This window comes from Phytomonospora sp. NPDC050363, assembly GCF_040655735.1.
Taxonomy (GTDB): Bacteria; Actinomycetota; Actinomycetes; order Mycobacteriales; family Micromonosporaceae; genus Phytomonospora.
In genome coordinates this window covers 248,946-419,583 of sequence record NZ_JBFAKK010000007.1, presented here as the reverse complement: position 1 = coordinate 419,583, position 170,638 = coordinate 248,946, and the positions used below count along the sequence as shown (strand labels likewise).

The 170,638-nt window shown below is 70.9% G+C and carries 174 protein-coding genes, 1 tRNA gene, 3 pseudogenes and 1 riboswitch (1 of these 179 running past the window's edge); of the genes and pseudogenes, 83 read left to right on the top strand and 95 right to left on the bottom strand.

Annotated features, from left to right (window positions below):
• Positions 1-290: hypothetical protein (locus AB0I28_RS21790; protein WP_357495940.1), on the bottom strand; the 290-nt coding region annotated here is incomplete at its 3' end.
• 172 nt (positions 291-462) lie between these two features.
• Here AB0I28_RS21790 and AB0I28_RS21785 point away from each other — a divergent pair.
• Entirely contained in the window at positions 463-810 is a 348-nt protein-coding gene (locus AB0I28_RS21785) for an MmcQ/YjbR family DNA-binding protein (RefSeq protein WP_357495938.1), read from the top strand.
• Here AB0I28_RS21785 and folE read toward each other — a convergent pair.
• Entirely contained in the window at positions 794-1,432 is a 639-nt protein-coding gene (gene folE, locus AB0I28_RS21780; RefSeq protein WP_357495936.1) for a GTP cyclohydrolase I FolE, read from the bottom strand. The two genes, AB0I28_RS21785 and folE, sit on opposite strands and share 17 nt — an antisense overlap.
• 153 nt (positions 1,433-1,585) lie before the next feature.
• On the opposite strand from folE, the gene AB0I28_RS21775 reads away from it, so the two are divergent.
• The 4 genes from AB0I28_RS21775 (at position 1,586) to AB0I28_RS21760 (ending at position 4,279) form a co-directional block, all read left to right on the top strand.
• Positions 1,586-2,104: a hypothetical protein gene (locus tag AB0I28_RS21775; protein ID WP_357495934.1), complete on the top strand. Its 519-nt coding sequence runs from the start codon at positions 1,586-1,588 to the stop codon at positions 2,102-2,104.
• A gap of 115 nt (positions 2,105-2,219) precedes the next feature.
• Entirely contained in the window at positions 2,220-2,624 is a 405-nt protein-coding gene (locus tag AB0I28_RS21770) for a hypothetical protein (protein ID WP_357495932.1), read from the top strand.
• Positions 2,624-3,658, top strand: coding sequence for a hypothetical protein (locus AB0I28_RS21765; RefSeq protein ID WP_357495930.1), 1,035 nt, complete (start codon positions 2,624-2,626; stop codon positions 3,656-3,658). Before AB0I28_RS21770 ends, AB0I28_RS21765 begins: the two co-directional genes overlap by 1 nt.
• 9 nt (positions 3,659-3,667) lie before the next feature.
• On the top strand, positions 3,668-4,279 hold the full coding sequence (locus AB0I28_RS21760; protein WP_357495928.1) for a hypothetical protein: 612 nt from the start codon (positions 3,668-3,670) through the stop codon (positions 4,277-4,279).
• A gap of 56 nt (positions 4,280-4,335) precedes the next feature.
• Here AB0I28_RS21760 and ftsH read toward each other — a convergent pair whose 3' ends face one another.
• Positions 4,336-6,324, bottom strand: coding sequence for an ATP-dependent zinc metalloprotease FtsH (gene ftsH / locus AB0I28_RS21755; protein ID WP_357495926.1), 1,989 nt, complete (start codon positions 6,322-6,324; stop codon positions 4,336-4,338).
• 235 nt (positions 6,325-6,559) lie between these two features.
• On the opposite strand from ftsH, the gene hpt reads away from it, so the two are divergent.
• A complete protein-coding gene (gene hpt, locus AB0I28_RS21750; RefSeq protein ID WP_357495924.1) occupies positions 6,560-7,120 on the top strand; it encodes a hypoxanthine phosphoribosyltransferase in 561 nt (186 codons plus the stop codon).
• Positions 7,121-7,181: 61 nt separating this feature from the next.
• On the opposite strand, the gene tilS is transcribed toward hpt, so the two are convergent.
• From tilS to dacB, 4 genes are read right to left on the bottom strand one after another with little or no spacing between them, the layout of a single operon-like run.
• Positions 7,182-8,168: a tRNA lysidine(34) synthetase TilS gene (tilS, locus tag AB0I28_RS21745; RefSeq protein ID WP_357495922.1), complete on the bottom strand. Its 987-nt coding sequence runs from the start codon at positions 8,166-8,168 to the stop codon at positions 7,182-7,184.
• On the bottom strand, positions 8,168-9,208 hold the full coding sequence (locus AB0I28_RS21740) for a zinc-dependent metalloprotease (RefSeq protein WP_357495920.1): 1,041 nt from the start codon (positions 9,206-9,208) through the stop codon (positions 8,168-8,170). Before AB0I28_RS21740 ends, tilS begins: the two co-directional genes overlap by 1 nt.
• Before the next feature lie 38 nt (positions 9,209-9,246).
• The gene (locus AB0I28_RS21735; RefSeq protein WP_357495919.1) at positions 9,247-9,714 is read right to left on the bottom strand and encodes a phosphoribosyltransferase family protein; all 468 of its coding nucleotides are present in this window, start codon (positions 9,712-9,714) and stop codon (positions 9,247-9,249) included.
• Entirely contained in the window at positions 9,711-11,030 is a 1,320-nt protein-coding gene (gene dacB, locus AB0I28_RS21730; RefSeq protein ID WP_357495917.1) for a D-alanyl-D-alanine carboxypeptidase/D-alanyl-D-alanine-endopeptidase, read from the bottom strand. Before dacB ends, AB0I28_RS21735 begins: the two co-directional genes overlap by 4 nt.
• Positions 11,031-11,180: 150 nt before the next feature.
• Here dacB and AB0I28_RS21725 point away from each other — a divergent pair, with 150 nt between their 5' ends.
• The 6 genes from AB0I28_RS21725 to mycP all read left to right on the top strand — a co-directional run bounded on the left by AB0I28_RS21725 (position 11,181) and on the right by mycP (position 17,944).
• On the top strand, positions 11,181-11,687 hold the full coding sequence (locus AB0I28_RS21725; protein ID WP_357495916.1) for an inorganic diphosphatase: 507 nt from the start codon (positions 11,181-11,183) through the stop codon (positions 11,685-11,687).
• Positions 11,688-11,722: 35 nt separating this feature from the next.
• Complete coding sequence (locus AB0I28_RS21720; protein ID WP_357495914.1) at positions 11,723-12,553, top strand: phospholipid scramblase-related protein; 831 nt, start codon at positions 11,723-11,725, stop codon at positions 12,551-12,553.
• Between the two features lie 120 nt (positions 12,554-12,673).
• Positions 12,674-13,954 carry an MFS transporter gene (locus AB0I28_RS21715; RefSeq protein WP_357495912.1) on the top strand — a complete coding sequence of 427 codons (1,281 nt, stop codon included), beginning with the start codon at positions 12,674-12,676 and terminating at the stop codon, positions 13,952-13,954.
• An 81-nt stretch (positions 13,955-14,035) separates the two neighbouring features.
• Positions 14,036-14,353, top strand: a complete 318-nt coding sequence (locus AB0I28_RS21710; protein ID WP_357495910.1) for a hypothetical protein — start codon at positions 14,036-14,038, stop codon at positions 14,351-14,353.
• Positions 14,354-14,355: 2 nt separating this feature from the next.
• A complete protein-coding gene (locus AB0I28_RS21705; protein WP_357495909.1) occupies positions 14,356-15,969 on the top strand; it encodes an alpha/beta hydrolase in 1,614 nt (537 codons plus the stop codon).
• An 811-nt stretch (positions 15,970-16,780) separates the two neighbouring features.
• Positions 16,781-17,944 (top strand): type VII secretion-associated serine protease mycosin, encoded by a 1,164-nt coding sequence (gene mycP, locus AB0I28_RS21700; protein WP_357495907.1) that lies wholly within the window; start codon positions 16,781-16,783, stop codon positions 17,942-17,944.
• A gap of 155 nt (positions 17,945-18,099) precedes the next feature.
• Here mycP and AB0I28_RS21695 read toward each other — a convergent pair whose 3' ends face one another.
• From AB0I28_RS21695 to eccCa, 3 genes are all read right to left on the bottom strand, one after another.
• Positions 18,100-18,381 (bottom strand): WXG100 family type VII secretion target, encoded by a 282-nt coding sequence (locus AB0I28_RS21695; RefSeq protein WP_357495905.1) that lies wholly within the window; start codon positions 18,379-18,381, stop codon positions 18,100-18,102.
• A 60-nt stretch (positions 18,382-18,441) separates the two neighbouring features.
• Complete coding sequence (locus AB0I28_RS21690) at positions 18,442-18,762, bottom strand: WXG100 family type VII secretion target (protein ID WP_357495903.1); 321 nt, start codon at positions 18,760-18,762, stop codon at positions 18,442-18,444.
• Positions 18,763-18,891: 129 nt separating this feature from the next.
• The gene (gene eccCa, locus AB0I28_RS21685; RefSeq protein WP_357495901.1) at positions 18,892-22,872 is read right to left on the bottom strand and encodes a type VII secretion protein EccCa; all 3,981 of its coding nucleotides are present in this window, start codon (positions 22,870-22,872) and stop codon (positions 18,892-18,894) included.
• 367 nt (positions 22,873-23,239) lie between these two features.
• Here eccCa and eccD point away from each other — a divergent pair, with 367 nt between their 5' ends.
• Complete coding sequence (eccD, locus tag AB0I28_RS21680; protein ID WP_357495899.1) at positions 23,240-24,640, top strand: type VII secretion integral membrane protein EccD; 1,401 nt, start codon at positions 23,240-23,242, stop codon at positions 24,638-24,640.
• On the opposite strand, the gene AB0I28_RS21675 is transcribed toward eccD, so the two are convergent.
• Together AB0I28_RS21675 and AB0I28_RS21670 are read right to left on the bottom strand one after the other, a co-directional pair.
• The gene (locus AB0I28_RS21675; RefSeq protein ID WP_357495897.1) at positions 24,637-24,906 is read right to left on the bottom strand and encodes a hypothetical protein; all 270 of its coding nucleotides are present in this window, start codon (positions 24,904-24,906) and stop codon (positions 24,637-24,639) included. The two genes, eccD and AB0I28_RS21675, sit on opposite strands and share 4 nt — an antisense overlap.
• Positions 24,907-24,909: 3 nt before the next feature.
• Positions 24,910-26,106 carry a type VII secretion protein EccE gene (locus AB0I28_RS21670; RefSeq protein WP_357495895.1) on the bottom strand — a complete coding sequence of 399 codons (1,197 nt, stop codon included), beginning with the start codon at positions 26,104-26,106 and terminating at the stop codon, positions 24,910-24,912.
• Positions 26,107-26,259: 153 nt separating this feature from the next.
• On the opposite strand from AB0I28_RS21670, the gene eccB reads away from it, so the two are divergent.
• The 3 genes from eccB (at position 26,260) to AB0I28_RS21655 (ending at position 29,160) form a co-directional block, all read left to right on the top strand.
• Positions 26,260-27,618, top strand: a complete 1,359-nt coding sequence (eccB, locus tag AB0I28_RS21665; protein ID WP_357495893.1) for a type VII secretion protein EccB — start codon at positions 26,260-26,262, stop codon at positions 27,616-27,618.
• Positions 27,619-27,687: 69 nt separating this feature from the next.
• Entirely contained in the window at positions 27,688-28,053 is a 366-nt protein-coding gene (locus AB0I28_RS21660) for a hypothetical protein (RefSeq protein ID WP_357495891.1), read from the top strand.
• A gap of 3 nt (positions 28,054-28,056) precedes the next feature.
• Complete coding sequence (locus AB0I28_RS21655; protein ID WP_357495889.1) at positions 28,057-29,160, top strand: hypothetical protein; 1,104 nt, start codon at positions 28,057-28,059, stop codon at positions 29,158-29,160.
• Between the two features lie 280 nt (positions 29,161-29,440).
• On the opposite strand, the gene AB0I28_RS21650 is transcribed toward AB0I28_RS21655, so the two are convergent.
• Positions 29,441-32,590, bottom strand: coding sequence for a GH92 family glycosyl hydrolase (locus AB0I28_RS21650; protein WP_357495887.1), 3,150 nt, complete (start codon positions 32,588-32,590; stop codon positions 29,441-29,443).
• Between the two features lie 132 nt (positions 32,591-32,722).
• On the opposite strand from AB0I28_RS21650, the gene AB0I28_RS21645 reads away from it, so the two are divergent.
• The gene (locus AB0I28_RS21645; protein ID WP_357495885.1) at positions 32,723-33,364 is read left to right on the top strand and encodes a GNAT family N-acetyltransferase; all 642 of its coding nucleotides are present in this window, start codon (positions 32,723-32,725) and stop codon (positions 33,362-33,364) included.
• A gap of 1 nt (position 33,365) precedes the next feature.
• On the opposite strand, the gene AB0I28_RS21640 is transcribed toward AB0I28_RS21645, so the two are convergent.
• The 12 genes from AB0I28_RS21640 to AB0I28_RS21585 form a co-directional block, all read right to left on the bottom strand.
• Complete coding sequence (locus AB0I28_RS21640; RefSeq protein WP_357495883.1) at positions 33,366-35,480, bottom strand: hypothetical protein; 2,115 nt, start codon at positions 35,478-35,480, stop codon at positions 33,366-33,368.
• A gap of 96 nt (positions 35,481-35,576) precedes the next feature.
• Positions 35,577-36,146, bottom strand: coding sequence for a CGNR zinc finger domain-containing protein (locus AB0I28_RS21635; RefSeq protein ID WP_357495881.1), 570 nt, complete (start codon positions 36,144-36,146; stop codon positions 35,577-35,579).
• Positions 36,147-36,890: an arginase family protein gene (locus AB0I28_RS21630; RefSeq protein WP_357495879.1), complete on the bottom strand. Its 744-nt coding sequence runs from the start codon at positions 36,888-36,890 to the stop codon at positions 36,147-36,149.
• A gap of 62 nt (positions 36,891-36,952) precedes the next feature.
• Positions 36,953-38,482 carry a CotH kinase family protein gene (locus AB0I28_RS21625; protein WP_357495877.1) on the bottom strand — a complete coding sequence of 510 codons (1,530 nt, stop codon included), beginning with the start codon at positions 38,480-38,482 and terminating at the stop codon, positions 36,953-36,955.
• Entirely contained in the window at positions 38,482-39,162 is a 681-nt protein-coding gene (locus tag AB0I28_RS21620) for a DUF4956 domain-containing protein (protein ID WP_357495875.1), read from the bottom strand. The genes AB0I28_RS21625 and AB0I28_RS21620 overlap by 1 nt, the downstream gene beginning before the upstream one ends.
• 3 nt (positions 39,163-39,165) lie before the next feature.
• Positions 39,166-39,960: a polyphosphate polymerase domain-containing protein gene (locus AB0I28_RS21615; RefSeq protein WP_357495873.1), complete on the bottom strand. Its 795-nt coding sequence runs from the start codon at positions 39,958-39,960 to the stop codon at positions 39,166-39,168.
• A 127-nt stretch (positions 39,961-40,087) separates the two neighbouring features.
• Positions 40,088-42,943, bottom strand: coding sequence for a BTAD domain-containing putative transcriptional regulator (locus tag AB0I28_RS21610; protein ID WP_357495871.1), 2,856 nt, complete (start codon positions 42,941-42,943; stop codon positions 40,088-40,090).
• A 56-nt stretch (positions 42,944-42,999) separates the two neighbouring features.
• Positions 43,000-43,875 carry a hypothetical protein gene (locus AB0I28_RS21605; protein WP_357495869.1) on the bottom strand — a complete coding sequence of 292 codons (876 nt, stop codon included), beginning with the start codon at positions 43,873-43,875 and terminating at the stop codon, positions 43,000-43,002.
• A 9-nt stretch (positions 43,876-43,884) separates the two neighbouring features.
• Positions 43,885-44,223, bottom strand: a complete 339-nt coding sequence (locus AB0I28_RS21600) for a hypothetical protein (protein ID WP_357495867.1) — start codon at positions 44,221-44,223, stop codon at positions 43,885-43,887.
• Complete coding sequence (locus tag AB0I28_RS21595) at positions 44,223-44,798, bottom strand: hypothetical protein (protein WP_357495865.1); 576 nt, start codon at positions 44,796-44,798, stop codon at positions 44,223-44,225. Before AB0I28_RS21595 ends, AB0I28_RS21600 begins: the two co-directional genes overlap by 1 nt.
• Before the next feature lie 107 nt (positions 44,799-44,905).
• Positions 44,906-46,093, bottom strand: coding sequence for a DUF6596 domain-containing protein (locus AB0I28_RS21590; protein ID WP_357495963.1), 1,188 nt, complete (start codon positions 46,091-46,093; stop codon positions 44,906-44,908).
• A gap of 13 nt (positions 46,094-46,106) precedes the next feature.
• Positions 46,107-46,517 (bottom strand): YciI family protein, encoded by a 411-nt coding sequence (locus tag AB0I28_RS21585; protein ID WP_357495863.1) that lies wholly within the window; start codon positions 46,515-46,517, stop codon positions 46,107-46,109.
• Between the two features lie 190 nt (positions 46,518-46,707).
• On the opposite strand from AB0I28_RS21585, the gene AB0I28_RS21580 reads away from it, so the two are divergent.
• The 3 genes from AB0I28_RS21580 (at position 46,708) to AB0I28_RS21570 (ending at position 48,410) form a co-directional block, all read left to right on the top strand.
• Positions 46,708-47,685 (top strand): sigma-70 family RNA polymerase sigma factor, encoded by a 978-nt coding sequence (locus AB0I28_RS21580; RefSeq protein ID WP_357495861.1) that lies wholly within the window; start codon positions 46,708-46,710, stop codon positions 47,683-47,685.
• A gap of 78 nt (positions 47,686-47,763) precedes the next feature.
• Positions 47,764-48,171, top strand: coding sequence for an SgcJ/EcaC family oxidoreductase (locus AB0I28_RS21575; RefSeq protein ID WP_357495859.1), 408 nt, complete (start codon positions 47,764-47,766; stop codon positions 48,169-48,171).
• 65 nt (positions 48,172-48,236) lie between these two features.
• Complete coding sequence (locus AB0I28_RS21570; RefSeq protein ID WP_357495857.1) at positions 48,237-48,410, top strand: hypothetical protein; 174 nt, start codon at positions 48,237-48,239, stop codon at positions 48,408-48,410.
• Between the two features lie 169 nt (positions 48,411-48,579).
• On the opposite strand, the gene AB0I28_RS21565 is transcribed toward AB0I28_RS21570, so the two are convergent.
• A complete protein-coding gene (locus tag AB0I28_RS21565) occupies positions 48,580-48,996 on the bottom strand; it encodes a hypothetical protein (protein WP_357495856.1) in 417 nt (138 codons plus the stop codon).
• 34 nt (positions 48,997-49,030) lie between these two features.
• Between AB0I28_RS21565 and AB0I28_RS21560 the strand changes: the two genes are divergently transcribed.
• Entirely contained in the window at positions 49,031-49,393 is a 363-nt protein-coding gene (locus AB0I28_RS21560) for a hypothetical protein (RefSeq protein WP_357495854.1), read from the top strand.
• Positions 49,394-49,414: 21 nt separating this feature from the next.
• Here the strand turns inward: AB0I28_RS21560 and AB0I28_RS21555 are convergent, their stop codons facing one another.
• The 3 genes from AB0I28_RS21555 to AB0I28_RS21545 all read right to left on the bottom strand — a co-directional run bounded on the left by AB0I28_RS21555 (position 49,415) and on the right by AB0I28_RS21545 (position 52,878).
• Positions 49,415-50,596 carry a serine hydrolase domain-containing protein gene (locus tag AB0I28_RS21555; protein WP_357495852.1) on the bottom strand — a complete coding sequence of 394 codons (1,182 nt, stop codon included), beginning with the start codon at positions 50,594-50,596 and terminating at the stop codon, positions 49,415-49,417.
• Positions 50,597-50,750: 154 nt separating this feature from the next.
• Entirely contained in the window at positions 50,751-51,311 is a 561-nt protein-coding gene (locus AB0I28_RS21550; protein ID WP_357495850.1) for a TetR family transcriptional regulator, read from the bottom strand.
• A 10-nt stretch (positions 51,312-51,321) separates the two neighbouring features.
• Entirely contained in the window at positions 51,322-52,878 is a 1,557-nt protein-coding gene (locus tag AB0I28_RS21545) for an MFS transporter (protein WP_357495848.1), read from the bottom strand.
• Between the two features lie 183 nt (positions 52,879-53,061).
• Here AB0I28_RS21545 and AB0I28_RS21540 point away from each other — a divergent pair, with 183 nt between their 5' ends.
• Positions 53,062-56,238, top strand: coding sequence for a BTAD domain-containing putative transcriptional regulator (locus tag AB0I28_RS21540; protein WP_357495846.1), 3,177 nt, complete (start codon positions 53,062-53,064; stop codon positions 56,236-56,238).
• A 78-nt stretch (positions 56,239-56,316) separates the two neighbouring features.
• Complete coding sequence (locus AB0I28_RS21535) at positions 56,317-57,471, top strand: hypothetical protein (protein WP_357495844.1); 1,155 nt, start codon at positions 56,317-56,319, stop codon at positions 57,469-57,471.
• A 10-nt stretch (positions 57,472-57,481) separates the two neighbouring features.
• On the opposite strand, the gene AB0I28_RS21530 is transcribed toward AB0I28_RS21535, so the two are convergent.
• Complete coding sequence (locus AB0I28_RS21530; RefSeq protein ID WP_357495842.1) at positions 57,482-58,306, bottom strand: NAD(P)H-binding protein; 825 nt, start codon at positions 58,304-58,306, stop codon at positions 57,482-57,484.
• 124 nt (positions 58,307-58,430) lie between these two features.
• On the opposite strand from AB0I28_RS21530, the gene AB0I28_RS21525 reads away from it, so the two are divergent.
• The 3 genes from AB0I28_RS21525 (at position 58,431) to AB0I28_RS21515 (ending at position 61,387) form a co-directional block, all read left to right on the top strand.
• Positions 58,431-59,009 (top strand): TetR/AcrR family transcriptional regulator, encoded by a 579-nt coding sequence (locus AB0I28_RS21525; protein WP_357495840.1) that lies wholly within the window; start codon positions 58,431-58,433, stop codon positions 59,007-59,009.
• Positions 59,010-59,098: 89 nt separating this feature from the next.
• Complete coding sequence (locus AB0I28_RS21520) at positions 59,099-60,649, top strand: serine/threonine-protein kinase (protein ID WP_357495838.1); 1,551 nt, start codon at positions 59,099-59,101, stop codon at positions 60,647-60,649.
• Between the two features lie 273 nt (positions 60,650-60,922).
• The gene (locus AB0I28_RS21515) at positions 60,923-61,387 is read left to right on the top strand and encodes an SUKH-3 domain-containing protein (RefSeq protein ID WP_357495837.1); all 465 of its coding nucleotides are present in this window, start codon (positions 60,923-60,925) and stop codon (positions 61,385-61,387) included.
• Positions 61,388-61,634: 247 nt separating this feature from the next.
• On the opposite strand, the gene AB0I28_RS21510 is transcribed toward AB0I28_RS21515, so the two are convergent.
• Positions 61,635-61,707 (bottom strand) — tRNA-Thr (locus tag AB0I28_RS21510).
• Positions 61,708-61,881: 174 nt separating this feature from the next.
• Between AB0I28_RS21510 and AB0I28_RS21505 the strand changes: the two genes are divergently transcribed.
• From AB0I28_RS21505 to AB0I28_RS21495, 3 genes are all read left to right on the top strand, one after another.
• Positions 61,882-62,127, top strand: coding sequence for a DUF1737 domain-containing protein (locus AB0I28_RS21505; protein ID WP_357495835.1), 246 nt, complete (start codon positions 61,882-61,884; stop codon positions 62,125-62,127).
• 152 nt (positions 62,128-62,279) lie between these two features.
• Complete coding sequence (locus tag AB0I28_RS21500) at positions 62,280-63,887, top strand: metallophosphoesterase (protein WP_357495834.1); 1,608 nt, start codon at positions 62,280-62,282, stop codon at positions 63,885-63,887.
• Positions 63,888-64,016: 129 nt separating this feature from the next.
• Complete coding sequence (locus tag AB0I28_RS21495) at positions 64,017-65,612, top strand: hypothetical protein (RefSeq protein WP_357495832.1); 1,596 nt, start codon at positions 64,017-64,019, stop codon at positions 65,610-65,612.
• Here AB0I28_RS21495 and AB0I28_RS21490 read toward each other — a convergent pair.
• A complete protein-coding gene (locus tag AB0I28_RS21490) occupies positions 65,609-66,235 on the bottom strand; it encodes a GNAT family protein (RefSeq protein WP_357495830.1) in 627 nt (208 codons plus the stop codon). The two genes, AB0I28_RS21495 and AB0I28_RS21490, sit on opposite strands and share 4 nt — an antisense overlap.
• A gap of 134 nt (positions 66,236-66,369) precedes the next feature.
• Between AB0I28_RS21490 and AB0I28_RS21485 the strand changes: the two genes are divergently transcribed.
• Together AB0I28_RS21485 and AB0I28_RS21480 are read left to right on the top strand one after the other, a co-directional pair.
• A complete protein-coding gene (locus AB0I28_RS21485; RefSeq protein ID WP_357495829.1) occupies positions 66,370-67,476 on the top strand; it encodes an alpha/beta hydrolase in 1,107 nt (368 codons plus the stop codon).
• Between the two features lie 31 nt (positions 67,477-67,507).
• A complete protein-coding gene (locus AB0I28_RS21480; protein WP_357495827.1) occupies positions 67,508-67,813 on the top strand; it encodes a hypothetical protein in 306 nt (101 codons plus the stop codon).
• Positions 67,814-68,105: 292 nt separating this feature from the next.
• Here AB0I28_RS21480 and hemB read toward each other — a convergent pair whose 3' ends face one another.
• The 6 genes and pseudogenes from hemB to AB0I28_RS21450 form a co-directional block, all read right to left on the bottom strand.
• A complete protein-coding gene (hemB, locus tag AB0I28_RS21475; RefSeq protein ID WP_357495825.1) occupies positions 68,106-69,089 on the bottom strand; it encodes a porphobilinogen synthase in 984 nt (327 codons plus the stop codon).
• A gap of 52 nt (positions 69,090-69,141) precedes the next feature.
• Positions 69,142-70,722 (bottom strand): uroporphyrinogen-III synthase, encoded by a 1,581-nt coding sequence (locus tag AB0I28_RS21470; RefSeq protein WP_357495823.1) that lies wholly within the window; start codon positions 70,720-70,722, stop codon positions 69,142-69,144.
• Positions 70,719-71,669, bottom strand: coding sequence for a hydroxymethylbilane synthase (hemC, locus tag AB0I28_RS21465; protein WP_357495821.1), 951 nt, complete (start codon positions 71,667-71,669; stop codon positions 70,719-70,721). Before hemC ends, AB0I28_RS21470 begins: the two co-directional genes overlap by 4 nt.
• Positions 71,670-71,757: 88 nt before the next feature.
• Complete coding sequence (locus tag AB0I28_RS21460) at positions 71,758-73,143, bottom strand: glutamyl-tRNA reductase (protein WP_357495820.1); 1,386 nt, start codon at positions 73,141-73,143, stop codon at positions 71,758-71,760.
• Between the two features lie 146 nt (positions 73,144-73,289).
• Positions 73,290-74,018, bottom strand: a pseudogene (locus tag AB0I28_RS21455) (redox-sensing transcriptional repressor Rex); the annotation flags it as partial.
• 378 nt (positions 74,019-74,396) lie between these two features.
• Entirely contained in the window at positions 74,397-74,738 is a 342-nt protein-coding gene (locus tag AB0I28_RS21450; protein WP_357495818.1) for a co-chaperone GroES, read from the bottom strand.
• A gap of 113 nt (positions 74,739-74,851) precedes the next feature.
• Between AB0I28_RS21450 and AB0I28_RS21445 the strand changes: the two genes are divergently transcribed.
• Entirely contained in the window at positions 74,852-76,189 is a 1,338-nt protein-coding gene (locus AB0I28_RS21445) for an AI-2E family transporter (protein WP_357495816.1), read from the top strand.
• 25 nt (positions 76,190-76,214) lie between these two features.
• Here AB0I28_RS21445 and AB0I28_RS21440 read toward each other — a convergent pair whose 3' ends face one another.
• From AB0I28_RS21440 to AB0I28_RS21425, 4 genes are all read right to left on the bottom strand, one after another.
• A complete protein-coding gene (locus AB0I28_RS21440) occupies positions 76,215-76,601 on the bottom strand; it encodes a DUF1707 domain-containing protein (RefSeq protein WP_357495814.1) in 387 nt (128 codons plus the stop codon).
• A gap of 120 nt (positions 76,602-76,721) precedes the next feature.
• Complete coding sequence (locus AB0I28_RS21435) at positions 76,722-77,588, bottom strand: phosphotransferase (protein ID WP_357495812.1); 867 nt, start codon at positions 77,586-77,588, stop codon at positions 76,722-76,724.
• A gap of 61 nt (positions 77,589-77,649) precedes the next feature.
• Complete coding sequence (locus tag AB0I28_RS21430; RefSeq protein WP_357495961.1) at positions 77,650-77,835, bottom strand: DUF397 domain-containing protein; 186 nt, start codon at positions 77,833-77,835, stop codon at positions 77,650-77,652.
• Between the two features lie 39 nt (positions 77,836-77,874).
• The gene (locus AB0I28_RS21425; RefSeq protein ID WP_357495810.1) at positions 77,875-78,696 is read right to left on the bottom strand and encodes a helix-turn-helix transcriptional regulator; all 822 of its coding nucleotides are present in this window, start codon (positions 78,694-78,696) and stop codon (positions 77,875-77,877) included.
• Between the two features lie 195 nt (positions 78,697-78,891).
• On the opposite strand from AB0I28_RS21425, the gene AB0I28_RS21420 reads away from it, so the two are divergent.
• The 4 genes from AB0I28_RS21420 to AB0I28_RS21405 all read left to right on the top strand — a co-directional run bounded on the left by AB0I28_RS21420 (position 78,892) and on the right by AB0I28_RS21405 (position 80,426).
• The gene (locus tag AB0I28_RS21420) at positions 78,892-79,164 is read left to right on the top strand and encodes a hypothetical protein (RefSeq protein WP_357495809.1); all 273 of its coding nucleotides are present in this window, start codon (positions 78,892-78,894) and stop codon (positions 79,162-79,164) included.
• Complete coding sequence (locus tag AB0I28_RS21415) at positions 79,154-79,375, top strand: hypothetical protein (protein ID WP_357495807.1); 222 nt, start codon at positions 79,154-79,156, stop codon at positions 79,373-79,375. Before AB0I28_RS21420 ends, AB0I28_RS21415 begins: the two co-directional genes overlap by 11 nt.
• A 96-nt stretch (positions 79,376-79,471) precedes the next feature.
• Positions 79,472-79,723: a hypothetical protein gene (locus AB0I28_RS21410; RefSeq protein WP_357495805.1), complete on the top strand. Its 252-nt coding sequence runs from the start codon at positions 79,472-79,474 to the stop codon at positions 79,721-79,723.
• A 112-nt stretch (positions 79,724-79,835) separates the two neighbouring features.
• Positions 79,836-80,426, top strand: coding sequence for a hypothetical protein (locus AB0I28_RS21405; protein WP_357495803.1), 591 nt, complete (start codon positions 79,836-79,838; stop codon positions 80,424-80,426).
• A 105-nt stretch (positions 80,427-80,531) separates the two neighbouring features.
• Here the strand turns inward: AB0I28_RS21405 and AB0I28_RS21400 are convergent.
• Positions 80,532-80,966, bottom strand: a pseudogene (locus AB0I28_RS21400) (phage portal protein); the annotation flags it as partial.
• Between the two features lie 175 nt (positions 80,967-81,141).
• Between AB0I28_RS21400 and AB0I28_RS21395 the strand changes: the two are divergent.
• Both AB0I28_RS21395 and AB0I28_RS21390 read left to right on the top strand, forming a co-directional pair.
• Complete coding sequence (locus AB0I28_RS21395; RefSeq protein ID WP_357495801.1) at positions 81,142-81,861, top strand: DddA-like double-stranded DNA deaminase toxin; 720 nt, start codon at positions 81,142-81,144, stop codon at positions 81,859-81,861.
• Entirely contained in the window at positions 81,858-82,283 is a 426-nt protein-coding gene (locus AB0I28_RS21390; RefSeq protein ID WP_357495799.1) for an Imm1 family immunity protein, read from the top strand. Before AB0I28_RS21395 ends, AB0I28_RS21390 begins: the two co-directional genes overlap by 4 nt.
• A 635-nt stretch (positions 82,284-82,918) precedes the next feature.
• On the opposite strand, the gene AB0I28_RS21385 is transcribed toward AB0I28_RS21390, so the two are convergent.
• Together AB0I28_RS21385 and AB0I28_RS21380 are read right to left on the bottom strand one after the other, a co-directional pair.
• The gene (locus AB0I28_RS21385; RefSeq protein ID WP_357495797.1) at positions 82,919-84,505 is read right to left on the bottom strand and encodes a terminase; all 1,587 of its coding nucleotides are present in this window, start codon (positions 84,503-84,505) and stop codon (positions 82,919-82,921) included.
• Entirely contained in the window at positions 84,465-84,902 is a 438-nt protein-coding gene (locus tag AB0I28_RS21380) for a hypothetical protein (protein WP_357495796.1), read from the bottom strand. Before AB0I28_RS21380 ends, AB0I28_RS21385 begins: the two co-directional genes overlap by 41 nt.
• 38 nt (positions 84,903-84,940) lie before the next feature.
• On the opposite strand from AB0I28_RS21380, the gene AB0I28_RS21375 reads away from it, so the two are divergent.
• Positions 84,941-85,477, top strand: a complete 537-nt coding sequence (locus AB0I28_RS21375; protein ID WP_357495794.1) for a hypothetical protein — start codon at positions 84,941-84,943, stop codon at positions 85,475-85,477.
• Positions 85,478-85,556: 79 nt separating this feature from the next.
• On the opposite strand, the gene AB0I28_RS21370 is transcribed toward AB0I28_RS21375, so the two are convergent.
• From AB0I28_RS21370 to AB0I28_RS21360, 3 genes are read right to left on the bottom strand one after another with little or no spacing between them, the layout of a single operon-like run.
• Positions 85,557-85,754, bottom strand: coding sequence for a hypothetical protein (locus AB0I28_RS21370; protein ID WP_357495792.1), 198 nt, complete (start codon positions 85,752-85,754; stop codon positions 85,557-85,559).
• Positions 85,751-86,056, bottom strand: a complete 306-nt coding sequence (locus tag AB0I28_RS21365; protein ID WP_357495790.1) for an HNH endonuclease signature motif containing protein — start codon at positions 86,054-86,056, stop codon at positions 85,751-85,753. Before AB0I28_RS21365 ends, AB0I28_RS21370 begins: the two co-directional genes overlap by 4 nt.
• A gap of 30 nt (positions 86,057-86,086) precedes the next feature.
• Positions 86,087-86,314 (bottom strand): phage antirepressor KilAC domain-containing protein, encoded by a 228-nt coding sequence (locus AB0I28_RS21360; RefSeq protein ID WP_357495959.1) that lies wholly within the window; start codon positions 86,312-86,314, stop codon positions 86,087-86,089.
• 339 nt (positions 86,315-86,653) lie between these two features.
• On the opposite strand from AB0I28_RS21360, the gene AB0I28_RS21355 reads away from it, so the two are divergent.
• From AB0I28_RS21355 to AB0I28_RS21340, 4 genes are all read left to right on the top strand, one after another.
• Positions 86,654-87,400 carry a MerR family transcriptional regulator gene (locus AB0I28_RS21355; RefSeq protein ID WP_357495789.1) on the top strand — a complete coding sequence of 249 codons (747 nt, stop codon included), beginning with the start codon at positions 86,654-86,656 and terminating at the stop codon, positions 87,398-87,400.
• A gap of 43 nt (positions 87,401-87,443) precedes the next feature.
• Positions 87,444-87,938 (top strand): DinB family protein, encoded by a 495-nt coding sequence (locus AB0I28_RS21350; protein WP_357495787.1) that lies wholly within the window; start codon positions 87,444-87,446, stop codon positions 87,936-87,938.
• A gap of 158 nt (positions 87,939-88,096) precedes the next feature.
• A complete protein-coding gene (locus AB0I28_RS21345; RefSeq protein WP_357495785.1) occupies positions 88,097-91,267 on the top strand; it encodes a BTAD domain-containing putative transcriptional regulator in 3,171 nt (1,056 codons plus the stop codon).
• Between the two features lie 78 nt (positions 91,268-91,345).
• Positions 91,346-92,917, top strand: a complete 1,572-nt coding sequence (locus AB0I28_RS21340) for an MFS transporter (RefSeq protein ID WP_357495783.1) — start codon at positions 91,346-91,348, stop codon at positions 92,915-92,917.
• Between the two features lie 55 nt (positions 92,918-92,972).
• Here AB0I28_RS21340 and AB0I28_RS21335 read toward each other — a convergent pair whose 3' ends face one another.
• From AB0I28_RS21335 to AB0I28_RS21325, 3 genes are all read right to left on the bottom strand, one after another.
• Complete coding sequence (locus tag AB0I28_RS21335; protein ID WP_357495781.1) at positions 92,973-93,713, bottom strand: YwqG family protein; 741 nt, start codon at positions 93,711-93,713, stop codon at positions 92,973-92,975.
• 84 nt (positions 93,714-93,797) lie between these two features.
• Positions 93,798-94,154 carry a VOC family protein gene (locus tag AB0I28_RS21330; protein ID WP_357495779.1) on the bottom strand — a complete coding sequence of 119 codons (357 nt, stop codon included), beginning with the start codon at positions 94,152-94,154 and terminating at the stop codon, positions 93,798-93,800.
• On the bottom strand, positions 94,151-95,470 hold the full coding sequence (locus tag AB0I28_RS21325) for a PrsW family intramembrane metalloprotease (protein ID WP_357495777.1): 1,320 nt from the start codon (positions 95,468-95,470) through the stop codon (positions 94,151-94,153). Before AB0I28_RS21325 ends, AB0I28_RS21330 begins: the two co-directional genes overlap by 4 nt.
• Before the next feature lie 33 nt (positions 95,471-95,503).
• A riboswitch (SAM riboswitch) is annotated at positions 95,504-95,618 on the top strand.
• A gap of 35 nt (positions 95,619-95,653) precedes the next feature.
• On the opposite strand from AB0I28_RS21325, the pseudogene AB0I28_RS21320 reads away from it, so the two are divergent.
• From AB0I28_RS21320 to AB0I28_RS21305, 4 genes and pseudogenes are all read left to right on the top strand, one after another.
• Positions 95,654-96,943 (top strand): annotated as a pseudogene (locus tag AB0I28_RS21320) (aminotransferase class V-fold PLP-dependent enzyme); the annotation flags it as partial.
• Positions 96,944-97,214: 271 nt separating this feature from the next.
• The gene (locus tag AB0I28_RS21315) at positions 97,215-98,372 is read left to right on the top strand and encodes a hypothetical protein (protein WP_357495775.1); all 1,158 of its coding nucleotides are present in this window, start codon (positions 97,215-97,217) and stop codon (positions 98,370-98,372) included.
• 14 nt (positions 98,373-98,386) lie between these two features.
• Positions 98,387-99,790, top strand: a complete 1,404-nt coding sequence (locus AB0I28_RS21310; RefSeq protein WP_357495773.1) for an integrin alpha — start codon at positions 98,387-98,389, stop codon at positions 99,788-99,790.
• 15 nt (positions 99,791-99,805) lie between these two features.
• Positions 99,806-101,203: an FG-GAP repeat protein gene (locus tag AB0I28_RS21305; protein WP_357495772.1), complete on the top strand. Its 1,398-nt coding sequence runs from the start codon at positions 99,806-99,808 to the stop codon at positions 101,201-101,203.
• Between the two features lie 154 nt (positions 101,204-101,357).
• Here AB0I28_RS21305 and AB0I28_RS21300 read toward each other — a convergent pair whose 3' ends face one another.
• The 9 genes from AB0I28_RS21300 to AB0I28_RS21260 form a co-directional block, all read right to left on the bottom strand.
• Positions 101,358-102,302, bottom strand: coding sequence for a M23 family metallopeptidase (locus AB0I28_RS21300; RefSeq protein WP_357495770.1), 945 nt, complete (start codon positions 102,300-102,302; stop codon positions 101,358-101,360).
• A gap of 73 nt (positions 102,303-102,375) precedes the next feature.
• Positions 102,376-103,311: a M23 family metallopeptidase gene (locus tag AB0I28_RS21295; protein WP_357495768.1), complete on the bottom strand. Its 936-nt coding sequence runs from the start codon at positions 103,309-103,311 to the stop codon at positions 102,376-102,378.
• 78 nt (positions 103,312-103,389) lie between these two features.
• On the bottom strand, positions 103,390-104,007 hold the full coding sequence (locus AB0I28_RS21290; RefSeq protein WP_357495766.1) for a response regulator transcription factor: 618 nt from the start codon (positions 104,005-104,007) through the stop codon (positions 103,390-103,392).
• A complete protein-coding gene (locus tag AB0I28_RS21285) occupies positions 104,004-105,137 on the bottom strand; it encodes a sensor histidine kinase (protein ID WP_357495764.1) in 1,134 nt (377 codons plus the stop codon). The genes AB0I28_RS21290 and AB0I28_RS21285 overlap by 4 nt, the downstream gene beginning before the upstream one ends.
• Entirely contained in the window at positions 105,134-105,934 is an 801-nt protein-coding gene (locus AB0I28_RS21280; RefSeq protein ID WP_357495762.1) for an ABC transporter permease, read from the bottom strand. The genes AB0I28_RS21285 and AB0I28_RS21280 overlap by 4 nt, the downstream gene beginning before the upstream one ends.
• Positions 105,931-106,779: an ABC transporter ATP-binding protein gene (locus tag AB0I28_RS21275; RefSeq protein ID WP_357495760.1), complete on the bottom strand. Its 849-nt coding sequence runs from the start codon at positions 106,777-106,779 to the stop codon at positions 105,931-105,933. Before AB0I28_RS21275 ends, AB0I28_RS21280 begins: the two co-directional genes overlap by 4 nt.
• Before the next feature lie 89 nt (positions 106,780-106,868).
• On the bottom strand, positions 106,869-107,372 hold the full coding sequence (locus AB0I28_RS21270; protein WP_357495758.1) for a DinB family protein: 504 nt from the start codon (positions 107,370-107,372) through the stop codon (positions 106,869-106,871).
• Between the two features lie 33 nt (positions 107,373-107,405).
• Positions 107,406-108,200: a GNAT family N-acetyltransferase gene (locus AB0I28_RS21265; RefSeq protein ID WP_357495756.1), complete on the bottom strand. Its 795-nt coding sequence runs from the start codon at positions 108,198-108,200 to the stop codon at positions 107,406-107,408.
• Positions 108,201-108,221: 21 nt separating this feature from the next.
• Positions 108,222-108,692: a DUF4267 domain-containing protein gene (locus AB0I28_RS21260; protein WP_357495754.1), complete on the bottom strand. Its 471-nt coding sequence runs from the start codon at positions 108,690-108,692 to the stop codon at positions 108,222-108,224.
• A 122-nt stretch (positions 108,693-108,814) separates the two neighbouring features.
• Here AB0I28_RS21260 and AB0I28_RS21255 point away from each other — a divergent pair, with 122 nt between their 5' ends.
• The gene (locus tag AB0I28_RS21255) at positions 108,815-109,405 is read left to right on the top strand and encodes a TetR/AcrR family transcriptional regulator (protein ID WP_357495752.1); all 591 of its coding nucleotides are present in this window, start codon (positions 108,815-108,817) and stop codon (positions 109,403-109,405) included.
• A gap of 27 nt (positions 109,406-109,432) precedes the next feature.
• Here AB0I28_RS21255 and AB0I28_RS21250 read toward each other — a convergent pair whose 3' ends face one another.
• From AB0I28_RS21250 to AB0I28_RS21235, 4 genes are all read right to left on the bottom strand, one after another.
• Complete coding sequence (locus tag AB0I28_RS21250) at positions 109,433-110,539, bottom strand: PrsW family glutamic-type intramembrane protease (protein WP_357495750.1); 1,107 nt, start codon at positions 110,537-110,539, stop codon at positions 109,433-109,435.
• Between the two features lie 62 nt (positions 110,540-110,601).
• A complete protein-coding gene (locus AB0I28_RS21245) occupies positions 110,602-111,246 on the bottom strand; it encodes a class I SAM-dependent methyltransferase (protein WP_357495748.1) in 645 nt (214 codons plus the stop codon).
• Positions 111,247-111,255: 9 nt separating this feature from the next.
• Positions 111,256-112,305, bottom strand: coding sequence for a folate-binding protein (locus AB0I28_RS21240; protein WP_357495746.1), 1,050 nt, complete (start codon positions 112,303-112,305; stop codon positions 111,256-111,258).
• Positions 112,305-112,730, bottom strand: a complete 426-nt coding sequence (locus tag AB0I28_RS21235) for a transcriptional repressor (RefSeq protein ID WP_357495744.1) — start codon at positions 112,728-112,730, stop codon at positions 112,305-112,307. The genes AB0I28_RS21240 and AB0I28_RS21235 overlap by 1 nt, the downstream gene beginning before the upstream one ends.
• 96 nt (positions 112,731-112,826) lie before the next feature.
• Here AB0I28_RS21235 and AB0I28_RS21230 point away from each other — a divergent pair, with 96 nt between their 5' ends.
• Entirely contained in the window at positions 112,827-113,684 is an 858-nt protein-coding gene (locus AB0I28_RS21230) for an aminotransferase class IV (protein ID WP_357495742.1), read from the top strand.
• Between the two features lie 58 nt (positions 113,685-113,742).
• Here AB0I28_RS21230 and AB0I28_RS21225 read toward each other — a convergent pair whose 3' ends face one another.
• The 3 genes from AB0I28_RS21225 to mtfM form a co-directional block, all read right to left on the bottom strand.
• Positions 113,743-114,132 carry a hypothetical protein gene (locus AB0I28_RS21225; protein WP_357495740.1) on the bottom strand — a complete coding sequence of 130 codons (390 nt, stop codon included), beginning with the start codon at positions 114,130-114,132 and terminating at the stop codon, positions 113,743-113,745.
• Between the two features lie 100 nt (positions 114,133-114,232).
• Positions 114,233-114,799, bottom strand: a complete 567-nt coding sequence (locus AB0I28_RS21220) for an FABP family protein (protein ID WP_357495738.1) — start codon at positions 114,797-114,799, stop codon at positions 114,233-114,235.
• A complete protein-coding gene (mtfM, locus tag AB0I28_RS21215) occupies positions 114,793-114,894 on the bottom strand; it encodes a small membrane protein MtfM (protein ID WP_357495736.1) in 102 nt (33 codons plus the stop codon). The genes AB0I28_RS21220 and mtfM overlap by 7 nt, the downstream gene beginning before the upstream one ends.
• A gap of 192 nt (positions 114,895-115,086) precedes the next feature.
• Between mtfM and AB0I28_RS21210 the strand changes: the two genes are divergently transcribed.
• Complete coding sequence (locus tag AB0I28_RS21210) at positions 115,087-115,935, top strand: hypothetical protein (protein WP_357495734.1); 849 nt, start codon at positions 115,087-115,089, stop codon at positions 115,933-115,935.
• A 133-nt stretch (positions 115,936-116,068) separates the two neighbouring features.
• On the top strand, positions 116,069-116,425 hold the full coding sequence (locus tag AB0I28_RS21205; protein ID WP_357495732.1) for a hypothetical protein: 357 nt from the start codon (positions 116,069-116,071) through the stop codon (positions 116,423-116,425).
• Between the two features lie 206 nt (positions 116,426-116,631).
• On the opposite strand, the gene AB0I28_RS21200 is transcribed toward AB0I28_RS21205, so the two are convergent.
• Entirely contained in the window at positions 116,632-117,549 is a 918-nt protein-coding gene (locus AB0I28_RS21200) for a LysR family transcriptional regulator (protein ID WP_357495730.1), read from the bottom strand.
• Between the two features lie 37 nt (positions 117,550-117,586).
• Between AB0I28_RS21200 and AB0I28_RS21195 the strand changes: the two genes are divergently transcribed.
• Positions 117,587-118,591, top strand: coding sequence for an EamA family transporter (locus AB0I28_RS21195; RefSeq protein ID WP_357495728.1), 1,005 nt, complete (start codon positions 117,587-117,589; stop codon positions 118,589-118,591).
• A 144-nt stretch (positions 118,592-118,735) separates the two neighbouring features.
• On the opposite strand, the gene AB0I28_RS21190 is transcribed toward AB0I28_RS21195, so the two are convergent.
• The 6 genes from AB0I28_RS21190 to sigJ all read right to left on the bottom strand — a co-directional run bounded on the left by AB0I28_RS21190 (position 118,736) and on the right by sigJ (position 125,212).
• Positions 118,736-119,044 (bottom strand): SHOCT domain-containing protein, encoded by a 309-nt coding sequence (locus AB0I28_RS21190; RefSeq protein ID WP_357495727.1) that lies wholly within the window; start codon positions 119,042-119,044, stop codon positions 118,736-118,738.
• 10 nt (positions 119,045-119,054) lie between these two features.
• Positions 119,055-119,486: a DUF6325 family protein gene (locus tag AB0I28_RS21185; protein WP_357495726.1), complete on the bottom strand. Its 432-nt coding sequence runs from the start codon at positions 119,484-119,486 to the stop codon at positions 119,055-119,057.
• A 74-nt stretch (positions 119,487-119,560) separates the two neighbouring features.
• Positions 119,561-120,202: a hypothetical protein gene (locus AB0I28_RS21180; RefSeq protein WP_357495725.1), complete on the bottom strand. Its 642-nt coding sequence runs from the start codon at positions 120,200-120,202 to the stop codon at positions 119,561-119,563.
• Positions 120,199-123,723 carry a hypothetical protein gene (locus AB0I28_RS21175; RefSeq protein ID WP_357495724.1) on the bottom strand — a complete coding sequence of 1,175 codons (3,525 nt, stop codon included), beginning with the start codon at positions 123,721-123,723 and terminating at the stop codon, positions 120,199-120,201. Before AB0I28_RS21175 ends, AB0I28_RS21180 begins: the two co-directional genes overlap by 4 nt.
• Before the next feature lie 128 nt (positions 123,724-123,851).
• Positions 123,852-124,283, bottom strand: coding sequence for a carboxymuconolactone decarboxylase family protein (locus AB0I28_RS21170; RefSeq protein ID WP_357495957.1), 432 nt, complete (start codon positions 124,281-124,283; stop codon positions 123,852-123,854).
• 65 nt (positions 124,284-124,348) lie between these two features.
• Positions 124,349-125,212 (bottom strand): RNA polymerase sigma factor SigJ, encoded by an 864-nt coding sequence (gene sigJ / locus AB0I28_RS21165; protein ID WP_357495723.1) that lies wholly within the window; start codon positions 125,210-125,212, stop codon positions 124,349-124,351.
• Between the two features lie 94 nt (positions 125,213-125,306).
• On the opposite strand from sigJ, the gene AB0I28_RS21160 reads away from it, so the two are divergent.
• The gene (locus tag AB0I28_RS21160; protein WP_357495722.1) at positions 125,307-125,642 is read left to right on the top strand and encodes a hypothetical protein; all 336 of its coding nucleotides are present in this window, start codon (positions 125,307-125,309) and stop codon (positions 125,640-125,642) included.
• Here the strand turns inward: AB0I28_RS21160 and AB0I28_RS21155 are convergent.
• Positions 125,631-126,488 (bottom strand): LysR family transcriptional regulator, encoded by an 858-nt coding sequence (locus tag AB0I28_RS21155; RefSeq protein WP_357495721.1) that lies wholly within the window; start codon positions 126,486-126,488, stop codon positions 125,631-125,633. The genes AB0I28_RS21160 and AB0I28_RS21155 overlap by 12 nt on opposite strands.
• A 115-nt stretch (positions 126,489-126,603) precedes the next feature.
• On the opposite strand from AB0I28_RS21155, the gene AB0I28_RS21150 reads away from it, so the two are divergent.
• The gene (locus AB0I28_RS21150; RefSeq protein WP_357495719.1) at positions 126,604-127,248 is read left to right on the top strand and encodes a dihydrofolate reductase family protein; all 645 of its coding nucleotides are present in this window, start codon (positions 126,604-126,606) and stop codon (positions 127,246-127,248) included.
• 6 nt (positions 127,249-127,254) lie between these two features.
• On the opposite strand, the gene AB0I28_RS21145 is transcribed toward AB0I28_RS21150, so the two are convergent.
• Positions 127,255-127,974: an SDR family oxidoreductase gene (locus AB0I28_RS21145; RefSeq protein ID WP_357495717.1), complete on the bottom strand. Its 720-nt coding sequence runs from the start codon at positions 127,972-127,974 to the stop codon at positions 127,255-127,257.
• Positions 127,975-128,037: 63 nt separating this feature from the next.
• Here AB0I28_RS21145 and AB0I28_RS21140 point away from each other — a divergent pair, with 63 nt between their 5' ends.
• Positions 128,038-128,559, top strand: a complete 522-nt coding sequence (locus AB0I28_RS21140) for a MarR family winged helix-turn-helix transcriptional regulator (protein WP_357495715.1) — start codon at positions 128,038-128,040, stop codon at positions 128,557-128,559.
• Here the strand turns inward: AB0I28_RS21140 and AB0I28_RS21135 are convergent.
• Positions 128,553-128,915: a DsrE family protein gene (locus AB0I28_RS21135; RefSeq protein WP_357495713.1), complete on the bottom strand. Its 363-nt coding sequence runs from the start codon at positions 128,913-128,915 to the stop codon at positions 128,553-128,555. The two genes, AB0I28_RS21140 and AB0I28_RS21135, sit on opposite strands and share 7 nt — an antisense overlap.
• Positions 128,916-128,983: 68 nt before the next feature.
• On the opposite strand from AB0I28_RS21135, the gene AB0I28_RS21130 reads away from it, so the two are divergent.
• A complete protein-coding gene (locus AB0I28_RS21130) occupies positions 128,984-131,428 on the top strand; it encodes a Tex family protein (protein ID WP_357495711.1) in 2,445 nt (814 codons plus the stop codon).
• A gap of 52 nt (positions 131,429-131,480) precedes the next feature.
• Here AB0I28_RS21130 and AB0I28_RS21125 read toward each other — a convergent pair whose 3' ends face one another.
• On the bottom strand, positions 131,481-132,356 hold the full coding sequence (locus AB0I28_RS21125) for an NAD(P)-binding domain-containing protein (protein WP_357495709.1): 876 nt from the start codon (positions 132,354-132,356) through the stop codon (positions 131,481-131,483).
• Positions 132,357-132,570: 214 nt separating this feature from the next.
• On the bottom strand, positions 132,571-133,335 hold the full coding sequence (locus AB0I28_RS21120; RefSeq protein WP_357495707.1) for a GNAT family N-acetyltransferase: 765 nt from the start codon (positions 133,333-133,335) through the stop codon (positions 132,571-132,573).
• 268 nt (positions 133,336-133,603) lie between these two features.
• On the opposite strand from AB0I28_RS21120, the gene AB0I28_RS21115 reads away from it, so the two are divergent.
• From AB0I28_RS21115 to AB0I28_RS21100, 4 genes are read left to right on the top strand one after another with little or no spacing between them, the layout of a single operon-like run.
• Positions 133,604-134,794, top strand: coding sequence for an ATP-binding protein (locus AB0I28_RS21115; RefSeq protein ID WP_357495705.1), 1,191 nt, complete (start codon positions 133,604-133,606; stop codon positions 134,792-134,794).
• Positions 134,791-135,582: a site-2 protease family protein gene (locus AB0I28_RS21110; RefSeq protein ID WP_357495703.1), complete on the top strand. Its 792-nt coding sequence runs from the start codon at positions 134,791-134,793 to the stop codon at positions 135,580-135,582. Before AB0I28_RS21115 ends, AB0I28_RS21110 begins: the two co-directional genes overlap by 4 nt.
• Positions 135,579-135,971, top strand: a complete 393-nt coding sequence (locus AB0I28_RS21105; RefSeq protein ID WP_357495701.1) for a DUF2809 domain-containing protein — start codon at positions 135,579-135,581, stop codon at positions 135,969-135,971. The genes AB0I28_RS21110 and AB0I28_RS21105 overlap by 4 nt, the downstream gene beginning before the upstream one ends.
• An 18-nt stretch (positions 135,972-135,989) precedes the next feature.
• Positions 135,990-136,784 (top strand): DUF1684 domain-containing protein, encoded by a 795-nt coding sequence (locus AB0I28_RS21100; protein WP_357495699.1) that lies wholly within the window; start codon positions 135,990-135,992, stop codon positions 136,782-136,784.
• 70 nt (positions 136,785-136,854) lie between these two features.
• Here the strand turns inward: AB0I28_RS21100 and AB0I28_RS21095 are convergent, their stop codons facing one another.
• From AB0I28_RS21095 to AB0I28_RS21085, 3 genes are all read right to left on the bottom strand, one after another.
• Positions 136,855-137,535, bottom strand: coding sequence for a hypothetical protein (locus tag AB0I28_RS21095; RefSeq protein WP_357495697.1), 681 nt, complete (start codon positions 137,533-137,535; stop codon positions 136,855-136,857).
• A gap of 430 nt (positions 137,536-137,965) precedes the next feature.
• On the bottom strand, positions 137,966-138,631 hold the full coding sequence (locus AB0I28_RS21090; protein ID WP_357495695.1) for a response regulator transcription factor: 666 nt from the start codon (positions 138,629-138,631) through the stop codon (positions 137,966-137,968).
• 32 nt (positions 138,632-138,663) lie between these two features.
• Positions 138,664-139,851 (bottom strand): histidine kinase, encoded by a 1,188-nt coding sequence (locus AB0I28_RS21085; protein ID WP_357495693.1) that lies wholly within the window; start codon positions 139,849-139,851, stop codon positions 138,664-138,666.
• A gap of 351 nt (positions 139,852-140,202) precedes the next feature.
• On the opposite strand from AB0I28_RS21085, the gene AB0I28_RS21080 reads away from it, so the two are divergent.
• From AB0I28_RS21080 to AB0I28_RS21070, 3 genes are all read left to right on the top strand, one after another.
• Positions 140,203-140,958, top strand: coding sequence for a phosphoglyceromutase (locus AB0I28_RS21080; RefSeq protein ID WP_357495691.1), 756 nt, complete (start codon positions 140,203-140,205; stop codon positions 140,956-140,958).
• A gap of 205 nt (positions 140,959-141,163) precedes the next feature.
• Complete coding sequence (locus AB0I28_RS21075; RefSeq protein WP_357495689.1) at positions 141,164-142,198, top strand: ATP-binding protein; 1,035 nt, start codon at positions 141,164-141,166, stop codon at positions 142,196-142,198.
• A gap of 59 nt (positions 142,199-142,257) precedes the next feature.
• Positions 142,258-142,938 (top strand): response regulator transcription factor, encoded by a 681-nt coding sequence (locus AB0I28_RS21070; protein WP_357495687.1) that lies wholly within the window; start codon positions 142,258-142,260, stop codon positions 142,936-142,938.
• A 163-nt stretch (positions 142,939-143,101) separates the two neighbouring features.
• Here the strand turns inward: AB0I28_RS21070 and AB0I28_RS21065 are convergent, their stop codons facing one another.
• Genes AB0I28_RS21065 through AB0I28_RS21055 form a run of 3 tightly spaced genes read right to left on the bottom strand, consistent with a single transcriptional unit; the run spans position 143,102 to position 145,208 of the window.
• Positions 143,102-144,100 (bottom strand): CU044_5270 family protein, encoded by a 999-nt coding sequence (locus AB0I28_RS21065; RefSeq protein WP_357495685.1) that lies wholly within the window; start codon positions 144,098-144,100, stop codon positions 143,102-143,104.
• Entirely contained in the window at positions 144,097-144,705 is a 609-nt protein-coding gene (locus AB0I28_RS21060) for a sigma-70 family RNA polymerase sigma factor (protein ID WP_357495683.1), read from the bottom strand. Before AB0I28_RS21060 ends, AB0I28_RS21065 begins: the two co-directional genes overlap by 4 nt.
• A 59-nt stretch (positions 144,706-144,764) precedes the next feature.
• A complete protein-coding gene (locus tag AB0I28_RS21055; RefSeq protein ID WP_357495681.1) occupies positions 144,765-145,208 on the bottom strand; it encodes a MarR family transcriptional regulator in 444 nt (147 codons plus the stop codon).
• A gap of 64 nt (positions 145,209-145,272) precedes the next feature.
• Between AB0I28_RS21055 and AB0I28_RS21050 the strand changes: the two genes are divergently transcribed.
• Positions 145,273-146,316, top strand: a complete 1,044-nt coding sequence (locus AB0I28_RS21050; protein WP_357495679.1) for an alpha/beta fold hydrolase — start codon at positions 145,273-145,275, stop codon at positions 146,314-146,316.
• On the opposite strand, the gene AB0I28_RS21045 is transcribed toward AB0I28_RS21050, so the two are convergent.
• Complete coding sequence (locus AB0I28_RS21045) at positions 146,253-147,125, bottom strand: NmrA/HSCARG family protein (RefSeq protein ID WP_357495677.1); 873 nt, start codon at positions 147,123-147,125, stop codon at positions 146,253-146,255. The two genes, AB0I28_RS21050 and AB0I28_RS21045, sit on opposite strands and share 64 nt — an antisense overlap.
• Positions 147,126-147,182: 57 nt before the next feature.
• Here AB0I28_RS21045 and AB0I28_RS21040 point away from each other — a divergent pair, with 57 nt between their 5' ends.
• Positions 147,183-147,683, top strand: a complete 501-nt coding sequence (locus AB0I28_RS21040; protein ID WP_357495675.1) for a MarR family transcriptional regulator — start codon at positions 147,183-147,185, stop codon at positions 147,681-147,683.
• A gap of 66 nt (positions 147,684-147,749) precedes the next feature.
• Positions 147,750-148,082 (top strand): hypothetical protein, encoded by a 333-nt coding sequence (locus tag AB0I28_RS21035; RefSeq protein ID WP_357495673.1) that lies wholly within the window; start codon positions 147,750-147,752, stop codon positions 148,080-148,082.
• Here the strand turns inward: AB0I28_RS21035 and AB0I28_RS21030 are convergent, their stop codons facing one another.
• Positions 148,083-149,321 carry an MFS transporter gene (locus AB0I28_RS21030; protein ID WP_357495671.1) on the bottom strand — a complete coding sequence of 413 codons (1,239 nt, stop codon included), beginning with the start codon at positions 149,319-149,321 and terminating at the stop codon, positions 148,083-148,085. It abuts the gene before it with no gap.
• 74 nt (positions 149,322-149,395) lie between these two features.
• Here AB0I28_RS21030 and AB0I28_RS21025 point away from each other — a divergent pair, with 74 nt between their 5' ends.
• A complete protein-coding gene (locus AB0I28_RS21025; protein ID WP_357495669.1) occupies positions 149,396-149,989 on the top strand; it encodes a CGNR zinc finger domain-containing protein in 594 nt (197 codons plus the stop codon).
• 26 nt (positions 149,990-150,015) lie between these two features.
• On the opposite strand, the gene AB0I28_RS21020 is transcribed toward AB0I28_RS21025, so the two are convergent.
• From AB0I28_RS21020 to AB0I28_RS21005, 4 genes are all read right to left on the bottom strand, one after another.
• Positions 150,016-150,663: an NUDIX hydrolase gene (locus AB0I28_RS21020; protein WP_357495667.1), complete on the bottom strand. Its 648-nt coding sequence runs from the start codon at positions 150,661-150,663 to the stop codon at positions 150,016-150,018.
• Complete coding sequence (locus AB0I28_RS21015) at positions 150,656-151,807, bottom strand: acetyl-CoA C-acyltransferase (RefSeq protein ID WP_357495665.1); 1,152 nt, start codon at positions 151,805-151,807, stop codon at positions 150,656-150,658. Before AB0I28_RS21015 ends, AB0I28_RS21020 begins: the two co-directional genes overlap by 8 nt.
• A gap of 72 nt (positions 151,808-151,879) precedes the next feature.
• Positions 151,880-152,143, bottom strand: a complete 264-nt coding sequence (locus AB0I28_RS21010; protein ID WP_357495663.1) for a hypothetical protein — start codon at positions 152,141-152,143, stop codon at positions 151,880-151,882.
• Entirely contained in the window at positions 152,140-153,069 is a 930-nt protein-coding gene (locus AB0I28_RS21005) for a Ppx/GppA phosphatase family protein (RefSeq protein WP_357495661.1), read from the bottom strand. The genes AB0I28_RS21010 and AB0I28_RS21005 overlap by 4 nt, the downstream gene beginning before the upstream one ends.
• A gap of 55 nt (positions 153,070-153,124) precedes the next feature.
• On the opposite strand from AB0I28_RS21005, the gene AB0I28_RS21000 reads away from it, so the two are divergent.
• On the top strand, positions 153,125-153,928 hold the full coding sequence (locus AB0I28_RS21000; RefSeq protein WP_357495659.1) for a hypothetical protein: 804 nt from the start codon (positions 153,125-153,127) through the stop codon (positions 153,926-153,928).
• A 146-nt stretch (positions 153,929-154,074) separates the two neighbouring features.
• Complete coding sequence (locus AB0I28_RS20995) at positions 154,075-154,512, top strand: Ohr family peroxiredoxin (RefSeq protein ID WP_357495657.1); 438 nt, start codon at positions 154,075-154,077, stop codon at positions 154,510-154,512.
• Here AB0I28_RS20995 and AB0I28_RS20990 read toward each other — a convergent pair.
• Positions 154,490-155,179 (bottom strand): winged helix-turn-helix transcriptional regulator, encoded by a 690-nt coding sequence (locus AB0I28_RS20990; protein WP_357495655.1) that lies wholly within the window; start codon positions 155,177-155,179, stop codon positions 154,490-154,492. The genes AB0I28_RS20995 and AB0I28_RS20990 overlap by 23 nt on opposite strands.
• 813 nt (positions 155,180-155,992) lie before the next feature.
• Here AB0I28_RS20990 and AB0I28_RS20985 point away from each other — a divergent pair.
• Positions 155,993-156,313 carry a helix-turn-helix domain-containing protein gene (locus AB0I28_RS20985; protein ID WP_357495653.1) on the top strand — a complete coding sequence of 107 codons (321 nt, stop codon included), beginning with the start codon at positions 155,993-155,995 and terminating at the stop codon, positions 156,311-156,313.
• Positions 156,314-156,369: 56 nt separating this feature from the next.
• Here AB0I28_RS20985 and AB0I28_RS20980 read toward each other — a convergent pair whose 3' ends face one another.
• On the bottom strand, positions 156,370-157,737 hold the full coding sequence (locus AB0I28_RS20980; RefSeq protein WP_357495651.1) for a hypothetical protein: 1,368 nt from the start codon (positions 157,735-157,737) through the stop codon (positions 156,370-156,372).
• A gap of 81 nt (positions 157,738-157,818) precedes the next feature.
• Positions 157,819-159,111 carry an adenylosuccinate synthase gene (locus AB0I28_RS20975; RefSeq protein WP_357495649.1) on the bottom strand — a complete coding sequence of 431 codons (1,293 nt, stop codon included), beginning with the start codon at positions 159,109-159,111 and terminating at the stop codon, positions 157,819-157,821.
• Positions 159,112-159,271: 160 nt separating this feature from the next.
• On the opposite strand from AB0I28_RS20975, the gene AB0I28_RS20970 reads away from it, so the two are divergent.
• The 6 genes from AB0I28_RS20970 (at position 159,272) to AB0I28_RS20945 (ending at position 164,105) form a co-directional block, all read left to right on the top strand.
• On the top strand, positions 159,272-160,429 hold the full coding sequence (locus AB0I28_RS20970; RefSeq protein ID WP_357495647.1) for a monodechloroaminopyrrolnitrin synthase PrnB family protein: 1,158 nt from the start codon (positions 159,272-159,274) through the stop codon (positions 160,427-160,429).
• A 107-nt stretch (positions 160,430-160,536) separates the two neighbouring features.
• Complete coding sequence (locus AB0I28_RS20965) at positions 160,537-160,749, top strand: hypothetical protein (RefSeq protein WP_357495645.1); 213 nt, start codon at positions 160,537-160,539, stop codon at positions 160,747-160,749.
• Entirely contained in the window at positions 160,728-160,991 is a 264-nt protein-coding gene (locus tag AB0I28_RS20960; protein WP_357495643.1) for a hypothetical protein, read from the top strand. Before AB0I28_RS20965 ends, AB0I28_RS20960 begins: the two co-directional genes overlap by 22 nt.
• Before the next feature lie 65 nt (positions 160,992-161,056).
• Positions 161,057-161,893, top strand: coding sequence for a hypothetical protein (locus AB0I28_RS20955; RefSeq protein WP_357495641.1), 837 nt, complete (start codon positions 161,057-161,059; stop codon positions 161,891-161,893).
• Positions 161,894-161,982: 89 nt separating this feature from the next.
• Positions 161,983-163,506 carry a chromosome partitioning protein gene (locus AB0I28_RS20950; RefSeq protein ID WP_357495639.1) on the top strand — a complete coding sequence of 508 codons (1,524 nt, stop codon included), beginning with the start codon at positions 161,983-161,985 and terminating at the stop codon, positions 163,504-163,506.
• Positions 163,503-164,105 carry a thymidylate kinase gene (locus AB0I28_RS20945; protein ID WP_357495637.1) on the top strand — a complete coding sequence of 201 codons (603 nt, stop codon included), beginning with the start codon at positions 163,503-163,505 and terminating at the stop codon, positions 164,103-164,105. Before AB0I28_RS20950 ends, AB0I28_RS20945 begins: the two co-directional genes overlap by 4 nt.
• A 251-nt stretch (positions 164,106-164,356) precedes the next feature.
• Here the strand turns inward: AB0I28_RS20945 and AB0I28_RS20940 are convergent, their stop codons facing one another.
• Complete coding sequence (locus AB0I28_RS20940; protein WP_357495635.1) at positions 164,357-165,571, bottom strand: lipase; 1,215 nt, start codon at positions 165,569-165,571, stop codon at positions 164,357-164,359.
• A 211-nt stretch (positions 165,572-165,782) separates the two neighbouring features.
• Here AB0I28_RS20940 and AB0I28_RS20935 point away from each other — a divergent pair, with 211 nt between their 5' ends.
• The 7 genes from AB0I28_RS20935 to AB0I28_RS20905 form a co-directional block, all read left to right on the top strand.
• The gene (locus tag AB0I28_RS20935; protein WP_357495634.1) at positions 165,783-167,033 is read left to right on the top strand and encodes an MFS transporter; all 1,251 of its coding nucleotides are present in this window, start codon (positions 165,783-165,785) and stop codon (positions 167,031-167,033) included.
• Between the two features lie 101 nt (positions 167,034-167,134).
• Complete coding sequence (locus AB0I28_RS20930) at positions 167,135-167,491, top strand: hypothetical protein (RefSeq protein ID WP_357495632.1); 357 nt, start codon at positions 167,135-167,137, stop codon at positions 167,489-167,491.
• Positions 167,413-168,387, top strand: coding sequence for an MFS transporter (locus tag AB0I28_RS20925; protein WP_357495630.1), 975 nt, complete (start codon positions 167,413-167,415; stop codon positions 168,385-168,387). Before AB0I28_RS20930 ends, AB0I28_RS20925 begins: the two co-directional genes overlap by 79 nt.
• A 69-nt stretch (positions 168,388-168,456) precedes the next feature.
• Positions 168,457-169,200 (top strand): Clp protease N-terminal domain-containing protein, encoded by a 744-nt coding sequence (locus tag AB0I28_RS20920; protein WP_357495628.1) that lies wholly within the window; start codon positions 168,457-168,459, stop codon positions 169,198-169,200.
• Positions 169,201-169,307: 107 nt separating this feature from the next.
• Entirely contained in the window at positions 169,308-169,631 is a 324-nt protein-coding gene (locus tag AB0I28_RS20915; protein WP_357495626.1) for a LuxR family transcriptional regulator, read from the top strand.
• A gap of 49 nt (positions 169,632-169,680) precedes the next feature.
• Positions 169,681-170,244 carry an NAD(P)H-dependent oxidoreductase gene (locus AB0I28_RS20910; RefSeq protein ID WP_357495624.1) on the top strand — a complete coding sequence of 188 codons (564 nt, stop codon included), beginning with the start codon at positions 169,681-169,683 and terminating at the stop codon, positions 170,242-170,244.
• Between the two features lie 171 nt (positions 170,245-170,415).
• Positions 170,416-170,638: the 5' end (the start) of a type II CAAX endopeptidase family protein gene (locus AB0I28_RS20905; protein WP_357495622.1), read on the top strand. The gene runs 575 nt beyond the window's last position; 223 of the gene's 798 nt are visible here — the first part of the coding sequence; its start codon is at positions 170,416-170,418; its stop codon lies off the right edge, out of view.

Genomic DNA, 170,638 nt, shown 5'->3' with positions numbered 1-170,638 from the left:
GTGTCGATCAGACCATCACCATTGGTGTCGACCGCCTCGGAATCGATCGTCCCGTTACCGTCGGCGTCGACGTAGAGATTGTCGAAGTCACCATCGTTGTCGGCGTCGACCGCCACACCCTCGGCGACACCATCACCATCAGTGTCGATCAACGTCTCGGAGTGATCGGCGTACTCCACCGAGATCGTGTCATCGGCGACCCCATTACCATCCAGATCGATCGCCTCATCGAACGTGGCGTCGTACTCGGACTCGGTGTCGGTGTCGGCCGGCGTGTCGAAGTCGCTCATTGTGGAAACCCCTCCCAGGTGCGTTCCGCTTGCTTGCTGATGACACGACAGTATGGGAATCGGCGGCGGCATGTATCCCGGGAACGTGCCACCGTGGCCCGCGCCCGCCGGCGCGAAGGATCGGCGGTCCGTAGTCGTATGATCACGACACGGACGGTACGATGTGGAGGTCATGAGCGCCGAACCCCTCGTCCAGCTACGCCGCATCTGCCTCGCCCTGCCCGAAACCTCCGAAGTGGACGGATCGGCCGAGGCGAGCTTCCGAGTGCGCGACAAGATCTTCGCGATGCGCCACCGGGTCGCCGAGCGCGATTCGGTCTGGTTCAAGGCCAAGCACGGCGAACGTCTCGTCCACGCCGCACCCCGCCAATACTTCAACCCGCCCTACGTCGACCGGCACGGCTGGATAGGCGCGTGGCTCGACGTCGAGCAGGACTGGGACGTGCTGGCGTCGCTACTGGTCGCCGCGCACCGGATGACGGCGCCGGAGCTGACCGAGTCGGCTACCGGCCCAGGATGAGGCTCATCGCCTCCGCGCGCGACTTCGCGTCGCGCTGAAGCACGCCCCGCACCGCCGACGTCACGGTCTTCGCGCCCGCCTTGCGAATGCCGCGCATGGACATGCACATGTGCTCGCACTCGACCACGACGATGACGCCGCGCGGGTCGAGCGTGCTCATCAGCTGCTCGGCGATCTGGGAGGTGAGCCGCTCCTGCACCTGCGGCCGTCGCGAGTACGCCTCGACCAGCCGGGCGAGCTTCGAAAGGCCCGTGATGCGGCCGTGCTCGGCGGGGATGTAGCCGACGTGCGCGACGCCGATGAAGGGCAGCAGGTGGTGCTCGCAGAAGCTGGTGACCTCGATGTCGCGGACGACCACCATCTCCTCGTGGTCCTCGGCGAAGGTCGTCTTGAGGATCTCGGCGGGGTCCACGCGCAGGCCGGCGAAGAGCTCGGCGTACGCGCGCGCCACCCGGGCGGGCGTGTTGGCCAGCCCTTCACGTTCGGGGTCCTCACCGATCGCGATCAGGATCTCCCGAACCGCCGCCTCGATGCGTTTAAGGTCGACGACCTCCTCGACGGGCACGCCGTTGATGCGGCCGTCGACGAGGCGGGCGGCAACGTGATCAAGACTCTCGTTCACCCGGACAGCCTACGCGGAGGGTAGGACAGGCGTCCGATATACGAGAGTGTCATCACCCTCGGCAGGGTTCGGGCGTCATCGACGCCCACCACTCTCCGCGTTGACCGCATAGCACGCCATGAGTACAGTCGCGACGAGTCGGGGGAGGCTTGTATGGGGATCGTCACCGAGCGCGTGGAGCGCATGAACATCAAGGTCGCGTCGCCCGACGGCAGCGTCCGCGCGACCTTAGCGTTTCGCGGACTGAGCGTGCGGATCAAGCCCGGAACCGCCGAACTCCACAACGAGCGATCGCTGACCGTGCAGGTCGAGGCCGTACTGGCGAGCGCGTTCACCGGTTACGAGCGGGCCGTCGAGATGATCCGCAGCGAGGTCGCGGGCGGACGTCGGCCACCGAACCTGGAAGACCTTCCGGAGGAACACCCCAGGCGGCGGCTCGACGCGGAGGCGTCGCGGCTGACGGTCACCGCGTACTCGGCCGAGGACTACGTGAGCCTGACGTGGCGGGGGAAGAAGGACTTCACGGTGGAGCTGCGGCCGGGGACCGTGCGGCGGCTGACCGAGGGCGAGCTGGCCGAGGAGCTGAACTCGGCGCTCGCGGACGCGGCGCGGCAGCGGGCGGTGCGGCTGCGGGAGATTCACCGCAGGCTGAGCGGGGCGACACGGGGATGAGCGACGGACGGAAGGGAACGGCCGACATGCTGAACTCGACGCTGCGGGCGATGGCGCGCGAGCGTTCGCGAGAGGTACGGCGGATGTATCGGGCGATCTGGCGGGAGGGCGTGGGATGAGGAAGGACGGCGATGGGGGCGGAGTGGAGTTGCGGGTCGATCTGGAGGAGCTGGCCGAGGTCGGGATGGTATTGCTACCAGGACTCGCGAACGTCCACGGTGACGCCGCCCGGCAGATCCATCTCAGCTCTCGCAATGACCACATGATCCTGAGGACTCCCGGATCGGGAGGTGAGCGCAGCAGCCCGGTGCTGGCCAGTTGGAAGGCGTTGCGCGATCTGCTGCAGCAGGCCGCGGGCGACACGACGGTCAACCTCGGCGACGCGAGCAAAGGACTCTTGCGAGTCGTCGAAATGTACGGGGGAGCCGATATCGAGAACCAGGAACTGGTCGACGTCCCGGTGCCCCCAGTTCCGGGCGCTCCACTGCCTCCCGAGGCGTACCGGCCCGGGGAGGACTGATGGCTGACACGTTGATCGAAGGCAACGGGGGCAGCTGGGGGCCGCACGGCCAGGCCATCCGCGACACGGCACTCGAGGTGCTGGAGCTCGCGAACGACCTGCGAGCGCTCGAAGTTCTCGACCACTGGGGTTGGGGCGTCGATGATGTCGCCGACCAGGGCGACACCGGCCGCGACGCGATCCTGCGACGAGTCGGTGACACTCACCGCGGACTCCTGCTGGCGCAGGAGCAGGAGGAGGGCTTTCAACTCGGCAGCGAGTTCGCCCGGATCCCGGAGGTGTTCGCCAAGTACGCCGTCGGTTGCGACCTGGCCGGCCACCAGACCGCGCAGGCGGATCTCACTGCCGCCGGTGAGATTCTGACCGCGTCGGGCGACGCACTGATGGACCCGATCCGCCACCGATTGAGCGAAGCTCTGTGGGCGGGATCGGCGGCGGACGTGTTTCGAGACGAAGTACTCGACCCGATGAACGACGTCGGTCCCAACCAGCAACGGGCGATCGCCGAACTCACCGGCGCGCTGAACGGTCACGCCAACTTGGTCGTGGCAGCCCAGCAGGGTGCTCTCAACATCGCGACGCTGACCAAGCAGGCACTCGAGGCCGCCATCGCGGCCAAGGCCCCGCCCGAACCGACGACGATGTTCGCCGTCATCGGCACGGCCTTGGCCTTCGGCTCGATCTTCGTGCCGGGAACCCAGGGGTTCGCCCTGGTCCTCGCGCTACTGAACACCAGCTTGGCGGCATCACAGCTGGCGTACACCGCTACACAAACGACGAACCCGCAGCCGGTCGACTCCACGATCGGCGGCGACACGGCACACATGATCATCTTCAGCATGCAGGTGGCTCTGATCGCGCTCGACGCAGCCGTCACCGCCGAGGAGGTCGAACTCGCGAGGAAGCTCGACGAGACCACTGCCAACTTCGAGGCGATGCTGGCCAGCCCGAAGCGGAGTCGCTACATTCGGGCGGCCCGGGTCTCCATCGCCGACGATGCACCGAGCAAGAACGAATTCCGGCACAGGGGGTAGGCGAGCGACATGGCATCGACGAGTCGGGTGCGGGTGATCCTCAGCGGCGGCTTGGTCGTCGCGGCGATCGCCGCGTTCGTCGCCCTTGAGCTGTCCGGTGACGATGATGACGGTCCTTCCGGGACCCCGACGACGGCTCCGACGGCGTCAGCGTCGTCGGCACCGCCCGCCGCGACCTTCGCCTTCCGCGCGGGCCTGTGCAAGGACATCGACTGGTCGGCCTTCGAGGCCTACGGCGACTTCGTCATGCCGGCCCAGGACATCAGCGACTACCGGCAGGACGTTGAGCAGATCGACTGCCTGCGCTGGTTGCTCGGACCCGACGCCGACGGCAATCTGCAGCACAGCGACACCCTGACGGTCACCGTCGATCTCGGGAAGCCACAGGCAACCGACGATGCTTACGAGCGGATGCGCGGATTCGACTGGGAACCCATCGACCAGCCGACGTGGGAGGAGTGCGCGATCGACGACAGGCAGAACAGCCTGACCGTCAAATGCAAGGCCGACAACATGGCCGTATGGGTCAGCGCCGGCTGCATCGTCGTCAACAAGGACCCCGCCTACCGCGACGCGGTCCTCGCCCTCGTGGAACAGATCCGCACCCTCTCCCTCGCCTGACCCCCACCAACGCGAAAGGCCCCGCCGGTGGCGGGGCCTTTCGCGTCGAACTCCTACTACATGTCCGTGCTGTTCAGCGTGTCCTTCAGCGACTTGCTTCCGTTGCTCTCGGCCTGGGCCTTCAGCTCGGTCGCGTCGGCCGGCGTCGAGATCGGCGGCCGGTCGGAGGGCTTGCGCTTGCCGAAGCCGTTGTACGGCGCCATCGGCGGGCGCTTGCGCACGCCTTCGGTGAGGCGGGCCATGTCCTCGCGGGACAGGGTCTCCTTCTCCAGCAGCTCGCCGACCATGGCGTCGAGGATGTCGCGGTGCTCGACGAGGATCTCCCACGCTTCGTCGTGGGCGATCTCGATGAGCGAGCGCACCTCGGCGTCGATGTCGGCCGCGATCGAGTCCGAGTAGTCCTTCTGGTGGCCCATGTCGCGGCCGAGGAAGGGCTCCGAGGACCCGGTGCCGTACTTGATGGCCCCCAGCTTGGCGCTCATGCCGTACTCGGTCACCATCCCGCGGGCCAGCTTGGTCGCCTTCTGGATGTCGTCCCCGGCGCCGGTGGTCGGCTCGTGGTAGACGAGCTCCTCGGCGGCGCGGCCGCCCAGGGCGTAGGCCAGCGTGTCGATCATCTCCGACCGCGTCTGCGTGTACTTGTCCTCCGTCGGGAGCACCAGGGTGTGCCCGAGGGACCGGCCGCGCGGCAGGATCGTCACCTTGTGCACGGGCGCCAGGTGCGGCAGGGCCATCGCGACGAGAGCGTGGCCGCCCTCGTGGTAGGCGGTGACCTTCCGCTCCTTCTCGCTCATGGCGCGGGTGCGGCGCTCGGGACCGGCGATGACGCGGTCGATGGCCTCTTCGAGAGCGTCGTTGCTGATCGCCTTGAGGTTGTGGCGGGCGGTCAGCAGCGCGGCCTCGTTGATGACGTTGGCCAGGTCCGCGCCGGAGAAACCGGGGGTGCGGCGGGCGATCGTCTCAAGGTCGACGTTCGGCTCGAAGGGCTTGCCCTTGGCGTGCACGGCCAGGATCGCCTTGCGGCCGATCAGGTCGGGCGAGTCCACCGCGATCTGCCGGTCGAAGCGGCCGGGACGCAGCAGCGCCGGGTCGAGAATGTCGGGCCGGTTCGTGGCGGCGATGAGGATCACGCCGCCCTTGGTGTCGAAGCCGTCCATCTCGACGAGCAGCTGGTTCAGCGTCTGCTCGCGCTCGTCGTGCCCGCCGCCCATGCCGGCGCCGCGGTGGCGTCCGACGGCGTCGATCTCGTCGACGAACACGATCGCCGGGGCGTTGGCCTTCGCCTGCTCGAAGAGGTCGCGGACACGGCTGGCGCCGACACCGACGAACATCTCCACGAAGTCCGAACCGGAGATCGAGTAGAACGGGACACCGGCCTCACCGGCGACCGCGCGGGCCAGCAGCGTCTTACCCGTACCGGGCTGGCCGAACAGCAGCACGCCCTTGGGGATCTTCGCGCCCAGCGCCTGGTACTTGCTCGGGTCCTGGAGGAAGTCCTTGATCTCCTGGAGCTCCTCGACGGCCTCGTCGGCGCCGGCCACGTCCGCGAAGGTGGTCTTCGGGGTGTCCTTGCTGACGAGCTTCGCCTTCGACTTGCCGAAGTTGAGGACCCGCGAACCGCCGCCCTGCATCTGCGACATGAACAGCAGCAGGAGCACGACGATGATGACGATGGGGAGGAGGTTGATCAGGAAGGCGACCCAGATGCTCTCCTCGGTCACCTCCACGTTGTAGGGGGCGCCGTAGGCCTTGATCTGTTCGAAGGTCTCGTTGACCGACTCGGCCGGAACGAAGGCCGAGATCTTGTCGGTCTCTTTGCCCTCGACGGTGATCGGGGTCTTGAGGTCAAGCTGAAGGACCTGTTCCTTGTCCTTGAGCACGGCCCGCTCGATCTGGCCCGGCTGACTGAACTGCGCCTCGGCCACCGAAGTCTCTGCTTCGGTGTAGTCGCTGCCGCCCGAGAACATCGTGGCGATCAGCACCACACCCAGGATGACGAGGACAATCCAGACGAATGGCCTGCGGAAGAATCGCGTACGCTCCATACTGCTGCGGGCGCCTTGCCCGACCCCTCCCGTGAGAAAAGGTTGACATCCTCGCTCGGCCGAATAGCCGATCGCACCGGGTGTCCGGCCATTCGACGTTACACCGTTGCAACCGTCTACCGCCTGCGGCGTTCGCCACCCTCGTGCTTAACGCACCATTATTCGGGTTCGATGTGACGAAGCATGCCCGGGGTGCGCCGTATAGATCCCGTCGGCGCCTGGCAGGCTGGTGACCATGACGGCCGAGTGGTACGCCGACGACATCGAACGGGTCATCGTCAGCGCCGACGACATCGCAACCAAGACCGCCGAACTGGGCAAACAGGTCTCCGCCGACTACGCCGGGACCGAAGGCCTGCTCCTCGTGGGCGTGTTCAAGGGCGCGGTCATGTTCATGGCCGACTTCGCCCGGCAGCTCTCCGTGCCGGTCGAACTCGAGTTCATGGCCCTCTCCTCCTACGGTCAGCGCGCGACCTCCTCAGGCGTGGTCCGCATCCTCAAGGACCTCGACCGCGACATCGCCGGACGGCACGTGATCGTCGTCGAGGACGTGGTCGACTCCGGGCTGACGCTCTCCTGGCTGCTGCGTTACCTCTCGGGACGCGGCCCGGCCTCCCTCGAAGTCGTGTCGCTGGTGCGCAAGCCCGAGGCGATGCAGGTCGAGGTTCCGGTCAAGTACGTGGGCTTCGACCTCGGCAACGAGTTCGTGGTGGGCTACGGCATGGACTACGCCGAGAAATATCGCGAGCTTCCCTTCCTCGGCGTGTTGAAGCCCGAGGTCTACTCACGCGGATAGGCGACGAAGATCGGCACGGTTCTTGAGAGCCTTCTCAGCTCCGGCGCCGCTTCGAGGTCTTCTACAGGTCCAGGGCACGGGGACCGGCGAGCAGTTTCCCCCCGTCCCTGCGCACCTCTATATATCCGGGCAACTGCACCGGCCCCTGACCGTGCCAGTCGGTGATGAGCCGGTCGAGCTCCTGCACGTGCCCGTACGCCAGCGCCGACCCCGGCACGCCCAGCAGGCGGGCCCACGCGTGGATCACGCGGGTGCGCAGCGCCCTCGGCTGCCCGGCGAGCGCGCCCACGTCGAGGCTCGCGTCGGCGCCGGCCGCGCGGGCGGTGGCGCGTGCGGCGAGGCCGTCGAGGACGCGGTTGTCGTCGGCGACGAGGCGGGCGGTGCGGGCGAGGTTGGCCTGAAGGCCGCTGCCGAGGACTTCGACGAGCTCGGGCATGAGCGCGCGCAGGCGTGAGCGCCGGTAGGCGGGGTCGCTGTTGTGCGGGTCGTCCCAGGTGTCGAGTTCCTGCTGTGCGCAGGCCTGTTCCAGGGTTTCCCGCGTGAGGTCGAGGTAGGGCCGGCGGTAGTGGCGGCGGCGTTCGGGCATCCCGGCGAGGCCGCGTGGCCCGGCGCCGCGGGCGAGGGCCAGCAGGACCGTCTCGGCCTGGTCGTCGCGGGTGTGGCCGAGCAGGACGGCGGCGGCGTCGTTGCGCTCGCCGGCGTCGTCGAGGGCGGCGTAGCGCACGGAGCGGGCGGCGTTCTCGGGTCCGCCGTCGGCGGGGTCGACCTCGACGGTGATCACTTCGACGGGGTCGAAGCCCTGGTGGCGAGCCCATTCGGCGAAGCCGGCGGCACGCTCGGCGGAACCGTCCTGCAGGCCGTGGTCGACGGTGGCGAAGCCGGCGCGCAGCCCGGCGCGGGGCGCGACGAAGGCGGTGGCGGCGGCCAGCGCCATGGAGTCGGGCCCGCCGGAGCAGGCGACGATGACCAGCCGGCCCCGGTCGAGGTCGGCGAGGGCACGGCGAACCGCGAGGCGGGTCAGCGCGACCGCCCGGGGCAGTGCCGCCATCAGGTGCAGACCCGGGCGACCCAGGCGGAGGGGTCGGACAGCTCGTCGAGCGTGGGGAGGGTCTCCGGGGAGGTCCACACGCGGTTGAAGGTCGCCATGCCGACCTGTTCGACGGCCGCCTCGACGAACGCGCGGCCCTCGGCGTACTGCCGCAGTTTGACGTCGACGCCGAGGAGTTTGCGGACGACGCGTTCGAGGGGGTTTCCCCCGCCGCGGCGCTTGTTGAAGTTCTGGCGGATCTCGGCGACCGTGCCGATGACCTCGGGGCCGACGCCGTCCATGACGAACTCGGCGTGCCCTTCGAGGAGGGTCATCAGCGCGGTGATGCGCGCGATCACCTCGCGCTGGTCGTCGGTGGTGACCGCGTCGATGACGCTGGTGCGGCCCTCGGGGTCGCGGGCGGCCTCGGCGATGGTCGACATGGCCCGGCGGGCGCGCTCGGCGAAGGCCTCGGCGTCGGTGTTCCCCGCCTCGGCGAAGGCGTCGATCTCCGACATGAAGTGATCGCGCAGCCACGGCACCGCGGTGAACTGTGTGCGGTGCGTCACCTCGTGCAGGCACACCCACAGCCGGAAGTCGTGCGGGTCGGCCTTGAGCTTGCGCTCGGTGTCGAGGATGTTGGGCGCGATGAGCAGGAGCTGCCCGGACTCCTCCCCGAAGATCTCGTACTGGCCGAGCACCTTCCCGGAGAGGTAGGCCAGGACGGTGCCGGCCTGCACGGCCGTCACTCGGGTGCCGATGGCGCGCGCGACGGGGCCGGGCTCGCCGTTGCTGCCGGTGAGTTTGCTGCCGAGGGGGCCGAGTACCTGCCGGAGGCCGTCGATGTTGGCCTGCGCCCAGTCCGGGCGGTCGACCACGCGCACCGGGCTGGGGCGTGCCTCCATGCCGGTGAAGGCGGCGACGTGCCCGGCGGCCTCCTCGGCGAGACGGCGTAGGTCGGACACGACCGACGCGGCCTCCTCGAAGGTCACGGCGGGCCCTGTTTTACCGAGGGCGCGGGCGGTTCGGGCGGCCAGCTCCCAGTCCACGAACTGCGTCATGCCCTCCACCGTACGCATTGCGAGCTTGATCTGCTCGGTCAGATCAGGGCGACGACGCCTAGATCGGCCGAAACCTCCGAGGGACAAAGGGCCATCAGGGCCCGTACACCCAGCCATTCGGCGCCATGGCGACGGAACAGGCCGCGGACGGCGTGTGCCTGTGCCCCGGTGTCGACGAGGTCGTCGACGAGCAGGACGCGCTCACGGGGGCGCAGGATCCCGTCGGCGATGGCGAGGGTGATGGTCCCGTCGGGTTCGGGGCGTTTCTGGACGCCGACGAAGCCGAGGCCGAGGTGGATCGCGACGAGCGGGCCGAGGAGGTAGCCGGAGGACTGGACCCCGGCGACGGCGGTGGCGTCGGTGGGTTCGAGCTCGGCGAGCGCGGGCCCGAGGAGGGCGAGGAGTTCGGGGTCGATCCACCAGTGAAGGGTCGCGAGGCGGTCGCCGTAGGCGGTGGTGGTGCGCGCCTTGAGGAGTTCGCGGGCGCGGTCGAGGTGCTCGGTCACCGGCAGCCGCAGCGGGCGAGGGCGGCGGCGAGCTGGTCGAGGCCGTGTGCGGCTTCGACGGCGTTGCCGCGGTCGTTGAGGAGGAACGCGAAGGTGAGTTCGCGTCCGTCGGCGGACAGGACCGAACCGGCCAGGGCGGTGACCTTGCTGAGGGTTCCCGTCTTCGCGCGGACGGTGCCGGCTCCGGCGGAGGTCTGCTCGTGCCCGTAGCGGTAGTCGAGGGTGCCGGTGTATCCGGCGACGGGAAGCGCGGCGAACAGGGGCCGCAGTTCGGGGTGCTCGGGTCCGGCGGCTTTGGCGAAGAGGCTGGAGAGCAGGCCGGCGGAGATCTTGTTGTCGTAGGAGAGTCCGGAGCCGTCGACCATGGAGATCTGGTCGCCGGGGAGGCCGAGGTCGTTGAAGACGGCGGCGACGGCGATGGTGCCGTCTTCGAAGGAGCCGGGGAGTCCGCGGGCGATGGCGACCTGGCGGATGAGCATGTCGGAGACGACGTTGTCGCTGGCCAGGACGGTTTCCTCGACGAGTCGGCGCATCGGCGGGGACTGGACGACGCCGAGTTCGGCGGCGGAGGGGTCTGCGGTGCCGGTGGTGACGCCCTCGGTGGCGCCGAGGAGTCCGGAGAAGATCTTCGCGGCGGCCAGGCCGGGGTCGGCGTAGCGCGGGACGGCGGCGTCGTGGCGCTGGGCGCCGGTGACGCCGGGTTCGGGGTTGATGCGGCCGCCGTCGGTCATGAGGGCGGTGGTGTCGGTGCCCCAGCCGGCGCGGACGTCGGCGGGGTCGACGCCGGGGGCGCCGCCGGGGCCGCTGAAGGCGGTGCCGTCGAGGACGACGGCGGTGACGGCCTGGTCGCCGAGGTTCTTCTTGACCTGCGCGGCGAGGTCTTCGAGGCTCGCGGCGCCGGGGTAGTAGCCGTTGCCGTCGACCGAGAGGGTGGGGTCGCCGCCGCCGATGATGACGACCTGGCCGGGTTCGGCTCCGGCGACCACGCGGGTGGGGATGCGGTAGTCGGGTCCCCGGGTGGCCAGCAGCGCGGCCGCGACGGCGACCTTGTTGGTCGAGCCGGGGATGAGCGGCTGGGTGTTGTTGCGCTCGTAGAGGAGCTCGCCGGTCGCGGCGTCGTGGACGGCGACGCCGAGGTCTCCGCGCAGTCCGGGGTAGGACATGAGGGGGTCGAGGAGGGCCGCGACCGCTTCGGGTGCGGGCCCTTCGGTTCCGGCGGGGCCCGGGAGCACGGGCGCGGCGGGGGCGGGTTCGGTCTCGAACACCAGCGTCCCGGTCTGTTCACTCTGCGTGCATCCACTGAGGACGAGCGTCAAGACTACGCCCAGGATGGGCAAGAGACGGCGGTTGTGTGGGATTGCGCTCGTCACCCGGGGGTCTCCTCGACGATGTGAAACAGGCTGAGCAAGACTTAGCAAGGCTACTGCCTGTATTCATATGCCCGACGACGTGCGCAAGGAGACGCCGTGGACTTCGACGTCACCATTGAGATCCCCAAGGGAAGCCGGAACAAGTACGAGATCGACCACGAAACGGGTCGAATCCGTCTTGACCGTACCCTCTTCACGGCCACTCAGTACCCGGCCGACTACGGGTTCATCGAAGAGAGCCTCGGCCTCGACGGGGACCCGCTGGACGCCCTGGTGCTGGTGCCCGAACCGACGGTTCCGGGCTGCCTGATCCGCGCCCGCGCGATCGGCATGTTCCGCATGTCGGACGAGAAGGGACAAGACGACAAGGTCTTGTGCGTTCCCGCCGCCGACCCCCGAGCGGAGCACCTGCGCGACATTCATCACGTACCGGAGTTCGACCGCCTGGAGATCGAGCACTTCTTCCGGGTCTACAAGGACCTTGAGCCGGGCAAGAGCGTCGAGGGCGCGACCTGGGTCGGGCGCACCGAGGCCGAGGCGGAGATCAAGCGCTCCTGGGCGCGACTCAAGGACGCCCACGCCGAACAGGACGTACACGAGTGATCCTCTGGTTGACGGCCTGACTACACTCTGGCGCTATGAGCGGAGCTAACCCCCCAGGCTGGCACCCGGATCCTAGTGGCAGCGGGCAGCTGCGCTGGTGGGACGGCAACCAGTGGACCAACAACACCCGTCCCCCCGAGCAGCGGCAGCCTTCCTCGTTGGAGAAGATCGCCGAACTCGACGTCTCCGGCGGCCACGACGCCTCGCAGATCCAGCGCCAGGTGCAGCAGCAGGCCGGTGTCGGCCCGATCGCGGCCGGCGGCGGGACGATCTTCAGCGAGCCGGTCCTGGTGGTCAACCAGAAGACCAAGCTCATCGAGATCAGCGCCGAGTACTCGGTGTTCAACCAGCAGGGCCAGCAGGTCGCCAAGGTCGAGCAGATCGGGCAGAGCGCGCTCAAGAAGATCGTGCGCTTCCTGGGCTCCTACGACCAGTTCTTCACCCACAAGCTCCAGGTCAGCGACAACCACGGTCAGCCGCTGCTCTACCTGACGCGGCCGGCGAAGATCTTCAAGTCGCGGGTGATCGTCCAGGGCGCCAGCGGCAACGAGATCGGCGAGATCAAGCAGAACAACGTGTTCGGCAAGATCAGCTTCGCCTTCATCGTGAACGGGCAGGAGATCGGCAAGATCCAGGCCGAGAACTGGCGCGCCTGGAACTTCGCGATCCTCGACCACACCGGTGCCGAGGTCGCGCGGATCACGAAGACCTTCGAGGGCATCCTCAAGACGGCCTTCACGACCGCCGACAACTACGTCGTGCAGCTGCACCGCCCGCTGCAGGACCCGCTCCTGTCGATGGTCGTCGCCTCGGCGCTGACCGTCGACACCGCGCTGAAGCAGGACTCGCGGGGCCTCGGAGGCTAGTCCTTCGAACCACCCGCGCGAACGGGAAAGCCCCGGCCTCCACGGCCGGGGCTCTTTCGTCGCCCAGGTCACCCGCAAAACCCCTCGCCACCGCCGCGATCTTGCACAAGACTCACCGGCGTGCCGCTACTGACCCTCGACGTGCGCCCGCTGCGCAACCGGGACTTCCGGATCTTCTACACCGGAGCCGCCGTCTCGGCGTTCGGGTCGATCATCTCCTTCGTCGTCATCCCCTACCAGGTGGCCGTGCTCACCGAGTCGCCGTTCCTGGTCGGCCTGCTCGGACTCTGCGAGCTCCTGCCGCTGCTGGTGACCTCCTTCGTCGGCGGCGCCCTCGCCGACTACGTCGACCGCCGCAAACTCGTCTTGTGGTGCGAGGTCGCGCTGACCGCGCTCGCCGCGCTGCTGCTGGTGAACTCGCTGGGCGGCACGCCGCAGCTGTGGGCGCTGTACGTGATCGCTGCGCTGAGCTCGGGCCTGTCGGGGCTGGCGCGCCCGTCCCGCGAGGCGCTGATCCCGCGGCTGGTGAAGCCCGAGGAGATCCCGGCGGTGTCGGGGCTCCAGTCGACCTACTACAACATCTCCTCCATCGCCGGTCCGGCGATCGCGGGCCTGCTGCTGGCCAACTTCCCGCTGGCCTGGGTCTACGCCATCGACCTGACGACCTTCGCGGTCTCGCTGCTGTGCCTGTCGCTGATCCGCAAGGTCCCGCCGCCGCCGAACGCCGACCGGCCGAGCGTCAAGTCGGTGATCGCGGGCTTGCAGTACGCGCGCAAGCGGCCCGAGCTGCTGGGCACCTACCTGGTCGACATGAACGCGATGTTCTTCGGGATGCCGTCGGCGCTCTACCCCTTCCTCGCCTTGAAGTTCGGCGGGCCGCAGACGCTGGGACTGCTGCACGCCGCGCCGGCGGTCGGCGCGCTGCTGGCCTCGATGACCTCGGGCTGGTCGGCGCGGGTGCACCGGCACGGGCTCATGGTGCTGATCGCCGCCGGGGTGTGGGGACTGGGCGTGCTCGGCTTCGGCCTGTCACCGAGTCTGTGGCTGGCGCTGTTCTTCCTCGCGGTGGCCGGCTTCGGCGACATGATCAGCGGACTGTTCCGCGGCATCATCTGGAACCAGACCATTCCCGACCATTTCCGCGGCCGGCTCGCCGGCATCGAGCAGCTGTCCTACCTGTCGGGCCCGACCCTCGGCAACCTGGAGGCCGGGATGGCCGCCAAGGCCTTCGGGATCGGCGGGTCGGTCGTGTTCGGCGGCATCATGTCGGTGGTCGGCACGGCGGCGCTGGCGGTGTGGCTGCGGCCGTTCCTCAAGTACGACGGACGCGACGGGGTCGAGCGCAAACGCGCCGAAGAAGCCGAACACGCCGCGAGGTCGGACGCTCACTCGCCGTCCTAAGTAGACGTACCGTGCTTCCCTCGTCCGCCCGGCCCCTCTAGAGTGGCCACATGTCGCTTTGAGCCGACGAAAGGAGGCGACATGGAAGTAGACGAGTCGAAGATGCGGCGGGCGAGCACGAGAATCCGGACGATCGGGCACGACGCCGCGGCCTATTTAGACAAAGAGAAGGCCACGCTCGACTTCGGATCGCAGGGCAACGAGGGCTTCGGCACCGTCCAGGCGCTGAAGGCCTGCGTCGACAAGCTCCACAACGCCGCGACCCGGCTGGCGCAGGACTCGCGGGAGACCGGCGACAACATCTCCCGCGCGGCCGACAACCACCGCGCCAACGAGAACGCGCAGAAGCAGGCGATGGAGAACAACCTGCGTGACCTGACGACGTTGAGGATCCCCTAGCCATGGTCACCTACATGCAGCTGCGCAACGCGCAGACCACGCATCTGGAGAGCGCGGCGGGCAGCGCGCGCAAGGTCGCCCGCGAGATGGAGCAGTACGGCGCCGACACCCGGCGCAACCGTCGTGCGCTCAACACCGGGTGGCGCGGCACCGACGCGAGCGCCGCCGACGCGCAGCTCGGGCAGCACGAGTCGAACTACCAGCAGATCGGGCGCTCGTACGGGCGCGTCGACGAGGTGGTGGGCTTCTTCGCCAACGAGATCGACATGGCCAAGCGGACCCTGGAGCGTGGCGTCGACGTCGCCAACGCGATCCCCGGCAGGGTCAGCGAGAGCGGTGCCATCCAGGTCGACTGGGCGGCGTTCGGGCCGAGGCCCTCCCCCGAGGTCATCGCGCACGCCAAACAGCAGGCCACGCAGGCGGCGAACCTGATCCGTCAGGCGCTCATGCGGGCGAACTCGGCCGACCGGCAGGCGCAGTCGGCGCTCCAGTCGATCGTGGCGCCGACGATGCCGAACGTGTCGGGCGGTTCCGGCACGATCCCGCAGCGCGGCACCGATCCCCGCCAGGTCAACGACTGGTGGAAAGGACTCACCGACGAGCAGCGGGCGGCGCACCTGCGCGACAACCCCAAGCAGATCGGCAGTCTCGACGGAATCCCCGCCGTCGCGAGGGATGAGGCCAACCGCCTGGCGATCGGGCAGGAACGGGACTGGATCGAGAGCCGCCGCGAGTACCTGCGCGGACGGCTCGAAGAGCTGCGTCCCGACGACGGTTCGATGAACATGCAGGCCGCGGCGCAGATGGGCGAGGTCAACAAGGAACTGCGCGACCTCGACACCCGCTGGCAGAACCTGGACAGTCTCGAGCACCAGCTCGGACGCACCGACCTCCAGGGTTCCACCGAGCGGATGTACCTGCTGAACTACGAGTCGGCCGCCGACGGCCAGGCCGTGATCTCGGTGGGAAACCCTGACACCGCCGACAGTGTCGTCACCTATGTCCCCGGCACGACCGCCGATGTTCCCGGCATCAACGGCGACGTCAACCGTGCACTGTGGATGCAGGCCGACGCGACCGCCGCCGACCCGGGCCGCCGCACCGCGGCGATCACCTGGCTCGGTTACGACGCGCCGGACAAGGTGTTCCCCAACGCGATCTCGAACAACTACTACGAGGCCGCCGCCGATGATCTGGCGTCCTTCCAGCAGGGGTTGCGGGCCACGCACGAGGGTTCGCCGTCCATCAACACGCTGATGGGGCACAGCTACGGGGCCTCGACGATCGGTTACACCGCCGCTCGCCACGACCTCGGCATCGACAACCTCGTCTCGGTGGCCAGTGCCGGATCCTCGGGCACCGCCAACGAGTACATGGGAATCGGCGCCGATCACGTGTGGGCGACCCGCGCGTCGGACGACCCGATCCGCTTCGCGGCCGGCGTCCACGGCACCGACCCCATCAACGAGAGCTACGGGGGCCGGGTCTTCCCGGCCAGCGACGGCGGGCACTCCGGTTACTGGGATTCGACGAACGTGGCCCGCGGTCACTTCGCGAACATCGTCACGGGGCACTACGACCGTGTGCCGGCGGCGCCGCAGGACCGGTGGTTCTAACGGGGTGACGTCGGCGGGGTGTGGTTAGGGCTGGGCTGGCGGGGAGGCTCGCTGGCCCGGCTGCCCGGCCCGCTTGTTCGGCTTGGCCGCCGCGCTCGACCGGCCCACCTGGCCGCGCTGCCTTCGTGTTGCCGACCTGCCCTGCCCGCGTACTCGCGCGGGCAGGGCAGGTGGGGCATGACAGGCGGACCGGACGAGGCGAGACATGCGACACGATGGCTTGCACCCCCTAGCGGCCGGCTCCTGCCTGCCCGCCGCACGATTGGCAAGACCGGCGGGCAGGACAGCATGGAGTGAGAGAGACGCCGCCGGCGGCAAAGATGCGCCCGTGCGGCGTGCGGCGAAGTTGGAGTCTCCGATGACACCGACGGCTGGGTGGGCTGCGGTTCGGCCACCGGGGCATCTCAACCTCAGCGCGTGGCTTGCCTCCTCAGCGGACACCGGCGGCCCCGGCGACCCCCGCCTGCTTCGGTGGGGCGAGCCGGCACCGGCTTCGGCGCGGCGAGCGGCATGGGCTCGGAGGGCGCGTCTGCCCTGCGGGCTCAACGGCTTCGCTTGTTCGCCTGGCGCGCTGGGCAATCACCGTCGGCGGCCTCCCGCTCGTGCTCCCACCGTTCGCAGGCCCTCGCCTCCGGGCCCCCGAGGGTGCTCCACGTCCCCACGCCCCCACTCCACCCCTGCGGCCCTTAAAACCCGCACCGCCCCCTCCACACCAACCTCCCCCCACCCCGTCCCCGACCCCCCAAATCCCCCGCACCTCTCCCCCTTCACCGCTTCCACACCCGCCCGTACCTGCGTAGAGTGAGGCACCATGACGCGTTCCCCCCTCCGGCGTCTCGGCGTGTGCTCCGCCGCCCTCCTGGTCGTCGCCGCGACCGTCCTTTCCGGACCTTCGACGGCGTCGGCGGCCGCGAAGTGCAAGGCGGAGTCCCGCACCGGCGAGATGACCAGCGTTCCCTGGCCCCTCAAGCGGCTCCAGCCCGAGCGGGTGTGGCCCTTGACCCGTGGCGAGGGCATCAAGGTCGCCGTCATCGACTCGGGGGTCGGTGAGCATCCGCTCCTCGACGGGCAGGTCACCGCCGTGGACATGGCCGGCGACAAGCTCGGCGCCCGTTGCGACATGGCCTCGCACGGCACGATCGTGGCCGGCATCATCGCCGCCAAGGACACCGAGTCCTCGCCCTTCCACGGGCTCGCGCCGGACTCGAAGATCCTCTCCTACCGGGTCATCCAGAGCATGGAGCGCTCGACGAGCGAGGAGAGCACGGCACCGGTCGTCAACGCGATCCGGCTGGCGGTGCAGGACGGCGCGAAGGTCATCAACCTGTCCCTGACGGCGATCGCCACTCCCGCGCTGGAGTCGGCCATCAAGTACGCCCACGAGAACAACGTGGTGGTGGTCGCCGCGGCCGGCAACAGCGGCATCACCGGCCAGAAGGAGTATCCGGCGGCCTACGAGTCGGTCATCGCGGTGGCGGGCCTGTCGGCGGGCGGAACGCACGTGGACACGTCCAGCGTCCGCAACTACGTCGACGTGGCGGCGCCCGGCGAGCAGATCGACGGTCCCGCGCCGGCCGGTGGCGGTTTCGGGCGGCTCGTCGACGGTGGCACGAGCTTCGCGGCGCCGTACGTGTCGGCGACGGCGGCGCTGCTGATGTCGCACTATCCCGACATGAAGCCCGACGAGGTCGCCCGGCGGATCACCGCGACGGCGGTTCATCCGCCCGGGGGCTGGAACCCGGTGGTGGGCTACGGGGAAGTGGATCCGTACCGGGCGGTGACGGCCGTTCTGTCCGAAGTGGACGAACGGACCGCCCCCGCCGCGGCGGCGCCGGACCTGCCGGGGGATCCCGGGAAGAGCATGCGCGAACGCGCCCTGCTCGTCACCGGAGCAGCCGGTCTGGCGATGGTGCTGCTGCTGATCGTGCGGTTCGTGGTCCCGCTGGGCCGGCGCCGCAAGTGGCGGGCCGGCTGACTCAGCGAGACCCGTGGCGAACCGGGATCCGAGTCCGCGGATGCGGCTCGGTCCCGTTCACCGGCCGAGCCGGGAGACCGGTGCACCGGGTGCACGCAACACCGCCGCCCAAACGTGCCGGGGCAGTGGGCGGCGGTGTCGGCAGCGTTCGACGCTTACGCGAACATGTTCGCGTTGGTCGTCTCGGTGTTCTTGTAGTTGTTGCCGGCCAGCTGAACGGTCTGACCGACGCGGCCCAGCAGCTCGTTGAGGCTGGTGACGGTGCGGGTCCACTCGGCGCGCTGAATCTCGTACTGCTCCTTGTCGCCACCGGACCAGGCCATGCCGTCGAGCTTGCTGCGCAGCTCGTCGAGGATCGCCTGAAGCTCCTGGGACGAGCCCTTGATCTTCGACGAGAACATGTCGATCTGGCCGGGAGAAGCCTTGATGTTTTCCATGGACTGCCTTCCGAATCGCGCGGCTTGGGGGTTGAGGGGGTAGGACGGGGGTGGCGGAGACTAGCCGCCGTGCAGGATGCCGAGCAGGCTGTTCGCGTTGCTCTTCTGCTCTTCCTCGTTCGACTGGTGGTTCGCCGCCGACTTGTCGACGAGGTTGGCGATCGTGTCGAGGATCGTCTGGAGCTTGTTGGCCTTGCCGTCGAACTCGGTCATCAGGACCGTGAACGCACCGGCGGCCGAGCCGCCCCAGAACGCCGCCGAGGCGCTGACCTCACCGCGAAGCTTGCCGAGCTGGCCCTTGACCCGCTCGATCGCGTCGCGCATGTCCGACGAGCCCTTGGCCAGCGATGAATGATCGACGAAGATGTCGAGCTCTGCCATGTTCGACCTTTCTAGGATTCGCGCGAGCACTCCGTGTGTCGCCTTATACGGACGGTCATCGGACTGCTCTTCTTGGTCGTAGAAACACTATCTGAATTCGGCCCACAATGGAAGGTCTAATGTGGACCACTAGCTTCCGTGACGCGGTTGTGACCATGCCAGTTGGATCAATTCGTTGCCACTGCGCCGAACCAGCATGCCGCGACCCGGAGGTCTCGGTGAAGGCCTTATGTCGCCGAAGAGCAGACCCTCGTCCTTGTTGCCCGACATCAGTAGTCCGGGCGATTGGAGTTCGCGCAGCCGCTGGATCACCGGCTCGTACATCGCGCGTGAGGCGCCACCGCTTCGGCGGGTAAGGATCAGGTGAAGTCCCACGTCACGGGCTTGCGCGAGCAGTTCGAGCAGTTCCGAAACGGGGTTGGACGCACCCCCGGCGACGATGTCGTAGTCGTCGACGAGGATGTACAGATCGGGTCCGGACCACCAGCTGCGAGAACGCAACTGCTCCGGCGTGACATCACTTCCGGGAAGCCGGACACGGATCGCCTCATTGGCGTTGCGCATCAATTGCAGGGCTTCCGAGGAGTTGGCCGCATAGCCCGCGAGATGCTCACTGCTGATCTCGCCGAGAAGCGAACGGCGGTAGTCGATGACGAGAAATCTCGCCTGCGCGGGAGTGAATCTCGCGGCCAATTGGGCGGCCATCATCCGCAGCAGGTTGGTCTTACCCGACTCGCCGTCGCCGAAGGCGACGAAGTGCGGCTCGGTGAGCAGATCGAGGTGGACGGGGGCCAGCTGGCTCTCGTTGAGCCCGATCGGGATCGCCTGCTTCGACGAGTCGGGCGGCACCTGGGCGACGTCGACCTTCTGCGGCAGCAGCCGCACCGCCGGCGCCGGCAGTCCGGTCCACGCCTTGGCGATCTTGGTGACCATGTCGCGCACGCCGTCGGCGAGATCGCTGACGCTGTTCTGGGCGTCGACCCGCGGCAGCGCCACCAGCATCTGCATCCCGTCGGGCGAAAGGCCGCGACCGGGCGCGCGTTCGGGGACGTTGCGCGCGGCCCGACGGTCCACTTCGGACTCCGTCGGGTCGCCGAGGCGGAGTTCGAGCCGGGTGCCGAGCAGGTCGCGCATCGCCGCGCGCATGTCGGTCCACCGGTTGGTGGCCATCATGACGTGCACGCCGAAGGCCAGACCGCGCTGAGCGATGACGAGGATGTCGTCCTCGAGATCCTCGAAGTCGTTGCGGATCGTCGGCCACCCGTCGATGACCAGGAACGCGTCACCGAAGGGGTCGTCGGCGAACTCGCCGGCGGCCTTGCGGCGGCGGTAGGACGACATCGAGTCGATGCCGTGCTCGACGAAGAGCGCCTCGCGCTCGTCGAGGAGGGTGGTCATCTCGGCGATGGTGCGCCTGACCTGGTCGACCTGCTGGCGTCCGGCGACTCCGCCGAAGTGCGGCAGCTCGGCCAGCGCCCGCAGCGTGCCGCCGCCGAAGTCGAGGCAGTAGAACTGGACCTGCTGCGGCGTGTGGGTCAGCGCCAGCGAGGCGATCGCCGTGCGCAGCGCGGTGCTCTTGCCCGACTGGGTTCCGCCGATGACGAGCAGGTTGCCGCCCGCGCCGGACAGGTCGACGGTGAGCAGGTCGCGGCGTTGTTCGAAGGGGCGGTCGACGAGGCCGACCGGCACGCGCAGTCCCCCGGCGCCGGTCCAGCCGACCGGCCGCAGACCGTTGTCGCCGTCGGCGTGCAGCATCGGGAAGAGCTGCGAGAGCGGCGGCGCGTCGGAGAGCGGTTCGAGCCAGACCTTGTGCGCCGGAACGCCCTTGCCCGACAGCCGGTTGGTGATCACCGCGAGCATCGAGTTCTTGACGATGTCGTCGGGGTTCTCCGGCTCGTCGTCGTCGAAGGTCGAGTTCGCCGCGATCATCGTGTCGACGGGCATGTCGGGCGGGGCGACGTAGGTGGCGACGAAGTCCTGCAAACGGTCCCTTGTGGACGTGCGGCCGCTGTCGCCGCCGCCGACGCCCCGGTACGGACCCGAGACGTAGGCGCTGCGGAAGCGAAGCATCGTGGAGGTGTCGATCTTCAGGTAGCCGTGGCCGGGAGCCTGCGGGAGTTCGTAGGCGTCGGCGACACCGAGGACGGTGCGGCTCTCCATGGCGGAGAAGGTCCGCAGACCGATTCGGTACGACAGGTGCGAGTCGAGTCCGCGCAGGCGGCCCTCTTCGAGGCGCTGCGAGGCGAGCAGGAGGTGGACGCCGAGGGAGCGGCCGAGCCGGCCGATCATCACGAACAGCTCGATGAACTCGGGTTTGGCCGACAGCAGCTCGGAGAACTCGTCGCACACGACCAGGAGGCTCGGCAGCGGCGAGAGCTCGGCTCCGGCGCGGCGGGCCTTCTCGTAGTCGCGCTGGGAGACGAAGTTTCCCGCGGTGCGCAGGAGTTCCTGGCGGCGGGTCATCTCGCCGCTGATGGCGTCGGCCATGCGGTCGACGAGGTGGAGTTCGTCCTCAAGGTTGGTGATGACCGCGCTGGTGTGGGGCAGGCGATCCAGGGTCGCGAAGGTCGCGCCGCCCTTGAAGTCGACCAGGACGAAGTTGAGTTCTTCCGACGAGTGGGTGATCGCCAGTGCCGAGACGATCGTGCGCAGCAGCTCCGACTTGCCGGATCCGGTGGCGCCGATGATCAGGCCGTGCGGGCCCATGCCGCCCTGCGCGGCCTCCTTGAGGTCCAGGAAGATCTTGGCGCCCTGGGGATCGAGGCCCAGCGGGATGTTCAGCCGGTCGGCGGTCGGGCGGTTGGGCCGCCAGGTGACCGCCGGGTCGAGGGATCCGACGTCGCCGACGCCGAGCAGGTCGGGCAGCTCGGCCGAGACCGCCATCGGCTCGGTGGCGCTGGTGACCGCCGAGGGCCGGTAGCGCGACAGCCGCCGCGCGAGCGCCGCGGCCTGCGATTCGCTGACGGTGTCGGGGATCCCGAGCTGGCTGGCGCGGCCCTTGAGACGCATCGTGAGCCCCTCGGGCTCGGCTTCCAGGGTCAGCAGCCAGTTTCCGGGGTGGCGCGGCACGAGGCCCGACAGGTCGAGGACGGTCGCGCCGGCCAGGCCGGTGCCCTCCAGGTCGCAGTCGGCGTCGACCTCGCCGCCGTCGAGTACGACCATCACTTGTGGACGGTCGGTGAAGGTGCCCTGGTCGCCGGCGGCCCGGGAGCGGTTGGCCAGCTCGTCGGCGAGCATGTCCTCCAGCTCGGTCATCGAGTCGACGATGAGACGGCGGGCGCCAAGCGCGTCGGCGTCGCGGTCGTGGCGGGCGTGCGGGAGCCACTTCACCCAGTCCCAGGTGGCCATGCTCGACCGGCCGGCGACGACGGCGATCTTCAGGTCGGCCGGGGAGTGGAAGGTCGCGGCCTGGCAGAGCATCGAGCGGATGACACCGCGCGACAGTTCGCCGTCGCCGCGGAAGACCACGCGGCGGAAGGCCCGCAGCTGCACGGCCATCGGCATGTGCGGCAGGTTGGCGTGGGCGCGCACGAAGCGCCGCAGCGCCAACGCGCTCATGGGTTCGAGGTCCTCGACCGGCTTCGTCTCCGGCGGGACCATGGTCACCGCGAGGCGCTGGCGGCCGACGGCCACGCGGACCTCGCCGAAGTCGGGGTCGCCGTAGCGGCGCTCCCACAACCGCGACGAGTGGGCGATGCTCCACAGCGCACCGGGCTCGGGATGCCGCCACAGCACGGCCTTGCGCTGCTGCCCGGCCGCGCGGCGGACCTGGCGGCGCGACTGCGCGAGGTAGCGCATGTAGTCGCGGCGCTGGATGGTCTGCTCGGCCTTCTGGTCACCACCGGAGGTCATGAAGGACCCGACGAACATGCCCAGCATGGACACGCCGAACAGGCCGCCCACCACCATCATCATGGTCCCGCCGCCGCGACCGGCGTACATGAACGCCATCGCGCCGACCATGGCCAGCATCGGCAGCAGCATCAGGTACTGCGCCATGCTCCGCTGCGTCGGGGTCGGCAGGTCCGGTGGCGGTTCCAGCATCAGCTCGCCGCCGGGCATGGCCGGGCCCTTGCGGCGGGGCGGCCGGGTGAACACGAGTGTGCCCATGTGTGCGGACCTCCGGGGTGGGGGTTGAAACATCGTAAACGCTTATGGGGGACGAAGGGAAAAGCGTGGGCGGCCAGTGAATGAAAGCGCATTCGTCAGCGGAGGCGAAGGCGCACGTGGGAGCGGGGACACGGGGTCCGGAAGAACTTTTCAAGAAGAACTTCGAAGTCCGCTTAAGTTACGCTTGCGTAAGCGTAGGTTTTCTCCTTTCCACGGTTTGTGGACGGTTTCGAGCGAGATCCCTTTGCGCCCAACGGTGTCCGCCGGGCGCCCGCGAGCGCCCGAAACTCCCATTCCGACCGCGACCCCGATACGCTCACCGGCGCGAGCCCCTTCGATCCCCCTCCCGGCAAGGAGACCGCGACCGATGACCGTCGCCAGCGAACTGTCTCTCGTCACCATCGTCGCCCCGCACACCCGTATGGACGTGGCGCTGCCAGGACATGTGCCGCTCTCCGAGCTGCTGTCCGACCTGCTGCAACACGCCGCCGACGGCCCGAAGGGCGAGGATCTCGTCGAAGACGGTGCCACGCAAGGGGGCTGGGTGCTGTCGCGCCTGGGGAAGGCGCCGCTGGACCCGGACCTGACGCCCAGCCAGCACGGCATCCTCGACGGCGAGGAGCTGTACTTCACGCCGGTGGCGCAGTCGGCGCCCGAAGCGGTGTTCGACGACGTCATCGACGCGATGGCCACCGCGACCAACGAACGCGTCGGACGCTGGCAGAACACCACCAGCAAGGTCTTCGGCACCGTCCTGGCGACCGCCGCGCTGCTCGGCGGGGCGGCCGCGATCCTGTTCACCGGAACGGGTCTGGCGATGTGGGCGGCCCTCGGCGTCGGCGGCGCGCTGCTGTGCGCGGCACTGATCCTGGCGAGGGCGCTGGGCAACGCCGCCAGCGCGACCGTGCTCGGGCTGATCTCCCTGGTGTACGGCCTGGTGGGCGGCCTGCTGCTGCTCGGTGAGCTGCCCGACCTCGGCGACGTGAGCGCTCCGCGCATCATGACCGCGGGAGCCGTGGTGGCCACCTTCGCCGTGCTGGCCGGGATCGTGGTGATCCCGTACGCGCCGGTGTTCCACTGTGGAGCGATCTGCGGGTTGGCGCTGACCGCGGCCGCCGCGCTGTCGACGTTCCTCGGCGCGTCCCCGGCCGAAGCGGGCGCGGCCGTCGCGACGGTGCTGGTCGCGCTGGTCCCGGCCATGCCGATGCTGGCGTTTCGCATCTCGCGGCTGCCGATGCCGACGGTCCCGAAGTCGCCGCAGCAGCTGCGCACCGACGGCGAGAAGGTCGACAGCGAACTGGCCCTGCTGCGCAGTGAGCGCGCCGACCAGCACCTGACCGGCATGCTCACCGCCGTGGCGATCATCGCCGCCGCCGCCGAGTTCGCGCTGGCCTTCGGCCGTACGGTCCCGGCGACACTGGCCGCGGTGCTGTTCACGCTGCTGGTCCTCATGCGCGCCAGGGTCTTCCTCACCATCCGGCAGCGCCTGCCGTTCCTGCTGGCCGGCGTCGTGGGGATGGCCTCGCTGGCCCTGGCGTTCTGGACCGGCGAGCACGACACGGCCACCCGCATGTTCGCGCTGCTCGCCGCGACGGCGTTCCTGGCCATCGTCGCGCTGGCCTACACGCTCGGCGTGGTCGGCAAGCAGGTCTCGCCGATCTGGGGCCGGATCATCGACATCCTGGAGCTGCTGCTGGTGGTGGCCGTGGTGCCGCTGACCGCGTGGGTCTGGAACCTGTACTGGGCGATCCGCACGATCAACGGTTAGACGTCCTCGCCGGATCCACCGACGACGGGCGGCGGCATGTCGTCGTCCTCGTCGAGGCTCCAGGGGTTGTTCGCCTCACTGCGCCAGGTCAGCTGCTCGGCGGGGTCGGGTTCGCCCTCCCCGCCGGGGTCGACCTCGTCGTCGGCCGGTGCCGGGGCGGCCGAACCGCCCGCCGCGGCGGGCTCCTCGCTCCACTGTGGGGGTTCTAAACCCCAGTCGGGCAGTACCCGGGGAACGTCCTGGTGATCGGTCTGTGGCTCGGTCATCGTCTAAAAGATCCCGCCGCTCGCCGCCGACGCGTACGCCGCCGGACCCTGCCTTCCGTTGCACCGCCGCAGCTTGACGCTGTTGTCGACGGCGAGTTTGGTGAGCTCCTCCACGAGCCCGTCGATGTCCTCGTGCCCGGCGGCGACCCTGATCAGGCAGCGGACGGACAGGCGCTTCTCGACCGGGCGGTCGCTGGCCCGGCGCATCGAGATGGACACCGCGCAGAAGGCCGACTGGAGCTCGGCCACCTCGGTCCACAGTCGACGGAGCTCTTCGGCGCCGGGAAGCTTGCCGTGCAGCGTGAAGGTGACCTGGTCGAGGTCGCCGAGACTCCAGGTGCGCCAGTCCTCGGCGACCTTGTCGGCCGTCTCCACGGCCGCCGACTCGGCGCCCAGCGACTGCCGGACCGCCTCGTCGAGGCCGGTGGCGTCGAGCGGCCGGAGGTTGACGCCGACCTGCTTGGCGCCCTTCATCAGGCGTCCGACGGTTCCGCCGAGGGCGCGCTGGATGCCGACGGCCCCGCCGCCGCGCTCGGCGGCGATGCGGGAGGCGCCCTGCACGTCGAGGCGCACGACGAACCACGCGTCGCGCCTGGCGAACAGCGGCAGGCCGTTCATGACCTGGGTCGTGGTGACGTCGTCGCCGGGGAATCGCCACTCGGGCTTGATGCCGTCGGTGTCGTCCTCCTCGTCGGCCTCGGGCTCGGCCCGCGGAAGCGTCGAGGAGGTCAGCGGGACGGTCTGCGTCACCAGCTGCACCGAGGAGACCGGGGCGCCGCTTCCGAGCAGGATCCCCGAAAGGACGCCGAAGGCCAGGTGGGGAGGCTCGTCGCTGTCGACGGTGAGACCGGCGAACCAGCCGGTCCCGTCGAAGGCGACGCCGAGGCTCATGCCCCGCTCGGTGACCGTGCTCAGCTCGATCCCGGCGGCCAGCGCGGCGACCTCGGCGGGCTTCCTGCGGTCACGCCGGCGCCGGAAGACCAGTCGCAGCCAGCGCGCGCCGCGCACGTACCAGAGCAGGCCGCGGGTCCGGCCGAACACCGCGACACCGGTCACCGCGACGGCCGCGGCGAGCCAGATCCAGTCGGCGCCCTTGACGAAAAGCAGCGTCGCGGCCACGATTTCAACGGCCACCAGCTGGGCGACGCCCACCGGTCCGAAACGCGCGGGCCGACCCGTCGAGGGTGCGGGAGTCGCCATGTGAGACCAACGTCCTTTGTGGTCGGTCAGCGTCGGATGTCTCGCACCCGGGCCGGATTCGGGGTTCTGACATGCTAGCGGCTGCCAGGTTAGCGGCACGTTCTTGATGAGGGAAGCCCCCGGCACTCAGGGCAGACCTAGGGAGAGTTCGGTATGCGCACGAAGCGCGAACAGGTACAGGCGCAGCGGTTCATCGTCCGGCGCATCGTCTCGGCGATGATCAGCGGCGAGCCCGAGACCCTCGATCTGCCCATGCGCAGAGTCGGGATCGCGGCCTTCGCGGGGGTCCTGATCTTCGCGTTGGTCTTCGCCGGATTCTGGGTGGTGGGCCTGATCTTCCCCGGCGGCGCCAAGTCCTGGATGGTGGACGGCGCGATCATCGTCGAGGAGGAGACCGGCACCCGCTACATCTACGCCCAGGGCGAGCTGCACCCCGTGCAGAACTTCGCCTCGGCCCTGCTGATCGTCGGAAACGGCGATCGCAAGGTCCACAGCGTGCATCAGCAATCACTGAAAGGAACCCCGCGCGGGCGGACCCTGGGCATCCAGGACGCGCCCGACGCACTGCCCACAAAGGATCTGTTCATCTCCCTGCCCTGGCAGACGTGCAGCGCGCCGAACCCGGTCGACCCGACGGCCCGCGACTCGTACGTACTGGTCGGAGCGCCCTTGTCGCCGGCGACCGACCTGGCCGGACAGGGCCTGGTGCTGGCCAACGGCGACAACTTCTACCTCGTCCTCGGAGCCACGAAATACCTCATCGACGCCGCCGCCCTGCCGGCCCTCGGGACCGACAAGGAACAGGCGATCCGCGTCGACGACGTGCTGGTCAACGCGCTGCGCACCGGTCCCGACCTGGTCGTCGAGATCCCCCGAAAAGGCCGCGCCGGAAGGGATCTGGAAGGCGAGCGCTACAAGATCGGCGACGTGTTCACCAACAATGAGAAGTTCTACGTACTGGTGGGCGACGGTTTGGCGTCCATCGGGGAACTGTCGGCCGAACTGCTGGGAACAAAGAAGGTCGAGCTGGCGACCGCGACGGTGATCGCCAACCAGTCGGCCACCGTGATCGAACCGGCCGACTTCCCGCAGCTGCGGCCCGATGTCCGCGAAGGGCTCGACGGCCGCGACACCGCGGTGTGCAGCGTCTTCGACGACCAGGAGCTCACGATCGCCGTGCACACCCCCGTACCAGGCAATCTGTCCAGTCAGACGACCGTCGCGCCGGTCGGTGAGGGCGACGAGATCAACACCGCCGACCACGTGTGGCTGCCCGGTGGATACGGCGCCCTCGTCCGCGCCGAGGCGACTCCCGAGGCTCCCGGCGGCACCGTCTATCTGGTCACCGACCAGGGCTGGAAGTTCGGATTGACACCGGAGGCGATCACGGCTTTCGGCTACGAAAAGGTAACGCCGACTCCGATCCCATCGGGACTCCTCGCATTGCTACCTACGGGACCGGAACTTAGTCAGGCGGCCGCATTGACGCCTTCGGCGGGCACTGGAAATTGAGTCTTTCGCCATCCGTCTAATTTGCTCTATCCTGTGCGGACAACGCAGAATAGGCAGTGGAGGTAACTGATGGCGCCCCCGTCCGCCACCGACGGTCCCTTTGACGTCCATGTCGATCGGATCGTGGAATTCCAACCGACCTTCGGTCGACTAGACGCCCGGGTGAGCACCGCGCACAGCCAGGCATCCCCGGCCTCGGCGCAGGGGCTCGGCACATTCCCCCAGGCGCAGACGATCATCACGGAGCACACGAGGCTGCTGGCCCAGCTCCTGGCACGCTTGGCCGAGCTCAAGGCCGCGATCACGGCGGCCAACACCAAGACCACCAAGCTGATCGAGAACTATCGCAAGGCCGAACAGACCAACCGTTCGAGCATGGAGGACTTGATGGGTCCGCTGCTCGGAGTCATCTCCGCCGTGGTCCGGAAGGATTGATCCATGTACGGATTCGAACAGGCCTCGGCCATCTGGATGGCCGTACAGCCCGGAGTCCCGGCCGCCAGCGCGCAGTCGAACTGGATGGCCGCGGCCGCTGAGGCCAGGCAGCTCGCCGACGAGTTGCTCGCCAACCTCCAGACGCTGCTCAGCTACTGGCAGGGCCCGGCCGCGACCGAGTTCTCCAAGAGCATGCAGACCCTCGCCGGATTCGCCGGTGACCTGTCGGCCGACATGACCAACATGGCCACCGGTCTGTCGCAGATGGCCGCCGCGGCCGAGACCGCGCGCGCCAAGGCGATGGTCATCATCGCCACCCACCAGCACCCGAAGATGCGCGCCATCGGAGCGGCGAAGCTCAACGCGCTCATGGGATCGACCGGCGGCCAGTACAGCACCGCCAAGAGCAAGTACTGGCAGGAGCCGACGCAGCCTCCTGAGAAGCTGCCGCACAAGAACTCCAACAACGGCGAGACGACGCCCAAGGGCCTCGACAACGCCGGCAGCATCCCGTCGAAGCGGGACATGAAGGACGACTTCGACCTGCTCGACATCATCCCGGCGATCGCCGACGGCCTCGGGTTCACCGACACCAACGGCCCCGGCGGTAACGGAGGAGACCTCGACAACGGCGACTTCGATCCCGGCCCCCTCCCGGTCGGATCGCTGCCGCCCGACGACCCGTCCTACAACCCCGTGCCGATCCCCGACACGAACCTGGCCGAACCCGACCCCATCACCGGCGGCGTCGGCGGTGGCGGCGGAACCGGCCTGGCGGGCGCCACGCCCACCACCGCCATTCCCAGCACCGGCCTCGCCTCCACCGGCGGAGTCGGCATGGCACCCGTCGGCGGCGGAGCCGGACCCATGGCGGGAGTCATGGGAGCGGGCGGCTTCGCACCGCGAACCGGTGGAGCGGCCCCGAAGTCGGCGCCCGGCATGGGCGGCGGCAGCGGAGCCGGCGGCCTCTTCGGTCCGCCCATGATGGGCGGCGGAGCCGGACGCCGGGGTGAGGACGAGGAGAACGGCGTCCACACCTGGCTCACCGAGGACGAGATGGCCTGGGACGGCGAGGCCGCGCCCGGAGCGGTCACCGGACGGGACTAGCTCGTGCTGTGCTTGCTCGGTCGGAGGCTGTGTTTGCTGGGTCGGAGGCTGACGAAACCTCCTGACAGGCATGGGATCGGGCTGCGGCACCTCCTCCGGTGCCGGGTCCCCGAACTGGGGTTACGCCTGAACTGGCGGGTGCCCGGCGCGAAGCTGCCGGCCCCGGCCCAGGGTGACGCCTGAACTGGCGGATCCCCGATACGGCGTGACAGCTCGTCCTCTGCGGGGAGGCGAGTGAGATTCGGCGGGTCCCCGGGCTGATGCCCGGGGACCCGCTCTCCTACGCGTACACCTCGAACTCGTAGATCCGCGCCGCGCCGTCGGCCGTCTGCGTCGGCGTGACCACGCTCAACCGCACGTATCTCGCCGAGACCGGTGAGCTCAGCGCGTGTTCGCCGGCGGCGACGGTGTTCCCGCGTATCTGCGCGACCGTCGACCACGTGACACCGTCGGCCGAGACGAGCACGTCGTAGTCGCGGGTGTTCCAGGTCGCCGACTCGCCGCCGGCGCCGGCGTGCCGCACGGTCACCGAGCGGATCGAGCGCGACTGCTGCAGGTCGACCTGCAGCCAGCGGCTCGAACCGGTCGAGCACCACTTGTCGGTGGTTCCGCCGCCGACGCTTCCGTTGACGGCCTTGCCCGGTCCTTCGTCGGCGTTGCAGGACGAGTCGGCGGTCGCCGGCCTATTGAGGGCCACATTGGACGGTCCGCTGCCGCCGTACACCTCGAACTCGTAGATGCGGGCGGCGTTGTTGCCGTTGTTGGCCGGTGTGGTGACATCGAGCCGCACGTAACGGGCCGTGCGGGCCGAGACGGGATGGTAGGTCCTGCTCGACCGCTGCCCGGACACCGACGCGGCCTGCGTCCAGTTGGTCCCGTCGGTGCTGGTCTGGATGGCGAAGCTCCCGGTGTTCCAGCCGGTCGTCTCACCGCCGAGCCCGGCGTGCTTGACCACGAACGACGACACGCTCTGCGCCGAGCCGAGGTCCACCTGGAGCGACTTGGTCCCCGCCGCCGTCGAGCACCACTTGCTGTTGCCCGAGAGGCTTCCGTCGACGGCCTTCTCCGGGCCCTCGCCCGCACACGAGGCCGAGCCGGTCGCCGGCCTTCCGAGCGCGAGGTTGGTGCCCAGTTCGGGCGCCTGAGGCGGTTGGGCCGCGCCGTCGGTGAACGACGGCGGCACGTCGGCGGGGTTGGTCCCCCACGACGAGGCCGAGGAGCCCATCGCGTACGAGAGCGTGCCGCCGGCGGCGATGTCGGTGTAGCGCAGCCACGGCCGCTGCGTCGCCGAGCCGTTGAGCGAGAAGTTCTGCACGTACTGGTTGCCCTGCCCCGCCCCACTGGCGTTGATCTGGAGGTTGCCGCTCGGGCGCTGCACGAGGATCGAGGGGAACAACGGGCCGTGCAGCGCGAGGGTGTCGGCGCCGGGGGTCGGCGGGTACATGCCCAGCGCGCTCCAGACGTACCAGGCCGAGGTGGCACCGAGGTCGTCGTTGCCGGGGAGTCCGCCGGGTCCGGTGGTGAAGGACTCGTTCATGATGCGCCGGACCACCGACATCGTCCCTTGTGGACGGGCGGCGTAGTGGTAGGCCCAGGGCACGCCGTGCTCGGGTTCGTTGCCGATGTAGAAGTAGGGCCGCGACAGGCCGCCGTTGAGCTCGGTGAAGTGGTGGTCGAGGCGCTGCACGGCGGTCTGCCGTCCGCCCATCAGGTTGATCAGCCCGGAGAAGTCGTAGGTGACCATCCACGTGTACTGGGAGGCGTTGCCCTCGGTGTATCCGTTGTGGCTGGCCGGATCCAGCGGCCAGGGCCAGCTGCCGTCGGCGTTGCGGTCGTGGACGTAGCCCGACTCGGTGTTGAAGACGTTCATCCACCACTGGGCGCGGGTCATGTAGGTGTTGTACTTCGCGGTGTCGCCGAGACCGCGGGCGAACTGGGCGACGGCGAAGTCGGACGCGGAGTACTCCAGGGAGTCCGACGGGTCCTGGTGGATGAAGTGGCTTGCCGTGTAGGCGCCCTGGAGGCCGCGGATGGGGCTGCCCTGGATGGTCCCGCCGTTGGACGAGCGGTCCATGAGGGACAGAGCGGCGGCGGTGTCGAAACCGTTGACCCCGAAGGCGTGCGCGCTGGACACGACGATCGGGCCCGGGTCGCCGGTCATCACGAAGTGCTCGTTGTGGTTGTGCGACCACTTGGGTATCAGGCCGCCCTGCTGCCCGTCGAGGACCATCGACTTGACGATGTCGGTCATCTCGGCCGGCGCCAGGAAGGCCACCAGCGCCGCCCACGAGCGGTAGACGTCCCAGCCGGAGTAGTTCTGGTAGACGGTGTGGTTCGCGCTGTGGATCTGGTTGTCGAAGCCCCGGTACTGGCCGTTGACGTCGCTGGAGACGTTGGGGTTCTGCAGGACCCGGTAGAGCGCGGTGTAGAACTTCTGCAGGTCGGCGGACGCGCCGCCGGTGGCCTGCACCCGGTTGAGGATGTTGTTCCAGGCGGTGTCGGCGGCGGTCCGCACGGCCTGGAAGTCGTTGCCGGGGTTCTCCGCGGCGAGGTTGGCGCGGGCGCCGTCGAGGCTCACGAAGGAGATGGCGACCTTGGCCTGCACGGTCCGGTTGGACATGGTGTCGAAGGTCAGGTACCCGCCGGAGTTGACGCCGCTGGCCGAACCGGAGCCGGCGTTGACGGTCCCGCCGAGCCAGGTGCCCTGTCCGGTCGGGGCGCGGTCGAAGGTGATGGCATAGAAGATCTGGTAGGTCTTCGACGAGCCGCAGAAGCCGCCGCCGGTGAAGGTCCCGGTGATCTGGCCGCCGCTGATGTTGATCGAGCCGCTGCGGTTGCCGGTGGCGCTGCGGCTGGTGTTGACCAGGACGCGCGCGGTCGTCGAGGAGGGGTAGGTCAGCCGCATCATGCCGGTGCGGGTCGTCGCCGACAGCTCGACGGCCGTGCCGCCGTAGGTGTCGAGGACCGTGCGGTAGTAGCCGGGCGCGGCCTGCTCGTTGGCCTTGCTGACGGCCGAGGAGTAGCCGGTCCAGCCGGTACCGGGGGAGGTGCCGATGTTGCCGGTGATGGGCAGGATGCCGAGGTCCTCGTTGTTGCCGCAGCCGGCGCCGTTGAAGTGCGTGAGGCTGAACTCCTCGACGCGGTTGTCGCTGTACCGGTACCCCGACGGCGAGCCGGTCGGCGTGTCGGGGCCGAACTGCACCATGCCGAAGGGCAGGACCGGGCCGGGGTAGGTGCTGCCGCCGGCGCCGCCGGGGACGGGGTTGGGCGAGTTGCTGTCGTCGGTGCCGATGAAGGGGTTGACGTACTGGGTGAGGGCGAGGGCGCTGACCCCGGCGTCCTCGGCGAGTGCGGGCGGGGCGGTGAATAACGCGGCGGCTAAAGCGCCGGTGATGGCGGCGCCCAGGAGGGGGCGGGCTAAGCGCGACATGAGGGCTCCCGAAGGGTTGGGCGAGATCAGACAACGTTGTCTGTGTACGTGCGATCACGCTATTGCGCTCAAGAGGCACTGTCAAGAACCTGTGTAACTGCCGTTAGTTTGTTAGTCAGTTACACTGCTCCCATGGATCTGACCCCCCTCGTCCGGCGCTGGCTCGCCGGCTGGACCGCCGCCCGCGCCATCGCACCCGCCGTCGGGGTCCCCGGTGGCTTTCGCGTCACCCTCGCGCTGCCCGGAAGGCTGCACGAGTTCGTGGCCCCCGACCTCGACGGCATCGCACCCCTCGCCGCCGCCCTCCACACCGTCGAACCCTCTTGGCTCACCGCCTTCGCCACCGACGCCGAGCACACCGAGAAGGCCCTGCGCGAGGCCGGGCTGGAGTTCTTCACCGCCCCCGAGTCCTTCATGGCCGTCCGCCTCGCCGACCAGCCCGCCCGCCGCCCCTCCGACGGCTACACCCTCGCCACCGCCGCCGACGGCCCGCTCGTCCGCACGCGCGTCACCGCCCCCGACGGCACGCTCGCCGCCACCGGCCTCATGGCGGTCGCCGGAACCGACGCCGTCGCGCACGAGATCCACACCGAGGAGGCGCACCGGCGCCGCGGCCTCGGCGGCGTGGTCATGACGGCGCTCGCCGAGCGCGCGGCCGACCTCGGCGCGACCACCGGCCTGCTCATCGCGAGCGCGGCGGGGGAACGGCTCTACACCTCGCTGGGGTGGGACACCCTGGCGACGGTGATGACGGTGCGGGTGCCGATGGGGTGAGTCAGTCCTCACCGGCGGCGCCCCGCCCGCGCTTGCTCGGCCGCTCGGTCTTGTCGACCACCAGGGCCTGCACGGCGCCGCTGGTCATGCCGGCGAAGCCCGAGGTGGCGTACGAGCGGGGATAGGCGGCGGCGACCAGTATCAGGTGGTTGGCCACCAGCGTCTCCCGCTTGCGCACGTTCTTGACGCTGTGGATGTCGAGCAGGCCGAGGATGCGGGTGCGAAGCTCCTCCCGCGACTTGTTCCCTTTGCGTTCGTGCTTGAGCAGGACCGCGCGGTGGGCGCCCTCGGTGTCGCCGCCGGTGTCGACGGTGTCGAAGGCGACGCCGGGGAGCATGTTGACGTGCGCGAGCAAGGTGTTGACCGCCTCCTGCACCAGCAGCGGCTGAACGGGCACCGATGCCGCCGTCGCCTCCCGCGCGCGTTCGGCCATCACCGGTGCGAGCGGCCTCGTCGCGGTGCCCCCGAAGCCCGCCAGGCGGGTGGCCATGGCGTCGACGTCACGCCCGAGGACGGGCAGTTTCGCGACGGCCTCGGGGATCGTGCACCCGAGCAGTGCCGTGCGGATGATGTCCTTGTGCACCAGCCACGCGGTCGTGTGCGCGCCCATCCTGCCGGAGTCGAAGGGTGAGGGCGGGCGGCCCTCGGTGCCGACTTCGAGGATGCGGCCGTTCTTGCCGACGGTGAGCTGCGTGGCGCTGGGCGACCCGACCCCCTGCGCCTCGATGTCCTCGGCGGTGTCGGCCTCGCCGTCCTGCGGGTCGGTTTCCCGTTTGCGCTTCTTGCTCGGCGTCACGGCGACCGCGGCGGCGGGATCGAATTTCGCCGGTGCGTTGCGGCTGCGTCCGCCGCGGCCGCTGATCACCGGTTCGGTGACGGGTTCGCCCCCGTTGGCGCGCACGACCGCCTTCATGTGGTCGATGTCGCGCTGGACGGCCTGGCGGGGAGTGAGCTTCGGCTCGGGCTCCGCGCGCGACCCGGTTTCCTCCTCTTCCTCCTCGCCCTTCACCGGCTCCTTCCCTTTCGCCCTCTCCTCCGCGGCCTTCTCCCGTTCGCGGGCGAGGACGCGGGTGCGCTTGGAGGAGACGACGTCCTCGTAGCCGAGTGCGGCGAGCTTGGCGTACTCGGCGAGCAGCCTTTCGTTGTAGACCCTGACGTTCTCCTTCTTCCGCTCGTCCACGAGCGGCGCGACGACGGCCTGGAGCGCGACGACGGCCGCCGCCTCGCCGCCCCAAGCGCGCTTGACCGCGCCGGGATAGGCGGCCTCGATCGCGCGCACGTGCTGGATGAGGATCGGGTCGACCCGGTTGCCGAGGTCGGCGCCCGGGGCGACCTTCGCCGCGGTCTCCCTGGTCTCGGTGGCCAGGAGGGCGACCCCGCCGGTGTCGAGGAGCTTGGTGACGGCGTCCTGGAGGTCCTTCCGGGCGACGTGGGCGTGGCCGGCGAGCACGCGAGCCGGGCCCGACTCGCCCTTACCGCGCCCGGCGAGGCCGGGGCTGATCTCGCGGATGTTGAGAGTCGTCAGCGGGATCAGCTCGCGGTACTCCAGGTAAGCCGTGACCAGGCTCTGGAGGAGGGTCATGGACCGCGCGTTCTTGTCGCCGACCTTGTTGAGCTTCGCGGCGAGGGCGTCCATCGTGTCCTTCGCCGCGTCGAGGCGGTCGCCGTGCCCGCCACCGGCGGTGTCGCGGGCCAAGTGCGCCGAGCGGGCGAGGCCGGGGAGGTTGGCGAGCTGGAGGACGAGAGCGTTCATGCCGGCCAGCGCGCCGGCGACGGACTTGCCGACGATCGCGTTGCGGACGGCGGTGACCTGCACGATGTAGGCGGTCGTGTGGTCGCCCATGGTGCCCTTGTAGGGCGAGTCGGGTCGTCCGCGGATGGTGAGGCCGCCGATGGTGGCGCCGTCGGCATCGACACCGAGCTGCGCGGCGACGCGCTGGATCTTGGGCGGAGCGGCGGCCGGGGCGAGCAGGGCTCCGACGGCGGCGTTTCCCGCCGCGCGCTGGAGTCCGATCAGTCCCGCCGCGCCCAGCGGCCCGCGCGCCGCGGGTGCCCTGCGCCGGGTGGGCACCACCGTCCGCTCGGTTGACGCCGGTGTGCGTGCAGGTTCCCGCATCCCGAATCCCTCTCACCGTCCTCTGTAGGCACTGTGACCGAAAGGGCGCATCGCCGCAAGATGCATCTAGGGTCGATATGCGGACACGACCGCCTACTACCGGGCGCGTGAGCGGTACGCGGCCACCTTCGTGCGGTTCTGGCAGGCCGTCGAGCAGAAGCGGCGGTTCTGCGACTTCGTCGCGTCGAGGAACACCAGCTCGCAGCGCTCCGCCTCGCACCTGCGCAGGCGGGACAGGCCGTCGCCGCCGGCGAGCATGGCCACGGCGGTGGTGAGATCGGCGAGCCAGCGCTCGGCCCCGGTACGGGAGGGGTCGCCGAAGTAGAGGTGCCACGGTTCGTCGCCGTACTGCACGAGCCACGGTTCGGCGCGGGACGCCCGCAACAGGCCGTTGACGACCTCGGCGGCGTGTGCGTGTTCGCCGTCGACGAGCGCGGCGAGGGCTTCGTAGAGGCGCTCGGCGCCGTCGGTGAGACGCGCGAGCGAGGCGTCGTCGACGCGTGGGGCGAGGCTGGTGACCAGCCGCAGGGCGGCCTCGACGGCCTCGCGCTGCTCCGCGGTGTCCAGGCGCGGGGTGGGGCGGCCCCTGGTGTGCTCGGGACCGAAGGCGTCCGCCAGCGCCACGGCCGCATCGAGCGCCGCCTCCAAGTGGCCGGTCACGTCCACTCAGGTCTCCGCGAGCAGTTCGGTGAGCAGGCGGGCGTGTGCCTCGTCGGTCCCGTTGAACCAGGTGCAGGCGATGTCGACGGCGACGACCTGGCCGGTGGCGAGCACGGCCCGGGCGGCGGCGATGACGTCGGCGGCGGCAGGCCCGCAGCCGACGGGGTAGCGGAGGGAGGGGACCTCGGCGGAGTCGATGACGTCGAGGTCGATGTGCAGCACGAGCGGTCCGGGAGGGAGTTTGCTCGCGGTGTCGGCGACCTCGCTGCGTCCGACGGCGGCGGTCGCCAGGTACTCGGCCTCGGGCGGGTCGAGGTCGCGGGCGCCGACGAGCAGGGCGCGCTCCTCGGTGATGGGGCGCAGGCCGAGGCGGTCGGCGATGAGGTCGGGCCGGTAGCCGAGGATGATCCGCAGCGGCATCCCGCCGGGGTATCCGGAGTGGCTGGTCTCGACGGTCTGGACGTCGCCGTGGGCGTCGAACCACACGATGGCGGGGTCGAGGCCTGCGCGCTGGAGGCCGGTCATGACGGCGAGGGACGTCGAGCAGTCGCCGGAGACGATGACGGGCCGCTCGTGGGCGACGGCCGCGACCGCTTCGGCGGTGGGGACGGCGACGTCGGCGAGCCTCGACCACACGTCGCCTTCGCCGAGTTCGGGCGCGACCACGATCGGCTCGGTCCCGTCGGGGAGGGAAACCCGCAGGTCGGGGAGGTGTTCGTCGAGGTGGTACGGAACGAGGACGGTCGGCATGCGACGACGCTACCGCGCCTCGCGCGCCGCCCCCGCCGAACCCGGCGGGGGCGGTGCGTGACTCAGCCGGTGATCACCTCGTCGGCGGCGAGCGCGGTCGTGCGCCGGGTGACGAGTTCCCGCAACTGCTGCGCCTGTTCGGCGACGGCGGTGGTGCCGTCGCCCGAGCTCGGCGCGGTCGCCGAGGTCAGCGCGGTGCTCGTGGTGATGCGGTCGAGTGCGGCGAGCGCTCCGCCGTCGGCGTAGAAGGCGGTGTAGAGCTCGCGGTAGGCGTTCTCGTAGGCGGGGTGGAAGGCCTCGGCGGCGAGGAAGCGCTCTTTGAGGGCGTTGCCCGCGCTCATGCCGCCGCCTTCGGGAGGGGCACCGTCGGGTGTCGTGCCGCCGCCGGGGAAGCCGCCTCCGGGAGCGCCCGGCGGCGCGGCCCCCTCCGGGAGACCTTCCGGCATCCCCTCCCCGCCGGGCGTGGGCGCCGCCCCGTCACCACCCGGGAAACCCTCGCCGCCGCCCATGGCGCCCTCGTCGTAGGGACCCTGCTCGGCCGAGCCGCTGAACGCGAGGTTCATGTCCCAGGTGACCACCGACAGCTTCCCCGTGCCCTCGTCGTACCAGAGGTACAGGTTCTTGCCGGGCCCCGCCATGTCGTCGAAGTTGAGCAGCAGGTTCTGCGCGGCCACGTAGGACGCGAGGCCGTCCACGTCGACCCGGTCGCCGAGTTCGGCGGCGAAGCCGGCGTCGTCGGCGGCGTCCAGCCATTTCAGGAAGGCGATGACCGGCGCGAGGTCGCGGTCGCCGACGAGGTTGACCTGCTTGAAGTCGTCGGCGTACTCGGTGGGGTCGTCGCCCTGGTAGGTGAAGGAGCCGCCGGCGAGCTGCTTGTAGAGGACGCCGTCGCCGAGGTCCTCGGCGAAGGGCACGTCCATGTGCTCGATGAGCAGCCTCCCGACCGGCGCGCTGCCGTTGACGCTCAGCGACGTGTAGGTGTAGTCCTGCGCGGGCTGCCCGGAGGCGGCCAGCAGGTCGACCGCCAGGGCCTCGTTCAGCACCCCCGGCCCCCCGCCCATGCCGGCGACGCGCAGCACGAACTGGTCGTGGCCCTGGTAGGCGCGGCCGTCGGCGTACTTGTCCATGTCGAGCAGCCACGGCAGGTTCGCCGGGTCCTCAGTGGACAGTCCGGCGCGTCCCCGGCGCCCCTCGGTCGCGGTCTCGACGCCGGGCCGGGTGAGGCCCTGGAGCGTCGAGTTCCCCTTCAGCCGGATCCCGACGTCTTCGAGGAGGGTCCCGTCGACGACGAGGTCGGCCTTCATCCAGTCCTTCTCGCCGTCCTCGAAGTAGGAGTCGAGCAGCCTCTCGTAGTCGCCGGCGTCGTAGCTGAGCGCCAGTTCGTGGGAAACGCCCAGGTCGAAGAGGGAAACGGTGCCCTCGACGTCCTCGGTGACGGTGTACCCCTCGGAGGCCTCGCTGGTGACGACGGCCGCGACCCGGACCGTGCTCAGCACGACCCCGCACAGCGCGGCGAACACCGCGCAACCCAGCAGCAGCCGCCAGGACTGGCGCACGCGGACCGGCACCCGCCGGATCAGTCGGCGCCGCATCACAGGTCCGTCTGGTCGTATCCGGTCAGGATCGTCACGCGCTGACCGGAGGTCTTCTCGCGCAACGCGGCCAGCAGCTCGCCCGGCTCGCGGCCGCGCTTGAGGCGCACGGTGTAGAGCATCTCGGTGAGCGTCCCTCCCCGTACCGACTCCATGCTGACCAGCTCGAACTCGGTGGTGTGCGCGACGAGCACGTCCTGGACGTCGCCGGCGCGGTCCTCGCCGGGTGGGATCTGAACCTTGACGACCTGGCGCTGCACGTTGAGGTGGAACCAGTTGAAGCGGTGCATCACGTAGACCACCAGGCAGATCGCGACGGTCGCGATCGCGGCCAGCGAGTAGAAGCGCGTGCCGCAGGCCATGCCGATGCCCATCACCAGGAAGATGAACCCGACGTCGCGGGTCTCCTTGATGGCGTTGCGGAAGCGCACCACCGACAGCGCGCCGACCAGTGCGAACGCGCGGGCGATGTTCGAGCCGACGACCAGCATGATCAGCGAGACGAGCATCCCGAGGACGACCAGCGTCTGCACGTAGGACTGGCTGTAGGAGACGTGCCGGTGGGTCGCTCGGTAGACCCAGCCGATGACGAGGCTGAGCACGAAGGCGAGCGACAGGGCGGCGGCGATGTCGCCGACGCTGAAGGTGCCCGACAGGTCGGAAAGGTTGAACTGGTCCACGGTCTAGAGCTCCTGATCAGCGGTCTCGGGCACGTGGAAGAGCGAGCGCGGCGCGCGCCCGAAACTCTCCACGCATTGGCAGTACTTGGAGACGCGCACGACCGACAGGCCGTGGCGCGCGGTGAGGTCGGTGAGCCAGTAGGGGACACGGTCGTCGGCCTTGACCTCGAGGATCGTCATCGAGGCGGGGACGATGAGCCGGTTCTCGGCCTCGGCGGCGAGGTGGAAGTCGCGGTCGCGGCCCCGCACGCGGTGGTCCATGGTGACGCGCAGGCCGAGGTCGGCGCCGGTGCCGAGGTAGGCCTCGCGCTGGTAGCCGGTCATCGCGACGGGCCGCAGGTCGAGCCCGGCGACCAGGCCGAGGACCTCGTCGACGAATCCCGCGCCGCCGTCGCCGGCGTCGACCCGCCGCCTGCCGTCGCACAGTTCGCGCGCGGCGGCGTACGGCAGGCGGATGCGGCGCTTCTGGGTGACGCGGTTGACCCGCTGCTTGACCTCGACGTAGACCGGTGAGTCCGCGCCGACGGTCGAGCGGTCGCCGTAGTGGCGCACGCGCAGCTTGCGGCGGAAGCGAAGTCCCTCGATCTTCTCCCAGTAGAAGCGCAGGGCGGCGGTGTCGTAGTAGGTGCTCCAGACGCCGTACCCGCCCTCGCCGCTGTTCGGGTCGGGCGTGAGGCGGGCGGCGAGCTCCTCGCGGAGCGCGACGGCCGCCGAAGAGCCGATCAGGTACTTGATCTCGTAGCGGTTGAACGCGTGCAGCGCGCTCGGCGCGCGCAGGCTGCTGTCGGCCGGCGACATGGGTATGGGCTCCTCTGCTCGGTAGAGAGCAGACAAGCCCGGCAGGCACGAAGGAACGTCAAAGGAAGCTCAAAGCCGCCTTTGAACACGAGTCGACGGGCGGGTGTACGGGAGGAGGCGTCCGACCTCAGCGAGGCTTCGGCCGGACGCTGATCATCGCCGGGGGCGACGGGTGTTCGGCCGCTTCGAGTTCGGCGCGCTCCTTGTCGCCGATGGCGCCGAGCCGGTGCAGCAGCGCGATGGAGTCGCCCCAGTGTGCGCGGGCGGAGTCGCGGTCGCCGAGGGCGAAGCACGCTTCGGCCAGTCCCCACCGGTAGTCGGCGGCGACGACGGCGTCGTGCTGCCCGGCCTCGCGGTTCTTGGCGATGGCGTGGGTGAAGCGCTCGGCGGCCTCGCCGTAGCGGGCGGTGGCCAGGAAGATCGCGCCGATGGCCGCCGACGTGATCGCCTCGCCGTGCGGGCTGTTGAGGCCGGCGATCAGCACGGCGGCGCGCTCCTGCGCGGCGAGCGCCGCGTCCAGGTCGCCGATCTTGAAGTGCAGGAAACCGGCCTCGACGTGAGTGGCGGCCTCGGCCTGCACCAGCCCGTGCTCACGAGCCAGCTCGATGGACCTGCCGAAGGCCTCAAGGGCCTCGGTGAACCGCCCCGCCCGACGGTAGGCCGCGCCGGTGATCCCCCAGACGCTCGCCTCACCGCTGCGGTCGGGCATCAGCCGGACCGCCGACCGCGCGTGTCCAAGGTGGAGCAGCGCCTCGTCGACCTGGCCGAGCGACAGCAGGACCTCGGCGGTGTCGCGGCGGGCGAACAGCCGGTGCTCGGGACCGCCCGCCAGGTCGGCGATGGCGACGGCGTTGCGGCCGACGTCGAGCATCTCGCGCCAGGACTTGGAGTACTGCAACGGGAGCTTGAGCAGGACCGAGAGGGTCACCGCGCCGATCGCCTCCTCGCCGGGCAGCCGGACCGCCTGACGGACGACGGCGCGCAGATTGTCCAGCTCGCCCCGGATCCAGGTCAGCGCCGCCGCTCGGTCGGCGAAGCGGTGCGCGCCACCGCGTTCGGCCGCCGACTTCTCCCAGCCCAGGCGATAGGAGGCGGAGGGCTCGAACACGCCGAGGGCGTCACGAGCGGTTCCCACGTAGTACTCAAGGACGCGCCCGAAGGCCCGCGCGCCGCCGGCGGCCGTCACCGCTTCGGCGGCCAGTTCCTTGGAATAGAGGCGGATCAGGTCATGCAGCCGGTACCGCTCGGGCTGGTGGTCCTCGATGAGCTGGGCGTCGATGAGCCGGTCGAGTAACGCGTCGGCGGCAGGCATCGGCACGTCGGCGAGCGCGGCGGCCACCGGGACGGTCAGGTCGGGGGTGTCGAGCAGCCCCAGGAGGCGGAACAGCCGCGCGGCCGGGCCGCCGTCGACCTCGTCGGCGAGGTCGCGGTGGCTGACGGCGAGGCTGGCCCGGACGGCGCGGTCGTCGACGCTGAGCTCACCGAGCCGCGCGTCCTCGGCGGCCAGCCGGCTCGCGAGACCGCTGAGCGGGGCGCGCGGCCGGGCCCGGAGGCGGGCGGCGGCCACGCACAGGGCCAGCGGCAGTCCGTCGCAGTAGCGGGCGATCTCGCGCGCGGCCGCCGGTTCGGCGTCCACTCTGGACTCTCCGACGAGGCGGGCGAGGACGGCGACCGCGTCGGTCTCGCCGAGCACGCCGAGCCGGTGCAGCCCCGCTTCGTCCAGAGTGGACAGGATGCGGCGGCCGGTGATGATCACCGCGCAGGTGCCGCCGCCGGGCAGGAGCGGGCGGACCTGGGCGGCGTCGCGGGCGTCGTCGATCACGATGAGCAGGCGCCGCCCGGCGGTCGCCGAGCGGAAGCGCCCGGCCAGTTCCTCCACGTCGAGGGCGGTGGGCGGCGCCTCGCCGTTGAGGGAGCGCAGGAAGCGGCCGAGGGCCTCCTCGGGCGCGAGCGTCTTCACGTCGGGAGTGGTGCCGTGCAGGTTGACGTAGAGCTGCCCGTCGGGGAAGCGGCCGGCCAGGAGGTGGGCGACGTGCAGGGCGAGCGCGGACTTCCCGATGCCGCCGGGCCCGGCGATCGCGCACACTCCCCCGGGTCCGTCGAGGGCGGCCAGGAGGTGCCCGACGTCCTCGTCGCGGCCGGTGAGGACGCGGGGCGCCGAGGGCAGTTCGGCGGGTCCGGACGTCGCCGGGACGCGTTGCGGCGTCTCGGATGCGGCCTTTCCGGCCAGGACGGTCTGCTCCATGGCGCGCAGTTCGGGTCCGGGTTCGAGGCCGAGTTCGCTGACGAGCAGGCGCCGGGTCTCGCGGTAGACCTCCAGGGCGTCGGCGCGCCGGCCGCAGCGGTAGAGGGCCAGCATCAGCTGGGCGCGGAAGCCCTCGTCGAGAGGGTGCCGGGCGGCCAGGGCGGTCAGTTCGGGGACGAGCGCGTCGTGGCGGCCGAGTTCGAGGTCGGCGGCGATCCGGTGGGCGAGGGCGTCTTGGCGCAGTCCGTTGAGGCGCGCGGCTTCCCCGTCGCCGGCGGCGTTCTCGCCGACGTCGGCGTAGGCGTCGCCGCGCCACAGCGCGAGGGCCTCGCCGAGCAGCTCGCCGGCGGCCTTGGGGTCGCCGTTGCGCCCGGCCTCCAGGCCGCGGTTGCGCAGGTCCTCGAAGCGGGCGGCGTCGATCTCGCCGGCGCCCGCGGCCAGGACGTATCCGTTGCCCTGCCAGGTGAGGCGGTCGGGGCTGTCCAGGAGGTCGCGGACTTGGCCGATGTGCCAGGTGAGGGCCTTGCGGGGGGAGGCCGGCGGGTGCGCTCCCCAGACGGCCTCGATGAGGGCGCCGGCGGGGACGACGTGCCCGGCGCGACTGATCAGCACCGCCAGCAGCGCCCGCTGCTTGGGACCGTCGATGTGGGCGGCGGTGTCGGCGACCCTGACCCGCAGCGGTCCTAAAACCTCGAAGTTCATCTCACCCCAGGGACGCGCGGACGTGGACTGGTCCACTATGCCCGGCCCTCCTGAATCTCTCCAGAGGGACCGGGTCCTCCCCAGGGCGGGTGCTAGTCGCCGGCGATCTTCGGCCTGGTCGGGACGAAGTCCTTCTCGTGCGCCAGCAGGAATCCGAGGTCGTTGTTGACGAGCGTCACCAGGTCGCGGCTCGCCTTGTCGCTGGCGCTCTTGAGTTCGGCGGCCTTGCCGACGAGGGCGTCGGTGACCTGGATGGGGTCGTCGCCGGGCAGCGCGCCGGGCGCCTTCTCCGGCGCGTCGGGGATGACGTTGGCCAGGAAGCCGGTGCTGCCGGAGACGACCGAGAGCGCGAAGACCGCGCTGGCGCCGCCGGTCCCGGCCGCGGCGGCGATGCCGGTGCCCAGGGCGATGATGTTGAAGACCAGTTTGGCCGCGTCGCCCCAGCCCGCTCCGCCGTCGTCCTTGAGTTCCTTGAACGCCTTCCAGGCCGCGTCGAGCAGGGCGCCGGCGTCGTTGAGGCTGGTCTGGGTGACGGCCTGGCCGGACTTGTAGGCGTTGGTGACCGCCTCCAGCATGTCGCCCTGGTTGTCGATGGCGCTTTCGAAGCGGTGCACGAAGTTGGCCCGGAAGTTCGTGCCGCCCTCGCCCTGCCAGTCGTCGAGCTTGCCCTTGACGTCCTCCACCTTGCCGTTGAGCTCGGTGCCCACGATGGTCTGCCGGACCTCGCGGACGGCCTCGATGGCGGCGTCGTAGGTGTCGGGTTCGGGGAAGGAGTAGACCCACGCGAAGGCCGCGTCGATGCGCGGGTAGATCGACTCGATCTCGTTCTTGACCGACCACTGTGGAGGAACGTAGACGTCCTCGGCGTACATGCTCGGCGTGTAGGCGGTGAGGCGGGTCCACGCCTCCCAGGCGGCGTGCTTGACGGCGCCGACCTTCTCGATGACCTCTGCTGTTCCCAGTCCCATGATGTCTCCCTAGAGTGTCCGCAGCTTGGGGTCGGGCGCGGTCGGGAACACCACGTCGGGGTCCTTCGGCAGGAGTTCGGCGTTGACGTTGTCGGTGCTGTCGTAGCCGGCGGCGATCTTGGCAAGCCCCACCGCGGCGTCGTAGGAGTTGTCGCCCGACTCGGCGAGCATGCGCTGTGCGGCCTGCGCGAAGGCCAGGATCTCCCACCCCGCCGGGCCGCCGACGCTCGTGCAGGCGGCGTTCATGGACTGGGTGGCCTTCGCGTAGACACCGGCGATGGCGGGCAGGAGCCTTCGCCCGACCTCGTCTATCTCGCCGGTCGGTGCGACGACCTTGGGTCCGGCCATTACAGGTCCTCCCGGTGCTTGTCGGCCTTGGCGACCTCGAACTTGACGGTGTACTGCTCGTCGGCCGAGCCGACGGCCGCGTTGATCTCGGCCAGCAGGTCGGCGTCGCTGAACTGCCTGTGCCCGAGGGTGTTCGGGCGGATCTCGACCTCGACGCCGGTGGTCCCGGTCCGGCGTACCTTCACGCAACCCCGTGGCGAGCGCGTCTGCACGTCGATGCCGCCGAGCCGGGCGCGGTAGCGGGCCTCGACGGACCGCGGCTCGGGCGCGCGGACGTCCTGCTTCTCCCGCGAGCCGGGCGGGGCGGCCTGTTCCAGGAGCATCGCCATCGCCCGCTGGTAGCCGTGCTGGCTCGCTTCCAGCGCCGCGCTGACCTGTTCGCCGAGGCTGCGCTCGCTGTGCCCGCGGGTGCCGCGCGGGCCGAACTCCAGCCGTGTCCCGGACATGTCGAGGACGGCCCGCACCGAGCGGTCCGGTGAGGTGGCGCGAATGGTGAGGCGGTCGAGCTTCTCCAGGAACTCCTCGGGAGTCATCCGCGGGCCGCCGCCGGGGTCTTCGCCGTTCAACATGGTCATTCCAGCCTCTCCCGATACTCCGCGACGGCGGCACGGCGCCGTCCAGGCGAACCTAGACAGGCCCGGCGAGGTCGCCGCTAGGTTTCGGCTAGGTCGGGGGGCGCGGGTCACGCCGGCGCGGACGGGCCGCTCTGGTTGAGGCGCGCGGCCTGTTTGAGCAGGTGCGCGTGCTCGGCCATGCTCGTCGCCGCCTCGGCGGCGGCCGTGTACAGGCGCGCGGCCTGTGCGCGGTCGCCGGCGCGTTCGTGCAGGTAGGCGGCCACGGCGTCGCGGCGTGGCAGGTCGGCGGGCAGCTTTTCGACCAGATGCAGCCCGGCGAGGGGCCCGTCGACGTGCCCGACGGCGACCGCGCGGTTGAGCGCGACGACGGGGTTGCCCGCGACGATGCCGGCGAGTTCGTCGTACCACTCCAGGATCTGCGGCCAGTCGGTCTCCTCGGCCGAGGCGGCGTCGTCGTGCAGCGCGGCGATCGCGGCCTGGGCCTGGTACTCGCCGAGGCGGTCGCGGGCGAGGGCGTGCTGGAGCAGGTCGACGCCTTCGGCGATGGTCGCGGTGTCCCAGCGGGAGCGGTCCTGCGCGGCCAGCGGGACCAGGTCGCCCGAGGCGTCGAAGCGCGCCGCCCGCCGCGCGTGGTGCAGCAGCATCAGCGCGAGGAGGCCGACGATCTCCGGGTCCTGCGGTGCCGAGGCGGCCAGCTGCCGGGTCAGGCGGATCGCCTCGGCGGCGAGGTCGGTGTCGCCGGCCGCGCGGGACTTGCCGCCCGCGCCGGCGAAGCCCTGGTCGAACATCAGGTAGAGCACGCGCAGGACCGACCGCGCGTCGCCGGGCTCCTCGAAGCGCTGGCCCGCCAGCGTGCGCTTGGCGCGGGAGATGCGCTGCGCCATCGTCGCCTCGGGGACCAGGAACGCGCGCGCGATCTGCGCGGTCGTCAGGCCGCCGACCGCGCGAAGCGTCAGCGCGATCGCCGACGCGGGCGTGAGAGCGGGGTGGCAGCAGCGGCTGAGCAGCAGCAGCGTGTCGTCGGTGTGCTCGGCGGGGCCCGCGGGCGGCTCGCGCGTCACCGCGACCTCGCGCAGGGCCCGCGCCGACGCCGAGCGCCGCGCGTCCAGGAACTTGCGCCAGGCGACGGTGACCAGCCACCCCTTGGGGTCGTCGGGCGCGCCTTCGCGCCAGCCGCGCACGGCCTCCACGAGCGCCTCCTGGACGGCGTCCTCGGCCGCCACGAAGTCGGCTCCGCGGCGGACGAGGACGCCCAGGATCTGCGGTGTCAGGTCCCGGAGCAGGTGGGCGGAGATCATCGGGACCGGGTCACTCCACGCAGGACGGGTCGCCCATGAACGGCCGGACCTCAAGCCATTCGTACAGCGGCTTGCCGTCCTTGCCTGGCGCCGAGGACAGGTAGGCGGCGGCCTCGTGGGCGCGCTCCTTCGACTCGACGTCGATGATCATCCAGCCGGCGATGAGGTCCTTCGTCTCGGCGAAGGGGCCGTCGGTGACCGGCGGCTTGCCCTCGCCGCCGTAGCGGACGAACTCGCCGTCGGGGACCAGCGCCTGGGAGTCGACGTACTCGCCGCGTTCACGCAGGTCGTCGGCGACCTTGCCCATGAACTCGATGTGCGCGGTGATCTCCTCGGGCGTCCACTGCTCCATCCTCGCCTCGGCGTTCGGGTGCTTGTCCGGGCCGCCGCGGTAGTGCTTGAGCAACAGGTACTTGGCCATCTGCGCATCCTCCGTCTCGGGCGGCCGTTTCGCCGCCGCACCCCTGGGACGAAGCCGGGGGGCGGTTCTCGACATCCGTGGTGAGGCTATCGGCGGGGATCTTTCCGGGGAGCGGGTCTGCCCGGCGCCCGGCGGGATCTGTCATCATCCCTGTGCCCCGGCGTCGACCGGGGACGGGAGCGGAGACGAGATGCCGGCGCAGGACGAGGGCTTCGACCGTCTGGTCGAGCCGTTCCGGACGGAACTGCTGGCCTACTGCTACCGGATGCTCGGCTCGGCGCACGACGCCGAGGACCTGGTCCAGGACACCTTCGTGCGGGCGTGGCGGGCCCGGGAGCGCTACGACGTCGCGCGAAGCTCGCTGCGCACCTGGCTCTACCGCATCGCGACGAACGTGTGCCTGACCGCCTTGCAGGCTCGCGGGCGGCGGCCGTTGCCGTCGGGCCTGGTGGCCGCTGCGGACCCGCTCGGGCCGCTCGTCCGGGGAGAGAACGCCGCCTGGCTCCAGCCCCTCCCGGACGCGATGCTCGATGCGGGGGACCCGGCCGGGACCGTCATCGACCGCAGCACTCTGCGGCTCGCGTTCGCCGCCGCCCTCCAGCACCTGTCGGCGCGCCAGCGCGGTGCGCTGATCCTGCGCGACGTGCTCGCCTTCTCCGCCGCGGAGACGGCCGACATCCTCGGCGCCTCGGTCGCCTCGGTCAACAGCTCCCTACAGCGCGCGCGGACCCGCCTGGCGGAGGCCGGGGACGGGCGGGAGGCGGTGAGCGAGCCGTCGCAGGCCGAGCAGCGCGCCTGGGTCGAGCGCTACATGAGGGCCTTCGAGCGAGCCGACGTCGAAGGGCTCAAGCGGCTGCTCACCGAGGACGTGCTCATGGAGATGCCGCCGGTGCTCAACTGGTTCGTCGGCCGCGAGAACTACGGCCTGTTCATGAACTGGGTCTTCGAGCAGGCGGGGACGGACTGCCACCTGGAGCCGGTGTCGGCCAACGGCCAGCCCGGGTTCGCCGCCTACCGGCGCCTCGGCGAGGGCTACGAGCTGCACACACTCCAGATCTTCACCGTCACCGCCGAGGGCATCAGCCGCAACTCGGTGTTCCAGGAGCCCGAGGTCTTCGCGACCTTCGGTCTGGCGAGCGAACTCGACGGCGACCGACGCGCGCGATGAGTTTCGGCCGCGCCGCAGGTATGTACCGGTGAGTTCGCCGGAACGACCCGGCGAACCGTTCGAGCAGGAGGAATTCCATTGAACAGTCGTGCCGACGACGAGGCCGCCGTCAACGCGGTGCTGGCCGACTCCTACAAGGCGTGGGAAGCCGGCGACGCCGAGGGCATGGTCGCCGACTACACCGAGGACGCCACCGCGGTCATGCCCGGTTCGCTGCGTGAGGGACGCGACGCGATCCGCGACGCCATGGCACTCGGCTTCGCAGGACCGCTGAAGGGCACCTCGACCCACGACCGGCGGCTCGGAATCCGCTTCGCCGGCCGGGACGTGGCCGTCGTCATCAGCGAGGCGGGCATCCTGTTCCCGGGCCAGAAGGAGGTCCCGGAGGCGGGGAAGGTGAACTGCACCTGGGTCTTCGAGAAGCGCGACGGCCGGTGGCTGATCGCGGCCTACCACAACAGCCCGGTATCGGCGCCCGTGCGATAGGCGTGCCAGTCCCCGCCCCGGTGACCGGGGCGGGGGCGTGCGCGCCCAGGGCCAGGTGGGGCGGGGTGGGTTCGTTCACCGCGCGAGGAGCGCGTCAGCCGACGATCATCCACGCGGCCGCCGTGGCGACCGGTAAGGCGAACAGAAGGAACGCGACGACGGCGCACCCGCCGCTGCTCCCGGACGCGCTCGTCCGCGGCGCGCAGGACGCGCAGATGTACTCGGACCCGCCGGTGTGACCGCCTCCGCCTTGGCCGTACTCGCTGCCGCATTTGCTGCATGTGTACCGGTATCCCATGCGCCATTGTGTCCACGGCGCTCACGGGGAGTCAATCGCCGGACCGCATGGCGGCAGGATCCACCGCGGTCACCGGGCACCCGCCTCAGCCGCGCCCGGCCGGGGCATTCTCAGGCCAGGCGCGCCGCGTGGCGCAGCGCGGCGGCGGCGAACTCGTCGGGCGGGCGGTAGTAGTGCTCGTCGATGTAGTGGATGACCATCGTGGGGGCGGCGAAGCGCATGCCGTTGCCGACGACGTGGATCTCGCCGTTGCCGAGCAGGGTCCGCCCTCCCGGGTCATGCGGGTTGGTGAGCACCGGGCACACCGGCTCGGGGCAGAACTCGCAGGCCTGCATGCCCCGCATCTCGTGCCGGACGTCGACCACCAGCGCGAGCAACGCCTCGACCAGCGCCGGATCGGCGTCGACCATCGGGTACTCGTGAGCCGGGTCGAGCCAGCCGACGTTGAGCATCGGCTTGCGGCTCCTCGGATCACGCTGCTCGGGTTCGAGGTAGTCGTACACCGTGAAGTCCGCGAAGTGCGTCATCACCGGCCTCCCTTCGCGTGGCAGGATCCACCCCATGCGGTGCGCGGTGTGCGGTGCGGCCAATCGGCCCCGGCGTGCGCGCGTCCACGGCGAGCGCCCGGGGTTCACGTGCGTCCATTGTCGCACCGCGAACTTCGAGGACGCCGATGGTTCGTGGACCCACCTTCCGTACCGGCCCGTCGGCGAGCGCTGGCCGGCCGGGAAGCGGCGGAAGGCCTGCGTCGAGCGGCGGGATGACGAACACGCCGTCGCCGAGGGAGCGACCCTCTGCGGCATCCCGGAGGCGGCGGTGACCGTGTACCGGCATCTGTGGACGCCGACGGGCGCGGCGTCTTGCGCCGGCTGCGCGCGCTCGGCCGGTGAGGTGGACCGGCGCTGGCCGGCCGACCGCCGCTGACCTCGTCGTCCGGCCCCGCGTTCAGTCCCCGGACACCCCGTTGACGGTGGTCCAGAAGTCGTGCCACATCGGCAGCCGCTGGTCGCCCATGTGCGCCCGCTGGATCATGACGATCGTGACCGCCTCCTCGGCGGGATCGTTGTACCAGGCGGTGCCGTAGAAGCCGGGCCATCCGTAGCTGCCGACGGGGTGCCCGAGCTGGTTGCGGCCGGTGATCACCGACATCCCGAAGCCCCAGCCCATGGTGTCGAAGTACCCGGGCCAGAACCCCGAGACCGCCTTCTGCGCCGGGGTCAAGCGGTCGGTGGTCATCAGCTCCACCGAGGACTGCGAGAGCACTCGCTCACCCCGGTGTACGCCTCCCGCGAGGAGGGTCGTGGCGAAGGTCAGCCAGTCCTCGGCGGTCGAGACCAGGCCCCCGCCGCCGCTCTCGAACACCCGCGGCCGGCTGAACCGTCCCTCGGGCCCGTCCTCGACGACGGCCTTGCCCTCAGGAGAGTCGTCGCGCTCGTAGGCCGTCGCGAAGCGGCCGAGTTTCTCGCGCTCCACGGTGAAGCCGGTGTCGGCCATCCCGAGTGGAGCGCAGATCCGTTCCCGCAGGGCCTCCCCGAAGCTCGTTCCGGTGGCACGGGCGATGAGCACGCCCGTCACGGAGGCGGCGATGTCGTAGAGCCAGCGCTCACCCGGCTGGTGGACGAGCGGGAGCGCGCCGAGCCGGGCGATCCACTCGTCGGGCGGCGCCTGGCCGATGTTGTTCAGGGCCTCGGCCATGGGAACGTCGTTGAGGACCATCCCGGTGCCGAGGGTGAAGTCCAGCAGGTCCCGCAGCCTGATCGAGCGGGCGGCCGCGACGGTGTCCTCCAGCGGCCCGTCGGGGTCGGCGAGAACGGTCATGTCCGCCAGCTCCGGGAGGAAGGCGTCGACCGGGTCGTCGAGGCCGATCGTGCCGTCCTCGACGAGGGTCATCGCGCACGCGGCGACGATCGGCTTCGTCATCGAGCCCAGGCGGCAGATCGTGTCGACGCCCATCGGCGTCGTCGACCCCGCGCCCTCGAACGCGAGCCGGCCCACCGACTCGACGTGCACCTCGCCCCGGCGGGCGAGGACGACCACCGCTCCCGGGACGAACCCGGTCTCGACATGGCGCTCGAACAGCTCCCGCACGCGAGCCAGTCGCTTCTTCGGGAACTCGGCGGTGGTCATGTTTCCTCCTGGGCTAGGCCGAGGACAAACTATCCGCCGGCTACGACAAAACCGTCGACGGCGCGTCGACAACCGCGCGCGGCCCTCACGGGATGCCCGGAGTGGGGAGGACTCAATGACGTAGTGACCGCCGTAGGCAAGCGGGGCCCGGGCGTCAGTCGCCCAGCGCCCGGCGCAGAACGGCGCGGAGATGGTCGGGGTCGCCGGGCCCGTTGTCGAGCAGGATCGCCGTGCACAGCCCGTCGGAGGCCGCGACCACTCCGGCGATGGCCGTGGGGTCGTCGGTGAGGGTGGCGGCGAGTTCGGCGACGCTCTCCCGCCACCGGCGCGCCACCGGGCGCAGGGCGGGCCGGCGGGCGGCGAGGGTGGCGAGTTCGCGTTCGGCCAGGGCGCGTTCGCGCCCCGAGCCGCCGCTTTCGGCGATGAGCTTCGCCAGGCCCGTGAGCTTGTCGCCGGGCGAGTCGATGATCTGGCGGATCCGTGCGGTGTAGGTGTCGGCGACGCTGGACAGGGCGGCGACGAGGAGGTCGTCGAGGGTGGCGAAGTAGTAGGTGCTCAGGCTGGTGGTGATGCCGGCTTCCTTGGCGACCGCACGGTGGGTGACCCCCGTGGCGCCGTCGCGGGTGACCACCGCCAGGGTGGCCTCGATGATCTCGGCGCGCCGTTTGGCTCCGCGGGCGAAACGCCCGTCGACGTGCTCGGCGTCCTCGCCCATGCCCGGCTCCTCACATCCGCTCCAGGGTAGTCGGGCCATTGTCCAAGACACCGGCATCGGCGGTGTGCTCGTGTCCGAGCCGGGGTAGGTGCCGCAGCCGGCGCAGGCACAGGACTGTGGCGGCGGCGATCGCGAGCCCGGCGACCACGGCGGCGACGTTCATGCCCGTGGTGAAGGCCAGCCTCGCGTCTTCCAGGGCGCCCGCCGGGAGGCCGTCGGCGACGGCGACGGTCGCGTTGAGGCTGTCGGCGAGCGCGGCGGCCTCAGCGTCGGAGAGGCCTTCGGGCACGGTGAGCTGGGCGCGGTAGACGGCCGTGGTGAGGCTGCCGAGGATCGCGACGCCGATGGCGATGCCGAGTTCCTGGACGGTCTCCGACAGCGAGGCCGCCGAGCCGGACTTCGAGGCCGGGGCGGCGCCGACCACGATGTCGGTGCCCAGGGCCGCGATCGCGCCGAGTCCCAGGTAGACGAAGGCGAAGCCCGCCGCGACCGGCAGCGCGTCGCCCGCACCGGCGGTGGCGAGCAGCGCGTAGCCGATCAGTGAGACGCCAAGGGTCGCGCCCATGACGTGGCCGGGACGGATGTGCCGGGCGAGGATCGGCGCGCCGATGCCGGCGGCGAACATCGCCAGCGCCGGCGGCCCCATCCACAGGCCCGCCTCGAAGGGGCTCTGCCCGTCCACCAGTTGCAGGTACTGGGTGACCAGGTACATGCTGCCGCCCACGCCGACGAGCCCGATGAGCAGCACGATCAGCGCGACCCTGAACGCCCGGTCGCCGAACAGGGTGACGTCGAGCAGGGGGTCGGCGAGTCGTCGTTGCCTGCGCCAGAACACCGCCCCGGCGATCAACCCCGCCACGGCGATGGCGGCGGTGGCGTCGATGCCGTCGACGGCGGCGTGCTTGACCGCGTAGACGATCGGCAGGATCGCCGCGAGCGACAGGACCACGCTGATCAGGTCGGGCCGCCCCGCGCGGCGGTCGCGGTACTCGGGCAGCAGCACCCGGCCGAGGAGCAGCACGACCACCGCGATCGGCACCGCCACGAGGAAGGCCGCACCCCACCAGAAGTTGTCGACCAGCGCTCCGCCGACGACGGGACCGGCGGCCATGCCCACGGCGAACATCGTGGCCCACACCCCGATCGCGACCGCTCGCTGCCGCGGGTCGGCGAACATGTTGGAGATCAGCGACAGCGTCGAGGGCATCAACGTGGCGCCCGCGACCCCCAGCAGCGCCCGCGCCGCGATCAGCAGTTCGGGGGTCGGGGCGAAGGCGGCGAGGACCGAGACCGCCGCGAACGCGGTGATCCCGACCATCAGCAGCCGGCGCCGACCCACGCGGTCGCCCAGGGTGCCCATGGTGACGAGGAAGCCGGCGAGCAGGAAGCCGTAGGCGTCCATGGCCCACAGGGTCTGCGTCGCCGAGGGCGCGAGGTCGGCCGACATCGCGGGGAGCACCAGGTACAGCACCGTCACATCCAGCCCCAGCAGCACCGTCGGCAGGGCGAGGAGCGCCATGCCCGCCCATGCGCGCTTGCCGGAGATCGCGGTCGCCTGGTCTGTCATCGGGTCCTCCTCGGTCACCGGAGCGCAACAAGTTGGACTTTAGTACAAGTAGAACTAACGTGCAAATTGTGGAGAGGCGGCGGCGCCGAGCCGAAAGCCCGGCCGCCGAAGCGATGCCGTCGTTTCAAGAGCGCTTCGGACCGCTAACTTGACTGACGAGGCTCCGGATGGCTTGGAGGCAAGATGGACGTGCGCCTGTTCGGGGAGGTGTCCGTCGCCGTCAACGGCGAACGGCGAAAGGTGAACGCCGCGCTGCGGGCCGGGGTTCTGGCGCTTCTCGCGATGAACCCCCGGCGCGCCGTCTCCCTCGACGCCATGGCCGACCGGCTGTGGGGCGAGAAGATCCCCGCCTCACATCGCTCCGTGCTCTACGGCCACATCTCCCGGCTTCGTCAACTCATCCGGCCCCTGCCCGACATCGCGATCGAGAACGGCAGGTCCTCCAGCTACCGCCTCGACGTCGACGAAGGGCGCATCGATGTGTTCGTGATGCGCAAAGCGGCCCGCGAGGCCCGAAAGGCGGCCGGTGCCGGCGACCACGGCGAAGCCCTCGCCCACTGGCGACGGGCCGAAGCGTGCTGCCACGGCCGGCCGCTGGGCGACGTCGAAGGGCCGTGGGCCGACCGCACCAGAAGCAGGCTGCTCCACGAACGCGACGAGATCCTCGCGGGGCGCTTCGGCGGCGAACTCGCGCTCGGTCGCCCGGCCGGTGTCCTCACCGCGCTGGCCGAGGCGGTCGATCGGCGCCCGCATTCGGAGATCTTCGCGAGCCTGCTGATCCGGGCCCTCTACCTCGAAGGCCGCCGGGCCGAAGCCCTGGACTGCTACGCACAGACGGTCGCCCGATTGCGCGAGGACCTCGGCATCGACCCCGGGGACGCGCTGCGTGAGCTGCATCGATCGATCCTTCGCGGCGATGCGCTGCCGCAGGCGAAGACCGATACCGGCCCGGACAAGAAGGTGAGCGTCCCGCGGCAGCTCCCGCCGCCACCGACCGGGATCGTCGGAAGGCGCGGCCAGTTCGACGACCTCGACGGCCGCCTGGGAACAGAGGGCGTGCCGATCCTGCTGGTCACCGGCATGGCAGGGCTGGGGAAGACCTCGGTGGTGCTGCAATGGGCGCACCGGGTCGCCGGGCACTTCGCCGACGGCCAGCTGTTCATCGACGTGAGGGGTTTCGACGCCGCGCCCTCGCGCGAACCGTCCGAGATCCTCGCCGGGTTCCTGTCGGCGCTCGGAGTCCCCGGCCGGGACATCCCCGACGCTCTCCACGATCGCGCGTCGCTGTACCGCTCGCACACCGCGGGCAAGACCCTGCTCGTGGTCGTCGACAACGCCTCCGAGGCCGACCAGGTGCGACTGCTCACGCCCACCGGCAGCGGGAGCCTTGTCCTGGTCACCAGCCGTGACAGATTGTCGGGGCTGGTCGCCCGCGACGGTGCCCACCACATCGGGCTCGACGTCCTCAGCGCCGAGGAGTGCGCGTCGCTCCTGGCCGAGCGGCTGGGCGAGCGCCGCATCGCCGCGGAACCGGGCCCGGTCGGCGAACTGGCCGAGCTGTGCGGCCGGCTGCCGCTGGCACTTCGGATCGCCGCCGCCCAGTTGACCGAACGCCCGGAGACGTCCATAGCCGCCCACGTCGGTGAACTGGCCGGAGAAGACCGCCTGCGCGCCCTGTCGATACCGGGCGACTCCAGCGCCTCGGTCCGCCCGGCCTTCGAGGCCTCCTACCTGCGACTGGACGACCGGTCCCGGACGGTGTTCCGCCGCCTGGGCCAGGTTCCCGGTCCCGATATCGGGACGGTGGCCGCAGCGGCTCTCCTGGAGTGCACGCCGAGCCAGGCGCGGGAAACGCTGCGGCGGCTGGTGTCGGTGCACCTCGTCCAGTCCGCGAGCACCGACCGCCACCGGCTGCACGACCTGCTCAAGGACTACGCCCGCCGTCTGGGCGACGGGCCGGAGGCACAGCGGACCTGGCGGCGTCTGGCGCACTGGTACGTCCACGCGGCCCGTGCGGCCTCCAACGTCATCAGCCCCGGTTCGGCGAAACTGCCGGCACCGGGAGCGGACTTCGACGTGCCCCGCTTCACCGGCCTGGACGAGGTGATGGCCTGGTACGACGGCGAGATCGACAATCTCCTGGCCGTGTTCCGGACCGCGGCCGTCGACGGTCCACCGGAGGTCACCTGGCTCCTGGCCGAGGCGATGCGGCTCTACCTGGGCCGCAGCACCAGATATCCGGCCTTCAAGGAGGTCGTCGGAACCGGACTCGATCTCGCGCTGACCGAGCGGAACCTGCCGGCCGTCGCGGCGATGCGGGGATTCCTGGCGCTGTACGCCAAGTTCAGCGGGGATCTCACCGGCTCGCTCGAATGGGCGAGCGCGGCCGTCTCCGCCGCCCGCGACGCCGGCGAGGCCGAGTACCTCGCCGACGCCCTGACCAGCCGCGCGGCGACCCGGTACACGCTGGGACAGCTCGGTACCGCGATCGACGACTGCGAGGAGGCCCTGGCACTGCCGGGTATCGGCCTGCGCGAGCAGACGCACGCGCTGGGCGTCAAAGGGAAGGCGAGCCGGGAGCTGGGGCGCCTCGGTGAATCCATGCGGGCGCTGCACCGCAAGGGCGAGCTGCTGCTCGGCGTGCGGCACCGGATGGCCGAGGTCCACGGCGAACTGGCCCTGGCGTACCTGTCCGTCGGTGACCTCCCGAAAGCGCTGGAGGCCGCGCGTGCGGCGACGGCGTCCAGTCTCCTCGGCAATCCGGCGGAAAGGGCCGTCCGCGCCGACACCCTGGCCTGTGTACTGACCGCGCGAGGCGAGTTCGACAGGGCTCGCGAGGTGCTGCTGCCGGCGCTGGCGCTCGTCGCGGACGATCAGGACCGGCTGTTTCGGGTTCCCCTGCTGATCACCGCCTCGCGATGCCACCCCGGCGACCGAGCCGCGGTCGCCTACGCCGAGGAGGCGGTCGGCCTGGCGACCGGACTCGGTGGGCTCTGGGTGCGCACCGACGCCGAAATCGCCGCGGGCCAGGCGCACCTCGGCGTCGGCGACCACGACAAGGCGGCCCGCCACACTGAGCAGGCGGCGGCGACCGCGTCGGCGAACGGGTACCGCCAGCTCCAGGCCGAGGCTTTGACCGTGCTGGCCCAGGCGCGCCTGGGCGCCGGTGACGCCGGCGCGGCGGGGTCGGCGGCACAGGAGGCACTGGTGATCAATGAGGAGATCGGCGCCCGGCTCGGACAGTCGCAGGCGTTGCTGGTCTTGGCTCAGGTCACGCGGGGCACGCCGCGAGCACGGGAGCTGGCGGCGGCCGCCGAGCGCATCGCCGGTGAATGCCGCCTGGGCGGTGCGCCGGCTTGATCGCGAATCGGCGCAAGATCGGCGTTGGATCGCGAAATTACCGTTCGGCGCGACGACAGTGCGACGAACGGAGACACGGTGAACATCGACATCGACGCGATGAAGAACGTGGGCGGGCGACCGGCCGCGATCGAGGACGGCCTGACCGGCGGCGGCTCCTACGATCATGTGCTCCTACTCCTCGCCGGTGTGTGCGTGTCCTGTTTCATCGTCGCGGTCTCGTTCTGGCTGGCGCGTCGCCGAAAGCTCGACCGACGCTCGCGGCATCCCCTGGAGATGACCAGCTACGCGCTGGGAACCCTCAGCGCCATCGTCACGGTCCTGGCGTTCCTGGCACAGAACACCGGTTCCGCCGGAGCGCTCGGTGTCTCCGGGAACGGCTCGGTGGTCCCCGGCTCACCGGGCGGTGACACCACCGACACCCCGGACGGAGGCGACGGCGGTGCGACCGCACCGTGGCTCGCCCCCGTCCCCCAAGGGTCGGGGCAGGTGCTCCGGCACGGCGTTCCCGCCGAGGACTGGCCGGCCGTCTTCGAACTGGTGAAGGCCTCGGGCTACAAACCGGTGCGGTACAACGCCTTCAACGTGGCGGGAAAGCCCTATGTGAACGCCGTCTTCCGCCCGGCGGACGGCACCGCGTGGTGGACGACTCCCTGGATGACGGGCGCGGAGCTGGACGCGGCGGTCGCCGAGCAGGCCGCCGTCGGGCTGTACCTCGTCGATCTCACCAGCGCGATGCTCGACGGCCAGGTCCGCTACGGCGCGATCTGGCACGAGACCGGCGCCACCGAGCGGATCTACCACTACGCCTTGAGCTCAACCGAACAGCAGGCACGTTTCGACGAACTCGTCGACGACGGGTACCGGGCGGTCGCCGGCTCCGGGGTCGCGCCCGGCGGAACCCCGCAGTGGACCTCACTGTACGAGCAGGACCCCGGTGACGAAGGCTGGATGTCCTTTCGCGGCATGACCGCCGAGGAGTTCGACGACAGGATCGCCGAAGCCGCCGACGACGGCATGTACCCGGTGTGGCTCGGCGCGTTCCAGTCCGGGACGACCCCGAGCTTCTGCGCCGTCTGGCGCTCCTCGCCCGCCACCGACGACACCCGTCACGGCCTCACCGGCGAGGAACTGGCGGCGCTGGTCACCGCCGCCGAGGCGGAAGGACGACTGGTGCAGTCGGTGGCGGGCTACGAGGTCGACGGGGAGGCGCGCTACGCGGCGACCTGGTGAGCGCGAGCGATCAGCCGAAGGCCGCCGCGTTGCGCACCGCCCAGTCGGCGAAACTCCCCGCCGGGCGCCCGAGGACCTCCCGCACGTCGGGGCTGACGCCGCGCTCGTGCTCGGTCGGCTCGCCGAGGATGGCGAGGGTCGCCTCGACAGCGCCTTCGGGCATGAACGCCGACATGGCCGTGAAGGCCTCGTCCCGGCTGAGCTCATGGAAACCGATGTCGGCGCCGACGGCCGCGGCGATCGCGGCGACCTGCTCGCGCGGGGAGACCGGCGCGGGGCCGGTGATGGTGTAGGTCCGCCCGTCGTGCTTCGCGTCGAGCAGGGACGCGGCGGCCATCGCGGCGATGTCGGCCGGGTCGACCACCGGGAGGGCGACGTCGGCGAAGGGCGCGGCCGCCACGCGCTCGGCCCGGATCGACCCGGCCCACATGAAGGCGTTGGAGGCGAAACCTCCCGGGCGCAGCACGGTCCAGCCCGGACCCGACTCCTTCAGCGCCTCCTCGAAGACGCCGAGGGCGGCGTGCAGCGGCCGGGAGACGACGCCCTGCGAGGAGAGCAGGACGACCCGCCGCACGCCGCCCGCCTTGGCGGTGGCGAAGATCTTGTGCGGGTCCATGTGCCCCATCTCCCCGGGGAGAAGGACGAACAGGGCGTCCGCCCCCTCGACCGCCGGCGCCAGGCTCGACGGGTCGCCCAGGTCCGCACGGTGATGGACGACCCCGGCCGGGAACTCCGCGACACCGCGGGAAACGGCGTTGACCTGCTCGCCTGCTTCGACGAGGGTCCGAACGAGAATGGTGCCGACGTTTCCGGTAGCTCCGGTCACGGTGATCACGGTGCCTCCTCGGGAGACATAGTTAGTTGACTAACTGACTCGCTGGACATTACGAGATCCACCACCGGTCTGTCCACAGTTGTGAGTCAGGTAACTAACCCAAAGAGCGGCTATGGTTGGCCGCATGGCCAGGACACAGGTGGGCAAGCGGGAGCGGCTGGTGACCGCCGCCGCCCGGGTGCTCTACGAGCAGGGCGTGGAGAAGACGACCATCGCCGACATCGCGCGGACCGCCGAGGTCCCGGTCGGCAACGTCTACTACTACTTCAAGACCAAGGACCAGCTCGTCGAGGCGGCGATGGAGGAGCAGGCCCGCGCCCTGCGGACCATGACCGACGCCTTCGAGGGGTTCGCGACGCCGCAGGAGCGACTGAAGGCCCTCCTCGGCGGCTGGGCCGAGCAGCGCGAGCAGGCCGCCCGTTTCGGCTGCCCGACCGGCTCGATGTCCTCCGAACTGGGAAAGCGCGACGACGGCCTCCACCGCAGCGCCGCCACCGTCATGGGGCTGCTCGTCGAATGGGTCGAGCGGCAGTTCACCCTGATGGGCCGCGCCGACGCCCGCGAGCTCGCGGTGTCGCTGGTCGCGTCGTACCAGGGCATCTCCCTGCTCACCAACGTCTTCGCCGACCCCGAGTTGATGGCCGCGCAGCTCCGCCGCCTTGAGGACTGGATCGACGGCCTGGACGCGGCCGAAGGGGCCTGACGACGGGCCGGGGTGCGGCTTCGAGGCATTCACGGGCCGTCGACTGGGTAAGACATCGGGTAGCCACTCGATCGACGCGATGGAGCCCCATGTCGACCTCCCCCGGTCTACTGCTCGACGGCCGCTACCGGCTGGATTCCCACATCGCCACCGGCGGGATGGGCGAGGTCTGGCGGGCCGAGGACACCACCCTCCGCCGGGTCGTGGCGGTCAAGATCCTCAGCCCCGGCCTCGCCGGGGACGCGGCCTTCCGCGAGCGCTTCGCCGTCGAGGCCCGAACCGTCGCGGCCCTGCGGGCGCCGGGCGTGGTGTCCGTCTACGACGCCGTGGAGACCGTCTTCGAGGACGGGCGGCCGCTGGTCTTCCTGGTCATGCAGCACCTGACCGGCGAGTCCCTGGCGGAGCTGCTCCACGAGCATGGACGGCTGACGCCGGAACGCACGATGTCGATCATCGCCCAGGTCGCCGACGCGCTCGACGCGGCCCACCGCGAAGGGGTCGTGCACCGAGACGTCAAACCCGCCAACATCATCGTCGACCACGACGACCGGGCGACGATCGTGGACTTCGGCGTCGCACGGGCGCAGGGCGAGGCCGCCCTCACGGCTGCCGGGAACATTTTGGCCACCATCCAGTACGCGGCCCCCGAGCAACTCTCGGGCGAGAAGCCGGGGCCCCGGGCCGACATCTACTCGCTGGGCGTGGTCGCCTACGAATGCCTCACCGGGCAGGCGCCGTTCGCCGCGGACGCGACTGCCGCGACCGTCGCCGGGCACCTGCTGCGGCCCCCGCCGCCACTGCCTCCCGAGATCCCCGGGGCCATCGCCGCCGTCGTCGACCGGGCACTGGCCAAGGATCCCGGGGACCGCTACGCGTCGGCCGCTCAGTTCGCCGCGGCCTGCCGCCCCGCCACCCGGCCGTTCCCGGTGACTCGCCGCGAGACTCCCGTCGCCTCGCCGCCGTCGCGTCGCCGGCTGCTCGTCGGGGCGACGGCCGCCGCTGCCGCGATCGTCGTCGTCTCCCTGCTCATGTGGGGTCTCGGCGGTGCGCCGAGCGGACCGAACGCCGCCGCTGACACCGCCGCCGACACCGACGCGCCCCGCCTTCCCGCCGACGCCCGGCTCTCCAGTGCTTCCACGGGGACCTGCCTCCACGGTTCACAAGAGCTGGGGCGGCCGCACCTCGCCGACTGCGACTCGGCGGCGACGATCACCTTCTCGGTCGCCGGCGATGCCTACCTGCTCGGCCTTCCCGGAGGTGGGGATGAGCGATGCTTGGCCCCGTCGGGGAGCCCGGAGAAGATCGAGATCAAGGGCTGCGACGCGTCGGCGGGCTGGAAGGTCGAGTGGCTCGGCGACGACGGCGGCCGCGACCGGTGGCGCCTGGCGAGCCCGGCGCATCCCGGCCAGTGCCTGTCGGCGACCGGAACCTTCGTCGAAGACGAAGACGATGGGGACGACGGCGGGGACGGAGACGGCGCGGGCAACGGGGACCACGGGAAGGGCAAGGAGAAGGACAAGGACGACAAGGGCAAGGGCAACGGCAAAGGGCACGGCAAGGGAAGAGAGCCGGTCGTTTACCAGGCTGTCAGGCTGGCCGCCTGCGACGCGAGCGACGACCAGGCTTGGCTGACGGCGTGACCGGCCCGCCCCTTCCGGCCGCCCGGACGGGCGCTCCGCCCGCGGCCCGAACGCCACGGGGTGGCTGCGGAGCGGTCCCGCCGAGACAGCCGGACCGCCGGACCGCCGAGGTCCGTGAGCCACGAAGAGAAAGGCCGGCCCCAAGTACCCCTCGAACCCAAGGCCGGCCTTCCCCTACGTCGAGTGCAACGATGATGACGGCATGTGGTGACGCGGCTTCGGTGAACGCGTTGCGGTTGTCCCCGCAACGCTGGGTTCTTCGGGCGATGGACCATGCTGACCGTCGTGGACGAGAGAGAACTGCCGCCCCGAGTTCGCGAAAGCCTGGAAGCCGCCGGCTGGTTCCCGGGCCGAAGCGTCGATGTCCACCACTGGCTGGAGGGCTACCGGGCCGAAGGACTCGTCCCCTCGCCGCACGCCGTGACGTTCATCGAGACCTTCGGCGGCCTGACCATCACACCGATCCCAGGGGCTGTCGCCCACGGGACCCTTATCGTCGACCCCGACGAAGCCCAGGGCTACGGCGACCTGCCGGGCATCTGGAAGGACACCTACGGGGAGTCGTTCACTCCCGTGGGGGTCTGGGCCGAGGTGATCAGCGTCTTCGTCGGCGAGTCCGGCCGATTCCTGGGCGCCCTCACCCACACCGAATGGCGGTTCGGCGCAGACCTCGGCGAAGCGCTTGCCACGTTGGTCGGCGTGCAGGACGCCACGAGCCGCAGCGTCTGGGGCAGCTGATCGGGTGACAGACTCCGCCGAACGAAAGCAACACCACCGTGCCCTGGCCGGGCCAGAGGCGCGGGCCGATTCACGGTCGACCGGCACGGAGGCAGCGCAGGCCGAGAACACCTGAAGCACCCGACCACCTACCGCCTCAGCCACTTCGTGCCCCATGACCGACGCCGCCCCACGCGGCCCGGCGCCCCACACGAAAACACCCCCTCACCCGGACCGAAGTCCCTGGTGAGGGGGTGTTTCCCAGCTGAGCCGCCTGTCGGAATCGAACCGACGACCTATTCATTACGAGTGAATCGCTCTGCCGACTGAGCTAAGGCGGCCTGCACCCGCGACGTACACCGGGTACAGCCGTCGAGTGTACGTGATCGGTCGGGCCCCGGCGAAACGGGTTGCCGAATGCCGAGGCGAGCGCGGCGGGGAACGCGGGCCGCACGGTAGGGTCGGTCGACCGGGGGCCTCCGCCTTCGGCAATCGACGCGATGGGCTTGCTCGCTATGACTGCACCGCATGACGGCGGCCACCTCCAGGTCCGCCTGCGCTACCGGCTCATCTCCGGACCCGACGACGCGACGTTCTGCGAGCGGGTGTCGGCGCTGCTGGACGACGGCTACGAGCTGCACGGCTCGCCGACGCTCACGAGCAACGGTGGGCGCGTGATCGTGGCCCAGGCCGTGGTCCTCCCGCCGTACGAGGCGGCCAGGTCGCGCACGACGCACTCGGCCTCGCCGGTCACGGGTTAGCACGGTGGGTCCGCCGGGGCGCCGGTCCCGGCGGGCTCGAAACCGGGGTGTGATGTAGGTGACCGGCGCATCCTCCGAAAAGCGGCATCGAGCACCCGAAACACCCAACCCGCCATCGTGACGGCCGCCACGCCGCGAGACACAATGGACATGTGACCCCTCGCCCGCGCAACCTCACCCCTGACGAGCTCGGCTTCACGCCCCGGCCAAGGGTCGCGTGGCTCTCCCCGCTCTTACTTCTCGGCACGGCCGTCCGGGTCGTCCTGGCGAAGCTGCTCGGCGCCTATCTCGACAAGCGCGAGCTCCAGCACCAGTTCGAGCAGGAGGCCTTCGACCACTCCGGCGAGGACGAGTTGTGGCTCGACTACGTCGCCGACCTCGGCGACGGCTTCGACTCCACCTACACCGTGGCCTATCTGTCGGGGCAGCCGACGCTGGACGTCGACGACTTCGTCCTCCCGCGCGCCAAGGTGCTGGTCATGGGCGGCGACCAGGTGTATCCGACCGCGTCGTGGCAGGACTACGAGGACCGCTGCAAAGGCCCTTACCAGGCCTCGCATCCGGGCGTGGACGGCGTCGAGGCGACCGACTCGCTCTACGCGCTGCCCGGTAACCACGACTGGTACGACGGCCTGACCGCCTTCCTGCGCATGTTCGGCCACCGGCGCGCGATCGGCGGCCGGCGCACGAACCAGCGGCGCAGCTACTTCGCCCTGAAACTGCCCGGCGGCTGGTGGATGTACGCCATCGACTCCAACACCGAGGCCTACATCGACGACCCGCAGCTGGCCTACTTCGAGGCGGCGGCAAAGGAACTCGCCCCCGGCGACAAGGTGATCCTCTGCCTCCCGCGCCCTTCCTGGGTGCTCAGTTGCGACGATCCGCGCCAGTACGACACCGTCGACTACCTGGTGCGCACGATCATCACGCCGGCCGGCGCGGCTGTTCCACTGATGCTCTCGGGCGACCTGCACCACTACTCCCGTTACGCCACCGAGGATGAGGGCCGTCAGCTGGTCACCTCCGGCGGCGGCGGCGCCTACCTGTCGGCGACCCACGGGCTTCCATCCACTGTGGAGCTGCCCAACCGCGCCTCGACGGCCCGCCACGCCAGCGAACCGGCGAGCTTCACGCAGCGCACGACTTACCCCTCGTCCGCGGAGTCGCGCGGCTGGGCGCTCGGAGTCTTCTGGCGGCTTCCCTTCCGCAACCCCGGTTTCGTCGGTGTCCTTGGCGCCTTGCAGTTCGGTCTGCTGCTGGCCCTGCTCGGCCCGCCGACGACCGCCGTCGGCGCGGGAGTCGTCCTGTACGGGATCTCGCTGATCTTCGCGCGGCCGAGCCTGGGGCCGTGGCGGCTGCGCAACTTGGTCGCCGGGTTCCTGCACGGCACGGCGCATCTGGCCTTCGCGGTGCTGTCCGTGGTGGTCTGGCACCGGCTCGGCATCGACGCGTGGTGGCTGTTCGCCGACCTGCCGGTGGCCGTCGCCGGCGGCGGGATCCTGGTGACGATCTACCTCTACATCGCCGGTCTGCTCGGCATCAACAAGAACGAACTGTTCGCCGGCCAGTCGATCGAGCACGCCAAGGGCTTCGTGCGCATCCGGATCACCGGTGCCGGCGAGCTGACGATCTACCCGCTCGCCGTTCCGCGCATCAACCGCAGATGGCGGGCCGTGCCCGACGCCGAACCGGGCACGTCGTGGATCGTTCCGGCCAAGCGGATTCCGGTGACACTCATCGAACCACCTGTATCCATTTGATCACTTAACATTGCAATTCGGACAAGTGAGCGAGGGTTTCGGCTGCGCGCCGTAACCCTCTCATCACTCTCTCGTTGCGTCTGGTGAGGGCCCTCGTCCACTCCCCAACCGGCGCAACGGAAGGACCGGATGAGCAATTCAGTTGTCCACCTCAGACCCCTGGCTCGGTACACACGGAGGATCGCCGCCGGCACAGCCGCGCTCACCCTCTCGGTGTCCGGGCTCACCCTGCCCGCGACGGCCTCGCACGCCGCCTGCACCACTCCCAACATCCTCGCCGCGAGCGGGTCGGAACTCCTGCGTGTGTCCACATTGGACGTCCGCTCGCTCGGTGTCGACCTGCCGCCCTTGAGCGACAACCGGCTGTCGACCAGCAGCAGCGCGGTGGCCGGCATGAGCGCCACCAAGGCCCGCGCCGCCGCCGACCTCTTCCAGGGCGACCTGCCGCTCGACAAGCTCCCGGTTCCCGTCGTACCGGGGAAAGCGGTCACGCAGAGCGCACCGCCGCACAACACGAAGGCGGTCACCGACGCCGTCGTCTCCCGCGACCTCGCGCTGCTGCGCTCGGGCGCCGGTGAGGTCAGCGCGCATGCCCGCTGGTCGCGCCACCTCGGTTGCGGCGAGGGCGTCGGCCCGATCACCAGCACCAACAGCGAGGTCAGCGACATCGCCGTGCTTCCCGGTGGCGTGCCGCTGATCTCCGGCGGAAAGGCGCCCAGCCTGCTGGGGGTACCGTCGACGGCGTTCAGCCGGACCGGCGCGGACCTGGTGCGCACCAAGGGCGGCACGGAGGGCGTCGCGGCGCACGCCTCGGCCGGCCTTGAGGAGCTGCTCCTGATGAGCGGATCGCCCGCGCAGAGCCGGATCCGCCTGCTCAGCCCGCCGAGCCTCAAGGTCGTCACCGACGGCTCGAAGAAGAACGCCTCGGTCGACTACCACTCCCCGATCCTGGAGATCGAGAAGCCGGGCGGCAAGACCGTCCGCCTCGACTCCCCGGACAAGTCGGTGGAGTTCGGTCTTCCGTCACGGTCCATTCTGGAGGGTGGCGGCCCGCTGTCGGGCAATCCGCTGTCCGGCCTGATCTCCCCGCTGCTGTCGCAGCTCGGACTGCCCGGCCTCGGCTCGCAGCCGAAGCTGGAGGGCATCGGCGTGCCGGAGCTGCCGATCGCGCTCGACCCGAGCCTGCCGGTCGACGGTCTCCAGGGCACCGGCCTGCCCGACCTCGGCCTCGACGACCTCGGCCGCCCCGACCTCGGCGTGGCCGCTCTGCCCGTGCCGCAAGGGAAGGCGCTCGGAGCCCTCGACCTGCACGAAGTGCTCACCGTCCGCATCAGCCTCGGCCACCTTGAGGCCAAGGTGTACCCGCGAGCCGTTGTCGCCGAGGCGTCGTCGATGCGGATCCAGGTCTTCGCGAAGGTACCGGGCAGTGACACGAGGATTCCCGTGCTCGACGCGGGGATCGGCATGCTCAGCGCGGCCGTCGCGGTGCCCGAGATGGTGGTGTTCAACGAGAACACCGACGCCGACGGGAACAACGACACCGGCGGCGCCACCGCCGAACCGGAGCAGGCACCCGGGGAGAGGCACGACGTCGCGCCGACCTCGGGCAACCTCCCGCTGACCGGCACCGGCGGGGTGCTGACGCTGATCGCGGTCGGCATCGCCACGATCGTGGCCGGGCGAGGGATCTACCTGCTGGCGAAGAGGAAGGACGGGACGGGCTAGAGCCTTACCCGTAACTCCCCCGCTGGGCCCGTCGACGTCGTGTCGGCGGGCCCCGCGTCGTCGGGGATACCGAGCATCCGGCGGACCTCGTCGTCGAGGCCGTGGATCTCGACGGGCACGGTGCGGTGCCGCTCCCAGGACTCGCGGTCGACGATCAGCCGCTGGAGCGTGTTGAGCTCACCGCGCGGGACCACGCGCTCGGTGCCGTTCTCGCGGTAGCCGAGCTTGCGCGACACCGCCAGCGACGCGGGGTTGTCGACGTGCGCGGACGAAACGGCGACCTGCGCGCCGAGCCCTTCGAAGGCCAGGTGGAGGACGGCGGCGCGCATCTCGGTGCCGAGACCGCCGCCGTGGAAGCGGGTCCCGAGCCACGAGCCCGTGCCGACCTGGCCGGTCAGCGCGAAGTCGCGGGCGCCGAGGTCCTGCATGCCCAGAACCGTGCCGTCGGCATCGAAGACGGCGAAGGGGATCGTCCAGGACGCCGCCTCGATCTTCTGGAGCAGGAACCAGTGGTACTTCACGACCGCGCGCCCCCGCTCGGCCGGCGTCCCGTCGGTCCAGGGGACGCCGAAGGGCATGAGTCCGGGGTCGTGGACGCCTTCGGCGGCGACGTCGGACAGCATGGTCGAGCATGGATCGCGAACGGCCGCGGACGCGAGGGCTTTTCGCGCGACCCATCCGCCGGGCCCGCCGCGCCGAATGACCTGTGACCGGCCGCCGGCCGGTCGGGTGACGACCGGGACGGAGTGCGAGGCCGGTGATCGTCCTGTACGTGTTGTCGACGACGCTCGTCGGCTGCTGCGCGCTGGCCGCCCTGGCACCGCCACGGCGACCGTGGCCGTTGGCCGTCGCGGCATTTTGGGTGGGGTTGCCGGTCGGCGAGCTGCCGTTCCCGGCGCTCTACTGGCTGGCCGTCACGACCGTCTTGGCGGACGCCGGCCCCCTCGCGATGGCGTGGGCAGGGCTGGTCGCGGTGCTGCTCGTGGTGCTGGTCGTGCGGGCGGCGCGGACGCCCCGGGTGGTCGGAGAGGCGCTGGCGGCGGTCGGCATATCGGCCCGACCGCGGGTGGCGTGGGCCGCGGCGCTGACGGCGCCTTTCGTCCGGCGCGCGCGAGGGGTCGTGCGCGAGACGGCGGTGCGCTACGGCGACGATCCGCTCGCGAACCTGCTCGACGTCTACCGTCCGGTCGGGCCGGTCGAGGGCGGGCGGCCGGTGCTCGTGTACTTCCACGGCGGCAGTTACTCCGGGGGCCGCCGCAGCCGTGAGGCGCTGCCGCTCTTCCACCGGCTGGTGCGGCGGGGGTGGGTGTGCGTGTCGGCCGACTACCGCCTGCGGCCGTCGGCGCGTTTCGGCGACCACCTCTCCGACGCCAAGCGCGTCCTCGCATGGGTCGGCAAGGAGGGCCCGGCGTATGGAGCCGACGCGGCGAAGGTCTTCGTCGCGGGCGGCTCGGCGGGCGCCCACCTGGCGGCGCTGACCGCGCTGACCCCGAACGACCCGCGGGCGCAGGGCGGGTTCGAGGAGGCGGACACGTCGGTCGCGGGAGTCGTGTGCCTGTACGGATTCTACGGGCGGTACTGGGGCGACGCCGGCGACGCGCGCGGGCTGCCCACCTCGCCGCCGGCGGCCCGGTTGTCGGGGGCGCCGCCGTTCTTCGTCGCGCATGGGGAGAAGGACACCGTCGTGCCGGTCGGGGAGGCGCGGAGGTTCGCGGGAGCGTTGCGGAAGGCGTCGGTGCCGGTGGTCTACGCGGAGTTGCCCGGCGGGCAGCACGGGTTCGACCTTTTCGCATCGGTGAGGTTCGGGGCGGTGGCGGACGGGGTGGTGGCGTTCCTGACGTGGAGTGCGGGGAACCGGAGATGACAACCTATATAGGATTCTGCACAGTTACCACATGGCACTGATCGATCACACCAGACGGCTCACGGTCACCGAAGCCTCCCAGCGCGGTGTCGCGCGCCTCGTCGCCGACGCCGAGCACGAGGAACTCGTCATCACCCGCCGCCAGGTGCCGGTCGCCGCCGTGGTCAGCTACACGCGGCTCTCCGAACTGGAGGACGCCGCCGCCGACCTGCGCGATCTCGCTCTCGTACTCTCCCGTGCCGCCACCGACTCGGGCCGGCGAACCTCGCTGGACGACGTGATCGCCGCTTACGGTCACACCCGGGAATCGCCGGTGGCTCTGCCGGACGAGGACTGACGTGGCCGAGATCGTCCTCACCGGTGGTAGCGGCCCTGCCCGGCAGCTCAGCGACTCGGCAGCCCACCTGCCCGCCCGGCAGCCCTGCGGCGCATGGCGTCCCCCACCTCAACCCGGCTGGGCGGCTCCGCCCCCAGCACCCCCGCCGGGACTCCGTCCCAGACCCTGCTGGGGCTCCGCCCCGGGAACTCCGTCCCTGGACCCGGGACCGGCTTTGCCAGTCTCTTCCCACTTACGCGTGTGGCGGACGCCCCCAAGGGCGCCCGCCACACGCAAAACCTGAACCGAGCGTCTAGTAGTCGGCCCGCAAGATCCCCGCCAGTTCCTCCGCCCAGTACGTGCAGATCATCTGCGCGCCCGCGCGGCGGATCGAGGTCACCGTCTCCACGATCATCCGCTCGCGGTCGATCCACCCCTTCGCGGCGGCGGCCTCGACCATCGCGTACTCCCCCGACACCTGGTACGCCGCCACCGGCACCTCGGACTCGGCCGCCACGGCGGCCACAATGTCCAGGTACGGCAACGCCGGCTTCACCATCACGATGTCGGCGCCCTCGGCGATGTCCAGCCGCACCTCGCGCAGCGCCTCGACGGCGTTGGCCGGGTCCTGCTGGTAGGTCCGCCGGTCCCCGTCCAGCGCCGACTCGACGGCGTCGCGGAAGGGCCCGTAGCAGGCGGAGGCGTACTTGGCGGCGTAGGCCAGCATCGCCGTGTCGGTGTCCCCGGCGGAGTCGAGCACCGACCGGACGTAACCGATCTGCCCGTCCATCATCCCCGACGCGCCCAGCACGTGGGCGCCCGCTTCGGCCTGCGCCAGCGCCATCTGCCCGTAGCGGGCCAGCGTCTCGTCGTTGTCGACCGAACCGTCGGGGCGCAGCACTCCGCAGTGCCCGTGCGAGGTGAACTCGTCGAGGCACAGGTCGGAGATGATCACGGTGGCGTCGCCGACCTCGGCGATGACGTCGCGGATGGCGACGTTGAGGATCCCGGCCGGGTCGATGCCGCCGGAACCGTCGGCGTCACGCGTGGCGGGAACGGCGTAGAGCATGATCCCGCCGACACCGGCGTGGACCGCGGAGACCACGGCCTTGCGCAGGGAGTCGCGGGTGTGCTGCACGACACCGGGCATGGACTCGATCGGACGCGGCTCGGTGAGTCCTTCGCGCACGAAGAGGGGCAGCACCAGGTCTGCCGGGTGAACTCGGGTCTGCGCCACGGCCCGGCGAAGCGCGGGGGTGCGGCGGAGTCGGCGTGGACGGCTGGCGGGAAATGGCATTGGCCGTACCTCCAAGGAGGGTGCGCCCCCACGCGGGAGCGCACCCCAGGGTCTAACGGAACCGTAGCGCGGTCGGCCCCTGGACCTTCGCGCCGCGGCGGGTCTTCACCGGCGCCTCGGCGAGGCGCCGCTTGAGCTCGCTGGCGTACTCGGCCAGCGCCTCGACCAGGTCGGGCACGGTCGAGTGCTCCGGCTGGGCGTCGACGCGCAGGCCGAACTCGCGGGCGGTCTCGGCGGTGGCCGGGCCGATCACGGCGACGACGGTGCGCGCGTGCGGCTTGCCGGCGATGCCGACGAGGTTGCGCACGGTCGACGAGGACGTGAACAGCACCGCGTCGAAGCCGCCGGACTTGATGGCGTCGCGGATGTCGGCCGGGGGCGGGGCCGCCCGGACGGTCCGGTAGGCGGTGACGTCGTCGATCTCCCAGCCGCGGTCGACGAGACCGGCGGCGAGGATCTCGGTGGCGATGTCGGCGCGGGGCAGCAGGACACGGCCGACGAGGTCGAGGACCGGGTCGTGCGGCGGGAACTCGTCGAGGAGTCCTTCGGAGGACTGCGGACCCGACGGGACCAGCTCCGGCTCGATGCCGAAGGAGCGCACGGCCTCGGCGGTGGCCTCGCCGATGCAGGCGATCTTCACGCCGCCGAAGGAGCGGGAGTCGAGCCCGTGCTCCTCGAAGCGTTCCCTTATTGCCCGCACCGCGTTGACGGAGGTGAACACGATCCAGGCGTAGCGGCCGTCGACGAGTCCCTTGACGGCGCGTTCCATCTGCGCGGGCGTGCGGGGCGGCTCGACGGCGATGGTCGGGACCTCGCAGGGGATGGCGCCGTAGGCGCGCAGCCGCTCGCTCATGACGCCGGCCTGCTCCTTCGTGCGCGGCACGAGGACCTTCCAGCCGTACAGCGGGCGGTTCTCCCACCAGCCGAGCACGTCGCGCTCGTGGACGCCGGCGCCGATGGTCAGCACGACGCGTCCGGCGAAGCCGAGCGCGGCCTCGACGAAGGTGTCGACGGTCGACGTGGCGGTGTGCTGGGTCTCGCCGGTGACGTCGCCGGTGACGGCGACGGGCGTGGTGCCGTCGACGGCGCCGGACAGCAGGACGTCGCGGACGGCGCCCAGGTCGCCGGAGTCGACGGTCAGGACGAGGGTCCCGCGCCCGACGGCCGCGGCGAGCGTGGCCGGGTCGAGCGTGTTGACGTCGTCGACCTCGACGAGCGCGCGGTAGTCGGCCGGGGGCATCCCGGCGTAGGCGGCGACGGCGGCCGCGTGGCTGACGCCGGGCACCGAGTCGAAGGGCACCTTCGCCTCGGAGACGGCGCGGACCTCGGTGACGATCGCGGCGTGCGGGTAGATGTCGCCGCCGATGAGGCGCACGGGACGGTCACCGTCCTTGGCGTGCGCGATGAGCTGCTTTGCCACGTCGGAAGGTGAGCCCTCGGCCGGACGGCAGATGACGTCCTCGCCGAGTTGTTCGCGTACGGCGCTCAGCAGCGGCTCGGGCAGCGACCGGTCGTAGTAGACCTGGCTGGCCGACGACAGCGCGTCGAGCGCGCGTTTCGTCAGCAGGCCGGGGTCGCCGGGGCCTGCACCTACGAAACAGATGCGGCCGACGAGCTTGCGGGCACGGGTCATCTCACACTCTCCAACAGTGATTCGGCGCCTTCCTCCAGCAGGGTCGCGGCGAGCCTGCGGCCGACGGCCGCACCCACCTCGTCTGCGTTGTCGGACGCGGTAAGCGTTCCGGTGTCGGACAACCTGACGGCGTGCCGACCGTCAAGCTGGATCACGGCACCGCGCAAGTACAGTTCGAACTCCCCGTCACCGGCGTCGGCGATGTCGCACAACGCTGCGACGGGGGCGCTGCATCCGGCTTCGAGCGCGGCGAGCAGGGCCCGCTCCGCACTCACCGCCGCACGGGTTTCACGGTCGTCGAGCCCTGCGAGCTCGGCGATCAGGGTGGTGTCGGCCGTACGGCACTCGACGGCCAGCGCGCCCTGAGCGGGCGCGGGCAGCACGAACATCGGGTCGAGGGTCTCGGTCACTTCGGCCAGCCGGCCGAGGCGGGAGATGCCGGCCCGAGCGAGGACGACGGCGTCCAGGTCGGGGTCATCACCGAGGACCCGGGCGATCCGGGTGTCCACGTTGCCGCGTATGGGGACGCACTCGAAACCGTGGCCGAGTGCGTTGATCTGGGAGACACGGCGCGGGGCGCCGGTGCCGATGCGAGCGCCGTCGGGCAGCTCCAGGAGGGTCTTTCCGTCACGGGCGATGAGGACGTCGCGGGGGTCTTCGCGCAGTGGGACGGCGGCGATTGTCAGACCCTCATGTGACGCTGTGGGCAGGTCCTTGTAGGAGTGGACGGCCACGTCGATCTCTTCGGCGGTCAGGGCGTCCCGGAGAGCGGAGGTGAAGACACCGACGCCGAGCTCGCTCACGGGAGCGTCGCTGCGGTCGCCGGGGGTGGAGATCTCGACGAGTTCGACCTCGCGTCCGGTCAGCGCGCGGACGCGGTCGGCGATCATGCCGGTCTGGGCGAGCGCGAGGGCGCTGCCGCGGGTGCCGATCTTGATGCTGGTCACGCGCTCCTCCTCCGTGTGCTCGGGGTGTGAGGGGGTGCGGTGAGTGAGGCGTGCTTCACTCCGATTCCCCCGTTGTGCTCGCATTTCGTCATCGCAGACCGACACCATGCCGCACGGGACTGCCCGCTGGCAAATCGGCGGAGTCGAAGGCGTCATCGGCTGTGACCTGCAACGCTTCGGCGGTGGTGTGGTCGGACACGGCGGACAGTCCGGCGACGTCGAGGGCGAACAGCTCGCGCAGGGCGGCGGCGTACTGCTCCCCGCCGGGTTCGGCGGCGAGCTGCCGGACGCGCACGGAGGGCTGGTGCAGCAGCTGCCCGACGACGCGGTGGACGGTGTGGCGGACTTCGGCGCGCTGCTCGTCGGTCATGTGGGGGCACTTGTTGGCGAGCCGTTCGAGCTCGGCCTCCATGACCTGGTCGGCGCGGCCGCGCAGGGCGGCGACGGTGGGCGCGACCTCGGCGGAGCGCAGGCGCCCGGTGAAGGCGGCGACCTCGGCGTCGATGATGGCGCGCGCCTCGGCTTCGGCGCTCGCGGAGGCTCCGCCGTCGTGGGCGTGGAGGGCTTCGGAGAGTCCGGCCATGTCGAGGACGGTGATGCCGGGCAGGTCGGCGACGTCGGCGTCGACGTCGCGGGGGACGGCGAGGTCGAGGATGAGTTGTGGCTTCGACGACACCCGTTCGCTGAAGTCGGCCGCGTGCAGGACGTGGCCGGTGGAGGCGGTGGCGGACACGACGATGTCGACGTCGGCGAGCGCGGCGCGCAACGCGTCGAAGGGCACGGCGGTGGCTTCGTAGGCCTCGGCGAGGCGCTGTGCGCGGGCGAGGCCGCGGTTGGCGACGTGGAGGGGTCCGGCGCCGTTGCGGCGCAGGGTCGCCAGGGTGAGGGCGCCCATGGCTCCGGCGCCGATGACCAGGGCGGAGGCTCCGGCGACGTCGATGCCGGCGCGCCCGGCGCCGAGTTCGAGGGCGGCGGAGACGACGCTGCGGCCGCGTTCGTCGATGCCGGTCTCGTTGTGGGTGCGCTTGCCGACGCGCAGGGCCTGCTGCATGAGGTCGTGCAGGGCGCGTCCGGCGGCTTCGTGGGCGCGCGCGTTCTCGTAGGCGGTGCGCAGCTGCCCGATGATCTGGGTCTCGCCGAGGACCATCGAGTCCATGCCGGAGGCGACGGTGAAGGCGTGGTCGACGGCGTCGGCGCCGTGCCGGACGTACATGTGCTCGGCGAGTTCGTTGACGTCGGTGCCGGAGTGGGCCGACAGGACGCCGGCGATGTCGGACAGGCCGGCGTGGAAGCCGGACACGGCGGCGTAGATCTCGACGCGGTTGCAGGTCGAGAGGATCACCGCCTCGGCGACGTGGGGTCTGGCCAGCAGCTCGTTGAGCAGTCCGGGGAGCTCGTCGGGGGTGACGGCGAGGCGTTCCAGGAGGGGTACCGGGGCGGTCCGGTGCGAGGCGCCGATGGCGAGGAGGTTCATTCGTTCACCACACTGTCTGAGAAGGCGACGCCGGGGGGCGGCGGGGCCGTGTTCCTCGGTGGGGGAGGCGGCTTCGGCAGGGAGCTCGTCTTCGGTGCCGTTCTCTTCTTCACCGGTGCGGGTTTAACCGGTACTCCCTGAGGGGAAGCTGTGCGCGCGTTCGCCTTGCGGTGTTCGTGGAAGGACAGGATCTGGAGTTCTATGGCGAGGTCGACCTTGCGCACGTCGACGCCGTCGGGGACGGCGAGCACGCACGGCGCGAAGTTGAGGATGCTCGTCACACCTGCATTAACGAGCAGATCGGCGACAGGCTGCGCGGCGTGCGGCGGGGTGGTGAGCATCGCGATGGAGATGCCCTCGGTGGCGACGACCTCGGCGATGTCGGCGACGTGCCGCACGACCATGCCGTTTATCGTCTCGCCGAGGCGCTGGTCGTCGACGTCGAAGAGCGCGGCGATGCGAAATCCGCGGGGGCCGAAGCCGGCGTATCCGGCCAGCGCGTGGCCGAGGTTTCCGATGCCGACGAGGGCGACGGCGCGGTCCTCGCCGAGGCCGAGGACGGTGGAGATCTGGCCGGTGAGGAGTTCCACGTCGTAGCCGACGCCGCGGGTGCCGTAGGAGCCGAGCTGGGAGAGGTCCTTGCGGAGTTTGGCGGCGTTGATGCCGGCCGCGGCGGCGAGGTCCTCGCTGGAGACGGTGTCGCGGCCGATCTCGGCGAGGGAGTGGAGTGCGCGGAGGTATTCGGGGAGGCGGGCGACGGTGGCCTCGGGGAGGGCGGGGAGGCGGGCGGACTCGTCGCCGGGAGGCGTCGGACGGGTAGGCCTGCGTCGCGCGCCGGCTACGCCCGCCGCCGTCTGGCGCTTGTCCTGGCTCATGGGTCTCCGGGATGCACTCGATCTGTCGCCCTCGTGGCGTGGCCCGGCCGCTCGCACAGGGCCACCGCGGACCCAGCGTAGGCGCTTGTGAACGCGTGCACAAATCGGGATCTTGAGGGTCGTCGATGAATGCGGGGTGAAGTGCAGCGCCCACCAGTCGACTCGGCGCGATCGAGGACAAGCCCCCGCGGCACGAATGCCTTCCAGCCTTGATCGCGGTCAGAGAGGTGGACGCTGCTCGATGATTATGACCTGGATTGCCCGCTTATGTCTGCCATCGGCAAGAAACGGTGGCGTGTTGTTTTTCCGCATCACCGCGACCTTGGTCACCAGGTGTGACCTTGCACAGAGATCACGCCCGGCGGGGGTTCGCGCGCCTTAGAGGTAGAGCCCCGTGGCGTCCGGCTCGACCCTCGGCGCCGCCACGGCGTGCACGTCGCGCTCGCGGAGAAGCACGTACTCACTGCCGTGCAGCTCGACCTCCGAGCGCTCGTCGGGGTCGAAGAGGACCCGGTCGCCGATCTGCACCGCGCGGACCAGCGGCCCGACCGCGACCGCCGCCGCCCACGCCAGCCGGTGCCCCATGGAAGCGGTGGCGGGGATGACGATCCCGGCGGCCGAGCGACGCTCGCCCTCGGTGACGTCGGGGCGCACCAGGATCCGGTCGTGCAGGAGACGGATCGGCAGTCCGGATTCGGGGTCGATTGAAGCGCTGGTCACGATCGACAACCGTACCGGAACCCCGCTGGGGCCCCGATCCGCGCGCGGGGAAGCGTAACGACCTCGCTCACGGCCAGTAGGCTTCACCGGGACGACGGCTGGCGGAGGTGACGGTGAGTCGAATCAAACGGGCCGCCGGGAGGGCCCGCAAGGCGTGGAAGGCCCTGCGCGAGAACCCGTACCTGGAGCAGATCGAACGGGCCCGCCGCCGCAACGAGGAGTCCGAGCTGACCCTCGCGATCGAGGCGGCGTCCGAAGAGGACGATCCCCCCGCGCCCGACAAGCCCTCGGCCGAACTCGACCTGGTCCCCTACGGCATGCGCGTCGCCGGAGCCTGGGCGTGGCGCATCATCGCCGTGTCGGTGGTGGTGCTGGCCTTCCTGTACCTCGCCGACCTGCTCGCCCTGGTCGTCATCCCGATCCTGATCTCGCTGCTGCTGGCGGCGATCCTCCAGCCCTTCTCGGCGCTGCTGGTCCGCTGGCGCGTGCCGAGGTCGCTGGCCGCCGGGCTGGTGCTGGTCGCCGGGCTCGCCGCGGTCGCCGGGATCCTCACCGGCGTCATCACCGAGTTCGTCGACGGTGTGCCCGAGCTGGTCGAGAACGTGCAGACCGGTGTCGGCCAGATCCAGGTGTGGGCCGAGAAGGGGCCGCTGCACCTGACCAACGCCCAGATCGCCGACTTCTTCGCCGAGATCGACACGATGGTCGGCAACTGGTTCGCGGAGAACAAGGAGAACGCCGCCGGTACCGCCGTGGAGACGGCGGGTGCGGGTGTCGGGGTCGTCTTCGACATTCTCACCGGCCTGTTCCTGGTGCTGTTCACGACCTTCTTCTTCATCCGCGACGGGCACCGCATCTGGCGCTTCGTGACCGCGCCGCTCTCTGGAGACGCCCGCGAGACGTTCCGCGCGGCGGGACACGCGTCCTGGCGGACGCTGGTGTCGTACACGAGGGCGACGATCCTGGTGGCCTTCATCGACGCCGTCGGCATCGGCCTCGGCCTGGTCATCTTGAAGATTCCGCTGGCGATCCCGCTGGCCGCGCTGGTGTTCCTGACGGCGTTCATTCCGATCATCGGTGCCACCTTCTCCGGGATCGTCGCCGTGCTCGTCGCGCTGGTCGCCGACGGGTGGGTGACCGCGCTGATCGTGCTCGGCATCGTGATCGTCGTGCAGCAGGTCGAGAGTCACCTGTTGCAGCCGCTGCTGCTCGGGAGGGCCGTTTCGGTCCATCCGCTCGCGGTGATTCTGGCGATCGGTGCCGGGCTGATCCTGGCGGGGATCATCGGCGCGCTGATCGCCGTGCCGCTGGTCGCGATGGCGAACACCGCTGTGCGGCACCTGATCCGGGCGCGTCCGTCGGCGAGGCGTGGCGAACCGGTGGAGGAGGACCCCGATGACCCGGGAGGCCTGCTCGACCCGGGGCCCGAGCCGGGGGCGGCGCGGGCTTGAGGGCCCGGCCGGCCGTGCGGGTCGGCTAGAGGTCGTTGACGGCCGCGCAGCAGAACCACACCACGGCCACCAGCGCGACGAGGCCGATGACCGACCAGACGGCGCCGACGCCCTCGGAGATCCGGCGGGCGATCGGCTGACGCTCGGAGTAGTGGAAACGCTGGTCGATGCGCTGCACCGGCTCGCCGTAGGCGGGCGAGCCGTACCCGGCGGCCTGCTGGGCGGGGTCGCCGACCAGGCCGAGGTCGCCGATCACGTCGGCGAGGTCGGTGTCCCAGATCGCGGCCTGGAGCAGGTCGAGGCGCGCGTGGTACTCGTCTTCTCCCAGGTAGCCCGAGCGGTAGGCCTCGTCGAGGACGCGGCGGGCGTGGGCGCGTTCGGGATCACCGATGCGTGAGGGTCGATGGGGCATCGCGGCCTCCTCAGGGCGTGGGCACGTCATCGCCGATTGTGACGACCCCGTGCAAACTCCACAATGGAGCGCCGCTGGAATCGCTGGAGTCGCCCGAGCCGGGAGGGTCGGGAGGGCCGCTCAGATCCGTGCGTCGAGCCGGGCCAGCCAGGCCGACTTGCGGGCGGTGAGGAAGGCGCCGGTCATGTCGGGGCGGCCGAGGTCGATGTAGCCCTTCGACCAGGTGTGGACGTGTTCGAGGGTGCGGCTTGCCGTCCAGAGGTCCCAGAGGAAGATGTCGTGGATTTTGGTACCCGACTCGGACTCGTAGGCGGCCAGGAAGGCGTCGGCGACGGTTTCGTCGTCGTGGATGAGCATGATGTCGTCGCGGCACCAGGAGAGGTCGTAGGCGCGGGGGGCGGTGCCGGCGGCCGACCAGTCGACGATGCCGGTGAGGTTTTGGTCGGTCCAGACGGTGTTGCCCGACCAGTAGTCGACGTGGGAGAAGACGCGGGGTTGGGAGGACATCTCGTCCCACGACTCCGCGACGTGCGGGTGTTGCGGGGGTTTGGTCTCGGTGATGCGGTCGCGGAAGCCTGCGGAGATGGGGAGCGCGTGCAGGCGGGCGAGGGCGCGGCCGAGTTGGGTCGCCCAGTCGAGGGGGTCGGTGGGGGTGATGTTGCCGTGGCCGGGGAGTTTGGAGATGAGGACGGCGGGCTCGCCGAACAGTTCCCCACCCGGATCCGCCGCCAATAGCGCAGGCGCGAACCCGTCAAGTCCGCCGAGAATACTGAGGGCGCTGAGGATGTGGGCCTCGCGTTCGGCGGCGTCGTCGCCGGGCTCGAAACGCCGCAGCACTGTTTCGGTCCATGGATTCTCGGTGGTGATGAGGTGGGTGGCCGCGTGCATGCCGCCGCCGAGTTCGGTGACGGCGGTGATGGTCGCGCGGGGGCCGGCAACCGAGGCCGCCCAGGTGAGGGCGGCGGCGGGTGGGGCGGTGGTGAGCATGTCCCGAGTTTGGGGGACGGGGGGTTGGGGCGCGAGCGATTTGAGGGGTAGAGACGCGGGGTTAGGAGTCCAGGCGGCCGGTGCGGACTTCCGTGAGGAAGGACGTCCACGCGGCGGCGGGGAGGGAGAGCGTCGGGTAGTCGTGCCCGGTGATTTTGGAGTCGCGGACGAGCACTTCGGCAGCGTGCTCCGCGACCTCGACACACGCGCCGTTGTTCGAACTACGGCTGCTCTTGACCCACCGCATGGTGCTCAGGTCTCGCGGGGTCACGGCAGACTCCTTCGGTTACAGGGCTCCAAGGAGACCCTTGATGGTCTTGACGGATGCAGCCGGCGACTGCGCGACCTGCCGAAGATTATCCGCCACCATCCGGTAAGTCTCAATGCTGTCAACGTCTTGCACGTAAATCGCCCCATCGAACATCTCGCTGTACGCGATCGGGCGGGCGCCGGCGAACTCCAGGATGAAGTACTGCCCAATCTCGCCTGCCGGATGCATGCCGTCCTCGGGCCGCAGCACCTGGATCGTCACATTCTCGCGCTCTCCTTCCGCGAGCAGGTGCCGCAGTTGCTCCCGCCTCTCCTCCACCGTCCCCACCGCCAACTGCAAGGCCGCCAAGCCGATGACCGCGTGCAGGCTGAACTCGTCTGTGGCCGCGAGCCGTTCGGCGCGGGCCTGCCGGAACGACACGAACCGTTCGGTCTGATCCGGCCGCACGAAGCCCGTCCCACCGGTCACCGCCCGCGCGTACGCCGAGGTCTGGAGCAGACCCGGGATCACCATCGGCTCGAACATGAACGCCGCCTCGGCCAGCCCCTCCAAGCCCGCGTAGGTGCGAAACCAGTCGGGGACCACGTTGGACCAAGGCGCCCACCACGTCTTCGCATCCTGCTGCGAAGCGAGGTTGACGATCCGGTCGATGTCATGGCGGTCGGCACGGCACGCGCTCAAGATGCGGTCGATGTCCTCCGGAAACTGATGGAAGCGACCGGTCTCCATGTTGCCGATCTTCGGCTTGCTGATCTCGGTCGCCGTCGCGACCTCGGCGAGCGTCATCCCCGCCTGCTTGCGAATACGCGCCATCTCAGTGCCGATGAGCCAGCGCATCGCCGATGGGTCCGTGCGTGGAGCCATGAGTTTCACCTCCGAGTCGGCTCAGCCTAAACCGGCGCGCGATCCGGGCACCCCTCGCGACACGCCGGAGAAAATCGCGCAAGACATATTGCGCGTCGCCAAACAGTGTGGTTTGCTGATGACTGTCAGTGATCAAAGGGGATAGTCACTAGTGGAGTGGGGGCTCCCATGTCCAATGCGGACACAACGCTCGAACGCCTTGCCGGCTGGTTCGGCCAGTCGCACCGTCAACAGATCTCCGCCGTGCTCGCCGAGTACCGCATCTCCTGCCCGACACGCGAATCCGGCTGCGTCGAGGACCTGGCGTGGGCGGTGCACGTCGCCAAGCGGCACATCTCGGCCTCACCGGAAGAAGCCCGCTGGGCGTCGCGGCTCCTCGCGAGGATCGGCGTCACGTCCGTCGCCGACCTCCGCTGCCCGGAACCCCGCTGTGCCCTCTGATCCGGCCGGACCCGATCCCGCCGACCGCACCGACCCCGCCTGGCGACTCCTCGCCGCCCACCAACGCGGCCCGGACGGCTTCTGCCGCACCTGCGCCGACCACTGGCCCTGCGCGCTCAACGGCCAAGCCGTCGACGCCCTCGCCGAGGCCGCCGCCACCGCAACCACAACCGCCACCCACGAATCTCCCCGCTCGCACGCCGAGCCGTGATCTCCGTGCGAGCGGGTGAGCGACGCCCACGAAAACGGCGGCCGCCCGTCGCCTCGAAAACACCGGGTGGCCGCCTGGACACAGAAAGGAAAAACCATGTCACCGGAGAACGTAACACTCATCGTCGGCGCGACCCTGCTGGCGACACTCCCCGTCGCGGCCGCGATCGCGACCCTCGTCAGCGCCGCCCACAGTCGCGACCTCTCCGTCGCCAAGTACTGCACCTGCTACTTCTGCCTGCTCGCCTACAAACTGGACCGCCACCACGGCCGCCACCGCCTCGAAGACCACTACGCAAAGCAGAGCGCGATCAGGGCCGACTTCCACCGCCTCCGTCCCGACAGCTGAGCGCCCGCCACCCTCCGCGACCCTCCGCCCTCACTCACGCAAATCGACACCCCTCGATCAAAAATCCGCTCAGCCTCTAGCAATACCTGCCGGTAGACCCCACCATCGATACATGCGGATCGAGTTCCTTCCGGCCGCACGAGGCGGCACACGCACAGTCCTCCACCGCGCCGACGGCGTGGTCCTCGACATGACGTCCCACGACCGCAAGTGGCGAACCCCGCACGACCTCGCCCACGCCGTCGCCGAACGCGAACTGTCCCTCCCCGCCGGCGTCTTCGGCTGCATCGCCGCCGGCGCCCTCTTCGACTCCATGCGCGTCGTCTCCGGCACCCCCCGCCACGACGCGGCGGCCCGCAGCGAACGCATCCTCAAGGCCTACGGCCACGACCTGACCCTCGCCGAAGTGCTCGCGGGCGTCGTCCACGAACTCGCCGAACACCCCACCCCGACCGACCCGACGGCCGCAGCCCGCGAAGCGTGGGGCGTCGTCGCACAGATCCCGTTCCCCTACGTGGACAAGCAAGTCGAGCGGGCCGTCGACGCGCTGCGCGACCTCACCGACGAGTGGCGGCTCCTCCTCCCCGACCAGCCCCTCGACTTCACCTGGCCCGAACGCCTCACCGCCGAGGTCCCCGCCGCGCCACGCCACCGCGAGACCCGTTCGAGCCGCCGAAGCCACGCCCACCGACGCAACGCCTGAGGAAACCGCCCGCTGCCACGGGTGACCGACCACGCCGGGACGCTCCGCCGGGGCGTCCCGGGTCCGGCGTGTCTCTCGACGTGCGGGGTTGTCGCCGGCCGACGTGCCGGTATGGAAGGTGTGTACGGCAGTGTCGTCGTACAGGCGCACGATGCGCACGGTCTTCCCGCCTCGGCGGGTCGGGTCGACGCGCACGAAGTACACGGGCCAGTCGTCGCCGGGGTCGTCATAGAGGGCGAACGCTCGGCGCGGGGAGTGGCCTCGGATGACCGGGACGCGGGCGCCGTCGAGGTCGTCGCCGGGAACGACGGTCACGTACGCGGCCCCGTAGGAAACGGCGGCGCGGGTGATCGCGGATTGCCTGGCGTCCATGCCGTTGACCTGCCACCAGCGCCACGCCGGGACCGGGTCGACAAGGTCCGCCCGCCGATACCCGTCGACGTAGCGAGCCTGCGCAATGTTGTTGACGACCAGCGGGAGCAAGGGGGTACGGGAGCGTTTGACGAGGGTTCGGTACTCCGGGTTCGCCGAACGTGGCATGTACGGGCCGTCCGGGCGGTAGGTACCGGTCGATCAGGTCGAGCCGGGGGCGTTCCCGGGAGTGGAGGTCGAGGACGTCGCGGGCGGTCGCGACCACTGCTGCCCTGGCTTTCCGTCCGAAGGTGGCGATACGGTCACCCCCTCAGTTCGGCCCGATGGGGCGGGGGCGGTGGGCGTGGGCAGTATCGGCGAGTTGGCTGGCGTGATCGAGTCGCAACGACAGAGGCTCGATGAAGTCGACGCGGGGCTACATGCGGTGGCCGATGCCGTCGGCGGGGCACGTGAGGCGCTCCGCGAGACATGGGCCGGATCGGGGCGACATGAGGCTGCAACCGCACTTGTCGCACTGGCGGCGGCCCTGGCTCGGCTAGGGGAAACGGTGCAGGCAGTAACGGTCGCGTCCAGTCACCTCGGTGACTACGTCGGCTACATCACCGGCGGTGCCCCGGTTGTGTTCCCTGCGCGAGAGCCCGAGGTCGCTCCGTCGAACGAGTGGCCCCCGCCGTTCTATCGCCGGTTCCTCGACGGGCTCCCCGTTCCTGAGCACGGAAGGGCACCCACGGACGGTGTGTTGACCACCGTGAGCGGAGTACGGATCGAGGATGTGTCGAGCGGGCGGGAGGGGCCGGGGAAGGGCGGCCCGAAGTTGGTGCCGAGGTACGCGGCAATCGCGGTCGCAACCGACCACGCCGAAGGGCACGCGGCGGCGCTGATGCGCCTGCGGAAGATCCGGCATGCCGTGGTGTACATCAACAATGAGGTGTGCGCCGACCGGCCCTTCTCGTGTGACCGGGTGTTGCCGTTCCTGCTGCCGGAGGGATGGACGCTGACTGTCTACGGCCCGAGCGGAGTCCCGAGGGTGTACACAGGCAATGGGAGAGGAGTAGCGGCATGAGCGAGGACGTGAGCGCCGTCGAGACGGTGAAGGTGTACGGCGGTGTCCGCCAGGCCGCGCGGGAGGTGCCGGCGTCGGCAGTCAAGGAGTGGCTAGCCGCCGAGACCGCCGAATGGACGGGCCGGGCGCTACCGGGGATGGTGTCGTTGGAGATCGGCGAACGCGTCCTAGAGGTAGTCGTGGGTAACCCGCGCGCCTCGCTCGTCGTGTGGCACAAGGGCTTTGACGAGATCGCGTGGAGCCGGGGCACGATCGAGGCGCCGGATGACTGGGCCTACGACTACGGCGGACACCGGACCACCCCGTACGACGACGCGGCCGTGCCGCCGACCGTTGCCGCCGAGGCCGTCACGGAATTCATCGCCAGTGGAGGAGCCCGACCAACGGTGCTCGAATGGCAGGAACCGGAGGATGCTCGGTGATCGAGTTCCTCGCAGCAGACACGCCGAAGTAGACAGACGTTCTGTCGGCATTGGGGCAGGTCGGGGGTGCGGTCGCAACGACGGCGGCGGTCGCAGTGGCGTTGGTCCTCGCTACGAAGGAATCCAGGGAGCGCCGGACCGATGAGCGTGAGCGCGCATGGGCGCAAGCTCGTCTCGTCGAGGTCGAGTTTCAGCCCCCTGAGGTGGTGGGCTCGAAACCTGTCGCAGGGCGGACGCATCTACTTATGGTCGCCATTCATAACCACGGTGATTGGCCGATCCTCGACATATGCGGAGAGGTCTGGACCGCTAACCACCGTGCCGACCGGCCAGACCAGTGGGAACGGACTAGATCAAAGATCATCCGGATACTCCCGAGACTTGATGCATCCACGAAGGCTCTCATTCGTTACAACGGGATGGCGCCAAGGGTGATCAAGCAGCATCATCTGAGCTGGACTGACCACAACGGGAATCGCTGGTATGTGAACGGGCGCGACGGATTCTTGAGCCCAGCCGCCAACAACGACGTGCCGACTGACACCCCGCCCGTTCTTCCGCCGCCCCCGGATCTACAGCGCCCACACCTCTCCTGACCGGTCGGTGAGTTTGTCGGCACCGGCGGCGAGGACGTCTTATCGTGCGATCCGTGCGAGGGTCGCGGCGGCGAGGGCGTCGACCTTGCGGGCGGACTCCCGGTGCTCTGTCCCCCATCCGACGCCCCAACGGTTCGGGCGGCGGCGGGCGTTGAGGACGTGGCGACGGAGGACGGGGTGTCCAGTGTGAATCAAGGTGCCGTCGAGGATCGCGGCGTGCATGGTCTCGGCGCCGCGCTGTACAAACTCTTTAGTTCGCGAGCGCATGTCCCAGCCGACGGCCGAACGGCTCGACGCCTTCACCGCGAGGACGTCGCCGTACTCCACGCTCCACTTGTCTATGTAGGACTCCCATCCGGCGACGTCCCAGTAAGCGGCGAGGACGCGGTACCGGCCGAAGAGATGCGCCATCATGGCGTCCACCTCGGCGCGGGGAACCTCCCACGTCGCGGCGGCGGGGCCGTCGGGTTGTTCCCACACGGCGGCGAGGTCTAGTAGCCCGTCGGGGACGCGGCAGACGGCGAGTGCGGTCGAGTCGTCGGAGCGGGAGCCGTCTCCGCCGATGGTGACCAGGTCGCCGGGGGCGAGGGCGTCGAGGAGCGCGCAGGCGTCCCAGTCGTGGGCGGTCGTCCACGCGTCCTCGGCGGCGGTGACTTGGTTGAGGTAGTAGCGGCGCGAGGTGCTCGCGGGGGTGCCGGGGTCCCAGATCTCGCCGGCGATGCGGTCGAGGTCGACCCATGCGGCCGAGTCGCCGTAGGCGGCGGCGAGTCCGGCGCGGAGGCTGACCGGGTCGGACATGTCCGTGGTCGGCGGTGCCTCGCGGGAGTCGTAGAGGATGCCCGACGCTTGCGAGCGGCCCTCCACGATGGATTGCCACGCCTCGTAGGACTTCTCTCCTACGGACTCTTCGCCGGGTACGTGGGCGTTACAGATCTCGACGGACCGTCCGGCGCCGTCCCGGCTTTTGCCGAGGTTGCGTCGGATGACGTCGGCCATCGCGTGTCCGTCGTTGCTGCTCAGCCAGTGCTGAACCTCGTTGAGGAGGGCGAAACTCGGCCGGTTGCCCTCCATGGAGCGGGGCGAGGAGGTGACCGTTTGGAGCTTGCCCGTTCGGCTGTAGATGATGGTCTTGCCGATGTCGAGGCCGTAGACCTCGACGGCGGGGGAACCTTCCAGCATCCCGAGGACCAACGACATGGTGTTGTTGGTCTGCGCCTCGGAGACGGCGGCGAGCTGGACCCACGCCGAGGAGTGCGGGATGGCGATCGGGTCGCCCGCGTCGGTGGTGCCGCCGTAGCGGCAGGGACCGAGGAACTCGATCAGCGCCAGCGCAGCGGCTAGGGGATCTTTCCCGTGGCCCTTGCTGCGGCGGTAGATCGCACGGCGATAGGTGAAGCGCCCGAACGCGTCGAGTGCGTAGAACCACAGCAGGAACCGCACCTGTTCGGCGCTGAACCGCCACGGCTTGCCCGCGTCGGGGCCGTCGGGTTGGCGAAGGTACTTGATCGTCCACGCGAGGACGGCCCACCCGAGAGTGCGGGCGGGGAGCCCGGCGGGGCCAGTGAGGATCGCGCCGGTAGAGGGCTCAACCCGTGTCGTCGCTGAGGGCGCGTCGGTAGTCGTCAAGAATGGCCACCACTCCCGCCGCCTGGTCGTCTTCGTCGCCGGAGTCGCGGTCGATTTCCAGGCGGACGCGGCGGCGCGCGGCCTCGGTGGTCAACAGGTCGCCCATCGCCGACCAGAGCGCGGCGGTCATCTGCGCCGAGACGCGGCCGGCGTTGAGATGCCGGGTCAGGTCATAGGCGAGTAGGCGCGCAGCCTGCCAGTCGGACGGCTCAAAGAACTGCGCTTGTCCGGACTCCGCGAGGGAGGCGTACCAGTCGGCGGCGAGCTGGTGAGCCGGGAAGTCGAGCTGCGGCGCCTCCACGAGCGTCGCGGGCGGTGGGCTGATATCGGGGACGCCGTCGGCGTTGCGGCGGCGGCGCTGCGTCGAGCGCTTCGGCACAGGGCCACGGGTTCCCATGCCTTCACCCCCGAGCAGGGTCAGGCCACTATGGGGGGATGGCGGTGAACGACTGGCTTCCCACGGTAGGTGGCACGATTCTCGGTCTGGCGGGTGTCTACGTCACCTTGAAGTCCGGCAAGCGTCAGCAGGAGACGGCGGTGGCAGTCGCCCGGATGCAGGCTGAACATCAAGCTCAAGTGGTGCGAGAGGAGCGGGGGCAACGGCGCCGTGAGACCGTCTACAAAGAACTCTCACAATGGGTGATCGACACGCACGGCTACGTCCGAAAGCTTCACGAGGAGCCGGCCGGGAAGAAGCGTCCCGATCTCCCCGACGCCCTGCCGCCGTCCGTCGGAGGAAGCGAAGCCCTCTGGTGGAGCCACGAAATCGGGGTGCTCTATCAGGAATTCAGGCGCGCTGTGAACGAGTTCCTCTCTCGGTTCCGTTCGGCAAGGTCCGCCGAGGTCGGTGAGGAGAAGCTCGATCTCAACGCCCTCAACGCCGAGTTTGAAGCATGCACCAAAGTGCTACGGCAGATTCTTGACCGCATGCGCATTGAACTCGGTGCTCACCGTCATCACTCGCGGCCCTGAAACCTGTACAGGATGGCGGGTGCTATGACGGTCCGGGCTTCGTTTTCATGATCAGAGGGTCGTCCCCCACCCTTGGTGGTCACTCTCCGTCGATGAGCGGCGGGGGGTTCTTCGGGGGTCGGCCTCGGCGGGGGCGCGGGGCGTCCTCGACGGCGGGAACGGTGTCGAGTTCTTCAGCGTATGCGTGGTCCACGAGCCAGCGGGCGGAGTCGGGGTCGAGGTCGGCGACCTCGCCGACGGTGCGTCCGCCGACGGTGGAGGTAAATCGGATCTTCACGTGATGGCTCCGGGGTGGGGTTCGGGTGGGCGTCGGCGCGAGGATCGGCGGGCGGCTGCGGCGCAGCCTCCTTCGGCGCTGCACTTGCGCTGGTGGTGCCATCCGCACAGGGGGCGGAGGTTCGCCGGGTCGTGGTCGTCGCCGGGTTCGATGTGGTCGACGTCGGTCGCGGGCGCGGGGCACGGGATGCCGGTCGAGGTGGGCCACTGGCACGACCAGTGGTCGCGGTCGAGGACGTAGCGGCGCAGGGTCGGCCAGTCCGGGGGGAGTCGCTGACGGCGGGTGGAGTTCTCCCACGCCATAGCGACCACCCCCAGAACTGGCGGGCGCGCTCACCCGCGATGGGTGGGCAGGGCGGGGAGGCGCTCGGCGGTCAGGTCGGAGTGAAGCTTGCGGAGTCCGGCGGGGGTGATCCGCAGTTGCCAGCTCGCGGCGGACTTCCCGTAGGGAGTCGTGTAGGCGATCGCTCGGCGGGTGATGTAGCCCCGGTTCACGAGCCGCTGGTACGGCTGGTCATCGCGAGGGCTGACCCATCCGGCGGAGGGTGTTCCCGGCGGCAGGGGTACCGAAGTTTAGGGCGGTTTCACCTGCGGATACGTCGCGCATGTCGACCTGTGCGGCTTCGTCGTCGGCCAGCATCCGGCGGGCAACGGACGGGTTGGTGTGGCGCAGGAGTCGCCGAGGTGGATGAGTGGCGCGGCCGGGTCGCCGATGACGCTGAGCGTCTGCCCGGTGCCTGGGTGGGTGAAGGGGGTGAGCGCGTGCATGAGATACCTGATCTCTCGGGATCGGTTGGGATCGTGAGCGCCCGCCTGGTCCCCGATCCAGAAGACCAGGCGGGCACGGCTAAGGCCCCCACCTCTTGACTTTCGGGCTACCCGAGCCCGCACAGTGACAAGGTGTCCGCCCCCGAACCCCTCACCATCGGCCGCTTCGCCCACCTCAGCGGCCTGACCGTCCACACCCTGCGGCACTACCACGACGTCGGCCTGCTCATCCCCGCCGACGTCGCGCCGGACACCGGCTACCGCCGCTACCACCGCGAACAGATCGCGCTCGCCCGACTCATCGCGTCGCTGCGCTGGATCGACCTGCCCATCGACCGCATCCGCGCCCTCATCGCCCCCGGCGCCGACCTCGAGGCCGTCGCCGCGATCCTGCGCGACCACCACGCAACCCTCGAACGCCGCCGTCGGCTGACCGCCGACCGCCTCCGCGACACCGAACACCTACTCGAAAGAGGCATCACCATGCCCACCCCGCCCCCACGAGTCCGCCCCGCGCAACTCAAACTCACCGTCACCGACGCCGGCAAGGCCGCCGACTTCTACCGCGACGCCTTCGGCATGCGCCACGAGATCGTCCGGCGCGTCGAAGAACAGGAGATCTACTCCCTCGTCCTCGGCGAGTACGGGCGGGCGGACTCCTTCCTCGTCACCCTGATCCCCACCGGATGCGACGACGCCGACCGGCCCGGCGGCACGAGCACCTTCGGGCTTCTCGTCGACGACCTCGACGCGGCGCACCGGCAGGCGCTGGACAGCGGCGGCGCCGAGTTCGTCGCCCCGCACGACCCCGAGGGCATGCCGCGCTGCTCGGCGGTCGGCGATCCCGACGGCAACTGGGTGTGGCTGTACCAAGGATGACGACGGGCTGGACACCGTGCCGGGGCGCCGTTAGCGTCCCGGCATGACCGACACCAGCGCGCGCGGCGACCTGCGGCCGCCTAGCCTCAACGCCGACGAGACCACGACGCTGCGCGTCTACCTCGACTACCTCCGCGAAGCGGTGATGGCCAAGGTCGACGGCGTCTGCGACACCGACGCCCGCACACCCGGCGTCGGCAGCGGGACCAGCCTCGCGTGGCTGCTGTCGCATCTGACGGCCGTCGAGCACAACTGGTTCGTCTGGTCCTACGAGGGCACCGGCGAGCTGATGGACGACGACGCCCTCGCCGAGGGGACCATCGCCGAACTGCTCGACGGCTACCGCGCGGCCGTCGACCGCGCCAACAAGGTCATCCACGCCCACCCCGACCTCGACCGGCCGGGCGAGCGGTCGCTGCGCGAGACGCCGCCGCCGTCGCTGCGCTGGACGCTGGTGCACATGATCGAGGAGACGGCCCGGCACGCCGGGCACGCCGACATCCTGCGGGAGCAGCTGGACGGGGCGGTGGGGAGGTAGGGCCGGCTAGAAGCCCTCGCCGAGGTCGATGTCGATCGGATCCACCTGATCCCGCGACGCCGACCCCGCCCCTCCCCCGAGGCCGGCGCCCCGCGCCTACCCGACACCGCCACGGGCCCCCACCCCGCCAGCACCGGCGGCAGGGGAGAATCAGCCCCGTGCGCATCACCCTGCTCGGTCCCGTTCAGGTCACCGCCGACGACGGCGCACCCCTCCCCGTGGGCGGTCCGCGCGCGCGTGCTCTGGTCGCCCTCCTCGCGCTGAACGCAGGCCGCGTCGTCACCACCGACCGGCTCATCGACGCCCTGTACGACGGCGAGGGTCTGGCGGGCAGCGCCAACGCGCTCCAGTCGCAGGTCTCCCGCCTGCGCAAGGCCCTCGGGGACGCCGCCGACGCGCTCCAGTTCCTCCCCGGCGGCTACCGGCTGGCCATCGATCCATCCACTGTGGACGTCCATTGCTTCGCCGAACTGGCAAGGGAAGGCGGCAGGTTCCTGGCGGCCGGCGACCACGCCCACGCCGCGACCCTCCTGCGGGAAGCCGCGACCCTCTGGCACGGCCCGGCCCTCGCCGACCTCGACCTCCCCTTCGCCCGCGCCCAGGCGGTGCGCCTGGAAGAACTGCGCTTCGCCGCGACGGAGGACCGCGTCGAGGCCGAACTGAACCTCCCCGCCGACCGCGACACGCGCGCGCTGGTCGCCGAACTCCGCGACCTCGTCGCCGCCCACCCCCTCCGCGAGCGCCTGTACGGCCAGCTCATGCGCGCCTTGTACGCCGACGGGCAGCAGGCCGAGGCCCTCGCCGTGTTCGAGGAGGCGCGCGAAGTCCTCGCCGACCGCCTCGGCGCCGACCCGTCGGCGGAGCTCTCCGCCGTGCACGTGGCGATCCTGCGCGGCACACCCGGCCCGGCCGCAGTCACCCCGCGCCCCGTCCCCCTCAACACGCACCGCCCCCCGGCGCAGCTCACCAGCTTCGTGGGCCGCGCCGCGGAGCTCGACCGGATCGTGTCGACCCTCTCGGCCTCCCGCCTGGTCACCCTCACCGGCCCGGGCGGCGCCGGGAAGACGCGCCTGGCGATCGAGGCGTCGCGGTCGGCGGCCGAGGACGTGTGCTTCGTCGAACTCGCCGGCCTCGACCCCGGCGTCGACGTCTCGCACGCCGTCGTCGCCGCGCTCGGCATGCGCGAGGGCGCCGCGGCCGGCGTCGGCGGCCCCGCCGACTCCCTGCTGGAGCGCATCGAGACCGCGCTGGCCGACCGCCCGGTCCTGCTGGTCCTCGACAACTGCGAGCACGTCGTCGACAGCGCCGCCCGCTTCACCGACCGGATCCTGCGCGCCTGCCCGCGCCTGCGCGTCCTGGCCACCAGCCGCGAGGCGCTCGGCATCACCGGCGAGGCCCTGCGCCCGGTCCCGCCGCTGGCCGCGCCGCCCGCCGGGCTCGACCTGGAGGCGGCGGCCTCCTACCCGGCCGTCACCCTGTTCGCCGACCGCGCCCGGGCCGCCCGGCACGACTTCACGCTCGGACCCGACAACATCGCCGACATCGCCAAGATCTGCCAGGCCCTCGACGGCCTGCCGCTGGCGATCGAGCTGGCCGCCGCACGCCTGAAGTCGATCCCCGTCGCCGACATCGCCGCGCACCTCGACGACCGCTTTCGCCTGCTGTCGCGGGGAAGCCGGACCGCGCAGCCGCGCCACCAGACGCTGCACGCGGTGGTGTCGTGGAGCTGGGACCTGCTCGACCCGGCCGAACGCGAACTCGCCGCCCGCGTGTCGGTCTTCGCCGGCGGATTCACCCTCGACGCGGCCGCCGCGGTCAGCGGTCTGTCCACAATGGAGACAGTGGATCTGCTGGCGGGCCTGGCCGACAAGTCACTGCTCGACATCGACGGCGACCGCTACCGGATGCTCACCACCATCCGCCACTTCTGCGCCGCGAAGCTCCCCGAACTCGGCGACGCCTACCCGCAGACCGCGCACGCCCGCCACGCCGAGTACTTCGGCGAGCTCCTCGAACGCGCCGAACCGTACCTGCGCCGCCACGAGCAGGTCGTCTGGCTCGAAAGGCTGGCGGCCGACCACGACAACCTGCACTCCGCGCTGCGCTGGGCGCGCGACCACGACACCGCCTTCGCCCTGCGCCTCAACGCCCTCCTCGTCCCCTACTGGTGGCTGCGCGGCCGCCGACGGGAAGGCATCACCCACTCCGAAGGGCTCCTCGCCCACCTCGAACCGGGCCTACCCGAAGGACTGGAGGAGGAGTACGTCCTCACCGTCCTGAGCGCCGCGACCTACGAGCCCGACGCCCCGCACATCGCCGAGCACATGCGAACCGTCCGGCGCTTCGCCACCGGGCTCGTCCTGCCCTTCCGGCACCGCTACCTGATGATCCTGTGGGCGGTGTTCGCCGGACCGCCCGACGACTCGGAGTACGCGCGGCTGCCCGCGATGATCGCCGAGCTGGAGAACACCGCCCGCACCGATCCGTGGGTGCTCGCCGTCGCGCAGCTCGGCCTGGCCTTCATGGTCTGGAACAACGTCGGCGACCAGAAGGCCAGCCGCGACGCGGCCACCGAGAGCCTGCGCCGCTTCCGCGAGGTCGGCGACCGCTGGGGCATCGTGACCTCCCTGTCCATCATCGGCAACTGGCCCGACCGCGACGCCTCCCGCTACCTCACCGAGGGCATGGCCTTCGCCGAGGAGCTCGGCTCCGTCGAGGACCTCACCCAGCTGCTCTGCCAGCGCGGGCAGCGCCGGGTCAACAACGACGACCTCGACGGGGCCCGCGCCGACTACCTGCGCGCCTCCGAACTGGCCCGCCGCGCCGGTGCCCGCGAGCAGATCGCCCTCGCCGACGCCGGGCTGGCCCAGCTCGCGCTCAGCTCCGGTGACCTCGCCCTCGCGCGCAGCCTCGGCGAGGCCGCGCGCACCGAATGCCCCACGGGGTGGATGCAGACCGACCAGACCTACGCGCAGATCATCACCCTGCTCGGCTGGATCGACGAGGCCGGCGGGGACCTCGACTCCGCGCGCGCCCGCCACGTCGAGGCCATGCGCCTCGGCCGGGGCCTGCGGCAGAACTCGCAGATCGCCGCCGCCCTCGCCGGGCTCGCCTCGGCGGCGCTGTGGGGCGGCGAACCCGAGCGCGCCGCGCGGCTGCTCGGCTACGCCGAGGTCCTGCACGACACGACAGTCGCGACCGACCCGAACGCGGCGGCCGCGGCCGCCCGCATCCACAACACGCTCACCGACGAGGCATGCGCCGCGGCCTACCACGAGGCGACCGGGCTCGACCGCCACGCGATCCACGCCCGCCTAGATACCCTCTGACCTGCACTGACAGTGCACTGGCGGGCTCGTCAGCGAACGGTGCGCGCTCCGTCAGCGACCGCGTGAATCCTTCGGGACATGAACACGAACCCCTCCGCCCACGCCGCGCCACCCAGCGCGGGGCGCCGCTACGCGATCCTGGCCATCCTCTCCCTGGCGACCCTGCTGCTGGCCATCGACATGACCGTTCTCCACCTGGCCGTGCCGTCACTGGTCGAGGACGTCGAACCCTCGGCGACGCAGCTGTTGTGGATCGCCGACATCTACGGCTTCGCCCTCGGCGGGCTGCTGATCACCATGGGCAACCTCGGCGACCGCATCGGCCGCAAGAAGCTGCTGCTGTCGGGGGCCGTCGCCTTCGGGCTCGCCTCGGCGGTCACCGCGTTCGCCGACGAGCCCGGGCTGCTGATCGCCGCCCGCGCGCTGCTCGGTGTGGCGGGCGCGACGATCATGCCGTCGGCCGCGGCCATCCTGCGCAACGTCTTCACCGAGCGCAAGGAGCGGTCGACGGCGATCGGCATCTGGTCGGCGATGTCGGCCAGCGGGTTCGCGTTCGGGCCCGTCGTCGGCGGTGTGCTGCTGGAGAACTACTGGTGGGGATCGGTGTTCCTGATCAACCTGCCGATCATGCTCATCGTCATCGTCGCCGGCGTCGTGCTGATCCCCGAGTCGCGCAACCCCCACGCCGGGCGCATCGACCTGCTCAGCGTCGTGCTGTCCTTCGTCGGCATCATCGGCCTCATCTACGGCATCAAGGAGATCGCGCACAACGGGATCGAGTCGCTCGACGCGCTCGCCGGGCTGGCCGTCGGGCTGGTCGCGATGGGGTGGTTCGTGCGTCGGCAGACGCGCCTGGCCGAGCCGATGATGGACCTGAAACTGTTCCGCAGCAGGGTTTTCAGCGGGGCCGTGGCGACCAACGTGGTCACCGTGTTCGGGATGATCGCGCTGTCGCTGGTGCTCGCGCAGTACCTCCAGCTCGTGCTGGGGTGGTCGCCGCTGGTCGCGGGGATCGCCGGGATTCCCGGAGGGCTGTCGGCGGGGCTGACCGCGCCGTTCGCCGCCCGCATCGCCACCGCCTGGGGGCGCGGCAAGACCGTGGCGCTGGGGTTGGGGCTGCTGGCCGTGAGCCTGGTTCTGTACGTCCGCATCGACCTCGACCCGAACTACCTGACGCTGCTGCCGGCGATGGTCATCGGCGGCGCGGGCATGGGCCTGGGCTTCGCGATCACCAACGACATCGTGTTGTCGTCGGTGCCCAAGGAGCGCTCCGGCGCGGCGGTGTCCATTGTGGAGACAGCGACGGAGATGGGCGGGGCGCTGGGCATCGCGGTGCTCGGATCGGTCATGAACGCCGCCTACGCCGACAACCTGGAGGTCCCGGCCGGAGTTCCCGCCGAGGCGGCGGTGCCGATCAGGGAGCAGATCGGCACGGCGTTCGCGGTGGCCGAGCAGCTGCCTGGCGAGCTGGGTGAGGCGGTGCGGCATGCGGCGAAGGTGGCGTTCGTCGACGGCGCGCACGTGACGACGCTGACCAGCGCTGCGATCGTGGCGGTGTTCGCGCTGGTGGCGGCGGTGTCGCTGCGGGGGAAGTTCGTGACGGTGGAAGAGGAGGACGAGGAGGTGCCGGTGCCTGTTCCGGCACGGTGACCGGAGGAAAGGCGGGGCTTCGGCCCCGCCCTTTTCGTGCGCGTTCGGATCCGGCTCAATGGCAGCTCCAGAACATCTCGACCTCCTCGAACCGCCGCGCCGCCAGCGCCTCCCGCCCGATCACCCAGTGCGAGTTGCCCACATCCCCCCATCCGATCCCGGCCTCGTAGTCGGTGTCGATCTGCGCGAGAAGTACCGGCAGCTCCTCGCCGTCGCTGCCGACCAGGACCTGCGACCCCGGCGCGAACTCCACGTCGTACTGCACGCCCTCTCCGAACCCGCCGACCCGGTGGACGGGCAGCGTCGACACGTCGGTGATCTCCACCTGCCATCGGTCCTCCAGCCTCGGCTCCCATCCCGTCACCAGGTCCGGGTGGTCGAACCCCGCCCACGTCGGCTCCACGACGGCGGTCACCTCGACACGCTCACCCGTGTCGCCGAGCGCCTCGACCGGTGCGCCTTCCCGAACCCAGTGGACCTCACCGTGATCGAGTTCGTCGTCGGACACGAAGAACACCAGCCAACCCGTGTCCGGGAGGTCGAGGCCAGTGCGGGGCAGGACCGCCAGATCCAGGGTGAGCAGGTGCGCCAGCGGATAGCCGTCGTCGAAACAAGGCCAGGAGGCACCCGGCGGCCAGACCGGGTCCCCGCGGAGCCAGCCGGCGACCGCGTCGCCGGGCCGAGAGTGCCGCAGCCGGATTCCCGGAGTGGCCGCGGCGAGCCGCTGCCGCCGCACCCGATCGAGCAGATGCGCGGCGACGGCCTCGGCGAAGCGTTGGTGGGGGGAGGAGGACATCCGGCCAGTATGGCGAAGGGTGTCACCAGGGCAGGCGGCGTTCGCGCGCGCCGTCAAGCCACGCAGCGCCCCGAAGCGCCTCCCTCAACCCCGGTGCCCCAGCACGTTCACCACTCGCCCACCCGGATCGCGCACGAAGAACCTCCGCACGCCCCACTCCTCATCGGTCAGCGGGTGCACGATCTCCGCGCCACTGGCCACCACCGCCTCGTACACCGCGTCGACGTCCTCGACCTCGATGCTCGCGTACGGCACGACCGGCGCGGTGGCGTCGGCGGTCATGAAGGAGACCTGCGCCGTCGGGTTCGACGTCGACGCCAGCGTCATGATCCACCCCTGGTTCATGACCTCCTCGAAGCCCAGCAGCCCGTAGAAGTCCCGGTTGCCGTCCATCTCGCCCTCGCCGACCTCGACGTCGGGCACCACTCGCCGGATGCTCACCGGTACCCGTACGGCGGAGGCGGCATGACGGGAACGACCGGCACGGCGACCGGCACGACCGGCTGCGCGGGCGGCGAGACCGCCCGGACGGACCCGTCGGGCAGCGGCAGGTGGTACCTCGCGCCGTCCCAGTGGACGACCGGCACCGATCTGTCATGCCCGGTGTACACGGCCCGATGGCCGCTCATCGCCTGCAACAACGCGTACTCCTCCGCCTGGTAGTCGGCCTCGGCCCGGCCGCGCAGCAGCCCGTCGCGAAGCATGGCCAGCTGCGTCGCGGTGAACTGGAACCCGCGCATCGCGGCCGCCCCCCGGTCGCCGGCGACCTTGCGCGCCCACACCCTCGCCGAGGCCCGCCGCCCGAAGGTGACCAGCGACGCCACCTCGGGCGCGGTCATCCACCCCGAGCTCACGTACGCCGGCAGCACCCGCCCGACCAGCCGCGCCTCCCACGCGCGTATCCAGATCGCGCCCCCGACGGCGGTCAGGAAGATCGGCACCATCACCGACACATACCCGACGGCCAGGACCCGCGCACCCGAACTGGCCAGCAGGTTCCAGGATCCGTGCAGCAGCATCGCGATCAGCAGCATCCCCAGCGGCGCCAGGATCCGCACCGACTTCTTCGCCGTGCGCGCCGCGATGCCCAGCCCGACGCCGGTCATCGTCGTGAACAGCGGGTGCGCGAAACCGGTCAGCAGGATCCGCACCACGAACAGCGCCACCACCGACAGCGCGCCCGTCGCGGCACCGCCCTCGCGCTCACCGGAGACGTAGACGCCGGAGATGTAGAGGATGTTCTCGGCCATCGCGAAACCGGTCGCCGACAGGCCGCAGTAGACGATGCCGTCGACGATCCCGGAGAAGTACTTGCGCCGGCGCCACAACAGCAGCAGCGGGCCGATCATCTTCGTGGTCTCCTCGATCACCGGCGCGACGAGGATCGCCACCAGGTTCTGGGAGACGCCCCACTCGTCGAACAGGACCGACATTCCGGTGTTCACGCCCAGCGAGACCGCGGTGGCCACACACGCGCCCCAGCCGAAACAGAAGGCCAGGAACCGGGTCGGTTCGGGCTCATAGCGGTCGAGCCACAGGAAACAGGCCACCAGGACCGGTACCGGGATGACGGCGGTGCCGACCCCGATGAGCAGCGGACCCATGCCGACCTCGGTGCCCACTGCGAGCAAGATCACCAGGGCGCCTGCGGCGAGCAGGACGATGATGCCCGCCATCAGGCCGAAGCGGCGCCAGCTGAACCTGGCGGGCGGCGGCGGGAGCTTCTGGGACATCTCACCGGGCGGGACAACCGACATGCCGACAGCCTAGCCGCGCTATGGTGTCCAACAGGTCATGAGCGCCAGCGTCAAGCCCCGGCTCGCTGGCCGGCAACCCAACAACCGCGTGGGGTGCCCCGGGTGAGGACCAGGCACGTGCCGATGAGGGCACGGGCAAACGCGGGCCCCAAGACGGGTCCCAGGACCTGCTTGGAGGCAGCCATGACGTCTACCGTCGTCCCGTCCGGCCAGTTCGCCGACGCCCCCGCGCGCCCGATCCCCGTGGTCGAGGCCCCCGAGGTGCCGCTGGTGACCGGCGGCAGCGTCCGCTACGCGAACTTCGACCACGCCGCCTCGACGCCCTGTCTGCGCGCGGCGGCCGACGCGGTCACCGCGCTGCTCCCCCGCTACGCCAGCGTCCACCGGGGCGCGGGCTACCTGTCGGGGGAATGCACGCGGGCCTACGAGTCGGCGCGCCGCACGATCGCGCGTTTCGTCAACGCCCGCCCCGACGACGCGGTGGTCTTCACCCGCAACACGACCGACTCGCTGAACCTGCTCGCCCGCGCGCTGCCCGAGGACGCCACGGTCATCGCCTTCGACTCCGAGCACCACGCGAACCTGCTGCCCTGGAAGCGCCTCATCCGGCTGCCCGCCCCCGACTCCCCGGCCACGGCCGTGCGCTCGGTCGACGACGCGCTGAAGGTCGTCGCGCAGGACGGGCCGGTCCTGGTCGCGGTGACCGGAGCGTCCAATGTGACCGGTGAGCTGTTCCCGGTCGCCGAGATCACCGTGCTGGCACACCGATACGGCGCCCGGGTCGTCCTCGACGGCGCCCAGCTCGTGCCGCACCGCGTCGTCGACGTGACCGCGCTCGACGTCGACTACATCGCCTTCTCCGGACACAAGCTCTACGCGCCCTTCGGCACCGGTGTCCTCATCGGACGATCCGACTGGCTCGACGCCGCGCCCCCGTATCTCGCGGGCGGCGGCGCTTCCGCACACGTCGGCGACGCCACCAACGACGTGCGCTGGCAGACCGGCGCCGCGCGGCACGAGGGTGGCAGCCCCAACGTCATCGGCGCCGTGGCGCTCGCGGCGGTGTGCGAGACCCTCGAAGCCGCCGACCGGGCCGCGCTGACGGCCTGGGAGGAGACCCTGCGGGTCCGGCTGGCCGAAGGGCTGGCGGCGATCCCGGGAGTCCGGCAGCTGCACGCGTTCGGCCCTCGATCCCAGCGTGTCGGGACCGTGGCGTTCACCGTCGACGGATATCCCGCCGACCTGGTCGCCGCGGTGCTGTCCGCCGAGCACGGAATCGGCGTGCGCGACGGCCTGTTCTGCGCCCACCCGCTCACGCGACGGCTGCTCACCGAGGCGGGAGTCGCGCCCACGCACTCCGTCGGTGCCGGCTGCGGCGGTGACGGACGGCCGCAGCAGGTCGCCACGGCCGTGCGCGCGAGCATCGGGCTGGGCACGGACGTGGACGACGTGGACCGGCTGATCGCGGCGGTGGAGCGACTGGCGCTGGACGGGCCACAGTGGACCTACAGTCTGGTCGACGGACGGCCCGGGCCCGTGCCGGACCCGCGAGCCTGACTCACGGCGCTGACTCGCGCGACAACCGAGCCAAGCGGCCCGCCGACCGACGCACCGGTCGGCGGGCCGCTTTTCGGGACACCGCGCGTCCCGGCGGCCGATCTTCGTCCGTGCGGCGGAAGCGCGGCAGGCAAAGGCATGTCAAAGTTATGGCGCTGTTCACTTTCATGCCCGGAAGGTGCCCGAATTGCGCTTCCACGCGCGTGCCCTCGGCGTTCTCGTCGCCGCAGCGGCCGTTCTCGTCGCCGCAGCGGCCGTTCTCGTCGTCGGCGGTCAGAACGAGACCTTCGGCACGGCGGTCAGCGCCGGGGGTGTGTGGGTCATCCCCGGCGGCGCGAGCGGCCTCGATACCACCCGCACGACCCTCTACACGCAGAACTCGCCCGGTGTCCCCGGCGGCGTCGAGTTCCACGACTACTTCGGCGCGGCGCTCTCCGCCGGGAACATCACCGGCGGCGCGCCCTACCTGATCGTCGGCTCGCCCGGCGAGTCGGTCGGCTCGCGGGAATACGCCGGCATGGCCTACTACCTGCGCGGCGAGGTCTGGCGGACCTTCGGCCAGAACACGGCCGGAGTCGCCGGCACGGCCGAGGCCGGCGACTCCTTCGGCGGCGCGATCGCCGCCTCCGACCGCTTCTTCGCCGTCGGCGCGCAAGGTGAGGAACTGAACTACAAGCCGGGCGCCGGGACGGCGCACCTGTTCGCGCACACCATCGTCGGCGGTGCTCCGAAACCGATCGCCGCCGTCCACCAGGACACCTCGGGCATCTCCGGGTCGGCCGAGACCAACGACTCCTTCGGTTCGGCGCTATCGGTGGTGTCCTATCGCCCGTCGCCGACTGCCGCGATCGGTGCGCTCGTCGCCGTCGGTGTATCGGGCGAGGATCTCGGCTCCGCCACCGACGCCGGAATGGCTCACCTGCTCGCGATCACGCCCACCGGGACGGTCACCGAAGTCGCCGACGCGCAGCAGAACACCTCCGGAGTCGCCGACACCGCCGAGGAGGACGACATGTTCGGTGCCGACGTGGCCGTGGCGATCCGAGGCACCGCACCGGTCGGCACACCGTCCACTGTGGTCTGGGCCGCGGCCGTCGGCCTCGAACGCACCGGTGCCTCCGTCAGCGGAGCGGTCCAGGTGTTCCGCAACCCCAAGGATCCCGGCGACCGCGACGTCCTGGTCACGCCCGGAAGCCACGGCACGAGCCCCTCCGACTTCCAGCAGGCGTGGGGACTCGGCGCGTCCCCGGCGCATCTGGTCATGACCGGCGTCCACGAGGAGAGCGTCGCCGTCCCCTGGAACAACATCCTCAACGGCGCCACCGAGCCCGTCGTTCGTCTCTGAGACTTGGTGACCACATGAAACCCACCACCTGCACCCTGGCCGCCGCCGTCCTGGCCGTGGCCGCCCTCACCCTCCTGCCCGCCGCGCCCGCGTCGGCCGGCGACTTCCGCCCCGACGTCGTCGACGACTTCGACTGCGACGGCATTCGCGACGTCGTCTACGGCGTCGACTACGAGACCGTCGGCGGTGCCGAATGGGCCGGCGCGGTCTACGTCACCTACAGCACGACCGGCGTCGAGAAGAAGTACACCCAGGCCAGTGCCGGGATCCCCGGCAGCGCCGAGGAATGGGACCAGTTCGGCCAGACCACCGCCTCCTACGACCGCGACGGCGACGGCTGCGACGACCTCGTCGTGGGCTCACCGGGCGAAAGCCTCGGACCCGACACCAAGGCGGGATCCATCCACATCATCCCCGGCTCCCGCACCGGCCTGAACACCGCCAAGACCGTCTCCTACAACCAGGACTCGCCGGGCGTCCCCGGCTCGCCGGAGGACTACGACTCCTTCGGGGACACCCTCGCCGCCGGCACTACCTCCTCCGGGAAGCCCTACCTGCTGGTGAGCGCCCCCGACGAGTCGTTCGACGCCGAGGACGAGGGAACCGTCTACTACTTCCGCGACAACGTCTGGCGCACCATCAGCCAGGATTCGCCCGGCGTCCCCGGCTCGTCGGAGAGCTTCGACTCCTTCGGCGAAACCCTCGCCGTCTCCGACCGTTACTTCGCGATCGGTGTGCCCAGCGAGAGTCTCGGATCCGACGACTTCGCCGGAACGGTCCACGTCTTCAGCCACACCATCGTCGACGGCGCCCCGAAGCACATCGCCGCGGTCAACCAGGACACCGCCGGGATCTCCGGCTCCGCCGAGGACGACGACGAGTTCGGCCGCTCGATCTCGGTGGTCTCCTACCGATCCAGCCCGAGCGCCGCGATCAGCGCGCTCCTCGCGGTGGGCACGCCCTATGAGGACCTCCGCGACAACACCGTCGACCAGGCCGGGTCCGCCCACCTGATCAACGTCACCGACTCCGGCAAGGTCACCCAGCTCGCCGAACTGACACAGGACACTCCCGGAATTCCCGGAGTTCCCGGCTATGCCGACGATCTCGGCTCAGCGGTCCTGGTCGCCAACCGGGGCACCGGTTCGGTCGCCACACCGTCGACGGCCGTGTGGGCGGTCGCGGTGCCGTGGGAGCCGAACCCCGGCGGCGAGCCCGGCACGGGCCTGCCCGTCATCCACCTCACGCGCGCCGACAAGACCCCCGGCGACGGCGACGTCCTGCTCACCGAGGCCGACTTCAACGGCTACGCGGACTTCCAGAACCCCGAGTTCGACGCGAGCTCGAAGACGCTGCACGTGACATCCCTCTGGGGCTCGATCGCCGAGCGACCCTGGGCCGAACTCCCCCCGACCTGAGCACGGAAGGACATCGTGAAGCGCATCATCAGCGCGGCGGCCGTCGCGCTCACCGCGGCCTCGGCCGCCTTGACCGTGACCGCCACTCCGGCCGCCGCTGGACAGTTCCACGTCGACGAGGTCATCGACGACTTCAACTGCGACGGGCTACGCGACGAGGTCTACCTGGCCAGCCACTACGACGTGGGCGACGCGCGCGGCGCTGGGGCGATCATCATCTACTACAGCTCCGGAACCGTCTACGAGCAGACGATCAGCCAGAACACACCCGGTGTCCCGGGCACCGCCGAGACCGGCGACTCCTTCGGCCAGGTCTACGCCGCCACCGACTTCAACGGCGACGGCTGCGACGACCTCGTCGTCAGCGCGCCCTACGAGGCCGTCGACGGAGCCGACGAGGCCGGACTGATCACCGTCATCAACGGCTCACCGAACGGCCTCGTACCGGCCCAGTCGGTCGCCTACACCCAGAACACGCCCGGCGTCCCCGGCGGCGCCGAGTTCCTCGACGGCTTCGGCGCCACCCTCGCCGCCGGAAAGACCTCCGGCGGGCAGCCCTACCTGCTCGTCGGGTCGCCCGGCGAGTCGGTCGGGTCCAAGACCGCGGCCGGTTCGGTCTACTACCTGCGCGGCGGGGTGTGGCGCGCCTTCCACCAGGACAGCCCCGGAGTCGCCGGCACCGCCGAGCACTGGGACGAGTTCGGCTCCGCCATCGCCGGCGGCGACCGCTACTTCGTCGTCGGCGCATACCGCGAGAACCTGTCGGGACGCTCCCAGGCCGGTCAGGTGCACGTCTTCGGCCACAAGATCGTCGGCGGCGTGCCCGACCCGCTCGCGACCATCAGCCAGGACAGCGCGGGCGTGTCCGGCACCGCAGAGTCGGACGACTACTTCGGCCAAGCGGTCGCGGTCGTCCCGTACCAGCCCGCGCCGGGCGCCTCGATCGGCGCGCTGGTGGGCGTCGGCGTGCCCGGCGAAGCGCTGGGAGGTGACGACCGGGCGGGGATGGCGCACGTCTTCGCGGTGACTCCGACCGGGAGGTTCACCGAACTCGCCGACATCAACCAGGACTCCACCGGCGTCGCCGACTCCACCCAGGAGGACGACAGGTTCGGCGAGGACCTCGTCTTCGGGATCGAAGGCGGCGCGACGATCGCCACGCCCTCGACGGCGGTGCTGGCCGTGGCGGTGCCCTGGGAGGACTACGAAGTGGATCAGCGGAGCGGGGCGATCCAGGTGTTCACCGATGTGCGGAGGCCGGGGACCGGAGACCTGGTGTTCAGGCACGACGACGGCAGCGTGCTGGACGGGCACACGGGGGCGACGACGCTGGGGAGCACGCCGACGGAGTTGTTGCTGGGCGGGAGCGGGGCGTACTTCTGGCGGGCGGGGTGGGGTGAGGTTCTGGGCTAGGGCTGGGAGCGCACCGGGTCCTTGCGATCCAGCGAAGAGCCGACCCGCTCCAGCCCGAGCGCCCTGCGCGACACACGACGCCGCGACGCCCGCCCTCCGGCGGGGGTCGCGGCGTCGTCGTGCGCGCGATTCCTATCGAACCTCGTCCTACCGCCTAGCCGCAGTGCTCCGAGGGGCTGTTGTAGCTCGCGGGACCAGCCGTGCCGCCCCACTTCACGCACGAGGGCGCCGACTTCTTCACCGGCCCGGCGTAGTAGGTGTAGCTACCCGAATCGGTGCTGCGGGACTTCCCCGCAGGTTCCAGGTAGGCCTTCACCGCCGTCTTCGAGCCGAGGCTCGTCGCCTTCAGCGTCACCACGCAGTTGTAGCTGTTCGAGGCGTTGTACGTCAGGTAGACCGTGCCGTAGGTCTTTCCGCCGGACTTGAGGGCGGCGCTGTCGATGACCTTGTAGCCACTGCCGCACACCTGCGACGCGGAATACGGGTTACCGCCGCCGCCGGAGCACTTGTTGCTGCTCTTGTACGACTTCGTGCCCCAGTAGTAGGCCCCGGCACCATCGAAGCGGATCTTCGCGGCGCTGCCGCCGCTGCGCTGCTCGTAGTGCAGGTGCGCGCCGGTCGAACCGCCGGTGTTGCCGACATAGCCGATGGTCTGGCCCACCGAGACGGACTGGCCGACCTTCACCGACCACTTGCTCAAGTGCGCGTACAGCGTCTGGTAACCACCGGAGTGGTTGATCACGACGTATTTGCCGTAGCTGGTGTTGCCCTTGTCCTTGACGACCGAGACGGTTCCCGCCGCGCTCGCCGAGACCGTGTCACCCGTGTCGTTGGTGCGGTTGAAGTCGATCGCGTTCTGCGGGCTGTGGTTCGTCCGCGTCTGGCCCGACCATGTCTGTCCACAGGGGAACGGGACCTCGAAGTTGGGGGCGGCCATCGTCGACACGCCTTCGGCGGCGTCGGCGTCGCCGACCGGCGACAGCGGGCTCAGCGGGCTGAGCGCGAGCGCGGTGACGGCGAGCGCGGCGCCGATGATCGCCAGACGGCGTCCGCGGCGGCGCGGCTTGGGGGCGGTGGCGGCTTTCTTCTCTTCGGACATCATGAGCTTTCTGGAGGGGGAAGGGGATCGGGCCGGGTCCACTGTGGAGGAAGGACCCGGCCCGGGTCATGCGCTAGCTGCAGTGCTCCGAGGGGCTGTTGTACGAGGCGCCGCCGGTGGCGCCACCCCACTTCACACATCCCGGCGCGGCCTTGCGGACCGGACCGGCGTACCAGCCGTAGCTTCCGGAGTCGGTGACTCTGCTCGCTCCCGCGGGTTCGAGGTAGGCCGACGTGGCGGTCGCGGTGCCCAGACTGCGGTGCTTCAAGGTCACCACGCAGTTGTTGGTGCCGTTCCAGAGCAGGTAGACCGTGCCCTGGCTGACACCGCCGGCGCTGAGGCCGGCCTGGTCGATGACGTTGTACCCACTGCCGCAGAGCTCCTGCGGGCTGTAGATGTTGCCGCCGCACTGGTTGGTGCTGGTGTAGTTCTTCGAACCCCAGTAGTAGCCCGCGGAGCCGGCGAAGACGACCTTGTAGGCGCTTCCGCCACTGCGCTGCTCGTAGTGCAGGTGGGGTCCGGTGGATCCGCCGGTCGTACCGACCAGGCCGATGCGCGTTCCGTACTCGACCCGGGTGCCGACCGAGACCGAGAAGGACTGCAGGTGCGCGTAGAGGGACGTGTAGCCGCCGCCGTGGTCGACGATGACGTACTTGCCGTAGCTGGTGCCGCCGAGGTCGCGCACGGTGGTGACGGTGCCGGGCGCGCTGGCGACGGTCGGGTCGCCCTCGTCGTTGGTGCGGTTGAAGTCAATGGCGTTGGCGGGACTGTGGTTGGTGCGCGTCTGACCCGACCAGACCTGCCCGCAGGGGAAGGGCAGTTTGTGGTTGGGGGCGGCCATGATGCCGACGTCCTCGGTGGAGGCGGTCGTCGTCTCGGGTTCGGCCGCGCCGGCCGCTTGGGCGAAGGGAACGCTTAAAGCAACGCTGAACAGGGTCGCTGCGGCCAGCAGTACGCGGCGGGTACCGCGGTGCCGGGGGCTGGCTGAGCTGGGGGCTTTGTCGAACATGGCGGGGGCCTCTCTCTCCGGTGACCTCCTGGGCGTGGAACAGATGTGTCCTGACTAACGAAGCCGGATACAAAATCCCTACAATCTCAGAATTCCCCGGCGTATCGCCGTCGTCACCGCGGCGGTCCGGTCGTCGACGCCGAGCTTGCCGTACGTGCGCAACAGGTGCGTCTTGACGGTGGCCTCGCTGATGTGGAGGCGGCGGCCGATGTCGGGGTTGCTCAGGCCGTCGGCGACCAGTTTGAGCACCTCGACCTCGCGTGGGGAGAGCGTGTCGCCGGCGGGGTTGCGGACCGAGGCGACCAGCCGCGCGGCGACCGTCGGCGCGAGGACGGTCTCGCCGCGCGCGGCGAGACGGATCGCGGCCACCAGGTCGGTTCCGGGGCTGTCCTTGAGGAGGTAGCCGACCGCGCCGGCCTCGACGGCGCGCAGGATGTCGGCGTCGGTCTCGTAGGTGGTGAGCACGACGACGCGGCATTTCGGGCCGGCGACGCGGCGGGTCGCCTCGACGCCGCCGCAGCCGGGCATGCGCAGGTCCATGAGCACCACGTCGGGGCGCAGGGTCGCGGCGCGCGCGATCGCCTCCTCGCCGGATCCGGACTCTCCCACCACTTCCAGGCCCTCGGTGCCGGCGAGGATGCCGGTCAGGCCGGCGCGGACGACGGGATGGTCGTCGACGATGAGCACGCGGATCACGCGGGCACCTCCACTCGTACGGTCGTGCCCTGTCCGGGCGCGCTGGTGACGGTCATGCCGCCGCCGACCTCGGTCGCGCGACCCCGCATGCCCGACAGCCCGAAGCCGCCGGGTTCTTGCGCCGGATCGAAGCCGCGGCCGTAGTCGCGGACGGTCAGCTCGACGGTTTCGTCGTGATAGGACAGTCCGATCTCGACGGTCGCGGCACCGGCGTGCCTGCGGATGTTTGTCAGCGCCTCCTGACAGGAGCGCAGCAGCACCACCGCGACGGCCGGCGGCAGCTCCCGCGATCGCCCGCGGACGGTGAACTCGGCCTCGTCCGCCAGGCGCCGGACGGCCTCCTCGACGGTGACCGCGGCCAGCGCGGGCGGCTGCATCGCGGTGACGATCGCACGCGCCTCGGCGAGGTTGTCGCGGGCGGTGCGCTCGATGAGGTCAAGCTGTTCGTCCACGGTGGACTTCTCCAGCTCGATCGACTTGCGCACGGCCTGGACCAGCATGACGATGCTGCCGAAGCCCTGGGCGAGGGTGTCGTGGATGTCGGCGGCGACGCGCTGGCGTTCGGCGAGCACCCCGGCCTCCCGCGACAGCCGGGCCACCTCCTCACGGCTGGCCTCCAGTTCGGCGATGATCTCGGCGCTCTCGATGTTCTGCTCGACGATCCGGCGGCTCCACCGGCCCAGCACCACCGACCACACGGTGATCGCCGCCGACAGCAGCGTCGCCTCGACCACCTCGCGCCCGCCGACGGCCGCGGCGGCGATGGTCGCGGCGTTGAGCACGGCCACGGCCACCGCGCCGAAGACGAAGCGCTCCAGGAACAAGACCATCGGGCACAGCGCCATCAGCAGCAGGTTCGCCGCCGACGTGGTCAGCGCCAGCGCGAAATAGGCCCCGGTCAAGACGAGCGCGAACAGCGCCGGCCGGACCGGTCCGGGGCTGATGTCGAGGATCAGCGACCGCCCGAAGAGCGCATACCAGAGCCCGATCGCGACGATCAGGCCGAGCGAGTAGAGCTTGCCGGCGACGGTGCCGGGCGAGCCGGTGATCATGGCCGCCACCGCGACGGCCACGACCGCGTAGAACACGTCCCACCAGAAGTGGCGGCTGAGGACGGGGTCCTCCCTCATCGGGTTCGCTCGTCCCGCCAGCGGAAGGTCGTCAGGCACAGCACCAATCCTGCGACAGCCCACAGCCCCAGCACCAGCGCCACTCGGCCGCTCTCCCATGTCCCCGCGGCCTCGTAGGCGGCCATCGAGTCGGGCAGCAGCGCCGAACGGAACCCCTGCGCCAGCCACTTCAGCGGGAACAAGGCCCCGATCTGCTCCATGACCGGCGGCAGCCCCATCGGCACGATGTAGACGCCCGAGACGAAGCCGAGCAGCGTGTAGGGCACCAGCGTCGCCACCGCCGAGGTCTTCGCCGAGCGCGAGAGGCTGCTGGCGGCGATCCCGAGCAGGCTCCAGCAGATGACGCCGAGAACGAAGAAGCCGAGCAACCGTCCCCATTGGACGACCGTGTTCGGCAACGCCAGGTCGTAGAGGGCCATCGCCAGGCCCAGCATGAGGACCAGCTCGGCGAGGCTGATCAGCAGTACCTGCACGGTCTTGCCGATGAAGTAGGCCGCGACCGGCATCGGCGTGCCGCGCAGGCGTTTGAGGGAACCGTCGTCGCGGTCGGCGGCGATGCGGCCGCCGAGGTTGACGAAACTGGTGGACACCACCGCCGAGGCGGCGATGCTGGCGGCGAAGACCTGGCTGAGCTTCACGTCGCCGCCGGAGGGTTCGTCGTAGATGCCGCCCAGCATCAGCATGAGCAGGGCCGGGAAGGAGAAGGTGAAGATGACCGCGCCCTTGTCGCGGAAGAACTCCACCATCTCGAAACGTCCGCGGGACAGGCCGATCCGCAGTGTGCCGGGCATCGTCATGACGTGGTTCCCTTCGCGCCGATCATGGACAGGTAGACGTCTTCGAGAGACGGGCGGGTCACGGTGAGGCCCGGGACCTCGCCGCCGTGTTCATCCGACAGTCGGGAGATGAGGGCCGTGGGGCGCTCGGTGCGCTCGTGACCGCCGGCCCAGGCGACGTCCACCTCGTCGCCGGCGCTCGCGCGCAGCTCGGCGGTGGTGCCGATCGCGGCGACCTTGCCGTCGGCGATCACGGCGACGCGGTCGGCGAGCGCCTCGGCCTCGTCGAGGTAGTGGGTGGTGAGCAGGATGGTGGTGCCCTCGGCGGCGAGGCCGCGGACGAGGTCCCAGAACTGGCGGCGGGCCTCGGGGTCGAAGCCGGTGGTGGGTTCGTCGAGGAAGAGGAGTTCGGGGCGGCCGATGATGCCGAGGGCGACGTCGACGCGTCGCCGCTGTCCGCCGGAGAGGCGCCCGATGCGCTGTTTGCGCTGCGCGGTGAGGCCGACGGACTCGATGACGTCGCCGGGATCGCGCGGGTGCGGGTAGTAGCCGGCGAAGTGTCCGACGGTCTCGGCGACGGTCATGTCGGTGAGGTCGGAGGCGTGCTGGGTGACGATGCCGATCCTGGCGCGCCAGGCGCGGTCGGCGGACGCGGGGTCGGTGCCGAGCACCTCGACCTGTCCGCCGTCGCGTCCGCGGTGGGCTTCGAGGATCTCCACGGTGGTGGTCTTGCCCGCGCCGTTGGGCCCGAGGACGGCGAGGGTCTCTCCCTTGTGGACGTCGAGGTCGAGGCCCCTGAGGACCTTGCCGCGTCCGTAGCTCTTGGTCAGTCCGCGCACCCGGACCACGGGGTCTGTTTCGCTCATGGCCCAAGCGTCCGATGCGGATGGGGTATCGGCTGACGGCCGCCGGATGGAACTTCGCCGTCCACCGATCGGTGGACGGCGGTCGCTCCTCAGGAGCCGGTGACGCCGTCGGCCATCTCGCGCAGCAGGTCGATGTGGCCGTTGTGGCGCGAGGTCTCCTCGACCATGTGGGTGATGACCCAGCGGAGGGTGAAGCGCTGCCCCGCGCGGTTCTTGCGCTCGGAGAGGGCGTCGAGGTCGAGTCCGGCGACGAGTTCGCGGTACTTGGCGCAGGTGGCCTCGTAGTCGGCGAGGATGTCTGCCAGCGGCAGGGTGAGGGCGACGGTCATCTCGCCGTCGGGGTCCTCCTCGGTCCAGGGCGCGTCCTCTTCCTCACCGAGGAACATGACCTGGAACCACCAGTACTCGACCCATCGGAGGTGGTTGACGAGGCTGGCGATGTTGGTCAGCGGCGAGCCGGGCAGGGGTGCGGAGCGGGCGTCCTCATCGGACAGTCCCGCGCACTTGTGCAGCACGGTCGAGCGCGCGTAGTCGAGGAAGGTCGTCAGGGTCGTCTTCTCGTCCCACGAGGTGGGCACATCTGTTCTGGTCATCGCCGCACACACTGCGCCCCGGCGAGCGATGCGTCAAGCGGGTTGACCGGCCGACGGGCGCAGGAGGTAGTGCACTTCACGGCCGTAGGCGGTGAAACCGGCGCGGCGCAGGATCGGGCTGGACGTGCCCGCCCGCGCCTTGACCAGGGCGAGCCCGCCGCCGCGCTCGACGGCCTCGGCCAGCCGGGCCTGGAGCAGCGCCCGGTAGGCGCCCCGGCCCCGGTATTCCTCCAGGACCGAGCCGCCCCACAGCTTGACGACCTCGCCCTCGATGGTCGTGCCGGCGTGGCCGATGGCGACGCCGTCGGCGTAGGCGAGGTAGCGGAAGATCCGCCGGTCCCCGCCGGCCGCGACCTGCTTGGCGAGCTCGACGGCCTCGCCGTCGCGGAAGGCCTCGGTGGGCTCGGGCTGGGCGAAGACCGCCGAGGTGACCGGGTAGGCATCGGCCAGGTCGGCGGCGGTGTCGATGCGCCGGACCTCGACGTCGGCGGGGACTGCCAGCTCGGGCAGGCCGACGGCGAGTTCGTAGGCGATCACGTCGAGGTTCTCGGCGACCTCGGCGCCGGCCCGCAGCAGCGCGTCGGCGAGGTCGGCGGGCTCGGTGGCCTGGTGGGTGGGCCAGATGACGGCGGTCTCGCCGCCGACCAGGTCGCGCACGTGGGCGACGAGGTCGGCGGCGGGGAGTCCTTCGGCGCGGTCGACGGTCGCGCGGCCGTTGGAGATCACCACGGTGGCGTGGTCGCTGGTGCGCGTCTCGGCGTCGTAGGGAGTCCAGACCCACGCCGCGGCGGTGGACAGGACGGCCTGTGGGGTCCAGGACGTGGGCATCAGGGGTCTCCAGGGGATCGGCTAGACGTTCTTGCGGGCGCGCTCGTTCCAGGCGATGAACCCGCCGACGACCAGCATGGTCAGCGCGGTGGCGGCGTGGATGCCGAGAGCGGCGGCGATCGAGCCATCGTAGGACAGGATGATCGACATGTCGCCCAAGGGGATGAAGGCCATGGCGATGAGTGCCCAGCCGACCGCCCGGGTCTGGCGGGTCACGAGCAGCACGAGAAGGGCCAGGCCGGTGCCGAGGTCGCGGACGCCCTTGATGGTCATGAAGGCGGTCATGTCGCCGGTCGGCCAGGTGGACTCGGGGAGGCCGAAGCCGATGACGGCGGTGTGCGGGTCGAGCACGTAGTAGGAGCCGAACCAGAAGACGAACAGCACGAGAAGGCCGACGAGGATGTGACTGGCGATCGCCAGGCGGCGGTGGCGCGGTCCGGTGGTCGCGGGGGCGGTGGCGGTGGCGGGCTGGGCGAGGGTGGAACTGGACATCTCAGGACTCCCGAATCAACGTTAGGAAATCTAGCGGCGCTAGAACTGATAGCGACGTTAGCACTCCTGTCGCTCGAATGTCTAGCGGTGCTAGCAAGTTTTTCGATGCTAGGATCACTGTCATGATCAGGAATAATCCGACGACCGAGGGACGCAAGGAACGCGAGCGCGCCGAACGCCGGGCGCGCATCCTCGCCGAGGCCCGCGCACTCGCCGAGGCCGAAGGCTGGGCGGCGGTGACCACGCGGAAACTCGCCCAGCGCATCGAGTACAGCCAGCCGGTGCTCTACAGCCACTTCGCGAACATGGAGGCCATCGTCACGGCCGTCGCCCTCGAAGGCGCCGCCGAACTGACCGCCGCCATGCGCGAGGCGCGGACCGGCGACTGCGGCCCGTTCGGCGACACGCTGGCCGTCGCGCGGGCCTACCAGTCCTTCGCCGCGACCAGTCCAGCACTGTTCGAGGCGATGTTCACCATGCCGACCAGCCTGGAGTTCGGCGGCCCGAACTCGCCGCAGGAACTCGTCGACGCCTTCGTGGTGCTCCTGGAGACCTTCTCGCCGATGGCCGGCGACCGCGACCCGGAGACCTTCACCGAGATGGCGTGGAGCGCCATCCACGGCCAGGTCGTGCTCGACCTGGGCGGGCGGTTGCGCCCGCAGGAGCGCAAGCGGCGCATGGAGATGCTGGTGCGGGCGCTGGTCGGGGAGTGAGGGGTCGGGGGTGACGGGCCGGGAGGCCTAACGCTCCCCACCATCCCCACCGTCCCCGGGACGTGCCGGCGGGAGCCGTCGCGGCGTCCATCCCCGGCTGACGTGTCCGACGAGGGTCGGGGGCGTGTTCCGCGCGAGCATCGCCTTGAACAGCAGGTACGAGCCGAGCAGGATGCCCCAGCGCACCACCGTCCACAGGAAACCGGCGATCGGGCTGCCGCACCCGAAGGTCGTGGTGGTGTCGTTGAACGAGTGGATCACCATCACCAGCAGCAGCCCGCCGAGCGCTCCGACGGTGCCCCGCCGGCCGTACACGCGCCACAGGCGCCAGCCGATCGCCACGGCCGTGGCCGTCCACATCCAGTGCAGCGGCGACACGGTGAAGATCCGCAGCAACTGCTCCTGCACGACCCCCTGTGCGGTCACGACGGTCTCGGTGCCGCAGAGGTTCGGCCCGGAGGCCGCGAGCGTCTCGAAGGCGTACAGCGTGGTCTCGGTGATCGCGAAGCCGAAGCCCGCCCCCAGCCCCACGCCGATACCCGCGCGGGGATTGCGGTAGCGGCCGACGAGGAACAGCGCGATCGGGACGAGGTACTTCGCACCCTCCTCGATGAACCCGACCAGGTTCACCGCCCGCGCGATTCCCCAGTGGCCGATGACGAGGTCGTTGAGGCTCATGGCCACCAGCAGCGTCGATCCCGCGCCGGCCACGGTCGCCGCGATCACCTGCAAGGGCGAGACGGCGTCGTCGAGGCCGATCTGGCGGGCCGTGAAACGGTAGGCAGCCCAGCAGGTCAGGGCCATGCCCGCGAAGCTCGTGACCGCCAGCAGCCGGACGTTCTCCCCCGACAGGTACAGCGCGCCGCCGCCCACCGAAACTACGATCGCGGCAGCCAGGACCCACACCCAACCGCCCCAGAAACGGCCGTGGAAACGTCGCGGCCGCCCCGGAGGCTCGGCACCGTCGGCCACGCGCGGCGTCCACGCCTGCCCGTCCCACCAGCGCCGGCGGCCGGGCGAGGAAGGATCGCCCGACCAGCCGGCGGCGGGGACGTCGGGCGGCGGCCGGTACAGCGCGACGGCCGCGGCGAGGCCGATCGCCAGGAGAAGAGCGCCCAGCAGAGGAAGCGGCATGCCGACAGACTGCCACCCGCGAAGCCGCGCGACGTGTCGAGAACGTCACGTGGCGTGAAGTACTACTCGGCCGTGGCCTTGCGCAGCAGCACGAAGGCCTGCGGGTTCTCCTCGAAGTCCCCCTCGGCCTGCTTCACCGCGCGCCACAGCTCCTCGAAGCCCGCCTCGGCGAGCTGCGGCACGATCTTGTCGGGCAGCAGGCGGTAGGCGTCAAGGCCGACCTCGTGGCCGTAGCCGCGCTCGACGCGCTTGCGGTAGTCGCCGACCTGGAAGGCGAGCAGCAGGTGCCCGCCGGGGGCCAGGACCCGCGCGAACTCGGCGAAGACGGCCGGCAACCGCTCCGGCGGCGTGTGGATGATCGAGTACCAGGCGACGACGCCGCCGAGGGTCCCGTCGGCGATGTCGAGTGCGGCCATCGACCCGACCTCGAAGCGCAGGTTGGGGTGACGCTCGCGCGCGACGGCGACCATGCCCGGCGACAGGTCGACACCGAACACGTTCACGCCCAGCTCGTGCAGCGGGCCGGTCATCCGGCCGGGGCCGCAGCCGACCTCCACCACCTCGCCGGAGACGACCTCGGCGAAAGCCGCCAGGAGGGCCTTCTCCAGGGGTGATTCGTCGTGCAGTCCTTCGAGCGTGGCGGCGTAGTCGGCGGCGACCGTGTCGTAGGCGAAGCGGGTCTCGATAACGTCAGCGGGTTCGGTCATCCGGGGAGACTACGCCCGGTCGACGGCCGCGTTCATCGTCCCCACGGTGAGCTCGGCGGCCGGGTTCTCGGCCACGTTGCGGCGCAGCAGACCCAGCGCGACCGGACCGAGTTCGTGGTGGCGGACGGCGGTGCCGAGCGTGCCGACGACCCGTCCTCCACTGTGGATCTCGGTCCCCGGCGGCGGCAGGTGCTCCTCGCTGCCGTCGAGGTGCAGCAGCACCAGCGTGCGCGGCGGTCGGCCGAGGTTGTGCACGCGCGCGACGGTCTCCTGGCCCCGGTAGCAGCCCTTGTCGAGGTGCACACCGGACGCCAGCAGCGGAATCTCGTGCGGAATGGTCTTGTGGTCGAAGTCGGCCACGTCGGGACGCAGCGCGGCGACCCGCAGCGCGTCGTAGGCCCAGGTGCCCACGACCGGCAGGCCCGTCTCGGCGGCGGCCGACGCGAGCGACTCGCGCGGCACCAGGCGGTCGACGGTGGGCACGCCGAGCACGTCGGTGCGGCGCGACCAGCCGCCGTCGGCGTTCATCGCGACCGCGTAACGCGCCGACGGGCGCGCCGGAACGTCGGCGGAGGCGAACTTCGCCGGCGGGACCGGGATCAGGTCGGGGGCGGGCAGCGACTCGTCGCCGGTGATCGTCACCAGCGCCCAGGAGTCGGTCACGTCGGCGATCTCGACGGGAGTGAAGAAACGCATCTTCAGCAGGAAGTCCAGCAGCGCGCCGCCCTTGCCCGCGGCGACGTCGAGCCACAGCGTCGAGCCGTCGTCGGTGAGGGTCACGGCCTGCTCGACGTGGCCGTTCGGCGACAGCAGCAGCGTCTCCGAACCCTCCACGCCCAGACCGAGCAGGTGCTGCGTGGTGAGGCTGTGCAGCCACTCCAGACGGGCGCCGCCGGTGACGGTGACGATCTCGCGGTCCGAGCGGTCCACGAACGCGCCGGCCGCCAGCCGCCGCTGCTCGGGCATCGGCTCGCCGTAGTGCACGGCCGTCGCCACGCGCGGCTCACCGCCGTCGAGGGGCGCCACGGCACCCGGCCGCTCCAGCAACACCGATCGCATCAGGAATCCTCCTCGTCGCAGGCGGCGCACATCCCAAAGAGCGCGACGTGGCCGATGTCGACGAGGAAGCCGCGTTCGTCGGAGAGCTTGCGGCGGACGTCGGTGAAGACGTCGGGCGACACCTCGTCGACCTTTCCGCAACGGTGACACACCAAGTGGACGTGACCGCGGTCACCGGCGCCGTGATAAGTCGGCGCGCCGTGGCCCAAGTGCGTGTGGGCGACCAGTCCGAGGCCTTCGAGGAGTTCCAGGGTCCGGTAGATCGTGGTGATGTTCACACCCGCAGCGGTGCAGGTCACCTTCTCGTGGATCTGCTCAGGCGTGGCGTGGCCCAGATCGAGCACGGCCTCGAGCACCAACTGTCGCTGCGCGGTGAGCCGAAGGCCCTTGGCGCGGAGGACGTCGGCGAGCGTCTGGCCCGGCATGGGGTAGATCCTATGCCCGGGCCGGTGCACCCGCGATCCGGGAAGGGTCGCCTAGCTGATCACGGTCTCGAAGGCAGCGGTATACCCTCTCCGCTCATGGGCATTGTCGCCGTCCTTGGCCGGGGCGTGGTACCGGCCGACGAACCCCTCCTGCACGCCGATGACCTCGGCGTCCTTCGCGGAGACGGGGTGTTCGAGACCGTCCACGTCCGCGACGGCGTGCCGTGGAACCTCACCGAGCATCTCGACCGCATGCGCCGCTCCGCCGACCGCATGGACCTCGACCTGCCGCCGCACGAGGCGCTGCGGGAACTCGCCGGGCAGGCGCTCGCCGCGCGGACCGAGAGCGGTGAGGCCGCGCTGCGGCTGATCTGCACGCGGGGCCGCGAGTACGGCGGAGCCCCGACGGTCTTCGCCACGCTCAACCCGATCACCCCCGACTTCCCGAAGGTCCGCCGCGACGGGGTGCGGCTCATGCCCGCCAACATCGGCTACCCCGTGCACCCCGAGGACGTCCGCGCCGGCGCCCCCTGGCTGCTCGGGCAGGTCAAGAGCCTGTCGTACGCGATCAACATGGCCGGCCAGCGCGCCGCCCGCGCCGCCGGTTTCGACGACCTGCTGTGGATCTCGGCCGACGGCTGGTGCATGGAGGCCTCGACGGCCTCGCTGATGTGGATCGACGGCGACGTCCTGTACACCGTGCCGCCCGGCAGGACGAGCATCCTGCCGGGAACGACCTCGGCGTTCCTCATGGAGCACGCCGCCGACATCGGGCTGCGCTCCGAGGAACGGATGATCCGGCCCGACGAACTCTTCGACGTCGACGGCGGCGTGTGGGTCGCCTCCTCGGTGCGCGGTGTCGCGCCGGTCGTGGCGCTCGGCGAGCGAACGCTGCCGGTCGGCGCGAAGAACGAGGAAGTGCTCAAACTCGCGGGTTTCCCCGTCGCGGATTAAGCGAACGTGGGACGGCCGGGAAACCTGGTGGGGTTTCCCGGCCGATTTGCGTGTGGGGTCAGCAGGCGACGTTGCTGCCGCTGTCGGTCAGACGGTCGCCGCGGACCCAGCCGTAGTCGCTGGTGCCCTTCAGGCGAAGGTACGTCCAGTGGTAGCCGCTGACGACGCGATAGCAGTGGTAGTCGACCGTCGCCCGCGAGCCGCCGGTGCTGAACCTGACCCCGCAGTCGGTGGACGGTCCGCTGCGGGCGTTCGATTCCGTCCTCATCGTGTCGTCGTAGGCGCGGTGGTCCTTGTCGCTGCCCGTGGCGCCGCAGACCGCCGCCAGCTGCTGGTCGTACGAGCTCGCGCCGGAGCCGGCCGCGTTCGCGGTGCCTGCGCCCATGACGAGCGCGACGGTGAGCAGACCGGTCGCGGCGGCACCGCCGAGGAGTTTCCTGGTGTTCATCAAGCCCCCTTGAGAACCGGCGCCGCCCCGTGCGGCGCCCGATGACCCCAGGCTGGCCGGTGGCACCACAAGGACGCCACATCCCCGTCACATCGGGCGGTCAGCCTCCGACGCGGTCCAGCTGCGCCGACAGGTGCGACTGGAGCGGGTGGCCTTCGGCGGCCATCTCGGCGGCGTAGAGCAGCTTGCGGTCGACGATCCCGTAAAGGCGGTGACCTGCGACGACTTCCTTGGCGGAGGCCGTGCGGACGACGGCGTCGGTGGCCAGTTCCATCTTCGTGCCGTCGACGGTGCCGAGGTAGAGCTCCATGATCCCGGTCGGGTGGGCCAGGAGCAGTTCGACCTCGCGGTCGCTGCCCTCGACGGTCCGGAACCAGCCGACCTCGCGCGCGGCCGGGCGGACGGGCTTGTCGTCGCCGTCGATGAGCCAGGTCCTCGACTCGTAGAACAGGAAGGGCCGGCCGTCGTGGCTGACCCGGACCTCCTGAGCGAAGGCGAACTCGGGGACCGTCGGGTAGACGCCGTGGCCCTTGCCGCGGAAGACGCCGACGAACGGCAGCAGCGGGAGCATGCGCGGGTTCAGGTCGGGACCCTGGCGGAGGTCGTGGGTCTCCTCGTAGGGGTAGGGCTCGGCGGGCCCGAAGGCCGCGCTGAAGTCTGTCACCATGTCCGCCTCCACGCTCGCACCGCGAGATAGCCCAGGCCGCCGGCGAGCGCGCCGAAGGCGGCCACCAGTAGGACGACCACGAGTATCCCGATCACGTGGGGAGTCTATGAGGGTCGCGGCGGGCGGGCGCGCAGACCCACCGATCGGTGACCCCGCGAAGGCGCGCGGGCCTGCGGCGTCGTACCGTCGACGCAGGCCGGATCCCGTGCGGGACAGGACAAGCTCATTCGCGGCTGAGTCGGGAAGTCCGGTCGGCACGCCGTCAACGCCGTCTGGAGTGTCAGCGCATGCCCGGACCGAATCTTCACCGTCACGTCGCCGTCTACAAGGGATACATCGCGGGCGGCGGTTTCTCCTACACGCTGCTCGGTGGTGCCGCCTTCCTGCTGCTGCTCGCGTGGGTCGCGGGTGTCGGGGTGCTGGGCTGGCTGGTGGTGCTGGTCCTGGCGGGGGTGCTGGTGCTGCTGTCGGGGCTGCGCCGGCGGGCCGTCGTGCGGATGGACCTGTACACGGTGCGGATCCGCAACGTGCTGCTGCCGGGGGCCGGTCGGCGGGTTCCCGTGCGGAGCATTCGGACCGTGCGGATCATCGAGACGACGCCGCAGGCCGCGCAGCTGCTGCGGTGGCTGCCGGGGGCGCGGCGGTCGGTGCTGCTGCGGTCGGGGCCGGCGGTGGAGCTGGAGTTGACGACGGGGGCGTCGGAGATCCTCGGGCTCGACGAGCCTTTCGAGGCGTCGCGGACGCTGCGGCGGTTCCACGCGGAGACGACGGGGAAGGAGCTGCCGGAGGACGTCTTGGACGAGGACGAGGCGTTCTACCTGTGGCGGCGGAATCGGCGGGTGGACCCGCGGCGGGCGGCGACGGGGAAGGCGGGGGCGAAAGCGGGGAAGGCCGGGAAGCCTGGGAAGGTGCCGGCGCAGGGCGGGAAGGCGGCGGGAAAGCAGGGGGCGGCGGCCGCGAAGCAGAACGCCGCCAAGCAGGCGGCGGCAAAGCAAGGTGCGGCCAAGCAGGCCGCCGCGAAACAGGCGGCGTCGAAGCAGGCCGCGTCGAAGCAGAGCGCGGCCCGCCAGAACGCGGCTAAGGCCGACGTGGCCCGAAGGGCCGCGCAGCAGGCGAAGCAGCAGCGGAAGCGGTAGGGCGGGTACGCGGGAAGTAAATCCCCGGCGAGTGGATGCGGCCCGGCGCCCGCGCACGATTGGAGCCCCCGTGCCTTCGCCCGACACCCGTCCACGCTGGTACGCCACGGTGATCTTGCCGGCCGTTGGAGTCGTGACCGTTCTCTTCGCCGTCCCCGGTGTGGTGTCCTACCATGCAGCGTTCCGCCGGCAGCTCGGTGTTGATGTCGACATCGTCAGTGCCCTGTTCGGCTTCGCTTTCGCCGCCTATGCCGTGCAGGCCGTGGCGGGTCTGACCGCGGTCGCGTTCTGTGCGCGTGCGACACGGGCGCGCTACCTCCTGCTGGCGGTCTTCGCCACCATGGCCACGCTGGTCAGTGCCGCCGTCAACGCTCTGATACCGCTGGTCGACCCTGTCCCCGACGGACCGCCGGTCGTTCTCGCCATCGCTGCGCTGGCTTTGACGGCCGTGGTCACCGCCGCCGCCACACCCACGTGCCCGTCGTCGTAACTGATGTGCGGGGCCTCCCGGCCTCCTCCCTACGTTCGACGGTAGGCGAGTCTCAGGCGTGGGTGGCGAACGTGAGCCGCGCTTCCTGTGGACAACCGGTCGGTTGTGGACAACCGCCACCCGCGCGCCTCTCGCCGCACGAAGGCCGCGGCACCGTCACCCCAGAACGCGACAAGACCTGATCGAATCGTGCCATGGCGGGCTGCCTAGGGCCCGCCCGCCGTCTCCCGCGACGGCCACCGCGCCCGCAGCGCCTCCAGCGCCAGGCGGATCGCCGGCCTGCGTGAGGAGCGCGTCCGCCACAGCGCGAACACCCGCCGGGACGGCGCGGTGCTGACCGCCTTCGCCACCACACCCGGCGGCATCGGCCCGCGTCCCAGCCTCGGCACGAGTCCGATCCCCAGGCCGTTGGCGATCAGCGTCGGATAGCTCTCGAACTCGCTCGCCTGCACGGCGATCAGCGGTTCCTCCCCCACCCCGCGCATGAGGCGGGTCAGCCAGTCGTGACAGATGTTCCCCGGCGGCACGCTCACCCAGCGCTCACCGCGCAGCTCCTCGGGGCGAACACGGTCGCACGCGGCGAGGCGGTGCCCGGCGGGCACGAGGAGGTCGACGGGGTCGTGGCCGAAGACCTCGCGGGAAACATCGGGCGGCACCGCGAGCGGGGTGCTCGGCCAGTCCTGCACGACGGCGAGGTCGACCTCACCGCGTCCGACCATCTCGGCGGCGGGATAGGGGTCGGTGTCGAGGAGGCGCAGGTCCAGCTCCGGACAGGAAACCGTCAGGTCGGCCATCACGCCCGGCATCAGGCCGCGCACGGCGGTCGCGAAGGCCGCGATCGTCAACCTCCCGACGGCCTTGCCGCGCTGCTCCTCCAGGGCCACCTCGGTGCGCTCGACGATCGACAGCAGCTCCTGCGCAGCCTCGACGAGAGTGTGCGCGGCGTCGGTCAGCACCACCCCGCGGCCCTGCCGTTCCAGCAGCACCGTGCGGGTTTCCCGCTCCAGCTTGGCGATCTGCTGGGAAACCGCCGACGGCGTGTACCCCAGCGACGCGGCCGCCGCGCCGACGGTCCCGTAGACGGCGACGGCGTGGAGGGCACGGAGTCGGGCGAGGTCGAACATGCAGCGATACTAAAGGGATATGGCAAGGAATTCGAGCTTGTCCTTAACGGTTGCGGCGGCGAGGCTCGACCTCATGCCCCGCATGAAACCGCTCCACATCGCCCTCGCCGTCGCCGTGACGGCCGTGTGGGGCGTCAACTTCGTCATCATCGAAGTCGGGCTCGACCACTTCCCGCCGCTGCTGTTCAGCACCCTGCGCTTCACCTTGGCCGCCGTCCCCGCGATCTTCTTCGTCCGCCGACCGAAGGTCGCCCTGAAGTGGGTCATCGGCGTCGGGCTCACCCTCGGCGGCGTCAAGTTCGGGCTCCTGCACATCGGCATGGAGGCCGGCATGCCCGCCGGACTGTCCTCGCTGGTCCTCCAGATCCAGGCCGTCTTCACCGCCGTGTTCGCCGCCGCGCTGCTCCGCGAGCGCCCTTCGCGGGCCAAGCTCGCCGGGATGGCGCTCGCGCTGGCCGGCGTCGGCGTCGCGGCCCTCGCGCACGGCCTCCACGGACCGCTCGGCGCGTTCCTCCTGGTCATCGCCGCCGCCGCGGCCTGGGGCGTGTCCAACGTCCTCACCCGCAAGGCCGCGCCCGACGACCTGCTCGGCTGGATGGTGTGGGTCAGCGCCGTGCCGGTGCTGCCGCTGCTCGGCCTGTCGCTGGTGGTCGAGGGCCCGTCAGCCGACCTCGCCGCGCTCGCCGCCATCGACCTGCCCGGCATCGGCGCCCTCGCCTACGCGGCGGTCCTGTCGACGCTCTTCGGGTTCGGCGCCTGGGGTTTCCTGCTCGCCAGGTACGAGGCGACCGCCGTGGCGCCCTTCTCGCTGCTGGTGCCGGTGTTCGGGATGACCTCGGCGTGGGCGCTGCTCGGCGAGTCGGTCGGGCCGCTGTCGCTGGTCGCGGCGGCGCTGGTGATCGCCGGGGTCGGGCTGGCGGTGCTGGGCACCGGACGGCGGAAGGCCCGCGTCCGCCAGGACACGGGCCGAGCGCCGGAGCGCGGTGGACGGCCCAAGACCCAGGCGGTCGGTCTGGCACTCGGGCCTTCGAGGGAAGGATGAGGCCCGCGTCGGCCGCCCCCGTGGCGGCCGGTGCGGACACCGCGCTCACTACCGGGTGATGGTGCCCGGGGTCGCCACAGGAACGCCACGATCTCGCCACACGCGAAAGCCCGCGCCCCCGCCGGGGAGCGCGGGTTCGTGGGTCTACTCCAGCAGCTTCGTCTTCGCGGCCGTGAACTCCGCGTCCGACAGCGCACCGCTGTCCCGCAGGCGCGCCAACTCCTCGATGCGGCTCACCAGGTCCGAACCGGCCGAACCAGCCGAAGCCGGTGCGGGCGCGGCCTGCTGCGCGGCCTGCTGCTGGGCGGCCTGCGCCTGCTCGTCGGCGCGGCGCTGCTGCCGGCCGCGGACGCCGCCCGCGACCGCCGTCGCCGTTCCCGCCACCACCGCCGTGCGCGCGGCGGCCGCGAGCAGCCCGCCCCTGCGCCGTACGACCACCGGTCGTCGAAACATCACGTCCCCCTCAACTCGCCGCTGCCGCGGCGGCCGCCGCGACCTCTTCGACCGCCTCGGCGGGGATGCGCTCCAGATGGTGGACGCGGCCGCCGGCGTCGTCGATGGCGTCGCGCAGCCACGTCGCCCACAGGTGCTCGAAGAGCAGCACGCAGGCCGTCGTGCCGGGCGAGAGCATCTCGCCGACGGTGGCGACGTCCTCCTCGCCGATGAGCCCGTCGAGGCTCTGCGCCACCGGATCGAAGCGCGCCAGGGTGTCGTCGTCGAGCTCCGGCAGTTCGGCCGAAGTGACGGTCCCGTCGGCGGCCTTGGTCACGAAGACCATGTCGATGACCCGGATGATGTCCCTGGCCGCGAGCTCCCGCAACTGTTCAGCGACCTTCCCGCTGATGACGTTGCCGGGGAACTCGACGACCACGAAGTCCACTTCCGCACGCGACATCGTCGCCCCCTCGATGAGTAGTCGTAGGGCCATCCAACTGCGTGGGGTGGGCGTTTGTCCGGGGAATGGGCGGGTTAGCCGGGTTCCTTCCAGTTGGTGCGCAGGCCGCGCTCGCGGCAGACGGCGAGCACCGCGTCGACCTTCGCCAGCCCTTCGGGGAAGTCGAGTTCGCCGAGATCGAGTGCCACCATGCCTTCGAAGACCTCCGGATCGGCCGACGTGACGCCCTCGGCCGACTCCAGCGCCGACAGGTCCTCGCCGGAGATCTCGGGCCCGTGGGGTTTCCCGGCGATCACGAAGACCCGTTCGCGCGTGCGCTCCCAGTCCTCGTCCTCGTCGGCGAAGGTGTCGTCGTGCGCCTGACTGCCGTGCGGGCCGGGCGCGTGCGAGCCGGCGTCCTCGGGGTCGCCGTCGCCGTCGGTCTCGACCGTGACCGCCCAGGTCAGCGCCAGCCGGTCCTCCCAGCCGTCGGCGTCGGGGAAGTCGCTGTAGTAGTTCGTGCGGAACCGCACGCTCGACCAGGTGGGGTTCTCGGCCTCGGCGGCGCCCAAGTCGCCGAGGAAGACCGCCATGCACTCGGCCGTGCCCTCGTTGATCTGCGTGAGCCCGGTGGTGGCCGCGTGGAAGCGGCAGCGCAAGCGGCCGCCGTGGGTGTCCCAGCGCGGCGACCACAGCTTGAAGTCGAGTGGGCCGGTGTCGGGAACGCTGTCCGTCATGGGGAATCCCCTGGTCCTCTGAAGTCGGGTCCCACGTCGAGGTTGTAGTTGGGACCGCTCTTGCTGCCATTACAGCTGGTGCACATGGTGGAGTGGTTGGAAATCGTGTTGTACCAGGTCTCGCGCGGCGCGTGGGGCGTGTTGTGGCCCTCGTCGTTCCACTGCGACGAGACCTCGTGGACGTGGTCGATCGCGGGAAGGCCCGACTCGGTCGACTTGTCGGCGACGTGCGCCGCGCGGGTCCCGTTTCCGGGGCACACGTAGTTGTTGGAGTCCTTGGCGAGCGCGCCCGTCGGGTCGAAGGCCGCCTTCTCCCTTGTCAGACGGTCGCGGTGGTCCTTGAGCTGGCGGCGCTTCTCGGCGTTGGCGGCGGAGTTCCAGCCGGGGTAGAAGTTGGCCCGGATGGCCTTGCCGTTGCGGTACTGGTCGAGCAGCTTTCCGTTGGCGGTGTACTTGCTCTTGGTGAAGTCGGTGAGGTCCTTCATCTTGAACATGTGCCCGATGACGTTCAGGGCGTTGGTGATCTCGATGAGCTGGGCCTCGATCTTGTCCTTCTTGGCCTGGGTCAGCGGACCGGCCTCGGCCTTCTCGAAGGCCTTGATCTGCTTGTCGATCGCGTTGAGGTATTCGAGCAGCTTGGGCTCGCCCATGCCCCGCGCCTTGCCGAGCGCCGTGGTGACCAGCCCGCCGATCCACTGCCGGCGCTGGGAGGCCATCTCCAGACGGACCTTGCCGTTCTTGACGTCGGCGTAGACGGTGTGGCCATGACCGGCCATGTCCGTGCTCTTGTCGAGGTGCAGCTCGCCGGCGGCCGCCGGATCCTTCTTGTCCTTGCCCTCGGCGTCCTTGCCGGACTTGCCGCGCATCTTCGCCCAGATCTTCTTCCCGAACCCGGCGATCTTGCCGACCACCCAGTCGACGGCCTTCATCACCGGCTTCGACAGGGCCGCGAAGAACTTCTTCACCTTGTCCGCGATGCCGCCGACGCCCAGGAGGGCCGCCAGGAAGCCGATCAGTACGGGGATCGACTTGGCCAGCGCGTTCTCGATCAGCGCGCCGACCCCGCCGGCGCCGCCCTTGGCGATGGCGATGACCGAGTCCAGCACGGCGTTGACGAACTCGGCGATCTGGGCGCCGCGCGTGACGATGAAGGTCACGATGTCGATGATCGCCTTGCACGCCTTGATGAAGGCGCTCGCCGGGTTGAGCAGCGACAGGATCCAGGTGACCCCGGCGATCAGCACGGTCGGGATCAGGTATTCGGCGATCTTGCCGAACAGGTTCTCCTTGAGATCCCCGACCTGCTCCTTGATGTCCTCCGTGATCGCCCCGATGCCCCCGCCGGCGATCTTCTGCGCCAACGGCACCGACGACTCCACGGCCGTCATGGCCGCCGCCGGCACTCCCTTGGCGATGACGCGGCCCTTGATCGAGCCCCACGTCAGGCCGACCAGGGAGGCGATCATCATGAGGATGCCGCGCAGGTCGAACTTCTCGGGCAACTGGAGCCCCGCCTTGGCCGCGGCGCCCAGCAGCCAGGAGAGCATCCCCTTCTTGAGGTGGCCGGTGATGTTGGCCATGAAGGACTGGATGCCCGACCCGATCGCGCTGATCAGGTTCCCCAGGAAGCCGATCGGGTCCTTGATGATCCCCGCGATCGCCGAGGCGGCCTTCGCCAGGATCCCCAGCAGCAGGTTCTTCAGTTCGAGGATCGTCTTGATGACCCCCGCGACGGCGTCCATCGCCTTGGCCACCAGGCCCTTGTTCTTCTCCTTCTCGGCGGCGATCTCCTCGTCGACGGACTTGAGCGCGTCGTTGTACTTCGAGGCGAGCGTGTCGACGAGTTCGGTGCCCTTGTTGTCGACCGACTCGGTGAGCTCGTCGAACTTCCCGGCGAACTCCCCGGCGGCCTCCTTGCCGATCGACTGGAGGTCCTTGGGCAGCTTGTCGACCTCGGCCTTCAAGTCGGTGCGGCCCTTGGCGATGCGGGTCTTGGCGGCGTTGAGCTCGGTGCCGATCAGGTCGGCGACACCGGAGATGACCTGCTGCATGGAGGCCACGTATCCCTTGCGGGACACCGCGAAGATGTCGTTGGCCTCGGCCGGCATCCCCATCAGCTTGTCCTTGGCCCACTTCAGCCCGCCCGACCAGCCCGAGTACCGCTTGTCCTTGTAGGCGTCCATGCGGCGCTTGTGGTCGGACGTGAAGGCGTCGCGGGCGACCTTCTCGTCCTTGGTGAACTTGTCGTCGACCTTCTTGTCGAGGTCGCCGAGGATCTTCTCGACGTCGGTCTTGGTGGCGTCGAAGACGGTCTGGAGCTTGGCGGTGACCTGCGCGCGCTTGACCTCGTCGGCCGACTGGGCCTTGCCCTTGCCGGAGGTCAGGTCCTGCCCGGACTTGTTGCGCGCGACGGACATCGACGACATCGCCGTCGCGCCCTCCTGCAGCGCGTCGGCCTTGGCGGCGTTGAGGGTGGCGTTCTCCTTGGCGCGGACCTCGCCGGGCGCGGTCGCCGAATGCGCCTCGCCCTCCTTCTTGTCCTTCAGCGCACCGGTGAACTCCGGCTCGTTCGACGTCGCCAGCTGCTCCTCGGTGACCTCGGCGGAGGCCATCTCCTGGTCGACGCTCTTGGGGCCCTCACTGAAGTCGGTCGCGGCCGGCGGCGCCTTGTCGGGGACGGCCATCGCCGGGTCGGGCGCGCCGGGCCTGGGCGGCGGCTTGTCGGGGGCCAGCGGCGTGACGGGCTTGTCCTTGGCTGCGCCGGTGTCGGGCGGCGCCTTGGTGGTCGACTCGATCGCCGAGGCGGACTGCTTCTTGCCGTCGCCGACCTTGCCCTGCACCTGATCCTTGACCGCGTCGGCCTTGCCCGACCCGCCGAAGTCGTCGGCCTCCTCCAGGTTCTTGGGTGCCTGGCGGGCGATGGCCTCGTTGACGGCGGCGACGAACGCGGCCTTGTCGAACTCGCCGGGCTTGGCGTCGTTCATCTTCTCGGCGTTGGCGGCCTTGCCCTGTGCGAGCTTGTCGTCGGCGGGCGGCTTGGCGGCCTTCGCGGCGGCCGCGGCCTCGTTCGCCGGCGGCGGGTGCTTGGCGAGGGTGCCCTTCTTGGTGACGACGTCCTTCTTGAGGGCGTTGAACTTCGGGTCCTGCGCCGACGAGGAAGGCCGCGCGGAGGCGGGCGCGGGCGCGCTCGCCAGGCGCTGCACGGCGATCGCCTCGACCGGAGCGGCCGCGTCGGCCAGCGCTGCGCCGGATCCGCCCGAGGCGGTGACGGCCTGCGGAGGGGCGGCGGGGGCTTTCGGGGCGGGCGGAGCGGGTTTGGCGGCCTTGGTGCGCTGGGCGACCATGCGCGACACGGCGCGGTTTCCCGCCCGGGACTGGAGGGCGAGCGCGGCGCGCGGGTTTAAGCCGGGGTTGTGGCGCGCGCCGGGTTGCTGTTCCTCGGCGGGGGTGCGGGTCTCGGGCCGTTCCCGGTGCGCCGGGGCGGGCTTGTCCTCACGGTGGGGCTCCGGGCCGAACTCCACGCCAACCTCCCTCGACGTCACGCCGCGGTCGGATCAAGCGTCGCCGGGCGGTGGCGCCGGGCCGGTGGATCCCGGGGCAGCGGGAGGGGCGACCGGCGCTGCCCGATGAGGCAGCGCCGGTGCGGTGCTCAGACCTCGCCGGGGTAGACGCGCATCGGCACGCCGATGCGGTTCCAGGTGTTGATCAGGGCGGTGATGCCGACGAGTCCGCCGCGCTCGCCCTCGTCGAAGTTCTTCTCGACGGCGGCCCAGATCTCGTCGCTGACGCCGTGCTCGTCGAGTCGGGTGGCGGCCTCGGCGTAGTCGAGGGCGGCGCGTTCGGCCTCGGTGAACAGGCGCGACTCGCGCCAGGCGTTGAGGTGGTTGATGCGCTGCTCGGTCTCGCCTTCCTTGCGGGCCTCGGTGGTGTGCATGTCGATGCACAGGAGGCAGCCGTTCATCTGCGAGGCGCGGATCTTGACGAGCTCGCGGACGGTCGCGTCGAGCGGGCCCTTGCGGATGGCCTGGTCTGCGGCGTAGAAGGCCTGGTAGACCTCGGGGGCGGTCTCGGCGATGTTCATGCGTGCCACGGTTTCGTCCTTTCGTAGCGGCCGAACGGTCTCGGCTCGCCAGGTAGACGGCGCGGCTAGGGCAGGTGTGACAGCTTGTCGGGGTTGAGGACCCGGTCGATGCGTGTGATCCGTCCCTCAGTGATGGTGAAGGCGTCGGCGGAGGTGAGGTCCTCGCCGCGGTAGCCGAGGAGGTTGGGGCGGCCGTTGAACTCGACGTCGCGGTAGGCGTCGCCGAGTTTGGCGGCGATGCCGAGCAGGACGCGGGCGACCTTGTCGGCGCCGACGATGGTCTTGCGGGCGGCGTTGACCTTGCCGCCGCCGTCGGTGGTGTAGACCGCGTCGGGGTGGAGGAGGCCGATGAGGCGGGCGAGGTCGCCTTCCTCGTAGGCGGCCTTGAAGGCGCGCAGGATCCGCTCGCGTTCGGCGGTGGAGTGCTCGTCGTGGACCTCGGTGACCTCGGCCATGCGTTTGCGTGCGCGGGAGGCGAGCTGGCGGGTGGCGGCGGCGGACTTGCCGATCATCTCGCCGATCTCGGTGTAGGGGACGTCGAAGACGCCGTTGAGGACGGTGGTGAGCCGTTCCTCGGGGGTGAGGTTCTCCAGGGCGAGCAGCATGGTGGTGCTGATGGAGTCGTCGACGATGACCGGTTCGGCTGCGTCGGGGCCGGTGAGCAGCGGTTCGGGGAGCCAGGGGCCGACGTAGCTCTCGCGGCGGGCGCGGGCGGAGGTGAGCACGTCGTAGGAGCGCCGGGCGGCGACGGTGATGAGCCAGGCGCGCAGGTCGCGGACCTCGGTGAGGTCGGCGCCGGCGGCCCTGAGCCAGGTGTCCTGTACGACGTCCTCGGCGTCGGAGACGGTGCCGAGCAGCCGGTAGGCGACGCCGAAGACCGCGGACCGGTGGGCCCGCCACGCCTCGGCGTCGAGCGTCGTCGTGGTCACCACCCGATCGTAGGCACCCTCACGCATGGTGACAGCTCCACACGCCGTCTGGGATCCTGACGCGAGAGGCTTTCAAGCGCACGGGGTGGGCAGCGTGGTGGAGCGAGAGAAGGCGCGCGCGTTTCAGTGCGCGTTGCGTCGCGAGGGGTCCTATCAGGGCCTGGTGTGGAGTTATCGGGGTGTGCTGGCGGTGATCGTGGTGGGGGCGCCGCTGCTGGAGTTCACGGGAGGGGCGGCGCACGACTGGGTGGTCGCGGTGTTCGTGGTGGTCTTTCTCACCAGCTGGGGCGCGGTGCTGGGGACGATGCTGGTGCTGCTGCGGGCGGTGCCGGAGCTGCGCGGCCCCTCGCCGTTCATTCCGGCGTTCCTGCGGGCGCTGCTGTCCGACCTGGTGCTGCTGGAGCGGCGCCGGGTCGGGTCACGCCTGTGACGTGAGCATCTCGATGAGCGCGGCCGTGGCGGGCGGGTCGGGTGGCTCGCCGTAGGTGGCGGCGTAGATCCGGCGGGCGCCCTCGTCCAGGCGAGTGGTGTGCACGCCCGGCGCGTGGTGGGCGTGCAGGGCGAGTCCGTTGAGGATGGCCACGCCCAGCCCGGCGGCGACCAGCGACTGCGCCACGACGGTGTCGTCGCAGGCGTAGGCGACGCGCGGGGAGAAGCCGGCCCGTTCGCAGGCGGCGACCATGGCGGCCCGGCAGCGCTCGCAGCCGCCGACCCAGGCGGAGTCGCGGTGGTCGGCGAGGGTCTGGCGGGGGCGGTCGCTGACGAGGTAGAGGGGGTCGTCGAGCAGGTGGGTCAGCCGGATCCCGTCGTCTTCCAGCGGGGTGTCGGCGTGCCGGAAGATCAGGGCGATGTCGACGTGCCCGGCGCGCAGCATCCGCAGGCCGTCCTCGGGGTGGGCGTCGACGAGGTTGAGCTCGATGCCGGGGTGCGTGCGGGCCAATTCCACCGCCGCCTTCGGCACCAGTGTGCTCAGGACGGTCTGGAAACCGGCGAGGCGCACACGTCCGGCGCGCAGTCCCACGCGGGCGGCCAGCTCGACGGAGGCGGCGTCCAGGCGGCCCAGGATCTCGGTGGCCCGACGGGCGAGCAGGTCGCCTTCGGGCGTGAGGCGGATGCCGCGGCCCACCCGCTGGACGAGCTTGGCGCCGGTCGCCGACTCCAGCCGGCCGAGGTGGTGGCTCACCGAGGGCTGCGAGTAGTGCAGCTCCCGGGCGGCGCCGGTCACCGATCCGTGGCGGGCGACGGCGTCGAGCACCTTGAGGTGAGTCAGGTTCACACATCAAGTTTATCTATGGAATCAGCGCGAATTTGGCATTGGACGTCATGTCCGCCAGCGACCATCATCGCTGGAGGACGATCCACCGTGGACCGTCACGCGAAGGGAAACCACCATGTCACTGGCCCGTGTCCACAACTTCTCCATCTCCCTCGACGGCTTCGGCACCGGCGAGGGCACCAGCCGCGACGCCTACTTCGGCCACGCCGGCGAGCGCCTGCACGAGTGGATGTTCGCCACCGACTGGTGGACGACCGGCGGCAGCGCAGGTATCGACGACGCCTTCACCCGCCTCTACGAGCCGGGGATCGGCGCCGAGATCATGGGCGCCGGGAAGTTCGGCTTCCCCGGCTGGCACGAGGATCCCGAGTGGAAGGGCGCGTGGGGCCCCAACCCGCCGTTCCACTCGCCGGTCTTCGTCCTCACCCACCACACGCGCCCGCCGATCGAGATGGAGGGCGGCACGACCTTCCACTTCCTCGACGCCCCGCCCGCCGAGGCGCTGGCGACCGCCCGCGCGGCCGCCGGCGGCAAGGACGTGCGCATCGGCGGGGGAGCCACGGTCATCCGCGAGTTCCTCACCGCCGGGCTCATCGACCGCATGCACGTCGTGGTCGTGCCGATCCTGCTCGGCAGGGGCGTGCGCCTGTGGGACGGACTGGAGGGCATCGAGCGGGACTACGCGATCGAGACGGTCTCCTCGCCCAGCGGCGTCACGCACCTGACCTTCACCAAGACCAAGGCCGCGACCGGCGCCTGAGCGCGGTCAGCGACTCGACCAGGCGCCGCCGTTGACGTTGACGGTCTGGCCGGTCAGGTAGCGCGCGCCCGGCGAGGCCAGGTACAGCACGGTCCCGGCGATGTCGGCGGGCTCTCCGGGGCGGCCGACGGCGGTGGCGGCGACCCGGGCCGCGTGGCCCTCCTCGGTCATGATGTCGCCGAAGAACTCGGTCTCGGCGACGTAGCCGGGCGAGACGACGTTGGCGGTGATCCCGCGAGCGCCGAGGGTCCGCGCGAGGCCGACGTTCCAGCTCGCCAGCGCGGCCTTGGCAGCGCCGTAGGAGCCGTTGCCCTTGTCGGCGGCGATGGAGCCGACGTGCACGACGGCGCCGCCGGGCGCGAGCCGGCCGGAGACCAGTTCGGTGGTAAGCACGGCGGTGAGCAGGTTCGTGTCGAACTGGCGGCGCCAGGCCGCGGCGGTCCCGGCGAGGCCCTCGGGCTCGGCGGCGCCGATGTCGGTGTTGCCGCCGGCGTTGTTGACCAGCACGTCGAGGCTCGCGGGGAGGCGTTCGGCCAGCGCGGCGAGGGAGTCGGGCGAGGTGTGGTCGCAGACGGCGTACTCGACGCCGAGTTCGCCGGCGGCCTGCTTCAGGACGGCTTCGCGGCGGCCGGTGATGACGACGGTCTCGCCCTGCTCGGCGAAGGCGGCGGCGATGGCGCGGCCGATGCCCGTGCCGCCGCCGGTGACCAGGATGTGGCGTGTCATGGTGGGTCCTCCATGGGTTCAGGTCTAAATTTAGATCTAAACATAGCTCGGCGAGGAGTGCCCGTGACCGACGCCTACCCCCTCGACCAGACCGCCGCGATCCCCGCAGACGACATCGCCGCCGCCTGGCGGCGCGAACTCGACGGCGTCCCCACCCACTCCATCCCCGTCGTCACGCCCATCTGGCGCCTGGCCAAACTACTCGCCGACGAGCGCCGCCGCTTCCTCACCGAGCAGGGCGTCGACGCCGCCACCCTCGACCTGATCAGCACCCTGCGGCGCGACGGCGAGCCCTACCGGCTCACCACCCGCGAGCTCGCCGAGCGCTGCCTGGTCAGCGCCGGGGCGATCTCGCAGCGCGTCGCGCGCGCGGAGAAGGACGGCCTGGTGACGCGCGGGCCCGCCGGCGGGCGGCCGAAGTCGGTCGCGGTGACCCTGACGAGCGCCGGACACGACCTCACCGACGCGCTCGTCGGGGAGCTACTGCGCCGCGAGGCCGCGCTCATCGGCGACGGCGACCACACCGCGCTCGCCGCCGGACTGCGTGAGCTGCTGGCGGGTGTGACGTCGAGGCTGGCTCAGTAGACCAGCGCCTGCACGCCCGGCGTCAAGATCTCCTCGACGAAGACCGCCGCGCCGGCGATCCGCACGCCCTCGACGACGTCGTCGGGGCCGATGTCGCGGCGCACCGCGCACTGCGTGCACAAGGTGACCCGGCCACCGGCGAGGAGCGCTCCGAGAAGGTCGTCGAGCGGCGCCGAGTGCGGCAGCTCGAACTCCTCGGCCTTACCGGGCAACGCGAACCACGACGACTCGCCGGTCAGCCACAAGGAGACGTCGGCACCGGCGGCCAGCGCCGTCGAGGCGACCGTGAAGGCCTGCGCGCAACGCTCGGGGGCGTCGGCTCCGGCGGTGACCTTGACTACGAGGCTTCCAGACATCCCCCCACCCTAAGGCCCGGCCCGGCGGTTGCCGGAGAATGCACCCAAGCTTCGGGGAAGGCATGAGGATGACCACCATGACCATTGAGAACCGGATCGCCGACGAGCTGGGGGTGGCCGCGCGGCAGGTGCACGCGGCCGTCGACCTGCTCGACAGCGGATCGACCGTGCCGTTCATCGCCCGGTACCGCAAGGAGGTGACCGGCGCGCTCGACGACGCGCAGCTGCGCACACTGGAGGAGCGGCTGGGCTACCTGCGCGAGATGGAGCAGCGCCGCACCGCGATCCTGGAGTCGGTCCGCGAGCAGGGCAAGCTCACCGAGGAGCTGGAGGCGCAGATCCGCGCGGCCGACACCAAGGCGCGCCTGGAGGACGTCTACCTCCCCTACAAGCAGAAGCGCCGCACCAAGGCGCAGATCGCGCGCGAGGCCGGGCTCGAACCCCTCGCCGATCAGTTGCTCGCCGACTCCGACCACGACCCGGCCGAGGTCGCGGCGTCCTTCGTGGACGCCGGCAAGGGCGTCGCCGACGCCGCCGCCGCGCTCGAAGGCGCGCGCTCGATCCTCTCGGAGCGCTTCTCCGAGGACGCCGACCTGCTCGGCGAGCTGCGCGAGCTGATGTGGACGCGCGGCCGGCTGGTGTCGAAGGTCCGCGACGGCAAGGAGGCCGACGGCGCGAAGTTCTCCGACTACTTCGACTTCGCCGAGCCCTTCACCAAACTGCCCTCCCACCGGATCCTGGCGATGTTCCGGGGCCAGAAGGAGGACGTGCTCAACGTCGAGCTCGACCCCGAGCCCGAGGACCTCGACCCGGCCGCCGGGCGCGTGGTGACCGAGTACGAAACCCGCGTGGCGCAGCGCTTCGGCGTGTCCCAGCAGGGCCGCCCCGGCGACGCGTGGCTCGGCGAGACCGTCCGCTGGGCGTGGCGCACGCGGATCCTGTCGCACCTGGGCATCGACCTGCGGATGCGGCTGCGCGAGGCCGCCGAGGACGCCGCCGTCGGCGTGTTCGCCGCCAACCTGCGCGATCTGCTGCTGGCCGCACCGGCCGGCACCCGCGCCACGATGGGCCTCGACCCGGGCTTCCGCACCGGCGTGAAGGTCGCCGTCGTCGACGCCACCGGCAAGGTCGTCGCCCATCACACGATCTACCCGCACGTGCCGCGCCACGCCTGGGACGAGTCGATCGAGATCCTCGCCAAGCTCGCCGAGAAGCACGACGTGGAGCTGATCGCCATCGGCAACGGGACGGCCTCGCGGGAGACCGACAAGCTCGCCGGCGACCTGATCAAGCGACACGCGCGCCTGAAGCTGACCAAGATCGTGGTCTCCGAGGCGGGCGCCTCGGTCTACTCGGCCTCGGCGTACGCGTCGGCCGAACTGCCCGAGCTCGACGTGTCGATCCGGGGCGCGGTCTCCATCGCCCGCAGGCTCCAAGACCCCCTCGCCGAGCTGGTGAAGATCGACCCGAAGTCGATCGGGGTCGGGCAGTACCAGCACGACCTGGCCGAGTTCAAGCTGTCGCGCTCGCTCGACGCGGTCGTCGAGGACTGCGTGAACGCCGTCGGCGTCGACGTCAACACCGCCTCGGCTCCCCTGCTGACAAGGGTGTCGGGCATCGGCGAGACCCTGGCGAAGAACATCGTCACCCACCGCGACTCCAACGGCCCCTTCCGGGATCGCCGCGCCCTGCAACAGGTTCCGCGTCTGGGACCGAAGGCCTACGAGCAGTGCGCGGGCTTCCTGCGCATCCCCGGCGGCGACGACCCGCTCGACTCGTCGAGCGTGCACCCCGAGGCCTACCCGGTGGTGCACCGCATCCTCGCCGGCGCCGGTACCGACATCCGCGGCCTCATCGGCAACAACCTGGTGCTGCGCAAGCTCAAGCCGAGCGACTTCACCGACGAGAAGTTCGGCGTCCCGACGGTCACCGACATCCTCGCCGAGCTGGAGAAGCCCGGCCGCGACCCGCGTCCGGAGTTCAAGGCCGCGACCTTCGCCGAGGGCGTCGACACGCTCGCCGACCTGCGGCCGGGGATGATCCTCGAAGGGCAGGTCACCAACGTCGCCGCCTTCGGCGCCTTCGTCGACGTGGGCGTGCACCAGGACGGTCTCGTGCACGTCTCGGCGCTGTCGGACCGCTTCGTGTCCGACCCGCGCGAGGTCGTCAAGTCCGGCGACATCGTGCGGGTGAAGGTGCTGGAGGTCGACGCGCCGCGCAAGCGGATCTCGCTGACCCTGCGCCTCGACGACGAGCCGGGCGGCGGTCGCGGCGGATCCGGCGGGCGCGGGCAGCGCGGAGACCGCGGATCTGACGGAAACGGAAACGGAAACGGCAACGGCGGTGGCGGTGGCGGTCGTGGCGACCGCGGCGGCCAGCGCGGTGGCGGCGGTCGAGGCGGGCAGCCTCCGCGCCAGGGTCGCGGCCGTCGCGAGGAGGCGCCGGGCGGCGCCATCGCCGACGCGCTGCGCCGGGCCGGACTCGTCGACGACAAGGGCAAGCCGAAGTCCTGATCGCTTGCGGGACAACGGAAACGGGCGGCGCCCCTGGCGCCGCCCGTTCTTCCTACCCCCGGGCCTTGATGCCCTCGATGATGCTCTCGAAGGCGTCGGCGGCGTGCCCGTCGGCCGCGCGACGGTCCAGCAGGGCCTTGATCGGGTCGATGAGCAGCGTGTCGACCCCCTGGTCGCGGCCGGCCCGGTGGATGAGGTCGAAGGCGCTCTTGTTGAAGGCGACGCTCTGCGTCACCGCCGTGTAGTCGCCCGAGTCGATGACGGCCGCGTGGGCGGGGATGGCGCCGGCCATCGCGGTGAGCCACCCGGCGACGCGCGGCGCGAACTCCGCGGCCGAGATCCCGGCGGGGGCCACCATCGCCATGCTGTGGAAGACACCGGTGAACATCGAGTACATCGCCGACAGCAGCGCGAAGTCCACAAGGGACGCCGTGCCCGGGTCGGCGCCGAAGTAGGTGCTCTCGGCCAGCAGGTCGAACACCGGGCGCCAGGTCGTGAACAGCGCTTCCGGTCCGCTGTAGAGGATCGAGGCCCCCGGCCGCCCGATCATCTGCGGGACGGCCATCATCCCGCCGTCGAGGTAGTCGATCCCCCGTTCCTCGGCCCACGCGGCCATCTCGCGCGCCTGGTCGGGTGTGCCGCTGGTGAGGTTGACGATCACCTTGCCGCGCAGGCGGTCGGCGACCGGTTCGAGGACCTCGCGAACGGTGTCGTAGGTCAGCAGCGTCACGATCGCCACCGACCCGGCCTCGATGGCCCCGACGGCGGTCGCGGTCTCGGTGACACCGAGCGCGGTCAGTTCCTCCGCACGGCCCGGGGTGCGGTTCCACACGGTCGTGGCGTGCCCGGCGGCGTGCAGGGTCCGGGCGATCTCGCGGCCCATGGCGCCGAGGCCGATGACGGTGGTGCCCGGCTTGTGCTCGTTCATTTCAGAGGTCCTTCGGTAAGTGTCGGCTGTGTCGGCGCGCCCGGCCAATGTTCGACGGCAGGCCGGTGAGCTGCAAGTACGCACCGAAAAGTCAGGCACTCACCTATTGGTGAGCAAGGAGGTCGGCGGGCCGCGCTATGAGCGGGCTCACGCCGGGGAGACGAGGAGGGACCGCCGTGGCCGAGGCCGCGGCGGTCCCTCCTCGGTTACGGCGTCAGCTCGCGGCACCGTCGTCGACCATGTGCAGGATCTCGCCGACGACCCGGTACCCGGCCTTCTCGTAGGCCCGGCCGGCGCCGTCGTCGGCGGGGTCGAGCCAGGCGGTGCGCACACCGTTGGCGTGGAGCGCGCGGGTCAGGTGCGCTGTCAGAGCCGCGGCGATGCCCTGGCGGCGGTAGGCCGGCGCCACGGCGATCCCGCCGATCTCGGAGATCGCGTCGATCGCCGGGCCGGTCTGCCCGGCGCCGACGATCTCGCCGGAGTCGAGCACCGCGACGGCGAGCAGCCCGCCGCGCTCCAGCGAGCGCGTGTGCGAGCGGATCACCACGTCCCTCGGCGGGATCTCGTCGTCGAAGGCGGGATGCTGCACGGCGGCGGCGCCGACGAAGGACTCCTCGTCGGTGGCGTCCAGGATGGACAGACCGGCGGGGAGCGGCAGATCCGCGACCTCGCCCGGAGCGCAGGCCATCAGCCTGCCCCGGTGCTGTTCGCGGTATCCCTTGGCGCGCAGCGCGTCGGCGAGCTTCGGGCTGCGCGTCGGCAGGAACTCGAACCTCGGAACGCGGCCCTTGGCCGCAAACGCCTCGGCGAGCTCGTCGAGTTCGGCGTCGGTGGGATCGGTGTCCTCGTCGGGGATCGCGTAGTTGAGGAAGAGGTTGTCGCTGTCGGGGTCGAACCGGCAGACGAAGCGACCGACACGGGTGGACAGCCCGGAGCCGAGGATGTTGGCGCGGGCATGGTTCTGGATGTCGATATCCACGGTGGGATGGAGCCTTCCGCTCAAGAAAAGGTGTCAGAGAGAACGCCACCGGACGGACGCCGAAACGGCTCCGCTGGATGTTCGTGCCGGTGGCCTAGTGGCCGACCCGCATTCGAATGGCCTCACCTTGTCTTGAACGGGGTGCCGCGTGATCACGCGGCGGACGCGACGAGGTTAGCAGAGGGGCCGGGCGCGCGGCGAGCGCCTTTCCGCCCGTCGCGACCGTTGTCTAGCCAGAACCCAATACGACCCGATACGCTCCTAGCCCATGGACCCGGTACGCAATCCCTACGCGCCCGGGGCGGGGCAGCGGCCGCCGCAGCTCGCGGGGCGCGACCGGGAGCTGCGCGCCTTCGAGGTGGTCCTCGACCGTGTCGCGCGCGGCCGTCCCGAGCGCTCGCTGGTCCTCACCGGGCTGCGCGGGGTCGGCAAGACCGTCCTGCTCAACTCGCTGCGCAGTCAGGCGATCGCGAAGTTGTGGGGCACCGGGAAGATCGAGGCGCGTCCCGACCAGTCGCTGCGGCGGCCGCTGTCGGGAGCGCTGCACATGGCGGTCCGGGAGCTGGGCACGCGGCACCGCGCGCCCGAGCGCGTGGAGTCCTTCCTGTCGACGCTGAAGGCCTTCGCGCTCAAGAGCAATCCGGCCGGGGCTCGCCTGCGCGACCGCTGGGAGCCGGGCATCGACGCGCCGACGGGCAGCGGCCGGGCCGACTCCGGCGACATCGAGATCGACCTGGTGGAGTTGTTCACCGACGCCGCCGAGATCGCCGCCGACGTCGGGACGGGCCTGGCGATCTTCATCGACGAGATGCAGGACCTGTCCACTTCGGACGTCTCGGCGCTGTGCGCGGCCTGCCACGAGCTGTCCCAGGCCGGGACGCCGCTGATCGTGGTCGGCGCGGGGCTTCCCCACCTGCCGGCGGTCCTGTCGGCCTCGAAGTCGTACTCCGAGCGGTTGTTCACCTACATGCGCATCGACCGCCTCGGCGCCGACGACGCCGCGCACGCGCTGACGGCCCCCGCCGAAAAAGAAGGCGCGGTCTACGAGTCCGACGCCCTCGCCGCACTGTTCGGGCACTCCGGCGGCTACCCCTACTTCGTGCAGGCGTACGGGAAGGCGACCTGGGACCACGCCCCGGTCACGCCCATCACCGCCGAGGACGTGCGCGTGGCCGCCCCCGCCGCCGAGGCGGAGCTGGCCGTGGGATTCTTCGGTTCGCGCTACGAGCGCGCGACCCCCGCCGAGCGCGAGTACATGCGGGCGATGGCCGACCTCACCGAGGGCCCGGCGGGAGCGGTGAGCACCGCCGACGTCGCCAGAGTCCTGGGGCGCAAGCCCTCCAGCCTCTCCCCGGCCCGGGACGCGCTGATCAAGAAGGGCCTGATCTTCGCCGAGGAGCGCGGTGTCGTCGCCTTCACGGTCCCGCACTTCGACCGCTACCTGAGAGGCAGGGCATGAGCTACTACGACCAGCGCGCCCACGCTAGCCACACGAAGCCGAGCTGGATCTTCCTGGCCTTCGTGGCCCTCTTCCTGGGCACCGGCGTCGCGCTGTGGGCCGAGGCGACCGGCGACGTCCGCGGGATCGGGACCGGCCTGACGGTCTTCCTGTTCGTGCTGGCGGGCTGGGTCGTGTCGCTGTGCCTGCACGAGTTCGGGCACGCGCTGACGGCCTACAAGGGCGGCGACCACACGATTCCGGAGAAGGGCTACCTCACCCTCAACCCGCTGAAGTACACCCACGCGGTGCTCTCGATCGTGCTCCCGCTGGTCTTCGTGATCCTCGGCGGCATCGGTCTTCCCGGTGGCGCGGTGTGGGTCCAGCGCGGCCTGCTGCGCAGCAAGAAGATCGACTCCATCGTCTCGGCCATGGGCCCGGCCTCCAACGCCCTGTTCGCCGTGATCCTGGGCGTCCTGCTCGCCACCGGCGTTCTCGACAACGCCGGCATCGCCCTCCAGTCGGCCGTCGCCTATCTCTGCATGCTCCAGGTGACCGCCACGATCCTGAACCTGCTGCCGATCCCGGGCCTCGACGGCTACGGCATCATCGAGCCCTGGCTGCCGCCGGAGTACTCGCGCAACATCGCCAAGATCGCCCCCTTCGGGATCCTGCTGCTCTTCGTCCTGCTGCTGCACCCGGTGATCAACCGCTACTTCTTCGACTTCGTCTACTGGATCCTCGGCCTCCTCGGCGTCGACACGCTGCTGGTGGGCCTGGGCTCCAACCTGTTCCGGTTCTGGACGTGAGGGCGCGCCTTCCCTACGCCGCCGCTGCCGTGGCGACCGTCGCCGCCGGCCTCGGCGTCCGCTCCACATGGGACGGCGCGTTCGCCAAGTACGCCGGGTCGGCGCTGTACGCCCTGCTCATCTTCTGGCTGGTGCTGGTCGTCGCCCCGCGCACCCGGCCGCTCGTCGCGGCGGCGGCGGCCTGCGCCTTCAGCTGGGCCGTCGAGTTCTTCCAGCTCACCCCCATCCCCGGCGAACTCTCCTCGAACCCCGTGGCGCGCCTGGTCCTCGGCTCGACCTTCAACGCCCCCGACCTGCTCTGGTACGCCGTCGGCGCGCTCGCCGGGGCGGGCGTGGTCAGCCTCGCACGGCGGCAAGATCGCCGAACTACAGTTGCCGCCGATACCTGACCTCGGAAGGCACCCCACATGAGCACGAACGACACGGCCCGGGACGAACTGCTGCGAACCTGGCCCACATGGCGCGCCCAGCGCGACGCCGGCCTCAAGGGCCCGTACAGCGCGCTGAGCCTGGTCGCCCTGCACTGGCTGGAGGAGGGCGAGCCGTCGACCTTCGACGAGGTGCCCGGTACCTGGCTGGCCACCGCCGACCACGTCACCGTGACCGCGAAGGCCGCCGACGGGCTCACCCTGTCGGGGGCGCCGGTCGACGGTGAGACGGTGATCCCGCTGGTGAACACCACCTCGGACGAGACCCTGAAGTTCGGTGACGTGGTCGTCGAGGTCATCGACCGGGGCGGCTTCGCCTTCCGGGTCCGCGACCCGAAGTCGGCCGCGCTGACGGCGTTCACCGGCGTGCCGGCCTACGAGCCGCAGGCCCGCTGGATCGTCGACGCGGTGTTCGAGCCCTACGAGACCGCCCGCACCGTCGAGGTCGGCTCGGTCGTCGAGGGCTACACCTCGACCGGCACCGCGGCGGGGATCGTGCGCTTCGAGGTCGGCGGGCAGGAGCAGACGCTGACGGTCTTCGACGGCGGCGGGCTCTACACGCTGTTCCGCGACGCCACCAGCGGCGTGACGACCAGCGCCTCGGCCCGCTTCCTCGACATCGCCGCGCCCGGCGACGGCGGCCGAGTGCTGCTGGACTTCAACCGGGCGCGCAACCTGCCGTGCGCCTTCAACGACTACTCGACCTGCCCGGTGCCGCCCTACGAGAACCGGCTGGCCGTGGCCGTCGAGGCCGGCGAGAAGATCCCGGCGTAGATATGTCGACGGCCCCCACCGAGCGCTTGGTGGGGGCCGTCGATTTCCGGTCGTAAGACTTGAGGTGGGGTCACTTGCCGTAGTAGGCGGCGACGACCTCGCGGGCTGCGCCCTCGTGCTTGTCGTAGGCGTCGGGGAAGGCCGAGACCTGGACGGTCTGGGCGGCCTCGCCCATGCCGAGCTTCTCCCACTTGTGAACGCCCTTGAGGCCGTTGTAGAAGGAGAGCGCGGAGGTACGGGGGGTCATGATCTCCTTGACCGTTCCCCAGCTGCCCGAGGCGCGCTGCTGGAAGAGGCCGACGGAGTCGTGGTCGGAGCCGGTGCCCTCGTGGTCGTACTTGAGGGACTTCGGCACGACCGGGCTGGCCAGGTTGCGCAGGCCGCTCTCCTGCATCGCGGTCATCAGGGCGATGATCTGGGCGCGACCGGACAGCCCGGCCTCCTGACCGGCCTTGATGATCGTGATGGCGTTGCGCATCTGGGTCTTGGTCAGACCCGCGACGGGCTTGAGCTCGGTGGTCTTCTTCTTGGCGGGTTTCTTGGCCGGCTGGTCCGCGGGGGCCGGGGCCTCCGCGGCTGCGGCGGCTTCGGCGATGGCGCGGGCGGCGTCGACGTCGTTGGCGGCGGAAGCGGCCGAGGACGAGAATCCGAGAGCCGCGAGGGCCACAGCGCCGGTAAGCGCGAGCAGGCCGATGCGTCGTCCCAGGACCCGGTCGAGGCCGATGGCTGAGGGGTTGGTTTCGTTTCGCACCGGACCAACGTAAGGGGTGATTTCCCAGGTCAGCGGCTTGGCGATGAGCGGGCGAAATTCATGGTGAGTGGTGTGTGCCCGTACTCGGCCACCTGTCTGTTAGGCCGGTTTGGCGAGGTTCGTCCCCGCTCGTTTCCAGCCGTGGAGGTTTCTCTTCTTCTGCCCTCGGCCGGACGAATGGGGCGCGTCCGCCGGACGGATGACCGCCGCTGACCGGTGGTGCCTTTGTGACTCATTCCACAAACACTTGCCACCTTCTGGCGAGCCGGGGCTTGTCTGGTGGGTCTTGTGGGTGCGAGGCGGGAATCATCGTGGTTCTGGCAAGCCGTGGTGGCGGCCTAGTACCGGTGTTGTACTCGGCCGACGCGACGGCGCAGTCCAGGGACGCGATGAGCCCGCCGCAGCCCCGCAGTGACCCACCGGACAAGCCCTAGGTTCCGGGGGTGACCAGGCCGGCCTCGTAGGCGAAGACGACCGCCTGAGCGCGGTCGCGCAGCGCCAGTTTGGTCAGCACACGGCTCACGTGCGTCTTGACCGTCTGCTCGGCCAGCACGAGCTGAGCGGCGATCTCCTGGTTCGACAGACCGCGCGCGACCAGGCGCAACACGTCGGTCTCACGCGGGGTCAGCCCGTTGAGGACGTTGCGCTTGGCGGGGTCGGCCCGGCCGCGCCCGGTGTAGTCCTCGATCAGGCGCCGGGTCACCGACGGCGCCAGCAGCGCCTCCCCGGCCGCGACGATCCGCACGGCGCTGACCAGCTCGGCCGCCGGAGCGTCCTTGAGCAGGAAACCGCTCGCCCCCGCCCGCAGCGCCTCGAAGACGTAGTCGTCGAGGTCGAAGGTGGTCAGCATGAGCACCTTCGGCCGGTGCACGCCCCTGGGCACGTCCAGGATCCGGCGGGTGGCCTCCAGGCCGTCGAGCTTGGGCATGCGGATGTCCATGAGCACCACGTCGGGGTCGTGCAGGCGCGCGGCGGACACGCCGGCCAGCCCGTCGGGAGCGTCCCCGACGACCACGATGTCGGGCTGCGCGCGCAGGAGGGCGCCGAACCCCTCGCGCACCATCGCCTGGTCGTCGACGAGCAGGACCTTGATCATGGGACCTCTTTCGGGAACGGAATCGGACACGATCATGCCTCGCGCACCGGGAGCCGCGCGTCGACCAGGTAGCCGCCCGACGGCGTCGGCCCCGACTCCAGCGAACCCCCCAGGATCGTCGCGCGCTCACCCGCCCCCCGCAGCCCGTAACCGCTGCCCCCACCCGCCGAAGGACGCGTGCCCGGCCCGTTCTCGACGCGCACGCGCAGCGCCTCCCCGTCGGAGGTGATCTCGACCGTCGCCCGCGAGCCCGGCGCGTGCCGGGCCACGTTCGACAGCGCCTCCTGCACGATCCGGTAGGCCGAGACGCCCACGATCTGCGGCACCTCGCCGACCTCGTCGCCCACGCTCAGCTCCACCTCGGCCCCCGCGTGCCGCGCCGAGGCGACCAGGTCGGGCAGGTCGGAGATCTGCGGCTGCGGTGCCGTCGGAGGCGCGGCCGCCTCGTCGCTGCGCAGCACGCCCAGCAGCAGGCGCATCTCGGTGAGCGCCTCGCGGGCGGCGGCCGAGATCTCGGTGAACTCCGCCCGCGAGTCCTCGCCGACGTCGCTCAGCCGGTAGGGGGCGGTCTCGGCGCGCACGGCGATCATCGACATGTGGTGGGCGACGACGTCGTGCAGCTCACGCGCGATCCGCGCGCGCTCGGTGAGGATCCCGCCGCGCTCCTGCTCGGCCGCCAGCCGCTGGCCCAGCTTGAAGTTGCGCCCGATGACCGCGCCGACCAGGAAGGGAACGGTGAACAGCAGGCACATCGCCAGCACGTTGTCCCTGGCCGTGACCGTGGCCGAGAGCATGAACATGGTCAGCGCCCACATCGGCACCAGCAGCCACAGGCGCTGTCGCAGGGAGACCACGAAGGTGACCCACAGCAGGATGACCGGCTGGACCGGGTTCCACGGCCACGTAGGGGTCGAGCTGCCGGGAGCCTCGACGGTCAGCCCGAACCACAGCGCGCACACGATCGCGATCAGCCAGGCCGGCAGGCTCCAGCGGGAGACCAGGGCCAGCGGCACGACCAGGATCACCGCGTAGATCAGGGACCACATGTGGTCGTGGATCGGGTTGTAGGTCGCCGCGGCGATGAAGACCACGGCGGCCAGCATCGGGATGCGGCCGTAGTACCGCACGCGCTGCCAGAAGCCGGTCGGCTTGGGCAGCGGCGGGACCTCGGGGCGGGTCAGGCGGGCCGAGAGGGCGCGCAGCGGGTCGGAGACGGTCACGTTGCCGCAGCGTACGCGCGGGTCTCGGCCGTTGTCGTCATACCCGGGTAGGGGGTGGGCGCTCCGGCGGCCTGACTTGCAGGGGGAGGCTTGTCGGATACCGGAGCGCCCGATCGAGAGGTGGGGCGTCGTCGACCTGGGTGCAGACCCCCGTCGGACGTCCCCGCCCCCCTCCACGACCATCCTCGTACGGCCGCACCGGTTCACGCTGCCCCGAGGGCATGTACCGGACGAAAGTGCCGATACCGCTCGCCGGGTCCTGCGAGATGAACGGCGGCCACGGTGAAGTCTTCAAGCAATAGAGCCCGGCTCGTTCCAACCCGGACACCGGCATGGTGCAGGATCGAGGCCATGACCGACATCGGGACCCTGGTGCTCCTCCGCCACGGCGAGAGCGAGTGGAACGCGAAGAACCTGTTCACCGGCTGGGTGGACGTCGACCTGACGGCCAAGGGCGAGGGCGAGGCCCGCCGAGGCGGCACCCTCCTCGTCGAACACGGACTGCTTCCCGATGTCGTGCACACGTCCGTGCAGCGCCGCGCCATCCGCACCGCCGAACTCTCCCTGCACGCCGCCGACCGGCACTGGATCCCCGTGAAGCGGTCCTGGCGGCTCAACGAGCGCCACTACGGCGCGCTCCAGGGCAAGAACAAGGCCGAGACGCTCGCCCAGTACGGCGAGGAGCAGTTCATGCTGTGGCGCCGCTCCTACGACACGCCCCCGCCGCCCATCGACCCCGGCGACGAGTACTCCCAGAGCGGCGACCCGCGCTACGCCGACCTCCCGCCGGAGCTCGCGCCGCTGACCGAGTGCCTCAAGGACGTCGGCGTGCGGATGCTCCCCTACTGGTACGACGCGATCGTCCCCGACCTGCTGGCCGGCAAGACCGTGCTCGTCGCCGCGCACGGCAACAGCCTGCGCGCGCTGGTCAAGCACCTCGACGGGATCTCCGACGGCGACATCGCCGGGCTCAACATCCCCACCGGGATCCCGCTGCGCTACGACCTCGACGCGAACCTCAAGCCGGTCAACAGCGGCGGCACCTACCTCGACCCCGAGGCCGCCGCGACGGCGGCCGCGGCGGTAGCGGCGCAGGGGCGCAAGTAGCGAACGGCCGAGTGCACGCTGGCCGTGCGGTCAGCGTGCCTCCGGCCCTAATATCGGCGGCGTGAACACAGCGGAGCTGCTCTCGGTCGCGGCACTTGTCTGCGGCGCCCTCCTGGGCGCCGCCCTGGTGTACGTGCTGACGCATCGGAGCATGCGCCCCCGGCCTCCCGTCGCCCCGTCGAACGATGAGGAAGGAGGCCCCGCCATGACCGACATCCCAGGTGAGACCGTACTGGCCACCCTGCGCGCCGGCGTGGTGCTGCTCGGCGCCCGCGACGAGCTGCGCTACGCCAACAAGGCGGCCGCCGACCTCGGCGTCGTCGGCGACGGCCACCTCGACTCCTCCGTCCTGCGCGGGCTCGTCTCCCACGTGCGCCGCAGCGGCAAGAGCCGCGACGCCGAACTCGAACTGCCGCGCAAGGGCGGCGGCGAGGCGGTGTCGGTGCGCATCCGGGTGACCGCGCTGCCCGACGACAGCATCGTCATCGAGGCCGAGGACATCACCGAGCTGCACCGCGTCGAGCGCGTCCGCCGCGATTTCGTCGCCAACGTCAGCCACGAGCTCAAGACCCCCGTCGGGGCGATGCAACTGCTGGCCGAGGCGCTCCAGGACGCCGTCGACGACCCCGAGGCCGCCGCGCGCTTCACCTCGCGCATCCAGCACGAGTCGGCGCGAATGGCGCGGCTGGTCAGCGAGCTGCTCGAACTGTCGCGCGTGCAGGGCGCCGAGGCCACGCCCGAACCGGTCGACGTGGACGTCGACCGGATCATCCTCGACGCCCTCGACCGCGCCCGCACCGGCGCGGCCGCCAAGAACATCTTCCTCAACGTCGTCGGCGAGCGCGGGCTGGTCACCTACGGCAGCGAGTCGCAGCTGGCGACGGCGCTGGGGAATCTGATCGACAACGCGATCAACTACAGCCCGGTCGACACGACCGTGACGATCGAGACCGGCAACGGGGGCGCCGAGCTGACCGTCTCGGTCACCGACGAGGGCATCGGCATCGCCGAGGCCGACCTCGACCGCATCTTCGAACGCTTCTACCGGGCCGACCCGGCGCGCTCGCGGGCGACGGGTGGCACGGGTCTCGGCCTGGCGATCGTGAAGCATATTGCGGGGAATCATGGCGGTAGGGTTTATGTGAGCAGTACGCCCGGTACTGGGTCTACGTTCACCTTGTTGTTGCCCAGCCGTACCGTGCGATCCGCTGCCCTGGCACCGACGGAAGGTGAGATGTAGATGTCTTCGCAGGTCTGACGGCTGTCGTCGGACCTCGCTGCCGGGCTGAAGGGAAAGTCGTGACCCGCGTACTAGTCGTGGAGGACGAGGAGTCGTTCTCGGACGCTTTGTCGTACATGCTCCGCAAGGAAGGTTTCGAGGTCTCCGTGGCCGCCACGGGGCAGGCGGCGATCAGCGAGTACGAGCGCAACGGGGCCGATGTCGTACTGCTCGATCTGATGCTCCCGGAGAAGTCGGGCACCGAGGTGTGCCGTGAGCTGCGGGCCACCTCGTCGGTGCCGATCATCATGGTGACCGCGAGGGACAGCGAGATCGACAAGGTCGTCGGGCTGGAGATAGGCGCCGACGACTACGTGACCAAGCCCTACTCCCCGCGCGAGCTGGTCGCCCGCATCCGGGCGGTGCTGCGCCGGCACGCCGAGCCCACCGACCCGCTGGTGACGGTCCTGGAGGCCGGGCCGGTGCGGATGGACGTCGACCGGCACGTGGTGTCGGTCAAGGGCGACTCGGTGCCGATGCCGCTCAAGGAGTTCGAGCTGCTGGAGATGTTCCTGCGCAACGCCGGGCGGGTGCTGACGCGGGGGCAGCTCATCGACCGGGTGTGGGGCGCCGACTATGTGGGCGACACCAAGACCCTGGACGTGCACGTCAAGCGCCTGCGCTCGAAGGTCGAGATCGAGCCGGGCAAGCCGAAGCACCTGGTGACGGTGCGGGGGCTGGGGTACAAGTTCGAGCCTTAGAGGGCCGTGACGCCGGGGCGGGGGCCTTCGGCGGGCATGGACCGAAGAAGGGCCGCGGCGTGACGCCGCGGCCCTTCTTTGTCCACCGGCCCTGTGGAAAACCCTGTGGATTACCTGTGGACGGCTGTGGATAAGTCGTGGTGGTCTGTGGACGGGCTGTGGATTACTCGGTGTCGCCGGGGGCTTCGACGACCGTCGTGGTCTGAGCCTGAACCGAGAACGCCGACTCGCCGGGGGCCCGGTAACGGGTGCCGAGCACGTCGGAGGTCTCCGGGTCGATGATGATCTCGTAGCGCGACCCCTCCTCGCTGTCGAAGCCGACGGCGACGCCGGTCCGGTCGAGCACCTCGACGGTGCCCTCGGTGCGGGTCACGTTGTCGAGGGTCGCCATGGCCTCGAACACGGCGGTGCGCTGGTCCGGCGAGATGACCGCCGCGGCCGTGATGAGCAGGGACACGCCGTCCTTGAACAGCGAGTGCGGTTCGGCGTCGGGGTGCTCGGCGCGCAGGACCGCCAGCATGCCCTCGGCGTCGGTGGGCAGGGAGGCGAGGTAGTCGCGGGTCGGGGTGTTGATGGTCGGGCCGTGCTCGGCGAGGTAATCGGCGGTCTCGGCGCGCTCGGCCGCGAGGTCCTCCTTGGGGTTGGACGCGTCGGGAATCGTCTGCACGCCGTCCTCGACGAGCATCACCAGGTGCATGCCGAGGTCGATCTCGTGCCAGGCCTCGCGGACGTTCGGCTCCGCGTCGTCGCCGATGTAGCTGGTCTCGCGGACGTAGACGTAGTCGCCGGTCGAGTTCTCGGCGTGCGTGCTGCGGCCGGTGTTGTAGGCGGCGTAGCGCAGGATCTCCGGGGCGGTGGCGGTGTCGAGGTCGAAGGCGACCTGCCCGGGAGTCTCGGAGGGCGTCGTTCCCCGCTCGTCGTTGCCGACCGACCCGAGCGCCACCGCGCCCAGCGCGATCGCGGCCACGGCGGGCAGCGCGACGACGGCGATGCGGCGGGGGGTGAAGAAGGAGGTCTTGCGAGCGTTCATGGTCCTGCCCTTCGGGTTCTTCTCTGCCAGGAAGGTGGCGCGCACGGAGGCCAGGCGCCGGGGGGTCTGCTCGTCGAGTTCTTCGCGGAACGAGGCCACGAGCCGCAGGTCGTCGTTGTCGTGTTCGGTCATGGCGTGCTCCGGTCGAGTCTCTTGCGCAGGTGAGCGCGCGCCCTCGACAGCCGCGAGCGCACGGTCCCCTCGGGGATTCGCAGGGCGGCGGCGATCTCGGGGTAGGTCAGTTCGGCGACGGCGAACAGCAGCAGCACGTCGCGCTGGTTCGCCTTGAGGGACGCCATCGCGTCGGCGAGGCGCCGCGACATGCCCTGCGCCTCGACCCGGTCGAGGCTGCGGTCGGTGGTGTCGTGGGCGCCGAGCGGGTCGACGCCGGTCTTGGCGAGGGTCTTGTAGGCGCGGGCCTCGGTGCGGCGGTGCCGCCGCAGCATGTTGGTGCAGATGCCGTACAGCCAGGGCAGCGCGTCGGCGCGGGTCCGGTCGTAGCGGTGGCGGGTGGCGAAGGCCGTCAGGTAGGTCTGGGAGACCAGGTCGTCGGCGAGGTCGGGGCCGACGCGGCGCGCGCAGTAGCGGTGCAGGGCCGCGGCGTGCCGGTCGAACAGGACGGTGAAGCGTTCGGGTTCGCCGTGGACGAGCTCGGCGTCACCGAACGCGGGCCGGACCCGGTCGCGTGGTGAGCCGCGGGCGGCGAGTCCCGGTGTGTCGGCGTGAATGGTGGTCACGTCCTGTTCTTGCCCGGAGGCCGTGCGGGGGTTCCCGTTTTTTCGGGCCTCGCTCGCGCTCACAGCGCGGCGGCGGCCTCACCGACGGCCGTGCTCGCACGTTTGAGCAGGTCGCGCAGGGTTTCCCGCTCCTGCGGGGACAGGGCTGCGGCGATGGCGCGCTCGATCTTCACGGCCCGTTCGTCGGCGGCGGCCAGCGCGGCGCGGCCCTCGTCGGTGAGGCGGGCCTCCTTGATGTGGCGATGCCACTCGTGGGGGGTGCGCTCGACGAGGCCGTGTTCTTCGAGGTTGCGCAGGACGACGGTCATGGCCTGCGGGGTGACCAGGCAGGCGCGGGCGAGCGCGGCGGCCGACATGCCGGGGTTGCCGTCGAGGGTGAACAGGGCGGCGTACTGGGGCACGGTGAGGCCTGCCGCGCGGACGGCGGTGCTCTTGGCGGCCATCAGCTCCTGCTCGGCGCGTTTGATGTCGAGGCCGAGGCGTTCACCGGCGGGCATGCGCATCCGTTCAGCCTAGCCGAGTAGTCAAAGTATTGTGAACTATCAAAGCTTTGATAGTCTCGCCGCCATGACCGACTTCCTCGACCTCGACGGCATCCACACCGGCTTCGTCGCCGCGAACCGCTCGCGCGCCATCGCCGCGGGCGTCGACCCCTACGAGTACGACCGCGTCACCGCGGGTATCGGGCACATCCGCGAGTGGCCGGACGCCTTCATCGCCGCCGCGCGGGAGCGCTCGGCGCTGGGCGAGCGCGGATCGACGGCCTCGCGGGAGGAGGCCGCGCGGGCCGCCGCACTGCTGTTCCACTTCGCGACCGTGCTGCCCGACTCCGACGAGCGGCGGCGGACGCGGGCGGCCACGTCGGCGGCCGAGGCCCTGGCCCGCGCGCTGCCGTCGGCGGTGGCGGTCGCCGACGACCACCCGGAAGAGGGCTTCCGGGGGTACCTGCGACTGCCGCCCGCCGAGGCTCCCCCGCTGGTGATCCTGGTGCCGGGCATGAACTCCAGCGCCGTCGAGTTCGCCGGCGTTTCCGACGTGCTCCTCCGGCGCGGCCTCGCGGTGCTGGCGATCGACGGCCCCGGCCAGGGCGCGTGCCCCGGCCGCTGGCAGCCGAAGTTCGAGCGGGTGGTCGGGCGCGCGATCGACGCGCTGCCCGGCTTCGGGCCGGTCGGAATCTGGGCGATGAGCATGGGCGGCTGGCTCGGCGCCCGCGCCACCGCCCACGAACCGCGCGTCCGCGCGCTGGTCGCCGTCAGCGGTCCGGGGCAACTGCGGTGGGAGGAGTTCGTGCCCTACGTGAGCCAGACCTTCGTGCGCCGGACAGGCGGGGAGCCGGCCGCGCGGGGCTTCGCCGCCGGGGTCGACCTGGCGGCGGTGTCGGCGCGGATGGACCGGCCGGCGCGGATCGTCGAGGGCGGCCTCGACGTGATCCCGGGGGTGTCGAGCCTGGCCGGCTTGCCCGGCGAGCTGGTGCTCATCGAGGACGGCGGGCACCTCGTCGAGGAGCACCGCCACCTCTGGCTGCCGCAGGCCGCCGACTGGCTGGCTCAGACTCTCCAGTCGACGCCGGCGGCCCAGTCGTCGACACCGCGCCAGCCGACCTCGGGGTAGTCGCGGCGCAGGGCGGCGACGTCGACGTCCATGCCGGTCTCGGTGAAGTAGGCGAACATGGCCGCGAGGTCGGCGGAGTAGCGGGCGGTGACTTCGAGGGGGACCTCCTCGTAGTCGAGCTCGCGCCCCATGGCGGTGGCGATGGACGCGCCGATCTGGGCGGGCGTGCGCTCGTCGGAGGCGATGTCGACGCGGCGGCCGGCGAACTCCGCCCGGCGTTCGAGGACGAGTGCGGCGAAGGCGCCGATGTCGGCGGCACTGATGACGGCCAGCGGCCGGCCGGCGGGCATGGGAAGGGCGAAGACGCCGCTGCGCAGGCCCTCCATGCTCCAGCCGGAGGTCCAGTTGTCGAGGAAGGCGGCGGGGGCGATCACGGTCCAGTCGACGGCGAGCCCGCGCAGGTGCTTCTCGACGAGGTACTTGGTCTCGAAGTGGGGGATGCCGGTGGAGCGGTCGGCGTTGGCGGCGGAGGTGTAGACGACGTGGGCGACGCCGGCGGCCTGCGCGGCGTCGACGAGGGCCAAGGCCTGCCGGACCTCGGTGTCCAGGTCAGTGCCAAACGGCGTCGACATCGCGAACAGGCCGTCGGCGCCGGCGAGGGCGGCTTCGAGGCCGGCGGGGTCGTCGAAGTCGGCGCGGAGGACCTCGGCACCGAGTTCGCCGAGGGCGACGGCGGCCGGGGAGGCCGGCTCGCGGGTGAGGGCGCGGACCCGATGGCCTCGGGCGAGGAGGGCGCGGGCGGTGGCGCCACCCTGGGCGCCGGTGGCACCGCTGACGACGTGGATCGCGGGATAAGATGACTGTGTCATGCAGACAATCTACGACTGATTATCTGCGTCGCGCAAGCATTTCAATGGAGAACGACTGTGTCACGCAGCACTCAACTGACCGAGCTGGAGACCGCCTCGCGGGAGTACATGGCCTCGTACGTGCTGTTCAACCAGGCGGTCGCCGACCACCTGGGCATGCACCCGACCGACGTGCAGTGCCTCAACCTCATCACCGCCGAGCCCGAGCCGGTCACCACCGGCGCCATCGCCGAGATGACCGGCCTCACCAGCGGCTCGGCGACCAGGCTCGTCGACCGCCTGGTCAAGGCGGGGTACGTCGAACGGGTCCGCGACACCGCCGACCGCCGCCGCGTGCTCGTCCGCGTCGTGCCGGAGGCGGTGGACTCCTACGGGGCATTGTGGGCCCGGCTCGGGCCGGGGTGGCGCGAGGTCCTTGAGGAGAACACCGCCGAGGAGAAGGCCGTGCTGCTGCGGCACATGCGGCGGACGGTCGAGTTGTCACGCCGGCAGATCGCCGAACTGCGCGGCGAGGCCCCTGCCCACGAGCCCGGGAGATCGACGACCCGGGAGGCGTGACACGGGCCGCTAGGGTCGGCCACATACGCGGGCTCACACCGCGACAACCCCCGAAGGGCGGCGGGCATGGGCAGCTGGGTCGTGATCGTGGAGCACCACAGCGAGGGCCGCAACGATGACAGGGAGGTCCTCGGCGGCGCCGGGGGCACCCGGGAGCAGGCACTGGATACGCTCCGCAGCATCGTGCACACCTACCTGCCCAGGCCGCGGATCACCGAGAAGTGGCGCCAGGTCTACCGCCTCGCCGACCGCGAGTCCTACGTGGTGATCATCAGGGGCACCATGACGCAGTGGCACTGCACCCTGCGCGTCGCCGAGCTGGTCGCCGACTCCCGGGACCCCTCGGTGGCCTGGCGGGCGCAGGCCGAGGACGCCGGGCAGCCGCCCGCGCACCCGTAGTCAGACCCGCGACGGCTCCGCCACGACCTCCGCCTCGCGCAGCGCCGCGCTCGTGACGCGCGGCGCCAGGACGACGGCGGCCAGCGCGAGTCCGGCCGCCGCGATCACGAAGGCCTCCCGGAGGCCGAAGACCACGGCGAGGACCCCGCCGGTCAGGCCTCCGACGGGCACGACGCCGAGGACCACCAGCCGGTAGGCGGCCGTCACGCGGCCGAGCAGCGCGTCGGGGACGACCGCCTGGCGCAGCGTGGAGACCACGATCTGACTGCAAGCGGTGGTGACGGCGGCCAGAAACATCCCGGCGAGCGCCACGACCACGTTGGCGGTCAGTCCCAGCACCGCGAAGCTCGCCGCCGGTCCGAGGGCCGCCGCCCACAGCACCGGTCCGCCGCCGATCAGCGGAATGACCTTCTCGGCGATCAGCGAGCCGAGGACCGCGCCGGCGGCCGGGACGGCGATGAACAGGCCGTAGGCGGCCGCGGGAACGCCGAGGGGTCCGGTGGCCAGCAGGACGAGGATCGCGCCGGTCGCGGTGCCGAAGAGGTTGATCGCCGCCGAGATGAAGGCGACGCGGCGCAGCAGGTGGTGGGTCCAGAAGTGGCGCCAGCCCGCCTTGATGTCGGACAGCATGGAAGTGGGGGAATCGCCGGCCGCGCTCTCCTCGGCCGCCGTCGGCAGCAGTCGCGGGAGCAGCAGCGCGGCGAGGGCGGCGACGGCGAAGAGTCCCGCGCTGCCGAAGAAGGCCAGGGTCGCGGCGATCGCGACCAGGAACGAGCCGATCGGCGGGCCGACGAAGGTGTTGATCACCGACTGGGTGGCGAAGAGCCTGCCGTTGGCGCGTTCGAGGTTGCGGCGGGGCACGATGCGCGGCGGCACGGTGAGGGCGGCGTTGTCGACGAGGGTCTCGGCGGTTCCGGCGACGAAGACGGCCGCGTAGAGCAGCCCGACGCTCTCCCAGCCCAGCGCCACGGCGGTCGCCAGGAGCGCGAATCCGGCGCCGCGCAGGAGGTTTCCGGCGACCAGGACGCGCCGGCGGTCCATGCGGTCGGTGAGGGCTCCCGCGGGGAGGGTGAACAGCAACCAGGGCGAGAACTGCACGACCGTCATGCCCGCCACGGCCAGGGGGTCGCGGGTCAGCGAGGCCAGCAGGAGCGGCGCCGCTGCGGCCAGGATCCCGTCGGCGGCGTTCGAGGCCCCCTGGGAGGTCCACAGCGCGCCGAATGCGGAGAGTTTCCTCATCGCCTAACCCCTTAGACCGTTATTGACCGTTAGGGTCGGTACGCTAACATGCAAAGGTGCCGAAAGGAATTAGGGTGGCCGCGCTTCCCGACATCGCGATCTCGCGCATCGGCGGGGACCTCGCCGTCGACTTCCTCAACACCGTCGACTGGCGCTTCGACCCTTCGCGCCGCAACGAACGGCTGCCGGACTATCCGCACATGCTCGCGTGGATGAAGGGCGCCGGGCTTCTTCCCCACGAGCAGGCGAAGGCCCTGGCCGAGCAGGCCGCCGAGCGGCCCGAACTCGCCGAGACTGAGCACACGCTGGTGGTGGAGCTGCGCGACGACACCTACGACGCGCTCAACGAGGGCGGGTCGCCCGCGGTGCTCCAGGACCGCCTGCTCGACGCGCACGCTGCGGGCCGGCTCGACCGGGAGCCCGGCGGGTCGTGGCGGTGGGTCCCGGCGGCGCTCGACCTCGCCGCGCCGCGTCACCTGCTGGCGTGGGAGTTCGCGCGACTGCTGACCTCCGACGAGGTCGTGCGCTTCCACCGCTGCGAGGACCGCGACTGCGGGTGGGTCTTCCTCGACACCTCCCGGCAGCACAACCGGCGCTGGTGCAGCGCCGCCGACTGCGGCAACCGCAACCGGGTGCGCGCGCACTACGAGCGGTCGAAGTCCGCCTGACCTCGGCCGAGGTCAGGCGGGAAACCTCAGGCCGGGTACTCCGCGTCGCCCGGGATCGTCATGCGCGGCGGGTCGACGTCGAGCAGCACGCGCGGCAGGATCGGCGCCAGGTCGCGGGTCAGCGCCGCCGTCAGCACCGAGGCGGTGGAGGGGTGTCCGGCGAGCTCGTCGAGGGTGACCGCGGTCGGCGGCAGCATCATCTCGCGGTGGCGGTCCAGCGCGAGCTCCGGCGAGACCCAGGTCGTGCGGTCGGCCTCGCTGCCGAGGTTGGCCGGCTCCTGCCCGCCGGGCAGGGCGGCGACGTAGAACCAGGTGTCGTAGCGGCGCGGCTCGAACTCCGGGGTCACCCAGCGCGACCAGGCGCGCAGGTCGACGCCGACGACACCGGTCTCCTCCGCCAGCTCGCGCGCGGCCGTCGCGGCGATGTCGGCGTCGGCCGCCTCGGCGGCTCCGCCGGGGAAGGCGTAGAGGCCGCCGGCGAAGGCCATCGTCGCCGAGCGCCGGATCATGAAGACCTCGACGCCCTCGTCGGCGTCGCGCAGCAGCAGGACCGTGGCGGCCTTGCGCGGCTCGACGGGCGCGGTCTCGGCGGCGTAGAAGTCGCGGGCGTGCTCGGCGAAGGCCGGCGGCAGCGCCCGGACGTCGCCGCGCGAGCCGGTGGGCAGGTCAGTCAACGCGCACCGCCACCGCGATCCCCTGACCGACACCGATGCAGGCCGCCGCGATGCCGACGCCCCCACCTCGGCGGCGCAGCTGCGCGCACAGGTCGATGATCACGCGAACGGCGGAGGCCCCCAAGGGGTGGCCGTAGGCGATCGCGCCGCCGTCGACGTTGACCTCGTCCGCGTCGAGTTCGGGCAGCAGCGCCAGGTTCGACAGGACCATCGCGGCGAAGGCCTCGTTGATCTCCCAGGCGTGCACGTCGGCGAAGGAGAGGCCCAGACGTGCAAGGAGCTTGCGGATGGCGTCGGCGGGCGCGATCGAGAAGCGCTCGGGGGCGATGCCCACCGTCGCCGAGCCGATGATGCGGCCCATGGAGCCCTCCGCGCGCGGCCCGATGAGCACGGCGGCGGCGCCGTCGTTGATGGGCGAGGAGTTGCCCGCGGTGACCGCGCCGTCGGCGCTGAAGGAGGACTTCAGCGAGGCGAGCTTGGCGAGCGAGGTGTCGCCGCGGATGCTCTCGTCGCGGCGGACCCCGTTGACCTCCATGACGTAGGGCGTGTGCAGGCCCTTGTTCCAGGCGGCCGCGGCGAGGCGGTGGCTGCGCAGCGCCCACTCGTCCTGCGCCGCGCGCTCGATGCCCAGTTCGGCGGCGACGTTCTCCGCGCAGGCGCCCAGCGACTGCGTCCACTCGCCGGGGAACTCGGGGTTGACCATGCGCCAGCCGAGGTGCGTCGGGTACATCTCCATCGCCCGGGGCAGTGCCTCGTCGGGCTTGGGAATGACGAAGGGCGCGCGGCTCATGCTCTCGACGCCGCCGGCGACCACGTAGCGGGCATCGCCGGTGGCGACCATGCGCGCGCCCTGCACGAGGGCCTCGCCGCCGGACGCGCACAGGCGGTTGATCGTCACGCCGGGGACGGTGACCGGCAGCCCGGACAGCAGGGCGGCCATCCGCGCGACGTTGCGGTTGTCCTCGCCGGCGCCGTTGGCGTCGCCGAGCAGCACGTCGTCCACTTCGGACGGATCCACGTCGGGGTTGCGCGCCATCAGCTCGGCGATGGGCAGGGCGGCCAGGTCGTCGGTGCGCACGGTCGACAGTCCGCCCCGGAACCGGCCGAAGGGCGTGCGTACCGCGTCGATGAGGTAAGCGTCCACGCCGTGACCCTATCGGTCCGGGACGCGCGGCGGGAGTGGCGACGGTCTCAGCCCAGGTCGGCCCGCGATGCGTCAGTACGGTTCGAGGACCGCCCCGTTCGAGCCGTCGATGACCATCCGCCGCCCGACGAAATCGACGAGGTCGACGGGCAGGAGGGTGACGAAGGGGCCCTGCTCGAAGGCCGCTCCCACGCACTCGGTCTCGCTGCGCGGCCGCCAGGCCGGGACCGGCTCGCCGGGCGGGACCAGGCACTCGACGTAGGCGGTCACGGTGACCCGCTCGTCGGACCGGCCGACGGTGAAGTGGGTCGGGCGGTAGATGGAAGGGCGTGTCAACTCGCGAGCTGGTCGAGGTACCGCAGGATCACGCCCTCGCGCAGCGCCCACGGGCAGATGTCGAGTTCGCGCACGCCGAGCCGCCACATCGCCGTCTCGGCGACGATCGCGCCGGCCATCAGCTGGTGGGCGCGGCGAGGGCTGACGCCGTCGAGCTCGGCGAGCGCCGAGGCGGGCAGGCGGCGCACGAAGCCGAGCGTCTGGTGCAGGCCGGTCAGGGTCAGCGAGCGGGGTGCGCGCAGGCCGGCCGCCGAGGGCGCGGCGCCCGACAGGCGGGCCAGGGTCCGGAAGGTCTTCGAGGTGGCCGCGACGCGGTCGAAGGGGCCGAGTTTGGCGACGCGGGCGGCGGCGTCGTTGAGGGACTCGGTGACGTAGTCGGTGAGGGACTCGACGCTCTTGGAGGTGGGCGGGTCCTCGCGCAGCCAGTCGCGGGTGAGGCGCCCGGCGCCCAGGGGCATGGAGAGGGCGATCTCGGGCAGCTCGTCGACGCCGGCGGCCACTTCGAGGGAGCCGCCGCCGATGTCGAGGACCAGGAGTTTCCCGGCCGACCACCCGAACCAGCGGCGCACGGCGAGGAAGGTGAGGCGGGCCTCGTCGTCGCCGGCCAGGACCTGTAGTTCGACGCCGGTCTCGTTGTGGACGCGCGCGAGGACCTCCTCGCCGTTGGTGGCGTCGCGCACGGCGGAGGTCGCCAGGGTGATGAGGCCCTCGGTGCCCATGTTCTGGGCGGAGCGCTGGGCCTTGTCGATGGCGCGGATGAGCTCGTCGACGGCCGTGGCCTCGATGTTCCCGTCGCCGTCGAGGCGCTCTGCCAGGCGCAACGCCTCTTTCTCGGAGTGCAGGGGCCACGGGTGGGCGCCGCGATGCGCGTCCACCACGAGCAGGTGGACGGTGTTGGATCCCACGTCGAGCACACCGAGCCTCATGGCGCCACGCTACCGGCTGACGGCATTGCCCTTGCGCAGCACGTACGCTTGAGCGGTGACACTTGCGGACAATCCGCGTAAGAACGAGGTGGCCCTCGACTTCCCGCGTGAGTGGATCGAGTTCCTCGATCCCGACGACCCGGAAATCCTCATCCGCGCCGACCTGACCTGGTTGCTGTCGGGCTGGTCGTGCATCTTCGGTGGAGGCTGCCACGGCATCAACGCCGGCCGCGCCGCCGACGGCTGCTGCACGCACGGCGCCTTCTTCACCGACACCGACGACGTCAAGCGCGTGCGCAAGGCCGCGGCGAGGCTGACGCCCGAGACCTGGCAGCACTACCGGCCGAGGTTCAAGGACGCGACCGAGACCGACGAGCTCGACAACGAGGAAGGCGAGCCCGAACCGGCGCTGCGCACCGCGACCGTCGACGGGGCCTGCATCTTCCACAACCGCCTGGGCTTCGACGGCGGTTTCGGATGCGCGCTGCACGCCCAGGCGCTCCGCGACGGGGTTCACCCGCTGGAGTACAAGCCGGACGTGTGCTGGCAGTTGCCGATCAAGCGCGACTACGACAAGGTCCGGCACGCCGACGGGACCGAGAAGCAGGTCGTGATCATCACCGAGTTCGACCGGCGCGGCTGGGGCGAAGGCGGGCACGACCTGCACTGGTGGTGCACGTCGGCGCCGGAGGCGCACACGAGCAAGGTGGCGCTGTACGAGTCGTACGCGGCGGAGCTGGCCGAGCTGATCGGCAAGCCCGCCTACGAGCGGCTGGTGGAGTTGTGCCAGGCCAGACGCAAGTCGGGGCTGATCGCGATCCACCCGGCGACGGCGCGCAACGAGCCGAACGGGCTGTAGGACGTCTCGACCGCACCGCCCAGGGGCCGCCCCTGGGCGGGCTTCGCCGTGCCCTGCGCTTGCTTCCCGGGCGGCATCCGCTTAGGCTGAGCCTGCTTCAAAAACAGGAAGCACTCACTTGATTTAAGTTAAGCAGGGAGTTCGCGATGACCAAGCCCGTCTACACCGCGCTCGCGCACGTCGAAGGAGGCCGCGACGGCGGCCGCGGCACCACCCCCGGCGGTGAACTGGACGTACGCCTGGCGATGCCCAAGGAACTCGGCGGGGACGGTGACGGCGTCAATCCCGAGCAGCTGTTCGCCGTCGGCTGGGCCGCCTGCTTCGAGGCCGTGCTCGGGCTCGTCGGGAAGAAGGAAGGCGTGGAGGCCGCCGACGCGGTCATCGACGCCCGCGTGAGCCTCGTGCCCGCCGGCGGCGGACGCTTCGAACTCGGCGCCGCCCTCGACGTCACCCTCCCGTCGATCCCCGACGCCGCCGAGGCCGAGAAGCTCGTGCGCACCGCCCACCAGCTGTGCCCCTACTCGAACGCCACGCGCGGGAACATCGCCGTCGCCCTCAGCGTCAACGGGGTCGAGCTGAGCTGACGCGTTCGCGCGGCTGCGGCCAGTCGAACAGCGAGACCAGCACGTCGAGGAGGCCGCGATCACCGGCAACGGTGGCGCGGCCCTCCCTCTCGGCGTCGGCGAAGGACACGCCGCCCAGCAGCAGCGCCTTGAAGGTGTCGCCGTCGGCGGCGGTGAGGACGACGTCGGGGCGCTGCGCGGGGCCGTGCACCGTCTCCACCGACCGGTCTTCCACGCGCGCGTGGAAGACCTCGTCGGCGACCCGGAACTCGTAGACGCCGGCCACGCCCTCGGCCGCGTCGGGGACGAACGCCGACCGCATCGCCAGCACCGCCCACCCCGCCCGGTAGACCTCCCCCTCGGCCCGGGGCCCCAACGCCCACGTCATGCCCCAGTCGGCCAACGCGAGGACCGCGGGACCGAGGGCATGGCCCGCCTCGGTGAGCGCGTACGCGGGCGTGTTGGCGGGCGCGGGAAGCGTCACGGGGGCGACGACGCCCTCCTCGGTCAGGTACTTGAGACGCGCCGCGAGCAGGCCGGTGCCCATGCCGGGAAGGTTCGCCTGGAGGTCGCCGAAGCGCCGAGGCCCGGTCAGGAGCTCCCGGACGAGCAGGAGGGTCCAGCGCTCGCCGACGATGTCGAGGGCGTGGGCGGTGGCGCAGTACTGGTTGTAGGAGCGACGGCTCATGGTTCGGATTCTAGAGCGGGGGGTGTGGGTTTTTGAAGTGGGCGGCGGGTACCGGATGCTCATTTCGGGGTGGCGGAATTCCTCGCCCTCGACGAAGCGAAAATCTTCAGCGGTCACGGTAGACATTGGTTTTGGAGCGTGTTAGATTTCCTCTCGTTGAAGCGCGAGAGAGTCCATGCGGGGCAGCAGAGACTAGTTGCCCGTTAAGTATGAACTGGCAGGTCAGGCTGGTCGAAGCCAGGAAATCAAGAGGGCTTCGAACGATGGCGCTGCCGACGGCCACGACCGGTGGCCGTGGAAGTGAAAGTCGAACGACACGTACCACGGCAAGTGTGAGTCGCACGTGCCGGTTGAGATCGCAGGGTCACGCGCGTCAGAGCCGAGTTCGAGATGAGGGCTCTGGCGGTGGCCGAAGGGGTGGCGTACTTCCAGGCCGCTCGTCAGAAAGCAGAAGGACCAGTTCGTGTACAGGCCGGGGATATCGGACCGATGAGTTCCTCCGGACCAGGCCAAGGCGGTCAGCGAGTAGGGCCGCGGTGTTTTCGGTAAGTCATGGGAAAGGAGTTCCAACGCCGTCGTCAGATCGCCCGCGCTCGCTTGAGATATCGGCGCGCGGACACCGGGGTTCCACGGGTACGAACGTGGTCCACGGTCACGACTACGCGATCGCGCCCCACCGTTTCACGGTCGGCGCGCACGATGACACCGGTCGGTATCCACCGGTAGATGGTGTTGAACGATTCCGGGCCCCGGCGCGCTGCGCGCCGGGGCCCCTCGCCGCGTTCGGAAGGTTCTATGGGACAACCAGCACACATGACGCCCCCGGGCGCCGGCACGACCGACAAACTCGATGACGACGACTACCCCGCCTACTCGATGGGCCGGGCCGCCGAGCTAGCCGGCGTCACCCAGGCGTTCCTTCGCAGTCTGGGCGGCGCCGACCTCATTTCGCCACAGCGTTCCAGCGGCGGGCACCGCAGCTACTCCCGCTACCAACTACGCCTGGCCCGACGAGCCCGCGAACTCGTCGACCGCGGCACTCCGCTCGAAGCGGCCTGCCGGATCATCATCCTCGAAGACCAGCTCACCGAGGCCCAGCGCATCAACACCGAGCGCGAAGCCGGCACCCCCTGAACCGCAGGACTTCGCGCGGCCCGGCGAAGCCCGCCACGGACGCGACCGTTCGGCCTTCACCCCATCCCCGGCACACCCGCCTCGTCCAGCAGCCGGTGCATCACCGCCACCGGCACCCCCGGATTCGACGCCGCCGCCGTCGCCACCTCGGCGTCGGGGTCCCCCAGCAGCTCCAGCGCCCGCTCGACCCCCAACCCCGCATGCGCGGCGGCCGCGCCCCTCACCCCCGCGTCCTCATCGCGACTCAGCCGGTCCACCACCGCATCCGGCACCTCCGGGTCCAGCAGCGCCAGCATCGCCTCCTCGGGGTCGGGTGAGCCACCGAAGCGCGCGGCGAGCCCGGCCCGCGGGAAGCTCGCCTTCCGCAGCAGGGCCCCGCGCGTGACGACCCGCGCCTCCAGGAACGTGCTCAGCAGCAGCTCGCCCGGCACGTCCGGATGGTTCTCGCACAGCAGCAGCCGCACGACGGGGTCGGCGTCGGCGGCGAGCGCGGCGGCCACGTCGGACGGCAGGTGCGGTGAACAGGCGGCGGCCCGGCGCAGGCCGATGTGCGCCGAAGCCGCGCAGGCCCGCATGAGCTCGGGGTCGGCGAACCCGCGCACGACCCAGCCGGGCGAATGGAGCCGGTCGAAGGGACGGACCCGCACGTCGACGGCCATGCGTCGCGACTCGCTCAGCTCCGGCCGCATCGAGACCGCGAGCCGGACGTGCCGGGACGGGTCCGCCGCGAGGCGTTCGACCAGGTGCTCCGGGAGGCTCGGGTTGGCGGCGACGGCGGCGCGCGTCCACTCGCCGTCGTCGGCGGCGAGGAGTTCGGCGGTCGCGGGGTGCAGCATCCCGTCGTCGATGGCCTTCGCGCGGACGAGCATCGGGCCTTCGAGCAGCAGGTCGCTGAAGTCGGGGTTGCGGCCGCAGGCCTTGGGCATCGCGGCGCGCCGGACGCCCTCGTCTCCGTCGGCGAGCAGGCGCTCGACGACGGCCTCGGGCGGGTCGGGCCACGCCGAGATCGCGGCGGCCCGGACTTCCGCAACGGGGTCGGCGGCGAGGGTCTCCCGCAGCCCGGCGCCGATCGGCGACTCTCCCGCGACCGCCGAGCGGACCCGCGCCACCGGGTCGGCGGCCAGCCGCTCGTAGACCGCCGCCGGCAGATCCTCGACCGGCTCGCGAAACGGCTGCGGCCCGGCGGCGAGGAACGCTCGCACGCGAGCCGACGGATCGTCGACAAGGCGCGCGCGTTGCGCCGCCGGGACGTACCAGCCCTCGGCGAGGTGCACGCGCACGTCGGTGTCGGGGTGCGCGACCATCGCGTCGTACACCGCCTCCGGCAAGGGCGCCCGGCGGTGGAACAGCCACCACCAGGACCCCCGCGCCGCCTCCGGAAGCAGCAGCCGCAACAGCACCTCCGCCGGCGCCGCCGGGTTCACCGCCACTCCCCGCACGTCCACCCCCGCACACGAACGAACCCCGGAGCCTTCGCCCCGGGGTCCGCGAAACCTGAAAAACCCTTACGCCGACAGCAGGTCGTGCCGGATCACGTTCTGGTCCCGGGCCGGCCCGACACCGATCACCGAGATGCGCGCCTTGCACAGCTCCTCAAGGCGCTCGACGTAGGACTGCGCGTTCTTCGGCAGGTCCTCGAAGCGGCGGCACTCCGAGACGTCCTCCCACCAGCCGTCGTGGAACTCGTACAGCGGCGTGGCGTGGTGCAGCGCGGTCTGCGTCATCGGCATCTCGTCGTGGCGCTCGCCGTCGATGTCGTAGCCGATGCAGATCGGCACCTTGTCCAGCGACGACAGCACGTCGAGCTTCGTCAGGAACAGGTCGGTGATGCCGTTGACGCGCACGGCGTAGCGGCCGATCACCGCGTCGAACCAACCGCAGCGGCGTTCGCGGCCGGTGGTGGTGCCGTACTCGCCGCCGACCTTGAGCAGGTGCATGCCGTTGTCGTCGAACAGCTCGGTCGGGAAGGGGCCGGAGCCGACACGGGTGGTGTAGGCCTTGATGACGCCGATGACCCGGTCGATGCGCGTCGGGGGGATCCCCGCGCCGACGCACGCGCCGCCCGTGGTCGGGTTCGACGACGTCACGAACGGGTAGGTGCCGTGGTCGACGTCGAGGAGAGTCGCCTGCGCGCCCTCCAGCAGCACGTAGTCGCCACGGGTCAGGGCCTCGTCGAGGAGGAGACGCGTGTCGGTGATGAAGGGGATGAGCCTCTCGGCGTACCCCATGTACTCCTCGACGACCGCGTCGATGTCGATCTTCTTGCGGTTGTAGACCTTGACCAGGACCTGGTTCTTCTCCCGCAGCGCCAGTTCGAGCTTCTGCCGGAAGATCTTCGGGTCGAGGAGGTCCTGCACGCGGATTCCGACGCGGCCGACCTTGTCGCCGTACGTCGGGCCGATCCCGCGCCCGGTGGTCCCGATCCGCGCCGATCCGAGGTAGCGCTCGACGACGCGGTCGAGGGCCCGGTGGTGCGGCATGATCAGGTGGGCGTCGGCCGAGATCTTGAGCTGGGAGACGTCCACGCCGCGCGCGGCGAGCCCGTCGAGTTCGTGCAGCAGCACCTTGGGGTCGATGACCACGCCGTTGCCGATGACCGGAACGCACCCGGCCGTGAGGATGCCCGTCGGCGTCAGGTGCAGGGCGTACTTCTCCCCGTCGGGGGTGACCACCGTGTGACCGGCGTTGTTGCCGCCCTGGTAGCGGACCGTGTAGTGCATCCGCTCGCCGAGCAGGTCGGTGACCTTACCTTTGCCCTCATCGCCCCACTGGGTCCCGACGAGCACGATCGCTGGCATCTCTTCGCCTTCCCGGGTGACACCCGATTACCGACCAAGGGTAATGGGGTGGCTGATCAGGCCGTCACCTGGGCGGTGTGACCAGGGCGGTCCCTCAACGATACGGACCCGGCACTGTGCACACGGGATGATCTGCGCCACGGGCTGGTAGACATGGTTCGTGCCCCACACCCCCATCGAGGCCTACGACGCATGGCTGCGCGGGCGTTTCGCCGAGGCGAACACCCTCCTCGAAGAGGCCTACTTCGCCGAACGCGCCGAGATCCTCGGCGGTCCGCGGCTCGACAAGGTCAAGCAGGAGATCCTGCTCGAAGGCGTTTCGCTGATCGACCGGATCAGCGACCTGCCCACCGCGACCGCCGACCGCTACCGCCTCCTGGGCCTGGTCGGCTTCCACCTCGCCGCCTGCCGCCGCCACGAGACCGGCGACGCCTCCACGCTGGCGCCGGCATGGACTCTGGCGCGCCTGCTCGGCTCGACGCTGGGAGTGGCGCCGCGCTTCGTGTTCTCGCACCAGTCGCTGTACAACACGGCCGTCGACGGCGAGTTCATCACCTTCACGACGCTGCCCGACGAGGCCGCGTTCATCCGCTACAACACCCTCGGGGTGCTCGCCTACCAGCGCGCGGCCGAGGCGCTGCGGCCGATCGCGTCGATGGGCGTGTCGAACCCGTCGGCGGCGTACCTGTTCGACAGCGCCGCCGCCGCCCTCGGCGACGTGCTGGCCTTCAACCGCGCGCTGGCCGAGGACCTCGACACCGAGCGCTTCTTCTACAACATCCGGCCCTACTTCAAGCCCCACCGGGTCGGCGGGATGGAGTTTCGGGGCGTCAACGCCGGCGACTTCTCCGGCGTCAACGAGATCGACCTGCTGCTGGGCCTGGTCGGCCCCCGCGACCCGTTCTACCTGCACCTCATGGCCGAGAAGGACGCCTACCTGCCGCCCGGCGACGCCGAGGCGACCCGCCGGGCGATCGCCCTTGCCGACGGCCCCGGTTCGCTGCTGACGCGTCTGCTCGCCGAGGTCGGCGACGGCCCGGCCACCGGGTCGCTGAAGGCCAACGCCGAGGCGTTCCTCGCCGTCTGCCGCGCCCACGGCGCCGCCTACACGTTCCACCACCACCGTCTGGTGCTGCCGTTCCTGGTCGCGCCCGCCACCCAGGCGCCGCCCGAGCGAATGAGCACCATGTCGGCCAGCGGGCCACCCCTCGACGTGGTCGTGGCGCACCTGTCGCACCTGAGCGACCTGCGCGCCGCCCGCGACCGGCCGGGAACGGCGAAGGCCCGGCTCGACCGGTTGCGCGAACTGGTCGGATAGCGCATCACCGGCCGGCGGGAAGCAGGTCGCGGGAATTCGCCGGACGCGGCCGCCGACGCCTTAGCGTCGACGAAGTGCCCGGCTGTCGGGCCCGAAGGAGGCCCGGCATGCGGCGTTTTCCGCGGACGGTCATGCTCGCCGTCCTGACCACCGGGCTGGTCTTCGCCACGACCCCGACCGCCGGCGCGGCCCCGGTCGCGAAGCCGCCGCGAGTGCCGCTCGGCACGGGAAGCCCGGCGCTGGAGGCGCAGCGGGCGAAGCTGGCGGAGGTGGCGGGGGTGCCTTTGGAGTCGGCGCTGTGCTGGGCGACGAACACATGATGCTCTGCGCGAACGTCCTGCCCGCCGACGTGGGCTGGTCATCGATGTTCATCACCTCGATCTCCCCCGACGACTACTCCGACGTCCTCGAGATCGCGATGCCCTACATCGATGACAGCGTGGTCTCGGCCGAGCTGGGCTACGCCGGCGGCAGCTACGGGATGCTGCGGGCGCGGGCGAGCACGGTCGGCCCGTGGGAGCAGTTCCAGTACGTCTGGGGCGGTGGGGTGGGCGGCGCCTAGTGGCCCGCGCGACCACCCGGCCACCCTCCCCGGCCCTCTGCCGTGGGCGGGCATACCCTCACCCCGTGGACGTTGTACTGCTCAGCCTCGCCGACGGCGCCCCGAGCTGCGGCCCGCGGACCCAGGTCCTGGCCTGCTCCGACGCGCTCAAGAACGGCGACGCGACCGTCCGGCTCGAAGAGGCCGTCGACGACGCCGGCATCGACGCGATCCTGGAGGAGACGGCCGCCTCGGGCGCCGCGCTCGTCCTGGCCGCCGACACCGACGCGCAGGTCCGCGCGATCTGGCGCCGGGCCGTGAAGATCCTCGCCCCGCCGCCCAGCAAGCGCCCCGACGACATGCCCGCCGGCCGCACCGTCCCCGACCTGCCGACGCTGGGGATCCTCCCCCTCGCGCAGGCCCCCGACCTCGTCGCCGCACTCGGCCTGCCCACGTCGCCCGCCGACGTCGCCGCGGCCGTCCTGGGTGGACGGACCCGCCGCATCGACCTGCTCCGCCACGACGGCGGCTCGGCGACCGTCCACGGTGTACGCCTCGGCGGCGGCGACACGCCGTGGTTCGGCAAGATCGCCGTCGACGACCTGATCCTCGCCGACGGAACCCAGCGCATCCTCACCTGCGTCGTGGCCAACGCCTCCGGCTACGCCAGCGTCGACGGCCTTCCCCTGACCGACCCGGACCCCGCCGACGGCGCCCTCGACGTCGCCGTCGCCGTGCCCGTCGTCAAGCGCGGCCTGATCCGCCGCAAGATCAGGATCGAGGTGCGACGCGCCCGGGGTCGCGCGGTCGCGATCACGCCCGGATCCGAGGTCCCCTACATCGACGACGGCGTCGTGGGCACCCTCGCACGCAAGAGAACGTGGTGGAACGAACGCGAAGCGGCGGCCGTTTACGTCACGTGACGATCTCAGTCCGGGCCGTCCGGTGTCGGCACTGGACTTGATGCGCAACAATCGGCAGGTACCAGCCACTCTTTCCCGAGGAGCGCCCGGTGGACAGGCCGCACACCGAGCACGAGACCGCATCCCACCAGCCAGCGCCCGCGCACGCGCCGGCCGACGAAGCCGAGATCGAGGAGGGCACCACCGTCCAGTGGTCCCCGTTCGGTCCGCCGGCGGGCGGCCCGCCGGCCGGTCAACGGCCACCGGCGCACCAGGGAAACCCGCACGGTGTCGCCCAGGTCCCCCAGCACAACGGCGCCCACCCGGCCCTCGACGAGCCGACCGGGCAACTCCCGCAGGTCCCCACCGCGGCACCGCAGCACCCCCTCCAGGTCCCGCCGCAGCCGCCGGCCTACCAGCCGCCGCAGCGGGCGATCTACCAGCCGCAGCCGCAGCCCTCCCAGTTCGGGCAGCCCTACTCGCAGCAGGTCGACCCGCCGCTGGCCGACTACGCCCAGCCGCCCGCGCAGCAGCAACAGCATCACTCCGGGCAGTACCAGCAGCAGCACTCCCAGTACGCGCCGCCGCACGAGTACGCGCCCCAGCCCCCCGAGGCACCCGTGTCGGGTTTCCCCGCGCACCAGCCTCCCCCGGGCCAGGCACTCGTCCCCTACCCGGACACGCCCGGATCCCTTGAGCACCAGCAGGTCACCGCCGACGAGTTCGCCCTGCGCCGCGCCGTCAAGCCCCCGCAGCCGGTGGCGACCACGGGCCTTCGCGCGGTCCTGCGCAAGGCCACCTTCGGCGCCGCGAAACTCGGCCCCAGCCGCAAGGAGCAGGACGTCAGCCGCGCGGTGGAGATGGTCCGCCGCAACTTCGGCGGCCTGCGCCAGGTCACCGTCATCAACCCCAAGGGCGGCGCCGGGAAGACCGTCGCGGTCCTCATGCTCGCCATGACCTTCGGGCAGCGGCGCGGCGGCTACGTCCTCGCCTGGGACAACAACGAGACGCAAGGCACCCTGGGCATGCGCGCCCAGCAGGACTTCCACGTCCGCACCGTCCGCGACCTCCTGCGCGACATCGACCAGTTCCGCGGCCCGACCGGACGTGTCGGCGATCTCTCCCAGTACGTTCGCGCGCAGGGCGAGGCCATGTTCGACGTGCTCTCCTCCGACGAGTCGGCGACCGCCGGCGAGATGCTCACCTCGGCCGCCTTCGGCGAGATCCGCGAGATCGTCTCGCGCTTCTACAAGCTGATCGTCGTCGACACCGGCAACAACGTCCGCGCGCACAACTGGCAGTCGTCAATGGACGCCACCGACCAGCTCGTGGTCACCATGTCGGCCCGCAACGACTCCGCCGAGACCGCCGCGCGCGCCCTCGACCACCTCGAACAGACCGGCCGCCAGGACCTCGTCCGCCGCGCGGTGACGGTCGTGTCGATGCCCGCCCACCGCAAGGACCTCGACCTGCCGGCCGTGCAGCGCCACTTCGCCGCCCGCACCCGCCAGGTCCTGCTCGCCCCCTACGAGAAGCTCCTCGACTCCGGCGAGCCGATCCGCTACGCGATGCTCTCCCAGGCGACGAAGGACGCCTGGCTCAAGATCGCCGCGGCGGTCTCCGAGGGATTGTGAGACCGGTCCTCATCGCCGTCGTCGGCATCGACGGCGCCGGGAAGACCTCGCAGGCGCACGAGCTCGCCGGCTGGCTGCGCGCCTGGGACTGGCACGTGCGGTACGTGCCGAACCAGACGCTGCTGCCGGTCCGGCGCGCCCTCGACCGCATCGCCGTCGAGGACGGCCTCAACGACCACACCGAGCTGCTCGACGCCGACACGATGCGTTTGCTGGCCGCCGGCGCGCGCCTGGCGGCGCTGCACGACGCACTCGTCGAGCCGGCCCCGGTGACGGTTGTCGACCGGTACACGTTCTGTCAGTACGCGGCGGCGCGGGTGCTCGGGGCGGGGAACGTCGACGTCCTGCGGCGGCTGAACCGAGAGCTGCCGGTGCCGGACCTGACGCTGTACCTGGACGTGGAGCCCGCCGAGGCGCAGCAGCGGATCAAGAGGCGGGGGGTGGACGAGGAGAGTCTGGAGTTCCTGACGGGCTTTCGCGACGCCTATCGTTCGCTGCCGGAGTACGAGGGCTTCACGGTGGTCGACGCGGGTGGCGAGTTCGACACGGTGCAGGGGGACATGCGGGAGGCGGTGCGGGGGGCGTTGGGGAGGTTGTAGGGGGACCGCACTCGGCTCGGTTGGGTTCCCGGCGTTCGACCGGCTGGGTGGCTCCGCCCCCAGCACCCCCGCCGGGACGCTGTCCCGGACCCTGCCAGGGACTCCGTCCCTGGACCCGGTCCTCGGCGTGGGTTGCGGGTCGTTGGGGGCGGCCCACGCACCCACCCACTCACCCACTCACCCACTCACCCACGCGCGAAAAGGTGCCCGGAGGCGGGAAACCCCGCCTCCGGGCACCTTTCGGCGCTGGGTCAGCTCAGCGCCAGGAACCACCGGACGGCGTCGGCGGTGCCGAGCTTGTTCGAGTCGGTGTGATCGGTGTCCCCGACGTTCACCACGGTCACCTTCTTGCGCTCGTCGGCGAAGTCGGCGCGGCAGGCCTCCGTGTTCGACGGCGCGGCCTCCAGATCGGTCGGCGTCACGTAGAGACGCACCGGAGCCTTCGGGCGCCAGTCGGCGCACTGCGCGTCGGCGGCGGCGAGCGCGTCGGCGAACTCGCCCCGGGGGTTTTCCAGGAGCGCCGCGCCCTCGTCGGTGAGCAGCTCGTCGACGCTGTTCGGCAGGCCGTTGAACAGGTCCTCCCCGCTGGTGTAGCCGTCGAAGAGGCCCTCGACGGTGGGGGCGTAGTCCTTCTCGAAGACGTCGAAGGTCGAGTCGTAGAGGTCGTGCAGCCGGTCCCAGGAGACCAGCAGGTAGGCGGTGTAGATGACGCTGAGTTTGGGGTGCAGGTCCCCGGCGAGCAGGGCCGGGATCTCCTCGCCGCCGAGGTGGTAGGCGCCGCTGATGGCGGCGACCGCGCCGAGTTCGAAGCGGTGGCGGCCGGCGTCGTCGCGGCCCTCGTCGAGGACGCGGGCGAGACCCAGCGCGGCCGAGGCCCCCTGTGAGAAGCCGGTGACCATGACGTCGCGGTCGAGACGGCGGCCGAGGTCGGCGACCTTCTCGTCGGCGGCGCGGAGCATGTCCATCGACGCCGTGGTCGCCGAGGGGAGGTCCATCCAGGGATGCAGGCCGGGGCCGGTGCCCAGGCCGAGGTAGTCGGGCGCGACGGCGGCGAACCCGGCCGAGGCGTAGGTCCACGAGGGAGCCTGGTCCCACACGTCCCCGGGAAGGGAGGGGACGCCGACCTTCGTGCTCTCGGTGCCGTGCGTGAAGGAGACGGCGGTGAGCTTGCGGTCGCGGTTGTGCGGCAGTGCGAGCAGGCCGCTGGCGGTGGTCGGCTCGCCTTCGGCGTCGACGGTGGCGTATTCAAGGCGGTAGAGGTCGACGGTGTAGCGGACGGTGGCGTTGTCGAAGCCCTCCTCGGCGAGGCCGTCGCGCAGCTCTTCGAGACCGACGGTGCGCACGAAGGTCCCGGCGATGAGGTCACCGCGATCGGAATGGCGCGGACCGGCGGCCGCCAGCCCCGGCGTGGCCAGGAGCAGAGCCGCGGCCGAGGCGGTGGCCAGGGCTTTCGTTCGTGTCTTCATGACCGAAACGTTATGGGTGACCTCGGCAGTCGACAGTGGACCCAACGCGCCTATCGCGGGGGGACCTGGGCCCACCTTCCATGGGAGGCCCAGTGACCAAGATGACTAAACGCGGTGATCCACCGGTCGGGAAGATCCCGTTGTGTCCCCTCGGGGGAGCCGTAACGTCAGCTTCGCCAACCCCCAGGCGACATTCTTTACGGAGTCCCCCTTGCCTCGCCGCGCCTCTTCGCCGCGCACCAAGCCGCCCCGCCTCCCGTACCAGTTCTGGATCATCTGGACCTCGCTGCTGATCAACAAGACCGGCGGGTTCGTCATGGTGATGATGACGATCTACCTGACCGACCAGCGCGGCCTGTCCCCGAGCATGACCGGCATCGTCGTCGGCGCCCACGGCGCCGGAGCCATCGGCGGCATGCTCACCGGCGGTGTCCTCAGCGACCGCATCGGCCGCAAGAAGACCATCGTCACCTCGATGTTCGCCACGACCGTCGTCCTGTCGGTGCTGGTCGTGGTCGACAACGTCTTCGCCATCGCGGGCCTCGTCGCGATCCTCGGCTTCGTCAGCGTCATGGCCGGGCCCGCCTCGGTCGCCGCGATCGCCGACGTCGTCGAACCCGGGGAGCGCTCGCGCGCGTTCAACATCATGTACTGGGCGCAGACGCTCGGCATGGGCGCCGCGACCCTCCTGGGCGGCCTGCTCGCCGCCTTCTCCTTCCCGCTGCTGTTCGCCCTCGACGCCCTCAGCGCGCTGTCGGCGGGACTGCTGGTGCTCTTCGGGGTGAGGGAGTCGCTGTCGCGCGGCACCGACGTGGTCACCGGCGAGCCCGAGCCCGATCGCGGGACGCTCGGCCGGGTCCTGCGCGACCGGCCCTACATGCTGTTCGTTGGCCTGACCTTCATGCAGGCGCTGATGTTCTCGCAGACCAGCAGCACGCTGCCGCTGGCGATGACGGCCGACGGGTTGTCGGAGACGCAGTTCGGGACGGCGCTGGCCATCGGGACGGCCCTGGTCGTCGCCGGGCAGCTGGCGGTGCCCCGCCTGATCGACCGCTTCGGCAAGGCGCAGGTCCTCGCGGTGTCGCTGGCCGGTTCGGGCCTGGGCTTCGGACTGCTCGGTTTCGCCGACACCTTCGCGCTGTACGTCTCGTGCGTTCTGGTGTGGACGGTCGCCTCGATGCTGGCCGCGCCGCCGAACGCGACGATCATCGCCGAGCTGTCGCCCGGTCCGATGCGCGGGCGCTACCAGGGCGTGTTCAGCGTGACCTTCGCCGCGGCGGCCTTCGTCGCGCCGACCGCCGGCGGGTTCACCCTCCAGTACCTCGGCGACTGGCACTGGCTGATCGTCGCGCTGGTCGGCGTGGGCGCCGCCGCCGGTCACCTGCTGACCGGCCCGGCACGCGAGCGCGCCGCCCGGGAGCGGGCCGCGCTGACGGCCGCCAACGCCGTGAAAGCCGCCTAGACGGCTGTAAGCAGGCTCACCGCTTAAGCGCGCGACATCGCGGGCCTCCCGGACGTGTAATGACTGTTGTTCTCGACAGTCCTTACCCCGGGAGGCCCGCGATGCGTGCGGCACGCAACTGGTTCAGCGACACCACCGGTGGCCTGCCCCGCGCCTTCTGGCACCTGTGGCTGGTCACCCTCATCAACCGGCTCGGCTCCTTCGTGGTCATCTACATGACCCTCTACCTGTCGGTCGTGCGCAAGTTCGGGCCCTTCGAGGTCGGGCTGCTCATCGCCGCGCAGGGCGCCGGGGCGATCATCGGCACCCAGGTCGCCGGGGTCCTCGCGACCGCTGGGGCCGCCGCAAGACGCTGCTGCTGTCGAACTTCCTGGCCGTCGTGGTCCTGCTCGCGCTGTCCTTCACCGACGACAAGTGGTCGATCGGGCTCCTGCTGGGCGCCATGGGCGCCGCACTGAACCTGGCCCGGCCGGCCTTCTCGGCGATGATCGCCGACCTGATCCCGCCCGCCGACCGGATGCGCGCCTACACGCTCAACTACTGGGCCATCAACCTCGGCTTCTCCGGTGCGGCGCTGCTGGCCGGCGTCGTCGCGCACTACGACTACCGGCTCATCTTCATGGTCAACGCCGCCGCCATCGCCGCGACCGGCCTGATCGTGCTGTTCCTCGTACCCGAGACCAAGCCGACGCTCGTGCCGGTGCCCGACACCGCCCGCGGCGCCCAGCCGCGCGGGGCGCTGCGCACCATCGCCCGCGACCGCGTGTTCCTCGCCTTCGTCGGCCTGACCTTCCTGCCGGCCTTCCTGATGTCCTCGCTGGAGGTCCTGCTGCCCTTGCAGGTCACCGGCGTGGGGCTGTCGGAGCAGCAGTACAGCTGGATCATCGCGACCAACGGCGTGATCATCGTCGTCGGGCAGCTGTTCGTGCCGCGCCTGGTCGGCAGGGCCCGCCGCACCCGCGTGCTCGCCCTGGCCTCGCTGTTCTGGGCCGCCGGGGTCGGGCTGACCGGCCTGGCCACCGGCGTGCCGGTCTTCATGTTCACCGTGCTGGTGTGGACCATCGGCGAGATGCTCCAGACCCCGGCCAACTCCGCGACCGTCGCCGACCTCGCCCCCGCCGAGATGCGCGGCCGCTACCAGGCGGCCTTCTCGCTGTCCTACCAGGCGGCGACGCTGACCGCGCCCGTTCTCGGCGGCCTGGCGCTCCAGTACCTCGGCGCCGGATGGTGGCTCCTGGCCGCCTTCATCGGCCTCGCCTCGGCAGGCGGGAACCTCCTCGCCGAGCGCTCGCGGGAGCGCAGGCTGGCGCCGCCGGCGCGACCCGAACCAGTCCTGGAGCCCGCCGCGGCCTAGGGCAGCGGAACCTGCGGCTTCCGTCAACCCGAGGTTGACGATTCCCATGCGTCAACCTATGGTTGACGCATGGGAATCGAAAAGTACCCCGTCCGGCTGGGCGACCTCATCGAGTACGTCAGCCAGCAGCCCGGCGGCCCCCTCGACCATCTGTCCACCGCGGCCGAACTCGGCGTCTACCTCGACGAGGTCGCCGACCACCTCATGGGCCACTTCGTCGACCAGGCCAGGCGCGCGGGCGCCTCCTGGAGCGAGATCGGTCAGTACATGGGCGTCAGCAAGCAGGCCGCCCAGAAACGGTTCGTCGACAAGGGCGACAAAGGTGACGAGGGCGACCTCCCGTCGAAGCTCAGCGGCGCCTTCGAGCGCTTCACCGCCCGCGCCCGCAGCGTGACCGTCCAGTCGGCCGTCGAGGCGCGCACCTACGGGCACGACGAGGTCGGCGGCGACCACATCCTGCTCGCGCTGGTCGCCGACGGCCAGGGCCTGGCCGCCCTCGCGCTGGCCGACCAGGGCGCCGACGCCGACCGCGTCCGCGCGGCCGTCCTCGAAGCCCACCCCGCCGAGCCGGGCGAGCCGGGCGAGCACATCCCCTTCAGCAAGGACGGGCGCAAGGTGCTCGACCTGACCCTGCGCGAGGCGCTGCGCTACGGCCACAACTACATCGGCACCGAGCACATGCTCCTCGGCCTCATGCGCGACAAGGGCGGCCCGGGCGCCGAGGCACTCGACGCGCTCGGGGTGACCCGCGAACGTGCCGAGGACTGGATCGGCGCGGCGCTGGCGAAGGTCGCGCAGGCGCGGGCCGAGTGACCGAAACCGGGGCGGGGTCGCGCAAACCAGAAATTCCGCACCCCGCTTCCGGTTAACTGCGACGATCGGCGGGTATCCACAAGGCACCCGAGCGCCGGAGGCCCCGCATGCACGATCTGCCCCTGCTCATCCGTGAGCACATCGAGAAGGCCTACGCCGACGAGCGTGGCCGCAGCGCGCATCTGCTGGTCAACGACGGTCCACTGCGCCAGACGATCATCGCGCTCACCGCCGGTTCGTCGCTCGACGAGCACGAGGCGCCGGCCGCCGCGAGCCTCCAGGTCCTCTACGGCAGCGTGTGCGTCACGAGCGCCGACGGCGAGGAGATGAAGGTGTCGCTCGGCCAGCTGGAGGCGATTCCCCAGAAGCGCCATTCGCTGACCGCCACCGACGACGCGGTCGTCCTGCTCACCGCGGTCACGGAGACATAGCCCACTGGGCTTGACCTCAAGGGGAGTTGAGGTCTTAACGTTGCGCTCCATGAGCACATCTACGCGGGAAACCGCCGAGCGCTACCAGCTCGCCGTGATCGTCGGCAGCGTCCGCGAGGGCCGCTTCGCACCGGTCGTGAAGAACTGGCTGAGCGGCCAGATCAACGAACGCGACGACATCAAGCCCGACGTGATCGACCTCGCCGAGGACGAGGCGCCCAGCGCCGACTTCACCGCGCGGATCGGCGCGGCCGACGCGATCGTCGTGGTCACCCCCGAGTACAACCACAGCTTCCCCGGCCCACTCAAGACCGCCATCGACTCCGTCGGCGCCGAGTGGCGCGGCAAGCCCGTCGCCTTCGTCGCCTACGGCGGCATCTCCGGCGGCCTGCGGGCCGTCGAGGCGCTCCGCCCGGTCTTCTCCGAACTCCACGCGGTCACCATCCGCGAAACTGTGAGTTTCCATGGAGCCTGGGCGCAGTTCGACGAGAACGGTGAGCCACGCGACCCCGAGTCGGTCAACCGCGCCGCGCAGGCGCTCCTCGAACAACTCGGCTGGTGGGCACAGGCTCTGCGGACCGCGCGCGCCGACCGTCCGTACGTCGCCTTCTGATTTTCGACTCCCCGGCGGGTGGGCCGGACGGCCCCCCAAGGCTCACCCGGCCGGGCGAGAATGTCCGGCCCGCACGCCTATGCACCAGCTTCGTCCACGGTTTCGTCGTGTACTGTCCCAGGCTGACGCACTCCCCGGCAGCCGTCCCCGGTACACGGAGCTTCGCATCTAGTGCTTGATACACAGACGATTCCCGCGACACCTGACCTCGCCATCGCACCCCGGTCCATCCCCGACCGCGTGCGCGCCGCCCTCTTCGGGGGCCGCCACCGCCGCTTCGCCATCACTCTCGCGGTGGTCCTCGGAACCCTGATCGCGGTGAACATCCTCCGCAAGTTCGGTCCGGTCAACTCCGGACTGATCGCGGGCCCGATCGCCGCCGTCTGGCTGATCG

Bases quoted from the DNA above. Each gene is read 5' to 3' on its own strand.
- AB0I28_RS21640 (WP_357495883.1), bottom strand. From the start codon at position 35,480: ATGCGGGAACCTGCACGCACACCGGCGTCAACCGAGCGGACGGTGGTG.
- AB0I28_RS21660 (WP_357495891.1), top strand. From the start codon at position 27,688: ATGGCGCCCCCGTCCGCCACCGACGGTCCCTTTGACGTCCATGTCGAT.
- AB0I28_RS21335 (WP_357495781.1), bottom strand. From the start codon at position 93,713: ATGTCCTCCTCCCCCCACCAACGCTTCGCCGAGGCCGTCGCCGCGCAT.
- eccCa (WP_357495901.1), bottom strand. From the start codon at position 22,872: ATGGGCACACTCGTGTTCACCCGGCCGCCCCGCCGCAAGGGCCCGGCC.
- AB0I28_RS21295 (WP_357495768.1), bottom strand. From the start codon at position 103,311: ATGTTCGACAAAGCCCCCAGCTCAGCCAGCCCCCGGCACCGCGGTACC.
- AB0I28_RS21515 (WP_357495837.1), top strand. From the start codon at position 60,923: ATGCTGACCGTCGTGGACGAGAGAGAACTGCCGCCCCGAGTTCGCGAA.
- tilS (WP_357495922.1), bottom strand. From the start codon at position 8,168: ATGGCGGCACTGCCCCGGGCGGTCGCGCTGACCCGCCTCGCGGTTCGC.
- AB0I28_RS21285 (WP_357495764.1), bottom strand. From the start codon at position 105,137: ATGAGGGAGGACCCCGTCCTCAGCCGCCACTTCTGGTGGGACGTGTTC.
- AB0I28_RS21435 (WP_357495812.1), bottom strand. From the start codon at position 77,588: ATGCTCACCACCGCCCCACCCGCCGCCGCCCTCACCTGGGCGGCCTCG.
- AB0I28_RS21595 (WP_357495865.1), bottom strand. From the start codon at position 44,798: ATGACCATGTTGAACGGCGAAGACCCCGGCGGCGGCCCGCGGATGACT.
- AB0I28_RS21405 (WP_357495803.1), top strand. From the start codon at position 79,836: ATGCGGATCGAGTTCCTTCCGGCCGCACGAGGCGGCACACGCACAGTC.
- AB0I28_RS21250 (WP_357495750.1), bottom strand. From the start codon at position 110,539: ATGCCGCTTCCTCTGCTGGGCGCTCTTCTCCTGGCGATCGGCCTCGCC.
- AB0I28_RS21605 (WP_357495869.1), bottom strand. From the start codon at position 43,875: ATGGGACTGGGAACAGCAGAGGTCATCGAGAAGGTCGGCGCCGTCAAG.
- AB0I28_RS21150 (WP_357495719.1), top strand. From the start codon at position 126,604: ATGTCACTGGCCCGTGTCCACAACTTCTCCATCTCCCTCGACGGCTTC.
- AB0I28_RS21260 (WP_357495754.1), bottom strand. From the start codon at position 108,692: ATGTCCAGTTCCACCCTCGCCCAGCCCGCCACCGCCACCGCCCCCGCG.
- AB0I28_RS21265 (WP_357495756.1), bottom strand. From the start codon at position 108,200: ATGCCCACGTCCTGGACCCCACAGGCCGTCCTGTCCACCGCCGCGGCG.
- AB0I28_RS21130 (WP_357495711.1), top strand. From the start codon at position 128,984: ATGACCACCATGACCATTGAGAACCGGATCGCCGACGAGCTGGGGGTG.
- AB0I28_RS21580 (WP_357495861.1), top strand. From the start codon at position 46,708: ATGCCGGCGCAGGACGAGGGCTTCGACCGTCTGGTCGAGCCGTTCCGG.
- AB0I28_RS21760 (WP_357495928.1), top strand. From the start codon at position 3,668: ATGGCATCGACGAGTCGGGTGCGGGTGATCCTCAGCGGCGGCTTGGTC.
- AB0I28_RS21090 (WP_357495695.1), bottom strand. From the start codon at position 138,631: ATGATCAAGGTCCTGCTCGTCGACGACCAGGCGATGGTGCGCGAGGGG.
- AB0I28_RS20915 (WP_357495626.1), top strand. From the start codon at position 169,308: ATGCACGATCTGCCCCTGCTCATCCGTGAGCACATCGAGAAGGCCTAC.
- AB0I28_RS21550 (WP_357495850.1), bottom strand. From the start codon at position 51,311: ATGGGCGAGGACGCCGAGCACGTCGACGGGCGTTTCGCCCGCGGAGCC.
- AB0I28_RS21045 (WP_357495677.1), bottom strand. From the start codon at position 147,125: ATGACACAGTCATCTTATCCCGCGATCCACGTCGTCAGCGGTGCCACC.
- AB0I28_RS21555 (WP_357495852.1), bottom strand. From the start codon at position 50,596: ATGACCACCGCCGAGTTCCCGAAGAAGCGACTGGCTCGCGTGCGGGAG.
- AB0I28_RS20975 (WP_357495649.1), bottom strand. From the start codon at position 159,111: ATGCCAGCGATCGTGCTCGTCGGGACCCAGTGGGGCGATGAGGGCAAA.
- AB0I28_RS21655 (WP_357495889.1), top strand. From the start codon at position 28,057: ATGTACGGATTCGAACAGGCCTCGGCCATCTGGATGGCCGTACAGCCC.
- hpt (WP_357495924.1), top strand. From the start codon at position 6,560: ATGACGGCCGAGTGGTACGCCGACGACATCGAACGGGTCATCGTCAGC.
- AB0I28_RS21225 (WP_357495740.1), bottom strand. From the start codon at position 114,132: ATGAACACCAGGAAACTCCTCGGCGGTGCCGCCGCGACCGGTCTGCTC.
- eccB (WP_357495893.1), top strand. From the start codon at position 26,260: ATGCGCACGAAGCGCGAACAGGTACAGGCGCAGCGGTTCATCGTCCGG.
- AB0I28_RS20920 (WP_357495628.1), top strand. From the start codon at position 168,457: ATGGGAATCGAAAAGTACCCCGTCCGGCTGGGCGACCTCATCGAGTAC.
- AB0I28_RS21275 (WP_357495760.1), bottom strand. From the start codon at position 106,779: ATGAGCGAAACAGACCCCGTGGTCCGGGTGCGCGGACTGACCAAGAGC.
- AB0I28_RS21710 (WP_357495910.1), top strand. From the start codon at position 14,036: ATGGAAGTAGACGAGTCGAAGATGCGGCGGGCGAGCACGAGAATCCGG.
- AB0I28_RS21490 (WP_357495830.1), bottom strand. From the start codon at position 66,235: ATGCTGTCCGACGTCGCCGCCGAAGGCGTCCACGACCCCGGACTCATG.
- AB0I28_RS21135 (WP_357495713.1), bottom strand. From the start codon at position 128,915: ATGTCTGGAAGCCTCGTAGTCAAGGTCACCGCCGGAGCCGACGCCCCC.
- AB0I28_RS21255 (WP_357495752.1), top strand. From the start codon at position 108,815: ATGATCAGGAATAATCCGACGACCGAGGGACGCAAGGAACGCGAGCGC.
- AB0I28_RS21170 (WP_357495957.1), bottom strand. From the start codon at position 124,283: ATGAACATCGCCGAGACCGCCCCCGAGGTCTACCAGGCCTTCTACGCC.
- AB0I28_RS21775 (WP_357495934.1), top strand. From the start codon at position 1,586: ATGGGGATCGTCACCGAGCGCGTGGAGCGCATGAACATCAAGGTCGCG.
- AB0I28_RS21600 (WP_357495867.1), bottom strand. From the start codon at position 44,223: ATGGCCGGACCCAAGGTCGTCGCACCGACCGGCGAGATAGACGAGGTC.
- AB0I28_RS21065 (WP_357495685.1), bottom strand. From the start codon at position 144,100: ATGACCGAACACGACAACGACGACCTGCGGCTCGTGGCCTCGTTCCGC.
- AB0I28_RS21705 (WP_357495909.1), top strand. From the start codon at position 14,356: ATGGTCACCTACATGCAGCTGCGCAACGCGCAGACCACGCATCTGGAG.
- AB0I28_RS21585 (WP_357495863.1), bottom strand. From the start codon at position 46,517: ATGGCCAAGTACCTGTTGCTCAAGCACTACCGCGGCGGCCCGGACAAG.
- AB0I28_RS21480 (WP_357495827.1), top strand. From the start codon at position 67,508: ATGGCACTGATCGATCACACCAGACGGCTCACGGTCACCGAAGCCTCC.
- AB0I28_RS21325 (WP_357495777.1), bottom strand. From the start codon at position 95,470: ATGTCGGTTGTCCCGCCCGGTGAGATGTCCCAGAAGCTCCCGCCGCCG.
- AB0I28_RS21350 (WP_357495787.1), top strand. From the start codon at position 87,444: ATGACCGACACCAGCGCGCGCGGCGACCTGCGGCCGCCTAGCCTCAAC.
- eccD (WP_357495899.1), top strand. From the start codon at position 23,240: ATGACCGTCGCCAGCGAACTGTCTCTCGTCACCATCGTCGCCCCGCAC.
- AB0I28_RS21380 (WP_357495796.1), bottom strand. From the start codon at position 84,902: ATGGGAACCCGTGGCCCTGTGCCGAAGCGCTCGACGCAGCGCCGCCGC.
- AB0I28_RS21495 (WP_357495832.1), top strand. From the start codon at position 64,017: ATGAGCAATTCAGTTGTCCACCTCAGACCCCTGGCTCGGTACACACGG.
- AB0I28_RS21220 (WP_357495738.1), bottom strand. From the start codon at position 114,799: ATGGTGACAGACTTCAGCGCGGCCTTCGGGCCCGCCGAGCCCTACCCC.
- AB0I28_RS21310 (WP_357495773.1), top strand. From the start codon at position 98,387: ATGAAACCCACCACCTGCACCCTGGCCGCCGCCGTCCTGGCCGTGGCC.
- AB0I28_RS21425 (WP_357495810.1), bottom strand. From the start codon at position 78,696: ATGCGCTGGCTCATCGGCACTGAGATGGCGCGTATTCGCAAGCAGGCG.
- AB0I28_RS21645 (WP_357495885.1), top strand. From the start codon at position 32,723: ATGGATCTGACCCCCCTCGTCCGGCGCTGGCTCGCCGGCTGGACCGCC.
- AB0I28_RS21460 (WP_357495820.1), bottom strand. From the start codon at position 73,143: ATGAACCTCCTCGCCATCGGCGCCTCGCACCGGACCGCCCCGGTACCC.
- AB0I28_RS21720 (WP_357495914.1), top strand. From the start codon at position 11,723: ATGAGCGGAGCTAACCCCCCAGGCTGGCACCCGGATCCTAGTGGCAGC.
- AB0I28_RS21525 (WP_357495840.1), top strand. From the start codon at position 58,431: ATGGCCAGGACACAGGTGGGCAAGCGGGAGCGGCTGGTGACCGCCGCC.
- AB0I28_RS21125 (WP_357495709.1), bottom strand. From the start codon at position 132,356: ATGAACGAGCACAAGCCGGGCACCACCGTCATCGGCCTCGGCGCCATG.
- AB0I28_RS21565 (WP_357495856.1), bottom strand. From the start codon at position 48,996: ATGACGCACTTCGCGGACTTCACGGTGTACGACTACCTCGAACCCGAG.
- AB0I28_RS21695 (WP_357495905.1), bottom strand. From the start codon at position 18,381: ATGGAAAACATCAAGGCTTCTCCCGGCCAGATCGACATGTTCTCGTCG.
- AB0I28_RS21180 (WP_357495725.1), bottom strand. From the start codon at position 120,202: ATGACGGACAGCGTTCCCGACACCGGCCCACTCGACTTCAAGCTGTGG.
- AB0I28_RS21110 (WP_357495703.1), top strand. From the start codon at position 134,791: ATGAGCTACTACGACCAGCGCGCCCACGCTAGCCACACGAAGCCGAGC.
- AB0I28_RS21505 (WP_357495835.1), top strand. From the start codon at position 61,882: ATGACTGCACCGCATGACGGCGGCCACCTCCAGGTCCGCCTGCGCTAC.
- AB0I28_RS21650 (WP_357495887.1), bottom strand. From the start codon at position 32,590: ATGTCGCGCTTAGCCCGCCCCCTCCTGGGCGCCGCCATCACCGGCGCT.
- AB0I28_RS21055 (WP_357495681.1), bottom strand. From the start codon at position 145,208: ATGCGCATGCCCGCCGGTGAACGCCTCGGCCTCGACATCAAACGCGCC.
- AB0I28_RS21365 (WP_357495790.1), bottom strand. From the start codon at position 86,056: ATGGCGTGGGAGAACTCCACCCGCCGTCAGCGACTCCCCCCGGACTGG.
- AB0I28_RS21625 (WP_357495877.1), bottom strand. From the start codon at position 38,482: ATGCGGCGCCGACTGATCCGGCGGGTGCCGGTCCGCGTGCGCCAGTCC.
- AB0I28_RS21280 (WP_357495762.1), bottom strand. From the start codon at position 105,934: ATGACGATGCCCGGCACACTGCGGATCGGCCTGTCCCGCGGACGTTTC.
- AB0I28_RS21440 (WP_357495814.1), bottom strand. From the start codon at position 76,601: ATGCCCCATCGACCCTCACGCATCGGTGATCCCGAACGCGCCCACGCC.
- AB0I28_RS21200 (WP_357495730.1), bottom strand. From the start codon at position 117,549: ATGTTCGACCTCGCCCGACTCCGTGCCCTCCACGCCGTCGCCGTCTAC.
- AB0I28_RS21270 (WP_357495758.1), bottom strand. From the start codon at position 107,372: ATGACCAGAACAGATGTGCCCACCTCGTGGGACGAGAAGACGACCCTG.
- AB0I28_RS21615 (WP_357495873.1), bottom strand. From the start codon at position 39,960: ATGTCGCCGGCCGACAGCAGCCTGCGCGCGCCGAGCGCGCTGCACGCG.
- AB0I28_RS21075 (WP_357495689.1), top strand. From the start codon at position 141,164: ATGACCGACATCCCAGGTGAGACCGTACTGGCCACCCTGCGCGCCGGC.
- AB0I28_RS20940 (WP_357495635.1), bottom strand. From the start codon at position 165,571: ATGAAGACACGAACGAAAGCCCTGGCCACCGCCTCGGCCGCGGCTCTG.
- AB0I28_RS20985 (WP_357495653.1), top strand. From the start codon at position 155,993: ATGACGCCCCCGGGCGCCGGCACGACCGACAAACTCGATGACGACGAC.
- AB0I28_RS20995 (WP_357495657.1), top strand. From the start codon at position 154,075: ATGACCAAGCCCGTCTACACCGCGCTCGCGCACGTCGAAGGAGGCCGC.
- AB0I28_RS21630 (WP_357495879.1), bottom strand. From the start codon at position 36,890: ATGCCGACCGTCCTCGTTCCGTACCACCTCGACGAACACCTCCCCGAC.
- AB0I28_RS20910 (WP_357495624.1), top strand. From the start codon at position 169,681: ATGAGCACATCTACGCGGGAAACCGCCGAGCGCTACCAGCTCGCCGTG.
- AB0I28_RS20965 (WP_357495645.1), top strand. From the start codon at position 160,537: ATGCGGCGTTTTCCGCGGACGGTCATGCTCGCCGTCCTGACCACCGGG.
- AB0I28_RS21690 (WP_357495903.1), bottom strand. From the start codon at position 18,762: ATGGCAGAGCTCGACATCTTCGTCGATCATTCATCGCTGGCCAAGGGC.
- AB0I28_RS21765 (WP_357495930.1), top strand. From the start codon at position 2,624: ATGGCTGACACGTTGATCGAAGGCAACGGGGGCAGCTGGGGGCCGCAC.
- AB0I28_RS21005 (WP_357495661.1), bottom strand. From the start codon at position 153,069: ATGAGGCTCGGTGTGCTCGACGTGGGATCCAACACCGTCCACCTGCTC.
- AB0I28_RS21115 (WP_357495705.1), top strand. From the start codon at position 133,604: ATGGACCCGGTACGCAATCCCTACGCGCCCGGGGCGGGGCAGCGGCCG.
- AB0I28_RS21785 (WP_357495938.1), top strand. From the start codon at position 463: ATGAGCGCCGAACCCCTCGTCCAGCTACGCCGCATCTGCCTCGCCCTG.
- AB0I28_RS21540 (WP_357495846.1), top strand. From the start codon at position 53,062: ATGGACGTGCGCCTGTTCGGGGAGGTGTCCGTCGCCGTCAACGGCGAA.
- AB0I28_RS20990 (WP_357495655.1), bottom strand. From the start codon at position 155,179: ATGAGCCGTCGCTCCTACAACCAGTACTGCGCCACCGCCCACGCCCTC.
- AB0I28_RS21190 (WP_357495727.1), bottom strand. From the start codon at position 119,044: ATGTTTCGACGACCGGTGGTCGTACGGCGCAGGGGCGGGCTGCTCGCG.
- AB0I28_RS21390 (WP_357495799.1), top strand. From the start codon at position 81,858: ATGAGCGAGGACGTGAGCGCCGTCGAGACGGTGAAGGTGTACGGCGGT.
- AB0I28_RS21740 (WP_357495920.1), bottom strand. From the start codon at position 9,208: ATGACGCAGTTCGTGGACTGGGAGCTGGCCGCCCGAACCGCCCGCGCC.
- AB0I28_RS21230 (WP_357495742.1), top strand. From the start codon at position 112,827: ATGGGCATTGTCGCCGTCCTTGGCCGGGGCGTGGTACCGGCCGACGAA.
- mycP (WP_357495907.1), top strand. From the start codon at position 16,781: ATGACGCGTTCCCCCCTCCGGCGTCTCGGCGTGTGCTCCGCCGCCCTC.
- AB0I28_RS20930 (WP_357495632.1), top strand. From the start codon at position 167,135: ATGCGTGCGGCACGCAACTGGTTCAGCGACACCACCGGTGGCCTGCCC.
- AB0I28_RS21245 (WP_357495748.1), bottom strand. From the start codon at position 111,246: ATGACCGAACCCGCTGACGTTATCGAGACCCGCTTCGCCTACGACACG.
- AB0I28_RS21210 (WP_357495734.1), top strand. From the start codon at position 115,087: ATGCCCGGACCGAATCTTCACCGTCACGTCGCCGTCTACAAGGGATAC.
- AB0I28_RS21235 (WP_357495744.1), bottom strand. From the start codon at position 112,730: ATGCCGGGCCAGACGCTCGCCGACGTCCTCCGCGCCAAGGGCCTTCGG.
- AB0I28_RS21035 (WP_357495673.1), top strand. From the start codon at position 147,750: ATGGGCAGCTGGGTCGTGATCGTGGAGCACCACAGCGAGGGCCGCAAC.
- AB0I28_RS21080 (WP_357495691.1), top strand. From the start codon at position 140,203: ATGACCGACATCGGGACCCTGGTGCTCCTCCGCCACGGCGAGAGCGAG.
- AB0I28_RS21560 (WP_357495854.1), top strand. From the start codon at position 49,031: ATGCGGTGCGCGGTGTGCGGTGCGGCCAATCGGCCCCGGCGTGCGCGC.
- AB0I28_RS21410 (WP_357495805.1), top strand. From the start codon at position 79,472: ATGTCACCGGAGAACGTAACACTCATCGTCGGCGCGACCCTGCTGGCG.
- AB0I28_RS21470 (WP_357495823.1), bottom strand. From the start codon at position 70,722: ATGACCCGTGCCCGCAAGCTCGTCGGCCGCATCTGTTTCGTAGGTGCA.
- AB0I28_RS21145 (WP_357495717.1), bottom strand. From the start codon at position 127,974: ATGACACGCCACATCCTGGTCACCGGCGGCGGCACGGGCATCGGCCGC.
- AB0I28_RS21420 (WP_357495809.1), top strand. From the start codon at position 78,892: ATGTCCAATGCGGACACAACGCTCGAACGCCTTGCCGGCTGGTTCGGC.
- AB0I28_RS21545 (WP_357495848.1), bottom strand. From the start codon at position 52,878: ATGACAGACCAGGCGACCGCGATCTCCGGCAAGCGCGCATGGGCGGGC.
- AB0I28_RS21100 (WP_357495699.1), top strand. From the start codon at position 135,990: ATGAGCACGAACGACACGGCCCGGGACGAACTGCTGCGAACCTGGCCC.
- hemB (WP_357495825.1), bottom strand. From the start codon at position 69,089: ATGCCATTTCCCGCCAGCCGTCCACGCCGACTCCGCCGCACCCCCGCG.
- AB0I28_RS21030 (WP_357495671.1), bottom strand. From the start codon at position 149,321: ATGAGGAAACTCTCCGCATTCGGCGCGCTGTGGACCTCCCAGGGGGCC.
- AB0I28_RS21375 (WP_357495794.1), top strand. From the start codon at position 84,941: ATGGCGGTGAACGACTGGCTTCCCACGGTAGGTGGCACGATTCTCGGT.
- AB0I28_RS21430 (WP_357495961.1), bottom strand. From the start codon at position 77,835: ATGCGGTGGGTCAAGAGCAGCCGTAGTTCGAACAACGGCGCGTGTGTC.
- AB0I28_RS21770 (WP_357495932.1), top strand. From the start codon at position 2,220: ATGAGGAAGGACGGCGATGGGGGCGGAGTGGAGTTGCGGGTCGATCTG.
- ftsH (WP_357495926.1), bottom strand. From the start codon at position 6,324: ATGGAGCGTACGCGATTCTTCCGCAGGCCATTCGTCTGGATTGTCCTC.
- AB0I28_RS21520 (WP_357495838.1), top strand. From the start codon at position 59,099: ATGTCGACCTCCCCCGGTCTACTGCTCGACGGCCGCTACCGGCTGGAT.
- AB0I28_RS21340 (WP_357495783.1), top strand. From the start codon at position 91,346: ATGAACACGAACCCCTCCGCCCACGCCGCGCCACCCAGCGCGGGGCGC.
- AB0I28_RS21675 (WP_357495897.1), bottom strand. From the start codon at position 24,906: ATGACCGAGCCACAGACCGATCACCAGGACGTTCCCCGGGTACTGCCC.
- AB0I28_RS21050 (WP_357495679.1), top strand. From the start codon at position 145,273: ATGACCGACTTCCTCGACCTCGACGGCATCCACACCGGCTTCGTCGCC.
- AB0I28_RS21670 (WP_357495895.1), bottom strand. From the start codon at position 26,106: ATGGCGACTCCCGCACCCTCGACGGGTCGGCCCGCGCGTTTCGGACCG.
- AB0I28_RS21240 (WP_357495746.1), bottom strand. From the start codon at position 112,305: ATGCGATCGGTGTTGCTGGAGCGGCCGGGTGCCGTGGCGCCCCTCGAC.
- AB0I28_RS21300 (WP_357495770.1), bottom strand. From the start codon at position 102,302: ATGTCCGAAGAGAAGAAAGCCGCCACCGCCCCCAAGCCGCGCCGCCGC.
- AB0I28_RS21185 (WP_357495726.1), bottom strand. From the start codon at position 119,486: ATGTCGCGTGCGGAAGTGGACTTCGTGGTCGTCGAGTTCCCCGGCAAC.